General features: G+C 64.2%; 244 protein-coding genes and 4 tRNA genes (1 of these 248 cut by a window edge). 153 read left to right on the top strand and 95 right to left on the bottom strand.

Features of this window, described 5'->3' with window-relative positions; genetic code table 11:
- Positions 1-21: 21 nt before the first annotated feature.
- Genes N6H05_RS09580 through N6H05_RS09615 form a run of 8 tightly spaced genes read left to right on the top strand, consistent with a single transcriptional unit; the run spans position 22 to position 2,699 of the window.
- A complete protein-coding gene (locus N6H05_RS09580; protein ID WP_284113655.1) occupies positions 22-330 on the top strand; it encodes a hypothetical protein in 309 nt (102 codons plus the stop codon).
- Positions 327-539, top strand: coding sequence for a hypothetical protein (locus N6H05_RS09585; RefSeq protein WP_284113656.1), 213 nt, complete (start codon positions 327-329; stop codon positions 537-539). The genes N6H05_RS09580 and N6H05_RS09585 overlap by 4 nt, the downstream gene beginning before the upstream one ends.
- Complete coding sequence (locus tag N6H05_RS09590; RefSeq protein WP_284113657.1) at positions 536-1,054, top strand: hypothetical protein; 519 nt, start codon at positions 536-538, stop codon at positions 1,052-1,054. The genes N6H05_RS09585 and N6H05_RS09590 overlap by 4 nt, the downstream gene beginning before the upstream one ends.
- Positions 1,051-1,353, top strand: coding sequence for a hypothetical protein (locus N6H05_RS09595; RefSeq protein WP_284113658.1), 303 nt, complete (start codon positions 1,051-1,053; stop codon positions 1,351-1,353). Before N6H05_RS09590 ends, N6H05_RS09595 begins: the two co-directional genes overlap by 4 nt.
- Positions 1,350-1,796 carry a hypothetical protein gene (locus N6H05_RS09600; protein WP_284113659.1) on the top strand — a complete coding sequence of 149 codons (447 nt, stop codon included), beginning with the start codon at positions 1,350-1,352 and terminating at the stop codon, positions 1,794-1,796. Before N6H05_RS09595 ends, N6H05_RS09600 begins: the two co-directional genes overlap by 4 nt.
- Positions 1,786-1,974 (top strand): helix-turn-helix transcriptional regulator, encoded by a 189-nt coding sequence (locus N6H05_RS09605; protein WP_284113660.1) that lies wholly within the window; start codon positions 1,786-1,788, stop codon positions 1,972-1,974. Before N6H05_RS09600 ends, N6H05_RS09605 begins: the two co-directional genes overlap by 11 nt.
- Positions 1,975-1,986: 12 nt before the next feature.
- Positions 1,987-2,235: a hypothetical protein gene (locus N6H05_RS09610; protein WP_284113661.1), complete on the top strand. Its 249-nt coding sequence runs from the start codon at positions 1,987-1,989 to the stop codon at positions 2,233-2,235.
- Entirely contained in the window at positions 2,235-2,699 is a 465-nt protein-coding gene (locus tag N6H05_RS09615) for a hypothetical protein (RefSeq protein ID WP_284113662.1), read from the top strand. The genes N6H05_RS09610 and N6H05_RS09615 overlap by 1 nt, the downstream gene beginning before the upstream one ends.
- Here the strand turns inward: N6H05_RS09615 and N6H05_RS09620 are convergent.
- On the bottom strand, positions 2,691-4,001 hold the full coding sequence (locus N6H05_RS09620; RefSeq protein ID WP_284113663.1) for a tyrosine-type recombinase/integrase: 1,311 nt from the start codon (positions 3,999-4,001) through the stop codon (positions 2,691-2,693). The genes N6H05_RS09615 and N6H05_RS09620 overlap by 9 nt on opposite strands.
- Before the next feature lie 595 nt (positions 4,002-4,596).
- Between N6H05_RS09620 and N6H05_RS09625 the strand changes: the two genes are divergently transcribed.
- From N6H05_RS09625 to qatD, 5 genes are all read left to right on the top strand, one after another.
- Positions 4,597-4,761, top strand: coding sequence for a hypothetical protein (locus tag N6H05_RS09625; RefSeq protein ID WP_284113664.1), 165 nt, complete (start codon positions 4,597-4,599; stop codon positions 4,759-4,761).
- 132 nt (positions 4,762-4,893) lie between these two features.
- On the top strand, positions 4,894-6,852 hold the full coding sequence (gene qatA, locus N6H05_RS09630; RefSeq protein WP_284113665.1) for a Qat anti-phage system ATPase QatA: 1,959 nt from the start codon (positions 4,894-4,896) through the stop codon (positions 6,850-6,852).
- Positions 6,852-7,730 (top strand): Qat anti-phage system associated protein QatB, encoded by an 879-nt coding sequence (qatB, locus tag N6H05_RS09635; RefSeq protein ID WP_284113666.1) that lies wholly within the window; start codon positions 6,852-6,854, stop codon positions 7,728-7,730. The genes qatA and qatB overlap by 1 nt, the downstream gene beginning before the upstream one ends.
- Positions 7,727-9,076, top strand: coding sequence for a Qat anti-phage system QueC-like protein QatC (gene qatC, locus N6H05_RS09640; protein ID WP_284113668.1), 1,350 nt, complete (start codon positions 7,727-7,729; stop codon positions 9,074-9,076). Before qatB ends, qatC begins: the two co-directional genes overlap by 4 nt.
- A gap of 8 nt (positions 9,077-9,084) precedes the next feature.
- Positions 9,085-9,831, top strand: a complete 747-nt coding sequence (gene qatD, locus N6H05_RS09645) for a Qat anti-phage system TatD family nuclease QatD (RefSeq protein ID WP_284113669.1) — start codon at positions 9,085-9,087, stop codon at positions 9,829-9,831.
- A 92-nt stretch (positions 9,832-9,923) separates the two neighbouring features.
- On the opposite strand, the gene N6H05_RS09650 is transcribed toward qatD, so the two are convergent.
- The 7 genes from N6H05_RS09650 to N6H05_RS09680 all read right to left on the bottom strand — a co-directional run bounded on the left by N6H05_RS09650 (position 9,924) and on the right by N6H05_RS09680 (position 19,530).
- Positions 9,924-10,811: a hypothetical protein gene (locus tag N6H05_RS09650; RefSeq protein ID WP_284113670.1), complete on the bottom strand. Its 888-nt coding sequence runs from the start codon at positions 10,809-10,811 to the stop codon at positions 9,924-9,926.
- A gap of 10 nt (positions 10,812-10,821) precedes the next feature.
- Positions 10,822-11,505 (bottom strand): PIN domain-containing protein, encoded by a 684-nt coding sequence (locus tag N6H05_RS09655; RefSeq protein ID WP_284113671.1) that lies wholly within the window; start codon positions 11,503-11,505, stop codon positions 10,822-10,824.
- 5 nt (positions 11,506-11,510) lie between these two features.
- Positions 11,511-12,167, bottom strand: a complete 657-nt coding sequence (locus tag N6H05_RS09660; protein ID WP_284113672.1) for a hypothetical protein — start codon at positions 12,165-12,167, stop codon at positions 11,511-11,513.
- A gap of 38 nt (positions 12,168-12,205) precedes the next feature.
- Entirely contained in the window at positions 12,206-15,709 is a 3,504-nt protein-coding gene (locus tag N6H05_RS09665) for a DEAD/DEAH box helicase (protein ID WP_284113673.1), read from the bottom strand.
- Entirely contained in the window at positions 15,696-16,478 is a 783-nt protein-coding gene (locus N6H05_RS09670; protein ID WP_284113674.1) for a HamA C-terminal domain-containing protein, read from the bottom strand. The genes N6H05_RS09665 and N6H05_RS09670 overlap by 14 nt, the downstream gene beginning before the upstream one ends.
- A complete protein-coding gene (locus N6H05_RS09675; protein ID WP_284113675.1) occupies positions 16,465-17,736 on the bottom strand; it encodes an ATP-binding protein in 1,272 nt (423 codons plus the stop codon). The genes N6H05_RS09670 and N6H05_RS09675 overlap by 14 nt, the downstream gene beginning before the upstream one ends.
- Positions 17,737-18,358: 622 nt before the next feature.
- Positions 18,359-19,530, bottom strand: a protein-coding gene (locus tag N6H05_RS09680; protein ID WP_114150060.1) for an IS3 family transposase whose coding sequence is annotated in 2 segments (ribosomal slippage) — positions 18,359-19,257 and positions 19,257-19,530 — 1,173 coding nt in all. Because the reading frame shifts where the segments join, the coding sequence is not laid out codon by codon here.
- 61 nt (positions 19,531-19,591) lie between these two features.
- On the opposite strand from N6H05_RS09680, the gene N6H05_RS09685 reads away from it, so the two are divergent.
- The 5 genes from N6H05_RS09685 (at position 19,592) to N6H05_RS09700 (ending at position 23,769) form a co-directional block, all read left to right on the top strand.
- Positions 19,592-21,439, top strand: coding sequence for a ParB/RepB/Spo0J family partition protein (locus N6H05_RS09685; RefSeq protein WP_349666223.1), 1,848 nt, complete (start codon positions 19,592-19,594; stop codon positions 21,437-21,439).
- On the top strand, positions 21,436-21,576 hold the full coding sequence (locus tag N6H05_RS28180) for a hypothetical protein (protein WP_349666217.1): 141 nt from the start codon (positions 21,436-21,438) through the stop codon (positions 21,574-21,576). The genes N6H05_RS09685 and N6H05_RS28180 overlap by 4 nt, the downstream gene beginning before the upstream one ends.
- A 136-nt stretch (positions 21,577-21,712) precedes the next feature.
- On the top strand, positions 21,713-22,135 hold the full coding sequence (locus N6H05_RS09690; RefSeq protein WP_284113676.1) for a hypothetical protein: 423 nt from the start codon (positions 21,713-21,715) through the stop codon (positions 22,133-22,135).
- A 61-nt stretch (positions 22,136-22,196) separates the two neighbouring features.
- Entirely contained in the window at positions 22,197-22,694 is a 498-nt protein-coding gene (locus N6H05_RS09695; protein WP_284113677.1) for a hypothetical protein, read from the top strand.
- 757 nt (positions 22,695-23,451) lie between these two features.
- Positions 23,452-23,769 (top strand): DUF736 domain-containing protein, encoded by a 318-nt coding sequence (locus tag N6H05_RS09700; protein WP_284113678.1) that lies wholly within the window; start codon positions 23,452-23,454, stop codon positions 23,767-23,769.
- A 67-nt stretch (positions 23,770-23,836) separates the two neighbouring features.
- On the opposite strand, the gene N6H05_RS09705 is transcribed toward N6H05_RS09700, so the two are convergent.
- Positions 23,837-24,214 (bottom strand): hypothetical protein, encoded by a 378-nt coding sequence (locus N6H05_RS09705; protein WP_284113679.1) that lies wholly within the window; start codon positions 24,212-24,214, stop codon positions 23,837-23,839.
- 390 nt (positions 24,215-24,604) lie between these two features.
- Here N6H05_RS09705 and N6H05_RS09710 point away from each other — a divergent pair, with 390 nt between their 5' ends.
- The 19 genes from N6H05_RS09710 (at position 24,605) to N6H05_RS09795 (ending at position 42,041) form a co-directional block, all read left to right on the top strand.
- Complete coding sequence (locus N6H05_RS09710) at positions 24,605-25,447, top strand: DUF932 domain-containing protein (protein WP_284113680.1); 843 nt, start codon at positions 24,605-24,607, stop codon at positions 25,445-25,447.
- A 299-nt stretch (positions 25,448-25,746) separates the two neighbouring features.
- Complete coding sequence (locus tag N6H05_RS28255; RefSeq protein WP_419951260.1) at positions 25,747-26,001, top strand: transcriptional regulator domain-containing protein; 255 nt, start codon at positions 25,747-25,749, stop codon at positions 25,999-26,001.
- Positions 26,002-26,047: 46 nt separating this feature from the next.
- Positions 26,048-26,539 carry a DUF2285 domain-containing protein gene (locus N6H05_RS09715; protein WP_284113681.1) on the top strand — a complete coding sequence of 164 codons (492 nt, stop codon included), beginning with the start codon at positions 26,048-26,050 and terminating at the stop codon, positions 26,537-26,539.
- Between the two features lie 156 nt (positions 26,540-26,695).
- Positions 26,696-26,965: a helix-turn-helix transcriptional regulator gene (locus N6H05_RS09720; RefSeq protein WP_113866491.1), complete on the top strand. Its 270-nt coding sequence runs from the start codon at positions 26,696-26,698 to the stop codon at positions 26,963-26,965.
- A complete protein-coding gene (locus N6H05_RS09725) occupies positions 26,966-28,060 on the top strand; it encodes a replication initiator protein A (protein WP_284113683.1) in 1,095 nt (364 codons plus the stop codon).
- Positions 28,057-28,710, top strand: a complete 654-nt coding sequence (gene parA / locus N6H05_RS09730; protein WP_284113684.1) for a ParA family partition ATPase — start codon at positions 28,057-28,059, stop codon at positions 28,708-28,710. Before N6H05_RS09725 ends, parA begins: the two co-directional genes overlap by 4 nt.
- Positions 28,707-28,961 (top strand): hypothetical protein, encoded by a 255-nt coding sequence (locus tag N6H05_RS09735; protein ID WP_284113685.1) that lies wholly within the window; start codon positions 28,707-28,709, stop codon positions 28,959-28,961. Before parA ends, N6H05_RS09735 begins: the two co-directional genes overlap by 4 nt.
- Entirely contained in the window at positions 28,958-29,479 is a 522-nt protein-coding gene (locus tag N6H05_RS09740; RefSeq protein WP_284113686.1) for a DUF2840 domain-containing protein, read from the top strand. Before N6H05_RS09735 ends, N6H05_RS09740 begins: the two co-directional genes overlap by 4 nt.
- On the top strand, positions 29,476-30,021 hold the full coding sequence (locus tag N6H05_RS09745) for a S26 family signal peptidase (protein ID WP_284113687.1): 546 nt from the start codon (positions 29,476-29,478) through the stop codon (positions 30,019-30,021). The genes N6H05_RS09740 and N6H05_RS09745 overlap by 4 nt, the downstream gene beginning before the upstream one ends.
- A 68-nt stretch (positions 30,022-30,089) precedes the next feature.
- Positions 30,090-30,425, top strand: a complete 336-nt coding sequence (locus N6H05_RS09750) for a DUF736 domain-containing protein (protein WP_284113688.1) — start codon at positions 30,090-30,092, stop codon at positions 30,423-30,425.
- A 214-nt stretch (positions 30,426-30,639) separates the two neighbouring features.
- Positions 30,640-31,344: a lytic transglycosylase domain-containing protein gene (locus N6H05_RS09755; RefSeq protein ID WP_502958964.1), complete on the top strand. Its 705-nt coding sequence runs from the start codon at positions 30,640-30,642 to the stop codon at positions 31,342-31,344.
- Between the two features lie 946 nt (positions 31,345-32,290).
- Positions 32,291-33,691 carry a DUF3363 domain-containing protein gene (locus N6H05_RS09760; protein ID WP_502958972.1) on the top strand — a complete coding sequence of 467 codons (1,401 nt, stop codon included), beginning with the start codon at positions 32,291-32,293 and terminating at the stop codon, positions 33,689-33,691.
- 191 nt (positions 33,692-33,882) lie between these two features.
- Positions 33,883-34,572: a CerR family C-terminal domain-containing protein gene (locus N6H05_RS09765; RefSeq protein WP_284113689.1), complete on the top strand. Its 690-nt coding sequence runs from the start codon at positions 33,883-33,885 to the stop codon at positions 34,570-34,572.
- Positions 34,572-35,585, top strand: a complete 1,014-nt coding sequence (gene hlyD / locus N6H05_RS09770) for a secretion protein HlyD (RefSeq protein ID WP_127966049.1) — start codon at positions 34,572-34,574, stop codon at positions 35,583-35,585. Before N6H05_RS09765 ends, hlyD begins: the two co-directional genes overlap by 1 nt.
- Positions 35,582-37,309 carry an ATP-binding cassette domain-containing protein gene (locus tag N6H05_RS09775; protein ID WP_127966050.1) on the top strand — a complete coding sequence of 576 codons (1,728 nt, stop codon included), beginning with the start codon at positions 35,582-35,584 and terminating at the stop codon, positions 37,307-37,309. The genes hlyD and N6H05_RS09775 overlap by 4 nt, the downstream gene beginning before the upstream one ends.
- Positions 37,306-38,433 carry an ABC transporter permease gene (locus N6H05_RS09780; protein WP_127966051.1) on the top strand — a complete coding sequence of 376 codons (1,128 nt, stop codon included), beginning with the start codon at positions 37,306-37,308 and terminating at the stop codon, positions 38,431-38,433. Before N6H05_RS09775 ends, N6H05_RS09780 begins: the two co-directional genes overlap by 4 nt.
- Complete coding sequence (locus tag N6H05_RS09785; protein WP_284113690.1) at positions 38,433-39,554, top strand: ABC transporter permease; 1,122 nt, start codon at positions 38,433-38,435, stop codon at positions 39,552-39,554. The genes N6H05_RS09780 and N6H05_RS09785 overlap by 1 nt, the downstream gene beginning before the upstream one ends.
- A 3-nt stretch (positions 39,555-39,557) precedes the next feature.
- A complete protein-coding gene (locus N6H05_RS09790) occupies positions 39,558-40,967 on the top strand; it encodes an efflux transporter outer membrane subunit (protein WP_164876625.1) in 1,410 nt (469 codons plus the stop codon).
- A 183-nt stretch (positions 40,968-41,150) separates the two neighbouring features.
- Entirely contained in the window at positions 41,151-42,041 is an 891-nt protein-coding gene (locus N6H05_RS09795; RefSeq protein ID WP_284113691.1) for a LysR family transcriptional regulator, read from the top strand.
- Here the strand turns inward: N6H05_RS09795 and N6H05_RS09800 are convergent.
- Positions 42,024-42,245 (bottom strand): helix-turn-helix domain-containing protein, encoded by a 222-nt coding sequence (locus N6H05_RS09800; RefSeq protein WP_127966053.1) that lies wholly within the window; start codon positions 42,243-42,245, stop codon positions 42,024-42,026. The two genes, N6H05_RS09795 and N6H05_RS09800, sit on opposite strands and share 18 nt — an antisense overlap.
- Before the next feature lie 206 nt (positions 42,246-42,451).
- On the opposite strand from N6H05_RS09800, the gene N6H05_RS09805 reads away from it, so the two are divergent.
- The 3 genes from N6H05_RS09805 (at position 42,452) to N6H05_RS09815 (ending at position 45,307) form a co-directional block, all read left to right on the top strand.
- Positions 42,452-42,751, top strand: a complete 300-nt coding sequence (locus tag N6H05_RS09805; protein WP_127966054.1) for a DNA -binding domain-containing protein — start codon at positions 42,452-42,454, stop codon at positions 42,749-42,751.
- 117 nt (positions 42,752-42,868) lie between these two features.
- On the top strand, positions 42,869-44,860 hold the full coding sequence (locus N6H05_RS09810; RefSeq protein ID WP_127966055.1) for a conjugal transfer protein TraG: 1,992 nt from the start codon (positions 42,869-42,871) through the stop codon (positions 44,858-44,860).
- A 12-nt stretch (positions 44,861-44,872) separates the two neighbouring features.
- Positions 44,873-45,307 (top strand): ribbon-helix-helix domain-containing protein, encoded by a 435-nt coding sequence (locus N6H05_RS09815; RefSeq protein WP_127966056.1) that lies wholly within the window; start codon positions 44,873-44,875, stop codon positions 45,305-45,307.
- A 28-nt stretch (positions 45,308-45,335) separates the two neighbouring features.
- Here N6H05_RS09815 and N6H05_RS09820 read toward each other — a convergent pair whose 3' ends face one another.
- Positions 45,336-45,665 carry a hypothetical protein gene (locus tag N6H05_RS09820; protein ID WP_127966057.1) on the bottom strand — a complete coding sequence of 110 codons (330 nt, stop codon included), beginning with the start codon at positions 45,663-45,665 and terminating at the stop codon, positions 45,336-45,338.
- Positions 45,666-45,866: 201 nt separating this feature from the next.
- Here N6H05_RS09820 and trbB point away from each other — a divergent pair, with 201 nt between their 5' ends.
- The 15 genes from trbB to N6H05_RS28260 all read left to right on the top strand — a co-directional run bounded on the left by trbB (position 45,867) and on the right by N6H05_RS28260 (position 58,586).
- Entirely contained in the window at positions 45,867-46,883 is a 1,017-nt protein-coding gene (gene trbB, locus N6H05_RS09825) for a P-type conjugative transfer ATPase TrbB (protein WP_127966058.1), read from the top strand.
- 29 nt (positions 46,884-46,912) lie between these two features.
- Positions 46,913-47,212 (top strand): TrbC/VirB2 family type IV secretion system protein, encoded by a 300-nt coding sequence (locus N6H05_RS09830; protein ID WP_458225814.1) that lies wholly within the window; start codon positions 46,913-46,915, stop codon positions 47,210-47,212.
- Complete coding sequence (locus N6H05_RS09835; RefSeq protein WP_127966060.1) at positions 47,212-47,493, top strand: VirB3 family type IV secretion system protein; 282 nt, start codon at positions 47,212-47,214, stop codon at positions 47,491-47,493. Before N6H05_RS09830 ends, N6H05_RS09835 begins: the two co-directional genes overlap by 1 nt.
- A gap of 13 nt (positions 47,494-47,506) precedes the next feature.
- Positions 47,507-49,945 (top strand): conjugal transfer protein TrbE, encoded by a 2,439-nt coding sequence (gene trbE, locus N6H05_RS09840; protein ID WP_127966061.1) that lies wholly within the window; start codon positions 47,507-47,509, stop codon positions 49,943-49,945.
- On the top strand, positions 49,942-50,715 hold the full coding sequence (trbJ, locus tag N6H05_RS09845) for a P-type conjugative transfer protein TrbJ (RefSeq protein ID WP_284113692.1): 774 nt from the start codon (positions 49,942-49,944) through the stop codon (positions 50,713-50,715). The genes trbE and trbJ overlap by 4 nt, the downstream gene beginning before the upstream one ends.
- A gap of 15 nt (positions 50,716-50,730) precedes the next feature.
- A complete protein-coding gene (gene trbK-alt / locus N6H05_RS09850) occupies positions 50,731-51,069 on the top strand; it encodes a putative entry exclusion protein TrbK-alt (protein ID WP_127966063.1) in 339 nt (112 codons plus the stop codon).
- Position 51,070: 1 nt separating this feature from the next.
- Positions 51,071-52,375, top strand: a complete 1,305-nt coding sequence (trbL, locus tag N6H05_RS09855; RefSeq protein WP_284113694.1) for a P-type conjugative transfer protein TrbL — start codon at positions 51,071-51,073, stop codon at positions 52,373-52,375.
- Positions 52,375-53,058, top strand: a complete 684-nt coding sequence (trbF, locus tag N6H05_RS09860) for a conjugal transfer protein TrbF (protein ID WP_127966065.1) — start codon at positions 52,375-52,377, stop codon at positions 53,056-53,058. Before trbL ends, trbF begins: the two co-directional genes overlap by 1 nt.
- Entirely contained in the window at positions 53,055-54,131 is a 1,077-nt protein-coding gene (gene trbG, locus N6H05_RS09865; protein WP_127966066.1) for a P-type conjugative transfer protein TrbG, read from the top strand. Before trbF ends, trbG begins: the two co-directional genes overlap by 4 nt.
- 95 nt (positions 54,132-54,226) lie before the next feature.
- On the top strand, positions 54,227-55,381 hold the full coding sequence (locus tag N6H05_RS09870; RefSeq protein WP_284114204.1) for a TraB/TrbI/VirB10 family type IV secretion system protein: 1,155 nt from the start codon (positions 54,227-54,229) through the stop codon (positions 55,379-55,381).
- A complete protein-coding gene (locus tag N6H05_RS09875) occupies positions 55,378-55,620 on the top strand; it encodes a DUF2274 domain-containing protein (protein WP_127966068.1) in 243 nt (80 codons plus the stop codon). Before N6H05_RS09870 ends, N6H05_RS09875 begins: the two co-directional genes overlap by 4 nt.
- Positions 55,621-55,788: 168 nt before the next feature.
- On the top strand, positions 55,789-56,052 hold the full coding sequence (locus N6H05_RS09880; protein ID WP_245481997.1) for a hypothetical protein: 264 nt from the start codon (positions 55,789-55,791) through the stop codon (positions 56,050-56,052).
- 146 nt (positions 56,053-56,198) lie between these two features.
- On the top strand, positions 56,199-56,597 hold the full coding sequence (locus N6H05_RS09885) for an HVO_A0114 family putative DNA-binding protein (protein WP_284113695.1): 399 nt from the start codon (positions 56,199-56,201) through the stop codon (positions 56,595-56,597).
- Positions 56,594-58,255 (top strand): recombinase family protein, encoded by a 1,662-nt coding sequence (locus tag N6H05_RS09890; RefSeq protein WP_284113697.1) that lies wholly within the window; start codon positions 56,594-56,596, stop codon positions 58,253-58,255. Before N6H05_RS09885 ends, N6H05_RS09890 begins: the two co-directional genes overlap by 4 nt.
- Before the next feature lie 124 nt (positions 58,256-58,379).
- Positions 58,380-58,586 carry a DUF6961 family protein gene (locus tag N6H05_RS28260; protein WP_502958965.1) on the top strand — a complete coding sequence of 69 codons (207 nt, stop codon included), beginning with the start codon at positions 58,380-58,382 and terminating at the stop codon, positions 58,584-58,586.
- Between the two features lie 499 nt (positions 58,587-59,085).
- Here the strand turns inward: N6H05_RS28260 and N6H05_RS09895 are convergent, their stop codons facing one another.
- The 12 genes from N6H05_RS09895 to N6H05_RS09950 all read right to left on the bottom strand — a co-directional run bounded on the left by N6H05_RS09895 (position 59,086) and on the right by N6H05_RS09950 (position 75,459).
- Entirely contained in the window at positions 59,086-59,274 is a 189-nt protein-coding gene (locus tag N6H05_RS09895) for a hypothetical protein (protein ID WP_284113698.1), read from the bottom strand.
- Between the two features lie 94 nt (positions 59,275-59,368).
- A complete protein-coding gene (locus N6H05_RS09900) occupies positions 59,369-59,932 on the bottom strand; it encodes a glycoside hydrolase family 108 protein (RefSeq protein WP_349666218.1) in 564 nt (187 codons plus the stop codon).
- Positions 59,929-60,324 carry a hypothetical protein gene (locus N6H05_RS09905; RefSeq protein ID WP_284113699.1) on the bottom strand — a complete coding sequence of 132 codons (396 nt, stop codon included), beginning with the start codon at positions 60,322-60,324 and terminating at the stop codon, positions 59,929-59,931. The genes N6H05_RS09900 and N6H05_RS09905 overlap by 4 nt, the downstream gene beginning before the upstream one ends.
- A 57-nt stretch (positions 60,325-60,381) precedes the next feature.
- Positions 60,382-61,179 carry a hypothetical protein gene (locus N6H05_RS09910; protein ID WP_284113700.1) on the bottom strand — a complete coding sequence of 266 codons (798 nt, stop codon included), beginning with the start codon at positions 61,177-61,179 and terminating at the stop codon, positions 60,382-60,384.
- 13 nt (positions 61,180-61,192) lie between these two features.
- Complete coding sequence (locus tag N6H05_RS09915) at positions 61,193-67,384, bottom strand: SGNH/GDSL hydrolase family protein (protein WP_284113701.1); 6,192 nt, start codon at positions 67,382-67,384, stop codon at positions 61,193-61,195.
- Complete coding sequence (locus N6H05_RS09920) at positions 67,381-67,746, bottom strand: hypothetical protein (protein ID WP_284113702.1); 366 nt, start codon at positions 67,744-67,746, stop codon at positions 67,381-67,383. Before N6H05_RS09920 ends, N6H05_RS09915 begins: the two co-directional genes overlap by 4 nt.
- 68 nt (positions 67,747-67,814) lie before the next feature.
- Positions 67,815-68,612 (bottom strand): hypothetical protein, encoded by a 798-nt coding sequence (locus tag N6H05_RS09925; RefSeq protein ID WP_284113703.1) that lies wholly within the window; start codon positions 68,610-68,612, stop codon positions 67,815-67,817.
- 4 nt (positions 68,613-68,616) lie between these two features.
- Positions 68,617-70,575, bottom strand: a complete 1,959-nt coding sequence (locus tag N6H05_RS09930) for a phage tail protein (RefSeq protein WP_284113704.1) — start codon at positions 70,573-70,575, stop codon at positions 68,617-68,619.
- A gap of 8 nt (positions 70,576-70,583) precedes the next feature.
- Positions 70,584-70,979 (bottom strand): DUF6950 family protein, encoded by a 396-nt coding sequence (locus N6H05_RS09935; RefSeq protein WP_284113705.1) that lies wholly within the window; start codon positions 70,977-70,979, stop codon positions 70,584-70,586.
- A gap of 3 nt (positions 70,980-70,982) precedes the next feature.
- Complete coding sequence (locus N6H05_RS09940; protein WP_284113706.1) at positions 70,983-71,555, bottom strand: hypothetical protein; 573 nt, start codon at positions 71,553-71,555, stop codon at positions 70,983-70,985.
- Positions 71,552-72,241, bottom strand: a complete 690-nt coding sequence (locus tag N6H05_RS09945) for a hypothetical protein (RefSeq protein ID WP_284113707.1) — start codon at positions 72,239-72,241, stop codon at positions 71,552-71,554. The genes N6H05_RS09940 and N6H05_RS09945 overlap by 4 nt, the downstream gene beginning before the upstream one ends.
- Complete coding sequence (locus tag N6H05_RS09950; protein WP_284113708.1) at positions 72,241-75,459, bottom strand: phage tail tape measure protein; 3,219 nt, start codon at positions 75,457-75,459, stop codon at positions 72,241-72,243. Before N6H05_RS09950 ends, N6H05_RS09945 begins: the two co-directional genes overlap by 1 nt.
- A gap of 12 nt (positions 75,460-75,471) precedes the next feature.
- Here N6H05_RS09950 and N6H05_RS09955 point away from each other — a divergent pair, with 12 nt between their 5' ends.
- A complete protein-coding gene (locus tag N6H05_RS09955) occupies positions 75,472-76,005 on the top strand; it encodes a hypothetical protein (RefSeq protein ID WP_284113709.1) in 534 nt (177 codons plus the stop codon).
- Positions 76,006-76,287: 282 nt separating this feature from the next.
- Here N6H05_RS09955 and N6H05_RS09960 read toward each other — a convergent pair whose 3' ends face one another.
- The 24 genes from N6H05_RS09960 to N6H05_RS28265 all read right to left on the bottom strand — a co-directional run bounded on the left by N6H05_RS09960 (position 76,288) and on the right by N6H05_RS28265 (position 91,863).
- Positions 76,288-76,665: a hypothetical protein gene (locus N6H05_RS09960; RefSeq protein WP_284113710.1), complete on the bottom strand. Its 378-nt coding sequence runs from the start codon at positions 76,663-76,665 to the stop codon at positions 76,288-76,290.
- On the bottom strand, positions 76,658-77,095 hold the full coding sequence (locus tag N6H05_RS09965) for a phage tail protein (protein ID WP_284113470.1): 438 nt from the start codon (positions 77,093-77,095) through the stop codon (positions 76,658-76,660). The genes N6H05_RS09960 and N6H05_RS09965 overlap by 8 nt, the downstream gene beginning before the upstream one ends.
- Before the next feature lie 14 nt (positions 77,096-77,109).
- Positions 77,110-77,520, bottom strand: a complete 411-nt coding sequence (locus N6H05_RS09970) for a hypothetical protein (RefSeq protein WP_284113711.1) — start codon at positions 77,518-77,520, stop codon at positions 77,110-77,112.
- A gap of 2 nt (positions 77,521-77,522) precedes the next feature.
- Entirely contained in the window at positions 77,523-77,897 is a 375-nt protein-coding gene (locus tag N6H05_RS09975) for an HK97-gp10 family putative phage morphogenesis protein (protein WP_284113712.1), read from the bottom strand.
- A gap of 20 nt (positions 77,898-77,917) precedes the next feature.
- Entirely contained in the window at positions 77,918-78,280 is a 363-nt protein-coding gene (locus N6H05_RS09980; RefSeq protein ID WP_284113467.1) for a head-tail adaptor protein, read from the bottom strand.
- Positions 78,280-78,879, bottom strand: a complete 600-nt coding sequence (locus N6H05_RS09985) for a head-tail connector protein (protein ID WP_284113713.1) — start codon at positions 78,877-78,879, stop codon at positions 78,280-78,282. The genes N6H05_RS09980 and N6H05_RS09985 overlap by 1 nt, the downstream gene beginning before the upstream one ends.
- Positions 78,879-79,193 carry a hypothetical protein gene (locus N6H05_RS09990; RefSeq protein ID WP_284113714.1) on the bottom strand — a complete coding sequence of 105 codons (315 nt, stop codon included), beginning with the start codon at positions 79,191-79,193 and terminating at the stop codon, positions 78,879-78,881. Before N6H05_RS09990 ends, N6H05_RS09985 begins: the two co-directional genes overlap by 1 nt.
- A gap of 2 nt (positions 79,194-79,195) precedes the next feature.
- Complete coding sequence (locus N6H05_RS09995; protein ID WP_284113464.1) at positions 79,196-79,459, bottom strand: hypothetical protein; 264 nt, start codon at positions 79,457-79,459, stop codon at positions 79,196-79,198.
- Between the two features lie 90 nt (positions 79,460-79,549).
- A complete protein-coding gene (locus N6H05_RS10000; RefSeq protein ID WP_284113463.1) occupies positions 79,550-80,806 on the bottom strand; it encodes a phage major capsid protein in 1,257 nt (418 codons plus the stop codon).
- A 12-nt stretch (positions 80,807-80,818) separates the two neighbouring features.
- A complete protein-coding gene (locus N6H05_RS10005) occupies positions 80,819-81,532 on the bottom strand; it encodes an HK97 family phage prohead protease (protein WP_313229125.1) in 714 nt (237 codons plus the stop codon).
- 2 nt (positions 81,533-81,534) lie between these two features.
- Positions 81,535-82,893 carry a phage portal protein gene (locus N6H05_RS10010; RefSeq protein ID WP_284113461.1) on the bottom strand — a complete coding sequence of 453 codons (1,359 nt, stop codon included), beginning with the start codon at positions 82,891-82,893 and terminating at the stop codon, positions 81,535-81,537.
- On the bottom strand, positions 82,893-84,713 hold the full coding sequence (locus N6H05_RS10015) for a terminase large subunit (protein ID WP_284113460.1): 1,821 nt from the start codon (positions 84,711-84,713) through the stop codon (positions 82,893-82,895). The genes N6H05_RS10010 and N6H05_RS10015 overlap by 1 nt, the downstream gene beginning before the upstream one ends.
- Complete coding sequence (locus N6H05_RS10020; protein WP_284113715.1) at positions 84,658-85,077, bottom strand: hypothetical protein; 420 nt, start codon at positions 85,075-85,077, stop codon at positions 84,658-84,660. The genes N6H05_RS10015 and N6H05_RS10020 overlap by 56 nt, the downstream gene beginning before the upstream one ends.
- A 127-nt stretch (positions 85,078-85,204) precedes the next feature.
- On the bottom strand, positions 85,205-85,921 hold the full coding sequence (locus tag N6H05_RS28185; protein ID WP_349666219.1) for an HNH endonuclease: 717 nt from the start codon (positions 85,919-85,921) through the stop codon (positions 85,205-85,207).
- 71 nt (positions 85,922-85,992) lie between these two features.
- Positions 85,993-86,244: an HNH endonuclease gene (locus N6H05_RS10030; RefSeq protein ID WP_284113717.1), complete on the bottom strand. Its 252-nt coding sequence runs from the start codon at positions 86,242-86,244 to the stop codon at positions 85,993-85,995.
- 279 nt (positions 86,245-86,523) lie between these two features.
- Positions 86,524-86,600: transfer RNA gene (locus N6H05_RS10035), tRNA-Met, on the bottom strand.
- A 1-nt stretch (position 86,601) separates the two neighbouring features.
- Positions 86,602-86,676 (bottom strand) — tRNA-Thr (locus tag N6H05_RS10040).
- 318 nt (positions 86,677-86,994) lie between these two features.
- The gene (locus tag N6H05_RS10045) at positions 86,995-87,981 is read right to left on the bottom strand and encodes a hypothetical protein (RefSeq protein ID WP_284113718.1); all 987 of its coding nucleotides are present in this window, start codon (positions 87,979-87,981) and stop codon (positions 86,995-86,997) included.
- Between the two features lie 5 nt (positions 87,982-87,986).
- The gene (locus N6H05_RS10050) at positions 87,987-88,154 is read right to left on the bottom strand and encodes a hypothetical protein (protein WP_284113719.1); all 168 of its coding nucleotides are present in this window, start codon (positions 88,152-88,154) and stop codon (positions 87,987-87,989) included.
- Positions 88,151-88,399: a hypothetical protein gene (locus N6H05_RS10055; protein WP_284113720.1), complete on the bottom strand. Its 249-nt coding sequence runs from the start codon at positions 88,397-88,399 to the stop codon at positions 88,151-88,153. The genes N6H05_RS10050 and N6H05_RS10055 overlap by 4 nt, the downstream gene beginning before the upstream one ends.
- Positions 88,396-89,307 (bottom strand): DUF7146 domain-containing protein, encoded by a 912-nt coding sequence (locus tag N6H05_RS10060; protein WP_284113721.1) that lies wholly within the window; start codon positions 89,305-89,307, stop codon positions 88,396-88,398. Before N6H05_RS10060 ends, N6H05_RS10055 begins: the two co-directional genes overlap by 4 nt.
- Positions 89,304-90,773, bottom strand: a complete 1,470-nt coding sequence (locus N6H05_RS10065; protein ID WP_284113722.1) for a DEAD/DEAH box helicase — start codon at positions 90,771-90,773, stop codon at positions 89,304-89,306. The genes N6H05_RS10060 and N6H05_RS10065 overlap by 4 nt, the downstream gene beginning before the upstream one ends.
- A gap of 575 nt (positions 90,774-91,348) precedes the next feature.
- Complete coding sequence (locus tag N6H05_RS10070; RefSeq protein ID WP_284113723.1) at positions 91,349-91,651, bottom strand: DprA-like winged helix domain-containing protein; 303 nt, start codon at positions 91,649-91,651, stop codon at positions 91,349-91,351.
- A gap of 5 nt (positions 91,652-91,656) precedes the next feature.
- A complete protein-coding gene (locus N6H05_RS28265) occupies positions 91,657-91,863 on the bottom strand; it encodes a carph-isopro domain-containing protein (RefSeq protein WP_502958966.1) in 207 nt (68 codons plus the stop codon).
- Between the two features lie 93 nt (positions 91,864-91,956).
- Here N6H05_RS28265 and N6H05_RS10075 point away from each other — a divergent pair, with 93 nt between their 5' ends.
- The 17 genes from N6H05_RS10075 to N6H05_RS10155 all read left to right on the top strand — a co-directional run bounded on the left by N6H05_RS10075 (position 91,957) and on the right by N6H05_RS10155 (position 99,387).
- Positions 91,957-92,535, top strand: a complete 579-nt coding sequence (locus N6H05_RS10075) for a LexA family protein (RefSeq protein ID WP_284113724.1) — start codon at positions 91,957-91,959, stop codon at positions 92,533-92,535.
- A 122-nt stretch (positions 92,536-92,657) separates the two neighbouring features.
- Positions 92,658-93,224, top strand: coding sequence for an HNH endonuclease (locus N6H05_RS10080; RefSeq protein ID WP_284113725.1), 567 nt, complete (start codon positions 92,658-92,660; stop codon positions 93,222-93,224).
- 46 nt (positions 93,225-93,270) lie between these two features.
- The gene (locus N6H05_RS10085) at positions 93,271-93,762 is read left to right on the top strand and encodes a hypothetical protein (protein WP_284113726.1); all 492 of its coding nucleotides are present in this window, start codon (positions 93,271-93,273) and stop codon (positions 93,760-93,762) included.
- Position 93,763: 1 nt separating this feature from the next.
- Positions 93,764-94,039 carry a hypothetical protein gene (locus N6H05_RS10090; RefSeq protein WP_284113727.1) on the top strand — a complete coding sequence of 92 codons (276 nt, stop codon included), beginning with the start codon at positions 93,764-93,766 and terminating at the stop codon, positions 94,037-94,039.
- Positions 94,036-94,203 carry a hypothetical protein gene (locus tag N6H05_RS10095; RefSeq protein WP_284113728.1) on the top strand — a complete coding sequence of 56 codons (168 nt, stop codon included), beginning with the start codon at positions 94,036-94,038 and terminating at the stop codon, positions 94,201-94,203. Before N6H05_RS10090 ends, N6H05_RS10095 begins: the two co-directional genes overlap by 4 nt.
- A gap of 1 nt (position 94,204) precedes the next feature.
- Positions 94,205-94,891, top strand: a complete 687-nt coding sequence (locus tag N6H05_RS10100; protein ID WP_284113729.1) for a hypothetical protein — start codon at positions 94,205-94,207, stop codon at positions 94,889-94,891.
- 3 nt (positions 94,892-94,894) lie between these two features.
- Positions 94,895-95,230 (top strand): hypothetical protein, encoded by a 336-nt coding sequence (locus N6H05_RS10105; RefSeq protein WP_284113730.1) that lies wholly within the window; start codon positions 94,895-94,897, stop codon positions 95,228-95,230.
- Entirely contained in the window at positions 95,227-95,544 is a 318-nt protein-coding gene (locus N6H05_RS10110) for a hypothetical protein (protein ID WP_284113731.1), read from the top strand. The genes N6H05_RS10105 and N6H05_RS10110 overlap by 4 nt, the downstream gene beginning before the upstream one ends.
- Complete coding sequence (locus tag N6H05_RS10115; RefSeq protein ID WP_284113732.1) at positions 95,541-95,759, top strand: hypothetical protein; 219 nt, start codon at positions 95,541-95,543, stop codon at positions 95,757-95,759. The genes N6H05_RS10110 and N6H05_RS10115 overlap by 4 nt, the downstream gene beginning before the upstream one ends.
- Positions 95,756-96,085, top strand: a complete 330-nt coding sequence (locus N6H05_RS10120; RefSeq protein ID WP_169860085.1) for a hypothetical protein — start codon at positions 95,756-95,758, stop codon at positions 96,083-96,085. The genes N6H05_RS10115 and N6H05_RS10120 overlap by 4 nt, the downstream gene beginning before the upstream one ends.
- 14 nt (positions 96,086-96,099) lie before the next feature.
- On the top strand, positions 96,100-96,528 hold the full coding sequence (locus N6H05_RS10125) for a hypothetical protein (protein ID WP_284113734.1): 429 nt from the start codon (positions 96,100-96,102) through the stop codon (positions 96,526-96,528).
- On the top strand, positions 96,525-96,827 hold the full coding sequence (locus N6H05_RS10130; RefSeq protein ID WP_284113735.1) for a hypothetical protein: 303 nt from the start codon (positions 96,525-96,527) through the stop codon (positions 96,825-96,827). The genes N6H05_RS10125 and N6H05_RS10130 overlap by 4 nt, the downstream gene beginning before the upstream one ends.
- Positions 96,824-98,047, top strand: coding sequence for a DUF6551 family protein (locus N6H05_RS10135; protein ID WP_284113736.1), 1,224 nt, complete (start codon positions 96,824-96,826; stop codon positions 98,045-98,047). The genes N6H05_RS10130 and N6H05_RS10135 overlap by 4 nt, the downstream gene beginning before the upstream one ends.
- A gap of 243 nt (positions 98,048-98,290) precedes the next feature.
- Positions 98,291-98,503: a hypothetical protein gene (locus tag N6H05_RS10140; RefSeq protein ID WP_284113737.1), complete on the top strand. Its 213-nt coding sequence runs from the start codon at positions 98,291-98,293 to the stop codon at positions 98,501-98,503.
- Positions 98,500-98,946 (top strand): hypothetical protein, encoded by a 447-nt coding sequence (locus N6H05_RS10145; protein ID WP_284113738.1) that lies wholly within the window; start codon positions 98,500-98,502, stop codon positions 98,944-98,946. The genes N6H05_RS10140 and N6H05_RS10145 overlap by 4 nt, the downstream gene beginning before the upstream one ends.
- Positions 98,936-99,124: a helix-turn-helix transcriptional regulator gene (locus N6H05_RS10150; RefSeq protein WP_284113739.1), complete on the top strand. Its 189-nt coding sequence runs from the start codon at positions 98,936-98,938 to the stop codon at positions 99,122-99,124. Before N6H05_RS10145 ends, N6H05_RS10150 begins: the two co-directional genes overlap by 11 nt.
- An 11-nt stretch (positions 99,125-99,135) precedes the next feature.
- Positions 99,136-99,387 carry a hypothetical protein gene (locus N6H05_RS10155; protein WP_284113740.1) on the top strand — a complete coding sequence of 84 codons (252 nt, stop codon included), beginning with the start codon at positions 99,136-99,138 and terminating at the stop codon, positions 99,385-99,387.
- Here the strand turns inward: N6H05_RS10155 and N6H05_RS10160 are convergent.
- Together N6H05_RS10160 and N6H05_RS10165 are read right to left on the bottom strand one after the other, a co-directional pair.
- Positions 99,384-100,691, bottom strand: a complete 1,308-nt coding sequence (locus tag N6H05_RS10160) for a tyrosine-type recombinase/integrase (RefSeq protein WP_284113741.1) — start codon at positions 100,689-100,691, stop codon at positions 99,384-99,386. The two genes, N6H05_RS10155 and N6H05_RS10160, sit on opposite strands and share 4 nt — an antisense overlap.
- Before the next feature lie 166 nt (positions 100,692-100,857).
- A tRNA-Ser gene (locus N6H05_RS10165) sits at positions 100,858-100,948 on the bottom strand.
- 138 nt (positions 100,949-101,086) lie between these two features.
- Here N6H05_RS10165 and N6H05_RS10170 point away from each other — a divergent pair.
- Positions 101,087-101,989, top strand: coding sequence for a peptidylprolyl isomerase (locus N6H05_RS10170; protein ID WP_284113742.1), 903 nt, complete (start codon positions 101,087-101,089; stop codon positions 101,987-101,989).
- Here the strand turns inward: N6H05_RS10170 and N6H05_RS10175 are convergent.
- Positions 101,986-102,453, bottom strand: a complete 468-nt coding sequence (locus N6H05_RS10175; protein ID WP_017498975.1) for an Lrp/AsnC family transcriptional regulator — start codon at positions 102,451-102,453, stop codon at positions 101,986-101,988. The two genes, N6H05_RS10170 and N6H05_RS10175, sit on opposite strands and share 4 nt — an antisense overlap.
- A 175-nt stretch (positions 102,454-102,628) precedes the next feature.
- Between N6H05_RS10175 and ald the strand changes: the two genes are divergently transcribed.
- The 6 genes from ald (at position 102,629) to N6H05_RS10205 (ending at position 108,331) form a co-directional block, all read left to right on the top strand.
- Complete coding sequence (gene ald, locus N6H05_RS10180) at positions 102,629-103,744, top strand: alanine dehydrogenase (RefSeq protein WP_017498976.1); 1,116 nt, start codon at positions 102,629-102,631, stop codon at positions 103,742-103,744.
- A gap of 358 nt (positions 103,745-104,102) precedes the next feature.
- Positions 104,103-104,933, top strand: coding sequence for a sulfite exporter TauE/SafE family protein (locus N6H05_RS10185; protein ID WP_004208288.1), 831 nt, complete (start codon positions 104,103-104,105; stop codon positions 104,931-104,933).
- Between the two features lie 230 nt (positions 104,934-105,163).
- Positions 105,164-105,862 carry a response regulator transcription factor gene (locus tag N6H05_RS10190; RefSeq protein ID WP_004208287.1) on the top strand — a complete coding sequence of 233 codons (699 nt, stop codon included), beginning with the start codon at positions 105,164-105,166 and terminating at the stop codon, positions 105,860-105,862.
- On the top strand, positions 105,855-107,207 hold the full coding sequence (locus tag N6H05_RS10195) for a HAMP domain-containing sensor histidine kinase (protein ID WP_284113744.1): 1,353 nt from the start codon (positions 105,855-105,857) through the stop codon (positions 107,205-107,207). The genes N6H05_RS10190 and N6H05_RS10195 overlap by 8 nt, the downstream gene beginning before the upstream one ends.
- Positions 107,200-107,763: a hypothetical protein gene (locus N6H05_RS10200; protein WP_097384343.1), complete on the top strand. Its 564-nt coding sequence runs from the start codon at positions 107,200-107,202 to the stop codon at positions 107,761-107,763. Before N6H05_RS10195 ends, N6H05_RS10200 begins: the two co-directional genes overlap by 8 nt.
- 175 nt (positions 107,764-107,938) lie before the next feature.
- Entirely contained in the window at positions 107,939-108,331 is a 393-nt protein-coding gene (locus tag N6H05_RS10205) for a hypothetical protein (protein ID WP_004208283.1), read from the top strand.
- A gap of 60 nt (positions 108,332-108,391) precedes the next feature.
- Here N6H05_RS10205 and N6H05_RS10210 read toward each other — a convergent pair whose 3' ends face one another.
- Positions 108,392-109,825, bottom strand: a complete 1,434-nt coding sequence (locus tag N6H05_RS10210) for a M20/M25/M40 family metallo-hydrolase (protein WP_284113745.1) — start codon at positions 109,823-109,825, stop codon at positions 108,392-108,394.
- Positions 109,826-110,140: 315 nt separating this feature from the next.
- Between N6H05_RS10210 and N6H05_RS10215 the strand changes: the two genes are divergently transcribed.
- Positions 110,141-112,231, top strand: a complete 2,091-nt coding sequence (locus N6H05_RS10215) for an FUSC family protein (protein WP_284113746.1) — start codon at positions 110,141-110,143, stop codon at positions 112,229-112,231.
- Here N6H05_RS10215 and N6H05_RS10220 read toward each other — a convergent pair.
- Positions 112,191-113,420, bottom strand: a complete 1,230-nt coding sequence (locus N6H05_RS10220; RefSeq protein WP_284113747.1) for a phospholipase D-like domain-containing protein — start codon at positions 113,418-113,420, stop codon at positions 112,191-112,193. The genes N6H05_RS10215 and N6H05_RS10220 overlap by 41 nt on opposite strands.
- A gap of 87 nt (positions 113,421-113,507) precedes the next feature.
- Between N6H05_RS10220 and rpoZ the strand changes: the two genes are divergently transcribed.
- Positions 113,508-113,852, top strand: a complete 345-nt coding sequence (gene rpoZ, locus N6H05_RS10225; RefSeq protein WP_004208279.1) for a DNA-directed RNA polymerase subunit omega — start codon at positions 113,508-113,510, stop codon at positions 113,850-113,852.
- 90 nt (positions 113,853-113,942) lie between these two features.
- Here the strand turns inward: rpoZ and N6H05_RS10230 are convergent, their stop codons facing one another.
- Both N6H05_RS10230 and ung read right to left on the bottom strand, forming a co-directional pair.
- The gene (locus N6H05_RS10230) at positions 113,943-115,019 is read right to left on the bottom strand and encodes a D-alanine--D-alanine ligase family protein (protein WP_284113748.1); all 1,077 of its coding nucleotides are present in this window, start codon (positions 115,017-115,019) and stop codon (positions 113,943-113,945) included.
- Positions 115,016-115,708, bottom strand: a complete 693-nt coding sequence (ung, locus tag N6H05_RS10235; protein ID WP_125999789.1) for a uracil-DNA glycosylase — start codon at positions 115,706-115,708, stop codon at positions 115,016-115,018. Before ung ends, N6H05_RS10230 begins: the two co-directional genes overlap by 4 nt.
- A 96-nt stretch (positions 115,709-115,804) precedes the next feature.
- Between ung and bla the strand changes: the two genes are divergently transcribed.
- Genes bla through N6H05_RS10250 form a run of 3 tightly spaced genes read left to right on the top strand, consistent with a single transcriptional unit; the run spans position 115,805 to position 118,393 of the window.
- Positions 115,805-116,872, top strand: coding sequence for a class A beta-lactamase (bla, locus tag N6H05_RS10240; RefSeq protein ID WP_069338099.1), 1,068 nt, complete (start codon positions 115,805-115,807; stop codon positions 116,870-116,872).
- A 31-nt stretch (positions 116,873-116,903) separates the two neighbouring features.
- Positions 116,904-117,269, top strand: coding sequence for an Mpo1-like protein (locus tag N6H05_RS10245; protein ID WP_284113749.1), 366 nt, complete (start codon positions 116,904-116,906; stop codon positions 117,267-117,269).
- A 53-nt stretch (positions 117,270-117,322) separates the two neighbouring features.
- A complete protein-coding gene (locus N6H05_RS10250) occupies positions 117,323-118,393 on the top strand; it encodes a GNAT family N-acetyltransferase (RefSeq protein WP_284113750.1) in 1,071 nt (356 codons plus the stop codon).
- Here the strand turns inward: N6H05_RS10250 and N6H05_RS10255 are convergent.
- Together N6H05_RS10255 and N6H05_RS10260 are read right to left on the bottom strand one after the other, a co-directional pair.
- Positions 118,371-119,243: a cupin domain-containing protein gene (locus tag N6H05_RS10255; protein ID WP_284113751.1), complete on the bottom strand. Its 873-nt coding sequence runs from the start codon at positions 119,241-119,243 to the stop codon at positions 118,371-118,373. The two genes, N6H05_RS10250 and N6H05_RS10255, sit on opposite strands and share 23 nt — an antisense overlap.
- Positions 119,240-120,391 carry a GNAT family N-acetyltransferase gene (locus tag N6H05_RS10260; RefSeq protein WP_284113752.1) on the bottom strand — a complete coding sequence of 384 codons (1,152 nt, stop codon included), beginning with the start codon at positions 120,389-120,391 and terminating at the stop codon, positions 119,240-119,242. Before N6H05_RS10260 ends, N6H05_RS10255 begins: the two co-directional genes overlap by 4 nt.
- Positions 120,392-120,546: 155 nt before the next feature.
- Between N6H05_RS10260 and N6H05_RS10265 the strand changes: the two genes are divergently transcribed.
- From N6H05_RS10265 to N6H05_RS10285, 5 genes are all read left to right on the top strand, one after another.
- Positions 120,547-121,542: an NAD-dependent epimerase/dehydratase family protein gene (locus N6H05_RS10265; RefSeq protein WP_284113753.1), complete on the top strand. Its 996-nt coding sequence runs from the start codon at positions 120,547-120,549 to the stop codon at positions 121,540-121,542.
- Between the two features lie 305 nt (positions 121,543-121,847).
- A complete protein-coding gene (locus tag N6H05_RS10270; protein ID WP_349666220.1) occupies positions 121,848-122,855 on the top strand; it encodes a KpsF/GutQ family sugar-phosphate isomerase in 1,008 nt (335 codons plus the stop codon).
- 8 nt (positions 122,856-122,863) lie between these two features.
- On the top strand, positions 122,864-123,664 hold the full coding sequence (gene kdsB, locus N6H05_RS10275) for a 3-deoxy-manno-octulosonate cytidylyltransferase (protein ID WP_284113755.1): 801 nt from the start codon (positions 122,864-122,866) through the stop codon (positions 123,662-123,664).
- The gene (locus N6H05_RS10280; RefSeq protein ID WP_284113756.1) at positions 123,661-124,254 is read left to right on the top strand and encodes a histidine phosphatase family protein; all 594 of its coding nucleotides are present in this window, start codon (positions 123,661-123,663) and stop codon (positions 124,252-124,254) included. The genes kdsB and N6H05_RS10280 overlap by 4 nt, the downstream gene beginning before the upstream one ends.
- Before the next feature lie 104 nt (positions 124,255-124,358).
- Positions 124,359-125,213: a hypothetical protein gene (locus tag N6H05_RS10285; RefSeq protein WP_284113757.1), complete on the top strand. Its 855-nt coding sequence runs from the start codon at positions 124,359-124,361 to the stop codon at positions 125,211-125,213.
- 881 nt (positions 125,214-126,094) lie between these two features.
- Here N6H05_RS10285 and N6H05_RS10290 read toward each other — a convergent pair.
- The 3 genes from N6H05_RS10290 to N6H05_RS10300 are packed head-to-tail and all read right to left on the bottom strand — an operon-like array spanning position 126,095 to position 127,938.
- The gene (locus tag N6H05_RS10290; RefSeq protein ID WP_284113758.1) at positions 126,095-126,652 is read right to left on the bottom strand and encodes an LptA/OstA family protein; all 558 of its coding nucleotides are present in this window, start codon (positions 126,650-126,652) and stop codon (positions 126,095-126,097) included.
- Entirely contained in the window at positions 126,652-127,299 is a 648-nt protein-coding gene (locus tag N6H05_RS10295; protein WP_188082109.1) for an LPS export ABC transporter periplasmic protein LptC, read from the bottom strand. Before N6H05_RS10295 ends, N6H05_RS10290 begins: the two co-directional genes overlap by 1 nt.
- A gap of 21 nt (positions 127,300-127,320) precedes the next feature.
- The gene (locus N6H05_RS10300) at positions 127,321-127,938 is read right to left on the bottom strand and encodes a ribonuclease D (protein WP_284113759.1); all 618 of its coding nucleotides are present in this window, start codon (positions 127,936-127,938) and stop codon (positions 127,321-127,323) included.
- A 234-nt stretch (positions 127,939-128,172) separates the two neighbouring features.
- Here N6H05_RS10300 and N6H05_RS10305 point away from each other — a divergent pair, with 234 nt between their 5' ends.
- On the top strand, positions 128,173-129,003 hold the full coding sequence (locus N6H05_RS10305; protein WP_026109010.1) for a cold-shock protein: 831 nt from the start codon (positions 128,173-128,175) through the stop codon (positions 129,001-129,003).
- A 383-nt stretch (positions 129,004-129,386) separates the two neighbouring features.
- Positions 129,387-131,795, top strand: a complete 2,409-nt coding sequence (locus tag N6H05_RS10310) for a TonB-dependent receptor (RefSeq protein ID WP_284113760.1) — start codon at positions 129,387-129,389, stop codon at positions 131,793-131,795.
- On the opposite strand, the gene N6H05_RS10315 is transcribed toward N6H05_RS10310, so the two are convergent.
- Complete coding sequence (locus N6H05_RS10315) at positions 131,792-133,207, bottom strand: helix-turn-helix domain-containing protein (RefSeq protein WP_284113761.1); 1,416 nt, start codon at positions 133,205-133,207, stop codon at positions 131,792-131,794. The genes N6H05_RS10310 and N6H05_RS10315 overlap by 4 nt on opposite strands.
- Positions 133,208-133,347: 140 nt before the next feature.
- Here N6H05_RS10315 and N6H05_RS10320 point away from each other — a divergent pair, with 140 nt between their 5' ends.
- Positions 133,348-133,521, top strand: coding sequence for a hypothetical protein (locus N6H05_RS10320; RefSeq protein ID WP_004208258.1), 174 nt, complete (start codon positions 133,348-133,350; stop codon positions 133,519-133,521).
- A gap of 134 nt (positions 133,522-133,655) precedes the next feature.
- Here the strand turns inward: N6H05_RS10320 and N6H05_RS10325 are convergent, their stop codons facing one another.
- From N6H05_RS10325 to N6H05_RS10340, 4 genes are all read right to left on the bottom strand, one after another.
- Complete coding sequence (locus tag N6H05_RS10325; RefSeq protein WP_284113762.1) at positions 133,656-134,657, bottom strand: inorganic phosphate transporter; 1,002 nt, start codon at positions 134,655-134,657, stop codon at positions 133,656-133,658.
- 15 nt (positions 134,658-134,672) lie between these two features.
- Positions 134,673-135,791, bottom strand: a complete 1,119-nt coding sequence (locus tag N6H05_RS10330; protein WP_284113763.1) for a DUF47 family protein — start codon at positions 135,789-135,791, stop codon at positions 134,673-134,675.
- A 164-nt stretch (positions 135,792-135,955) separates the two neighbouring features.
- Complete coding sequence (locus N6H05_RS10335; RefSeq protein ID WP_284113764.1) at positions 135,956-138,073, bottom strand: TonB-dependent receptor; 2,118 nt, start codon at positions 138,071-138,073, stop codon at positions 135,956-135,958.
- Positions 138,074-138,282: 209 nt separating this feature from the next.
- Entirely contained in the window at positions 138,283-139,251 is a 969-nt protein-coding gene (locus N6H05_RS10340) for a LysR substrate-binding domain-containing protein (RefSeq protein ID WP_284113766.1), read from the bottom strand.
- Positions 139,252-139,378: 127 nt separating this feature from the next.
- Between N6H05_RS10340 and N6H05_RS10345 the strand changes: the two genes are divergently transcribed.
- The 7 genes from N6H05_RS10345 (at position 139,379) to N6H05_RS10375 (ending at position 147,088) form a co-directional block, all read left to right on the top strand.
- A complete protein-coding gene (locus N6H05_RS10345) occupies positions 139,379-140,056 on the top strand; it encodes a winged helix-turn-helix domain-containing protein (protein ID WP_004208155.1) in 678 nt (225 codons plus the stop codon).
- The gene (locus N6H05_RS10350; protein ID WP_284113767.1) at positions 140,053-141,072 is read left to right on the top strand and encodes a sensor histidine kinase; all 1,020 of its coding nucleotides are present in this window, start codon (positions 140,053-140,055) and stop codon (positions 141,070-141,072) included. Before N6H05_RS10345 ends, N6H05_RS10350 begins: the two co-directional genes overlap by 4 nt.
- A 55-nt stretch (positions 141,073-141,127) precedes the next feature.
- The gene (locus N6H05_RS10355; protein ID WP_284113769.1) at positions 141,128-142,228 is read left to right on the top strand and encodes an efflux RND transporter periplasmic adaptor subunit; all 1,101 of its coding nucleotides are present in this window, start codon (positions 141,128-141,130) and stop codon (positions 142,226-142,228) included.
- Positions 142,229-142,234: 6 nt separating this feature from the next.
- Positions 142,235-145,306, top strand: a complete 3,072-nt coding sequence (locus tag N6H05_RS10360; protein WP_284113770.1) for an efflux RND transporter permease subunit — start codon at positions 142,235-142,237, stop codon at positions 145,304-145,306.
- On the top strand, positions 145,303-145,602 hold the full coding sequence (locus N6H05_RS10365; protein WP_284113771.1) for a DUF3240 family protein: 300 nt from the start codon (positions 145,303-145,305) through the stop codon (positions 145,600-145,602). The genes N6H05_RS10360 and N6H05_RS10365 overlap by 4 nt, the downstream gene beginning before the upstream one ends.
- Entirely contained in the window at positions 145,599-146,840 is a 1,242-nt protein-coding gene (locus N6H05_RS10370; protein ID WP_284113772.1) for a TolC family protein, read from the top strand. The genes N6H05_RS10365 and N6H05_RS10370 overlap by 4 nt, the downstream gene beginning before the upstream one ends.
- 174 nt (positions 146,841-147,014) lie before the next feature.
- A tRNA-Gly gene (locus N6H05_RS10375) sits at positions 147,015-147,088 on the top strand.
- A 24-nt stretch (positions 147,089-147,112) separates the two neighbouring features.
- Here the strand turns inward: N6H05_RS10375 and N6H05_RS10380 are convergent.
- Positions 147,113-148,105, bottom strand: a complete 993-nt coding sequence (locus N6H05_RS10380; RefSeq protein ID WP_284113773.1) for a LacI family DNA-binding transcriptional regulator — start codon at positions 148,103-148,105, stop codon at positions 147,113-147,115.
- Between the two features lie 85 nt (positions 148,106-148,190).
- Between N6H05_RS10380 and N6H05_RS10385 the strand changes: the two genes are divergently transcribed.
- From N6H05_RS10385 to N6H05_RS10410, 6 genes are all read left to right on the top strand, one after another.
- Entirely contained in the window at positions 148,191-148,391 is a 201-nt protein-coding gene (locus N6H05_RS10385) for a DUF4169 family protein (RefSeq protein ID WP_284113774.1), read from the top strand.
- Between the two features lie 161 nt (positions 148,392-148,552).
- Positions 148,553-149,554, top strand: a complete 1,002-nt coding sequence (locus tag N6H05_RS10390) for a hypothetical protein (protein ID WP_284113775.1) — start codon at positions 148,553-148,555, stop codon at positions 149,552-149,554.
- A 292-nt stretch (positions 149,555-149,846) separates the two neighbouring features.
- Positions 149,847-151,067 carry an argininosuccinate synthase gene (locus tag N6H05_RS10395; RefSeq protein WP_284113776.1) on the top strand — a complete coding sequence of 407 codons (1,221 nt, stop codon included), beginning with the start codon at positions 149,847-149,849 and terminating at the stop codon, positions 151,065-151,067.
- Positions 151,068-151,293: 226 nt separating this feature from the next.
- The gene (locus N6H05_RS10400; protein ID WP_284113777.1) at positions 151,294-151,941 is read left to right on the top strand and encodes an EF-hand domain-containing protein; all 648 of its coding nucleotides are present in this window, start codon (positions 151,294-151,296) and stop codon (positions 151,939-151,941) included.
- A gap of 139 nt (positions 151,942-152,080) precedes the next feature.
- On the top strand, positions 152,081-152,800 hold the full coding sequence (locus N6H05_RS10405; protein ID WP_010338343.1) for a response regulator: 720 nt from the start codon (positions 152,081-152,083) through the stop codon (positions 152,798-152,800).
- Positions 152,797-154,170, top strand: coding sequence for a sensor histidine kinase (locus N6H05_RS10410; RefSeq protein WP_284113778.1), 1,374 nt, complete (start codon positions 152,797-152,799; stop codon positions 154,168-154,170). The genes N6H05_RS10405 and N6H05_RS10410 overlap by 4 nt, the downstream gene beginning before the upstream one ends.
- A gap of 107 nt (positions 154,171-154,277) precedes the next feature.
- Here the strand turns inward: N6H05_RS10410 and proP are convergent, their stop codons facing one another.
- The 14 genes from proP to flgB all read right to left on the bottom strand — a co-directional run bounded on the left by proP (position 154,278) and on the right by flgB (position 166,491).
- Entirely contained in the window at positions 154,278-155,795 is a 1,518-nt protein-coding gene (gene proP / locus N6H05_RS10415) for a glycine betaine/L-proline transporter ProP (protein WP_284113779.1), read from the bottom strand.
- Between the two features lie 377 nt (positions 155,796-156,172).
- Positions 156,173-157,228: a flagellar motor protein MotB gene (locus tag N6H05_RS10420; protein ID WP_284113780.1), complete on the bottom strand. Its 1,056-nt coding sequence runs from the start codon at positions 157,226-157,228 to the stop codon at positions 156,173-156,175.
- 3 nt (positions 157,229-157,231) lie between these two features.
- Complete coding sequence (gene motA, locus N6H05_RS10425) at positions 157,232-158,095, bottom strand: flagellar motor stator protein MotA (protein ID WP_010338868.1); 864 nt, start codon at positions 158,093-158,095, stop codon at positions 157,232-157,234.
- A gap of 123 nt (positions 158,096-158,218) precedes the next feature.
- Positions 158,219-159,064 (bottom strand): flagellin, encoded by an 846-nt coding sequence (locus N6H05_RS10430; protein WP_284113781.1) that lies wholly within the window; start codon positions 159,062-159,064, stop codon positions 158,219-158,221.
- A 17-nt stretch (positions 159,065-159,081) separates the two neighbouring features.
- Positions 159,082-160,422 (bottom strand): flagellar hook-associated protein FlgK, encoded by a 1,341-nt coding sequence (gene flgK, locus N6H05_RS10435; RefSeq protein WP_284113782.1) that lies wholly within the window; start codon positions 160,420-160,422, stop codon positions 159,082-159,084.
- Positions 160,419-160,745 (bottom strand): rod-binding protein, encoded by a 327-nt coding sequence (locus N6H05_RS10440; protein WP_284113783.1) that lies wholly within the window; start codon positions 160,743-160,745, stop codon positions 160,419-160,421. The genes flgK and N6H05_RS10440 overlap by 4 nt, the downstream gene beginning before the upstream one ends.
- The gene (locus N6H05_RS10445) at positions 160,745-161,860 is read right to left on the bottom strand and encodes a flagellar basal body P-ring protein FlgI (RefSeq protein ID WP_284113784.1); all 1,116 of its coding nucleotides are present in this window, start codon (positions 161,858-161,860) and stop codon (positions 160,745-160,747) included. The genes N6H05_RS10440 and N6H05_RS10445 overlap by 1 nt, the downstream gene beginning before the upstream one ends.
- Positions 161,860-162,540, bottom strand: a complete 681-nt coding sequence (locus N6H05_RS10450; protein ID WP_284113785.1) for a flagellar basal body L-ring protein FlgH — start codon at positions 162,538-162,540, stop codon at positions 161,860-161,862. The genes N6H05_RS10445 and N6H05_RS10450 overlap by 1 nt, the downstream gene beginning before the upstream one ends.
- Positions 162,541-162,548: 8 nt before the next feature.
- Positions 162,549-163,337 (bottom strand): flagellar basal-body rod protein FlgG, encoded by a 789-nt coding sequence (gene flgG / locus N6H05_RS10455; protein WP_010338863.1) that lies wholly within the window; start codon positions 163,335-163,337, stop codon positions 162,549-162,551.
- A 68-nt stretch (positions 163,338-163,405) separates the two neighbouring features.
- The gene (locus N6H05_RS10460) at positions 163,406-164,149 is read right to left on the bottom strand and encodes a flagellar basal body rod protein FlgF (protein WP_284113786.1); all 744 of its coding nucleotides are present in this window, start codon (positions 164,147-164,149) and stop codon (positions 163,406-163,408) included.
- A gap of 24 nt (positions 164,150-164,173) precedes the next feature.
- The gene (locus N6H05_RS10465) at positions 164,174-165,019 is read right to left on the bottom strand and encodes a flagellar hook-basal body complex protein (protein ID WP_284113787.1); all 846 of its coding nucleotides are present in this window, start codon (positions 165,017-165,019) and stop codon (positions 164,174-164,176) included.
- A 34-nt stretch (positions 165,020-165,053) separates the two neighbouring features.
- A complete protein-coding gene (locus N6H05_RS10470) occupies positions 165,054-165,713 on the bottom strand; it encodes a flagellar hook assembly protein FlgD (protein WP_010338861.1) in 660 nt (219 codons plus the stop codon).
- The gene (flgC, locus tag N6H05_RS10475; protein ID WP_004208206.1) at positions 165,710-166,120 is read right to left on the bottom strand and encodes a flagellar basal body rod protein FlgC; all 411 of its coding nucleotides are present in this window, start codon (positions 166,118-166,120) and stop codon (positions 165,710-165,712) included. The genes N6H05_RS10470 and flgC overlap by 4 nt, the downstream gene beginning before the upstream one ends.
- Positions 166,121-166,122: 2 nt before the next feature.
- Positions 166,123-166,491, bottom strand: a complete 369-nt coding sequence (gene flgB / locus N6H05_RS10480; RefSeq protein WP_284113789.1) for a flagellar basal body rod protein FlgB — start codon at positions 166,489-166,491, stop codon at positions 166,123-166,125.
- A 258-nt stretch (positions 166,492-166,749) separates the two neighbouring features.
- Here flgB and N6H05_RS10485 point away from each other — a divergent pair, with 258 nt between their 5' ends.
- The 8 genes from N6H05_RS10485 to N6H05_RS10520 all read left to right on the top strand — a co-directional run bounded on the left by N6H05_RS10485 (position 166,750) and on the right by N6H05_RS10520 (position 173,032).
- Entirely contained in the window at positions 166,750-167,418 is a 669-nt protein-coding gene (locus tag N6H05_RS10485) for a motility protein A (RefSeq protein WP_284113790.1), read from the top strand.
- Positions 167,415-167,927: an OmpA/MotB family protein gene (locus N6H05_RS10490; RefSeq protein ID WP_284113791.1), complete on the top strand. Its 513-nt coding sequence runs from the start codon at positions 167,415-167,417 to the stop codon at positions 167,925-167,927. The genes N6H05_RS10485 and N6H05_RS10490 overlap by 4 nt, the downstream gene beginning before the upstream one ends.
- A gap of 63 nt (positions 167,928-167,990) precedes the next feature.
- The gene (locus N6H05_RS10495) at positions 167,991-168,539 is read left to right on the top strand and encodes a flagella basal body P-ring formation protein FlgA (protein WP_284113792.1); all 549 of its coding nucleotides are present in this window, start codon (positions 167,991-167,993) and stop codon (positions 168,537-168,539) included.
- A gap of 45 nt (positions 168,540-168,584) precedes the next feature.
- Positions 168,585-168,860 (top strand): flagellar biosynthesis anti-sigma factor FlgM, encoded by a 276-nt coding sequence (gene flgM / locus N6H05_RS10500; protein WP_284113793.1) that lies wholly within the window; start codon positions 168,585-168,587, stop codon positions 168,858-168,860.
- A 15-nt stretch (positions 168,861-168,875) separates the two neighbouring features.
- Positions 168,876-169,187 (top strand): hypothetical protein, encoded by a 312-nt coding sequence (locus N6H05_RS10505; RefSeq protein WP_004208200.1) that lies wholly within the window; start codon positions 168,876-168,878, stop codon positions 169,185-169,187.
- Between the two features lie 146 nt (positions 169,188-169,333).
- Positions 169,334-170,155, top strand: coding sequence for a hypothetical protein (locus N6H05_RS10510; RefSeq protein ID WP_004208199.1), 822 nt, complete (start codon positions 169,334-169,336; stop codon positions 170,153-170,155).
- Between the two features lie 9 nt (positions 170,156-170,164).
- Positions 170,165-172,282, top strand: a complete 2,118-nt coding sequence (flhA, locus tag N6H05_RS10515) for a flagellar biosynthesis protein FlhA (RefSeq protein WP_004208198.1) — start codon at positions 170,165-170,167, stop codon at positions 172,280-172,282.
- Between the two features lie 12 nt (positions 172,283-172,294).
- Positions 172,295-173,032 (top strand): FliA/WhiG family RNA polymerase sigma factor, encoded by a 738-nt coding sequence (locus tag N6H05_RS10520; protein WP_284113794.1) that lies wholly within the window; start codon positions 172,295-172,297, stop codon positions 173,030-173,032.
- Between the two features lie 16 nt (positions 173,033-173,048).
- On the opposite strand, the gene mdoH is transcribed toward N6H05_RS10520, so the two are convergent.
- From mdoH to N6H05_RS10535, 3 genes are all read right to left on the bottom strand, one after another.
- Complete coding sequence (mdoH, locus tag N6H05_RS10525) at positions 173,049-174,935, bottom strand: glucans biosynthesis glucosyltransferase MdoH (RefSeq protein ID WP_037490449.1); 1,887 nt, start codon at positions 174,933-174,935, stop codon at positions 173,049-173,051.
- Between the two features lie 60 nt (positions 174,936-174,995).
- Entirely contained in the window at positions 174,996-176,483 is a 1,488-nt protein-coding gene (locus N6H05_RS10530; protein ID WP_284113795.1) for an OpgD/OpgG family glucan biosynthesis protein, read from the bottom strand.
- A gap of 213 nt (positions 176,484-176,696) precedes the next feature.
- Positions 176,697-177,557, bottom strand: a complete 861-nt coding sequence (locus N6H05_RS10535) for a flagellin N-terminal helical domain-containing protein (RefSeq protein ID WP_284113796.1) — start codon at positions 177,555-177,557, stop codon at positions 176,697-176,699.
- 312 nt (positions 177,558-177,869) lie between these two features.
- Here N6H05_RS10535 and N6H05_RS10540 point away from each other — a divergent pair, with 312 nt between their 5' ends.
- The 25 genes from N6H05_RS10540 to queE all read left to right on the top strand — a co-directional run bounded on the left by N6H05_RS10540 (position 177,870) and on the right by queE (position 200,009).
- Positions 177,870-179,147, top strand: a complete 1,278-nt coding sequence (locus tag N6H05_RS10540) for a sigma 54-interacting transcriptional regulator (RefSeq protein ID WP_284113798.1) — start codon at positions 177,870-177,872, stop codon at positions 179,145-179,147.
- A 13-nt stretch (positions 179,148-179,160) separates the two neighbouring features.
- Positions 179,161-179,520, top strand: a complete 360-nt coding sequence (fliE, locus tag N6H05_RS10545) for a flagellar hook-basal body complex protein FliE (protein ID WP_010338848.1) — start codon at positions 179,161-179,163, stop codon at positions 179,518-179,520.
- A 3-nt stretch (positions 179,521-179,523) separates the two neighbouring features.
- A complete protein-coding gene (gene fliF, locus N6H05_RS10550; protein ID WP_284113799.1) occupies positions 179,524-181,269 on the top strand; it encodes a flagellar basal-body MS-ring/collar protein FliF in 1,746 nt (581 codons plus the stop codon).
- The gene (gene fliG, locus N6H05_RS10555; RefSeq protein ID WP_284113800.1) at positions 181,262-182,278 is read left to right on the top strand and encodes a flagellar motor switch protein FliG; all 1,017 of its coding nucleotides are present in this window, start codon (positions 181,262-181,264) and stop codon (positions 182,276-182,278) included. Before fliF ends, fliG begins: the two co-directional genes overlap by 8 nt.
- Positions 182,271-182,912, top strand: coding sequence for a FliH/SctL family protein (locus tag N6H05_RS10560; RefSeq protein WP_284113801.1), 642 nt, complete (start codon positions 182,271-182,273; stop codon positions 182,910-182,912). The genes fliG and N6H05_RS10560 overlap by 8 nt, the downstream gene beginning before the upstream one ends.
- Positions 182,909-184,237 (top strand): FliI/YscN family ATPase, encoded by a 1,329-nt coding sequence (locus N6H05_RS10565; RefSeq protein ID WP_010338846.1) that lies wholly within the window; start codon positions 182,909-182,911, stop codon positions 184,235-184,237. The genes N6H05_RS10560 and N6H05_RS10565 overlap by 4 nt, the downstream gene beginning before the upstream one ends.
- Positions 184,234-184,659 carry a hypothetical protein gene (locus N6H05_RS10570; protein ID WP_010338845.1) on the top strand — a complete coding sequence of 142 codons (426 nt, stop codon included), beginning with the start codon at positions 184,234-184,236 and terminating at the stop codon, positions 184,657-184,659. Before N6H05_RS10565 ends, N6H05_RS10570 begins: the two co-directional genes overlap by 4 nt.
- 1 nt (position 184,660) lies before the next feature.
- Complete coding sequence (locus tag N6H05_RS10575) at positions 184,661-186,802, top strand: flagellar hook-length control protein FliK (RefSeq protein WP_284113802.1); 2,142 nt, start codon at positions 184,661-184,663, stop codon at positions 186,800-186,802.
- A gap of 34 nt (positions 186,803-186,836) precedes the next feature.
- Positions 186,837-187,505 (top strand): flagellar basal body-associated FliL family protein, encoded by a 669-nt coding sequence (locus N6H05_RS10580; protein ID WP_284113803.1) that lies wholly within the window; start codon positions 186,837-186,839, stop codon positions 187,503-187,505.
- Between the two features lie 48 nt (positions 187,506-187,553).
- Positions 187,554-188,438, top strand: coding sequence for a flagellar motor switch protein FliM (locus N6H05_RS10585; protein ID WP_284113805.1), 885 nt, complete (start codon positions 187,554-187,556; stop codon positions 188,436-188,438).
- Positions 188,435-188,773, top strand: a complete 339-nt coding sequence (gene fliN, locus N6H05_RS10590) for a flagellar motor switch protein FliN (protein WP_004208183.1) — start codon at positions 188,435-188,437, stop codon at positions 188,771-188,773. Before N6H05_RS10585 ends, fliN begins: the two co-directional genes overlap by 4 nt.
- Before the next feature lie 83 nt (positions 188,774-188,856).
- Positions 188,857-189,120: a FliO/MopB family protein gene (locus N6H05_RS10595; RefSeq protein ID WP_004208182.1), complete on the top strand. Its 264-nt coding sequence runs from the start codon at positions 188,857-188,859 to the stop codon at positions 189,118-189,120.
- 40 nt (positions 189,121-189,160) lie between these two features.
- A complete protein-coding gene (gene fliP, locus N6H05_RS10600) occupies positions 189,161-189,898 on the top strand; it encodes a flagellar type III secretion system pore protein FliP (protein WP_169863187.1) in 738 nt (245 codons plus the stop codon).
- 10 nt (positions 189,899-189,908) lie between these two features.
- Positions 189,909-190,181, top strand: a complete 273-nt coding sequence (gene fliQ / locus N6H05_RS10605) for a flagellar biosynthesis protein FliQ (protein ID WP_004208180.1) — start codon at positions 189,909-189,911, stop codon at positions 190,179-190,181.
- Complete coding sequence (gene fliR / locus N6H05_RS10610; protein ID WP_004208179.1) at positions 190,178-190,960, top strand: flagellar biosynthetic protein FliR; 783 nt, start codon at positions 190,178-190,180, stop codon at positions 190,958-190,960. The genes fliQ and fliR overlap by 4 nt, the downstream gene beginning before the upstream one ends.
- Positions 190,961-190,963: 3 nt before the next feature.
- Positions 190,964-192,100 (top strand): flagellar type III secretion system protein FlhB, encoded by a 1,137-nt coding sequence (flhB, locus tag N6H05_RS10615; RefSeq protein ID WP_284113807.1) that lies wholly within the window; start codon positions 190,964-190,966, stop codon positions 192,098-192,100.
- Positions 192,101-192,210: 110 nt separating this feature from the next.
- Positions 192,211-192,690, top strand: a complete 480-nt coding sequence (locus N6H05_RS10620) for a hypothetical protein (RefSeq protein WP_284113808.1) — start codon at positions 192,211-192,213, stop codon at positions 192,688-192,690.
- Positions 192,691-192,791: 101 nt separating this feature from the next.
- The gene (gene fliD, locus N6H05_RS10625; protein ID WP_284113809.1) at positions 192,792-194,204 is read left to right on the top strand and encodes a flagellar filament capping protein FliD; all 1,413 of its coding nucleotides are present in this window, start codon (positions 192,792-192,794) and stop codon (positions 194,202-194,204) included.
- A gap of 17 nt (positions 194,205-194,221) precedes the next feature.
- Complete coding sequence (locus N6H05_RS10630) at positions 194,222-194,623, top strand: flagellar export chaperone FliS (RefSeq protein WP_284113810.1); 402 nt, start codon at positions 194,222-194,224, stop codon at positions 194,621-194,623.
- Positions 194,624-194,786: 163 nt separating this feature from the next.
- Positions 194,787-195,983, top strand: a complete 1,197-nt coding sequence (locus N6H05_RS10635) for an aspartate aminotransferase family protein (RefSeq protein WP_284113811.1) — start codon at positions 194,787-194,789, stop codon at positions 195,981-195,983.
- Positions 195,984-196,122: 139 nt separating this feature from the next.
- Positions 196,123-197,049 (top strand): ornithine carbamoyltransferase, encoded by a 927-nt coding sequence (gene argF, locus N6H05_RS10640; RefSeq protein WP_284113813.1) that lies wholly within the window; start codon positions 196,123-196,125, stop codon positions 197,047-197,049.
- 123 nt (positions 197,050-197,172) lie between these two features.
- Entirely contained in the window at positions 197,173-198,078 is a 906-nt protein-coding gene (gene hslO / locus N6H05_RS10645; protein ID WP_284113814.1) for an Hsp33 family molecular chaperone HslO, read from the top strand.
- 126 nt (positions 198,079-198,204) lie between these two features.
- Positions 198,205-198,612, top strand: a complete 408-nt coding sequence (locus tag N6H05_RS10650; protein ID WP_284113815.1) for a DUF3617 domain-containing protein — start codon at positions 198,205-198,207, stop codon at positions 198,610-198,612.
- Between the two features lie 47 nt (positions 198,613-198,659).
- A complete protein-coding gene (gene queC, locus N6H05_RS10655; protein ID WP_004208170.1) occupies positions 198,660-199,361 on the top strand; it encodes a 7-cyano-7-deazaguanine synthase QueC in 702 nt (233 codons plus the stop codon).
- Positions 199,362-199,364: 3 nt separating this feature from the next.
- Positions 199,365-200,009, top strand: a complete 645-nt coding sequence (queE, locus tag N6H05_RS10660; RefSeq protein ID WP_284113816.1) for a 7-carboxy-7-deazaguanine synthase — start codon at positions 199,365-199,367, stop codon at positions 200,007-200,009.
- A gap of 12 nt (positions 200,010-200,021) precedes the next feature.
- Here the strand turns inward: queE and N6H05_RS10665 are convergent, their stop codons facing one another.
- From N6H05_RS10665 to lipB, 3 genes are all read right to left on the bottom strand, one after another.
- Positions 200,022-200,717: a hypothetical protein gene (locus N6H05_RS10665; protein WP_284113817.1), complete on the bottom strand. Its 696-nt coding sequence runs from the start codon at positions 200,715-200,717 to the stop codon at positions 200,022-200,024.
- 101 nt (positions 200,718-200,818) lie between these two features.
- Entirely contained in the window at positions 200,819-201,106 is a 288-nt protein-coding gene (locus N6H05_RS10670; RefSeq protein WP_284113818.1) for a hypothetical protein, read from the bottom strand.
- 62 nt (positions 201,107-201,168) lie between these two features.
- Positions 201,169-201,873, bottom strand: a complete 705-nt coding sequence (lipB, locus tag N6H05_RS10675) for a lipoyl(octanoyl) transferase LipB (protein WP_284113819.1) — start codon at positions 201,871-201,873, stop codon at positions 201,169-201,171.
- A gap of 76 nt (positions 201,874-201,949) precedes the next feature.
- On the opposite strand from lipB, the gene N6H05_RS10680 reads away from it, so the two are divergent.
- Positions 201,950-202,744: a DUF7847 domain-containing protein gene (locus N6H05_RS10680; protein ID WP_284113820.1), complete on the top strand. Its 795-nt coding sequence runs from the start codon at positions 201,950-201,952 to the stop codon at positions 202,742-202,744.
- On the opposite strand, the gene N6H05_RS10685 is transcribed toward N6H05_RS10680, so the two are convergent.
- Genes N6H05_RS10685 through N6H05_RS10695 form a run of 3 tightly spaced genes read right to left on the bottom strand, consistent with a single transcriptional unit; the run spans position 202,726 to position 204,660 of the window.
- Positions 202,726-203,325: a GNAT family N-acetyltransferase gene (locus tag N6H05_RS10685; RefSeq protein WP_284113821.1), complete on the bottom strand. Its 600-nt coding sequence runs from the start codon at positions 203,323-203,325 to the stop codon at positions 202,726-202,728. The two genes, N6H05_RS10680 and N6H05_RS10685, sit on opposite strands and share 19 nt — an antisense overlap.
- Positions 203,326-203,329: 4 nt before the next feature.
- Positions 203,330-204,205 carry an oxygen-dependent coproporphyrinogen oxidase gene (gene hemF / locus N6H05_RS10690; RefSeq protein ID WP_284113822.1) on the bottom strand — a complete coding sequence of 292 codons (876 nt, stop codon included), beginning with the start codon at positions 204,203-204,205 and terminating at the stop codon, positions 203,330-203,332.
- The gene (locus tag N6H05_RS10695; RefSeq protein ID WP_188082020.1) at positions 204,202-204,660 is read right to left on the bottom strand and encodes a tRNA (cytidine(34)-2'-O)-methyltransferase; all 459 of its coding nucleotides are present in this window, start codon (positions 204,658-204,660) and stop codon (positions 204,202-204,204) included. Before N6H05_RS10695 ends, hemF begins: the two co-directional genes overlap by 4 nt.
- A gap of 192 nt (positions 204,661-204,852) precedes the next feature.
- On the opposite strand from N6H05_RS10695, the gene petA reads away from it, so the two are divergent.
- From petA to N6H05_RS10720, 5 genes are all read left to right on the top strand, one after another.
- Complete coding sequence (petA, locus tag N6H05_RS10700; protein WP_284113823.1) at positions 204,853-205,419, top strand: ubiquinol-cytochrome c reductase iron-sulfur subunit; 567 nt, start codon at positions 204,853-204,855, stop codon at positions 205,417-205,419.
- An 11-nt stretch (positions 205,420-205,430) separates the two neighbouring features.
- On the top strand, positions 205,431-206,723 hold the full coding sequence (locus N6H05_RS10705; RefSeq protein WP_284113824.1) for a cytochrome b: 1,293 nt from the start codon (positions 205,431-205,433) through the stop codon (positions 206,721-206,723).
- A gap of 14 nt (positions 206,724-206,737) precedes the next feature.
- Positions 206,738-207,607, top strand: coding sequence for a cytochrome c1 (locus N6H05_RS10710; protein WP_284113825.1), 870 nt, complete (start codon positions 206,738-206,740; stop codon positions 207,605-207,607).
- Between the two features lie 80 nt (positions 207,608-207,687).
- Complete coding sequence (locus tag N6H05_RS10715) at positions 207,688-208,224, top strand: adenine phosphoribosyltransferase (protein ID WP_284113827.1); 537 nt, start codon at positions 207,688-207,690, stop codon at positions 208,222-208,224.
- Between the two features lie 71 nt (positions 208,225-208,295).
- Complete coding sequence (locus tag N6H05_RS10720; RefSeq protein ID WP_284113828.1) at positions 208,296-209,369, top strand: endonuclease/exonuclease/phosphatase family protein; 1,074 nt, start codon at positions 208,296-208,298, stop codon at positions 209,367-209,369.
- On the opposite strand, the gene N6H05_RS10725 is transcribed toward N6H05_RS10720, so the two are convergent.
- Positions 209,366-209,980, bottom strand: coding sequence for a 5'-methylthioadenosine/S-adenosylhomocysteine nucleosidase (locus N6H05_RS10725; protein WP_284113829.1), 615 nt, complete (start codon positions 209,978-209,980; stop codon positions 209,366-209,368). The two genes, N6H05_RS10720 and N6H05_RS10725, sit on opposite strands and share 4 nt — an antisense overlap.
- A 316-nt stretch (positions 209,981-210,296) precedes the next feature.
- Between N6H05_RS10725 and N6H05_RS10730 the strand changes: the two genes are divergently transcribed.
- Positions 210,297-210,518, top strand: a complete 222-nt coding sequence (locus N6H05_RS10730; protein WP_284113830.1) for a hypothetical protein — start codon at positions 210,297-210,299, stop codon at positions 210,516-210,518.
- A gap of 376 nt (positions 210,519-210,894) precedes the next feature.
- Here the strand turns inward: N6H05_RS10730 and N6H05_RS10735 are convergent, their stop codons facing one another.
- Complete coding sequence (locus N6H05_RS10735; RefSeq protein ID WP_284113831.1) at positions 210,895-211,518, bottom strand: hypothetical protein; 624 nt, start codon at positions 211,516-211,518, stop codon at positions 210,895-210,897.
- Positions 211,519-211,845: 327 nt separating this feature from the next.
- Between N6H05_RS10735 and N6H05_RS10740 the strand changes: the two genes are divergently transcribed.
- The 7 genes from N6H05_RS10740 to N6H05_RS10765 all read left to right on the top strand — a co-directional run bounded on the left by N6H05_RS10740 (position 211,846) and on the right by N6H05_RS10765 (position 215,832).
- Complete coding sequence (locus N6H05_RS10740; protein WP_284113832.1) at positions 211,846-212,337, top strand: hypothetical protein; 492 nt, start codon at positions 211,846-211,848, stop codon at positions 212,335-212,337.
- The gene (locus N6H05_RS10745) at positions 212,337-213,077 is read left to right on the top strand and encodes a hypothetical protein (protein ID WP_284113834.1); all 741 of its coding nucleotides are present in this window, start codon (positions 212,337-212,339) and stop codon (positions 213,075-213,077) included. The genes N6H05_RS10740 and N6H05_RS10745 overlap by 1 nt, the downstream gene beginning before the upstream one ends.
- A gap of 304 nt (positions 213,078-213,381) precedes the next feature.
- Positions 213,382-213,564 (top strand): hypothetical protein, encoded by a 183-nt coding sequence (locus tag N6H05_RS10750; RefSeq protein WP_284113835.1) that lies wholly within the window; start codon positions 213,382-213,384, stop codon positions 213,562-213,564.
- A gap of 319 nt (positions 213,565-213,883) precedes the next feature.
- Positions 213,884-214,468, top strand: a complete 585-nt coding sequence (locus N6H05_RS10755) for a hypothetical protein (RefSeq protein ID WP_284113836.1) — start codon at positions 213,884-213,886, stop codon at positions 214,466-214,468.
- 295 nt (positions 214,469-214,763) lie between these two features.
- Positions 214,764-214,970, top strand: a complete 207-nt coding sequence (locus N6H05_RS28270; RefSeq protein ID WP_502958967.1) for a DUF6961 family protein — start codon at positions 214,764-214,766, stop codon at positions 214,968-214,970.
- Positions 214,971-214,989: 19 nt separating this feature from the next.
- Positions 214,990-215,490 (top strand): hypothetical protein, encoded by a 501-nt coding sequence (locus N6H05_RS10760; RefSeq protein ID WP_284113837.1) that lies wholly within the window; start codon positions 214,990-214,992, stop codon positions 215,488-215,490.
- A gap of 114 nt (positions 215,491-215,604) precedes the next feature.
- Positions 215,605-215,832 (top strand): hypothetical protein, encoded by a 228-nt coding sequence (locus N6H05_RS10765; RefSeq protein WP_284113838.1) that lies wholly within the window; start codon positions 215,605-215,607, stop codon positions 215,830-215,832.
- Between the two features lie 378 nt (positions 215,833-216,210).
- Here the strand turns inward: N6H05_RS10765 and N6H05_RS10770 are convergent, their stop codons facing one another.
- The 5 genes from N6H05_RS10770 to N6H05_RS10790 form a co-directional block, all read right to left on the bottom strand.
- A complete protein-coding gene (locus tag N6H05_RS10770; protein ID WP_284113839.1) occupies positions 216,211-216,402 on the bottom strand; it encodes a hypothetical protein in 192 nt (63 codons plus the stop codon).
- Positions 216,402-216,704, bottom strand: coding sequence for a hypothetical protein (locus N6H05_RS10775; protein ID WP_284113840.1), 303 nt, complete (start codon positions 216,702-216,704; stop codon positions 216,402-216,404). Before N6H05_RS10775 ends, N6H05_RS10770 begins: the two co-directional genes overlap by 1 nt.
- Positions 216,668-217,264, bottom strand: a complete 597-nt coding sequence (locus N6H05_RS10780; protein WP_284113841.1) for a hypothetical protein — start codon at positions 217,262-217,264, stop codon at positions 216,668-216,670. Before N6H05_RS10780 ends, N6H05_RS10775 begins: the two co-directional genes overlap by 37 nt.
- A complete protein-coding gene (locus N6H05_RS10785) occupies positions 217,261-217,656 on the bottom strand; it encodes a hypothetical protein (RefSeq protein WP_284113842.1) in 396 nt (131 codons plus the stop codon). The genes N6H05_RS10780 and N6H05_RS10785 overlap by 4 nt, the downstream gene beginning before the upstream one ends.
- A gap of 62 nt (positions 217,657-217,718) precedes the next feature.
- Positions 217,719-218,731: the 3' portion of a hypothetical protein gene (locus N6H05_RS10790; protein WP_284113844.1), read on the bottom strand. 157 nt of this gene lie beyond the right edge of the window; only the last 1,013 of its 1,170 coding nucleotides appear in the window; its start codon lies off the right edge, out of view; the stop codon is at positions 217,719-217,721.

Here is a 218,731-nt window from a genome sequence, read left to right on the forward strand (position 1 = left end):
TCTCGACAAGGCAGACGGCGCATGACCGGCGTCCGCCTCACCGTGCCCAACAGCTTCACCTTCATGGTGGCGCGCAAGGGCCGCACCGTCCGCCCAGGCGTGACGCTGCCCCGCGCGCGCTACCAGACGCTGGATGAAGCCGCGACCGAGGCCGAAGCGCAGGCGCAGGCCAGCCCCGGTCAGGTCATGATCGTTTTTCAGGAGGTTTTGCGGGCGAAGGTCGATCCCGCAACCATCGATCCAGCCGCTGTCCCCCCGGCGGTTGGTGGAGCCGGGCGGCTTTCGTCTCCCCAGTCGCCCGGCTCCAAAGGGACGGACAAGGCGCAATGACCGAGAGCGAAAAGATGATCGATGTCACCGACGCGATCGTCAACAAGCTGGTAGCGGAACACGGCTTCCCGGTGATCGGCGCTATCCTGGGGTCGGCGGCGGCCATCGCTGTCCTAAATGGGCGCGAGCCTTACCTCCGCGAAGTCCTCATCATGCTCGACGCCACCATTGACCAGATGGTCGCGCACCGGAAGGAATCTGCATCGTGACTGACCTTCTTGATATCGCCGCTCGGCTCGAAGATGCCTGCGACATCTCCGGCAAGCCTGCCGGCCGCCATATGGTTGAACCGATGCGGGCTGTGGTCGACCATATGGCGATCGTCGCAGAGGATGAAGCGGATGGAGAACTTAGCTCGGAACTCGACGCTCAGCGGACGCTCATTGCCTGCATCGACAATGAGGCCAAGCTGTTCGACGCGCTGGCGATAGTGGCGAAGGAGGCGGTCGATATTCTGCGCGCAATTGGCGACCCTCATGGCGGCGCGGCCTTTGCGATCGTTGGACACAAGGCTGAGGATGCCGACCCCAAGGATGGACAGTTTGCTCTAGCGTTCAACGTCAGCGATAATGCCTCCGCATGGTCGACGCCTTGGGTTGTCGGATATTGGTCCGAGGATGGTCACCAGTGGTTCGACCATGAAGGCTATCCGCTGACCCCATCGCACGTCATCAAGCTGCCGACAGCGGCGGTTTTCATGCAGGCAGAGGGCATCCGGCCATGACGATCGCCGAAAACGAAAGCCTGCGTGCCCAGATCGCGGCACAACTCATGAACCATGGCATGAGGTCGGTTCCTGACAAGCTGATCCGCGACATAATCGCCGCGGTTGAGTGGGCCCAAGGCGATGCCTTCGAGTGCATGGCCTACGATGCCCACTGCCCGAGCATGACGGTTCGCTTTCGGGCGCCCGAAGGCTTCCCACTGGCAGGTGGCATTTTCCGCGTCCAGCGGGTGCGGACAGCGACGCCCGAAGACACGGCCCGGTTTGCGCACCTGCCTGATGCACCGGAGGCGATATGACAATGCTCTCCCGCCTCGATGCCTGGCTGGGCAAGACGCTGTTCCACCCGCCGATCATCCTTGCCTGCCAGCTCACCCGGCAGACGCAATATGCGATGCACCGGGCGCTTTGGTTCTTCGCCGCTTGTCATGCGACCGTCTACATCGAGCACGACGAGTGGCTCTGGGTCGCATTCATGTGGTTCTTCGTTGTGATCACACTGCTCAGCGCGACGCTGTTTGCAGATTGGCCGGCCACCTCCCTTCGGGCATTCCGACTGTTCTGGTTCTTCCTTCTGATTGGCCAGACGTCCCTGACCTTGCTCGGCGGCGATCTACTGGCTCCGGCCATCCGTTCGGTCATCATCCTGTTTGCTGAGTATGCCGCGACCATCAAGACAATCCCGCCGCGCAAGACGCGCGAGCGCCGGGCGAGCGCGAGGGAGGCGTTCAATGGCCAGTAATCCCGGCCGCCTCATTTCGCTCGCCGAGGTCAAGGAATTGACCGGGCTTGGCAAGACGATGATCTACCGCATGATCAAGGCAGGAAGTTTTCCACAACAATATAAGCCGGGAGGCTTTGCAAGCCGGTGGAGCGAGTGCGAGATAATGGCCTGGCGCGAATCTCAGCGCGCGATTTAGGGAGGTGTGCAGATGGAGACAGAAACGATTGAGGCTAAGATAAACTTAGCCTCGGATACCTTCGCGAAATCTATTGATGCCATGGCCACTGGTGGCTTCGTGCGCGATGGTGTGCTCAAGCAAGCCGTGGTTTCGGTAATATGGGCACTGTTTCGCGAGATGCCTGACCAACGCGATGCGCTTGCTGACGTGCTGGACGAGTGGACCCAAACGATCAAAGAGGCTGCTTTGGAAGAAGAGAGAAGGGCAGGGGCGGAATAATGCAGTTTTTTGAAGCAATAGATGGCAAAAGCTATTCCATGGCCGCCATTGTATCAATTGACTCTCCCAGGTCGGTCATTTTCCGGGACAGTAAATCGGGGAGCGAGCGCGAAGGCATCGTGTATCCTGTCAACCTCTCAGACGGGTCGCAAGTTGAAATAAATGAGTTCGACAGAAAGTCGTGGCAGGATATCCCGCAATCGAGCTTTGCAGCGGCGCCAGGAACCGTTATCCTTCATCCTGATGCTGGTGAGCCACGAGGTTACTTCACGACGCCGGTGCTAGGCTGGGCGATTATGGCTGATCGCGGCGTTTGCCCAGTCACGACCTTTGGCGTCAACGACGGCAATGGCGAAGATCATCATGTTCTGCTGCCTACTGGCGAGGTGGTCAGTTTCGAGCGCACTCTCGACAACATTGAGGCGTGGCTAGAAGGGCAAAAAAGCGCGGATGCGTCAGCTTGATTTCCCGGGGCCGGTCGCCGCGTAGCGGATCGGCTGGCCCAAATGGATATCCGGCTCCCAAAAGCCCTCCAGCAGCATATCTGCCCAATCTTGGGCCAGTTCGCGCCGCCTATCCATGTATGATGCCCGGTTGTAGGCGCCCTCGACCTTGTTCTGAGGGATATGCGCCAGCATCAGGTCGATGATAGCACGATCGTCAACCATCCCTAGAGCTTTGGCGCGCTCATTCATTATCGTGGAAAAGGCGGCGCGGAAGCCATGCGGAACATGACGCTGGTGGTATCCGGCGCGGATGAGCAGGGCACGCAAGGTGTTCTCGCTTATAGGCCGATGCATGTGGCGCTCGCCGGGGAACATCAAATCCAGATCGCCGGTCAGGGTGTGCAGCACTTTCAACACGTCGACAGACTGCCGAGCGAGAGGCACGAGGTGATCACCATCCGTTTCGGCCTTGCGATCCCCGTCGCCTTTCATGCGCGCGGCGGGGATGCGCCAGAGGGGCGTCGGGCCGTGTAGATCCTCGATCTCATCCCACCGCGCAAATCTAAGCTCACCCGGCCGGACCGCTGTCAGCGCGTGGAAGCGCAGCGCCAGCTTAGTGATCGCCCGGCAGCGCTCGCCCTCCGCATCTATCAGAATTTGGCGCAAGCCGGTCAGAGAGGTGACGGCTGGTTGCTTCTTCGCCCGCGGTTTCGGCTTCAACGCCTTGCCCAGGCTGGCAGCAGGGTCGTTGTCGCAGATGCCGGCCGCAATTCCATAGACGAAGACAGACGAGAGACGCGCGCGAATGCGGTGCGCGGTTTCGATCGCGCCCCGATCCTCGACCAAGGTCAGCAGCTCAAGCAGCTTGGGAGCCTTAATGGATGTGATAGGCAGGTCGCCAATATGGTCGAAGATATTCTCGGACAGGCTATCAATCACATCCTGAGCATGAACGGCTGACCATCGGACCTTGGTTTTGCCCCACCATGCCCGCGCTACAGTCTCGAACGTGTTGTCGTTTGCTAGTGCTTGCGCTTTGGCTGCGACCCTGCGTTCGATGCCGGGATCCTTGCCATCGCGAAGCAGCGCCTTGGCAGCATCGCGCTTACCACGCGCATCGAGCAGAGATACTGCCGGGTAGGAACCGAATGCCAGCGTCTTCTGCGCCGGCTTGCCCTTGGCGTTCAGCCCATAGGTGTAGTTCATGCGCCAGTGCTTTCCGCCGGCACGTGAGATCTGAAGATAGAGCTGGCCCGAATCCGACAGCCGATAATCCTTGTCCCGAGCCTTGGCCGCCTTGATCTTCGCGTCGTTCAGCATCTCGCCCTCGATACCATGGATACCATGGCCCGATACCATGGCATCTACCATGCCAGCCGGTGAACGCCCGTGAACGGAAGCGGAACGCCGGATGAGGTGAATATGCGCAAAAACCCCGGAAAATCAAGGTTTGGTGAACGGTTGGGAACTGTTGGGGAAGCAAACTTGGCGGGCCGCGCCCGACGATGATGAGCACTACGTCTACGCTATAGCACTCTAAACCACGACTAAATTCGTCGGAATGTGCGAGGTGCAATATCTGCGAGGCGACGTCCGGGGGTGTCGACCTTTGGATCGGCGACCCGCGACTATCCATGCATCAGCCCGAGCATTCGAAACCACAAGCAGTCGAGGGGCGCGAGCACAGCGAACGTCAGGGCGGCCAGCGTCAGACACAGGATGATTCCGTCGCGGGCCGGCACTTTGCCCATGCCAATAGCGACGACGATGGGCGATGCCTGGTACGGCAAGAGAGTGGTACGGCAAGAGAGGCGTCGCGTACCCGATGACTTGCGCCATCAGCACCGTCAAAAGAGGCAGGCCTGAGCCATCCGCCAGTGTTCGGGCGAGCGGCGTGTACAAGGCGGGCACGCCGTTGGCGGTGACGACGAAGTTGAGCGCAGTGGTCAGGACGATGACGCCGATCATGCGCGGCCGCTGCATCCGTGACCAGGCCAGCCTGTCCGGTAGCGCCCGCCGCCTGGTTGAGTATCTGGTCGAACCGGCTGGAGGCATTCCCGAAAGCGACACCCCTGCCTGAAGCGCAAAAGCTATTCGCGACCCGAGCGTTATTCCATTGCATAACACATAGCGATCCCCTGAATATTCCGGCAGTATTGGGTGCGGGACTTACTATACAACCGCTGCGAATCGCGGGGAGGAATCGGGGCGGATGATTCTCACTGATAATGAGACAAAGGTCGATCTCCTCAACAACGAGGCGATCGCAAAGACCATTATCGAGCTCCTGCGCGAGAAGCCCGAGCGTGCCGTAACGATCGGGGTTCACGGCGACTGGGGCGCGGGCAAATCCAGCATCCTGGAGATGATAGAGAACGGCCTCAGTTCTGATGAGGATGTGCTCTGTATCAAATTTAACGGGTGGCGTTTCCAGGGGTTCGAAGACGCCAAGATCGCGCTGATCGAGGGCATCGTTACCGGGCTTATCGAAAAGCGGCCGGTGCTCACCCAGGCCGGCGTGGCCGTGAAGGACATCTTCCGGCGGATCGACTGGCTGAAGATCGCGCGGCACGGGGGCGGTCTCGCTTTCACCGCTTTCACCGGCATTCCCACAGCCGATCAGATCGGCGCGGTGGTGGGCACCTTGAAGGGAATCTTCTCCGATCCCTCGAAACTCGCTACGCAGGAGAATTACGACAAAGCGATCGATGGTGTGCAGGGTCTGCTGAAACCCGGAGAGTCGAAGAATGTCCCGGAGGAGATCGAAGCCTTCCGGAAGGCTTTTGACGATCTGCTCAAGCAGGCAGGTATCAAGCAACTGATCGTACTGATCGACGATCTTGACCGCTGCCTGCCAGACACGGCGATCGAGACGCTCGAAGCCGTCCGACTGTTCGTCTTCACCGCTCGCACCGCGTTCATCGTCGCAGCCGACGAGGCGATGATCGAATATTCGGTGCGCAAGCATTTCCCCGAGCTTCCGGACACGACCGGCCCCCGTGACTATGCACGCAACTATCTCGAAAAGCTGATCCAGATCCCGTTCCGAATTCCGGCCTTGGGCGAGACCGAAACCCGCATCTACGTCACCCTGTTGCTCATCGGCTCCGAGTTGGGAGAGGACGATCCCGCTTACTCGGCGCTCATCGCCGTCGCGCGTGAATTGCTCAAACGGCCCTGGAAGACGGCCGGGCTCGACGCGCAGACCGTCAAGACCGCCTTGGGTGACAAAGCCGGCCAGGTCCAGAATGCGCTCACCCTGAGCGACCAGATTGGTCCGATCCTGGCCAGCGGCACTCAGGGCAATCCGCGACAGATCAAGCGCTTCCTGAACACCCTGCTGCTGCGCCATCAGACCGCGCTCGCCCGCGGTTTTGGAGATGAGGTGAAGCTGCCCGTCCTGGCGAAGCTCATGCTGGCAGAACGTTTCCTCTCCAGATTGTTCGATCAGATCGCCAGCGCCGCCGCCCGCGATCCGGACGGCCGCTGCGTAGATTTGGCAGCGCTTGAAACCGCCGCATCGGAGGAGAAGCCAGCACCCAAAGCGAAGCGGACCGGGCCGAAAATCAGTTCCACCGATGACGCCAAGCCGACCGCCGTGCCGGACTCCAAGGACAGCGCCATCCTGACGGAATGGAAGGCAGCCGACGCGATTCGGGCTTGGGCTCGGCTGTCACCGGCCTTGGCCGACGTCGATCTGCGCCCCTATCTGTTCGTGACCAAGGATCGGAAGGACTACTTCGGTGCCGCCTCCGTCCTCGGGCGTCTCGCCGCTGTAGTCGAAAAACTGCTTGGCCCGAAACTCGCCGTTCAAGCGTTCGAAGGCGAACTAAAGCAGCTCGTTCCGGCCGAGGCTGCCCAGGTATTCGAGGAGCTGCGCGGACGCGTCATGGGCGGTGACGCCTTCGATACCGTGCCGCCCGGCATCGACGGACTCGCGGTGCTGGTTCGCGCGCACCCGACGCTTCAAGCCAATCTTCTCGATCTGCTCGAAGCCTTGCCGGCCGATCGGTGCGGGCCGTGGCCCGCGTCAGGTTGGGAGGGCGTCGTCAAGGATTCCGACGCCGTTGCGCGCTTCGAGAAGCTACTCCAGGGATGGTCCACCTCCGGTTCGTCCTTCCTGAAGCCGACCGCGAGTGCCGCGCTTCGCACGCGGAAGGGTGGCCGCTGATGGGCACGTCGAACGCCTATGGGGGTGCAGGCGGCGGCACGCCGCTCATTCCGAGTTGGTTGCAAGGTGACAGCGACGGCGGAGCTGGCGCGGGTGATAGCGACGGAACGCAATCCCCGGCTCCTGATGGAGCGCCGCCCGCGGTTCCTCCCGCGCCAGCACCTCGGCCGACCGCGCCGGCAGGGGCGGCGGATCGCTTCACTTCCGCCCGAAACAATTTCACGCGTTTCGCAAGTTCGGGCGGAAGCGACCGTAGGAGCCTCGGCCGCGCGGTTTCGCAATATGTGTCCAAATCAGCGGGCGGCTCACGTCAGGCTGCACAGCGGATGGGCTCGTCGTGGGGCGCGGGCGCTGGACTTGTCAGGTTCCTCAACGACGCCAGCGCGAATGGCGTGCGTGAGGCACTACGAACGCTCAACCTCGAAAGCCTCGCCGGGCGTCCGATCGAGGAAGTGTTCGCGGGTCTGGCCGATTACATCTGCCCCGAAGGTGGGTCGATTGATGAAGGTATTGCGAGAGACGCTTTCGTCGAGACGATCGCCGACCTCGCCGGTGCGGGCATCACCGACATCGACGCGCTGACGTCCGGCCAGATTCAGACTGTCTTCGAGTTATATGCAACGCACGCGATCGAGGCGCGCATCTGCAACGACATCGGCACCAAGGTTGTTACTCTGCCCGCCGATGCCCGCGCGGCCGAGAGGGTTCAGGCGCAATTGCGTGATTTCATCCAGCGTGGTGTCAGCGACGCGATCAACGCCGCCGGTATCAACATCCAGTCGCTGACTCCTGACGCGGTGATGGGTTTTGTGACCAACGTCTATCAATCCGCCTTCGACGTGTTGCAGACGATGGGCGATGGGGAGGCAGCGAAATGAGGCGCCACGTCATCATCGGCCGTTTTGGCGAGGACGATAAGACCCGTGTTCCCAAGGCGCGCGACGAAGTTGCATCGACGTTGCAACTTGTAGCGGGCAAGCGTCTCGACCATGGGATCGGGCACGCCTTGGCCGACCTCAAGGCGCTGCACCTGACCCCGAGCGAGATCGGCGCGGACATGCTCGTGGTCGCCGCCCATGTTCACGCAGCGGATACTCGCATCTCGCGCTCGACGGAATCGCAGGATGCTTGGACTCGCGAGATTCGGTTGGTCGTCCCCGTTAGCGATCCCGCGTTGTGGACCGCCGCGGCACCGATCCTGGTCCGTGCCCTGAACTTCCTGACCGGCGACCGATGGGACGTCGGATTCCGCAAACGGTCGAAGGATTACGCGAAGCTGGTCTCTCCCGCCGCTCCCACCCTTATTCCGACCGCTTTCGATGGCGTAAGCCTGTTCTCCGGCGGGTTGGACAGCTTGATCGGCGCGATCGACAGCTTGAAGGCTGGAGAGACGCCGCTCCTAGTCAGTCACGCGGGAGAGGGGCTGGTGAGCAAGTCGCAGGATCAATGCTTCGAAGGCCTCAAAGCCGCCTACAAATCATCCACTTTCAATCGGCTCCGCGTGTGGATGAGTTTCGAAAGCGGGCTGGTCGCAGATGTCGGGTCGGAGGATAGCACTCGCGGCCGCTCGTTTCTGTTCTTCTCCCTCGGTGTCGCCGCCGGCACCGCGCTTGGCCGCGACTTCGTGCTCAAGGTTCCGGAGAACGGCCTGATCGCGCTCAATGTCCCGCTCGATCGGCTTCGGCTCGGTGCGCTCAGCACCCGGACGACGCATCCTTTCTACATGACCCGATGGAACGATCTGCTCCGAGCGCTCGGCGTAGGAGGCAAGGTCGAGAACCCCTATTGGAACAAGACCAAGGGGGAAATGGTCGCCGAGTGCACCACTCCGGCCTTGTTGAAGCAGCTTGCCCCGTTGTCGCTATCATGTTCGTCGCCGACGAAGGGGCGTTGGACCAAGAAGCCGCAGGGGCACTGCGGATACTGTCTCCCCTGCCTCATTCGACGGGCCTCCCTGCGAGGTAAGGATGCGACAGTTTATGGCGTACCCGACCTGAAGGCTGCCACATTGGACACCAAGCAGGCCGAGGGTCAGCAGGTCCGATCCTTCCAGATCGCGATCGCGCGGCTATCAAAGCGCCCGGAACTGGCCAAGGCCCTTATCCACAAGCCCGGGCCTCTCTATGATGATCCCTCCCGCCACGATGACCTGGCCGATGTTTATCGTCGCGGCTTGGAAGAGGTCGGGCGTTTGCTGACTGGCGTTCGCGCCGCACCGTCGTAGGAGACCCCATGCGCTCGGGTCTCGTCGATTTCCATTGCCATCTTGATCTCTACCCCGACCACGCGGCCGCGGTGGAACGTTGCGAGCGCGATGGCGTGTTCACCCTCACCGTGACCACCACGCCCAAGGCTTGGCCACGGAACCACGAACTGGCGTCCGCCACCCGTCATGTCCGAGCGGCTCTCGGCCTGCATCCTCAGTTGGTTGCCGAACGCGCTCATGAGATCGCTCTATGGGAGGAGTTGCTGCCGCAGACCCGCTATGTCGGCGAGGTCGGGCTGGACGCCAGCCCACGGTTCTACAAGTCTTTCGAGACGCAGAAGGAGATATTCGCTCGCGTGTTATCGCTTTGCGCGGTCGCGGGAGACAAGATCGTCACAACACATAGCGTCCGAGCGACCAGGGTGGTGCTCGACATGATAGAGCAGCACATGCCGCCCTCGCGCGGGTGCGTAGTGCTTCATTGGTTCACCGGCACCGCAGCAGAGGCAAAAAGGGCGGTTGATCTTGGCTGCTACTTTTCAGTGAACGCGGACATGCTCAATAATGAAAGGCGTGCAGCAATAACTAAATTGCTCCCGTTGGACCGGGTTCTGACGGAAACAGATGGGCCGTTTACCCAAACTGATGGACGCCCCGCCAGTCCGAGCGATGTCTGGATCACTGTGGAGCGCTTGGCAAGGCTCCACGAACTACCGCCATCCGAACTATGTGCCACGATACTGAGAAATCTTAAGAGCGTTCTTTCCAGGTAGAGAGAAAGTACATTTTAGCTGCTACTTGTGAATAGTAATACCACTTGGGGGTTGTGCCTTATAGTTGGCCTGAGCGAATTATTAGCGCCGCGTCAGGGGATTCCGTGTTTAGCCCGAGCCGCCTCCACAGCAGCCATGATCTGTTCCGTGACACCGGGATCGTCCGACTTACCCTTTGGCACTTGCACGTTGGCGAGGAACCAATGTGCGATCTCAACGCCTTCCGCTGCCCAGCGGGGGTCCTCACTCTCCAAAGGATCGAGAATGCGGCGTATGATGACCGGATTGCGTGACGAACTGCCGGACCGGAGCGGTTCGTGTTGATAGTCATCCGGCGCGAACGCCATGTTGAGATTTAACGCCGCAGCGCGCTTCGGCGATGCCTCCCGAGCGCCGATCAGGTCGTCCAGCGGCATGAAAAGACGTCCGTAGTGTTCTGGCTGCCGGGTGAGCAGTTCGCGATTCGTAAACGTCGGCGCTTCCGGCTCTCGGCTGGGCAGCCAACGCTCGTCCAACGTGCAAATGAGACGCCGAATGGCGAACACCATCGCGTCTAGCATATGCAGATCCTGGCTGCGGGTGACGTAGCCATAGATCAGGTAGCGGTTGTCAGCATTCCCGTTGCGAAGCAGGTGTTCCATAAACTGCTCGGGCGTTCGGTCCGACCAGTGATAGATGTCGAGATCGGTTGGTTTGGCGAGATTGTCTGGCAGCAACGCGCCGGCCAGAGCTTTTACATCCGTGTAGAGCCGAACGATGTCGTGGCTGTATGCCTTCTGATCGGTGGCGCTTCGTCTGGACGATCCATCATTGAGGAGAAGCACGGCCTTGAGATATTTCTCAAGCGCATGAACTGAGAGCCATAAGAAGTCTGTGTTGAGCTGATTGATCGCACACCAGCGCGCGGTGACGTAGTTTTCGTCGGCCGTGCGGACGAAAAGTTCGAGGACCAGATTATGTTTCGATGCTGATACGCTCAAGCCGATGTCCTTACAGACCGAGCGCGTATTTGGCCGCACTCATATTGGGCGCATAGCCGAGGTTGATCGTGCCAAATTCCGCCGCGATGTCGGGCTTCAAAACTTTGCTTTCGGTCAAATACTCATTGGTATTCGACGACAGAAAGACGATCGGCGTCGTCACCCCAGCGCCCCGCAAAGCTGATACGGCCTCAAGATAAGTTTCATAGACCAGGCAATCTTTGGAGGACTCCTTGCCGCGTCTCGCTGGAGCGATGCCAGCGTTGACCCGAGCAAATGCTTTGGCGGGGACAACTGGGCTGGGCGTGACATTGCCGAGCTTGGCGAGCCAACGCCCGACAACCGCTCTTGCACGCCCGACATGATCGTCAAGATGCGTAAGGTTGACGTTGCCTGGAGCGCCGAAGACGGCGGATAGCTTGTTGATGCGCTCGACCTGCTCCCGAACCTTCTTGAGATTGCGCGCAGCCTCATCCTGGACGGGCTGGTCGTGATCGGAAAACTCGATCGCTACCTGCTCCGCCATAAGGCATATGAGGCGACCCGATTCTGCCGCGGCCAAAAGATCGATGGCTGCCTGCCGATCATGCGGTTTTGCCGTCTCGCGCGTCGGATCACGCATGATGTCCAGAATAGAGCATGTATCGATGCACAGCACCGGAACGCCCGCTGATGCAATCGCCTGTGCGTCCATCCGGCTCAGTGCTCTTCGTAGTAGGCAAGAAGAGCAAGCGCGGTTTCAAAATCGCCTGCAAGATTGTGGGCGGAATCCTCGTCCCAACCGTCCACTTCATGCAGCCAGCGCGCTAACCTGTCGGCGCCGGGTTTGTCGCCGCTGCGATGTACGGCGACGAGAAAATCGAACCAGCGGCGTTCATCCAGTGGGTGACTCGCTCCCGTCGACTTGTTGGCCGCCCCGGAGAAGCGTTTGAGCTTCAGCGCAGCGTCCGGAGACAACCAGTCGTCGAGTGTTTGCCGAGGCTCCGTCGTCGAGATCGTGAAACCGAATTGAGCCGTGACGGGTGCGGCGATGCGCGCGATAAAATCCGCGAGCACGGCATTGTACTGCGCGAAGGTGAGGCTCCCCGTCTCCAACGGAACGATGTTGGGGACATAATAGCCGTCCTCGGTTCCCCATAGGGTGAGCCCCGCCGCCGGATGGTCTTGGCCGGCATCCCGACGAAAAAGGACGACATCCTCCGAGGTCACGGCGTTACGCGCCACTTCCGCCGACCTTTCCAGATCTACGCGCCAGGGATCGACAGCCGCCGTGATGAGCGCTTCGCGCAAGTCGGGCCGTTTCGCGATGGGGCCACGGATGGCCATATCTTGGAAAACTTCGAGTTTGTCTGTCATATCATTTCTTTCGGATTATCTTTGGCTACTGTCGCCTCCTACGCATCGGCCTGCGGCCAACGCAGTTTTCCGCGGCCGACACGAAGCGCTTCCACCAGTCTTGTGTTGCCGGGCAACCGACCCGAAAACAGGCTGGGCTTGGGATCGACCGCAGCCTTCTTGAAGGCGGCGACACGCTGGTAGTCGGGCGTCGTCAGCCAAGTCCGCCCATCACCCTCATCGGTGACAATCCTATACAGGCCGGCAGGCGGAGCGACGGCGATGTCGAGCAGTCGCTTATAGTGTTCGACCGACCACTTCTGGATGCCGCCGCTAAGGGCCTCGGTTCGGAACCGCGCCCATAGCGCAGCCGTATCGGGCGTTGGCCAATCGCCAGCGTCGGTGTAGGCCGTGATCTCATCAGATTCGAGCCAGGCCCGCATCTCGGCAGGCGTAACGAAGACTGGCTTGGCGTCCTCGACCGCCGCCATGGCGGCGCGCCTCGACGGAAGACCGGCCCGGATCAACATCGACATCATGAATTGCGGAACGCCGGTCTCGACCGCAGCAGCGGCTCCACCTGCCACCGTATCCGGCGACCAGCCGAGAGACATGCGGCGGGTACGGACAGCTTCCAAGGCCCAAACCAAACGATAAGTGAAGGCATCTTCGACCGCCCGCATGTTCTGCGGCCCGATATTGGCAACATCCTCGCCGGACACCCAACTGCGTAGGATTGCCTTCCAATTGGCTGGTAGCGCGTTCGCCTTGTCAGGAATGAAAGGACGCATGAATAGCAGGCGGTCGCCGAGACCACCGAGGCTATCGACAAGTTCGTCGATGTCGCCGCCCAGCGCCGCTTCGTCTGCGCGGTCGAGGAGTTCGGCCAACTCGTCGGCCATGGCGTCGATGGTGAGGCCCGCCTCAAGTCCTACGCCCATGGCGAAATGTCCGCGGCGCGCCTGCGCCGTGGTGGTCTTCCAGATAAGGTCGGCGCGCGCTTCGAATATCTTTATGTGCAGCGGTGCGATGTCCTCGTCCTCGCGGGCAATCTGGCGTGCCCAAAGCGATCCCTTGAGCGCCTCGTCCAGAAGTTTGGGTAGGTCGGCCCGATCAGCGTCCAGTGCCTCGATCAGACCGAACACGGTCGCATCGAGGCGTTCGACGATCTGCGAAAGCGGCTCCTCGTCAATGGTCTCTTCCTCGTCATCGCCGCCGTCTTCATCATCGTCGTCGCCATCGTCGTATTCTGCGCCGGCGGCCAGACGCTCGGCGACCGCGGCTTCCTCCGCCGGCGATCTCCAGGCTTCGCGGGCATTGGCGAGATATTCCCACGCGTCGTGACGGTCCAGCACACCCTCTCGTGACAAGCGGTCAAGAATCTCGGCGACGATCTGGATGAGGCCGCTCTTCAGCGTGCGGGCCTTTGCGGAGGCGACCAGCTTCTTCCATTCCCTCTTTCGCCAATCAATCTTATCGAACATCACGTGAACGATGAGGCCTTCGACATCGACGAAGGCGCGTCCGGCGCGACCCGCGACGTTCGCAAACTCCTCGCCCTTGATCTTCTCGGACGCCCGATACAGCGCTGGCACCAGCAGGACGGCGGCATTGAGGTTGAGGCCCTGCGATAGCGTCGGCGACGCGACGATGACCTTCAGCACACCCTCGGACAGAAGGGCTTCCAGCTCACGAAGGAACGGACTCGGCAGCCGGCCATGGTGGACGGCAACGCCCGCTTTCAAACAAGCGACAGCGGGATGGTCTTCTCCCAACCATTCCTTGCCGACCTCCAGAGCGCGGGCGATCCACGCCTCATCCTCCAGTAGCGAATCCAGGTAACCGCGCTTGCAGAGGTCCACGACTTGTTTGCCATAACTCTCGACCCAATTCGCCTGGGTGGAGAAGATCAGGGTCCGCTTGCCTTGGCTTGCGAACTCCCATGCCGCGAACAAAGCGAGATGCGAGTTCTTGCGCGGATAAGGCTTCTTCTCCTTTCCGAGTGCCGGCTTCTCCAAGACAAATTTGTCGAGGAACGGGCCAGCTTCATCGAGATCGAGCCGGAGCAGTGCATCCTTCCCCCGCCAAGTGAGCGCGCCGAACCGTTGCCGCGTCGGCCGCCAATCGGAACGCACTGGTTCGCCCGGTTCATCGGCGCGAATCCAGGCGGTGAGATCGTCGAGTTCGTCGCCGCTGGGCAGAATGGCGGAGAGGCAGACCATTCTGCGTTCGCCCGCGTCCGCTCGCCGGAGCAGACGCTGCACGAGCGTCTCGTAACGGATTTCACGCTCGCTCGGGCCGATCATATGGCCTTCGTCAAGGACGATCAGGCCGACATCATCGATCAGTGAGGGGTCGCTTCTCAGTGCGAAGTCGAGCTTTTCGGGTGTCGCGATGATGATCTCGCGGGAGCGCAACGCGTCTTCATCTCCAGCCGAAAGACCGCTGGAACCATAGAGCGAGGAGACGCTGAAGCCGAGGGGCGCGAAGGTCTTTCTAAAGGAGCGCTCGGTTTGAGCGGACAAAGCGCGCAATGGCGTAACGATCAACACCCGGCGCTCCGACGACAGCGTCATCAGCGCGGCGATCTCGGCCACACGCGTCTTGCCAGCGCTGGTCGGCAAGGCGACGACCAGGTCGTCCGTGACGTCCGTGGAGCGCTGCGCCGCCTCGCGTTGCGATGGCCACAACTCCACCTCGGAGGTCTTGCGCGCATAAAGCGACGAGATAAACAGCCGTCGCAGGTCCGGGTATTTTTCCTCCGTCCCTTCCGGCGGGTCGGTCGGCAGAGTCTGGTGGAGCGAATGCTGCCAAAGGTCGTCGATCAGATGGCGGCAGAGGTTCGAAATCCACCACAGCGGCACATTCTCCGCGTTGCCAGCCAGACTGACCGCGGTGCCAAGAAGCGCGCGCGCGATCTCGATCGGCTCGGGTTCGCCGGTCTCCAGTGCAAAATCAAAATGGGCCAGCGCCCGGCAAATCGTCGTGTTGAGGATCGTCGATATCGCTTCATCGATATCGGGTTCTTCCCCCGTCAGGGCGGCGGCGATCTGCTCATCGCCATGAGCCTCGTCGGCCAGCCAGTCGCGAACATATCCGCGCAACTGGCCGAGATCGCGCAGGATCAGGTGTTGGATCGCCCTCTCGCCAGGAGACGCATTGAGGTCGCCCGCCGTCTCGTTGAACAGGGAATAGGCGACGGCCGAGAATCCAGCCAGATGATAGGCAGCGGCAGCGATGGTGCGGCGAAAACCGCGATCGGGTGATTCCGGATCGCCGTTGCGCACCAACGCCTCAAAAGCATTGGCAGCGCGCTCGAATGCCTTGCCGGTCAAGGGCGAAGCACCAGCCTGCGTCCGCAAGGCCATTGCGCCCCGAAGTAGGGCAAAGCCGTGTTCGGCAAGGTCCGTCTCGATCGTCGCGCCAAGTGGTGGCGCATTTGCCGGCAGCACGCCTTCTTCGCGCATCAACGACCAGGCCGCGCCGCGATAGAGGAGACGACCGAGAATGCCGTCAACCGTCGCTGTCGCCAGGAATGCGGTCAGTTCGTCAATCGTCTCCAAGGTCTTCCGCCTCCTGGTACATGGCTGCGATGAAGTCCTGATGATCTTCGACGTGAATGTTCAGGACATAGTGGTCGCGATTGGTCCCCGTGGCATCGAGATCGACTTTTAGCGAAGCGTGCGGGCCGTTGCCCGACACTGTGAAGAGCATATGATCGATGCGATCGGCACGAAGGGACTTCAGGCCCACCTCGTCACGCAGGCTGCGCCCCAATGCGTTGTCGTCCGGGTCATTGCTCTCCAATAGGCGGTTGGCGACAAAGAGCAGGGAATCGGGCGTGCAGCGGCCGTTGTCGCGGTCAAGCACCTTGCGGGCGCTCGTGACCGTGGCCTTGCCGAGCACCTTGTTGCTTTTGGCTTCGCCTTTCAGGAGCCATAGCTTTTCGCCAGCCGCATCGTATCCCGCGCCGATAAAATCGTCGCCGCGCATCGCCATGTTGCGACCATCCTTGTAGCGGAGGCGGCGAACGGGAACGCGAAGGCCGATTTCTTCCTCGACCAGTTCGGTCGCGAGAATTTCACCAAGATCGCCGGAGCGTCCCTTGGGTGTCTGGGGCATTGCCGCGCCGAGGATTTTTGCCGCGACCTTGTAGCCGAGCCGCTCCACGTCTTCGGCAATGCGTTCCAGTCGGTCGTAATGTGAGCGGATCGTCTCGGTGAGGACATCGCGAATTTCGTCGCGCCCACCGTCTTTCTCGACATAAGTCCAATAGTGCTTTCGCTTGTCTTTGTTCTTGGTGGCATCGCACCAGCTTTCATACAGGCCCATGCGATCCTCCTTTGGCTGTTTTGTTCGTTGGCGCTTCTCCATCCCAAAGGCTCGACAATGGTGCCGCTGCTAGCCTGTCGCCGAACGGCACGACATCCACGCTATCATAGAGGACTACGCCGAAAGCAAAGCGATCTCCGCACGCTTCGGCCAAAGCGCGCAGCCCCCCGAAATCACCAGCCTTCACCGTAGCGCTGGCCTTCACCTCGATCCCGACAATCATGCCGTCATCGCGCTCCAGCACGATGTCCACCTCGCGCATGTCTCGATCGCGGAAATGATGTGGAGTCAGCCGCAGGTCCGAGGCGCTCATCAGCTTCAGAGTTTCCGAGAAGACGAAGCTTTCGAGAAGCGCGCCGAATGGTCCGCGATCAGCCTTCACCCTGTCGAAGGTCAGACCGCGCACGGTCGCCAGCAAGCCGGAGTCGAGGAAGTGCAGCTTGGGCGTCTTGGCGATGCGTTTCAGAGTATTGGTAAACCAGGGTTGCACGGTTGAGACCAGGAACACTTGTTCGAGCAGCCCGACATAGCGCTGCCCCGTCTTGTGGGTGACGCCGATGCCAGCGGCAAACTGGGAATAGTTGACCAGCTGTCCTGAGTGCTCGGCCAGCAGCCGCACGAATTTCGGTAACTCAGTCAGTTTCTCGATGTCCGCGATGTCGCGCAGGTCGCGCGTCAGGATCGACGTAAGATAGGATCGCAACCAATCCTGCCGCCGTCGCTCGTTGTCACGACTGATGGCTTCGGGAAAACCACCGAGCAGGACGAGTTGGACCAAATCGTCACCGACGATAGCATTCCGCTGACTCCGGAGCTTTCCTTCGAACAGCCGTTCCAGAAAATTTGGCGTTCGGCCTTCCACCTCGGCCTTGGCCAATGGCAGCATCTGAATGGTTTCCATCCGTCCAGCCAGGCTATCGGCGATGCGCGGCAAGGTCAGCACGTTCGCCGAACCCGTCAGCAGGAATCGTCCCGGCCGATAGTCCTCATCGACCGTCTTTTTGATCGCTAACAGCAAGTCGGGCGCGCGTTGGATCTCGTCGATGATGGCTTGATCCAGCCCCCGGATGAAACCGGCCGGATCGGATTGGGCGGCTGCAAGAACCGTTTGATCGTCCAGCGTGATATAGGTTCGGCCAGCCTCGCCCATCTTGCGGACGAGCGTGGTCTTACCGGCCCGGCGCGGTCCTACGATCAGGACCACGGGCGTATCCGAAAGGGCTTCTTCCGCCCGTCGTTCTACAAACCGTCCGTACATGCCAACTCCGAGACTTAGCAGATTGAGACTATCTGCTTCGGCAGATTGGGAGTCAATGGCCCGCATATTGGTAATCACAAGACCGCGATTCGGGATGGATGGGGAACCTGCGGTCGAGCCACGGTCTCGACCGACCCCTTCTGCGGGGACACCCCGCAACGCCCCGAGACGATACGGCGATCAGGGTCTCATGAGCATCGGCATCGAAGGCTTCGCACCCTGATCCGGTTTTTCTCCCGGCTCCCGCTGGCGCTCACGCCGGGCCGGTTGCTTGGGGGCGCCGCCCCCTGGCGCGGTCAAGGGTGAAGCGCGGCAAGCCGCGCCGGCCGGGGTGGTCTCCCCGACCTTCCGCGCGGATGCGATGTTCAGCACATCCGTCATGACGGACATCCGCTTGTGCAGGTCGGGTGATCCCCCTCCACCCCGGCCGCCCTGGCCCTTGCACCCCCCGGTCTCGCCGACGGGCAGGGTTTCAGCGCGGCGCTTCGCTGCGCGAAACCCAAGCCTATAGGAGACAGACCATGACGACCACTGCCAATGATACCGCCGCCACTCCGGTTGTTGCGACCGTGACCGGCGCGGACGTGTTCATCCTGATCTTCCCCCGTAAAAGTGGACGGGGTTAAGCCGCTTTGCGCTCGGCCTCAGCGGGGCTGATATAGCCCAGTGCTGAGTGCAGGCGATGGGGATTGTAGAAGCCCTCGATGTATCCGAACAGGTCTCGCCGCGCCTGGTCTCGGGTGGCGTAGACGCGGTGATGAACGCGTTCGGTCTTGAGGGTGTGGAAGAAGCTCTCCATCGGGGCATTGTCCCAGCAGTCGCCCTTTCGGCTCATCGACGGGGTGATGCCGGATCGGGCCAGGGCTGATCGATAGGCTTCGGCTGCGTATTGGATGCCCCGGTCCGAATGATGGATCAGGCCGGGCGCGGGGCGCTGACGTTCGACGGCCATGTTGAGGGCGTCGAGGGCGATCTCGGTGTGCAGGGTCTGGCGCATGGACCAGCCCACGATCTTGCGGGTGTGCAGGTCGAGGATGGCGGCGAGATAGAGCCAGCCTTCGCCGGTCGGGATGTAGGTGAGGTCGGCAAGCCAGACCTGGTTGGGCGCCGCCGCCTCGAAGTTCCGGGCCAGCCTGTTGGGCGCGATGGGATAACCGTGGCGGCTGTTCGTCGTCCGGGCGCGACGCGGCAAGGCCGCCAAGCCCCGCAGGCCGGCGCGGCGCATCAGCCGCTCCACGCGGGATCGACCGACCCGACGCCCATGCCGCCGCAGGGTGGCGTGAACGCGCGGCGAGCCGTAACAGCCGCTGCTCTCCGCATGGATCAGCCGGATATCCTCGGTCAGCTCGCGATTGGCGACAGACCGCTGGCTCTCGGGGCGACCGCGCCAGGCGTAGTAACCGCTGGCCGACAAGCCCAGGACCGCGCACATCACGCGAACCGGCCAGACCTGACGATGCTCATCGACGAACCCGAACTTCATCGGGAGGCCGCTCCGAAGATGAGCGCGGCTTTTTTTAGGATGTCCCGCTCCATCCGCAGCTGACCGTTCTCTCGCCGCAACCGGGCCACCTCCGCCGCCAGATCCGACGGCGACGGGGACGACGCCTGCGTTGTGGGGCGCCGCGACGCCCCCGTCGCCTGCACCCCGAACTGCGTCATCCATCGACGAAGCACCGTCTCGTGCAGCCCAAGCTCGCGGGCCACCGCCCCGACGCTCAGGCCGCCGTTGGCGACGCGGTCAACGGCCTCGCGCTTGAAAGAATCCGGAAAGTTCCGGCGTTGAACACTCATCAGACACTCCTCTCCAGCTCCGAAAAGCTAGCATGGGTGTCCACCAAACCGAGGGAGGATCATCCCGCTCAACAAGCTCAAGAAGCATCCGAACAACGCCCGCAAGACGCCGCACAGCGAGGCCTCCATCGAAGCGAAGGCGGCGAGCATTCACGCCAAGGGCATCCTGCAGAACCTCGTGGTGGAGCCGGAGCTTGATTCGGAGGGAGCCGCGACCGGCTTCTATCTGGTCAGCATCGGGGAAGGCCGCAGGCTGGCGCAGTTGCTGCGCGTGAAGCGCAAGCAGATCAAGAAGACGGAGGCCATCCGCTGCGTCATCGACACCGTGAACGACGCCAGCGAAATCAGTCTGGACGAGAATGTCACCCGCGAAGACCTCTCGCCCGCCGACCAGTTCGAGCGCTTCCGCGAGTTGGCCGAAACGCGCGGTTGGGGCGCGGAGGAAATCGCGGCTCGGTTCGGCGTGACGGCGCATGTCGTGCGCCAGCGGATGCGTCTGGGCGCGGTCAGCCCCAAGCTGATGCAGGTCTACCGTGACGGTGGCCTGACCTTGGAGCAGTTGATGGCCTTCGCCATCGTGGACGATCCGGCCCGGCAGGAGCAGGTCTATGAGAACCTGTCTTGGAACAAGGAGCCTTCGACCATCCGCCGCGACCTGACCCGGATGCACATCGCGGCGACGGATCGGCGGGCGGTCTTCGTCGGCGCGGAGGCCTATACCGAAGCGGGTGGCGTGATCCTGCGCGACCTTTTCACCGAGGATCGCGGCGGCTTCTATGAGGATGCGGCGTTGCTGGACCGGCTGGTCATCGAGAAGCTGGAGGGTGCCGCAGAGAGCGTGAAGGCCGAAGAAGGCTGGAAATGGGCGGATTTCCATATCGACTATCCGCACGGCAACGGCCTGCGCCGCACCTATCCGCATCCGGTAGCGCTATCGGAGGAAGACGAGGCCGCCTATGCCGCCGCGCAGGGCGAATACGACGCGCTGACCGAGCAGTTTGACAGCGCCGAGGAATTGCCCGAGGACGTGGACCAGCGGTTCGGGGAGTTGGAGGCCGAGATCGAGCGTATCGACGCGCTTCGCCATGCCTATGAAGCGGACGAGATCGCGCGGGGCGGTGTGTTCGTCATCCTCTCCCATGACGGCGAAGCCCGCATTGAGCGCGGCTTTATCCGGGCCGAGGACGAGAAGCCGGGACCCGAAGGCGATGTGGACGGTGACAGCGGCAGCGTGGTGGACGGCGTTCGCGTCAACAGCGATGGCGAGATCATCGAGGATGGCGACCATGACAAGGACGGCCACTCGGTTCCCGTGTCGGAGGCCGAGGACGAGGACGCCGGGGATGCGGGCAAGCCGCTGTCGGACCTTCTTATCCGTGACCTGACCTCGCACCGGACGCTGGGCCTTCGCCTTGCCTTGGGCGAGCAGCCGGACATGGCGCTGATCGCCGTCACCCATGCGCTGGCGGTGCAGACCTTCTATCGCGGCGTGGATGCCGCCTGCCTCGAAATCCGCCCGACCAGCAGCTTCCTTGCATCCCATGCGGACGGGATCGAGGACACCGCGGCGGGGAAGACGCTGGCGGATCGTCACGCCGGATGGGCGGCGGACATGCCGCGCGATGTTGCGGACCTGTGGGACTTCGTTGCCGGTCTGGACCATGCCAGCGTCATGGCGCTGTTCGCCCATTGTGCCTCGCTCACCGTCAACGCGGTCAAGCAGCCTTGGGAGCGCAAGCCCCACGCCCATGCGACGGCGGAGAAGCTGGCGACGGCGGTGGCGCTCGACATGACGGCGCACTGGACGCCCACGGTGCGAACCTATCTCGGTCGCGTCACCAAGGCGCATATCCTCGCCGCCGTGCGGGAAGCCGTCAGTACGCGGCGGCGGAGCGGATCGCGGGCTTGAAGAAGACGGACATGGCGGAGGCTGCCGAACAGCTTCTGGCCGGAACCGGCTGGCTTCCCGCCGCCCTGCGCACGGCGCGGCCCGCGTGGCTGGACCAGCAGCAGGACGGCGACGCCTTCCAGATCGCCGCCGAGTGAGGAAAGGGCCGGGATCGCACCAGCGGTCCCGGCCTTCCATCCCGCCAAAATTCCGGTCGCGCGGTATCCACCGCGCGACCGGCTGACCTCGACTGTCCGATGACGACGACCGTCATCGGCGCTATGGAGACCCATCATGATCGCCGTGATGTTGATGAGCGTAGCCCTGATCACAGGACTGTGCGTCCTGGCCTATACGCTCGCCGTCTATGCGCTGCCCTTCATGCTCGCCATTGAAGCGGCGCGTTTCGCCTACGCCACCGGCTCCAGCCTGATCGGTGCGGGCCTCGTCGGCCTCGTCGCCGGGGCCGCAGCCTATGGCTTGCTGGTGTTCGCTTTCGCCTCGCTGCGCTCGCCGGTGCTGCGCATGATTGTGGCGCTGGTCTTCGCCGCGCCCGCTGCCGTCGCGGGCTACGCCCTTGTCTACGGCGTCACGCGCGAGGCCGTGCCGTCCGAAGTCTGGCGGCAAATCTTCTGCATCATCGGCGGTGGGTTCGTCGGGGCGTCGGCCCTATTGCGGTTGGTAGCAACAGCATCGCCAATTCATAGCCGAGACTGAAACGTTCTTTGATTGATGCTACGATTGCTCAAGACGATCACCGAATGAAAGATGTTTTCTCGTGTTAAAGAGACTGTCAGACCTCAATCTGCCTGATCCATATTTTTCAGGAATTGCCGGATTTATCGGCTCCACACTTGAAGAATTGCACTCGGATATGTGCGCATTCGAGCTTTCTGTCGCGCTTCCAGAGTCGGTCCGACGATCTCACGACGCCATTCGACACGCCTACATCTATGCCTATTTTTCGTATGATCTTCTGACTATGGCCGCGAGTCAGACATTCCCCTGCCTTGAACTCACTCTGCGCGAGCGGATCGGCTACCAGTTCGCCAACCGTGTGGACAAAAAGGGAAGGCCACGCCCGGCCATGCTCGACGAGTTACTGAAATCGGCCAAGGAGCAGAATCTGATTTCTTCGGAAATCGAATATCTAAGCAAGATGCGCAATATGTTTGCTCACGGAAGCGATACCGTACTGAACCCTCCCATGTTTTTGACCACCTTTGAAATCGTCACCAACATCATCCGGGAACTCTACCCCAGCGAACAGGTGTAATTGACGTTCCCTTGATAGGTCAGGTTTGGCGTTGCCCTGCGGGCCGCGCTTTCGGCTGCGCCGGAACCACGCCAAGGGCGCGTTTCCGCCATTCGGCTTCAATCGCTAACGCGAAGAGCGGCAGTGGATGGCCGTTCCGATGATGAGGCCCCGCTCGGGCGAGCCGGGCTTCTAGAGATATCCGGTCACAGTAGCAGCGGCGGGACCATGAGAGCGGGTCTCCGTTCTCGGCATCGACACCCTCGGCCGGGTAGCGCGTTGGGAAGCTCAAATCGCCGTTGGCGAGAATGGTCACGTTGCTCAGCGGGTGATCGTCTCCAGCTTGCCAATGCCGGCGCTTCGAAGAGGATGAAGATTTTGAAGCAACCACGTCTGCTCGTGGACCATGGACTGGCCTTGCCGTCGAAGGTCAGGGGCAGGTTGACCCGACCGACAGTTGTCCACCGTTCTCATGTCTGGCGCGGAGGCCGACCGTCACCAAATATCATGTCCCTCTGATTCCCTGTCAGCCACACCCACGGCGTCCTCGAATGGATTGGGTCTGACCGAAGACCGGCTGCGCCTCGCTCGGCTTCCCGCAACGGCCGTCGCCAGCTTTTTTCCGCCGCCTTCGGCTTTGCATCGCGAAGCAAAAAAGCCGTCGCCGTCCGCCTTCCACTGCGTTGCAGCCCTACGGGTGCGGGGCCGATCGTCCCCGGTCGCACGACCACCATCGAGGCCGCGATAGGCGCGGCCGGATGCGAAAAGGAACATGACAATGGCGACCGTCGGCACCTTCACCAAGAACGAAAACGGCGCGGGCTTCACCGGCGCGGTCAAGACCCTGACCCTCAACGTCAAGGCCAAGTTCGTCCCCACCGAGGGCGAAAGCGAGCGCGGCCCTGACTTCCGCATCTTCGCAGGGGCCACCGAGTTCGGCGCGGCCTGGAAGAAGACCGCCCGCGAGACGCAGCGCGAATATCTCTCCGTCAAGCTGGACGATCCGAGCTTCCCCGCACCCATCTACGCCAACCTGGTCGAGGGCGAGGACGGCGAAGCCCATAACCTCATCTGGTCCCGCCGCAACGGCGACTGAAGCCGGACAGCTCCAGAAGCCCCGCTCGCCCGAGCGGGGCTTTGTCATGGTCATTGCCACCCCTGCCTCAGTAGGCGAAGAAAGGATCGTTCTTTTGATGGGCGCGGCAGGTCTCGAATTTCGTCGACTTGGTCCAACGAGCGTCACGGGGCTTCTTTATGTCTGAGCGGACGAAGACATCAGCCATCTGGGTGATGACGCGCTTTTCGAGAACGATCTTGCGGCCAAGATTCTTCTCCGCTGCGGTTTGCGCCCGTTCGAAAGCAGCCTTTGCGGCCTTTTTGTCAGGAAACACGCCCCAGATCGTCGTATTGGTCAGGCGCGCAAGCTCGTCGCCCAGATCGTACACATAAACGAGGCCTTCGATCTCCGCACATTCGACAAACTCTTTGTACTGCGACGGCGCGCCGACCCTGAAATCATAGGTTACGAGATAGTCCGCCAAAGTATTTCCCTCCCCATATCGTCGCCTTGCATGTGGGTATGCGCGTGCCCAAAGCCAACCTGCCGCCTGTCAGGCGATACGGCGATCAGGATGGACGGTTTTCAGGGTTTGCGGCTTTGCACATCCCGATCGGATTTCCGTGCCCGGCGCCCGCTGGCGCTCATACCGGGCGGATTTGGCTAGGGGTTCCACCCCCGCGCGGCGCAAGGGATCGCTGACGCTCGTCCGGGCCGGTGTCCCCGGCCTTCCTCCACGTCGTGCCTCCGTTCCGTGCAGGCCGGGTGATCCCCCTCCGGCCCGGCCGCCCTTGCACCTTGCTACCCCGGTCTCGGCGACGGCCAGGGTTGCAGCGCAGCGCCGCGCTCCAACCCAGACCCACGGAGACAGAAAATGTATCACCAACTCGCCACCCGGTTCGGCCGCAACAGCCACCAGATCAGCGGGCGCGAAGCCCTCGACAACGAAGCTCTCTACCGCCACGTCCCCTCCGTCTTCGCCCGCGAGGCGCATGACAGCCGGTCGGACCGCTATGTCTACGTCCCCACCATCGAGATCGTGGAGGGGCTGCGGAAGGAAGGGTGGTTCCCATTCTTCGCCGTCCAGTCGGTCCCGCGTGACGGCAGCCGCCACGGCCACGCCAAGCATATGCTGCGCCTGCGCCGCGATGACGGCATCGGCAAGCCCGAGGCGGCGGAAGTCATCATCGTCAATTCGCACGATGGAACGTCGGCCTACCAGATGTTCGCCGGGATGCTGCGCTTCGTCTGCACCAACAGCATGATCGCGGGCGAGCGGTTCGAGGAAGTCCGCGTCCCCCACAAAGGGGGCATTCAGGATCAGATCATCGAGGGCGTCTATACGGTCGCGGAGGATTTTCCGCGTCTGATCGACGCGACGGAGACGATGAAGGACACAAGGTTGTCTGAGGACGAACAGCGCGTTTTGGCCGAGGCCAGCCTTGTCGCCCGCTACGGTGAGGACGATAGCCCCGTCCGCCCCGATCAGATCATCGCCCCGCGCCGCCGCGAGGATGTCGGGCAAAGCCTGTGGAGCACGTTCAACGTCATTCAGGAGAACATGATACGCGGCGGGCTGGACGGTCGCCGCACCAATGCCGAGGGCCGTATCCGCCGCAGCCAGACCCGCCCCATCAACGGCATCGACCAGAATGTCGGGCTGAACCGCGCGCTGTGGACGCTGGCGGACGGGATGCAGCGCCTGAAACGCGGATGATCGTAAAGCCGTGCAGCCGGGTTTCCGGTTGCACGGCTCTGCTCATTTGCGGCTATCCGATTTTCCGCCGATCCGTGGACCCGGATCGCCGGCGCGGCCGTGTCGTCGCCACGACCGCCGCTCGCCGGGCTACGCCCGGTTCGCCAAATCGACTTTGCTATGTTAAGTAATCATTAGCCAATATTGATCGCTTTGCGCGATCCACATATCCAATAACGCTGACTTCAAAGCATATCCCAAGTTGTGGAAACTTCGTCTTTCCAGCGCCGATCCCATGCTGGAAGAAAAGAGGTGACGCCATGCCGAGTTCTGATTGGCGCTCGCCGGCCGCCTATGGACATGCCCAGAGCATTCCTGCCGCCGGCTTCGCTTGGGAGTATCTCCGTCGCGACGACGAGTATCGCCGCGACTTCCATCGCCTGAAGCGGAAATCCCGCCACGACACCGAAGCGCAGACCGCGTTCACGAACAGATGGGGGTTGCGATTTCGCGGCGGACCCGGACCAGCCCGCCGATCGCGCCGCGCTCTTCTGGACACCCGCGCTTCAGCCTGACGCCTTCGAACTGCGCCCGTCAGGCGATCCGCCCGGCGACTTCGCCATGCCCATCGTGCTGCCGGGGCTTCCCGGTCTGGCTGCACGAGCGGCCATCGACAAAGCTTGGCACGGTCTCTGGCGCGGAGCGGGCGGCGAGCATCGCTTCTGGCTCGCGAACGCTCCGCCCGAAGATCCGACGGGCTTCGTGGTCATCCTGCCGCTCGACACGCTGTTCGAGTTGCGCGCCGAAGCGGCGTTGCGGTTCTGGCTGGCGCTCGCCGGACGCCCGCCCGGCGACCGGCGGCACGACCTTCCACCCCAGACCCGCGACAGGCACATCCTGATCCTGCGCGCGCTCGACGCGAAGCTGGCCGGGGCCAGCTATCGCGTCATCGCCGAGGCGCTGCTCGGCTTCCAAGGCCGCTCCAAGAACGATTGGGAGGTCAGCCCGTTGAAGAACAAGGTCCGCCGTCTGGTCGCCGATGGCCTGTTCTATATGCGCGGCGGCTATCGCGAACTGCTTCACTATCCCGTCCGGGCGCCACGCCGCCGCTGAGGAGCGGCGTGGCCTTGGCTTGAGCCGACCCCTCCGGGGTGCCGAATGCGCCCCCCCCTGATTCCGGCACGCTGCAAGCCGCCGATCCTCCGCCACGGTTCGCCATAGCCCGCTGTCGCCGCCGACAGCCGCCGAACCCGACCCGGAGGTCCAATCATGATCGACCCGAAGACGGGGCTGCCGCCCCGATTCCTGCGCACGCCTGATGCGGCCCGCTTCCTCGGCATCTCGCTACGGACGCTGGAGAAGCACCGCACCTACGGCACCGGCCCGACCTATCGCAAGATCGGCGGGCGCGTCGTCTACGCGCTGGAGGATCTGCAAGCCTGGACGGCGGTCGCCGCCCGCAAATCCACCACCGACAAGGACGCCGAGCGGGTTTTCCCCGCGCGGCCCCTGACCCCCGCCGAGCGAGGCGCACGCTGAATGTCCGGCGGTCCCTCCCACGACGCCGCACGGCGCGCGCAGCGCCTTGCCGGCAGCGAGCGGGCGCGGCTCGATCCCTTCGTCGTCGCGACGGGCGATGCCAGCCCCCGCGACCAGCGAGACCTGATGGAGCGGCCGTTCTTCTCGCTCGCCAAGGCGAAGCGGGTGACGCCGATCCTCTACGAATCCGGCGGCGTCCGCGTCGAGGTCTTCGCCATGCCCGAGCATGGCATGGCGACCATCTGGGATGCCGATGTGCTGATCTGGGCGGCCTCGCAGATCGTCGAGGCCGAGAACCATGGCCTGAAGACATCCCGCTTCCTGCGCTTCACGCCGTACCAGCTCCTGATGGCGATCGGCCGGGGAACGGGCGCGCGTGAGTATCGGCTGCTCAAGGGTGCCTTCGCCCGCCTGCAATCGACAGTCATCGCCACGACCATCCGCCACGGCGAGCGCTGGCGGCGGCACCAATTCTCCTGGATCAACGAATGGGAGGAGATGACTACCCATGACGGTCGCGTCGAAGGCATGGAGTTCGTGCTGGCCGACTGGTTCTATCGCGGCGTCATCGACCGCTCGCTGGTCCTGACCATCGACCCCGATTATTTCCGGCTGACCGGCGGGATCGAACGCTGGCTCTACCGCGTCGCCCGCAAGCACGCCGGCCGTCAGGTCCATGGCTGGATCTTCGAGATCGCCCATCTCCACGAGAAGTCCGGCAGCCTGGCGCGGCCGTCCGATTTCGCCCTCGACATTCGCCGCATCGTCGCTCGGCAGCCGCTGCCCGGCTACCGCCTCGACATCTGGCGGGAGGGACGGCGCGAACTGCTGCAAATCCGGCCCTCCCGCTTGTCCACAGTGCCTGTGGACGAGGCTGTGGAAACGCTCGTGACTTCGGGCGCAAACGGTATCGGGACTTCGGGCGCAGGACTATCGGGATTTCGGGCGCACGGACCGCAGTTAACTCTGTGGCCCGAAACGCGGAATCCGACCGCTAACTTAGAGTCTAACCAAGAATCTAACTCTTTGTCTTTGACGCGGGCGGGCGCGAGCCATGGTGCCGGTGCCGCCGGACGATCGACGCGCGTGCCATGATCGTCGCGCTGCTCAATCAGAAGGGCGGTGTCGGTAAGACGACGCTGGCCCTGCATCTCGCAGGCGAATGGGCGAGGACCGGCAGCCGCGTCACGCTGATCGATGCGGACCCGCAAGGCTCTGCGCTCGACTGGTCGCAGCAGCGGGCGCGGGAAGGTTGCCCACGGCTGTTCGGCGTCGTCGGCCTGGCCCGCGACACCTTGCACCGGGAAGCGCCCGAACTGGCGCGCGATGTCGATCACGTCGTCATCGACGGACCGCCGCGTGTCGCGGGCCTGATGCGCTCGGCGCTGCTCGCCGCCGACCTGGTGTTGATCCCGGTGCAGCCGTCGCCGTTCGACGGCTGGGCTTCCGCCGAGATGCTGGCGCTGCTCACCGAGGCGCGCATCTACCGGCCGGACCTCGCCGCCCGCTTCGTGCTCAATCGCTGCGGCGCGCGCACCGTCATTGCCCGTGAGACGGCCGAGACGCTGGCCGATCACGACCCGCCCTTGCTCGCCGCCACCGTCGGCCAGCGCGTCGTCTTCGCCGACGCCGCGCAGTCCGGGCGGCTCGCATCGGAGATCGACGCCGACAGTCCGGCCGCGCGCGAGATCGCCGCGCTGGCCACCGAGATCGGCCGCCTCAACATCGCAGGGATCGCGCCATGAGCGAGCGATCCCCGAAACGCGGTTTCGCGGCGCGTCCGGCCGATCCCGAAAGCTGGATCAAGGCCAGCGAACCGCCATCGGCCCGCGCGAGCGACGGCGCGGCGTTCACGGCCCGGCTGACGATCGACATCACGCCGGAGCTGCGCGGTCGGATCAAGATCGTCGCCTTCCGGCGCGGCGTCACCGTCGCCGACATGCTGCGCGAGATGCTCGCGCGCGAATTCCCACCCACCGAAGGAGATACACCATGACCGGCAACGCGGCTCCCCGCGTGCGCGGCGGCCCCGTGCCGTCATCGCCTCCGTCCGACAGCCGTACGCATGTCGAACTCACCCACATCGAGAAGAAGATCGAGCACTGGGTTCGTTTCGGCCGGCTGGCGGAAGAAACCATCCTCGACCGCCGCCGGCGCATCTTCGCCTTCCGGCCGGGCGCAATCTTCGCCTTCGTCCGCTGGGCATCGAACGACTTCGGCACGATCATCTCGCGCATCGATATCGTGCGCGCCGTGGAGCCGGGCCAGCCCTATCAAACGCTGCCCTTCGTGCGGCCCGGCGGCGAGATTCTGCTGAAGATCGATGGTTGGCCCAAGGTCGAACAGGTGCTCCGGCACATCGACGCCATCCAGGGGATCGGCATCGATCCGGAGGATGTTTCGCCCGACCATTGGCACCACGTCCACAACCGGCTGACCGCCGGTCACGAGCCGCGCGCCTACAGCGCCGACCAGCACCTAGCGTTCCTCAAGCGCCGGAGCGTCGCGCCATGACCCGCTTCGGCTATGTGATGGTGACGTACTTTTCGATCATGGGCGTCGCTATCGCGTCCTTCATCCCGACGCCGACCCGACTGCTATGGAACGTCTCCGCCAGCGCGCCGATCGGCCTCTACGCCATCGATCCGCCCGGCGACATCGCCGTCACCGATCTGGTCGCGGTCGATCCCCCCGAACCGCTCGCCGATTTCATGGTCGAGCGCGGCTATATCGGCCGAGGCGTCCCGCTTCTGAAGCGCGTGATGGGACTGCCGGGGCAAGAGGTCTGCCGAATCCGCCGCACGATCACGGTCGATGGCGTCGAGCTTGGCGCGGCGCTCGACCGCGATCGCTCGGGCCGCGAACTGCCGGTGTGGAACGGCTGCCGCCGTATCGGCGGTGACGAGATATTCCTGATGAACCCGGATGTCCGCGACAGCCTGGACGGCCGCTATTTCGGTCCGATCCCGGTCAAGTCCGTCATCGGCCGCGCGACGCCGATCTACACCGACGAGGCCGGCGATGGCCGCTTCGTCTGGCGCGCCGCGCCGCGCTGACCGCCACGATTCCGGCGGGCATGACGCTCGCCGGCTTTCACCCAACCCCCAGCATTGAGGAGATTCCCATGCCGCAGATCGGCCAGTTTACCCGTGAGACGACAGGCTTCGTCGGGCGCATTCATACGCTCACCCTCTACCGCGAACTCACCATCGTTCCGGCCGAGCCGTCCGATGCCGAGAACGCGCCGGACTATCGCATCCACCACGGCGCCGACGACGGGCCGGAGATCGGCGCGGGCTGGAAACGCACCGGCGAGCGCGCTGGCGAATACATCTCGCTGCTGATCGACGACCCGGCCTTGCCGCAGCCGATCCGCGCCAACCTGTTCCGCGACGACGACGGCGGGGCCGCTTGGTCGCTGCACTGGACGCGCCCGGTCAAGCGCGGCGAGCGGGAGTGATCCCATGCACTATCCCTTCAGAATTGCCCGCATGCTTTCCGGTCAAAGCCCCATCCCTTTGTTCGCGAACAGGCCGTCTCATCCCTTCGTCCCGCTCGAACGCAGGTCGGCCGGCGCGCGCAGCGAAGGTCAAGGGCGATCGAAGATCGGCGCGTTGCGCGAACCCTTGACCGCAGCGAGCACGCTGGCAGGCTGGCGTCGATACCGAGACAGGATGCCCGTCCGACCGGCGGTCCTTTTCCTTTCGATCGTGCTCGCCGTCGCGATGCCGCTTCCCTGTCAGGCGCAGCCGGAGCCGGTGCAGCGTCAATCCCAGGCCGATCCCCATGCCGCGCATATCGCCGAGGCGGCGCAGCGCTTCGGCATTCCGGCGGCATGGATCAGGGCGGTCATGCGCGTCGAGAGCGCCGACGAGGTGCGGGCGATCTCGCCCAAAGGCGCGATGGGTCTGATGCAGATCATGCCCGCGACCTGGGCGGATTTGCGCGCCCGCCATCGGCTCGGCGGCGATCCCTACGATCCGCGCGACAACATAATGGCGGGCGCGGCGTATCTGCGCGAGCTGCATGACCGCTACGGATCGCCGGGATTCCTCGCTGCCTACAATGCCGGTCCCGGTCGCTACGAAGAGCATCTCGCGGGCCGTCCGTTGCCAGCGGAAACGCGCGCTTATGTCGCCACGCTCGCACCGCTGATCGGCGGCGGCGAGATCACCGGGCCGGTCGCCGTCGCGGTGGCCGATCCGCTGTCATGGACCCGCGCGCCGCTATTCGTCGTGCAGGCCGAGCGCACATCGCCCGCCGATCCTGCGCAGTCGAATGACACTCCGGCTGCAACGCCCGTGCGCGATCTCTCCGCGATCGCGCCGCAATCGGGTGGCCTGTTTGTGGCCCGAACAGAAACGGGAGGGCCACGATGAGCATGGCGGTTGGGTGTGCCCTGCGGTCCTTTCCAGTGTGCAGCGTGTATGGATCGGATCAGGCGGAATCGGGGTCAGGACGGGCGGAAGGAGTAGGAAGGCGGGAGGGCAAGATTAAAGCGGACGGCACCCCATGGGTCCGATCCGGGGGGCAAGCCTTTGTCTGCACACTGTTTGGGACGGCACCGTCATCCGGGCACCATGGTGCCGCCTGTTGCCACAATTCCAGCAGACGCCGCGTTTTCGGCGGCACTCTCCCCAGAAACCGGCGCTTTCGGGCGGGTTGCCGCCGATGAGCGCCGACGACGACAACCGCTTCCGCCCGAAGCCCGGCCGCATCCGCTCCGATGCGTCGAAGGCCGGACAGGCGAAGAGCTTCCTCACCAAGGTCAGGAAGATCGCCCGCCAGCATGGCGCGGACTCCGGTCGAACCTCGCGAAGCGGCAGCGTCGGAGGTGGCGGCAAGCCAGGGCGGAACGGTGCGGTCGCTTCCGGCCGGGGCGTCAAGCGCGGGCGCGGCGCGGCCTTCGTCCGATCCCGCAATCTGTCGAACGCCTGGAGTCATCGCCAAGCTGGCAGCCGCCGCGTCATCGTCAAGTCGCGTTCCGTCCGTGCGGCTGGCAAGAGCGGCAAGGCCGCCGCCCATCTGCGTTACATCCAGCGCGACGGCACCTCGCGCGATGGCGAGCGCGGCCGGCTCTATTCGGCGACCGAAGGCCGCGCCGATGGCGATGCTTTCCTCGATCGCGGCAAGGACGATCGCCACCAGTTCCGCTTCATCGTCTCGCCTGAAGACGCCGCCGACATCGAAGACCTGACCGGTCACACCCGTGACCTGATGGCCCGCGTCGAAGCCGATCTCGGTACGAAGCTGGATTGGGTCGCGGTCAACCACTTCAACACCGGCCATCCTCATGTCCATGTCATCGTCAACGGACGCGACGATATGGGCGAGGATCTGGTCATCAACGGCGACTATCTCGCCAACGGCGTCCGCGAACGGGCGAGCGAACTGGCGACGCTGGAACTCGGCCCCGTCACCGAGATCGAGCAGCGCCGCAAGCTGACCGCCGAGATCGACCAGGACCGCTTCACCCGCATCGACCGGGCGATGGTGAACGAGGCCGCCGAGGATGGACGGCTCGACCTGCGCCATGCGCCGGAGAACATGCGAGGCCAGGAGGATCGGACGCTCCGGCTGCGCCGTCTTGGCAAGCTGGAGAAGATGGGCCTCGCAACCGAACAGTCACCGGGCGTCTGGGAACTTGGTGATCGCCTGGAGTCGACCCTGCGCGACCTGGGCGAGCGCGGCGACATCGTGCGTACCATGCAGAAGGCGATGCGAGCCGAGGGCCATGACCGCGATCCGATAAGTTTCCAGATTTACGACACTGCGCCCGCAACGCCGGTCGTTGGCCGCGTCATCGACAAACACCTCTCCGACGAGCTGGGTGAGAACTTGACGCTTGTGATCGACGGCACCGACGGCCGCACACATCACATCTCCGGCGTCGATCAGGCGAAGGTCGCGGATGTCCGCATCGGCAGCGTTATCGAGATCGGCGCGACCGACGCCGGATCGCGCCCGTCCGACCGCACGATCGCCAGCATGGTCGAAGATGGCATCTACCGGCCCAGCCGCCATCTGGAGCAGGCCCGGTTCAATGGTCGCGTGCCCGGCAGCGACTATGATGGCTTCGTCGATGCCCATGTTCGCCGCCTGGAGGCGCTGCGCCGCGCCGGCATCGCCGAGCGAATCGACGCCGACCAGTGGCGCATCCCGCAGGACTTCGAGGCGCGCGCCGCTGCCCATGATGCGGGCCGAGGTCGCCAGCTCAATATCCGTGTTCTCTCGACCTTCGATCTGGAGAAACAGATCATGGCGGACGGGGCGACCTGGCTCGACCGGAAGCTGGTCGGGCGCGGTCCTTCCGATATTGCGCAAGCGGGGTTCGGGCAGGACGTGAGCGAGGCTATGGGCCGCCGCCGCGAGCGCTTGGTCGAACAGGGTGACGCCACTCGCCAGCAGAACGGTCGCGTTCTCTATCGTCGCGATCTGCTCACCACGCTGGAGGCGCGCGAGGTGGCGCGCGCCGGGGCGGAGTTGACGGCGACAAAGCCGATACCGTTCCGTGCGGCCGGCGACGGCGAGACGGTCAGCGGCACCTTCACCGGGACGGTCCAGCTCGCCAGCGGCAAGTTCGCCATCGTCGAGAAGAGCCACGAGTTCACGCTGGTCCCGTGGCGGCCGGTCATCGACCGCCAGCTCGGCCGCGAGGTGATGGGTGTCGTGCAGGGCCGATCGGTGTCGTGGCAGCTCGGGCGGAAGATGCAATTGGGACTGTAGTCCTGTTCGGGCGACGTGCTGGCAACGCAGCGCACGCAGCGTCGTCGATTAACTAAACCAAACTAAATCATGTGATTGATTTAATATCTTACCGGCGCTAAAGCTGGCCGTGGGATAGGGGTCAGCAAGCGCCGCGAGCAAGCGGATGGGCGGCTTCCGGCTCCCAGGATGAAGGATGGAGCACGGGCCTCATGTCGGGACGAAGGATCGAGCGCGGCGATCAAACTCGCGAGAAACTGCTTATCGCAGCCATCGACGTTTTCGGGCGTGTCGGTTTTGATGCCGCGACGACACGGATGCTTTCCGAGGGGGTCGGAGCAAACCAACAAGCAATTGCCTACTACTTCGGCAGCAAGGAAGGTCTATACCTTGCTACGGCCGCCTCCATCGCGGACGGCATAAACGATCACATCGCCCCGCTGCGAAGCCTCGTCTTCGCCCGTGTCGAAGCGGCCCGCTCGGGGACAGCGCCACTCAGCACGGACGAGGCGCGTCGCCTGCTGTGCAAGATCATTCAGCGGATGGCGGCGCTATTCGCCAGCAGCCGCTCCGAGCCTTGGGCGCTCTTCATTATTCGCGAGCAGTCGCAGCCCACTGCGGCCTTCCGTCAGCTCTACGACGGCGTAATGGGGCCGCTTCTTCAAATATGTCACCATCTGGTCGGAATTCTGCTCGACGAAGATCCCGCCTCCCAACACGTACGTCTCAGAACCGTCTCTCTGGTCGGAAGCGTCCTCGTGTTTAGGATGGCGAATGCCGCAGTCCTCTCGACGCTCGATTGGGAAGCGATAGACGACAAGGGCCTAGCGGCGATTGAGGCTCTGGCGGTCGAACTTGTCGCGTCCATTGCGCCTGTTTCTCCGATTGTGGGGACGCGATAGTGTCCCGGCGCATCATCATCCTGGTGGTCATCATCGCCTGCGCTGCTGGCGCGGCAATCTACACCCGTGGGTTCGGCCTTTGGGACAAGCCCGACGAGGGGCTGGTTCTCTATGGCAATGTCGATATTCGTCAGGTGAATCTCGGATTCCGCGTCGGAGGACGCATTGCCGAGATGCCGGTTGATGAAGGAGCTTCGGTCGACGCGATGGCAACGCTGGCACAGCTCGACCGCCAGCCTTTCATCGACGCGCTGACGGGGGCGGAAGCGCAAGTCGCTGCCGCTCAGGCTGAACTCGACAAGCGGCGCAGCGGAAATCGACCTCAGGAGATCGCCCAGGCGGAGGCTGCGGTCGCCGTCCGAAGGGCTGACATGGTGCGGACTCGCGAAGCCTACGAGCGCCGCCGAGCGCTGGTCGCTACGGGCGCTGTGTCCCAATCCGTTTTCGAGGCCGCCGAGGCTGAATACCGCGCCGCCGAGGCTCAGCTTCGGGCGGCGGAGGAAGCATTATCGCTGCTTCGCGCTGGCTCACGCATCGAAGACATAGCGGCTGCGGAGGCGCAGCTCGCGGCAGCAATAGCGGAACGCGACAGGGCCAGAACCAGCTTGGCCGATACGACGCTTCAGTCGCCGGACGCGGGCACAATCCTTACGCGAGCTGCCGAACCCGGAGCCATCGTCCAATCCGGCGCAACCATCTTCACGCTCACCATCAACCGGCCGATCCGGGTGCGCGCCTACGTCGCCGAACCTGACCTCGGCCGGATCGCTCCCGGCATGACCGTGCTCGTGACCACCGACGGTAATCCCAAAGCCTATCGTGGTGTCATCGGCTTCATCTCACCAACCGCTGAATTCACGCCAAGGACCGTCCAGACCGAGCAACTGCGGGCCGATCTTGTCTATCGGCTGCGGATCAACGTCACCGATCCCGATGACCGTCTCCGTCAAGGTCAACCCGCAACCGTGAGGCTCGAACAGAGCTCGGAACCAGCGGCAGGGTCAGTGAAATGACGGAGGTAGTCGCTCGCGCTGTTCGTGTCACCAAGCGCTTCGAGGCCAATGCGGCTCCAGCGCTCGATGCCGTGAACATCGAGGTGATGGCCGGCCTGATGACAGGCTTGGTCGGTCCTGACGGCGCGGGTAAAACGACTCTGATCCGTCTGCTCGCCGGATTACTCGACCCGGATGAAGGGGAAGTCACCCTTCTTGGCGAGCCCGCTGTCGCGGCCGACAGGTCAGCACTAGGCTATATGCCGCAACGCTTCGGACTCTACGAAGACCTATCCGTCATCGAGAATCTGTCGCTCTACGCCGATCTTCGCGGCTTACCCCCAGGGGAGCGCGCAGAGCGGTTTTCTCAACTTCTGTCTTTCACCGATCTGGAGCGATTTCGGCCTCGATTGGCTGGCCAACTCTCGGGCGGCATGAAGCAGAAGCTGGGCCTCGCCTGCGCGCTGGTGCGGCCCCCTCGGGTGCTGCTGCTTGACGAGCCCGGCGTTGGCGTCGACCCCGTGGCCAGGCGCGAACTATGGGCCATGGTTCGCCAGCTCACGACTGAAGGCATGGGTGTCGTCTGGTCCACCGCCTATCTCGACGAAGCCGAGAAATGCGATACGGTATTTCTGCTGAACGAAGGCAAGTTGCTGTTCAGTGGACCGCCGAAGCAACTGACATCCCGCGTCGCTGGACGGACGTATCGCCTATTTGGTCCGACCGAAAGCCGGCGGTCTCTGCTCGCCAGCCTTGTTCTTCGAGATGAAGTAAGGGACGCCACCATCCAGGGCGCGTCCATTCGTGTGCTCATGGATGAAGGCGTTGCTGCACCGTCCCTCGAACTGCTCGGACTGTCGCGCGGCGACCGGATCGAAGCCGTGCAGCCGCGGTTTGAGGATGCGTTCATTGACATCCTCGGCGGTGGGCCGAGAGGAGCCAGCCAACTCGCGGCAGGATATCGGCCCATCGAAAAGTCTGACGCACCGGCGATCGAGGCGCGAGGACTTACCAAGAAGTTTGGAACGTTTACGGCGGCGGGCGACATCACCTTCTCCGTGCCGGAGGGGCAGATATTCGGCCTCCTTGGGCCGAACGGTGCCGGCAAGTCCACGACCTTCAAGATGCTTTGCGGCCTTCTCACGCCGACAGCGGGCGACGGTCGCGTTGCGGGCCATGATCTGCGCAGCGCTAGAGCGGAAGCACGTCAGTCGCTAGGCTACATGGCGCAGAAATTCTCATTGTATGGCGATCTCAGCGTCAAACAGAATCTGGACTTCTTCGCAGGAGCCTATGGCCTGGATCGACGCGCACGGTCGGAGGCGGTGGCGCGCGTCGTCGATATTTTTCAGCTTGAACGGCATCTGCCGGTGAACAGCGGGACGTTGCCGCTGGGCTTCAAGCAGCGGCTCTCCCTTGCCTGCGCCGTGCTTCATCAACCGCCGGTGCTTTTCCTGGATGAGCCGACATCAGGCGTGGACCCCATCACCCGCCGCGAGTTCTGGCTACACATCAACGGGCTCGTGCAACGCGGCGTGACGGTGCTCGTCACTACCCACTTCATGGAAGAGGCGGAGTATTGCGACCGAATAGCGTTGATCTATCGCGCACAGGAGATCGCCGAAGGCACGCCCGAAGACCTCAAGACCCGCGCGGCTGAAATCGGCGGTGGCACGGACCTGACGATGGAGGATGCCTTCATCGCACTGATCGAGGACTCGGATCGGAAGCGGAAGGCCGCATGACCGATCGCTTCGACGCTCGACGCTTCGCCGCGCTGCTTCGCAAGGAGTCGCTACAGATTCTTCGCGACCCCTCTACCATGCTGATCGCCTTTGTGCTGCCGCTGCTCCTGCTCTTCCTGTTTGGTTACGGCGTGTCTCTCGATACGGCTAGGACGCGAATTGGCCTGGCTGTTCAGGACTCCAGTGAAGCAGCGGCCAGCCTGGCGGGTGCCTACCGATCATCCCGGTGGTTCGAGGTTGAAGCTCGGCGCGACGTGACTTCGCTAAAGGATGAGCTGATCGCGGGACGCACCCGGGGTATCGTGGTCATTCCGAGTGATTTCGGCCAAAGGATCGCAGCCGGGAGCGACGCGCCGGTCCAAGTCATCACCGATGGCTCGTTGCCGAACACGGCCGCCTTCGTTGCCGCCTATGCCGAAGGTGTGCGAGCCACCTGGGCAGAAGGCCGCGCATTGGAGCGTGGCGTGCGATTGCCTCCCTCGATCGTTCCTTTGCCCCGGTTCTGGTTCAATCCCGGTCTCGAAAGTCGTTTCGCCCTCATTCCGGGCTCGATCAGCATTGTGATGACAATGATCGGGACGCTTCTGACCGCGCTCGTCGTCGCGCGGGAATGGGAGCGCGGCACCCTCGAAGCATTGATGGCGACGCCCATCAGCATGGGCGAATTCCTGGCGACGAAGATCATCCCCTATTTCGTGCTCGGGCTGGGCTCCATGACGCTCTGCGTCGTCGTGGCCGTCTTCCTGTTCGGCGTGCCGTTCAGGGGGTCGATTATCGGCCTGTATGCGCTCGGTGCGGCCTTCCTCATGCCAGCGTTGGGCCAAGGATTGCTCATTTCGGCGGCGACGAAGAATCAGTTTGTAGCCAGCCAGGTTGCGCTGCTGACGGCCTTCATGCCGGGTCTGCTGCTGTCGGGATTTCTATTCGAGATCGGCTCAATGCCGAAAATCCTTCAAGGGATAACCTATGCAGTCCCCGCTCGCTACTTCATCCCGCCCCTGACCAGCGTGTTCGTCGTGGGCGATCTCTGGCCCATGTTCATTCGCAGCATTCTGGCGATGCTGGGTTTCGGTCTGCTGTTCTTCGGCCTCGCTTTTCGGGTGACGAGACGGAGGATTGCCTGATGGGTTCCTCCAGTTTCGCGCGTCTTTCGGCGATCATCGTCAAGGAACTATGGGCGGTCTTTCGCGATCCCAAAGCCCGTATCACCCTTATTGCACCCCCCTTGCTTCAACTCGTCCTGTTCGGTTTCGCGGCGACGCTGGAAGTGCGCAACTTCGACGTAGGCGTCCTCGACCGCGATTCCGGCATCTGGAGCCATGAAGTTGTTTCAAGAGTAGCGGGCACCCCTAACGTCGGTCGCGTCGTGCCGCTCGCATCGCCTGCCGACATGCGGGAGGCAATCAACAATCAGCAGGTCATCGCCGTTTTGAATTTCGATTCCCGCTTCAGCGCGGCTATCGAGAGCGGACAGACTGGAGAGGTCCAGATCATCCTCGACGGGCGTCGCTCGAACGCATCGCAGATCGTTTCCTCATACCTGCAACAGATCGTTGGCCAGGTTGCTGCGGAAGCCCGTCCCGCCGCAATTGCAGTCCAGCCGACTTCCCGAACTGTCGTCACCAACTGGTTCAATCCCGCGCTGATCTACCTCTGGTTCGTGATGCCTGCATTGCTTGTGACCCTGGGCGCAACCGGCACCTTGTCGATCACAGCGCAGTCCGTCGCGCGAGAGCGGGAGCTAGGCACTTTCGATCAGCTCATGGTCTCACCTTTGAGGGTCCACGAAATCCTGATCGGCAAGATGGCGCCGCCTCTGCTGATCGGCTTTTTCAATGCCACGCTCTACATGATCCTTATCCCAACGGTCTTCGGAGTGCCGCTTACCGGCTCCGTGACCGCGTTCTATTTCTCTCTGTTCTTCTATCTGGTTTCGCTGATCGGCGTCGGGATGCTGGTATCCACGTTGTCGCAAACCCAGCAACAAGCCTTCCTCGGCATGTTTCTGGTGACGGTGCCGCTCATCCTGCTGTCTGGATTCGCCACTCCCGTCGACAACATGCCCGGCTGGCTACAGGTCATCGCCTACGCCAATCCCTGTCGGCATTTTCTCGTCGTCTCCGAGGGCGTGTTTCTCAAGAACATGCCGGCGGCGGTCATTCTCGCCAACACTTGGCCGCTGGCGGTTATCGCGTCCGTCACGCTGACCGTCTCGGCGATTCTATTCCGCGCGCGGATGGAGTAGCCCATGCAACGATCACCGTTTCCCGCATTGCTTGCATCTATGAGCGTCGCTGCCTGCACTGTCGGACCAAGCAATGTCGAACTGCGCCCGGCGGTAGCGCCCGGCTGGATGTCCGCTGCAAATCCGCATCCAATAGATGACGACTGGTGGCATTCGTTCGACGATCCGCAACTCGTCGAACTCGTTGAGCTGGCAGTAAGGAACAACCACGATGTTAGAGAGGCCGAAGCGCGCCTACGCGAGGCTCGCGCATTGCGTGACGCCGCACGCGGCCGTGCCGGCCCAGATGTAGCATTCACCGGCGCGGCCACCGAGAACCGGGTCAGCGAAAACGGTCAGTTGCCGGTCGCCAGCGTTCCGGGGTTGGATCCTCGATTTTCCCTTTTCGATCTCGGATTTGATGCGTCGTGGGAAATCGACCTGTGGGGCCGCGCACGGCGTAGCGTCGAGGCGGCCGACGCACGTGCAGAGGCCATGCGGGAAGCGCGGCACGGCGTCATCCTACAGGTGATCGCCGAGGTCGTCCGAAGCTATGTCGATCTACGCAGCGCCCAAACTCGGCTGGTGATTGCGCGCGCGGACGCCGACGCGCAGCAAGGCATTGCAACCCTGGTCGAAGAACGATTCCGATCCGGTGAGGCATCGCTCTTCGACTTTGCCCGTGCCGATACCCAGGCGAAGGCGACAAGCATAAGTCTTGACGGCATCGAGGCGGACGCGCACGCGGCAGCCTACCGTTTGTCCTTGCTAACTGGTCAAGCACCGGGAGCGACCGCGCTCCGGCTGTTGAGCCCTGGACCGCTTCCATCTGATCCATCACAGGTCACGGCTGGGCTGCCATCGGAGCTTCTGAGGCGACGCCCGGATATCCGTCAGGCGGAGCGCGAATTGGCGGCCTTCACCGCCGACGTTGGCGTGGCGACGGCCGATCTCTTCCCGCGACTGTCGCTCATTGGTTCGATTGGTCAGCAAGCGCAGAACGCGGGTGATCTCGCCTCGGGGACGAGCACACGATTTCAGATTGGGCCTAGCCTGCACTGGCCCATATTCTCCATGGGACGCATCCGGGCGCAGATTCGAGCTGCCGATGCCCGCGCCGAAGCGGCGCTAGTGCGCTACGAGCGGACCGTGACGGGTGCGCTTACCGACAGTGAAACAGCGCTCAATCGGTATGCCGCAGCGCGAAGCATGCGTCAGAAAGCGGATGGAGCAACAGCACAGGCGGCCGTCGCGGTCGATCTTGCGCGACAGCGCTACCATGCTGGCGAGGACGCCCTGACCATCTTGCTGAACGCACAATCCGCATACAGCGTTGCGGAGCGCGCGAGCCTTGATGCCCGCGTCGGTGAGTTGATGGCCGTCGTCGCTCTCTACAAGGCGCTAGGGGGTGGGTGGGAGGCCGTCATCGCATGATCGGTCTGCCACTCTTACGATCACAGGTTTATCGCGTTTCCGCCATCCGGCGCGAAGGTTGCCGCCGAACGACCGAGCGCGGGTAGAGCGATGCGGCGGCGGCGTTCGGCACCAATAATCGACCGCCAACCCAAGAGTGCGGCTGTAAACCAGCCACCTCAACTGCTGGGCGGTCGAATTCCGATGACATCTCTTCTTCAAACGCTCGCCGTTGCCGAGTATCTGAACTTCCGCCATGCGGCGAATGCCATGGGCGTCAGCCAGTCCAGTGTCAGCGCGCGCGTAAAGGCGCTGGAAGAAGACCTTGGCGTCCAGCTGTTCGAGCGCCACGCGCGCGGTGTGCGGCTGACGGAAGCCGGCCGGCATTTCGTCGAGCGGGTGACGACCGGCATCGACCAGCTCGACCACGCAGTCAGGACGGCTGGAATGGTGGCGCGCGGAGAGCACGGCCGGCTGCGCGTAGGTATCCATGCCCTCATCCCCGGCAGCTTTCTCGCCATGCTGATCGAACGCTACCGGGAGCAATATCCTGGCATAGAGGTCGAGATCGCCGAAGGCAGCGCCCACGATAGCGTCATGCGGCTTCGGGCCAACAGACTGGACCTGACGTTCGTGGCGGGCTCGCCCGAGTTTCCCGACTGTCATGCACGGAGGATATGGAGCGAACGGCTTCTGGCCGCGCTGCCCTCGCGCCATCCGCTCGCCGATGGCGTGGGCGTGACCTGGGCCGATCTGGCAGGCGACACCTTCATAGTTCGTGAAGGCGGCAGCGGGCCACAGGTGCATGACCACATCGTCATGCGCTTCGCTGGCAGTTCGCCGGACCTGTCGATCCTGCGTTTCGACGTTGAGCGCAGCACGCTGCTGTCGATGGTCGCGCAAGGTTATGGTGTCACCATTGCCGGCGAGGCGACAATGCTTCTGCACGTGCCCAGCGTGACGTTTCTGCCGATCCTCGACGAGTTCGAACCTTTTGCGTTTTCTGCCGTCTGGTCCCCGCACAATCGCAGCCCAGCGCTCAGGAACCTCCTCGACCTCGCAGCCGAGATGGGTAGGTCAGCGCGATCCGGCTGACGATTTTAGAAGCTCGCCCGGTTCCACGCTCAAGGCGTCGGCAATCTGCCCGAGAACCGTAACGCTAGCCGACACGTCGGCACGCTCGATCGCCCCGATATAGCGCGCGCTCAGGCCGGAGCGATCCGCCAGTTCCTCCTGCGTCAGTTGCTTGCCATGACGTATCCGACGCAGATTGACCGCCATGACCTCTTTGAGATCCATGACGTGAGCGGAGCCTGAGTAGGAATGATCGTTCCAGGAACGATAATTCCGATTCGTTGCGCGATGTGATATTTACCGGATAGCTTCGACTATCGGGGCGGTTGAATGCTTGGCGGAACTACACCGCCAGACATCAACGGTCTCACCTGAGAAGCAAAAGTGAGGTAATTATCAATCCGAGCCGCGGTGCCGGAAGGAGGCCGCAGATGCGCGTCAAACCCGAACTCGATCCCCATGTCGATGATTTGGCTCCGATGGAGCCGGACATAACCCTCTACGACGAGGCGCATTTCGTCACCTATCTGCGCCTGCTGGATGCCGAGACCGATGGCGCGGACTGGATGGAGGTGGCGCGGATCGTGCTGCATCGTGATCCGCTGGCAGAGCAAGACCGAACGCGGACGTGCTGGGAAAGCCATCTCGCCCGAGCGCAGTGGATGACGAAAATCGGCTACCGGCGCATTCTGGAACAAGCCGTCGAAGAAGCCCGCAACACACGGCACTGACCCGTCCGATTTCTACGCCATGGTATCCGGCAGCACGCTCGCTGTTCTTTCCTGTTGCCTATCGTGAAACCGCCTATTCTCTGATCGGCTCCGCCTCTTTTGCCGATTGGAGCCTGTATGTCGGGAAGCCGTGTCCTCTGGGGCCAGATCACCATCGTCGTCGTCATCGTGCTGGCGGCGATCTGGGGCGCGACCGAGTGGACGGCGTGGAGGCTCGGATTTCAGGGGCAGCTTGGCACACCATGGTTCGAGCTGGGCGGCTGGCCGTTCTACTATCCGCCGGCCTTTTTCTGGTGGTGGTACTCCTACGATGCCTATGCGCCCGCGATCTTCGTCGAAGGAGCGATCATCGCGGCTTCGGGCGGTTTCCTCTCCATCGCCGTCGCCATCACCCTGTCGATCATCCGCGCGCGTGAGGCCAAGAACGTCGCCACCTACGGTTCGGCGCGTTGGGCCTCGGCCGAGGAGGTGAAGGCGGCCGGATTGCTCGGCCCGGATGGCGTGGTGCTGGGCAGGCTGGACCGCGACTATCTCCGCCACGATGGGCCGGAGCATGTGCTGTGCTTCGCGCCGACCCGTTCCGGCAAGGGCGTCGGCCTTGTCGTGCCGACATTGCTGACCTGGCCGGGCAGCGTCATCGTCCATGATATCAAGGGCGAGAACTGGGGCCTGACGGCGGGATTCCGCGCCGGGCATGGCCGCGTGCTGCTGTTCGATCCGACGGATGCCAAATCCTCCGCCTACAATCCGCTGCTGGAGGTCCGGCGCGGCGACTGGGAGGTCCGCGACGTCCAGAACATCGCCGACATCCTGGTCGATCCCGAAGGCGCGCTCGACAAGCGGAACCATTGGGAGAAGACCAGCCACTCGCTGCTGGTCGGCGTGATCCTGCATGTCCTCTATGCCGAACCCGACAAGACGCTGGCCGGGGTCGCCAACTTCCTCTCCGATCCGAAACGTCCCATGGAGGCGACGCTGCGCGCCATGATGTCTACGCCGCATCTGGGCGAGGTCGGCGTGCATCCCGTCATCGCCTCGTCGGCCCGCGAGTTGCTCAACAAATCCGACAACGAGCGATCGGGCGTACTGTCCACCGCCATGTCGTTCCTCGGTCTCTACCGCGATCCCGTGGTGGCGAAGGTGACGGCGCGCTGCGACTGGCGCATCGCCGATCTGGTCGCGGGCAACCGGCCCGTCAGCCTCTACCTCGTCGTGCCGCCTTCCGATATCGCCCGCACCAAACCGCTCATCCGCCTGATCCTCAATCAGGTCGGGCGACGGCTGACCGAGGAGTTGAACGCCGCCAATCGCCATCGGCTGCTGCTGATGCTGGACGAGTTTCCGGCGCTGGGGCGGCTCGACTTCTTCGAGTCCGCGCTGGCCTTCATGGCCGGCTACGGCATCAAGAGTTTCCTGATTGCGCAGTCGCTGAACCAGATCGAGAAAGCCTATGGCGCGAACAATTCGGTGCTCGACAATTGCCATGTCCGCGTTGCCTTCGCTACCAATGACGAGCGCACCGCCAAGCGCGTGTCGGACTCGCTGGGCACCGCGACCGAGATGCGTGATTCCACCAACTATGCCGGCCACAGGCTATCGCCCTGGCTCGGCCATCTCATGGTCTCGCGGCAGGAGACGGCCCGGCCACTTCTGACCCCCGGCGAGGTGATGCAGCTTCCACCGACCGACGAACTGCTGCTGGTCGCGGGCGTGCCGCCAATCCGGGCGAGGAAGGCGCGCTACTACGAAGACGCGCGCTTCAAGGAGCGGCTGCTGCCGCCGCCGGACCTGTCCACCGGGGCCAAAGCCTCGAAAGCGCCATCGGGTGACGACTGGTCGGCCCTGACGACACCAACGCCCACCGCACCATCCGCGCCGCCAACGCACGACGCCGCCGCGACCGATCCCGCCAATGCAGGTATCCGCCGCGAGCCGGAACTGCCCGAGCATGAGGAGATCGTGCCCGACGCACATCCGGTGGTCCGCGAGTTCGATGTGCTCGACGACGAGCCGGACGTGGACGCCGCCAAGGCCCGCACCATCCGCCAGCAGGTCAGGTCCGTCGCACGCCAGGCGACGATGGACCCGTCCGACGGCATCGAACTGTAAGGAGCCGTCGCCATGCAGACCAAATCCCGCATGAATGTCTATTTCGAGCCAGACCTTCTGAAGAAGGTCGAGGCGTTGGCGCTGCGCCGCAACGTGTCCAAATCAGCCGTGATCGAAGCGGCGGTCGCGTCCTTCTTGTCCGCCGACGCGTCCGAACGGCTGGAGGCGGTCTTCGCTCGCCGCATGGACAAGCTCGGCCGACAGGTCGAAGGACTGGACGAGGATCTGGCCATTCTCGGGGATACGCTCTCGCTGTTCATCCGCTTCTGGCTGACCGTGACGCCACCTTTGCCCGACAGCGCGCAGGCGTCGGCACGGGCGAAGGGCGCGGAGCGATTCGACGGCTTCCTGCAATCGCTCGGGCGGCGGCTGGCGACCGGCGATCGATTTCTGAAGGAGCTGTCGCGGGACATCGACGCAGCACGAAATAGTAGCGATACGCAATAGGACGGACGCCGCTGATCGTCCTCACGACCTATGATCGGTCGATCGCGACATAGCTTTTCGCGAACTCGCCCTCCAGCGCCTGCGATTCCTCCCATGTCATCGGGTTCTTGTTCGCCTTCTCCCAGATGCTGACCGCCTTGTCGGCGTGCTTCATCGACTGGCCGATGCCCGACAAGCCCGGAAACAGGACTTCCGCCTCAGCACGCGCTTTCCTGCCGACTTCGCCACGCGCCTCACGCCATGTGCGATAGGCGGGATGATGCGCCTGCTTATACTCGTCCAGCGCTCGATCTCGATCTTCGCGCTCCCGCTTGACCCATGGAGCAGGCTTGCCCTTTTTGCCTGGATTATTGCTCATCGCGCTGCCTTTTCTGATTCCATTCAAGATGGGCATAGCTGATCACTATCGATCGCGGGCTTTTCAATCCCGCCGATTGCCGCCTTTTCTTCGCCATGGCCGTCGGCTGTTAGATACTTGTTGAATCAGCCAAACTTCCGGCTCTTTTAATCATCCCGGTCCGGGAGCGTCTGTTTTGTCCCTGGCGAGATCGGGGATCAGATGGCGGCTTCACACCAGATTTCGGAGAGCTTGACGCGGGGCGCGCGGATGCTGCGCACCGCGCTCGGCCCCGCCATCGCGCGATTTCTGGAAGACCCGGCCGTCGTCGAGGTGATGCTAAACCCCGACGGGCGGCTCTGGATCGACCGACTGTCCGAAGGTCTGTCGGATACGGGCGAGCGGCTGTCGCCCGCTGATGGCGAGCGCATCGTTCGCCTGGTCGCGCATAATGTCGGCGCGGAAGTCCATGCCGGTGCGCCGCGCGTCTCCGCCGAACTCCCCGAAACCGCCGAACGGTTCGAGGGGTTGTTGCCGCCCGTCGTCGCCGCGCCGGCCTTCGCCATTCGCAAGCCCGCCGTCGCCGTATTCACGCTCGACGACTATGTCGCCGCCGGGATCATGTCGGCGACACAGGCCGAAGCGCTGCGTTCCGCCGTCGCGTCGCGCGCCAACATCCTCGTCGCCGGAGGCACGTCCACCGGCAAGACGACGCTGACCAATGCGCTGCTGGCCGAGGTAGCGAAAACCGCTGATCGCGTCGTCATCATCGAGGATACGCGCGAGCTGCAATGCGCCGCGCCCAACCTCGTCGCCATGCGCACCAAGGATGGCGTCGCCTCGCTGTCCGATCTCGTCCGCTCGTCGCTGCGGTTGCGGCCCGACCGCATCCCGATCGGCGAGGTGCGCGGCCCCGAAGCCCTCGACCTGTTGAAGGCTTGGGGCACCGGCCATCCGGGCGGCGTCGGCACCATCCATGCGGGCAGCGCCATCGGCGCGATCCGCCGCCTCGAACAGCTCATCCAGGAAGCCGTCGTCACCGTGCCTCGCGCGTTGATCGCCGAGACCATCGATCTCGTCGCCGTGCTCGCCGGACGCGGTTCGCAGCGCCGGCTCGTCGAACTCGCCCGCGTCGAAGGCCTCGGCCCCGACGGCGATTACAGCGTCGTGCCTGCCGTCACCGACGGCGGCGACATCCAGTCCGTCCTCAGTCTTGAATCCAAAGGAGATATCCGATGATCCGCACGTTTTCGCGCGGTTGCCAGCACATGGCGACCGCAGCCCTTGCCGTATCCATCAGCATGATGCTGGCGCCCGCCGCCCATGCTTCCGGCTCTTCCATGCCGTGGGAAGCGCCGCTGCAATCCATCCTCCAGTCGATCGAAGGCCCGGTCGCCAAGATCATCGCCGTGATCGTCATCATCTCGACCGGCCTGGCGCTGGCCTTCGGCGACACGTCGGGCGGATTCCGTCGTCTGATCCAGATCGTCTTCGGTCTGTCGATCGCGTTCGCCGCGTCGAGCTTCTTCCTGTCGTTCTTCTCGTTCGGCGGGGGGGCGCTCGTCTGATGGCCGGCCTTGTCGAACAGGGCGGTGACGTGCCGGGGTATTCCGTGCCGGTCCACCGGGCGCTGACCGAGCACATCCTGCTCGGCGGCGCGCCGCGTGGCCTCGCCATCCTCAACGGCACATTGGCGGCGGCGCTTGGCCTCGGCCTGCGGCTCTGGCTGGTCGGTCTCGCCATCTGGGCGGTCGGCCATCTCGCCGCCGTCTGGGCGGCCAAGCGCGATCCGATGTTCGTCGATGTGGTGCGCCGCCATCTGCGCATCCCCGGCCATCTCGGCGTTTGAGGAGGCCGATCCCATGATGAACCTCACCGAATATCGCCGCACCGCCACCCGCCTCGCCGACTTCCTGCCCTGGGTCGCGCTCGTGGGTGAAGGCGTCGTCCTCAACAAGGACGGCAGTTTCCAGCGAACGGCGCGGTTTCGCGGCCCTGATCTGGACTCGGCCGTGCCCGCCGAGCTGGTCGCCGTCGCCGGGCGATTGAACAACGCCTTCCGCCGCCTCGGATCGGGATGGGCGATCTTCGTCGAGGCGCAGCGCCATGAGGCGGCGTCCTATGCCGTCAGCCGCTTTCCCGATGCCGCCTCCGCGCTGGTCGATGCCGAGCGCAAGGCGGACTTCAAGGAAGCGGGTTCGCATTACGAATCCAGCTATTTCCTGACCTTCACCTACCTGCCGCCGGCCGAGGACGCGGCACGCGCCGAGACCTGGCTGTACGAGGGTCGCGAGCGCTCCGGCGTCGATGGGCGCGAGATGCTCGCGGGCTTCGTCGATCGCACCGATCGCGTGCTGCAACTGGTCGAAGGCTTCATGCCGGAATGCGTCTGGCTCGATGACGCGGAGACGCTGACCTATTTGCATTCCTGCGTTTCGACGCAGCGTCATCGCGTCCGTGTGCCCGAGACGCCGATGTATCTCGATGCGCTCGTCGCCGACCAGCCGCTGATCGGCGGTCTCGAGCCACGATTGGGATCGTCGCATCTGCGCGTCCTGACCATCGTCGGCTTTCCGACCGCGACCACGCCCGGCCTGCTCGACGAGTTGAACCGGCTCGCCTTTCCCTATCGCTGGTCCACCCGCGCGATCCTGCTCGACAAGACCGATGCGACGAAGCTGCTGACCAAGATCCGGCGGCAATGGTTCGCCAAGCGCAAGTCGATCGCCGCGATCCTGAAAGAGGTGATGACCAACGAGGCCTCGGCCCTCGTGGACACGGACGCCGCCAACAAGGCGGCCGACGCCGATCTGGCGTTGCAGGAGCTGGGCGCGGACTATGCCGGTCTCGCCTATGTCACCGCGACGATCACGGTTTGGGACGACGATCCGCGTATTGCCGACGAGAAGCTTCGGCTGACGGAAAAAATCGTCCAGGGCCGCGATTTCACGGCGATGGCCGAGACGATTAATGCGGCGGACGCCTGGCTCGGCAGCTTGCCGGGCCATGTCTATGCCAATGTCCGACAGCCGCCGATTTCGACTTTGAACCTCGCCCACATGATTCCGCTTTCGGCGGTATGGGCGGGTCCGGAACGGGACGAGCATTTTGCAGCGCCCCCACTGCTCTTCGGTAAGACCGAAGGCTCGACCCCGTTCCGGTTATCCCTTCACGTCGGCGATGTCGGCCATACCCTCGTCGTCGGGCCGACTGGTGCCGGCAAGTCCGTGCTGCTGGCGCTCATGGCGCTTCAGTTTCGGCGCTACCCGCAAGCGCAAGTCTTCGCCTTCGACTTTGGTGGCAGTATTCGCGCCGCCGCGCTGGCGATGGACGGCGACTGGCACGATCTCGGCGGTGGCTTGAGCGACGGCAGCGACGAGAGCGTGTCGCTCCAACCGCTGGCCCGCATCCATGACGTGCCGGAGCGCGCCTGGGCGGCCGACTGGATCGTGGCGATCCTGACCCGCGAAGGCGTCGCCATCACCCCGGAGGTGAAAGAATACATCTGGACCGCGCTGACCTCGCTCGCCAGCGCGCCCGTCGGCGAGCGCACGATCACCGGCCTTGCGGTCCTGCTTCAGTCCAATGACCTGAAACAGGCGCTCCGGCCTTATTGTGTCGGCGGCGCCCATGGCCGGCTGCTCGACGCCGAGGCCGAGCACCTCGGCTCCGCCACGGTCCAGGCCTTCGAGACCGAGGGGTTGATCGGCACAGAGGCAGCGCCCGCCGTGCTGGCCTATCTGTTTCACCGCATCGGCGACCGGCTCGACGGTTCGCCAACGCTCATCATCATCGACGAAGGGTGGCTGGCGCTGGACGACGAAGGGTTCGCCGGCCAGCTCCGCGAATGGCTGAAGACGCTGCGCAAAAAGAACGCCAGCGTCATCTTCGCCACGCAGTCGCTGTCTGACATCGACGGCAGCGCCATCGCGCCCGCCATCATCGAAAGCTGCCAGACCCGGCTTCTGCTCCCCAACGAACGGGCGATCGAGCCGCAGATCACGGCCATCTATCGCCGCTTCGGCCTCAACGACCGCCAAATCGAGATCCTCGCACGGGCGACACCGAAGCGCGATTATTACTGCCAGTCGCGGCGGGGCAACCGGCTGTTCGAGTTGGGTCTGTCCGATGTGGCGCTGGCGCTCTGCGCCGTCTCGTCGAAGACCGACCAGACCGAGATCGCCCGCATCGTCGCCGATCATGGCCGCGACGGCTTCCTCACCGACTGGCTGCGCCATCGCGGTCTCGCCTGGGCGGCCGACCTTATCCCCGACCTTACCAACCTGGAGATCCCATCATGACCACTCGTCGTTCCCTTGGCCGCCGCTTCGCCGCTGTCTTGCTGGCCGCACCCATCGCGCTGTCGCCGATCCTCGTGACGACGCCCGCCCAAGCGCAGTTCGGCGGGATCGTGTTCGACCCGCGCAATTACGTGGAAAACGTCCTGTCGGCCGCACGCTCGCTCCAGCAGATCAACAACCAGATCACCTCGCTTCAGAACGAGGCCCAGTCGCTCATTAATCAGGCTCGTAACCTTACCAGCCTGCCATATTCATCGCTGCAACAGCTTCAGCAGTCGGTCCAGCGCACCCAGCAGCTTCTGCAACAGGCGCAGAACGTCGCCTATGACGTCCAGCAGATCGACCGGATGTTCAGCCAAAAATACGGCAACGTCTCGCTATCGGCCTCCGACAGCCAGCTTGTCTCCGACGCCCGCTCGCGTTGGCAGAACACCGTCGGCGGTTTGCAGGACGCGATGAAGGTGCAGGCCGGCGTCGTCGGCAATATCGAGACCAACCGGTCGCAGATGTCTGCGCTGGTCGGATCGAGCCAATCCGCGACCGGCGCGCTTCAGGCAACGCAGGCGGGCAACCAGCTTCTCGCGCTCCAGGCCCAGCAGCTCGCCGATCTCACCGCCGTAGTCGCCGCCAACGGCCGCGCGCAAGCGCTGACCGAGGCCGAGCGCGCGGCAGCGGCCGAACAGGGCCGCGAGCAGCGCCGCCGCTTCCTGACGCCGGGCACCGGCTACCAGCCCGGCAGCGCGCAGATGTTCAATAACGGCAACAACTGAGCGGGGAGACGCGCCATGGAAGGCAAGACGCTCGCCCGCATCGCAGCCGCCGTGTTCGCGGGCGTCGCCATCACCGCGACCGCGATCGAGATGACCCGCGAGGAAGAGACGTCGGCAGATCCGACGGCGGCCGTGATCGCGCCGGCCGCGCCAGACCCGCTGCGCGAGGGGCAGCGCCGATGCCAACGTCTCGGCGAGGCAGGTACGCGCGACGCGGAATGCCTTCGTGTCTGGGCCGAAAGCCGCGACCGCTTCCTTGGTCTCGATAGGCAACGCCCCTCCGTACCGTCGAACGACGATCCCGCGACCAAGCAGACCGCGCCGGCCGAGCCGAGCACGACCGAGGAACGATAATATGGGCGGCACCGGCGTCATCGACCAGTTCCTGGCCGTCTTCACCCGCTACATCGACAGTGGCTTCGGCTTGCTGTCGGGCGAGGTCGCCTTCATCGCAACCACGCTGATCGTCATCGACGTGACGCTGGCCGCGCTGTTCTGGTCGATGGGTGGCGAGGACGACATCATCGGCCGCCTCATTAAGAAGACGCTGTTCGTTGGGGTGTTCGCCTACATCATCGGCAACTGGAACAACCTCGCGCGCATCGTCTTCGAGAGCTTTGCCGGCCTCGGCCTGAAGGCATCGGGCACGGGGTTCACGACCGCCGATCTCCTGCGCCCTGGCAAGGTGGCGCAGGTCGGTCTCGACGCGGGGCGACCGCTGCTCGAATCGATCTCCGGCCTGATGGGCTGGATTTCCTTCTTCGAGAATTTTATCCAGATCGCCTGCCTGCTGTTCGCCTGGGCGCTGGTGCTGCTCGCCTTCTTCATCCTCGCCATCCAGCTCTTCGTCACCCTGATCGAGTTCAAGCTGACGACGCTCGCCGGGTTCGTGCTCATTCCGTTCGGCCTGTTCGGCAAGTCCGCCTTCATGGCCGAACGGGTGCTGGGCAACGTCATTTCCAGCGGCATCAAGGTGCTGGTACTCGCCGTCATCATCGGCATCGGCTCGACGCTGTTCAGCCAGTTCACTGCCGGGTTCGGCGGGACCGCGCCGACGATCGACGACGCGATGGCGATCGTGCTCGCCGCGCTGTCGCTGCTGGGCCTCGGCATCTTCGGTCCCGGCATCGCCAACGGTCTCGTCTCCGGCGGACCGCAGCTCGGCGCGGGCGCAGCAATCGGCACCGGTCTCGCGGCGGGTGGCATGGTGGCCGCCGGAGGTGCGGCCATCGGTGCCGTCGCATCCGGCGGTGCAGCTCTCGCCGGAGGGGCCGCCGCTGCCGCCCGCGGCGGTGCGACCCTGGCGGGCGGTGCGACCGCCGCCTATCGGGCCGGAGGCGCATCGGGGGTCGCCAGTACCGGCGCGTCCCAGGCCGGGTCTGCCATCGCCAGCCCGTTCAAGCGCGCCGCCGCCTCCATGAAGGACAGCTTCCAGACCGGCGAACGGACCGTCGCTGGCGAAGCCGCGTCGAACGAGGCTGCTGATGCCACGTCTGACTCTTCGTCGTCCGCCGCCAGCAACGGCCCGCCTGCCTGGGCCAAGCGCATGAAGCGCGGCCAGCAAGCCTCCCACGGCATTCAGGCCGCCGCCCATGCCGTCAAATCCGGCGACAGCCATGGCGGCGGCTCTTCCGTCAACCTCTGCGAAAGCGACCGCTGATGTTCAAACGACCCTCAACCCATTACGGCAAGACGCCGCAACCCGAGACGCCATACCAACGCGCCGCCCAGGTCTGGGACGACCGCATCGGCTCGGCCCGCGTCCAGGCCAGGAACTGGCGGCTGATGGCGTTCGGCTCGCTGATCCTATCGGCCGGGCTGTCCGGCGCGCTGGTCTGGCAATCCGCCAACGGCTCGATCGTGCCGTGGGTGGTGCAGGTCGATAAGCTCGGCCAGGCCCAGGCCATCGCACCCGCCATCGCCGACTATCGCCCGACCGATCCGCAGATCGCCTGGCATCTGGCCCGCTTCATCGAGCAGGTCCGCTCTATCGCGGCCGATGCGATCATCGTGCGGCAGAACTGGCTCCGCGCCTACGAGTTCACGACGGATCGCGGGGCGATGGCGCTGAACGACTATGCCCGCGTCAACGACCCTTTCACCAAGGTCGGCAAGCAGCAGATCTCTGTCGAGGTGTCGTCCGTGATCCGAGCCTCACCCGACAGCTTTCGCGTCGCCTGGGTGGAGCGCCGCTATCAGGACGGGAGCCTCGCTTCCACCGAGCGCTGGACCGCCATCCTCACCATTACCGTCGCGCCTCCGCGTGACGCCGAAAAGCTCCGGGCCAATCCGCTCGGAATCTACGTTAATGCCATCAACTGGTCGAAGGAGCTCGGACAATGATCCGGCCGTCTCAACTGACCGCCGGACATCCGGCGAACCCTGTTCACACCATTACGCCTGCACGGAGAGTTGGAAAGGCGGGTTTCCGTAAAGTCGGACTTGCGGTTTTGCTGCTCTCAGCAACGGCGCTGGCCGGCTGCGCCACGACGCAGAAGCCGCCCGAGATCGCCTATGACGATGCCGCACCCGCCGTGCGGACGGTCGATGCGCCAGCGCCCGTCACTGTCGTCGAACTGCCGCGTCCGTTGCCGTTGCCCGGCCAGATGAAGCCGGTGGAGCAATCCCGCCGTGCGCCCGAGCCGACCGATCCGGCCGCCCGCGTCAATCAGGCGAACGCCGCCGCCCGCATTCAGCCTGTCCGCGACGGCTTCATCAACGCCATGCAGGTCTATCCCTACACCGGCGGGGCGCTCTATCAGGTCTATACCGCCGTCGGGCAGATCACCGACATCGCGCTCCAGCCCGGCGAAACCCTCGTCGGCTCCGGTCCCGTCGCTGCCGGCGACACCGTGCGCTGGATCATCGGCGACACGCTCAGCGGTTCGGGGGCGACTCAACAGGTGCATATCCTGGTCAAGCCGACGCGCACCGAGCTGATGACCAACCTCATCATCAACACCAATATGCGCACCTATCACATGGAGCTGCGCTCGACCGAACGGACCTATATGGCGTCGGTATCCTGGCAATATCCGCAGGATCAGCTCATCGTCCTACGTCGTCAGAACAGCCAGGCCGAGGCCGCGCAGCCCATCGCCAGCGGCGTCGATCTCGCCAACGTCAACTTCCGCTATGCGATCGAGGGCGACCGCGCCCCGTGGAGGCCGCTTCGCGCCTTCGACGACGGCCGCCAGGTCTTCATCGAATTCCCGCGTGGCATCGCGCAGGGCGAGATGCCGCCGCTGTTCGTCGTCGGCCCTGAAGGCAACACCTCCGAGCTGGTGAACTACCGGGTGCGCGGCCGTCATATGATCGTCGATCGGCTGTTCGCTGCCGCCGAACTGCGCTTCGGCACGGGCGATACCCAGCGCCGCGTCCGCATCACCCGCACTGACGGGAGGCCGGCATCGTGAGCGAGATCGATCCCGATAAGAGCGCGAAGCCAGAACCGACGCCGGAGCCGTCTGACGACGATGCCCGCCCGCTGACCGGCGAACCCGTCGTACCGATGCGGCTGCGCGCCGAACCGCCGCGCGTCACCCGGTTGTCGCGGAAGGTTCTGGCCGGTCTCGGTCTGGTCAGCAGCCTCAGTATTGGCGGCGCGTTGATCTATGCGCTCCAGACCCGCGATGGCGGCGGCGGAAACACCGAACTCCATTCGACCGAGAATCGCGCGACCGCCGATGGTCTCGCCGGCCTGCCCAAGGACTATACCGGTCCTGTCCTCGGCCCGGCTTTGCCCGGCGATCTCGGTCGGCCGATCCTCGATGCGCAGAACCGTGGCCAGCCCGTGCCCGGGCCGGGTATCGGCACACCAGCCGCGACACCGCCGGGCCTCAGCGCCGAGGAACAACGCAGGTTACAGGAGATCGAAGCGGCGCGGACCGGGCGGCTCTTTGCATCGACGGAGACGCGGAATACCGGACAGCCAGCCACCACGACCCCCAATGCCACAGCGCCCATGCCGGACCTGACCAGCCTAGGTCTCGCGCCGCAGCCGACGACGCCCACAGCTCAGGACCGGCAAACAGCCTTTCTCGACCAGGGGGCCGATCGGCGCACCGTTGCGCCGGATCGCGTTGCCGCGCCGGCGTCGCCGAACATCCTTCAAGCCGGCGCGGTCATTCCGGCCGCGCTCATCACCGGCATCCGTTCCGATCTGCCGGGCCAGATCACCGCCCAGGTCACGGAGAACGTCTATGACAGCCCCACGGGCCGCATCCTGCTGGTGCCACAGGGCACGCGGTTGCTCGGCCAGTATGACAATGGCGTCGGCTTCGGTCAGCGCCGCGTCCTGCTGGCCTGGAACCGCCTCATCATGCCCGACGGCCGCTCGATCGTGCTGGAACGCCAGCCGGGTGCGGACGCCGAAGGTTATGCCGGGCTGGAGGATGGCGTCGATTATCATTGGGGCGAACTGTTCAAGGCGGCGGCGCTTTCGACATTGCTCAGCATCGGCGCCAACACGGGATCGTCCGGTGACGAGAGCGATCTCCTCAGCGCCATCCGCGACGGCGCATCCGACAGCATCGGTCAGACCGGCCGGCAGATCGTCCAGCGCCAACTCAACATCGCCCCGACACTGACCATCCGGCCGGGTTTCCCCGTCCGCGTCATCGTCACCCGCGATCTTGTGCTCGAACCCTATGGAGCCACGCCATGACGAAGCTGAAGCTCGGCCCGATCACTGAGACCAAGCCGGTGAAGGTGACGGTGGAACTACCCGCTGACCTGCATCGGGATCTAACCGCCTATGCCCACGTGCTCGGCCGCGAGAACGGCCATCCGCCGACCGATCCCGTCCGCCTGATCGTGCCGATGCTGGAGCGGTTCATCGCGACTGATCGGGCATTTGCGAAGGCGAGGCGGACCACGCCGTCGGCCGCAGGCGGGCAATCATGATTCCGACGCTCGCCGTTCTTCGCCGGACCGATAGCCAAACACGATCATGGTTTCGGATCACGCCGTCTTCACAGTCCGCGCGATCCGTTGATGCTGGAAGAATTGCGCGGCGTCGTGGCGAAGGATCGAGCGTCTTTACGGTTGGTCATTTCACAGAATGCGGTTCCCATGTCCCGGCGCAGCACTGATCGCCCGCGACGCCGGCTCCGTGTCGTGTCCGGCGCTCTGCCCGACGACCTCTACGACTATATCCCGCCGGACGAGATCGGGACGCCAGCCCCACCCATCGGCCGCCCGCCCAAGCACGATGTCGAATCCTGGACCGTGACCGACGACTGGCCGGAGCGCGTTCCAGTGACGGAGGCCGAGATCGACTTGTTCGAGGCATGGTTCGGCGACATCTTCGACGAATTGTTCGGGCCGTCCCGCTGAGCCGTGATCGGTTTCGGTGAAACTCATACGAACATGATCCGTTTGATTTAGTTGCGTTGTGATGATAACTATAAGCGGTGATTAGTCGATCCGCCGCCCGATGCTTTTGCCCGGCCCGGCGAATGCCAGGACGGAGGCAAAACGCCATGACGACGCTGAAGGTTGGCATCGCCGATCCCGACGAAATGAAGGCCCGCTCGCAGCGGATCGCGCGCGGAGAGGAGAGGCCGCGCGAGGCCGACCCCAAGATCTGGTTCGCCTCGACCGAATCTTTCGCCCGCATTCTTTCCGCGCCCAATCGCGAGATGTTGCGCATTATCGCAGAGCAGGCCCCGGGCTCGCTCGACGAACTAGCGGTGCTAACCGATCGGGCCAAATCCAACCTCTCACGCACCCTGAAGACGATGACCGGCTACGGCCTGATCCGCATGGAGCGCAGCGGCCGAAAGCTCGCGCCGAAGCTCGTCCACGATCGCGTCGTCCTGGACCTGCCGCTGAGACAATCGCGGAAGCGGAACATCACGGCAGAGGGAGACCCATCATGAACGCTGAAACACCCAGCATTGCCACGCGCGCCGCCCTCTATCTCCGCGTCTCGACGACCCGGCAGGCCGAGCATGACGTCTCGATCCCCGACCAGAAGCGCCAGGGCGAAGCCTACTGCGTTTCGCGTGGCTACCAACTTATCGATACCTTTGTTGAACCCGGCGCGTCGGCCACCAACGATCGCCGTCCCGAGTTCCAGCGCATGATCGAGGCGGGCACGTCCAAGCCCGCGCCCTTCGACATCGTCGTCGTCCACTCGTTCAGCCGCTTCTTCCGCGATCATTTCGAGCTGGAGTTCTACGTCCGCAAGCTGGCCAAGAACGGCGTCAAGCTGATCTCCATCACCCAGGAGATGGGCGATGATCCAATGCACGTCATGATGCGCCAGATCATGGCGCTGTTCGACGAGTATCAGTCCAAGGAGAACGGCAAGCACGTCATGCGCGCCTTGAAGGAGAACGCCCGGCAGGGCTTCTGGAACGGCGCGCTGCCGCCGATCGGCTACCGCATCGTCGCGGCCGAACAGCGTGGGGCCAAGACCAAGAAGAAGCTGGAGATCGATCCGCTGCACGCCGACACCGTGCGGCTGATCTACCGGCTGGCGCTGGAAGGGAACGGCACCTCCGGCCCGATGGGCGTCAAGGCGATCGTGTCCCATCTGAACGCGCGCCGCATCTTCACCCGCGACGGCGGGCGCTGGGGCATCGGCCAGCTTCACCGCATCCTGACGCGGCGCACCTATATCGGCGAGCACGAGTTCAACAAGCGCTCCAAGACCAAGGAACTGAAACCGATCAGCGAGATCGTCACGGTTCCTGTGCCGCCGCTGATCGACCTTGAGACTTTCGACGCCGTTCAGACGCATCTGAAAGCCCGCAATCCCAAGGTCACGCCGCCGCGCGTGGTCAGCGGGCCGACCCTGCTCACCGGCATCTGCTTCTGCGCCAAGTGCGGCGGGGCCATGACGATCCGCACCGGCAAGGGCGGGCGCTACCGCTATTACACCTGCTCGATCAAGGCGCGGCAGGGCGAGACCGGATGCTCGGGCCGTTCGATCCCGATGGAAAAGCTCGACACCATCGTCGCCGGCCATATCGAGGATCGGCTGCTCCAACCCGATCGGCTGGAGGAGGTGCTGTCGTCCGTCCTCGACCGCCGGCACGAGCGGGCCGAACGTCGGCAGGAGCATATCGGCGAGTTGAACCGCCGGGCGGCCGAGACCGACCTTCGCCTCAAGCGCCTCTATGACGCGATCGAATCAGGCGTCGCCGATATCTCCGATCCGGCGTTGAAAGACCGCATCGCCGGGTTGAAGGCGCTTCGCGACCAGGCGCAGGTGGATGCCGAGCGGGCGCAAGCCACGCTTGAAAGCTCCGGCAATCAGGCGGTCACGCCGGCTACCGTGCGCCGGTTTGCCGACGTGGCGCGCCAGCGCCTCCGCCTCGACGGGGGCGGTTATCGGCGGGATCACTTGCGCGCCTTCGCCCAGCGCGTCGAGGTCGCAAAGACCGAAGTTCGCATCATGGGATCGAAAGGAGAGCTACTCCGCACGCTTGCGGCCGTTTCCGGAGGGAAATCGGCGGGAATCGGCGTGCCCAGCTTGGGACTGAAGTGGCGGAGCGGGAGCCAGCTAAATCAATCGATCAATTGCTTGTAATTGTGAGATAAAATCTTAGCTGTTCCGCTAGATACCATGGATTATACCATGCGGATTATTTTTACCCTCCAGCTGGTCCAAAATGGGATTCGAACCCCACGGTCAGATACCATATGATGGCGCCATGCATCTGAACGACTGGACCCTATGGGCCTCAGCGCAAGAGGTCATAAAGCGGCGGGGCGCCAAGGCGCCGAAATATGCCGCTGCCCAGATCGCGGAGGCGGAAGCGGCTGGCGATGATGCATCCGCTCGGGCTTGGCGCGAGATCGCCGAGCGGGTCCACCAGCTTATGGATTACAGGACCGGCCGGCCGCTTAGCCGGCAATAATGCCCAGCCCTTCTTGATCCCGCCAGCGATGATGCTATCGCCACGGTGGATCCTGACCGACGTTTGCAATCGGTTGGTCGGTCAGGGTCTCCCATTTCTGGCATAGGATAGGAGGCTCGACAGCCAGATGTCCGAAGTAGTCTTGGACCTAGCAATTTACGTAGTGACCTTTGGCCTGATCATAGGCGCTTTCATGCAACTGCGCCGTGATTGATAGATAATTCGGCTTTTGGTCGGTCAGGATCGACCTTTCGTGGTTCCCCTTATTGTTGGATCGGATGATCAGGGATATTTTAGGCTGACCTCAGTGCTGATGACTGCGACGCCCTTTCGAAGTGGAGCGCTGGGGTCACCGCCTCATTCTTTGAGATATTCCGCTTCCTAAGCGGTGACAGAGTGCCTACCCAAAGCCGTCCCGCGATTCGGTTTTAGACTGCCCGGCTCGTTGGATACCCCGTCTGCAGTTCAGTTGATTGCGGCCCGCCTGAGGCAGACGGGGTTACCCTTGAATGTCTTCTTCACGCTTATCCTGCGGCAGCTCCTGGCGAAGTTCAACGTCATCGCGGCGCGCGCCAGGGGCACCACGAACCGCGCGCACCAGTGCCTTAGCGCCAGCCGCCACATAGCCCAAAGCCTCGAACGCGAGGCCGACCTTGCCGAGCCCGCGCGTGATCTTGCCCAGACCCATCACCGCACCCTCGTCAGATAGTTCGCCAGGATGCAGGCGCCGAAGCCTGCCACCGCGACGGTGATCCAGAAGACGGTCATGATGTCGATCGCGGTCATGCGGCAATCCCCATCCGCACCTGGCGCGCGATCCATCCGTAGCTGAATTCCTCATTCGCCGGCCGCGCCAGACTGATCTCCTCATAGCGCCCGGTGCGGAAGCTATGAATGGTCCAGAGCAGCACCTGCAGACCTTCGCCGGTCGCGCCCCGGCGCTGCTGATAGCTGGCCAGCGCCTGCCGCGTCATCGGCCCGCAGGCACCATCAACCTTGAGATCGGGATAGAGCGAGGCCCCCCGATTGAAGAGGTTGAGCGCGCGCTGGAGGAACTGGCCGGCAATGGCCTGACCCATGTTGATGCCGGTGTCGAATAGCAGTTCGCCGACAGACGCCGACATAGCGAGGATCTTATCGAATCCCGGCTCGATGAGATAGCGCTTGCGGTAGATCGCAACAGCCGTCTCGCGGGGCAGAACCCGCATATCACCGGTATAGCCATAGGCACGGGCTACCTGCTCGGTAACCCCCCACCGTGTCGGGCCGCCCTTGTCCTTGGGGTTGTTCACATAGTCGCCCTCGCGGCCGATCGCTTCATCAATGAGCTGGTCGACGTTCATCATTCACCTCCCAAGGGCCGCTTGCCCGTTGCGATGTCTTGAAGGGTTCGTTCCGCGCTCAGTTCGGCCTGCACCTCCTCGCGGATGGCGGCTTTGCGGCGCGTCGCTTCGTCGGTGATCACGTCGCCCACCTGGCGGACAAAGCGATCCGTGTAGAGCTTGACGACGCGATCGGCGCCGACGGTCGCGCCGGCCGTGATGAGGGCGGCGCCTTCACCGTCGACGCCGGCGCGGCTGATCATCCAGTAGGAGATCAGCGCCACCATCGGGAGGATGAGGATGTCTGCCAGCACCAACCCCGGCTTGATCTTCACCCCCTTCTTGATGAGCAGCGCATATTTCGCGGCGAAGCCGAACGTGAGGCCGACCCAGATCCAAGCATATTTGGCGATCAACGCCTCACTCCATGGCGTCATCGCCGCGGCTCCCTGTTGTGTGTTCATCGTCCGCGCTCAAGCGATACCGTAATAGCTGGCCACCATGCCGCGCGCGGCCGCTAGGATGCTTCCGTACCCCGAAGAGAGGATGGGGACGTTGAACTGCAGCAGTTCAGCGAGTGCGCCGCCGTCGATTTCGGAGGTGAATGTGGTTCTGGGCGTGCCGGCTGCGCCCACCACCAGCATGTCGGAATCTGTCGGCACCACGCCGGCTGAAACCACCGTCGGCGTCGTTTCGAGATGGGCCATGATCTTGAGCTCGCCGGTGATCACGTCATAGCTGACGATGATCATGGTCGAACCAGCCGAAGGCGGGCGGACGGTCGCCGCATTGACGGTGCCGGTGCCAAGCTTCGCGGCCAGCCCCCCCGCCGAAGTCTGACGGATCCAGAATGGCGTCGCGCCGTTCGGGTCGGCACCCGAACCAAGCTCATATGCATTTTCACCCGGTCCGACCATGCCAACGAGGATGAAGCTGAAGCTGGCGTTCAGCGGCAGAAAGCCAGGACCGACCATGGCCCCTTCCTGACCAGTGGCGGTGCCATAGACCAGCGCGGCACGGTTATTGAACGCTGCATGTGCCTTGGTGCGGGTCGGAAGATAGGCGCCGAACCCCGGACGCATGATCGCGTCCGTCTTGCGGCACCGCCAGCCGATGTCGGCGCCGGCCGTCTCGAAGCCACTGTTTGCGCGGAAGGCGCGCACCAGCTCGGGCGCCTGATAGAGCAGGCGCTCGCGCACGTCGGGACGCTCGTCGGGCAGGCCGACGCTGTCCGCGCTGACGGTGTCGAGAGTTCTGATGATGGATGGCATGTCTGAGAGCTCCTTAAGCGAGGATCGAGTTGTCGTAGGTCAGGGTCGAGCCGGCATCCGCCAGTCCAATCGTCCCGGAGAAGCTGGATAGTTTGCGCAGATCGCGGGATATGACGGCCGCCCCATCCTTGACGCGAATGCCAGCATAGCCTGCGTTTGAAGGCTCTTTCAGCGCGCCCATGACCAAGCGTTCGACAAACATCCGGTTGGTGGCTCCAGTATCGCATTTGACGTGCATGAAATTGTCTTCAGCAAGGCAGTCGATCACCTCGCAGAAGCCGGTAGCCCCACCTTCATTCGCGGCAAGCGTGCCTGTGTAGCCGAAGCCAGCGCCCTTGCCGGCCGAAGGCCCGGTACCGACACCACCGACACCCCAGGCGCCGCCGTTGTTACGGGCCGTCGCGCCGACGATGCGGCCACTCGCGCCGAATGAATAGACGATGCCATCACCCCCATTCATTTCGAACAGACCGCCGCTCACATCGCCCTGACAAACTTCATGCGGGCTGAAGCCATCGTCCCACGCGCCAATCGAGAGCGCATTGATGACCCTGAACAGGAAGCCGCGATCAGGCGTCCCGAGGGTTGGCGCCTGGTGGATGTTGATGTTGTCACCGCCAGCGCCGATCGCCTCAGGATGATCGAGTAGGAAGTCGCTGACCCCATCGCCGACAAAGCCGAGGGTCCGCCCGCCAATGGAGCGGCAATTGGTAAGGTGCGCTTTCATCGCATAGCGCGGACGCGGCCCCGTGTAGCCGTACATGTCGGTGATCCCGAGCATTTCGACTTCGCGAAGTAGGCCGCGATCGTTCGTCGCGTTCGCGCCATCTGGGTAGATGATCCCGGCAAGGGTGTCCGGGAGATAGAAGGTTCGCGAAGGCGCGCCGCCGTCGATCGTCTTGACGTAGACATAGGTCGCATCACTGGTCCAGGCGCCGGCCACCAGAGAAGCAGCGTCAGGCACGAGATAGTATGGGCTGGCGAGCGGCGAGCGATGGGTGCGGCCGCGATAGAGCGTATGGTCGTAGCTACCGAGCGGCGAAAAGGCCCTTCCATCCTCCCACAGATATTTGGCATCCGTCAGTGATGCGGGGATCGCGACCCGCCACACATCGGGATAGCCCGGCGCAGCCGCCCAGGTGCCGGGCGCGATCGCCGTCCCGAACTTGAAGATCGGCTGGTCGTGCGGCTGAGCCAGTATTTTGAGCGAGCGCAGACCCTTGAGGTTGATGCCCGCACCGCCCGCATAAACGCCTCCGCTGGCCAGGATCACCAGCTTGCCATTTGGCGCCTTGATCCGGGCGCCCGCCAGCGTGGCAACAGGGCGGGCGAACGATCCGCTGTCCGCGTCGGCGCCGGTGGTAGCGAGATAGACTTCCGCATGTCGATCGGTCTGGACCGCAGGGGCCTTGGAGTAGGCGATCGGGCCGTTGCAGAAGGTCAGGTCCGAGAAGGTGGCGCCCGAGCCCAAAGTCGCCATCGAGATGTAAAGGCCGATTTCCACCGTGGCGGGGTCCGCCGTGAAGGTCGGTATCTCAATCGCCTGGTCCATGCCATTGCTGGCGGGGATTGCCAGCTCATAGGTACTCAGGGGCGACGTGCCGCCGGCGTTGGGATACTGGTAGAAGCGAATACGTGACGCCAGCTGCTGCGGTCCGACACGGTCGCGCATCATCATCGAAACGCTGATCGGCTTTGACCGGTCCAGACCAAAATCCTCCAGCGATCCACGAATGACGATGCTCGTCTCAGACGCGCCGCTGGCTTCAATCCTGAACCCCGGCGCGCCATCGACCGTGGCGGTTGAGAGCACGGGCGCGGTGCTGGAGCGGGAGAAAAGTATGCGATCCTTGAACCGCGTGCCGGGCGTCGCAGCGGCAGCGACGATCCGCTCATAGGTCGGATCAGGCCAGACGTTAGGGGCGACGCCCTCAGAAAGGCGCCCCAATGCGCGACGGTTGGAGGTGGCGAACTTTCGCGGAAAACGCTCATCCACCGCAGCAGCGTCAAAGTCCACCATGTCGCGAACTTCAGTCGACGCCCAACGGTAGATCGGGAAATTGTCGAGTGCGTCCGTGATGACCGGATCGAAGCTGCGAATGCCACTGCGCGCGCCCGTTAGTCGGCCCATGCCGCCGTCGCCGGTGGTGCGGGATGCGATGCGCAGCTTGCGTCGCGATCCGGTGGGATGGGTGTCGAACGTGATCCTGACGCCGTTCGCGCCGCTTCTCGAAATGCCGACAAGCGCCCCGCTGCCGCCGCGTTGGGTGAAATCGATACCCTTGCCCGCACCCAGCGTGGATATGGCGATCTTGCTGTCATCAGACTCTATGTCGATGGCATCACTGTAGACCAGGACGTAATTGAGAGCGTCCTCCCAATATTCTTCAACGACACTGAGGTTTTGATCGTAAGCGCCGAACAGGTCGTTCGCGATATAGGTACCGTGGAGAAGCCCTATGCGGCGATAGCCGATTGCGTCGGGGTGATCGCCGTCGCCTGCAGCGTGGTCCACGAAATAGATCGAACCGAGGCAGCGGATCAGCGGGTTGCTGCGCTCAGCCATCAGCTGAGCCTGCGCGATCATGTTCGTCGCACCCGCACCGCTGGACCCACGATTGACCTGGCTAACATACATCCGGACTGGGTCAGCCTGTCCGGTGATGGCCCCGATATCTGCATTGAGATCGAGGCACCACTGGTCAAGCGCTCGGGCATAACGACCAGCGCTCAGGCCGTTGGCAAAATCTTGCTCGCCGTGCATCACCACAACACCTGGCACGATCGCGCGCCGACCTTCGCGGCGCGAAATATCGACGCCCGCTCGAACCGTGTTGAGCAACTCATTGTTGATCAGCGAACCGCGCTTCATCCCGTTGCGGGCACCAGCGCCGCCGAAATAGGCGTTGCCACCCAGACAGACCGAAGTGAAGATGATGCGTGGCATAAAACCAAGTCGAGCTTGGAATGTCGGCATCATCGCCAGCGCCATGCCAGAGTTAATCGTCTCCTTCGACCCAGTTGGGTTCGCCGTCTCCGTGACCTCGCACAGGTCCGAATAGTGGAGCGATAGCTTTCCGGTTGCCCACCAGGGACTGTCACCGATCATCTTGGCATAGCCAGGAAACGGCGGGACGGTCGTGATGGCTACCGCCTCCGGGTCGTTATTGTTGCCCTTTCCAAGGGACTGGCCGACTACGGGAATCAAGATGTCGACGCCGTTGGCGGGTGTAAGAACGGTCGTGCCATAAAGACCGTTGAACCCATAATTCTGGCGCAGCGAGGGAAGGCGCAGATCCTCGATGATCTGACCATTCTCCGCACGCCAGGCAGACCGGTCGCGACGGATGCCGCTGCGGAATGAGCCGTCCAGGTTCAGCGTCTCTTCGTCCCAATCGGCATTGCGCATCTCGGTCGCGGGGACGCCCGGAGCGTCATCGCGGACCAGTCCAGCCGGCGTTCGCCGCCAGACATGCTTGCGCAGGTCGGTGGCGGTTTTGAATGCGCCGTTGGAGTGATAGGTCACATCATCGAAATCTTCGATGCGCAGCGTGGCCAGCCCCAGTTCCGGCGCCTCCTGCCGGTCCATCATCCCCTGACGCGCGCGCCAGCTGCGCGCCTGGCCGTCCTTGCCACGCACGCGGCGGCCGGCGATGTCAAACGTCTCCTCGTCCCAATCGGCGTTGCGCAGCGTCGGAAGGCCTGAGCGTTGTTCCACGAGCGCCACCATTTCGGTCTTGAGGGCATCGGCCGCGCTGTTTCCCATCAGGACGCGCTGGAGCATGTCCGACTGGATTTTGCCGCCGATCGCGTTGGGATGCAGATCGTCCGTTCCGAACAGATCGTCATAATCGGCAAAGCTGGCGCCGAAGGACGGCTGCATGTCGACAAAGGCGATCTTGAGCTCGCGGGCGGTCAGCCGCGCGGCGGTCGCGTAATTCCGCATCGCCGGCCCCGTGGCGAGGCCATTCTCGCAGGGCACGGCCCAGAGGACCGAGGCGAGCGGCGAGACTGCGCGGATCATGCCCCGAACGAACACGATCATGGCCTTGCCATAGTCGCGCGGATCGGCGCTGACGCGCTGGTCGTTGGTGCCGATCAGCGCGATCCACTGGTCAATGCGCCCGCGATTGTCGAGCCGGCTGAAGGCTGCGATCAGGTCCGCGCGATAGCTCGCGCCGCTGGGGTGCAGAAGCGCGGACCACGAGCCGACCAGCCCGGAGCCGCTGACAGCCAGGTTGGACACGATGATCCCGGGCTGATCGTTCCGGGCAAACAGGCCGCCGAGCGTCACGGTGCCGCTGACGACTTCGATCTCCAGTTGCCAGGCGCCTGCCGGCGCGCCGTTGATCGCCGCTTTCTGGCCGCCGGTCGCCGCCAGCGAAAGCGCTGCCCATGCGCCGCCGTTGAAACGATAGCGCACCGCCGCGCCGATCGCGCCGGTATAGTGAAGCTCCAGCAGGGCGATCTGCGCAGTCGAGAAATAGCCGACCATGACCCGCGAGCCAGCCGTGCCAGACGTCGCGCTGCTGAGGTCGGGCGACTTGAAGTCGGTGCCATAGGTGCCGACCCAGCTACCCGAGAACGAGACCGCCATTTCGGCGGGATCGGCGCAGCCGCGGATTTCGCCATAGGCGTCATGATAGCCAAAGCCGCACCAGCCCGGCCCCGCATTGCCATAGCGCGCCTTCATCGCCCGCGTGAAATCGGTCGACCATGCTTCCTTGATCGCGGTGAAACTATCGCACGGCGAGAGGACGATATGATGCTGGAGCGTAGTGCCATCCAGATCGGCCGTCTGCGCCGACGCCAGGCGCAGCAGGTTCATGCGCGCGCGGCCGAGATATGGATCGCCCTCGATCGCAGGCAGATTGTCCTGCACCGTGTAAGGCTGGACCGGATAATCATCGTCGGCCAGCGAGATCCGCGAGCCCGGTCCGGTGCCGATCTGGACGCCGAACACGCTATGCGCGGCGCCCGAGAAGCTGGGGCCCATGCCGACCATCACATAACTGGCAGCCTTGGCCGCAACCTGAATGAGCAGGCTGTAGAGCCGGACGTTCGGCGCAAGCTGCCGCACCATCCGGATCGCCGCGTTGTTGAACTGGCTGATTTCGGTCTGCGTGCCGTCGGGGTGGCCGATGTACGCCGACCCATATTCGGTCGACGCGAAATTGTTGGAGCTTTCGACATACCACTGCGCCAGCAGCCACTGGCCGATCGCCACCGGCTCGGCAAAATCGATGCCGGTCACGACGCGGCCATTCACCGCGCTCTTCCAGCCCGCCTCGAAGCCGGCGCCGGTCAGGATCGGGCTGACGGGCGCGACGCGGGTGATCGGGTCGGAAACGAAGGGACGCGCATTGTAACCGTCCGTGCCCTTGCCGTTGTAGAGCAGGTTCGGCACCATCTTGCGCATCGGCTCGATGAATTCGAGGTCGCTGGTGCGGTTGCCGCCGTACCAGGCCGCCAGCACGTAGCAGCGGCCCGGATGCGCCGCATAATAGGCCTGCGCGCCGGTATATTCGACATAGGCGAACAGGCCATTGTCGGGCGAATAGGCCAGGGCGCCCGCGCTGCCCGTCCGCACGATCTTGCAATAGCCAGCGAGCTCGGCGCTCTCGGCATTGCTGATGGTCGGATAGGTGATGTTCGCCGAATGATTGTAGAGCGGCGCGATCGGCAGATAGAGCGCGTTGCGCGTCCCATAATAGCCATCGGTATCATCGATCGCGCGCAGCCCGTCGGGCGTGACGATGTCCGTATTGGTCCGGTTGGTCCAGATGACCTCTGCGCCCGTGAAGGGCGTATAGGTGCGCGCAAAGGTGGTCCCCAGGCCGACATGCAGTAGGTCTTCCTCGACCACCGCACCCGACGACTCCCGCTTGACCGGCGAAACGCTGGTCTGCGCCGGCGCGATCGAGGCGACATCGATATAGTGATAATCGGCCAGCAGCCCGGTCTGGTAAGGCAAATCGAAGGTGGTCAGGCCGTAATCTGCCGGGTCCACGACCTTGTAGACCTCGTTCTCGCGCGCGATCAGCATCCGCCCGTAGCGGATCAACCCGGCAGACGCGTCCACGATGACCGGCGTCTGATAGGTGACGCGATAGGCATTCTGCCGGTCGATGAGGTCGAGCAGCTCTTGCGTGTTGTTCCCCGCCGGTCCGGGAGGGCCAGCGAAGTTCAGCGACAGATCGTTCATGCGGTCGGACCTCTTACTATGGTCAATTCAAGATCGGCGATGAAGAAGCGGTCGGCGCCGGGCGGCGTCGCCAGCAGATCGGCAAGCATCGTGAAGCGGCCGGTGGTGTCGCTGATGCCGGCCAGTGTGGCGGGCAGGATCCTGCAGGTGATCTGCCGGGCCACCGGATTGAAAATGCGAAAGCCCTGATCGGCGTCACTGGCCGCCATCTCCAGGGTGAAAGCCTCAGGGTCAGCCGCCCAGCGCTCGAAAGTCGCCTCGAATATCCATCCGCTGATGTTCAGCGGTTCGGCCAGGCGGGCGCCAAGCGTCCACGTGGCATAATAGCCAACGCTTTCCTTGGCGGCGAAACGGGAGGGCATGGCGCATGTCTCCTCGGGCGGCAGAGCCGTCCGGTCTGAAGATGATGAGAGCTTGGAGAGGGGCGCTGTCAGGCGCCGGGGAATACCTTGATGATATAGCCTTCGAGGGTCAGGCTATCGGCGCCGTTGGCGAGCTGGCCCCGAATGGTCAGCACCTTGTCCGTGCTGGTGTCGATCGCAGACGTCGCGTGAGCCACTGTGCCGACACCATATGGAGATGTGGTGTTGCTGCGGGTGATCAACTGGGATGCTTCGCTGTTTCGGTTCGCGATGCGCATGAGCGCGCCCGCTTTGCCATTGCTACCCAGCTGCCAGGACTGAACCACCCCGCCATCCAGAACGATACTGACGGTCTTGACATTCGCATTGTCGGGGGCCGTCCAGAACGTCTGTACTTCCATCGACCCATTCGGACCCAGAGCACCGCCCGGCAATGTCAACGTCACAAAGTCATGCGTAGCCGTGCTGCCCGTCCATGCGGCCGACGCCGCACCATTCTGGGCCAGCATGTACGGCGCTTTCAACTCGGCCCGCAGCGCCGTCGCGCTGGCCATCGTCAACAGCGCCCGCCCCCATGACGTGGTCGCCAGTGCGGCGATGGCCGTCAGATCCGCGTCCAACGGCTGCTTTCCCGCCAGGGCGGCAGCCGTAGTCACGGCAAAGTTCGGGTCATCGCCCAGCGCTGCGGCAAGCTCATTCAGCGTGTCGAGCGTAGTCGGCGCGGAATCCACGATCAGCGCCGTGATATAGGTCGCCAGTTGCGACGCCAGCCAGCTCTTGTTGACGCCGCCCTCCAGACCGAAAATCTTCTCCGGTCCCGCCAGCGGTCCACCCGCCGGCAGGGCCGAACCCTTTGCGTCCGCCATATGATTATCCCAGCAAAAGTTGCGAGCCGTCTTCCAGCAGGAACCGGCCACCATCTTCGAGCAACATCCGCCCGCCACCCGTTTCCGCCGCTGGCGTCGTCACCGGACCCAGTATCAGCCTGTCGGTTCGTTCCGCGCCAATCTGGTATGATACGGCAGCCCAATAGGTGGTGCCCGCCATAACCCCTGGGATCAGCATGTCAGTGGCCGATCCGGTCAGCGTTCCGGCACTTGTCCAGGCGGCGTCATCCTCCGCATCCGGCGATGCCGATCCAGCCGCATAATCGAACAGGATGCTGGTCACCGTATCGGAATCTGCCGCGCCGGTGATCCGCAGCGCGGGCGCGGCCAAGCCGTTGCCACTCACCAGTTCAGCCGTCAGGGTCCAGTCGCCCCCGCCTGGCGCGCCGCTGAAATCCGGCGTCGGATTGTCGATCGCCACCGAACCGTCATCCAGCTCGTCATCGACCGTCCAACCATAGACGTCGGTCCTGATCTCGCGCAGCGTAAGCTGGTTCTGCCACCCCTTGTCCTGGCTATCGCTTTCGACCCGATAGATGATCGCCACCGGCTCATCGGGCACCGGACGGACGCCGTAACGCTTCGAGGTCCAGCGGATCCAGTCGCCATGTTCGACGCCAACCAGTCGCGGCGGCAGGGTCAGACTACGGGTGCGCCACAGGCGCCCCATTCGGCGCTTCATCTCGCCGACCCGCTGAGCCTGAGTGCCTGAGGTGCAGAGCGTCAGCGCGGGCTGCGCGACCTTGGCTTCTCCATCGGCCAGGATGTCCGCCGTGTCGCGCCGCACGGGCGCGCTGTGATCCTTCCACTGTTGTGTCGGCTCGATATATTTGACCGCGACCGTGTTGACCCATTCTGCATCGGTCTGGGTGCGGAAATCGCTGCTGTTGACGCTCGATCCGACAATGAGGTCATCGTCGGTGATGTCCCACAGCACCGGCTGCGCGGCTCCGGGCACGATCTCGATCGCCCCCTCGCGCTCGACTGTGTATCCGCCGCAGGCCGATGCGATGTCATCGTCGGTGTCGATGTACTTATCGTCGCCGCCGAACACGCCGCCGATCCGATATCGCGGCTCGGTGCCACCGCCTTTTAGCGCGACGGGCTCATCGCACAGGTTGGCAGGCGCGAAGACATTCTCCGGCGGCTGCTCGATGTCGGACAGGCCGCGACCCAACAACAGCATCGCCGGATCATCGACATGATCGCCGGCATAAATACCGCGCGCCCAGGTGTACCGGCAGTCGATCGGATTGTCGGTCCACTCGCGGGTCGACGGATCATCCCAGCGGTGGGCGCCCGATCCGCCGACGCTGCTATCCTTGCGCGCCTGATAGCAGCGAAGCCCTTTGACCACCCACAGGAACGAGGACCATGGCGAGCCGCTCGTCCAAACAGGGTTCTTCGCGTCGGACTTGTCAGCCTTCCATGCCACATAGACCTTGGCGACGCCGCGTCCGCGATCGTTCGCGGTCCATGTCGGCACGCCGCCAACCACTGGACAGTTCGCCAGCACCCAGGCCGGCACTTCATCGTCCCATGCGCCCGGCCGCCAATCGACCCGCAACTGGTTCTTGTAGCCGGCGACCAGCCCGTCGCCGGTGAATGGCACCCACTTGTCCTGTACATAGAAGCCGGTCAGGGCCTCGCAGCGATGATCGGCCAGCGCATAGATCGCAACCGTCCAGTCGGTTCCATATTTGCCGCCATAGTTGAAGATGTCGACCAGGCTGCCGCCGGTCGAACCTTCGCCGAAAATCCCCTCACGCGCCGTCTCTCCGATCGTCAGCGTGTTCTTGCTGGCCGTGCGCGCCTTCATGCTGGGCGCCAGCAGGATAGTAGCAACGGTCATGATGCCTTGGGCAATCAGCACAGGGTTCATCTGTGCGATCCCGACGCCGATCATTACTACGCCCGTGGCGATTCCTACGACCTTAGCCATATCCGCCCCTAGCTCTCGAAGGTCCAGGCGGCGATCATCGCCGAACGGGGGCGGCGCAGGGTGCCACGCTCCCCCGGGCCGGCAAGCGTCTCGCCTTCCACCAGCATCAACATCATGCCGTGATCGGGGCAGAAGACCCCGGCAGCGTCGCCGCGACGGGCCAAGGCTGGCGCGATCGGGATCATATGAGCACTGATCGCCGCTTCAAATCCGCCCAGCCGGGCAATTACCCGGGCGGCGCCCAGTTCGCTCGACCATTTGCGCCCGCGCATCAGATCAACCCCGGCCATCGCGCGCGCCGCGCCGGCATAGAAGCTCACGCAATCATTGGCCTTCGAGCCATAGGTGAAGGGCATGGAACGGCGCGCCGCCAGATAGCGGTCAAGGGCCTCGAAATCGCGCATAGGTCAGTCGGCCGACGAGGGCTTGCCGCCCTGATAGACGGTCTTGGTCCCGGCATAGCTGCAATGCTTGAAGAAGCCGTCAAGCGGGTCGATGGTGCGCTGGTCAGCATCGCTCCGCATCCGCTTTCCCCTTCGCCCCATGCCGCGCGCCGACGTCTCGATCGAGATCGTAATGGTCGACGTGCCACCGATGACATCTTCGACCGGGGCCGCATCGACCCTGCCCCGTCGGAAAACCCGGCTGTCCAGTCGCTGCCTGCCCGACCCGTCATAGATCATGCGATAGACCTTGGCCGGCGCCATCTGCACTTCGCTGGCGTCGAACAGGGCCGCAATATCCGGATCGATGCCGGACAGCGACAGGGTCATGGCCTGCTCGCTGGTGCCGACGCTGCCGCCAGTCGAAAGGCCGATACTGCCGTCATCGACGCCCTTATAAACGTCGCCGTCGATCTCCGTCGGGCCGATCCCGCCCCATACGAACACGGGTGGATCGCAATAAATGGCCAGCGCGCCGGTTACGATCGCTTCCCCGCTCGCAAGCGCAGCCAGCGCCTCCGCACTGTAATTCTTCACGGCAATGTCACCTGCACCGCGCTGATGACCCCACCGGCCTCCGCATGGCTTATAACGATGCGCGGCATCTTCGTGTCATCCAGCAGTTTCATGAGACACATCGGATTGTCGAGATGGGCGACGGCGCCCGCCGGCACCACATCATGGACGGACGGCTCCACCACGACGCTGATCGTGCCATCGGCATCGGCTTGGCTGCCGGTCGTGACAGCAACCAGAAATCTCCGATCGGCGCCGATATCATCAGGGTCGACGCTGTCCCATTTGAAGCCGATATAGTCGCCCCGTCCAAGCTTCAGACCGGATGGCACACCCTCCAGCGTCAGAACGGCGTCGCCCTGCGCATCCACTGACTGCGTCCATGCGCCGGCTGCGCCCATGAAGGGCGTGCCGCTGACGGTCAGCATATTGCGGAACCCCTTGCAGTGCGCCGTCGGGTAAGGACGGGACAGGTCATAGCCCAGAAACATTCGCTGCGCCCCGCGCCGACTGCGGTAGAAGGCGATCCATTCATCGGCCACGGGGAATTCGAGATTGGCCAGGTTCATCGACAGGGACCAGCGCGGCCAGCCGATCTGCACGCCGCCCATCCGGCCGCTCGTTTCCGGCGCCACCAGATCTTCGCGCTGGGGCTGGAAGGTCAGACCTTCCACGCCGATGGACGGCATTACGGCCAACTTCGCCATCAGCGCTCTGCCTGCAACATGCGGCCATAGCTCCGCTGGTTGCCTTCCACGACCGACGCTGCACCCTTTGCAGCGCCAGTTTGCGCCGCCTGGTCGTTGCCCTGCTTTATCGTTTCCCAGAATTGGTCATTGGTCATGACGCCCTGCATGTAAATATGCGTGTCGCCTCGCGACCGATCGCCGCTATCATCGTTACCGCGACGCACATTGACCGTCTCCCCGGCGGTGCCCCAGAATTGCACGAGGTTGGTATCGATCCCCGGCTTCCCGCCGATTTCGAAACTGCCGCCAGTCGCGAAGCCCGGGAGACCGGCGAACGCGCTGGATACAGCATTACTGTTGAGAACGATGTCGCTATTGCCGGAACTGCTGGTGCTACCCAGAAAGCTGGTGGCGATACTGAGGATAGACCCCAGCAGCCCACTACCCGAGCCGCCAGCCGCCCCCCCTTGCCCCAATGCTTGGCGGAACAGGTTGAACAGCGTGTCGGCAAGATTGTTCAGCGCCTCTTCCATTCCACGCGAGACCTGGTCCTTCCACCAGTTTTTCGCAAAGCCCTTCAGATCGCCGTCCATGGCAGCGCGGAAGCCACCCCGGAAAACATCACGCCATTGACCCTGCTGCCGGGCGGTTTCTTCCTCGTCCATCTCACGCGCCGCACGGTCGCGGGCTTCGTCCTCGCCGACCTTGCCTTCACCCTCCCGATAATATTGTTCGGCGCGGCGATTGAGCTCCGCTGCTCGGGCAGTTGCCCGCTGACGATCGGCGCTATCATTGCGCAGGCGCGAAAGTTCTGCCTCTCTCTCCAGGGCCTGCGACTGCGCCAGCTTGGCAGCAGCATCTGCGCGGGCAATATCAACCTGGACAAGATCATCCGCCGCCCGCTTCTGCGCCTCCAGCAGCGTCAAGCCCTTACCCTGCCAGAAGGTGGTTCGCTCTTCGAGATAGGCCTTGTCGGCTGCCAACCGCGCCATCTGCTCGTCGCCGCGAATCTCGGCCAGTTGCTGATCAAGGGCGTTTTCGGCGCGAGCAACTTCCCGCGCGTCATATTCCGCCTCCGCGGCCTTGATCTCCGCAATGTCTTTTTCGGCCGCTAGCTTGGCAGCGCTGGCGCTCAGCCCGGCATCTTCATAGTCACGCTGGCGCTGGAATATATCCAGCTTGTCCTGCAGCCGGCGCATCTCATCCTTGTCGTCGCGTGCGCGGGCAACCGCCATCTGCTGTTCGAGCGCCATCTGCTCGCGCCGGTTGGCCAGATCCTGCGCGGACGGGCCTTTCGCGCCCTTCGTCTTCTTCTTGTCGTCTTCGCCGAGATCGAGATCGACCGTCCCGAATTCGGGCGTATTGATCGAACGGCTATAGCCCTCCACCGTCTTGGCGATAGTTTCCAGCGTCTTCGCGCGGGACAGAAGGTCGGCTTCCGCCTGGTCGACCGCCTTCATGCCGGGGGCCACCTTGGGACTGATCAGGTCGCCCCGCGCACCCATCTTCACTTCGGACTTCGACTTGGAAAGGTTCGTCTTTGCGCGCTCCAGCGCCGCACGCGCGGCAATGACGTCGGCTTTCGCAGTGGCCATAGCCTGGAGCTCGGCGGCACGGTCCGCCTTCATCTTGTCGATCAACGCCTTGCGGGCAGCGCCGGTCGCGGACACCAACTGCAGCGTGGCCGCCTGCTGTTTGTCAAAAGCCGCACTGGCCCGGGCAGCCGCCTCCCGGGCCGCGCTATTGGCGGTCGTGGCGCGCGTGGACCAGAGGACCAGCAACGTCAGAGCCGTCACAACAAGGCCGATCCAGCCTGCCCATACCGTCATAGCCAGACCCACGGTTCGCAAGGCGACACTGACCCCTGATAGCGCTATGGCGAGGCGGCCGAGCAGAGCGACCAGCGTGCCGATCGGATTGATGAGGCCGGCCAGTACCGCTCCGAACAGCCCGAAGCCGCCGCGCAACAAGATGATAGGCGCGAGGATTTTCCCGATGCCCATCAACGCCAGGATCATCGGCCCCACCGCCGCCGTCAGTCCCCAGATTGCGACGATGACTTGTCGCACGGCAAGGGGAAGTTCAGCAAACCAACGCGTAATGCTGGTCAGCGCATCCTGAACCGAGGTAAAGACTGCGAGGATGCCGGTTTCACCCAGGGCGATCTTGAGTTCATTGAACGCGTCGCTCAATCGGTTGGACGATTCCTCCACCCCCTTGAGCTGTATGGCCAGCTTCTCGCCCGCGTCAGTCTGGCCGATCGAACGTTGCAGATCATCAAAGGCTTGGCCACCCAGACGCATCAGGCCAATAGCCGTGCGCATAGCATCAGCCCCGAAAATCTCGTTCAGCACATTGGTACGCGATCGGTCGGAAAGATTTCCGAGTTTCTCACGGAGCATGTCGGAGATATCGGCAAGCCCCTTCATCTTGCCGGTGGCATCGTAGAAGTCGAGCCCGAGCTTCTCCATCATCGCCGCAGCCTCTTTCGACTTGGGCGTCAAAGTGGTGATGAAAGTCTTGAAGCTGGTGCCGGCATCGGAACCGCTGCCAAAAAGAGCGGCGGTACCGGCTAGCGCCGTATTGAAATCCTCGAAGCTGACGCCCGCCGCGCCAGCGACGCCGCCACCCTGCGCGATAGCATCCTTGAAGTCGTTGAAGCCCAGCTTCGACGCATCAAGCGAACCGGTAACCTGGTTGACTACCGCCTCCAGATCGGACGTCGACTTGCTGAACTGGGACATGACATCAGTGACCAGCGCGGCCGAGGAACCGAGCTCAGCGGCATTGGCGGCCGCCAGGCGCAAGGTCTGTTCGAGCCCGCCGCCCAGAATGTCACGCGCGGACATGCCGGCAAGCGCCAGCGTCTCGATCCCGTCCGCCGCTTCTTTTGCGCCGCGTCCAACCTCAGGCCCCAGTTTACGGGCCGCCTGCGAAAGCGCTTCCAGCTGGTCGCCACTGATGCCGCGTAGCGCTGCATGGACATTGTTCATGGACTTTTCGAAAGCGCCGGCGCCGCGCTTGGTTACGACAGTCATGCCAGCGAACGATGCGCTGATCGTTGCCGTCATGCCGATCGCGGCATTGCGGATATTGCCCTCCAGTTCCTTGAACTGCGACATCACCTCTTTAGCGAAATCGGCCAGCACTTCGCGTGCATCTTCAAAGCCATCAAACCAGCCGCGAACATCAAGGCCAAGCTCGCCGTGCATCCCGCCGATTTTCATGTCATCCATGGGTGACCTCTTATGGAAGGATTCTTTATGCGGGCGAGATTTGCATTGGTCGCCATGTTGGCCTTGGCCAGTTGCGGACAATCGCCCAAGGCCGAAAGCTTCCAAACAGCCCAAACAAAATGTGATCGCTTCCCCGGCGTCGGGAAGGATCCTATTCCGTTAGAGTTTCAGGTCTCTCTAACCGGCGGTAGGCGACCACAAGTCAATATTGTCACGAACCTCCCCGAAGGTACGGAAGTCAATGCGACCTTGAAATCGCCCGGTTTTCCGCCGAATTATATTGCCCAAGACGAGGGCTCGGTAGCCTGCGGAAAGCTGCTTTTCGGACCATTCTCGAAGCAGGGAAATGAACTGCCATCCGGTTTATTCGAGCTGTCTGTAACGGCACCATTAGTGATTGTGCAGCCAAAGCCCGTGCAAAAATACCTCGGGACTGACTACAATGTGTTTCGTTCGGAATTAATCACTAAGAGGAAATCGCCGAGCGAACTAGGCGGATCGACTATAGAATGGAAAACCACCTTAAACTTTAGGCAACCTTCCTGATCTTGATCGGCGCTCCCGCTGCCTTCATTGCTTGGAAGGCGGCAAGCATTTCGTCGGTAGACTGTTTTTTGTTGGCCCTCGCCGGCTTCGTTAGTTCGTCGAGCGAAGGTAGCGGCTTGTTTTTGGGATAGCGGTGGAGGGCGGCGGTCAGTCGAGCCTGAAACGTCGCTACATCATGCTCCCGGCGGCAAGCGGCGCGATACCCGCGCAGCGTTGCCGCCAGGATGCGAGGGGTTTGATGCCAGAACGCGTCCGGGTCGCGCCCCGATTGCGCCCAAAGCGTCAGGAGCTTGAGCCAGTCCCAGCCCTTTTCCTCCGCGCCTTTCCCTCCGCACTCTCGTCTTGGTCGCTGTCAGCTTTGCTGGGCATGGCTGCCTGCAAGGCGGAACGGAGAGCATTTTTGATGCCCTCCAAACCGGCGTCGGACATGATTTCGCCCGCTTCGGCAAGCGACGTCTTGGGATGGTGGGTTTGGAGGCCGGCGCAGAAGATCGAGCGGAGCAGCCTGAAGCTCGGCTTGTCCTGGATCTGCTCGATCAGCTCGGCCACGCCAAAACCGGTTTCGTCTTCCAACTCGCAGAAGGCGTTGACGTCGAAGACGAGGGTGAAGGTGGAGACGCCGGCCTTGAACGACGCCTCCCCACGCAGCGGGTTATTCACCGGCCGCCTCCGTTTCCTCGCTCGACCATTTCACCCGCAGAGTGCCGGTGCGGCGATCGAGCATCGGGTTCGAGCGCACATAGTTGCGCACGATCAGTTCGCCGGAGATTTCCCAGGTGCCGTCGCCGTTCACCAGCACGATCTTGTATTCGAGGGGCCGGCCATAGGCTTTCGCTTTGCGGCAAAGGATATCGGTCGGCGAGCCGGGGATGTAGTTCATCACCAGGTCGGCTTCCTCGCCGTCCTTCAGCGGAGCATTGATATAGCTCTTGTAGCCGATCGTCTTCATGTGGCTGGTTTCGACCAGATCGGCCGTGCCCTCGGGCAGCGGGACCTCGGTCAGTTCGCCCAGCTCCACCAGGGCCGGGGTGCCGAGCGTCGGATCCCACAGCCAGAATTCGGTCAAATGACCGGTTTCAACGTCACTCATGTCAGGAGCCTCCTTCAGGCCGGTGAAAAGCGGATGATAAAATCGGTGGACGTCCGGTAGATCGGGCCATTTGCCGCCGGCTCGCTCAGATCGCGCGAGCCGTAGATCGACGCCGGACGAAAATAGAAACCATGATTGCGATAACGAGGCTGCAGCGTCGCAATGGTGGCGTCGCGCAGCTGCTGGGCCGAGATCACCCTGTTGGCGTAGGTATCTACCTGCAAGCGCCTGAATTGTAGCGCCTGAAGACCTTTCATAGTCTCACCGACTGTCGCAGACACCCAAGTCAGGACAACCGCCGGCAAGCCAGATCCCTGCGGCCGCAGAACCCAGAAAACAGCCTTGGAATTCTCATAATCCGCCAGCTTGGCGACGACGGGTGCCGCCTCGACAAGACGAAGCCGCAGAACATCCTCAACGTCCATGATCAGGCAGCTTTCTTGATATCGGCCCAGAGGGAATGCCCCATCGCGCGGCGCACTTCCTCACGGCTATTGTCCAGTGCCGGGCGCATGAACGGATGGGCCGCCGAGTGAGACGTGCCGAATTCCACCATGTGACCGTAAAAGCCCTCGCGCCGCGACGGGCCGATATAGACCGTGGAGAAGAAGCGCCGCTGCGACACGGCGGACGAATTCAGCCCGCCGTCGAAACTGATTATGATGCTGTCCTGAAGGTTGCCCGTCAGAACCGGTACAAGCCGCCTTGCCTCCGCCTGGACGATTTCCGCGCCAGCCAGCAATGAGCGTTCGCGCGCCTCAGGGGACACCGCATCGCGGATCGCCACCAGCTTGCGGTCCATCGCGGCCAGGCCGACAAATTTCAATTTGGCACACTCTCCGCTGTAATGCGGAAACCCTCATTGGCACCCAGCGGCACGATCGCGCGGATGTCCCACGCGGGCCACTTTTCTGGATCGGCACCACGAATAGGGAAATACAACCGATTTTGAACGGTCAGCGATCTGGTCATGCTGTTGTCCAGCACATCGAACGACGCCTTTTGCGTAGCCCCATCTTCAGCGGACGCGCGCTGCTCATCCGCGGAACCAAAGTAGATGCTGGCGCTGGCCTTACCGAGCAGCGCCCACTGTTCTCCGACCGTGGCATGTCCGCGTCCGTCTATGCCGGCAACCTTCTTCTTGAAGGCAATGCGCTTATTCCGACGCCCCGAATCTAGCGACATCAGACGTATACCCGAAAGGGCGACAGAAGGTTCTGCACTGTCGTCGACATCGGCACGGCCTGCATCGCGGTACCGGTCGCGATCGTGGCGCGCGCATGCCACATGTCCCCCACCATCAGCAGGACCGCCTGCTTGATCGGCTCGGGGACGTTGGGCACGACAGGATCGGCGCCGGGGTCGATGGCATAACCGGCGCGGTAGCGGATGCGCACGGTCTCGGCATGGCCGCGATAGGCACCCGGCGTCGGCCAGGACTTGCCCCAAGCGCAGCCGAGATCGCGACCGAAAAGTTCATAGGTGTCTGGATCGACCAGCACAGGCTGGCCAGCGCCGTCGAGATAATGGACCGACACGATGTCCACGATCGGCTGATAGGGCAGCCGAATCAGATCGCAGAAGCCGCACATGCGGGCTTCGAGCGTCTGGAGGCCAAGGGCCCGGCCAAGCCAGCCGTCAGGGCCGTCGATATGCTGGGTCGCAGCTTTCACCAGCCGCTCGACCATCTCGCGCTGCTCTTCATCGCCATCGAGGCGCAAATGCTGGTCGGCCTCCTCCCACGTCACGACGGGCGCGGGAGGGGTGATGACGATGACGCGCATCAGGCGATAACCGTCGCCGTCTCCGCCGACACCGCCTTGACGATGTTGGCGGTGTTGAGGGTATTGGTGGCGGTCACCTCATAGGTGATCTTGGCACCGACATCACCAGCCTGAACGACGTAGGTGGCAGCGGTGGCGCCGGAGATTGCCGCGCCATTGCGCAGCCATCGACGGGCGCTGACCGTCCCGTTGCGGATCGTGCCGCTCGCCCCGGTCAGCGTCTGGCCCACCTGCGCGGTGCCGGTGATCGACGGCTTCACAGTGAAAGCCGGCGCGCACATGAAGCCGCGCGAGCGGCGAGCGGAACGGCCCATGATCAGGCGTCCTTGTTCTTCGGATCGGCAGCCTTCTTGTTGCCGCCTTCCGCCGCCTGCTTTTCGCCACCCTCTTTCTTCGAGGGATCAGCATCGATCGAATGCTGGTCGCCGGCCTTTACCTCAGCCGGAGTCGCTTCGCGGACGAGGCTCTTCTTTTCCAGCTCGGCAAAGCGAGTGCTGGAAATGTTCTTCAGGATCATGCCGGCGGCGACCGAACCGTTATCGCCATAGTGATCATCCAGAACCATCGCGTTCTTGCTCATGACTTTCTCCTTTCGGGTCATCAGCGCGGGGGTGCGCCGATGATCGGAAAGGGGGTCCATCGGAATTACGATGGACCCACCTCCGTCAGGTCAGGCGATAACCAGCGAACCCTTCACCAGAGCCGCCGGGCGGCGCACGACGAGCGCCAGGCGCTTTTCCGCACGAACCGTGAGCATGTTCTTGATGAAGTTGTCGCGGTCCTGATCCGAGATGCGGACCTCGGTATCCATGCGGTCGAAGATTTGGCCGGCCAGCTTGAAATTGCCGGTCAGGAAGTTGTTCGCGCCGATGCGCTTGGTCGACACGACCGGACGGCCCCACAGGACCGGACCGGCCACGCCCTGCGGATTGGCGAAGATATAGCCGCCGGCCGCGTCCTTGGTCAGTTCGATGTTCGCCCACTGGGTGGGGTGGATGACGATACCGTCGGGGGCGAAGTCAGCCAGTTCGACCTGCAAGATGGCAAGGCGCAGGCGGTCGATCTTGGTTTCGCCCGAGATCGAGACGCCCGACGGCTGCGCATATGCGGTCGCCTGGGTATAAAGGCCATTCAGGTGCTGGCCGGTGCCGTCGCCAAGCAGAAGCTCAGCATCTTCGACGTCGTCCAGGCCCCAGCGCAGTTCGCCGTCGATCAGGCTTTCCAGCTGCGGGATATCGTCCATGGCCTGGCGCGAAACAGGAACCCAGTGCGCGATCGTGCGCACCGGCGCGTCGTCCACGTCCCATTCGTAGACCGATTCCGGCTTCTGCGCACCTTCCGCGACCGGCGCGGCGTTGTTGGTGCGGGTCACCTGCTTGGCGAACTCGATCGAGTTGCCGTCGGTGCGGCCGGGCGTCAGCAGATCGCGAACGCGAAGGCCCATGCGGGGGATGCCCACGATGTCGGTCTGGCGATCGGGGCGGATCAGGCCGCCGGCAGAGCCGGCCGCCGTGGTGACCGCCTTGACGCTGAAGCCGATGGTGCCCTTGCAGCCACCGTCGACATAGGCGCGTACCTCGTCATGATTGGCGACTTCGACGCCCAGGCTCTTCAGCGCGGGCTGGTCATCATCGCCACCACGGCGCGACTGGGCCAGCTTCTGCGACAGTTCGGTGATCTCGCCGCGCAGGCCTTCCAGTTCCGATAGGGCCTTGTCCGCCTTTTCCTTCGTTTCGGTCGAGACCTTTTCACCGGCCTCGCTCTTCGCCTTGAATTCCTTGGCGAACTCCTTCACCTCGCCGAGCGTGTCGCCCAGCTGCTTCTGGAGGCCCTCCAGCGTCTTGTCATCGTCGCCTGCGGCCTTGCGGCCAAACTCAAGCGAACGGGCGCCAGCGGCCAGCGCCGTGGCGGAAGTCAGCATGTTCATGGGAATATCCTTTCAGGCGGACTTCAGCGAGAAGCCGGCCAGGGTGTCCGAGAGGCCCTTGAGGGCCGGGGTGATCGTCATTTCGCGCTCGGACTCCCTCCGGCGCAGGTCGGTAAGGCCATGGCTGACGAGGCCAGCGGCCCGGCTTTTCGAGAAACCTGCCTCCCGCAGGAACTTCTCAAATTCGCGATCGGTGGGCAGTTCGCCGTGGGCGAGCTTGAATTTGACGGCTTCGATCCGCGCATCATCATTTGCGGGAAAGGTCACGAGGCTGATCTCGACAAGGTCGAGCTTTGTCAGGGTGCGGATGCCGGTCTTTTCGTCATAGGACGATTCCCGCACCCAATAGCCGATGGACAGGCCGGTTACGGTGCGGGCCTTCATATGGGCATAGGCGCGCTTTTCCGTGTCGCCGGCATCAAGCAGGATCTGTCCTTCGCCGAACAGACCGTGATCGTCTTCCTTCAGGTTCGACCATGCGCCGATCGGCTCGCTGCTGCGATGCTGCCACAGCACGGGCACCGGGCGGCCCTTCGCAGCCAGTTCGGCCAGGCTCTCGGTGAAGGCCCCCTTGGCGACGACTTCCTGATAGCTGTCGACCACGTCCCAGACGGAACCATAGCCGTTGAACTTACCGTCTTCCGAGACCGCCTTGATCTCGAAATCGAAGTCGCGGACCTTGAGGGCGCCGCTGTGCTTGCGGCCATATTCAGGATGCAGGCGCATCGTCATTCCTTTCTATGCGGCCGGGCGTTCAGCTTCGCGTCAAGGCGGCTATCGATGGCGGCGTCGAAGTCGCCGCCGAAAAGCAGGTTCATCAGCGCCGATCGGGCGCCCTGTTCTGGCGCGTTGACCTGGCCAAGCATGTCGAGCGGGACGAGGTTCGATTGCACCGTCAGGAAATCGTCGCCCGGCAGCGAGGGCAGGTTTTCGCGGTTGCGCATCTCGCCGCGCGTCATCACGCCGTTCTGTCCGAAGGCCGAATACAAGGCGGCGCGGGCCGCACTGTCGGCGGCCATCAGCGCTTCGCGGTTAATCTCGGGATAGACCTTCTTGCGTTCGGCGGCAGGCAATAGCTGCTTCTTGACCGCCTGCTGGATGTTGGTCAGCAGCGGATTGAGCAGCAGCGTCTGCCAGCCGAGCAACAGTTGCTCGATACCACTGCCCCACATCGTCTGGCCCTTTGCCGCGTGCCCGATAAGCATCGGCAACACGCCGAACCAGCGACAGATTTCCTCGACATCCCAGCCGCGAGATTCCAGCAACTGAACCTCGGCCGGGTTCATCTTGAGGCCGTGGAATTTGAAATCCTTCTCCAGCGGCACGACGCGACCGCGCATCGCCTCGCTGCTCCATGCATCAAAGATCGCCATTAGGTCGGCGCGCTGATCGGGCTTCATGCTGACCGAAGCCGTCTCCATGAAGCCCGCGATCTGGAGCCCGCTGCGGAAAGTGTCGGCAGCCGTCTTGTTGGCAGCCATGGCGCTGCCCAGTGTCCGCCGCCCGAATTCGATCGCGGAAAGCCCGACATCGCCGCCCAGGGTCAGGCCGCGCAGGTGGAAAACCTTGTCCGCCGGCAACTCCTCGGCTTTGCCGCGATCCTGATAGATATAGACCCGCTCATTGAAGCGGTTCCGCTTGACGGTCACGAGGTCCGGCGCGATCGGCGTTAGCGCCGTCACCCGGCCGCCCAGCGTCTCCTTTTCGGCATAGGCGTTGCCCCAGAGATCCATCGCGGCGACCTGTCCTGCCCAGAATTCGGCGGGGGTCTGATCGCGGTTCGGCTCCTCATGGACGAGATCGTATAGCCAGTGATCCGGGCGCGATTTCCGGCCGCCGTCAGCGGACTTCTCGAACACGCCCATGCCCATCGAGCCGACGACATCTGATTTAAGCCGGACGCATGCCCAGGCGGCAGGAAGGCCCAAAGTCGTCTTGGCGGTGACCGACTGGCCCGCGCTGTCGATGCGCGACCCATAAGCAATCGCCTTGCGCGACGGCTCATCCTCCGGTGCGCCGCTCAGCTTGCCGTTCTGGCCGGTGCCGAAAAGGCGAAGCGTGGACCCGACCCAAGTGCCGATACCCATCAGGCGGCGCCTGCGAGCTGAGCTTTCAGGCGGGCGATCGTGTCGTCCAGGCTCTCCTGCTCTTCCGGCAGCATCTTCGGCGCGAGCGAATGCACGGTCGCATCAACGCCATCGATCTTGCTCATCGACATTGGCGTCTCCTTCTTCGGCAAGATCGAGCCATCGATACGGCGGTCAACGACCGCATTGCCGACGCACCATGTCATCACCGGATTGTTGTCGTGGCGGAGCAAATGCGGGCCGCCGATCACACGGTTTTCTAAGTTGCGCGCCGGGTCGGTGACGTTCTTGGCGTTCTTGGGCAGGATGGAGGCGAAGCCGTTGCCATCGTCCAGATCGTCATTGAGCCTCACGGCCATCTCTTCCGCCGCGGCGAAATGGTCGAACACCGCTTTGTTGACCCGCAGGACCGATTTCAGCCGGCGGATCAGGCGCTCGACACGCTTCTGATCGACCCAGTCGCCCGGCGTGAGGATCAGCTTTCCCTCTTTGTGCCACTGGCGATAGAGCGTCACATTGTTGCGGTCGCTCTGCCCTTCTCGGTTCAGCACCGCCTCAGGCAGGAAGAACCATGTCTTGAGCAGCAACTGATCGTCGGCGGTGACAGCGGAAAGCGCCACCGCAGTGAGATCGCTCTTGTGCGCAAGGTCGGCGCCGATGTCGCAATCCAGCCCGGCGAAGTCGCGGAGCCGGAGACTGCTATCGCCGCATGCGATCCACTGCGGCACGCTCAGCCAAGCTGTCGCGGCGGACATCCACCGATTCAGGCGCTTGGTGAAGAATTCGCCCTCCTCGCCCGGCGCGCCCTTCGCCTTCACAGCCAGCCGTCGCATTGATGCGAGGCTGGGCGTGATCGGCATCAGCGGGTTGGCTTTGGGCCAGTTCTTTTCGTCGTAGGGATCGTCCCCGACCTTCCGCTCCGGGGTGAAATCCTTGGGGCCATCCAAGGTGAAGATGATGCCGAAGACGTGATCCGCGATCAGCGACCGCTCCAGCATCTTCGTCGTGAAGGTCCGTTGCTCGAAGCAGACGCCGTCCAAAATATAGCCGGCCGTCGTGATCTTCCAATAAAGCGGGTTGCGCCGGGCGCCGTCGGCGGAATGAACCACGTCGTAGAGGCCGCGATCCTTATGGGCGTGCAACTCGTCCAGAACCGCCAGGTGGGGATTGTGCCCGTCCTGCGTCGCGGACTTGGAATTGATGGTCTGGATCGTCCCGCCGTTCATGTCGCAGGTGATCGCCCGCGCCCACGCTTTCAGCGCGAAGGCTTCCTGAAGGTCCGGCGTCTTCTGCACCATCAGCTTGGCGGGGTTGAAAACCTTCTGCGCCTGGGCGCCGGTGGTCGCGCCGATCAGAACAAGCGGCCCCGGTTCGTCCTCGCAGCATGTGCAGTAGAGGACGACACCAGCAGTCAGCGTCGACTTGGCGCCCTTTCTCGCCATCTCGATATAGGTGTCGGTGAAGCGGCGCAGGCCGGTCGCCTTTTCCCGCCAGCCGAACACCATGGCGAGGATGAAAATCTGAGCCGGCTCAAGCGTCAGCGTCGGCGTTTCCCAGCGCCCCTCGACATGGGGCAGGCCTTCAATGAAATCGCAGACGTCGTTCGCATACCAAGGGTCGAACTTGTAAGGCCAGTCCTTCTGCTTCGATCGCTTCAGATCGTCCAGATGACGCTGGCCCGCCAGGCGGACCCATTTGCAGTGATGGACCTGTTGCTTGTCTGCCGCCGCGCGCTTGGCATAGGCAAGCGCGATAGCGGCAAAGTCACGACCGGTTTCCGGCGCCGTTGCGGGCGAAGCGATTTGCTGGCTTCGCGCCATTCCCACCTCCAACGCCGATCCGGCTCTTCGGACCGGCGATGCGCAACAGTTCTTCCATCTGGCGCAGGTTCGTCAGGTAGGCGGCTGAGGGCAGCTCTCCGCCCGACGCAAAGGCCACGCGCACTTCCGCTTCGAGCGAGCAATAGCGGGCGAACAGCGCGCTGTCGGCTTCCGTGATTCCGGCCGCCATGACGCGGCCAATTACCTCCTGCCAGACCTCGATCGCGCCAGCCGTCAGATAGTCCGGCTGGATCGGCGGGTCGCCGGGGACGATGATCTCTGTCTTGACGCCGTCGCGCACTGGCTGGAATGTGCCGCGCGCCAGTTTCGTGCTGGGCGTCTCCGCCTTCGGTCCGCGCTTCATCGCCGGGCCTCCTGAAAATTAATCGGCACGCAAATTTAATTCGCACCGAAATTTTAATCTGCACGCGCAGAAAAAAGGCTCCACGCTCGGTCCCTGGCGGAGAGCCGGTGGACTTTGCCACCGCCCCCTACCTATGGACCCATCGGCGGGCCGGGTGGGCGTCGTCGCGGGTCAATCCATCACCCTTTTCAATGTTGCAGCGCCGGTGCGCACAGGCAACGTTGCTTTCGATGTGGCGACCGCCGCGGGACAGGGGTATGACGTGGTCGATCTCAGGGGCCTCCGCAGCGAATGTCCCGCGCAGTTCACGCGGGGCATCGCCGCCGCAGATGTGACACCGCCATCCATCGCGCTCCATGATCCGGATCGGATTGATGCTCGCGGGTGCTGCGTCTCCATAATCGCGGGCTCGCTCCTTGCCCTTTGCTGCCCGCTTATGATGCCTGGCCTTGCACGTATCCGAACAGAAGGCTCGACGCTTGTCTCCATACTCGGCAGTGAACAGGCGCTGGCACTCACCGCATGAACGCTCAGGCTTTGGCCCTTTCCGCATTTTATCGTGGTGCTGGCCTGAGCAGTGAGGGCTGCAATATTTCGCCGAAGGCTGAGCCTCGAATGCCACATTGCAGTTCAGGCACACATGCTGCCGTGCCGCGTGGCGCTGCGCCTGGATGAGTGCGGTACGCTGCTCACTGGCAGCTTGCCTGTCCCTGCGAAGGACCTCGAAGCCACAGGCCCGAGAACAGCAGCGATTGCTATCCTTGTTGCCGCGGCGACGGGGAGCAAAGGTTGAGCCGCAGCACTCGCATACGCAGGTGCTATCGGCTATAGCGGGTGAAGCCATAGCGATCCTCCCGTGATCGACTGGGGTGAGGCCCGGTCAAGTGTGTCACCACTTGGTCGGGCCGAATTCATTTAATCCAGAGGCCAGCCGTCTGGCGCAATGATCCGGCGCAGGCGCGGCGGCCGGGCGCCACGGGCGCGGGCCGCTTCCTCTGCTGTCTTGACGTCATGACAGGGCTTGCAGATGCCCTGATAGTTTTCACGCTCGCCTGTGCCGCCTTCGCTCAGCGGCTTGATATGATCGGCTATGGTCGCCGGGGTGATGCGCCCGCGTGCCTGGCATGGCCGGCACAGCGGCTCCTCCCTCAGCACGATCTCGCGCATGCGATCATGCTCGCGCCCATATCCGCGCTCATGCCTGCTCTTGCGGGTGCTGGCCCATGCCTTGGCCCGGGGCTTCTGCTTGAGGCTAGGCGGGCGGCTGGGCATCAGCGCGTCGGGCGGGGCGGAGGCGGTGCTCCGGGTGGCGGGGGCGGCGGCACCTTCGGTTGATGGACGCCATAACCGCCCCGCTGGCGTGGCGCGCCGCTATCGGCGATGACTAGGGCGGCGATGATAATCGCGATGGCGAGGAGGGTGCAGTCGCTCATCACGCCTCCGAACTGGTTGCCACAGCGGGATTTGAACCCGCGACCTTCAGCTTATGAGGCTGACGAGCTACCGGACTGCTCTATGCGGCTATGGTGCTAGGAGAGGGAGTTGAACTCTCAACCGACCGCTTACAAGGCGGCTGCTCTACCGTTGAGCTACCCCAGCGATTTGTTATTCTGGCTCAGCAACGACTCAGCGGGAGGTGTTATGAGCACACCGGATGACGTGAATTATCTGTTGCGGCGTGCGCAGCAGGAGGCTCGCAAAGCCAGAGAAGCCCTACAGAGGGGCGACCACATGATGGCCGTTTATGCCCATCGCGAACTGGCCACCCGATACGAGGCAGCTGCCGCCTGCATCGCTAGGGAATTAACGAAGCACTGACACGAAAAAAGACCCACGCTGCGCACGTGGACCTTCTCCGGACACAATGGTCCTAGGGCTTTTTTGGGACATTTCGGGGCCACTTGCAAGCGGAAATCGTCATGCAGCCTCCTCTTCCTCACACCAGCCGAACCGGGCACGAATGATGTCGGCGATATCCGCCCAGTCCTTGAGGATGCCGCGCTCGTCGAGGAACTCGGGGTCGATATCGCGGGGATCGGCATATGCGATATCTGCCTCAGCCTCCTCGATCGCCGCGACATGCTCGGTGTCGATCACTGGCCTTGCCGCTCGGGATGGCCCGTCCAGCCAGACGGGATCGCAGGGCTGTCCAGCATTCAGCGCCGCAATGGTGTCGCGGTCGGCGACCGAGAACGCATGGGCGACGCACAGCGGCCACCGGTTGAGCGCTTCGATCAGGAAGCGCTTGGCCTTGCGTTTATGGACCCGATAGCGGCCAGCCGCGACCGAATAGCCGATCGCGTCGCCCACGATCATATCCAGCACCAACTGCTTGGGCATGGGCAGCATGTCGCGCCAATAGCCGTATGCCAGATGCAGCCGCACGCGCAGCACGCCTTCCGCCGCCCGGCCACCGCCCCGCGACTGGTCGACGCGCGCCTCAAGGCTGGCGACCTTGATGCCGACGTCCGCCTCCAGGCTGCGATAGACGTTCGCGATCTGGGCCGCCCATTCGAGCTGGTCTTTGTCGATCGTGCCATTGCGATGCAGCTGGATGAGCGCGCCGTCATGCGTGCTGGTCGAGCGCTCCCATGTCTCGGGCGTCCCGTAGGCCTTGTGGTTCCACGCCTCCCGGATCTGCACGGCCTCTTCAATGCCGGGCTCCAGACGCATGGGCCGGTCCACCATCTTTGGCTTGCGTCGTCCGGTGCGCTTGCCCTCCATCACACGCTCGACCGGACGCGGATGCCCGAGCACCAGATGCTCGATCCGCTGCTGTTCGCGCTTTCGCGCCGACGCCAGCCGCGCCATGCGGGCATTGAACCGCTCGACGCCGGCCGGGTCTGCCGCATAGGCCGCCGCCAGATCGGCACGAGCCTTCGCGATCCGTTCTGCCCTTGTCATCGCACTCACCGCCTCAACCTCCCAATATCGTCAATCACGTCATCGATGCGCTCGACGGCCTCGCGTCGCATCTCGGCCGCCAGCGTCGGCATGGCGCCGTTCATTCCTTTGATCAGCAGCTTCACCGCGCTCAGCGAGGCGACGATGTCGGCGGGCGTGGGACGGCGGCTCATGGCATGAACCTCGCTGCCGGACCGCGCGAGCGCCCGCCCAGCCGGTCCCGTAGCGCCGCCTCATCAGCATCGGACAGGTAGCGGGACGGTTGCGTCTCGACCTCGTCAGCCATCCGCTCGCCCCAGATCTCCAGCCGCAGCGCCCGATATCGCCCCGCATAGATGACGGAGGCGAATGCCACGCCGCTGCATATGCCAGCCGCAAAGACCAGAACGAGGGCGACGGTTAGGGTCCAGTCGGTCATTCAACATCCGCCCAATCTGTGCCGGGCTCAGGCGGAATATCCACCGAGACGGCAATGTGATCATTTTTGATGGCCATGCGGTTCGCCAACGCGAAGGCGGCGAGCTGGCCGGTGTAATTCAGGTCGTTGTCGCCGAATATGCGAAGCCGCTTCACGATCGGCGGCGGCGTGAAGGCCCTTAGACCGTCAGCGTTGATCAGCGACCACACCGGAACGCCGAAGCGCTGCTGCGCCCGCAATGCCGTCTCGATGCCCTCCGCTACGCCCATTTCCTCGGCCGCCGGCGACAGCTCAATGAAACTGCCGTGTGGGGTTTTTCCGGGCATCATCTTGCGCGAGCCGCCGTTCAGCTCGGCCTTTCGCCCTGCCGCCAAGTAAGTCCGGTGTAGCGTCAGCGGTTCCCCAAGCGGATCACGGACCATAGCGATCATGGCCGCGAGATGATCAACGGGCGCGCCAGTGACCTTGAGCTTCGGGATGAAGCGCAGAGCCGGACTGAACGGCGGATCGATGCGGCGCGACATCAGGTATCGTCCCGCATCGTCGGTCTCGGCAACAGGCGCACTCTGTCGCCACATTTCCCGCAGGATCTCGACCCGGCGCTCGTCCGACATTGCTCGAGGTGGGCGGCGCTGCTCAGCGTCCGGCGCAACCTCCCGGATCATATCGGCGGCTTCACGGAACGTTTTTCCATGAACCCGCATCACCAAATCGACACCGTTACCGGCCCCGCAGGCGTTGCAGTAGAACGTCCCACGCCCGTCCTTGTCATCGAAGCGGAAGCGATCCTTTCCGCCGCAAGCAGGGCATTTCGTGTGTTTGCCGGTCAGGAACTGGGGCGATATTCCTAGTCGCGGCAAGATGGCGTGCCAGCGATTGACGCATTGCTCTGAAATGCCCGTCATCATGCCGCCCTGCTTTTTGCGTAGCGGATCTGCTGAGAGCGCACATAGGATCGAACTTCCGGCCCGGCGATTTCCATGGCCGCCCGATTGAGCTGGTTGGGCCAGACGCCGAACTTGCTGCGATACTGCTGGGAGGCCCACCCGGATTTATATCCGCGCTCCATGGCGAGATAGTTCAACTCCGCCAGCCACCGTTGCTTGTCGACCATAGTTGATTTCGCCCTCTTGGCCTTGCCCGGCGTGACTTCGACCAGCTCGCCATCCTCTTCCTCGATCTCGGATTGAGCGTTCGGCGTGAAACCGCAGACCGGACATTCCCGCACCTTGGGCGGCTTGATGAACCCGCAGCCTGGGGCGGAACATTCCTTGGGTAGCGCCTCTCTGCGCTCCGATGCCCCCCGTTCGCCGCGCTTGCCGGTGTCCAACTCGCCACGGCTAAGGTCGGTCACGAAACCCATGCGCAGCGTGTTGTCGGCGTGATCGAGGATGATGCAGTCGGGCATCGGCGGGTTAACTCGCAGGCCACGCCCAACCATCTGGACGTAGAGCATTTCCGAGCGGGTTGGACGCGCCAGGATGACGCACCCGATCGCCCAATCAACGCCCTTCGTCAGGCATCCGATGTTGCAGACGACCTTGATTTCGCCCGCGTCGAGCTTGCGCCGGATCGCATGGCGCTCACTGGCGGGCGTGTCCTTGTCGATGTACCCGGCCGGGATGCCCGCGTCCTCGAATCGCAGCTGAACCTGTTTGGCGTGAGCCCGATCGACGCAGAAGCACAGGGTCGGGCGATTTTCCCCAAGCCGTGCCCATGTCGATACGATGTCCGCGATCAGTTGCCCATCGTTCATAGCGTCGGCGAGCTGGCCCTCGTGATAATCACCCCGCACGATCTTTACGCCTGACAGGTCAGGATGGTCGGCAGCGAAAACACGGAACGGGCAAAGATACTCGCGGTCGATCAGTTCCTGCATCCGCACCGGGGCGATTAGCTTCTGGTAGACGTTGCCCATGCCCTTTGCCCACGGCGTGGCGCTCAGGCCGATGAACGGAACCTTCTCCCATTCGGGCGAGGCCATCGTCTCGGTCATGAACTTGTACATGCAATGCGCTTCGTCGATGATGACGAGGTCGACTTGCGGCATGCCCCGGTTCTGCAGGGTCTGCACCGAAGCGACCTGAACCGGACGCGACCAGTCAGTCATCGGGTGGTTCGCCTGGATCACGCCGATTTCGCAGATGCCTTCGGCGTAGAAGGCCTGCACGCTCTGGTCGATCAGCGAGATAGCATCGACCACGAACAGGACGCGGTTCCCTTTTTCCCTAGCCATGCGGATTATAGCCGCAGCGATCACGGTCTTTCCCGCGCCGGTTGGCAGGTCGAGCACCAGCCGCTTGATGCGTTCCCGCCCGATGGCCTCGCGGAGCATAGCGACGGCGCCGGTCTGGTGGGGGCGAAGCTCCTTCATGCCGAAGCCCTCGCGTGCGTGCGTGCGCATACGCGTAGGTAGTTCTCTCCTACGTAGGTCGCCCTACTGGCTAGGTTCTTTCTTCTACCTCCATCCTCCATCCTCCATCTGGCGGAAGATTTCCCCATCGGTTCCGAACTGGTGGGGAAATGGTTCCGAACTGGCGGGGAACCAGTGGGGAAACGAGCGTCCTTAAGCATCGGAAGGTTCTCCACCGTTGCGAGTTGAGCGCGCCCCAGTGTTTACCCAGTTCCGAACTTCGGATGTCTGAGGGTATAGCGAGTTCGGCTTTTTAGGGCGTTGAAACTGTTGGAAGTTCCGAACCGCTCCGTAATTACGATCTAATATTTCGTATCGCATCACACAGCCAGCTTCGGCGAGTTCTTCTAGAAGCGAGGCAGGATCGACATTGTCGATCGGCATCAGCCTCATCTTTATCTTAAGCGGCGCCCATTCGAACGATCCCTGATCATCGCATTCATTCCAAATGCCAATGAATAGCAGGCGGGCGAAAGGTGACAGGGAGACGAACCGCTCGTCTGTCCATAGGCCGGGATGGACCGATCGTATGCGGCTCACTTGCGCACCCGCCCAGTCCGATATTTCGGCTCAATAAAGTTCGGTTCGGCAAATTTGAGCTGGTAGAGATTTTTCCCGTTCCCAGCCCGGGAAATACGCCCCAAGTATCCGTCATATTCGAGATCGTTGAGCGCCCTCAGGATCGCGCTGCGAGACGCTTTCGTCCTCGCAACGAGGCTCGAAAGACTATGGTCTGGATCATGGCTAAGGCAGGCTAGAACAGCCGTTTCCACCTTGTCGGTGCGGCGAGTGGCGAAGGCTACCGCCATTGCGCTCAGCGCTTGGGTTTCGTCTCGCATCGGCGTTACTCCGCCTCGGCGAGATATGCAAGAGCTTCCGGGGGAAGCGTCTTGCCGCGTCTCCGAGCCATCTCCAGAAGGGGCGGACGGCGCCAACGTGGGATCGCCCCCTTTGCTTTCCAAGAATGGACTGTTTGGACAGGAAAGCCGGTGTCAGAAGCGATGGCGGTCGAGCCTCCAAGCGCCTTGAAAATAAGCAGCGTGACATTCATGCCGCTAAAATATCCGATAAGCGGATTTTGTAAATGCCTCGTTATCTTTTTATCGAAATAGGCTGCAAATTAATCTTTCGGTATAGCGAAGCCATGAGCAATCACCTCTCTCCCCAAGAACTGCTGGCCCAACTCAAAGAGACGGGCGTTACCCAGAAGGATATTGCAAACTTCCTGGGCATTCCGCAGTCCGCCGTCTCTAACATCTCCCGCGGGCTGCGACGTATGCAGCATGACGAGTATGCGAGGTTGAGCAATCTCTTAAGGGGAAGCACGAAGCCCCGGACGCTCGAAATACCAATCATCGGGCTAAGCGGAGCCGGGCAATGGGTCGAGGCTATCGAGCAAGCCGATAATTTCCTTACGCTTCCCAGCGTCATAGGCAGCAACGAACTTCGGGCGTCATTCGCGGTCGAGGTTGTCGGTGACAGCATGGATCAGATCATGCCCGAAGGGACCTTTGCTGTGGTCGACACGGGGCAGGTCGACCTGTTTAGCAGCGCTTGTTATCTGCTCATGAACCCGGAGGGAGAGGCCACGATCAAGCGCTATCGTAGCGATCCTGCACGATTTGAGCCTGTATCCAGCAATCCCGAGTACAAGCCGTTCAATGTAGGAACGACGGATTTCCGCGTTATCGGGAGAGTTGTGTACGCCCTCAGAAAATTCTGAAAAACATATATTGACGAATTCTTAAAATCGGATATTTCTGCCTTCATCACCTGATCGCTGCGGCGAAAAGGATTCAGGCAGGAGCAATAAAGCTTTCCTGCCCTTGAGACAGGGAAACCGTCATGGCGAGAGCCGAACAAGGGTGGTCATCAGAATCTGTCGCCGCTCTTGGCGCGCTCTGGGACGCTGGCGTGCCGACCATGGAGATTGCCCGCCGGCTGGGCCGAACGCGAAGTTGCATATTGGGTAAATCTCGTCGCATCGGTCTTAGGCCACGTCATGAAATGACGGCGGCTCAAGCGGCTTCGATGGCAGAAGTTGGGGCGTTTATAGGACGCCCCGGGCAGATCATGTTTCGTCGCAACATGCTCGAAAACTACAACTTTTGCTGCCCAATTACCGGATGCTCAATTGAGCAGGTATTGCAGGCTGCCCATGTTATCCCCTTTGGAAGAGGCGGTAGTTTCGAAATCTCCAACGGAATTGTCCTGCGCGCTGACCTTCATGCGATGTTTGACGCTGGGTTGATGGCAATTTCTCCTACAGATTTTACTATCCTCTGGTCGCCGAGAGTTGCTGACTTCGACTACACTAGGCTCAAGCGCGCGGCGTTTGAACGGGTGGAGCATCTTCCCTCTTGTGAGGGACTAACCTGGCATATCCGAAATGTCTTTCGCGCTTCCGGTTGAGGCGTCTGATCCACTTCAAATTCTAATTCCTTAGGGAGCATTCCACATGGCCGACGCCACCCAGGCGCGGAGCGACGACGCTTCGCGGAACGAAGAACTGCGCCAATCTGACATCGTCACGCTGTGTGGCCTGATCGGCAGCGCTGACCGTTACTGCACGGCCGCCGAGCACGAGCAGTCCCGCAGCTTCTACGGCTTCAAGTCGATCTATCAGAAGTCCTACGACGCCCTTTGCGAAGGGCATCTGAAGATGCTGCAGGCCATCCCCGATGGCTCTGACCGGGATATCTTGATCTTGGCTGCACACGCCTCACTGATGGGTGACCAGATCCAGAGTCTGGATGTTGGCAACGACACCTATGCCGCCCGCCTTCTGGAGGGCCTCAACGCCGCCCTGATCAGCATCGCCGGATCGATCGGCAATCGCTTCCCCGAGCATGTCGAGGAAGTCGCCACCCTTTGGCCCGAGCTTGGCCAGTCCATTCGGAACGACATGGCGGTCGCCCGTCAGATGATTTCCGAAATGGAGGGCCGCTGACATGGCCGCGCCCGCAACCACCAACGCGTTCGGCGACACGCCTGACGCCCCGCTCTTCTACGCGAAGACGCTCATTTCGTTCATGTCTGCCGCATGGCTGGCCGAAGACCAGTTCCAGCGCGACGGTATGGCCGGATCGAAATCGACCGAATTTGCGGCCCTGATGCCTCGTGTCCACGCCGATGTTCTCGAGATCATCGGAGGGCTGATCACGGTCGCCGGCGAGCTCGACGCGGTCGAGCGCTACGGGAGCAAAGAAGCGGGCGTTCAGCCGTGAGCCGCCTCCGGCAGATCATCGCCACGATCGAGCCTTGGTATGACTGGGGCACGTGGGGCGCTGAATCCCTCAATGGCGGCTGGGGCGACGGCTGGCGGTTCCAGTTCGAGTGGTTCGGCTGCCAGATCCTCATCGCTTTCACCCGCTTCCCGAAGGAGAAGTGACATGGCCACCCGCCGTGAAATCCTTGCTGCGGCCATCGCCGCGCCCGCTCTTGCCGCTCCGGCCGTCGCCTGCGCAGCGCCCACATTCGCATGCCTCCCGATGGCGGTAAGCCCGCAATGGCAGGATGCTATTGCCCGGATGGATGCCGCCAGCGCCGCCTATGACGCCTACTACGACGCGACCTATGAACCGGCATGGGAGGCTGCCAAGGAATTGGCCAGCCGGCCAGACGAGCAACTGCAGCGTCGGCTGGATGCGATCCCCCATTACACGACGTCGCTGGCCCACGAGACGGCCGATGGCAATCTCGCACATATGACAACGGCCAACAGGCTCGACATCGGGCGCGCCATCGGGGGCGCTCAACTCACGGACCTGAGCGATTATGTGTCCTGCTGCCGCGAGATGGTCAGCCTGATCAACAAGCGCATGGATGAACAAGATAGGGTCAAGGCTGAGTTCGATCAGCCCAAGATCTACCCGGCGCAACTGATCTCGCCCGAGATCGCTCGAGAAGAAAAACGCCTTGAAGACGCGTCGCATGCGGCCTTCAAGGCCGTCTACAACTTCGCTGCCGCCACGCCGGCCGATCTCATCGCCAAGATCGAATTCCTGAAAGCTCGGGATATCGACATCGACCACGACCAGATGCTGGCGGATCTCCGCCGCGTGTTCGGGGAGGCCTGAGCCATGGGCGAACAGATCACGGATCAGGGCCAGGCGTTTATCGCTGCTTGGGACCGCTTTGCTTCCGCTGCCTGGGAAACGCGTGGCGATCTCCCCAGCAGCGAACAGTCTCGCGCCGATGAAAACTTGTTGTCGATCGGCATCAGCGACGATCCGGCGGCGGTAGCGAAGAAACTGCGTTACGCGATGTATCTGAGGGCGCAAAGCCCTTGGCTCGAAGCCGCGGCGCTCGGCGCCGTAGTGCCGGACATGGCGGAACGCCTCATAAAGGACGACACGATCAATGAAGCGATCTGGTCGGCCATCGTAAGCCTCGAAGCGATGGAGGCACGGCCATGAGCATCCATCGCCTTCCAACGGCCGCGCCGCGTAAAGTCCATCAGCCTAGCATCCGCGCCGTGCGCCAGTTCAAGGCCGCAAATCCTTGGCCCGGTGAACATAAGCTGCCTCATGAACGCGAGGCCGTATCGTTGGTCGCCCAGGCTGGGCGGTCCCCAGAACTGCTGATCCTGCTCGCCATGATGAAGGTGATGGCGCCGGAGCAGCGACAGGCGGTGCAGGACGCCGTTCACCGCATCCACTTCGCTGCCGGTGATGACGTCTCCCTGCTCGCGTCGAGCTTGATCGCGGGCATCGGGAGGGACGGTCAATGAGCACCTGTCTCCGCTGCGTCCACTTCCTCCAGGGCGGAGTGAACCCCAGCAGCATGTCGCCCGGTCATGCCGAGCGGGCCGACGACGTCGGCCTGTGCCGGCGATACCCGCCACGCTGGGCGCAGGACACTACCGACGACGGCGGTTCCTTCGACTTCCCCGCCATCCATCAGGATCATCGCTGCGGCGAGTTTCAGCCAAGGATTTCGATATGACTGACGTCCGCAATTGCTCGACCTGCATCTATTGGCGAGCCGGCGCCAGCACCGACATGACCATGGCCGCCCGTGACGAAAGCTACGAGGACGTGGGCGCTTGCGAGAACTTCGCGCCGATGATCTACATCATCAACGAAGGCCCGGTGTCACTCCAGCCGACGACGCATGCCACGCGCTGCTGCGCGGAATGGCAACCGATCTGGGGCGGCGACGGCCCGGATGATGATCCCGACGAGGAGCCGGCGCCCAAGCCCACTCCCGAACCGGACCGCGACAAGGTCCGCCGCCTTTTCCCCAATCCTCCCCGGCCGATCGCCGCATGAAGGAGCGTGGTCCCATGACTTCCACCGATGCCAAGCGGAATTATACCGCCGAAGAGACGACGGCCTATGAGGCCTATCTGAGCGCGGTTGCTGAGCACAATATCACCTGCGCCCGCTCCGGCGCCACTACGCGCGAGAAGATGGACGCGGCATTTTCTGCCGATGCCGCATGGAAGCGCTTTTGCGAAGTCGCTGGCCTTGTGCCTGGCTCGACCCGATCGCCGGAGGATATCCGGATGATCGAGCGGCTGCAGAAGGAAATCGGCGATATGGTCGAGACCACCCGTAGCGCGTGGTCGATGATCCGCGCCGCCGACGGCATGAATGTGATCGAGTTTCGCGCCAGCAACGTCGATCAGGATGATCACAATGCGTGCGTCTGCCTGATCCGGGACGCGGAGCTAATCCTCTGCAAGCTGATCGCCAAGGCGGACGGCGCATGACCGGCGTTCGCCTCACCGTGCCCAGCAGCTTCACCTTCATGGTGGCGCGCAAGGGCCGCACCGTCCGTCCGGGCGTGACGCTCCCCCGCGCGCGCTATCAGACGCTGGATGAAGCCGCGACCGAGGCCGAAGTGCAGGCGGCGGCCAGCCCTGGCCAAGTCATGATCGTCTTTCAGGAAGTTCTGCGGGTGAAGCTCGATCCCGCAACCATCGATCCAGCCGTTGTCCCCCAGGCGGTTGGTGGAGCCGGGCGGCTTTCGTCCCCCCGGTCGCCCGGCTCCGAAGGTGATCAGTCGTGAAGGGCCGGGCTTATTCCCCCGAGCATGAGCGGGTGATGACCTATCTCCGCCATGCCGAGAAGTCGAAAGGGTCTGTCGCCGGCCCGACGGACTTGCAGATCAAAGTGCAGGCTGACCTGCCCAGCGAGAAGCGCGTACTGGAAATCCTGGCCGACCTGTCCGACGCCCGCCGCATCCAGATCAACCGGCAGGGCCGCCGGCGCGCGATCACGACCTTTGCCGACCGGTTCGATGATAGCGACGATATCAGCGCGAGGATTCAGGCAAGGAACTCGACCTCAAACCCGCAGAAATCCGCGGTTTGCGGCACCATGCCGCGCTCGGAGGAACTCGGTGGATTCGCCCGGCCGGCTACAACGCCGAATAACGCCGGGAACCCGCAGAAATCCGCCGTTTCTACCCGGCCGGTTGCAGGCTCTAAGCGATGGCCGGCCGCCAAGGGAAATCCGCCGTCGGTCGAGAACCGGAGCCCGACCGAACTGCGCCTTGATGACAGCTATCAGCGCTCGACTGACAACGGCGCCAGCAAGGCGCTGATCAAGCGGATCGCGACTGGCTGGGACTGGCGCATGTGCCTGCCGCTGGTCGTGTCGAAGCGCGACGACGGATCGCTATGGGTGATCGACGGCCAGCACCGACTGGCGGCGGCGCTGTTGCGCGGCGATATCCAGTTCCTGCCCTGCTGCGTCGGCGTCTATGGCAGCGTCGCGGATGAGGCCGCCATGTTCGTCGCCATGAACCGGGCGCGCAAGCCGATGAACCGGCTGGACGACTTCCACGCCGCCATCGCCAGCGGTGACAGCGAGGCGATCGAGATCACCCGCCTGATCACTGACGCAGGATTCACCGTGTCGCGTAAGACCGGCTCGCAGTCGTGGCGCCCGGGCGAGGTGGCCTTTACTAGCGCGATATCGAAGGTGCTGCGCAAGCATGGCGCGAAGGTCTGCGCCGATGCGCTGCGGACGATGCAGGAGGCTTGGCCCGGCGAAGTGCTGAATGCCGGCGCTAGCATGTTCACGGCGCTGACGAAGCTCGCGATCAGCCCGCCCGACGGGTTCGACCATGACCGCCTGTTCCGGGCGCTGCGCAAGCGCACCCAGCGCGAATGGGCCAGCTTCCTGAGCGAGACCAAGGGCGGTGGCGATGATCGCGCGGCCCAGCTGCGCCAGGTGCTGCTGATGGCCTACGAGGAAGAGACGGGGGCGGGCGATGATCGTTGAAATCCCCGTCTACCACCGTCCCGACGGTTCGCGGACGATCGGCCAGCCGGACCCGCGCCACGGCGTCAGGCTGGGCAGGATCGCGATGGCGTTGAACGGGCCGAGTTTTCGGCCCGTCGACTGCGGACGAAATTCGTACGCAGTCCCAAAGGTATCGAACGAAATTCGTTCAATGCCGCCTTGCGACTGTCTGTCATGCCAGACCGGCCGCCCCGATTACCCCTGTTTGATTGAGGATGGCCAATGACCGAGGGCGAAAAGCTGATCGACGTCACCGACGCAATCGTCAACAATTTGGTCGCGGAGCACGGCTTCCCGGTGATCGCGGCCATCTTGGGGTCCGCGGCGGCCATCGCTGTCCTCAATGGGCGCGAGCCCTACCTCCGAGAAGTACTTGCTATGCTCGAAGTCACCATCGATCAGATGGTGGCCCACCGGAAGGAATCTGCATCGTGACCGTGCTTTCCCGCTTCGATGCCTGGTTGGGCAAGACGCTGTTCCACCCGCCGATCATCCTTGCCTGTCAGCTCACTCGGCAGACGCAATATGCGATGAACCGGGCGCTGTGGTTCTTCGCCGCGTGTCACGCGACCTATTACGCCCAGGGCGCGAGCTGGGGAATTGTGGCCATCCTTTGGTCGTGGGTGCTTGTCACCTTCATTAGCGCGACAGTGACCCCCGATATGCCGACGGCATCGTTCGGCTTCTGGCGCTTCATCTGGTGGCTGATCTTCGCGCTAGGCGTGGCGAGCGCCTGCACCACTGGCGAATTGAGTGACGGCACGGTCCGCGCCCTCATCATCCTGTTCGCTGAATATGCCTCAACCATCAAGACGATCCCGCCGCGCAGGAAGCGCGAGAAGCGGGCGAGCGCGAAGGAGGCGTTCAATGGCCAGTAATCCCGATCGCCTCATTTCGCTTGCCGAGGTCAAGGAATTGACCGGGCTCGGAAAGACGATGATCTACCGCATGATCAAGGCAGGAAGTTTTCCGCAACAGTATAAGCCAGGAGGCTTTGCAAGCCGCTGGAGCGAGTGCGAGATATTGGCCTGGCGCGAATCTCAGCGCGCAGCTTGAGGAGGAAATAGGTGGACGATACTCAGGGCACTTTCGAAGATCGCATCCAGCACGCGGCCGATTATTTCGCCGAACAGATCGATGAGATTGCAACGAGGACGTATGTGCGGGAGGGCATTTTGAAACAGGCTGTCGTGGCCGCGATCTGGGCACTTTTTGAGAAAATGCCCGACGAGCGCGGAGCCCTTGCCGACATATTGGAGGATTTCCCCGCTATAGTCCGAGAAGCGGCGGCGAATGCTCGTAAAGCCGAGGACGACTAAATTCTGCCCGGTCCTGTTGCCGCGTAGCGGATGGGCTGCCCGAGGTGGATCTCGGGCGGCCAAAAGCCCTCCAGCAGCATATCTGCCCAATCCTGAGCCAGTTCGCGGCGCCTATCCATGTATGATGCCCGGTTGTAGGCGCCCTCGACCTTGTTCTGGGGGATATGCGCCAGCATCAGGTCGATGATAGCGCGATCGTCAACCATCCCGAGGGCTTTGGCGCGCTCATTCATTATCGTGGAAAAGGCGGCGCGGAAGCCATGCGGAACATGACGCTGGTGGTATCCGGCGCGGATGAGCAGGGCACGCAAGGTGTTCTCGCTTATAGGCCGGTGCATGTGGCGCTCGCCGGGGAACATCAAATCCAGATCGCCGGTCAAGGTGTGCAGCACTTTCAGCACGTCGACAGACTGCCGAGCGAGAGGCACGAGGTGATCACCATCCGCTTCGGCCTTGCGATCCCCGTCGCCTTTCATGCGCGCGGCGGGAATGCGCCAGAGGGGCGTCGGGCCGTATAGATTCTCGATCTCATCCCACCGCGCAAATCGAAGCTCACCCGGCCGGACCGCAGTCAGCGCGTGGAAGCGCAGCGCCAGCTTAGTGATGGCCCGGCAGCGCTCACCCTCCGCATCTATCAGAATTTGGCGCAAGCCGGTCAGAGATGTCACGGCCGGCTGCTTCTTCGCCCGCGGTTTCGGCTTCAACGCCTTGCCCAGGCTGGCGGCGGGGTCGCTGTCGCAGATGCCGGCCGCAATTCCATAGACGAAGACAGACGAGAGACGCGCGCGAATGCGGTGCGCGGTTTCAATCGCGCCCCGATCCTCGACCAAGGTCAGCAGCTCAAGAAGCTTCGGGGCCTTAATGGAGGTGATAGGCAGGTCGCCAATATGGTCGAAGATATTCTCGGACAGGCTATCAATCACGTCCTGAGCATGAACGGCCGACCATCGGACCTTGGTTTTACCCCACCAGGCCCGCGCTACAGTCTCGAACGTGTTGTCGTTTGCCAATGCCTGCGCTTTGGCCGCGACCCTGCGTTCGATGCCGGGATCTTTGCCATCGCGCAGTAACGCCTTGGCAGCATCGCGCTTGCCACGCGCATCGAGCAGGGAGACGGCAGGGTAGGAGCCGAAGGCGAGGGTCTTCTGCGCGGGCTTGCCCTTGGCGTTGAGGCCATAGGTGTAGTTCATGCGCCAGTGCTTTCCGCCAGCGCGTGAGACCTGAAGATAGAGCTGGCCCGAATCCGACAGGCGATAATCCTTTTCCCGAGCCTTGGCCGCCTTGATCTTCGCGTCGTTCAGCATCTCACCCTCGATACCATGGATGCCATGGCCCGATACCATGTCATCTACCATGCTGACCGGTGAACGCCCATGAACGAAAGCGGAACGCCGGATAAGCCGAATATGAGCAAAAACCCCAGAAAATCAAGGTTTGGTGAACGGTTGAGAACTGTTGAGGAAGCAAACTTGGCGGAGCGGGAGGGATTCGAACCCTCGATACGCTTTTGACGTATACTCACTTTCCAGGCGAGCGCCTTCGACCACTCGGCCACCGCTCCGCAGGAACCCCATCGTCGCTGTAAGCGGCGTGAATCGGGTTCATATTCCATCGCACTGGAGGCGGCTCCCTATCGCGCGACAACGCACTAGGCAAGGGGATGCTTTACTTTCTTGCGCGGCAATTGTTTGATTGGGTCATGACCCTTCGCCGCCGTGTCGCGCTGCTCGCGCCCTTCATCGTCATCCTGCCCCTTGCCGCTGCCGATGCGGCCGATCCGCCGGCCACGCCCAGCGCGGTCGTGGCGCAGGCGCCGGCCAGTGCCTGGCGCACCGTCCCGGCGCAGGATCTGCTGGTGATGACGATCGAGGGCGGCAAGCGCGTGGTGATCCAACTGGCGCCGCAATTCGGGCCGCGCCATGTCGCCAATATCCGCGCGCTCGCCACCGCCCATTGGTGGGACGGCACCAGCATCAACCGGGTGCAGGACAATTATGTCGTCCAATGGGGCGACGCGACCGAGAAGAAGCCGCTGCCTACCGGCCTCGCGCCGACCAGTCCGGCCGACTATGTCCAGTCGCTTGGGGGCATGAAGGCGAAGCTGACGCCGCTGCCCTATCCCGATCCCTATGCGCCGGCGACCGGGTTCATCGATGGCTGGCCGGTGGCGATCGACGGGGACGCCGCCTGGCTGCCGCACTGCTATGGCATGATCGGCGTCGGCCGCAACATGTCGCCCGATGCCGGCACGGGGGCGGAACTCTACACCGTGATCGGCCAAGCGCCGCGCCAGCTCGATCGCAACATCGCGGTCGTCGGCCGCATCGTCGAGGGGATGGCCGCGCTCACCAGCCTGCCGCGCGGTAGCGGTGACTTAGGCTTCTACACCGACGCCGAACGCAAGCTGCCGATCGTCTCGGTGCGGCTGGCCAGCGATCTGCCCGAAGCGGAGCGCCCTCGCTTCCAGGTGATGGATACAGGCTCGGCCAGTTTTACCGACTATCTGCGTCTGCGTGCCAACCGGAAGGATGATTTCTACGATCGGCCTGCCGGGGGCGTCGACCTGTGCAACGCGCCGGTGCCGGTGCGCCTGGCGCCCTAAATAGGAAGGTCGCGCAGCCGATAGCCGCGCCAGTCGCGGATGCGGCGGATGGCGAAGCTGGTGCGGATCGCCGACACGCCAGGCAGGCGGGCGAGGCAGTCGCGATGGACCGCGTCGAAGCCCTTGAGGTCGGCGGCGGCGACCCGCAGCAGATAGTCGGCCTGACCCGCCATCAGATGGCATTCTAATATTTCCGGGAAGCCCGCGACCGCCGTCTCGAACCGTTCCATCGCCTCGCGGCTCTGGCTGGTCAGCGAAATCTCGACAAAGGCCTGGAGCGTCAGGCCCAGCGCCGCCGGATCGAGCCGGGCGGCATAGCCCTCGATCATGCCGGCGTCCTCCAGCGCACGGATGCGGCGATGGCAGGCGGAGGAGGAGAGGCCGATTTGCTCGCCCAGTTCGTTCATCGACCGGCGGGAATCGCTCTGTAGCGCCTCCAGCAACGCGATGTCGAACCGATCCATGCAATGTTATCCCGATGAAATTAGATTTCGCGATATATTGTCCTGCATGCGGGTGATCGCAAGCGCAAATCAGGGAACAATCTCCACCCGCTTGGCGATATGATGGGGGCACAACCGGCGGGGCTGCGTTGTCCTTTCAGGATGGGCCATCCCGCTGCAAAATGGAGAGCGTCTCATGATCGTCGGCACCGTCAAGGAAATCAAGAATCACGAATATCGCGTCGGCCTGACCCCCGAGAGCGTCCATGAACTGACGGCCCATGGCCATGAGGTTCTGGTCGAGACCGGTGCGGGTGAGGGCATCGGCGCGCATGACGCGCTCTATGAACGAGCCGGTGCCACCATCATCGCCACCGCCGCCGAGGTGTTCGCGCGCGCCGAGATGATCGTCAAGGTGAAGGAGCCCCAGGCCGTCGAGCGCGCGATGCTGCGCCCCGGCCAGATCCTCTACACCTATCTCCACCTCGCGCCCGATCCGGAGCAGACCCGCGACCTGATCGCCTCAGGTGCGACCTGCATCGCCTATGAAACCGTGACCGACGCCAGCGGCGGCCTGCCGCTGCTGAAGCCCATGAGCCAGGTCGCTGGCCGCATGTCGATCCAGGCCGGCGCGACCGCGCTGGAAAAGGCGCATGGCGGCCGCGGCGTGCTGCTGGGCGGCGTGCCGGGCGTGCTGCCGGCCAAGGTCGTCGTGATCGGCGGCGGCGTCGTCGGCTTCAACGCGGCGCAGATGGCGGCCGGCCTTGGCGCCGACGTCACCATTCTCGACCGCAATCCCGAAGTGCTCGAAAAGCTCGGCATGTATTTCGAGGCGCGGGCCAAGACCCGTTTCTCGAACCGCGCGAACCTGGCCGAATGCGTGGCCGAGGCGGACCTGGTGATCGGTGCGGTGCTGATTCCGGGCGCCGCCGCACCCAAGCTGGTCAGCGCCGACATGCTCAAGACCATGAAGAAGGGCGCGGTGCTGGTCGACGTCGCGATCGACCAGGGCGGCTGCTTCGAAACCAGCCATGCCACGACCCATGCCGACCCGACCTACATCATCGACGGCATCGTCCATTATTGCGTCGCCAACATGCCCGGCGCGGTCGCCCGCACCAGCACCTATGCGCTCAATAACGTGACCCTGCCGCATGCGCTGCGCATCGCCGAACTGGGCTGGAAGGATGCGCTGCGCCGCGATCCGCACCTGCTCGCGGGCCTCAATGTCTGGGACGGCAAGGTCACCTACAAGGCCGTCGCCGACGATCTGGGCCTGCCCTACACCCCGGCGGAAGACGCGATCGCCTGATCGTCCCGCCTCTATTTCCCGGCGCCCCGACAGCGGCCGGGCAAAAGGACGTCAGCCCTCCCTTGCGGGGCTGGCGTCCTTTTATTTTGCGCCGTTTTTCGTCTGGCGCGACGTCGCGTCGCCGGGCTTTGTTTCCCGATTGTCAAATAAACGCCATGGATTCTCTTGCGGGTTCGAAGACGTCGTTCGTCTAGTCGGGCAGGGGGACATGACCACATGCCCCCCATGCATCCTGGTTCCGCCGAAGAGAGGCATGGTTTAACATCATGGTCGATTTCCCCACATTCGCCGCCTTGATCCAAAAAGGCGATCGCTCCATCATGCGCGCCGGTCGCGCACTGCAGAAAGGGGCGTGCTGATGTCCGGCGATATCATGACCTGGCTCGTGCCGCTGGTTGCCATGTTGGCCGCCGGCCTGCTCGCCGGCTTTGCCGCCGGCATCTTCGGCATCGGCGGCGGCTTCGTCGTCGTGCCGGCGCTGCTGGTCGTGCTGCCGCTGCTGGGGGGGACGAAGGACGGCATCGCCCATGTCGCGATCGGCACGTCGGCGGCGACGATCATCCTGACCTCCATCCGATCGCTGCTGGCGCATTCCAAGCGCGGCGCGGTGGAGTTCGACGTCCTCAAGACATGGGCGCCCTGGATCATATTGGGCTGCGGCGCGGGCGTCGTGCTGGCGGGCCATGTCGATGGCCGCACGCTCAAGATGATCTTCGGCGCAGGCGTCATCCTGATGTCGCTCAACTTCCTGATACCGGTGCTGAACGGCAAGGTGATCAGCGACCAGATGCCGTCGGGGCTGGCGCGCATCGGCATTGCAGGCGGGTTGGGCACATTTTCCTCGCTGCTGGGCATTGGCGGCGGCACCATTGCCATCATGACGATGACGCTGTGCGGCCGCACCATCCACCGCGCCATCGCTACCGCATCGGGCATCGGCACGCTGATCGCCATCCCGACCACCATCGGCTTTGCCATCATCGGCTTCCGCGAAGGCGGGCTGCCCTGGGGTTCGCTCGGCTATATCAACATCCCCGCGACGATTGCGATCGCATCAATGTCGATGCTGACCGCGCCGCTGGGCGTGGCCGCCGCCCACAGCCTGCCCGCCGGGCCGCTGAAGAAGATTTTCGGCGTCTATCTGCTGATCATCGGTGCGCTGATGCTGCGCGCGGGGCTCAAGATCTGATAATGATCTGATAATCTGGCTGTTTGAGAAAGCCGGTACCAGCCCGCTCCCCCGCCCAACCGCCCGACAGGATGACACTGGATCGGGTGGTTGGGCGGGGGAGCGGGCTGGTACCGTAACCAAAAATCGCTCTTTCGCGATTTTTCAAACAGGCTCTTAACGGCCGCCAGTGACCGCCTTAACAGGCTTTGTCACTGGCGGCCGTTCGCGCTATCTGACAGGCGGTGAAGATGGCGCAAACCGACCCGATTTCCGTGCTGCTGGTGGAAGATGACCCGGCGGCCCGCGCCAATATCGCCGAAATCCTCGTCCGCGCCGGCATGGTCGTCGACCTGGCGGAGGATGGCGCGGAAGGGCTCAAGCGCGCCGCATCGGGCCGCTATCATGTCATCATCCTCGATCGCACCCTGCCGCATCTTTCGGGCATCGACGTGGTGACGCGCATGCGCGTCGCCGGGATCGAGGCGCCGGTGCTGATGCTGTCCGCGCTCGGCCGCAGCGAGCATCGGGTCGAGGGGCTGGAAAGCGGCGTCGATGATTATATGGCCAAGCCCTTCGAGCCGGACGAACTGATCGCCCGCGTGCGCGCTTTGTGGCGCCGGGCCGGGCGGTTGCAGCAGGATTCGGTGCTGCTGTTCGGCGATTTGGAATGCCATGTGAAGGCGCGCACCGCCCATCGCGGCGGCCGCCATGTGCCGCTGTCGCCCAAGGAATTTGCGCTGTTCCGTTACCTCATGGAACATGCCGGCGAAGTGGTCACGCGCGAGATGCTGTTGCGCCATGTGTGGAAACTCAGCTTCGATCCCCAGACCAATGTCGTCGACGTCAATGTCGGCCGCCTGCGCCGCAAGCTGGAGGAAGGGTTCGACAGCGCCGTGCTGGAGACGGTCTGGGGCACAGGCTATCGGCTGATCGCCGCCCATGGCTAGGTTCGGCCTGTTGCGCTCGGTCTTTGGCCGGGTCACGCTGTCGGCCCTGCTGGTCAGCCTGGCATCCACGCTGGTGCTGTTCCTGGTGGTCGAACGGATCGTCGAGACTGACGGGCGCGTGATGCTGGGGCGAGAGGTCGATACCGATCTGGCGGGCCTGGCCGACATCTATGTCAGCAGTGGCGAGGCGGAACTGAGGGCGCGCATCGCCGATCGGCTGGCGATGGAGCGCGGCGACAGCGAAAAGGCCTATTATCTGCTCGCCGATGCGGCCGGGCGCCGGGTGGCGGGCAATATCGATCACTGGCCCGCCCTGGCGTCCGAAGTGTCCGAGGCCCGGTTGATCCGCCTGCCCGGCGGCGACCGCATGTTCGCGCGGGCGACGCTGCTTGGTCCCGACACCCGGCTGATCGTCGGGCGCAGCAATATCCGGGCGCAGGCGCTGCAGACCCGGCTCGCCATCGCCTTTGCCATTGCCGGCGCCATCGTCGCCCTGCTCAGCCTTGCCGCCGGCCATTTCGCGGCGCGCCGCCTGCGGCGTCGGGTCGAACGGATCAACCATGTCTTCGACGCGGTGCGTGCCGGCGATATCGGTGCGCGCGCACGCGCCACCGGGGCGAGCGACGAACTGGCCGAACTGGCGGCGAACACCAATGCGATGCTGGATCAGGTGCAGCGGCTGATGGAGGCCCAACGCTCCGTGTCGGATCAGACCGCGCACGAGATCCGCACCCCGCTGATGCATCTCGACACGCGTATCCTGAAAGCGATGGAACGGACTGATGATGAGGGGCTGTTGCGGACCCTCGGCCGGTCGCGCGACGAGATCCGCAGCGTCGTGCGATTGCTCGATTCCCTGCTCGATATTGCCGGCACCCAGGCGCTGCGCGGCGATCGCCGGGGCCTTGCCGATGTCGACCTCAGCGAGATTGCCGACAATCTGGCGGACCTGTATGGCGCCAGTGCAGAGGATCTGGGCATCGCCTTCAACGCGATGGTGGCGCCGGGCATATCCTTCCGCGCCGATCCGATGCAGATTACCCGGCTCTTGTCCAACCTGCTCGACAATGCGTTCAAATATGTGCCGCGCGGCGGCAGCGTGCTGCTCAGCCTGGCGCCGGGGCCGCTGATCATCGTGCAGGATAATGGCCGGGGCATACCGGCCGATGCGCGCGAACTGGTCTTCGACCGCTATGTCCGGCTCGATCCGTCGCCCGGCAGCGGCCATGGTCTGGGGCTGGCGCTGGCCCGTGCGATTGCCGAACGCCATGGCCTGACCATCCATGTCGAGGATGCCGCGCCCGGCGCCCGCTTCGTCGTGCAGCCGGAGATGGCGGATGATTAGGCTCTTCCTGCCCCTGCTGATGCTGGGCGTCGGCCCGGTCGCGGTGGTCGAGGAGCCGATGCCGACCGATGCGCTGATGCGCACGCTGGCGGAGGGCGACCTGGCGCAGGCGCGCGGCGATCAAGCCGCACTCGCGGCGGCGGCCGACACTCTCAAGCTGCTCGGCGCGCGCCCGGCGGAGGGGCAGGATGACCTGTCCACCCTCTGGTCGCAGCAGGCGCAGGCCGGCGGTGCCGTCCATGCCGGGCCGGTCTATCGCGGCCGCGCGCTCGGCCCCGCCTATCGCCGTGGTTCTCTGGCGGCGGGCGGGCGGGTGACGCTGCGCCAGTTGTTCCTTGCCGGCCAGCGCGCGCAGATTTCGGTGGCACGCGCCACCGGCATCGCCGCATCCCTGTCGGTCCGGGTGCGCAATGCCGATGGCGGCACGCTGTGCGCCAAGCCGGTGGCCGCGCCGCAGGCCGATTGTGCCTGGCTACCGCTGTTCACCGAACGCTATGCGATCGAGATAGAGAATGGCGGCAGCGCGCCGGCGACCTTCTATCTGGTGATCCGCTGATCTGATCCCAATCACCTGAAAACAGGGCGGAAAAGCCCGATATTCGGCCCTTTTGGGCGCTACGGCCCGCCGTTGCCGCGCCTCGCTTCGTCCATTCTGCACATCCGTTCAGGCGCAAAATGCCGGTCCCGGTGCGTTATTGCCGCAGGTTCGATGAGGAAAGAGGAGAAACGTCATGAACCGTTCGATGCTTCTGACCGCCATCGCCATGGTCGGCATGACCCCGATCGCCGCCATGGCCCAGCCCCAGGCGCGTGGCCCGGCTCCGGGGGAAGGCCCGGTGAGCTATGAGGAACAACTGGCGTCGGTCGAGGACCAGCTTGTCTATGAAGCGCCGATCGCCGGCGTGGAGAATAATTACTGGTTCAATTACCAGACCGATCTGGCCGAGGCGCGCAAGGAACTGACCAAGGATTTGCGCCATTCCAGCGATGCGGAGGATAATCGCGACGCCTGGGAGGAATATCGCACCGAACTGGCCGATGCCCGTGGCGACTATGCCAAGGAAATGGCCGAGAAGGGCTATCCGGTCGGCGAAGTCCGGGTGCTGGGCAGCAGCGGCCGCTGATCCGCGCACTGACCCAAGTAAAAAGGGCTGGTCCGGTCATCCGGGCCAGCCCTTTTCCCATTACTGCGTATAGGCCTTGGTCAGGCGATAGAGGAAGGCGCGGCCGTCGAGCAGCGACTTCACCCGGATGCGCTCATTGAGACCATGGACCCCCTGGCCATCGGGATCGGCGAACATTCCCGACACGCCATAGGTGGGGATGCCCGCCGCATTGGTGAAGCGCCCGTCGGTCGCCCCGGTGGCGAGCCGCGGGATCACCGGCACACCCGGCCACATCTCCTTGGTCAGCGCCTCGATCGGCGCCATGATCTGCGGCGTCAGCTGCGGCGCCGACGATTTGGGCTGCGGCGGATCGGCCAGCGTCACCTTGACCTTCTCGTCGCCGCCCACCTGCGCCAGCTTGGCACGCACCGCCTCGACATCCTCGCCCGGAATGATGCGGCAATTGACGTTCGCGGTCACCGACTGGGGCTGGGCATTGGGGGCATGGCCGCCGTTGATCAGAGTCGGGATGCAGGTGGTGCGCAGGGTGGCGTTCCAGCTTGGATTGGCAGCGGAGATGGCTGCATAGTCCGTCTCGGTCGCCTTGCCCGCGCCGACCGCGGCCATCGGCTGCGACAGCTTGGGATAGAGCGGCGCCGACGCGCCGAAACAGGCTTTGGCCGCCGGGGTCAGGTTCACCGGGAAGTCATAGGCATTCACATTGGCCAGCGCCTGCGCCATCCAGCCGATCGCATTGAAATGCGGTTCCTGGCGCGAACTGTGGCCGCCCGGCGCGGTCGCGGTGAAGGTGAAGTCCTGATAGACCTTCTCGCCCGCCTGCACGCCATGGCTGACCGGCTTGCCATTTTCGTCCAGCGATCCGCCGCCGCCTTCGTTGAGCGCCCATCCGGCCGCCATCGCATCGGGCTTGTTCTTCAGCAGATATTCGACGCCGTTCAGCGCCTTCTCCGTCTCCTCGCCACAGGTCAGCGCCATCTTGATCGTGCGCTTGGGCTTATAGCCTTCCTGCTTGAACCGGATCATGGCGTCGGCGAAGCTCGCCGCCATCGCCTTGTCGTCCGACGTGCCCCGACCATAGAAATAGCCGCCTTCCTCGATCAGGGTGAAGGGATCGCGGGTCCAGTCGGCGCGCTTGGCCGCGACCACGTCGATATGGGCGAGCAGCAGCAGCGCGGGCAGCTTGGCATCGGAACCGCGCAGCACGGCGGTCAGATTGCCTTCCTTGGGATGGGCCGGATCGACCACGACACTTAGGTCGCCATCGGCATAGCCCGCCGCCTTCAGCCGCGTCGCAATTTGTTCGGCGGCGACGGTGCAGCTGCCATTGGGCCAGCTCGAATCGGTCTCCACCAGTTCCTTGTAGAGGGTGCGGAAGGCGGCCTCGCCGGCGCGGGCCTGTGTGTCGGGCGCGGTGGCGGCGTGCAGCGGGCTGAGGCTGGCGGCCAGCAGCGCGGCGGCGGGCAAGGCGGCAACGAAGCGACGGGATGGCATGGGCGATGTCCTTGTTCTGATTGTGCGACGCTTGGAAATGCGTCTCCCTGGCCCGGCTGGGCGGCGCGACTGTGCAGAAAGCCGGCGGCGGCGGCAAGGGGATGATTGATGCCCGGTGGTCCGGCTGGGTTGTGCATATCATGCACAATGGCTGTGCCTTGGGGTCATATTGTTTCGCCAGATGGACAGGCGCATAGAGGGGTTGCCTGAAGCTCCAGCAATGCGCGCCCGATCCGGCGTGGCGGGCCGACGCGTCCGGCTTTCATTCTCCCGACCGGCGTCGCCGCCCTGCCTGGCCCCGCCCGATGATGCTGGATGTGCCGCGTGACGCCTGCCCTGCCTCAAGCGCGCTGGATGGCCGATCGCTACGGCGGCCATGACGCGCTGTTCACGCTCAAGGCCTTTCTCGCGGCGATGCTGGCTTATTATATCGCGCTGCGGATCGGGCTGGACCGGCCCTATTGGGCGATCATCACCGCCTATATCGTCGCCCAGCCGCTCGCCGGCGCGGTGTCGTCGAAAGCGATGTTCCGCCTGCTCGGCACCGTCATCGGCGCGGGCGTGGCCATCCTGCTGGTGCCGTTGCTCGGCAATGCCCCCGAACTTCTCTCGCTCGCACTGGCGCTGTGGCTCGGGCTCTGCACCTTCGTCGCGCTGCTCGACCGGACGCCCCGCGCCTATACCTTCCTGCTGGCGGGCTATACCGCCGGCATCGTCGCCTTCCCGGCGGTCGAGGCGCAGGCGACGATCTTCACCGCCGCCAGCCTGCGCGCCCAGGAAATCGGCATCGGCATCGCCTCGGCCACGCTGGTCCACAGCCTCGTCTTCCCGCGCACGGTGTCGGCTCGCCTCCAGGCGCGGATCGATGCGATCATGATCGACGCCGAACGCTGGTCGCGCGATTCCCTGCGGGTCGACCATGGCGATGCGGTCGTGACCCGCGACCGCCGGCAATTGGCGACCGACATCCACGAACTGCACCAGCTTGCCACCCATTTGCCGTTCGAAAGCAGCGCGCTGCGGCTGAAGGCCGGGGTGCTGCGCGCGCTGGAGACGCAGCTCTGCCTGCTGCTGCCGCTGGCCAGCGCGGTCGAGGATCGCTGTCGCCAGTTGCAGCGGGCCGATGCCTTGCCGCCGGCGGTCCATGTCCTGCTGGATGATGTCGTTGCCTGGCTGGGCGCGCCGGACGGGGAAGGGGACTCGCCTGAAGCGCTGCGCGCCCGCGCCCGTGCCTGCGAGCCCGATTGCCGCTTGCCCTTCGCCTGGCACGCGGCATTGCAGCTCAGCATGCTCGACCGGCTGGCCGAACTGGTCACCGTCCATGCCATCTGCCGCGAGTTGCAGGCGGCGATGGGCGCCGATCGCATCCCCCTGTCACCGCCCGCGCGGGAAGCAATCCGCAACGCCCGCCGCCGCGTCCTGCACCGCGATTATGGCCTGGCGCTGCGCGGTGCGCTGGCGACCAGCCTCACCGTGCTGATCGGCTGCCTGCTCTGGATCCTGTCGGCCTGGCCGGCCGGGGCAGGGGCGGTCGTCATCGCCAGCATCATCTGCGCCCTGTTCAGTAATATGGACGATCCCGCGCCCGCCGCCTGGAAAGTGTGGCAGGGCACCTGCTGCGCGGTGCTGGTGGCCGCGCCCTATGCCTTTGCCATCCTGCCGCGCGTGTCCGACTTCTCGGTGCTGGTGGCGGTGCTGGCGCCGGCTTTCCTGCTGGTCGGTGCGATGATGGTGCGGCGGCGGCTGGCGGCGATGGCGATCGGCATGATCCTCTCGCTGCCCGGCCTGATGGGCCTTGATGGCTATTATACCGGGCAGTTCGACAGTTTCGCCAATGCCGCGATCGCCCAGCTGCTGGGCGCCTTGCTCGCGGTCTGGGCGCTCAAGATGGTCCGCACCGTGGGGGCCGAACAATCCGCGCTGCGCCTGCTCCGGGCGGGCTGGCGCGATCTTGCCCTGCGCACCGATCCGCGGCAGCAGCCCGACACGGTCAAATGGATCAACACCATGCTCGATCGTATCGGCTTGCTGACCCCGCGCCTTGCCGAACTGGGCAGCGACACCACCGCGCCCTTGCTCGATATTCTGCGCGACACGCGCGTGGGCATGTCGCTCGACGATCTCCACCGTTTCCGGATGCGCGCCCATGCCCGCGACGACCGGCTGCTCGACGTCGTGCTGGGGCGGGTGCGCCAGCATTTTGGTCGGCTTGGCGCCAGGGGGCAGGGCGGTCCCGATCCTGCGCTGGTGCGGGCCATCGATACGGCGCTCGCCACGATCGGCCGGCACGGCGCGGTCGATGATCGGCGGCTGGCGCTGCTGGCGCTCACCAGCCTGCGCCGCAACATCGCGCCCGATGTTCCGCTCAGTCCGCGTCGGGATCGCGAAAATTCAGCCGCCGCGTGACGGTATAGTCCAGCACGCCGACCAGCAGATAGCTGATCCACTGCTTGATCAGCGTCAGGCCGGTGCGGCTGGCGCGATAGGTCTCCAGCGAAATCCGCCGGCTCTCGCCCGTCCGCTGGGTGATGAAGCCGCGCATCGCCTCGGCAAAGCCGGCATCCTCCACCCGCAGCATCAGCTCCAGGTTGAGGAACAGGCTGCGCATGTCGAAATTGGCCGATCCGATATAGACCGCATCGTCGATCACGATCAGCTTCATGTGCAGCTTGCAGGGCTGATATTCATATATCTCGACCCCGCGGCGCAGCAGCGGACCATAGAGCAGCCGTGCCGCCGCGATCGTCGCGCCATTGTCCGACAGGGCCGGCAGGATCAGGCGCGCGCCCCTGCGCCGGGCGGCGCGGGCGATCCGCTTCATCATGCCCCGGCCGGGCGAGAAATAGGCCTCGACCATGTCCAGCCGCTGCGCCCGGTCCATGTCATGCTTCACCACCTGCGCCCAGGGGCTCAGCCGTCGGGTCGGCCCGCCGATCAGCCAGCGGAAAGGATCGGCCGGATCATGATGCAGCGATGGGTGCCAGTGCCGCACCATCGCCCGCAGCGTGCGGAACCTTTGCCCCTTGCTCGTGACCCAGCGCCACAGCTGGCCATACCAGCGCGCCATCGCCTCGGCCTGCGGCCCTTCCAGCAGCAGCCCCAGGTCGCGCCAGCAATCGTCGGCGGGGATGCCGAAATAGCCATCCTCGACATTGAAGCCGCCGATCATCAGCCTTTTGTCGTCGGCCAGGGCGATCTTCTGATGGTTGCGGATCAGATAGCGGGTCGACCGGCGCGTCCCGAACCGGGCGAAATGCCCGCCCGCCGCGATCAGCGGGGCGAACAGGCTGTCGGGCGTATTGGCCGACCCGAAGCCGTCGATCATCAGCGTCACGGCCACGCCGCGCGCCCGCGCCGCCACCAGCCGCTCGCAGATCAACCGGCCGCTGCCATCATCGGCGAAGATATAATAATAGAGTTTCAGGCTCGTGCGCGCACCGTCGATCAGCCTGACCAGCGCATCGCACAGCGCCGCGCCTTCTTCGATGACGGTCAGTCGGTTGCCGTTCAGCGTGACGCTGATCGGGCTGGTCGGGGCTTCCTGTTGTCGCGACGCCATGGCCCCTTCATGCGCCGCTTTGCCGCGGCGCGCCATGGCTTTATGGGCTTTTCATTGACTCGACAGGCCGCCACTGCTAGGCGCCAAGTTCAAGATTCCCTATTGATTTTTCAGGAGGCCCGATTGGCCCGCGTCACCGTCGAAGATTGCGTCGACAAGGTTACCAACCGTTTCGATCTCGTCCTGCTCGCCGCCCAGCGCGCGCGTGAAATTTCCGGTGGCGCCGAGCTGACGCTTGAGCGTGACCGCGACAAGAATCCGGTCGTCGCCCTGCGCGAGATCGCCGAGGAAACCATTCTGCCCGCCGACCTGCATGATTCGGTCGTTGCGTCGCTGCAGAAGGTCCAGATTGACGACGACGATACGCCCGATGAAATCGGTTCGATCGCCCAGTCGGCGGAGGCCCTGCGCCTGACCGCTGCGGCGCCGCCGCGCAACCAGAATATCGGCGGCGATTACGACGGCTGATTTTCCACTTTCCGGTTTGGAGAGGGAAGGGGTCCGGCCCGCGCAAGCGGGACCGGGCCTCAATGATTCTGGGCACCGGATTCCGGGGCGTTATTTCCAGGCCGTCGCCAGCATCGCGTCGAGCATGTCGGCATAGGACCAGCCATCGGCCCGCGCGGCGATCGCCGACAGGCAATCCTGATCCTCGCGGCCCGGCCGTCCCGCACCGGTCATGTTCGGTTTCATGTTGAGGTCGAACAGCTTGAATTGGCCGCTGGCATCGGCGCGACAGTCGATGCGGATCACCGCGCGCGATTCGACCAGTTCCGCTGCCTTCATACAGGCATCCAGCATCGCCAGCACCGGCGCCTCCGTCATCCGCTCCGGGCCGATCGCGACGCTGTTCTGCGTCACCGCGACATCGCCATTATAGGGGGCGACACCGTCCTTCTGGTCGAAGCGCAGCACCGGGCGCAGCGCGAAATGGCGGTCGCCCTTCTCGCCTGACGGGCGCGGCGCGGCCGGCGGCAGGACGGTGATGGTCATTTCCTCGCCGTCCAGAAACTCCTCGACCATCAGCAGCGTGCCGAACTTGCCCTCGTCGATCAGGCTGCGGGCCGCGGCGTTCAGCGCCTCGGCATCGCGCACCAGCGTCACGCCCTGGCTGCCCCGACCACGCACAGGCTTCACGATCAGCGGGAAGGGGATGGCCAGATCGGCCAGAACCTGCCCGACATCGGCCAGCGCATGCACGCCTTCGCTCGGCCGATCAGCGAGCAAAAAGCCGCGCGCCACCGGCAAGCCGGCTTGCTCCAGCATCCGGTTGGTGGCGAACTTGTCGTCATATTTCTGCGTGGCGGCCGGCGTCTGGCCGACGATCGCGACCTGGCCCATCACGGCCTCGATCGGATGCCCCTCGAACAGCACGCTATTGGCCCAGATCGTGTCGGCACCCGCCGCGATCGCGGCTGCTATCCCGTTGGCCGTGTCGGGGAACACCCATTGCATCGCCTGTGCCGGATCGGGCGCGGGCACCGGCGTTACCACCGTGCGGCCCAGCCCCTTCAACGCAAAGCCGATATCGGCCCCACCGTCGGAATAGCCGCCGGGCTTGGCATCCTTGCGCAGCCCGTCGATCACCGGCGGCGGCAGCGCCTGATAGAGCAGAGCAACCGCCGGCCCGCTCATGCCACCGGCTCCGGCAGGCGCCAGTCGATCGCGCCGCGCCCCTTGGCCTCCAGAAAGTCATTGGCCTGCGAGAAATGGCGGCATCCCAGAAAGCCGTTATGCGCCGACAGTGGCGAAGGATGGGCGGCCTTCAGCACCAGATGGCGCCCGGAATCGACGAAGCCGGCCTTGCGCTGGGCATAGGCGCCCCACAGCAGGAACACGACCGGCTCCTCCTTCTGCGCCACCAGCCGCACGATCGCGTCGGTGAATGTCTCCCAGCCCTTGCCCTGGTGCGACGCAGCCCGGCCCATCTCGACCGTCAGCACGCTGTTGAGCAGCAGCACGCCCTGCCGCGCCCAATGCTCCAGGAAGCCGTGTCGCGCGCGCGGCAGGCCGAGGTCGCTCTCCAGCTCCTTGTAGATATTGACCAGCGATGGCGGCGTCCGCACGCCGGGCTGGACCGAAAAGCACAGGCCATGCGCCTGGCCCTCGCCATGATAGGGGTCTTGCCCCAGCACCACCACCTTCACCTGGTCCAGCGGGGTCAGGTCCAGCGCCCGGAAATATTCATTCCCCTTGGGGAAGATGCGCTTGCCCGCCGCCTTTTCCGCTTCGATGAACTGTTTCAGGCCCTGCATATGGGGGCTGGCGAACTGGTCGCGCAGCGGCGCGCGCCAGCTTTCGTGCAGCTTGATGGTGTCGTTCATGGCCGGCGTGATGAACCCCCGGCATGCCTGCGTCAACCGCGGGAAAAGCCGATCAAATATCTTGCCACCCGACCCATGATGGGCGACAGACGGGCCATGCCGTCTCTCCGTCAAATTGGCGCCAGCTGCGCCGCCCTTGGCCTGTTCTTTGCGCCCTTGCCGAGCGCCGATGCCTTCGGTCCGCCGCCCCGGCCACAGGTGCTGCTGACGGCGGAGGCGCATCTCCTGGCCGAATTTGACCGCTTCGCCGCTTTGTCGGACGGCACGGTCGGCGTCGCGGTGCAGGATCTGCAGACCGGCGAGGTCCAGTCGCGCAACGGCGACACGCTCTTCCCCATGGCCAGCGCCTACAAGGTCGCGGTCGCGGGCCGTATCCTCTCGCTGGTCGATGCCGGCAGCCTGAAGCTCGACGACCGGCTCGCGCTCGATCCTGCGCTGGCGAGCGAGGGCGGCATCGCCTGGATGTTCTCGCGTCCCGGCGCGACCCTGCCGGTCAGCCAGTTGCTCGACCTGATGCTGACGCGCAGCGACAATAATGCGACCGACGTGCTGGTCGCGCGTGCCGGCGGGCCGAAGGCGGTCAGCGACTTCGTCGCCGGCCTCGGCATCCATGGCCTGCGCGTCGACAGCGATACCGCACATCTTCTCTACCGCGCCATGGGCATCAATCCCCAGTCCGGCACCTTCCAGCAGAATGCCGGCGCCGCCCGCCGCGCCGATCCGATGATCCAGCGGCGCGACGTGCGCGACCTGCCGAACATGGACTTCATGCTCGATCCGCGCGACACGGCGACGCCGCTGGCGATGAACCAGCTTCTGGTCGCCTATGAATCGGGCAAGGCATTGAAGCCGGAAAGCACGCAATTGCTCTTCACCATCATGGGCCATTGCCAGACCGGCAAGCTGCGCCTGTCGGGGATGCTGCCGCCCGGCACCCCGGTCGCGCACAAGACCGGGTCGCTCAACGGCGTCGGCAATGATGTCGGCATCATCGGCCTGCCCGATGGCCGCCGCTTCGCCATCACCGTCTTCGTGATGAAGGACAGCCGGGGCCATGTCTCGCGCGACCAGATCATGGCCCAGGCCGCCCGCGCGGCCTATGATTATTTCCTCTTTGCGCCCAAGCGGCGCGTGGCGCTTAACAAGTTGAACGTCCACGTATAAAAGATGGGGCATAACAGAGAGGATGCCCCTTATGACCCAGATCGCCCGGTTCCGGGACTTCTGGCCCTATTATCTGCAGGAACATGCCCGGCCCGCGACGCGCGCCATGCATTATGCCGGGACCAGCCTGGTGGTCGGCCTTGCCGCCGCTACGGCCGTGACCGGACATTGGTGGCTGGCTGCCGCGCTGCCGATCGCCGGCTACGGCTTCGCCTGGGTCAGCCATATGCTGATCGAGCGCAATCGCCCGGCCACCTTCCGCTATCCGCTCTGGTCGCTGCGCGCCGATTTCGTGATGCTCCAGCGCTTCCTGACCGGCCATATGCGCCGCGATCTGGTCCGTGCCGGCATCCGCGCCGACGGCACGGTCGATCCGCAACGTCGCATTCGAGGGTGATCCACAGCACACCCGCTTGATTCCCGTCGCCGCTCTGTCACAAGAGGAACGCGATGGGGCTCACCGCGACATTCTCCCTGCCGACCGACCGGTCGACGCTGGCCGCCCGCTGGCAGGCGCTGGAGGCGTGCAGCGATGCGTCCTTCTTCCTGCGCTGGACTTGGGTGGGCGCCTGGCTCGACAGCTATGGCGTCTGGCCCGAACTGCTCGCCGTCACCGATGAAAGCGGACAGGATGTCGCGCTGGCGCTGGTCGGCCATGCGATGCGTCCGCGCCTGCTGGGGCCGGTGGCGACGCTCAGCCTCAACCAGTCGGGCGATCCGGCGATCGACCGGCCCTATGTCGAATATAATGGCCTGCTCACCGCGCGCGGGCAGGAGACGGCGGCCGTCGCTGTCGCGCTCGACGCCATCGCCCGGCGTCGTGACTGGCGTGTGTTGCGGCTGAGCGGCATCGCCCCGGATTCGCCGCTGCTTGGCCTGCCGGCCCGGCGGAAATTGCGGGTCGATGCCTCGCCCGTCTACCAGGTCGATCTCGACGCCGTACGCGCCGCCGACGGCGACTATCTCGCGCTGCTCAGCAGCAATACGCGCAGCCAGATCCGCCGTGCGATGAAGGATCATGGCGGGCCGCTGCCCGATGTCGCGGTCGGCACGCTGCATGACATCGCCCCCTGGCTGGACGAGATGGCCGCGCTCAATACGGGGCGCCATGCCGACAATGCCTGGGACGATCAGGGGTTTCGCCAGTTCGTCGCCACCATCGCGGCGCGCGGTCTGCCCTCGGGCGCGGTCGAACTGCTGCGCTTTGCCGATGCCGGTGGTGCCGTCGGCCTGCTGGTCAATTTCGTGCAGGACGGGCAGGCGATGAATTATCAGTCCGCCTTTGCCCAGCCGCGCACCGCCAAGGACAAGCCGGGCCTGCTCTGTCACGCCGCTGCCGTCGGCCATTATGCCACGCGGGGCCTCAGCCTCTATTCGCTGCTTGCCGGGAAGGATCGCTACAAGCAGAGCCTCTCGACCCGCGAGGAGGCGCTGGAATGGTGGCATGTCGAGCGTTTCAGTCCCCGGCTGGAGGCCGAGGCGCTGGCGCGCAAGCTGCTTAAACGCCCAGCTTCCGCATGACGCGATAGACGAAGCGGCGAATGCCCTGTTGCTCGGGGCGTTCGCTTACCGCGCCGGTCGGCAGGCCACGCTTGCGCAGCAGGGCGTTGAAACTGTGCAGTTCGCCCTCCGCCACGCTGCGGTCGGACCGCCAGGTGATCGACAGGCTGATCGACACGGCCGGGCCATTTTCCACGAAATGCGGTGCCTTGACCGGCACATGCACGGCCTCGCCGGGAGCCAGCGGGAAGGGCGTGCCACGCGCCTTGAACCCGTCCTGCCAGATCAGGTTGCGATGGCCGCCATTGTGAAATTCCTCGCTCTTCTGCGCCGGCACCAGTTCCTCGTCGCGTGCCGGGAACACGGTCATCACCTTGGTCCCCATGATCTGCAGCAGGATATTATGCTCCGGGTCCATGTGGAACGGGGTGACGCTGCCGGGGGAGGTCAGGAAGATGAACGCCTCGCGATGCAGCATCGGCCCGGTGCTGCGCGCGACGATCTGCTCCAGCTCCGCCAGCGCCGCGTCCAGCAACGCGCCATAGGCCGGGTCGCGCTCGACATTCTTCAGCACCGCCCAGCTGCCATTGCTCTCGATCGTGCGGATCGTCTCGCCCAGGCTCAGCCCATTGGATGGCGTATCCTCCGGCCGCACGCCCAGCGGCAGCTTGCCGAGATTATATTCGACCGCGCTCGCCGGCATCCGCTCGGCCAGCGTCGCCAGCGCATCCAGCGTCAGCAACTCATGCCCGACCAATTCGTGCGTCAGCTTGGTCGGTCGGTCGGGATAGGCGGCGGCAAAGGCGGCGCGCGCGCTGTCCGAAAAATGCGGCGCGTCGGTGGCCGGCGCCATCGGGCTATGCACGGTCATTCCTGTCCTTTCATGCGGCTGGCGATCCGTTCGACCCCGCCGGCCAATGCAAAGGCCGCTGCCCGGCGCAGGCGCGTCGCGCCCTTGCCCTGCAGGGCGATACGATATTGGACGATGCTGCGGCGCTCGGCCCACAGGCTGTCGATCATCGGATGATCGGCGGCGGCGCAACTGTCCATCCAGCCGATCGCCGGATCATCCTGCACCGCGTGCAGATTGGCGATCTCGATCAGCACGCCGGGCGAAAAGCGGCCCATTTCCTCGTCAAAGGCGATCTTGAAGGAAAAGGCGCCGTCGCCATGGCGGAAATTGACCAGCATCGCGATCGCCCGGCCATCCAGGTCGATGCGCAGGAAATGCAGCCGCCCCGCGGCAAAGGCGGCCGCGCAGGCGGCACGGAAGAAGGCGATGTCATCCGGCCTGCTCGCCAGTGCGCTGCCCTCGCGGCCCTTCCATCCCGATGCCTCCAGCGCCAGGAAGTCGCCGCACCAGCGCGGCAGGTCGGCGCCATCGTCCAGCAGTCGCTGCTCGACCGTCCCGAGTTCCGCCAACCGCTTCTGCAGTCGCCGGATTTCCTTGCGCTTCTTCGCGCGGACATGGGTTTCCCAATAGTCGTCGGCCGACATGTCGGATCGCAGCATGGCCCGGTCATGGCGATGCACCTCGCGGCGGCCGCGCCCTTCTTCGACGCACAGTGCTTCCAGCGCGGCGGCATTGGCGCCGGCTGCGTCGAGCCCGCGCAGGTGCAGGAAATGGGGCGCCCATTCGGCCGCGTCCAGTTGCGCCAGCAGGCTGCGCCACGCCGCCATCTCCTGGCCGCGCCGGATCAGCGGCGCGCCGAAGAAACAATGGTCATGCATCCAGTTGGCGACGCAGCCGATCGGCAGCCGGCCATGGCGCGCCTGCACCGTGACCGGCAACAGCCCGATTAATTCGCCATCTGCCTGCGCCTCGATCAGGCGCACGTCGCCATTGCCGGTCGGGCCATTGCCGGCCAGATGGTCGATCGCCGCCGCCAGCAGGTCGGGCGCATAGAAGGCATTGGGTTCTGCCGCTTCTGCGGCCAGGGTCGCCCAGCGCGCGCGTGGGTTCGTCAGCGACAGGCGGTCCGGCGCGATTGGGGGAGATGGGTGGGCTGCCATGTCCATCGCCTCGCCTTAGCCGGGAAAGATTAGGGAATAGCTAAGTATTCCACCGCATGGCAGCATGCACTGGACGGGATAGGAGGGAAAGACCTTTACTTCGCCGGGCGGATTGTCTGTGACCGACGGAGTGAATGGATGGCCGATCGAGGAGATAAGATGTGACGATCCTGGTTACGGGGGTGGCCGGTTTCATCGGCATGTCGGTCGCGGACCGGTTGTTAGCTGACGGGCGGGCGGTGATCGGCATCGACAATCTCAATGATTATTATCAGGTCTCGCTCAAGCACGATCGCGTTGCCTTGTTGCAGCGCCGATATGGTGGGCTCTTCACCTTCCTGAAGCAGGATTTTGCCGACATGGCGGGGCTGCGCGCTGCCTTGGCTGACCATCCGATCGAGGCGATCGTCCATCTCGGCGCTCAGGCCGGGGTGCGTTATTCGCTCATCAATCCCCATGCCTATGTCCAGTCGAACCTGGCTGGGCATGTGAACATGCTGGAATTGGCGCGTGAGCGCCGGGTGCGACATCTGGTCTATGCCTCTTCCTCTTCGGTCTATGGCGGCAATGAAAGCCTGCCCTTCCGGGTCGAGGATCGCGCCGATCATCCCGTTTCGCTCTACGCCGCGACCAAGCGAGCGGACGAACTGATGAGCGAAACCTATGCGCATCTGTTCCGCGTGCCCATGACGGGCCTGCGCTTCTTCACCGTCTACGGCCCCTGGGGGCGACCGGACATGGCGATGTGGATCTTCACGCAAAAGATTCTCGCTGGCGAACCGATTCCGGTGTTCAACCATGGCCGGATGCAACGCGATTTCACCTATATCGACGATATCGTCGCCGGGGTGATCGGTTGCCTCGACAATGCCCCGGTCGATGATGGCGGCCTCAAGGCGGGCGGCAGCCGCGCGCCGCACAGGTTGTACAATATTGGCAACAATCAACCCGAGGAACTGATGCACTTGATTGCCGTGCTGGAGCAGGCGATCGGCCGCAAGGCAGAGGTGGATTTTCAGTCGATGCAGCCCGGAGATGTCCCGGCAACCTACGCGGATATTGGCGCAATCGCCCAGGATATCGGATTTGCGCCGACGACGGCCATCGAGTCGGGCGTGCCACGATTCGTGACATGGTATCGCGATTATCACGGGTGATAAGCGTTCGCTGCCTGTGTCGCGAATGGGCAGGAAGTTCCACGGTTTGCCGGTATAAACACTCGTTTCGCCGCGTTTTTTTGTGAAAACCAGTCAGATTTTCGTTGCCGCATGACTTTCCGCAATTGCGAAATGGATTGCCATAAGTGCCTGAAACGGCGTAGACAGTTGCATAGCGCTGGTTGACCAATCGGCTTGTGGTCGCGGAAACAAGGGATGGACGCTGCACTCTTCAGGGTGTCGCGCGCCGCGGACGTCAGCCGGAGCATATCGGCGGCGATGCGCGGGAGAAAAGGGCAAAAAGCGTGTCGACAGTATCGAAGATCGTACCGTTCGGTTCGGGTGGGCGTATCGTGGAGACGGCGTGCAGCAGTCTCTCCTTGGCGGCCCGGGGATTGAATATTCTCGAAAGTAAATTCGCCGATCGGGAATTTGCCGCAACCTTCCTGCGTCTGGTCGGGATGATCATGAATGTCCGTGGCCGGGTCATTGTCACCGGCATCGGCAAGAGCGGCATCGTCGCGCGGAAGATGACGGCGACCTTGACGTCCACTGGCACGCCGGCGCTGTTCTTGCATCCTGCGGATGCCGGGCATGGCGATCTGGGCATGGTCACGCCCGACGATGTCGTGTTGATGCTGTCGCATTCGGGCGAATCGACCGAACTCGGTCCGATCATCCAATATTGCAAGCGTTTCGCTATTCCGTTGATCGGGCTGACGGCAAAGGGGCTTAGTACCGTTGCCGAGGCGGCCGACATCTGCATCCTGATGCCGGAAGTGCGTGAAGCCTGTCCGAACATGCTGGCGCCGACGACCTCCACCACGCTGCAGATGGCCTTCGGTGATGCGCTGGCGATGTCGCTGATGGAAATGCGGGGCTTTTCGGCCGATGATTTCCATAAATTCCATCCGATGGGCCGTTTGGGCGCGCAGTTGGTCAAGGTGCGGGAACTGATGGCGGCGGGCGCAGATGTGCCCAAGGTGCCCGAAGATGCCTCCTTGCTTGATGCGACGATCGAAATGACCCGTGCGCGCCTCGGCGGTACGGCCGTGGTCGATCGCGGGGGCAAGCTGATCGGCGCCTTCACGGATGGCGATTTGCGTCGTGCGGTCACTGGCAAGCAGAATCTGACCGATGCCGTTGGCCGCTTCATGACGGCGACGCCGCTGGCGATCGCACCCGATGAGCTGGCGTCGGAGGCACTTCGCCTGATGCAGGAGCGGAACATCACCTTGCTGTTCGTGTGCGAAAAGGACCGCCTTGTGGGCGCACTCCACATGCACGATTTGCTGCACGCCGGGGTCGCCTGACCTTATTGGTGGTCATTCCGGCGCGGGCGGGTTCGTCCCGCCTGCCGCGCAAGCCGCTGCGCCTCATCGCGGGGCGCAGCCTGCTGCATCGCACGATCGCCATGGCGCGCGCGGCGATCGGTGTGCGCGCCGGCGTCGCTCTGGTCGTCGCCACCGATGATGACGAGATTGCAGCCCATGCGCAGGCCGCCGACTGCGACGCGGTGATGACCGACAGCATGATCGCCACCGGTTCCGGCCGCGCGCTCGCTGCCGCCCGCGCGCAGGCCACGCAGCCCGACTTCGTCGTCAATCTCCAGGGCGACTCGCCTTTCCAGCCCAAGGGAGCGCTGGGCGCGGTGATCGAGGCGCTGGATGCCGGCGCGCAGGTCGCGACCCCGGTGATCGGGCTCGACTGGGCCGCGCTCGATGCGCTGCGCGACCATAAGCAACGCTCGCCCTTCAGCGGCACCACCTGCGCGCGCGGCGCGGATGGCCGGGCGCTCTGGTTCTCCAAGACGATCATTCCCGCCATCCGCGACGAGGACAGGCTGCGCGCCGCCGGTCCCATATCCCCCGTCTGGCGCCATGTCGGCCTTTATGGCTATGCCTATGACGCGCTCGCCCGGTTCGAGGCATCGCCGCCCACGGCGCTCGAAAATCTGGAAGGGCTGGAGCAGTTGCGGCTGCTGGAGCTGGGCATCGATATCATGACCGTCCCGGTCGATCCGCCCGTCTTCGACAGCAGCGGCATCGATACCGAGGCTGATATCCAGCGGGTCGAGGCGCTGATCGCCGCCCATGGAGACCCGACGCCGGCCCTGTCATGAGCCGGCGCATCTTCGTCATCCGCCACGGCAACACCTTCGCCTCCAGCGCCGATGCGCGCCGGGTCGGGGCCGGCACCGACATTCCGCTGGTCGACAGCGGCATGGTGCAGGCCCAGCATCTCGCCAGCTATTTCGCGGCCCAGTCGCTCGGCACCGTACGCCTCTACAGCGGCCCGTTGCAGCGCGCGCGCCAGACCGCGGCGCCGATCGCGGCCGCGCTCGACCATCCGGTCGACGCCATCCTCCCCTGGCTCGACGAGATCGACCATGGCCCGGACGAGGGGCAGCCGGAGGCGACCGTCGTGGCGCGTCTTGGCGAAGCGGCTATCGCCGCCTGGGACCGGGACGGCATCGTGCCCGATGGCTGGACCGTCGACGCCCCCGCGCGCATCGCTGCCTGGCGCACCTGGTTCGCCGCAGAAGGGGAGGGGACGGAATTGCTGGTCACCAGCAACGGCGCCGCCCGCTTCGCCCTGCTGGCGCTGGGCCTCTCCCATGGTCAGCTCAAGCTGCGCACCGGGGCCTTTGGCGAACTGGTCGTCGATGCGCCGGGGCAGGTGCGGCTGCTGCGCTGGGACGAGCGCCCCTAGGGGTTATTACCGGCCGATCTCCGCAAAGCCCGCGATTGGCCCTCGCTCTCGTTCGGACCATTCTGTCTCCGTGCAGAATGTTCGAAAGGGGAAGGCGCTTGGCCATGCAGACGGGATATCATCGCAAGATCGCCTGCCTCGCGGCCCTGGTCGCCATGGCGCCGCTGCCGGCGATCGCGCAGGATGCGGGCTCGCCGGCAGCGCCTGCCATCACCTCCGGCCCACCGCCGGCGGGCGGCAGCGATCAGGATCTGGCGCTGCAATTGTCCAACCCGGTCGCCTCGCTGATCAGCGTGCCGTTCCAGGAAAATCTCGACTTTGGCGCCGGGGATGATGGCATCAAGTCGACGCTCAACATCCAGCCGGTGGTGCCGATCAGCGTCGGCAAGGATTGGAACATGATCGTGCGCACCATCGTGCCGGTCGTCGCGCAAAATGCCTATCAAGGGCCGGGCACGGATGGCTTCGGCCTTGGCGATATCACCCAGAGCTTCTTCTTTTCGCCCAAGGCAAACAAGGGCATCATCTGGGGCGTTGGCCCTGCCATCCTCTATCCCTCGGCAACCGATCGCTATCTGGGCGGCGACAAATGGGGCGCCGGCCCAACCGTCGTGCTGCTCAAGCAGATGGGGCAGAACACGGTCGGTTTCCTCGGCAACCATATCTGGTCGATCGCCGGCAAGGATGACCGTTCCGACGTCAGCGCCAGCTTCATGCAGCCCTTCTTCAGCCACACCACGTCCCACGCCACCACCTATGGCATCAATGCCGAAGCGGCCTATGACTGGAAGGGCAAGGACTGGCTGGTGCCGGTGAACCTCACCGTCACGCAACTGACCAAGGTCGGCGACCAGGCGGTGCAGGTGGGCCTTGGCGGCAAATATTATGCCGTCTCGCCCGACGGCGGCCCCGAATGGGGCATCCGCATGATCTTCACCCTGCTATTCCCGAAGAAATAGCGAATTTCCCCGTCACGCAGCCGAAGGTCAGCGTCCTTGGAGCGGAGCAATCGACATCCGGAGCCATGGGGCGACTGCCCCGGATATGGGGGCACCGACGCGATGCCAGCTAAAAGGCCAGAAGGGGTGGTTAGCGGAATGTCCTCTAACGTTGGGACCAGCCAATATAGCAGTCGTCTTCAATCAACCCTACGAGGGTTTGGCCATCTCGACCTTTAAACCCAACCACTTGTGCATATCCGTGCCCCTCGACCGGGACTGCCACATCGCTGGTGAAATTTTCCCGATAAGTAGCGGTCGAACGAGAAAGCATATCTCTTTTCGCCTCTCTGGCCATCTCGACGCCGTCCTTCCACGACATGTCTCTGCAAGAATGCTGAGGCGATTGAGGTGAGCAAGCGCTCGCCAGCCACGTCATCGTTAGGAGCATCAACCTACTTATCTGCATTTCATCGTATTGGCACAGAACCCTCTAATGGTCAGCAGGCGAAGTCGGCATAGATGTGCAAACCGCCGTCTGCTTGATGGAAGAGCAGTATCTCCTGCGAATTTCCGCTTTTGGTCGCTTCGCGCCGGGCAGCTTTCCCGCCCAGGAGTGGACGGGCAGCTATCGGGGGAGTGAGGCGCCAGGCGCGTTGGTGAACAGCGATCGAGGGTGGGAAGCGGCCATCCCACCTACGTCATGCTGAACTTGTTTCAGCATCTATCAAGCCTAACAAGCCACTGGTCTATTGAGAGGAAAGGACCCTGAAACAAGTTCAGGGTGACGATGATGGGGTGGGCCGCTTCTGGCCGTTAGCCGCCAAAGCCCGCCATCAATGACGGAAATCGATAGCCGTTGGACCGCTCGAAACGCGTCGCCCGGCCTCCCGAACCCCGGATCAGTTCTTGCGCTGCGGCACCGTGAAGGTGCCCGACACGCGGCCGCTGGGGCTGGTCGATGTGCCGGCGCCGCCGGTCGAGCGGCCGTCGACCGTGGTGCGGCCGCTGTTGAGGTCCATCACCAGCCGTCCGCCGGTCAGGCGGTTGACGCCCTGGGTCAGCGAGACATTGCCGACCATGGTGATCAGCTTGGCATTGAGGTCGTAGATGGCGACATTGCCGCGCGCGGTCTGGTCGGCCTTGGTGATGACGACATTGCCCGACGCGTCGATGCGCTGGATTTCCACGCCATTGCCGGTGTTGGCCGCGCCATTGGGCTGCTGCTTGTAGGCGACGGTCATGCGGGCGGCGTTCAGCGTCATGCCGGCCTGCGTCACCTCGACATTGCCCGACACCACGACCCGGTCGGCGCGGTCCTGCACCTCGATCCGGTCGGCGGTGAAGTTCACCGGCGCATTGCTGTCATGATTCTTGAACACCTGCGCATCGGCGCCGGCGTAGAGGAGGCCGGTCGCGCCCAGCGCAACGGTCGACAGCAGGATGAGGATGCGTTTCATCAGTTCTGCCCTTTGAGACCATTTTGCTCGATGCGCAAGGTTGCCCGGCCGTTGAGCGTGACCGTGCGTGCATTCATGTCCGCTTCCAGATGGTCGCCGCTGAACGTGCCGATCGGGATGCGCCCGTCGACCCGGCCCGCGCTCTTCATCCGTCGCGTCTGCAAATCGATGCCGACGTCGCGGGTGACCAGGCGATATCCCCCGGCCGCCTCGAACTGGACCGGGCCGACGATCGCGACTCGCTCGGTTTCCATGTCATAGCGGCCCTTTTGCGCGTTCAGCACCGCTGGCCCCTCGGGCAGCAATATGCGCGCCGACATCGCGTTGAGGTCGACGATCGGCTCGCGCGAGCTTTTCTGCACGGCAGAGCCGGCGCGCAGCGAGAAGGGCTGGCCCTTGCTGTCCTGCCCGCGATACAGCGCTTCGGACACGCGCATCCGTTCCTTCGCCACCTCGACCTTGTTCTTGTCGAGCACGAAGCTGACCTTGTCGCCGCCGGTGAAGGGGGCGGTGGCCAGCAGGGCGGTCAGCACGCCGACCGCCACCGGCAGATAGTTTTTGAGCAGACGCACCAGCCGGTCATGGCTGCCGCCCGGCCGCGCCCAGTGACGGCGTGCGTGGCGTTGCTGCTCGGCCTGGATGGACATGGTGCGTGCCGCTTCCGTCGCTTACATGTGCGAGAAGATGTCGTTCTCGGGCCAGCCCGCCAGGTCCAGCGCCGCGCGATGGGGCAGGAAGTCGAAACAGGCCTGGGCCAGTTCCATCCGGCCTTCGCGGGTCAGGCGCTTGTCCAGTTCGACCTTCAACTGATGCAGGAAGCGCACGTCCGATGCGGCATAATCCTTCTGCGCCTCGGACAGGTTCGGGCCGCCCCAGTCGCTCGACTGCTGCTGCTTGCTGATGTCCTGGCCCAGCAGTTCGCGGACCAGTTCCTTCAGGCCATGGCGGTCGGTATAGGTGCGCACCAGCTTCGACGCGATCTTGGTGCAATAGACGGGGGCTGCAACGACGCCCAGATAATGCTGGATCGCGGCGATATCGAATCGGCCGAAATGATAGATCTTGATCCGCTCGGGATCGGCCAGCACCGCCTTCAGGTTCGGCGCGGCATAATCGCTGCCGGGGTTGAAGCGGACCAGATGCTCGTCGCCCTTGCCGTCGCTGATCTGGACGACGCACAGGCGATCGCGCGGGGTGATGAGCCCCATGGTTTCGGTATCGACGGCGATCGGGCCGGGGGCAAGGACGCCCTCGGGCAGATCTTCTTCATGGAAATGGACGGTCATGACTTTTCCCTCTATGGGGAAACGGGCCATATCGCAATCAAGGCTTTGGCAGATAGGGCCTGTAAATCGGCGCTGCGGGCGCTCTTTTTGCCCGATATGCGAAATCATTCGCGCTGCCCGGAAAACTTGATATAGTGATTCCCAAACCGCGACTTTGCGGTGGATTGTGCATGTCATTCGCCCGACATGTTTGTCCAATGTGTCTTGGGGCGAAGCGAAAGTGACTAACAGGGCATGAGTTTTGACAGAGGGCGCCGCGGCGGGCGCGGCAAGGATAAGCGCGACGGTTTCGGCGACGACAATTTCTACGACCAGGGCAGCGGCGGCGGCTTCGGCGGCGGTGGCTTTGGTGACCGCGGCGGCTTCGGTGGCGGCTTCGGCGGTGGTGATCGTGGTCGAGGTGGCTTCGGCGGTGGTGATCGCGGTGGCTTCGGCGGCGGTGGTTTCGGCGGCGGTGGCCGCGGTGGCTTCGGCGGCGGCGGTGGCGGCTTTGGTGGCGGCGGCGGCGGTGGTCGCGGCATGCCGGCCCAGGTCGTTGGCGAAGGCAAGGGTGTCGTCAAGTTCTTCAACGGCCAGAAGGGTTTCGGCTTCATCGTTCGTGACGATGGCGGCGAAGACGTGTTCGTTCACATCAGCGCGGTCGAGCAGGCCGGCCTGACCGGTCTGGCCGAAGGTCAGCCGCTCGGCTTCACCCTGGTGGATCGTGGTGGCAAGGTGTCGGCGACCGATCTGGTCATCGACGGCGAACCGCTCCCCGTGACCGATCGTGCGCCGCCGCGTGAACCGCGCGAACCCCGCGCCGGTGGTTTCGGTGGTGCAGAGCGTGGCCCGCAGCGTCAGCTGACCGGCGAACGCGCCAGCGGCACGGTCAAGTTCTTCAACGCCATGAAGGGCTTCGGCTTCATCCAGCGTGATGACGGCCAGCCGGACGCTTTCGTCCACATCAGCGCTGTCGAACGCGCCGGCATGGGCGCCCTGAACGAGGGCGACCGTCTGGACTTCGAACTGGAAGTCGATCGTCGCGGCAAGTACGCGGCCGTCAATCTCCAGTCCAAGGCCGACTGATCGGCCGTCGCCCGTTCGCCGTACGGGCGACGTGACAGGAATATCGAAGGGGGTCGCCTGCCCGGCGGCCCCTTTTTCGTTTCTGCCGTTCATCTCGATCAGTCGACAGGTCGCCATATATCGTCAAAGCGATGCGTCTGAATGTGGCGCGGGAAACGTGAATATTCACGGAAATGACCGATGATATTCGGATCAAAAATACCGTAAATTCGGCGCTTATGTGCAATTGATCAACATGTTGATCTGCAAGTTTTTCTGATGATCATTTGTCCAGTCGATCAATTCGGCGAATTTGCCTGACCATTAGCCTCGGATCATAATCGTCCCGAATGGAATGAGCCTTGCGGCATTGTCGACAAGGCCTGACCCAATGGGAGGATGATATGAAGCAGGCCCTGATCCGCCGTCTGCTGGCGACTGCCGCTGCCGGCCCGGCCCTGATGCTCGCAACCGCACAGGCTCAGGATAGCGCCGCACCCGCACCCCAGGCTGACGCCGGGGCGGGGGAGATCATCGTCACCGCCCGCAAGCGTGACGAGCGGCTGATCGACGTGCCGGTTGCCGTCTCGGCGCTCTCGACCGACCAGATCGAACGCTATGCCACCACGAGCTTCCAGGCGATCAGCCAGCAGGTGCCGCAACTGGTCATCGCCGAATCGCAGAATCAGGTCGGTGGCTCGATCAACCTGCGCGGCATCGGCGCCGGCATCTCCAACCCCTCGACCGAAACCGCCGTGACCCTGAATTTCGACGGCGTGCCGATCAGCTATGGCAACGCCATCCGCCTGGGCCAGATAGACCTTGGCCGGGTCGAGGTGCTCAAGGGGCCGCAGGCGCTCTTCTATGGCAAGAACAGCCCAGGCGGTATCGTCTCGCTCATCTCCCAGGATCCGGGCAAGGATTTCGAGGCGAAGCTGCGCACCGGCTATGAATTCATGGCCGACCAGCGCTTTGTCGAGGCCAGCGCCTCGGTGCCGCTGACCGACGGCCTCGCCGCCCGCGTCGTCGGCTATTATTCCAAGGAGGATGGCTGGTTCCGCAACGTTGCCGAGCCGATCGCCGGCATCACGCCGGGGCGCGGCGCCGACAGCCTCAATTCCGAAGATGTCTTCGTCCGCGGCACGCTCGCCTATGATGCGGGCGGATCGACCCGGATCAAGGCGAAGGTCAATTATGGCCAGCGCGAACGGGACGGCGTCGGTCCCACCGGCCTCAGCCAGATCATCTACTGCCCCGCCGGCGTCAGCCGCTATGGCTCGACCGCCTGCACGCTCAACCGCAATTTCTACGACGCCATCCTCGCGCCGGCGACCGCCGCCAGCGATCCCAGCTATGGCGATGGTGTGCCCTTCATGAAGTCGAAGCAGTTCCTCGCCTCGCTCAGCATCGACCAGGATCTGGGCGACGCCTATACCCTGTCCTCGGTCACCGGCTATTACCGCCTGCGCGAACGCTCGGTCGACAGCTTCACTTTCTCCAACAACCCTTATTTCGGCGCATCGAACGACATCACTGCCAAGGGCTTCAGCCAGGAACTGCGCCTCGCGTCCGACTATGACGGGCCATTGAACTTCCTCGTCGGCGGCTTCTTCCAGGACGCCCATTTCCTGACGCGTCAGGCCTTCACCACCAATTTCGGCGCGCCCTTCGTGGTCGGATCGACCTATTATGACGTCCATACCAAGGCGACCTCGGTCTTCGGCCAGTTGCGCTACAAGATCGCGGAGCTGCTCGAACTGGCTGTCGGCGGCCGCTATAGCTGGGAAGACAAGTCGCTGACCGGCACCTCGCTCGGCAGCCCGATCCAGATTCTCGGCCCCAAGCAGAATTATGCCGATTTCTCGCCCGACGTGACGCTCACCTGGCGCCCCGACAGCGACCGCACCGTCTATGCCGCCTATCGCGAGGGCTTCACCTCGGGCGGTTTCAACACCGTGCCGACGCGTCTGCGCACCGATGCGGACCAGAGCCGCGCCGCGATCGACCTGTCCTATGACCAGATGACCGCGAAGGGCGGCGAGATCGGTACCAAGGGCTATGTCGCCGATCGGCAGATCCTCTACGATCTGGTCGGCTATTATTATAAATATAGCGGACTCCAGTTGTCGCGCTACGATAACGCCTCCTTCACCCAGCTGACCCAGAATGCGGGCGGGGCGGAGATCAAGGGCGCGGAACTCAGCCTCACCATCCGGCCGCGCACGCTGGCGGGCCTGACGTTCAACACAGCGATCGCCTACAACAACGCCCGCTACACCGATTTCATCGGCGGCTGCTATGCGGGCCAGTCGATCGCGCAGGGCTGCAATCTCAATCCGCTCAACCCCAATCTGCCGCAATCGACCTGGGGCACGGCGGCCAATCCCTATCAGAATCAGGACCAGACCGGCCAACGCCTGTTCCGCGCGCCCGAAATCGCGATCACCGGCGGCTTCACCTATGACCACAGCTTCGCCGGCCGGCTCGGTGGATCGCTGTCGGTCGATTTCAATTACAGCAGCGCCTATGTCACCCAGACGGAGGGCAACCCCAAGACGCTGCAGGATGATTATGTCCAGCTCAACGCAGCCCTTTCGATCAATGGCGGCGCAGGCAAGCCCTGGGAATTGTCGCTGATCGGCCGCAACCTCACCAACAAGCTGATCATCGTCGGCGGATCGGTGGTGGGCGCGAGCGCGGCCGGCACCGGCACCAACGTCGTGCGCGAAGGCGACATATTGGGTTCGCTCGGCGCCCCGCGCGCGGTGATGCTTCAACTGACGGTGAAGAGCGGCCTGCTGGGCGGCCGCTAAACCCGCCGGAACGGGAAGGGGCTGGCGGTCCGCTCATAGCTGTGCAGGTCCAGCGCGCGCGTCACCGGCGGCAGTGCCCGGTCCGGGCAGTCGCGCCGCTCGCACAGATGACAGGTCGGCCCCACCGTCACCGCGTCGTCGCGCTCGGTATCGATGCCATCGGCATGGATGATCCGCCCGGCATGTTTCGCCTCGCAGCCCAGCGCAATCACCTGCCGCCCGCGCGCGCCATCGGCACGGGGCAGGGCGATCGCCAGCGTGAGGAAGCGCCGCTCGTCCAGCGTCTCGATCAGTTGCGGCAGCAGGATGTCGGGCGCGTCGGCCGCATGCACGTCCCAGCGCGGGCAGGTGCCGCCATAGCGGGCAAAGGGGTAGGCCTCGCCATCGAAGCGCTTGGACACGATCCCGGCCCGGTCGATCCGCACCATGAAGAAGGGGATGCCGCGCGCGCCGGTGCGGTTGAGGCTGGTGAGCCGATGCGCCAGCTGCTCGGTCGACATGCCGAAGCGGGCGCGCAGCAAGGGAAGGTCATATCGGCTCGCCTCCGCTGCCTGGCGGAACCGGTCATAGGGCATGATCAGCGCCGCGGCGGCATAGTTGGTCAGCGCAATGACGGCGAGCCGGCGGCTGTCCTCGTCCGGCGGTGCCGTGCGCGTCACCTGCGCCGCGATCAGGTCGGCCATCTCCTGCGCGCAGAGCTGATAGGCCATGGCGAACAGCCGCCCCGATGCCGGCAGTTGCTCGCTCAGCATCAGCCGCCGCCGGTGCATGTCATAATGGCGCACCGTCCCGGCCAGCACATCGGCGCGCACCATCTGCACCGCCATGCCGTGCCGCTCCTTCAGGCGCGTGCGCAGCCCGGCTTGCAACAGCGCCGGGTCTTCCTCCAGCTGCGCGGCGATCCCTTCGGCCGCGGCGTCGATTTCGGCGAAATGATTACCGGCCTTGGCTACCGTCTCGCGCCACCAGTCGACCGGCGCGACCAGCGGGGTAGGGGCGGCGCCGCGCCCGCTCGCCTGCATCTGCTCGGGCAGGCGGCGCAGATCGGCCAGCGCGCGGTAGAATCGGCCGATCGCCTCGCTGACGCCGGGATAATTTTCCGCGACTTCCAGCACTTCGTCGCGCGCGATGCCGATGTCGCGCACCAGCGCATCGGACAATATCTCGGCCAGGTCGCTCGCCGCACCGTCCTGGCTGCTGGCGGTGAAGTCGCGAATATCGATGTCATAGGTATTGGCCAGCCGCAGCAGCATCTGCGCTGTCAGCGGCCGCTGGTTGCGCTCCAGATGGTTGAGATAGCTGGGCGACACACCCAGTTCCTCGGCCATGCGCGTCTGGTTCAGCCCCAGTTCGCGGCGCAGCACGCGCAGCTTGGGGCCGAGATAGAGCTTCCGATCGGTCACATCTGCCATAAGGTCATATTGTCATGACTTGACAATATGAACAAGTCGCACCGTGACTTGCGGCCACTCATCGCCCTTCCGCTTTGCCTTCGACCTGTCAATATCGCTGTCATCAACCAGCACAGCCACAAGGCAGGAAGGACAGGAAGATGACGACCGATACGATGGAAGCGCCCCAGCCCGCCCGCTCGCGCGCGGTCTTCAGCCAGGAGGATTTCGGCCTGATCCGCACCGCCATCGCGCACTATCTCAAGGAAGTGCAGGACCAGCCGGAATCGGTCAAATATGCCAATCTCTACCACCGCCTCGGCCGCGTGGCGTAAATCCCGTCATTGCGAGGGCCGCAGGCCCGCGGCAATCCATGGATTGCTTCGCTGCGCTCGCAATGACGAAGGTGGAATAGGAAAAGGGCGCGGGATCACTCCCGCGCCCTTTTCCTTGTCTCGGCCTGCTCCGATCAGAACAAACGCGTCAGGCCATAAAACAGCGCGCCGATCGCGGCCGCCGCCGGCAGGGTCACGACCCAGGCGACGATGATGCTCGACGCCACGTTCCAGCGCACCGCCGACAGCCGGCGGGACGCGCCCACGCCGACGATGGCGCCGGTGATGGTATGGGTCGTCGATACCGGCACGCCCAGATGGGTCGCCATGAACAGGGTGATCGCGCCGCCCGTTTCCGCGCAGAAGCCCTGCGCTGGGGTCAGGCGGGTGATCTTCGATCCCATGGTGTGGACGATCTTCCAGCCGCCCAGCAACGTGCCCAGGCCCATCGCCGCCTGACAGCTCAGCACCACCCACATCGGCACATGGAAGCCGCCGGTCAGCAGCCCCTGCGAATAGAGCAGCACCGCGATGATGCCCATCGTCTTCTGCGCGTCATTGCCGCCATGGCCCAGCGAATAGAGCGAGGCGGAAACCAGCTGCAGCTTGCGGAACACCCGGTCCGCGCCCTGCGGCGTGAACTTGCGAAAGATCCAGCTGATCGCCAGCACCAGTATCAGCGCCAGGAACAGGCCGACGGCGGGCGATATCACGATCGCCGCGCTGGTCTTGAACACGCCGCTCCACACGATGGCCGACAGGCCGGACTTGGCCGTGCCCGCGCCCAGCAGGCCGCCGACCAGGGCATGGCTGGAGGAGGAGGGGATGCCCAGGCCCCAGGTGATGAGGTTCCAGGCGATCGCCCCCATCAGCGCGCCGAAGATCACCGAGGCGTCGATGATGTCGGCGCTGACGATGCCCTTGCCCACCGTCTCGGCGACATGCAGGCCAAAGAAGAGGAAGGCGATGAAGTTGAAGAAGGCGGCCCAGGCGACCGCATATTGGGGTTTCAGAACCCGCGTCGACACGATGGTCGCGATCGAGTTGGCGGCGTCGTGCAGGCCGTTCAGGAAGTCGAACAGCAGCGCAACGCCGATCAGCGCGATCAGCAGCGGGAAGGCGAGATGGGCTTCCATATCCGGTCAGGCCTGTCAGGCGTGGTCGATGACCAGGCCGGAAATCTCGTTGGCGACGTCCTCGAACCGGTCCGTCACCTTTTCCAGATGGCTGTAGATTTCGTTGCCGACGATGAAGTCCATCGGGTTGCCGGCGCGGGCCTGCTGGTACAGGGCCTTGAGGCCCGCCTCATGCAATATGTCGGCATGGCCTTCCAGCTTCACCAGCCGTTCGGTCAGCTCGTGCAGCCGCGCGGAATTGATGTTGAGCGAGCGCAGCAGCGGCATCGCTTCCGCCGTGATCCGCGCGCATTCGACGATCAGCGCGCTCATGTCCTGCATCTGCGGCGCGAAATCCTTGACCTCATAGAGCGCGATCGCCTTGGCGGTCTGGTTCATCTGGTCAATCGCGTCGTCCATCACGCCGATCAGGCCGGTGATGGCGCTACGGTCGAACGGGGTGACGAAGATGCGGCGGACGTCCTGCAGCACGTCGCGGATGATGTCGTCCGCCTCATGCTCGCGGTCCGAAATCTCCTTGATATGCGCGTCCATGTCCGGGCCGCCCTTGAGCAGCTTGGCCAGGGCGTCGGCGCCGGCGACCAGGGTCGCGGCATGGTCTTCGAATTGCTCGAAGAAACGCCCCTGCTTGGGCATCAGCGCGTGAAACCAGCGCAGCATTCCAGTCCTTTCACTTTGCTTCTCGCGGATCGACAGCAGCAACCGGAGGAACCAGCCCGGATCGGCGGGCGGTTCGCGGAAAGCCGCGATGATCGATTGCAGTTCGGGTTCGTCGACGGCCTTTGCGGCTTCGGCGACGGAAAACCAGCGCAGCTCGCGCTGCCCTTTTTCGGGCCATTGCGTCAGATGGCCGGTCACGGCAAGCGGAAAAACCTCGACATTCGCCTCGCGCGACTTGCCGCTGCGCTTGCGCTTGTCATAGCTGTATCGGCCGATCGGCGCGGGACAGGCGATGCCATGGATGCCCGCTTCCTCAAACGCCTCGACTTCCGCGGCACGATGGCCGGCCAGCCCCTTGATGCGATTGCCCTTGGGAATCACCCAGCGCCCGGTGTCGCGCGACGTGATCAGCAGGATCTGCATCGACCCGTCGATCGGGTCGCTGGTATAGGGGAGAGCGGCAATCTGGCGCATTATCGGCGGCTTACGGGCGACCTGCCCGAATCCTCATGCTCTGCCGCAGCGCGTTCCATCGGCGCTATGTAACGAAAATGTCATTTTTTGCAATCGCTCCCTTCGCCCAGAGGGGCAGGCGAAGGGAGCGACCGGCGCCCCGCTGGGCGAGGCCGGGAGGCGGATCAGATCGACAGACGCGCCGTTAGGCGGATGTCACGCCCGGCCAGCGGGGCATAATCCTTGAGGAAGCTCGCCGCGCGCCGCGCCTCGACGTCGAAGATATTGTTCGCCGACAGCATCAGCGTGGTGCGGCTATTGTCCTTGAACGGCTTCCACGCGATCGACGCATTGACCAGGGTGAAGCCGTCGGTGTCGGTTTCCTGCACGGCGGTGCGGTTCTGAGCGAAGCTATGCTCCACCTCGCCGCGAATGCTCAGGCGATCGCCCTGGGCTTCCAGCCCGCCCATCAGGCGCATCGGCGGGATGCGCGGTGCCGGACCATTGTCGATGATGGTGGCGCGGACATAGTCGGCAACGGCATCGGCATTGATCTTGTAGCCGCCGATCTGCCCCAGCTTGACCGTGGCTTCCGCTTCGAATCCCAGATAGCGGGCGTTGGCCTGATGATATTCGAAGCAGGGGAATTCCAGTTCCTCGCCGCCATTCACCGCCATGCAGGCGTCGTCGGCGACCTGGGTGTCGTAAATATAGCCCGAGAACCAGTTATGATAGGCCGACAGCGAGAAGGTGTAGCCCGGCCCTTCGCCGCGTACCGTCCCTTCGATGCCCCAGCTCTTTTCCTTGCCGAAATTGGGGTTGCCCAGTTCGAACGCCTGGGTGCCGGCGTGATTGCCGCGTGCGAACAGTTCCTCGGCCGACGGCGCGCGCTCGGTGCGCGACAGGTTCAGGCCGACGCGCCAGCCCGGCATGATCTGATGGCTGGCGCCGATCGAGCCGGAGAAGGTGTCGAAATTGCGATCATAGGCCGGGTTGAACAGCGTTTCGTCGGCATCGGCACTGACGTCGGTATGTTCGTAACGGCCCCCCGCTTCGACGCGGGTCGATCCCAGGTCGATCGACTGCAGGGTGAAGAGGCCCAACTGGTCGGTCTGGTTGCGGGGCAGGAACTTCTCCTCGCCCACGACATAGAATTTGCGGGTGAAGAATTGCGCGCCGATCGCGCCGTCCCAGCCACCCCGCTTGGTCTGGATCAGTTCCAGCCGCGATTCCATCGACTGGTTGTAGAAGGTGGTGCCGACCTCGCCCGTGTCCTCGATTTCCTGATGCTGATAATCGGCATAGCCTGCGCGCAGCCGGATCGAATCAAGGAAACCGCCATTGACGGGGACTTCGGCGCGCATGTCGACGCGGTCCTGCTTCATGTGCAGCCGCACCTGCTCCGCCTCGCCATCGGGATCGAGCGAATAGCGCACCGGCACGCCATAGAAATTGTCGGTATGGGCGACCGAGAAGCCCAGATTGCCACCGTCGGTGATCAGCGCCGCGCCGGCCGCGATCTCCCAGGTTTCTGCCGCGCTGTTGGGCAGCTTGCCGCGCAGGCCCGACAGGCTCTGGATATCGGGATCGCTGCTCGCCGCTGCCTGCGCACGCAGCGCCGGGGTCAGGATATAGGAACCGGTGTCGAGATCACCGGTCTTGGAATAGCTGCCATCGACATGGACGACGAACTTGTCACCCAGCGGCACTTCCAGTTCGCCCGAGCCGGTGCGCTCGTTCGACGCGCTGCCATAGGTGCCGATCGCGTCGATATGCACCGGCTCGTCGGGCACGCGCCGGGGGATGCGGCTGTCGATCACATTGACGACGCCACCGATCGCGGAGGAGCCATAGAGCAGGGCGGCCGGGCCGCGCAGCACCTCGATCCGGTCGGCGGTCAGCGGGTTGATCGCGACGGCATGGTCGACCGAGGTGTTGGACACATCGAAGCTGCCGATGCCGTCGGTCAGGATGCGCACGCGCTCGCCCTGGAAGCCGCGCAGCACCGGGCGCGAGGCATTGGGGCCGAAGGAGGTGGCCGATACGCCGGGCTGGCGCGCCAGGGTCTCGCCGATGGTCGGCCTCAGTTCACGGGTCAGCTTCTCGCCCGACACGACCGTGGTGCCCGACAATATGTCGCCCTGCTTGCGCGGGATCAGTGCGGTGACGACGATCGCGGGCTGGTCGTCATGATAGGCCTGGTCGCCGGCGTCCGGGGTGGGGGCGGTCTGCGCGAGGGCGGGAAAGGCAAGGCAGAGCGCGGACAGGGCGCAGCCGGCGCGCAGCGGCGAGGAGCGGAACATCAGATAAGTCATCCTAGCAGGGGGAGCGGATGGCTGTCGTCTATCGGTCATGATACATCATATCAAGACCCATTTGTGCGGCTTGTCGCGGCTCTATTGCGATGCAGCGATATTATTGCCGACTGTGGCTTTCGTGCATCGGCGCGCGCGCTGGCGTGCGATCCATCATCAAAGACGGGGCGAGACCGGATTCCCGCAATGCAATCAGTTCAGAGGAACAGGAAATCCGCCAGCGCCTGTACGCCGGGGCGCGACAGCGATCGTTCATTGACGGTCTGGCGCACCTCGATTGCGGGCAATGGCACGTCCAGCGCCAGCCGGCGAATGCCGCTCATCCGGCCCAGGTCGCGCGCCATCGGGCCAAAGGCGGCGAAACATCCCGCGCCTTCGCGCAGGGCGGTGATGATGTCGAACATATTGTCGGTTTCCAGCATCACCGGGCCGAGCCGCGCGTTGCCGCGCGCCAGCGCTGCGTCGATGATCGGGCGCAGCCCGTTGCGTGGATCGACTGCCAGTTGCGGGGTTATGGTCAGGTCGCCGCGCGACACGCTGCCCGCGCGCGCCAGCGGATGGTCCGCCCCGGCATAGAGATTGACCTGTTCCGACCAGCCATAGCGGGACGGCAGACCGGCCGGTTCCTCCAGCGCATAGAAATAGGCGATGTCGGCGCGCAGCGATTCGATCGCCCGCGTCGCCTCGACCGCCGACTGGACGCTCAGGTCCAGGGTGATGGCGATATCGTCATTGGCCGCCTCGAACGCGGTCAGTGCATCCTGGAAATGGCCGAACACCGGCGCCGGCGTCGCCAGGATGATGGCGCGATTGGCGGGCGGCGGCGTCGCCGGCAGCGACGGCAATTGCGCGTCCGCGTCCAGCAGCAGCTCCGGCGGCGGGGCGGGTTGTGCAGCAGGGGCGGGCGCCGCTTCCTCGGCCCAATCGTCGGGATCGTCCTGCGCCAGCAGGGTCATCGCCTGCGCCGTGCGCCGTCCCGCCGGGGTTAGCCGCGCCGCGCCGCGAATATCGTCGAACAACCGATAGCCCAGCCGCATTTCCAGCGACGCCATGTCGCGCTCGATCGCAGCGGAAGAAACGCCCAGCGTCTGTGCACAGCGCGTCAGGCTGCCTGCGGCCACCATCTGCGCAAAAATGTCGAGTTGGCGCAGGGATGGGTTTGTCATGGCCGAGCGATAGAGCAAAGACGAGGCCGGGTTAAGAGGCGTTCTCGCCCATTTACCATCAATGCGCTGGCGGGCGAGCTGCACAAAGGAGTTGCTCCCGATCGCGCAGCCATGGATGTAGCAGCGCATGCGTCTCTTGCTGGTGGAAGATAATGGTCGCCTTGCCGACCTCCTCGTGGCGGGGCTTGGCCGGCGGGGCTTTAGTTGCGACCATGCCGCCAGCCTGGCCATGGCGAGCGAGGCGATCGCGGCGCAGGTTCATGATGTGCTGATCGTCGATCGCGGTCTGCCCGATGGCGACGGCATTGCCTGGCTGCGGGACATCAGGCGGCAGGGGCATATGCAGCCTGCCCTGGTCCTGACGGCCCGTGACGCGCTGGAGGACCGCGTCACGGGCCTCGATGCCGGCGCCGATGATTATGTGGTGAAACCCGCCGATGTGGACGAGATTGCCGCCCGCATCCGCGCGCTGATGCGCCGTCCGGGGCCGCGTGCCCAGACCGAATTGCGCTTCGGCCCGCTGCTGGTCGATTCGGCGCGGCGTATGACGCTGTGTGCTGGACAGGCGATCGATCTGTCGCGCCGCGAGACCGACCTGCTGGAACTGCTGCTGCGCCAGGCCGGCGCCGTGGTCCGGCGCGAAAGCATCGAAAGCGCGCTCTATTCCTTTGCCGAGCCGGTCACCCCCAATGCGGTCGAGGCCACGGTGTCGCGCCTGCGCCGCAAGCTGGAGGAGGCTGGCGCGCGCGGCATGCTCCATACCGTGCGCGGCGTCGGCTATATGCTGCGGGAGCCGGCGGCATGAGCCAGCGTCGCTCGATCGCCCGTCGCCTCTTCATCGGCCTGTCGATCGTCGGCTTCATCGGCACCACGCTGCTGCTGGTCTTCATCATCAACGAACATCGGCAAAGCTTCACCGCGCTGGGCGACCCGGCCGCTGCCCGCCATGCCTTTCGCGAACTGTTCGAGCATGTGATCCTGCCGATCCTGGTGCTGATCATCCCGATGGGCATGGCCAGCCTGATCGTGATCCGTCAGGCGTTGGCGCCATTGGGAGAGGCGGTCGCGCAGTTGCAGGTGGCCGAACGCCATCAGCGCGGCGTGCTGATCGATCATGCCGCCTTCCCGACCGAGGCCGTGCCCTTCGCCCAGGCCGTAAACCGCCTGCTCGGCCAGCTTGACCAGGCGGCGCGCGACCATGAAGCGTTCGCCGCCGATGTCGCACATGAACTGCGCACGCCGCTCGCCGTGCTGGCGCTGGAACTGGACGGGCTCGACCATCCCGACGCGCCGCGTCTGCGCGCCGAGGTGATCGCGATGCGCCGCCTGATCGACCAGTTGATGCTGCTCGCGCGGGTCGAGGCGCAGAGCGTGGCCCAGTCGATCCGCGACAGCGTCCGGCTGGAGGATGTCGGGGCCGACATTGTCAGCCTGATGGCGCCCGGCGCGATCGCGGCCGACAAGAGCCTGTCGCTGACCCGCGTCGGCGATGTCGCGCCGATCATGGGACAGCGTGAGACGGTGGCGGCGGCGCTGCGCAACCTTGTCGAAAATGCGCTGCGGGTGACGCCGGCGGGTGGCGCCGTCACCGTGATCGCCGGTCCCGGCCCGCGCTTGCGGGTGAAGGATGGCGGCACCGGCCTTACGCCCGAGCGACTGGCCGAACTGGTCCAGCGCCATCGCCGCGCGGATCATGCCAGCAGCGAAGGCGCCGGGCTGGGGCTGGCGATTGTCGCCCGCATCATGGCGGCGCATGGCGGTACCCTCTCCAGCGTGGCCGATGCACAGGAACTGGTGCTCGACTTCGCGTCGCCGCGTTGATCGTCCGAAAACCTCTCGTCAGGGTCTCGTCAGTTTGATCCCATAGGGCGGGGCCATGGTCCCGCTATTCCGATTCGTGCGCCTGCCCGGCGCCCTCGCCCTCCTGACGCTTGCCGCCTGTTCGGGGGAGCAGGCCGCGCCCGCCAATGACAGCGCTGCGGCGCGGCCGGCGGACGGATCGATCCCGCTGACGGCGGACAATATCGCCCGGCTGGGTCTGAAATTCGGCGCGGCCGTCGCTGCCACCGAGGCGCCGATTGCGGTCGTGCCCGCGCTGATCGCGCCGCCGCCCAACGCCCGTGTCGCGGTCGCCGCCACCTTCCCCGGCGTCGTCACCCGCATCCTGGTGGTCGAGGGCGAGGAAGTGCGGCGCGGCCAGCCGCTGGCGATCGTCTCCAGCCGCGATGTCCTGTCCATGGGCGCAGACCTCAATCGCGCGAGCGCGCGGCTGGGCGTGGCGCAATCGAGCGCCAGCCGCCTGTCGCAACTGGAACGCGAAGGCATCATCGCTGGCGCCCGCGCGGACGAGGCCCATGCCGTGCTGGGCGAGGCCCGCGCCGATGTGTCGGAAAAGAGCCGCATCCTGACGATGGTGAACGGATCGGGCGCCAGTGGCACCTACACGCTGACTGCGCCGATCGCCGGCCGCGTGACCAGCGCCACCATCCATGCCGGCAGCGTCGTCGATGGTACTACTGCTCCCTATGTGATCGATGCGGCCGGCCAATATGAAGCACAGGCGCAATTGCCCGAGCGGCTGGCGGGTCAGGTGAGGCCCGGCATGACCGTGGCGCTGGGCGATGATTTGCGCGGCACCGTGACCGCGGTCGGATCGACCATCGATCCCGCCACCCGATCGGTAACGTTGAAGGCCAAGCTGCCGGCCGGCCCCGGCGCCATGGCCGGCCGCGCCACCAGCCTGTCGATCTTCGGCCCGGCACCGACCGGTGCCGCCATGGTGCCCGCCGCCGCCGTCACGACGCTGCCCGGCGGTGACATGCTGTTCGTGCGCACCCGCGCCGGCGTCATTGCGCGCCCGGTCAAGGCCGGCGGCAAGGATGGCGATCATGTCCTGATCCTCTCCGGCGTGAAGCCGGGCGAACAGGTCGTCGTCGCGGGCACCAGCGCGCTCAAGCCGCTGGCGATGGGCGAGTAAGGCGGGATGCTCAAATCGCTGGCCGCTTGGGCGCTCTCCTATCGCCTGATCGTCATCGCGCTCGCCCTGCTGACCGCCGGGCTGGGTGCCTGGGCCTTCGTCAACCTGCCGGTCGATGCCTATCCCAACATCGCCCAGACCCAGGTGAAGGTGATCCTCAAGGCGCCCGGCATGACGCCGGAAGAGGTGGAAAGCCGCGTCATCACTCCGATCGAGATGGAGATGCTGGGCATTCCGGGGCAGGCGATCCTGCGCTCCTCGGCCAAATATGCGATCGCCGACATCACCATCGATTTCGTCGATGGCACCGACATCTACTGGGCGCGCCAGCAGGTCGCCGAACGCCTGTCGGGCGTGATGGGCGATCTGCCCCCGGCGGTATCGGGCGGCATGGCGCCGATCTCGACGCCATTGTCCGACATCTTCATGTTCACGATCGACGGGCCTTTGAGCCTGGAGGAAAAGCGGACCCTGCTCGACTGGACGATCCGGCCGGCATTGCGCACCGTGCCGGGCGTCGCCGACGTCAACGCGCTGGGCGGTTATGTCCGCACCTTCGAGGTGCGGCCCGATCCGATCGCGCTCGCCAGCGCGGGCCTCAGCATCGCGGATCTTCAGGAAGCGATCGAGCGCGGCAACCGCAATGACGGCGCGGGCCGCCTGTCGCAGGGCGAGGAATCGCTGATCGTCCGGGCTGTCGGTGCGATCCAGTCGGAAGCGGACCTCCAGTCGATGGTGATCGCCACCCGCAACGGCCGCATCGTCCGCATGGGCGATGTCGCGACCGTCGGCACCGGCAGCCTGACCCGCTATGGCGCGGTCACCGCTAACGGGAAGGGGGAGGCGGTGCAGGGGCTGGTGATCGCGCTGCGCGGTGCCGATGCCCGCGCCGTGGTCGATGGCGTCAAGGCGCGCGTCGCCGAACTGGAAAAGACCCTGCCGCAGGGCACCACGATCGCCGTCTTCTATGATCGCTCCGACCTGATCGGCCGCGCCGTCGGCACGGTGGAAAAGGCGCTGATCGAGGCGACCGTCCTGGTCGTCATCCTGCTGATCCTGTTCCTGGGCGACTGGCGTGCGGCGGCGATCGTGGCCGCGACCCTGCCAATGTCGGCGCTCGTTACCTTCCTGATGATGCGCGGCATGGGCCTGTCGGCCAACCTCATGAGCCTGGGTGGCCTCGCCATCGCCATCGGCATGCTGGTCGACGGCGCGGTCGTGGTGGTCGAAAATATCGTCGAGCGGCTGAACCATGCGAAGGATGACGGCCCGCCCCGGCTGCACAATGTCTACCGCGCCACCGGCGAAGTCGTGGTGCCGGTGTCGGCCGGCATCGTCATCATCGCGCTCGTCTTCCTGCCCCTGCTCTCGCTCGAAGGGCTGGAGGGCAAGCTGTTCGCCCCGGTTGCGCTTACGATCATCTTCGCGCTGGCAGGATCGCTGCTGATCGCGCTCACCCTGGTGCCGGTGCTCGCCTCGCTCGGCCTCAAGGCCGGCCATCATGGCGAACCCTGGATCATGCGCAAGCTGACGCCGCGCTATCGGGCGCTGCTCGACGGTGCCTTTGGCCGCAAACGGCTGGTCTATGGCCTGGCCGCGCTCGGCCTGGTGCTGGCGGGCCTGGCCTATGGCGCGGTCGGCAAGACCTTCATGCCGTCGATGGATGAAGGCTCGGTGATCGTCCAGACCGCCAAGCTGCCGACCATCAATCTCGACCAGTCGGTGCTGGGCGACACGGCGGTGCAACAGTCGCTGATGAAGGATGTGCCCGAAATCGCGCAGATCATCGCCCGCGTCGGCACCGACGAGATCGGCCTTGACCCGATGAGCCCGAACGAGACCGACAGTTTCGTGGTGCTGAAGCCGCAGAAATTATGGCGCGGCGACAAGGATTTCGTCGTCGATGAAATCCGCAAGTCGCTCGACAGGCTGCCGGGCATCGAACCGACCTTCACCCAGCCGATCGAGATGCGCGTTTCGGAAATGCTGACCGGATCGCGCGGCGACCTTGCCGTCAAGATTTTCGGCCCGGACCTCGCCACCCTGTCGGACCTGGCCGGACAGGTGCAGAAGATATTGTCGAAGACGCGCGGCGCTTCGGAGGTGATGACGGTCGCCAACGACCATGTCGACTATCTCCAGCTCGATATCGATCGCGCCGCCGCCGGCCGTTTCGGCATGCCGATCGACCAGATGCAGGACACGCTGCGCGCCCAGATCGAGGGCGTGCATGCCGGCGTCGTCGCCGACGGGCAGAAGCGCGTGCCGATCCTGGTCAAGGGCGACGAGACGATCCGCAGCGACGCGACCCGCTTTGCCGACCTGCCGCTGCGTACCCCCGACGGCACCGTCGCGCGGGTCAGCGACATGGCGCGGGTCGAGCGCACCGAGGGGCCGGTCAAGCTCGACCATGAAAATGGCTCGCGCTACGCGCTGGTCCAGGCGTTCGTCTCCGGCCGCGACCTCGTCGGCTATGTCGATGAGGCGCGCGCCACCGTCGATCGCGAGATCAAGATGCCGGCCGGCTATCGCATGGTCTGGGGCGGCCAGTTCGAAAATCAGCAGCGTGCCTCCGCCCGGCTGATGCTGGTCATCCCGGCCGCGCTGCTGCTGATCCTGCTGGTGCTGCTCATGACCCTGCGCTCGATGCGCGCGTCGCTGCTGATCCTCGCCAACATCCCCTTCGCCATGGTTGGCGGCATCATCTCGCTCTGGGTGTCGGGCCAATATCTCTCCGTGCCCGCCTCGGTCGGCTTCATCGCCCTGCTCGGCATTGCCGTGCTCAACGGCCTCGTCCTCGTCGCCTATTTCCGGCAGTTGCGCGAAGAAGGGCAGAGCATGGCCCGGGCCGTGCGACTGGGCGCCGAACGTCGGCTGCGCCCGGTGCTGATGACCGCCAGCATCACCGCCTTCGGCCTTGTCCCGCTGATGTTCGCGACCGGGCCGGGGTCGGAAATCCAGAAGCCGCTCGCCATCGTGGTGATCGGCGGGCTGATCAGTTCGACCCTGCTCACCCTCATCCTCCTGCCCATCCTGTTCGAGCGCTTCGGTGAAGGCGCCACGGAAGCCCAATCATGACCGACATGTTGCTGACCTTCTATTGCGCCGCGATCGACCGCGATGGCGTGGCCGATGCCCTGCGCAGCCGCACCCCGGCGCCGCTCCATCTGCGCGACGAGCAGGTGCTGGGCCGCGATTTCGGCGATGCCGGCGCAGGCGAGCAGGTGCGCGGCACGCTGCGCCGGGCGGCGATCGACCTGATCGTGGCGGGGGATGATATCGACCCGCTGGTCGCCGCCGTCACCGATGCGCGGCGTGGCCATCCGGTCCGCTGGCACGCCTGCCCGGTCGCGGTACGGGGGCGCATCGCATGATCCGCGCGCTTCTCCTGACGGCCACCGCCCTCATCACCACGCCGGCTTTCGCCCAGCGCACCGACCTGCCGCCCGAACCCTTGGTGGTCGAAGCGCTTGATAGCCATCCCGCCGTGACCGCAGCACAGGCGCGCGTGCGCTCGGCCGAGGCCGGCGCCGCCATGCTCCGCCGGGGCAGCCATGAATTTACCTTCCAGGGCACGGTGTCGCGCCGCTCGGCCGAGGGGGAGGGCGATTATGGCGAATATGATGTCAACCTCACCCGCCCGTTCCGCCTGCCCGGCAAGGCGTCGCTGGACCGCAAGGCCGGCGAACTGGGCGTCGAAGTCGCCCATAATCTGATGGAGGATGTGCGGCATCAGACCGCGCTCACCTTTTCCGATCTTTGGCATGACTGGCTGGTCGCCAGTGCTCAGCATCGCACTGACCTCGATTCCGCCGCCAGCCTGACGCAGGATATGGCGGCCGTGCGTCGCCGCGCCCAGTTGCGTGATGCGTCCCTGCTGGACGTGGACCAGGCTGAAGCCGCGCTGGCCCAGGCGGAGGCACAGGCCGCAAGCTCCCGCGCGGCGCGGGATGAGGCGCGGGTGAAGCTCGCTGCCGGCTTCCCCGGCCTTGCTCTGCCCGAAGAAGCGCCCTTGCTTGCCGATCCGGCCATGCCCGCCACGGGGCTGGAGGATCTGCGCAATCTGGTGATCGAGCGCAGCCATGAAATTCGTGCGTCGGAACGGGAGGCGCAGCGGCTGGCCATGGTCGCTCGCCGCGCTTCGGCCGATCGCTTCGCTGACCCCTCCTTCGGCGTGCGCGTCTTCAGCGAACGGGGTGGGCTGGAAAAGGGCGTCGGTCTGGTCGGCTCCATTCCTCTGGGCGGTGGCTATCGCCGCGCCGCTCATGATCAGGCGACAGCGGACGCCAGCGCGGCCGAACTGGAACTCGCCCGCGTGCGGCGCGAGATAGAGGCGACCGCCGCCGCCGATCTCAGCAATGTCCGCGCCCGCGAAGCGGTCTGGCGCAGCATGGCAAACGCCGCCGCCAGCGCCGCCGCCGCCGCGACCCGGACTAAGAGGGGGTATGAACTGGGCCAGATCGACCTCGCCGATACGCTGCTTGCCCGTCGTCAGGCGAACGAGAGCCGCCGTCAGGAAATCGACGCCCGCGCCACCCTGCTGCGCGCGATCCTACGCATCCAGATCGACGCGCATGAGGTCTGGACCGCGCAGGAAGGGCATGAGGATTAAAGGAGGGGCAGGGGGCCGATGTGTCACGGCTCCTGTAACACGGCCCCTGTAACAAGGTTGACGGGTGGATCATGCTGCATTATCCGCCCGTCCAGCAGCCTGTCGGAACGCCGACGGCAAGAAGGCGGAATGGCCCTGGAAAAGCCGATAAATTCTGAACTTCTTCAACAGGTTGCGGGTATAGCTCAATGGTAGAGCACTAGCCTTCCAAGCTTGTGATGCGGGTTCGATCCCCGCTACCCGCTCCAATTCTTCCCTGCACCAGTCCCGCTTTACGCCGCCGCGCCGGTGCTGCCGCGCGCGACCAGCGAGAAGGTGAAGCGTGGCGGTTCGCCCGGACCATTGATCAGCGCGTCGATCGCGGCGCGGCCCATATGGTCCAGCGGCTGGCGCACGGTGGTCAGCGGCGGCCAGCTGGTGCGGCTCGCGGGCGTATCGTCGAACCCGGCCACCGACAGATCCTCGGGCACGCGCAGGCCCAGGTCATGCGCCAGCGTCAGCACGCCCAGCGCCATCGGGTCGTTGGTCGCAAAGATCGCGGTCGGCCGGTCGTCCCGCTGCAACAGCGCCTGAGCGCAGGCGATGCCGGACGCGAAATCGAAACTGCCCTGCATGAACAGGCTGTCGTCGATCGGCAGGCCGGCCGCCGCCATCCCCTCGCGAAAACCCTCGACGCGCTGCAGCGCCGCCTTGTGGGTCGGGGGCGGGGTGATCACCGCGATCCGCTTATGGCCCAATGACGCCAGATGATCGGCCACCATCCGTCCGGCGGCATGTTCGGGCGTCGGCATGTTGATGCCGCCCCTGGATGCGTCCGCCGTGCCGGCAATCCGTGCGCAGGGCAGGTTCATTTCCGCCAGCCGGTCGAGCAGCAGCGCGTCGTCGGACAGCGGCGGCACCAGGAACACGCCGTCCGGGCGCAGCGCCGCGACCAGCCGGTCCAGCACTTCGATCCGCTCCTCGCCGCCGTCGGAAATCGGCTCCACCACCAGATGATAGCCAAGGTCGCGGCAGCGCGCCGCTGCACCCGACTGGATGCCGCCGGTATAGGCGGGGGCGGGGTTGCTGTAGAGATAGGCGATCATGAACGACCGGCCACCGGCCAGCCGCCGCGCCGACTGGTTGGGGCGATAGCCAAGTTGCTCGATCGCTGTATTCACCCGTTCGCGCAGTTCGTCGCTGACGTTCGGTGCCTTGTTGACAACGCGGGACACCGTCTTGATCGAGACTTTGGCAAGGGCGGCGACGTCATGGATGCTGGGCATGATTTTCCTGTATGGCCGGGCCGAAGGCGACTGGTGCTGCCGCGGATCTTTGTGGCACTATTCCCCATAGGACCAAGGATGGAAGATGAGCAACGTCATTAATTTTCGTCTGGCGCGCAAGGCCAGGGATCGGGCCGACAAGGCGCAGGCGGCAGACAGCAATCGCGCCAAGTTCGGCCGGACCAAGGTACAGAAACTTGCCGATCAGAAAGAAGAACGTCGAAAGGGGGCTCTGCTGGACGGCGCGCGTCTTGAGCGCGAGGAAGAGTCTGGTGACGATATTTGATGCCGTGAAGTCATGATATAAATCTGTTTTTCATGTTCGGAATGAACATCCGTTCATATTGAAGCGGGATTTTTCAATTCATCGATATTGGAAAACAGATCGTCCCGCATTTGACGATATGTTTGAGGCTAATGGAGATGGTCGGCGGTTGATCTATCGCTATGACCAAGAATATTCGATCCATCCGTCCCGCCTCGGCCGCGATCGCCGCTGTCCTGGCATTGTCCGCAACGCCCCTGTTCGCGCAGGAGGTGATGACGCCCCCGCCGGCCGCGCCCATGGCGGCGCCGACCGCGCCGGTCGACATCGCTCCTGCGGTACCGGCGGCAGAGCCCGCACCCGCCGCGCCTGTCACAGCGCCTGCAACCCCGGCGGCGGCGGTCTTCGCGCCCAGCCAGCCGGTCGTGCAACAGACGCCGCCGACCCCGGAGCCGCAGCCTGAAGCGCCCGCCGCGCAGGAAAGCCGCGCTGCCCCGGCCACCCCGGCACTGCGCCGTGCGGAAGTCCGCCGGGCTGAACCTGCTTCCGAACCCGCCCCGGCGCCTGCTCCGACCTCGGTCGCGGCTGAACGTACCGAAGCGCCGGCACCCGTAGCCCCGGTCGCAACGCCGGCTCCGGAACCGGCCGCCGTCACCCCGGTTGCCGAACCGGCCCCGGCTGCCGCGCCGGCCGAACAGCCTTCGGCCCTGATCGATCCTGCGCTGCTGCTGGCGCTGGGCGGCGGTTCGCTGCTGCTGGTCGGCCTTGGCGCCACAGCCATCGTCCGTCGCCGCCGCCAGCGTGTCGAGATGCAGCGTGAAGCGATTACGCCGATCGAAACCGGCCCGGCCCCGGCACCGATGCCCCTCGCACCGGCTGCCGCGTCTGTAGCTCCGATCGCTGTACGCACCCCGCTGGCCGCCGCCGCGCCGGGCAATGATGTCGAAGCGATGGTCGCCGCTGCCCCCAGCCGCGACAATCCCTTCCTGACCCAGCGCAACCGCCGTCGCCGCGCCCATTTCCTGCTCGCCCAGCGACAGGCGCTCCGCACGGCCGATCCGGTCGCCCGCGCCGCGCCGGTCGCAACCCCGGCCAGCGCCGCGGCGACCGATCGCAGCCAGACCGTCTATCGCTTCGGCAGCGACCGCGCCCGTCCGGGCCTGTTCAAGCCGCGCACCAGCTGATCGACGCCCTGAGCTGACAATGAAGGGGACGGTGGCCCGCCATCGTCCCCTTTGTCTTGCCTGTCCTACAGTCCGCTTTGCCTGATAGAAGCAGGGGATAGGGGAGGGCAGCGCGCTTTCCGATAGGATCAGCATTCAGCAAGATTATGTCAAAATCTGCGGGAAATATGGGAAGTTAAGGCCCGTAGCTTCCAACAGGCACCCCCGCGCTGTTGCGCTTGCCCGTCCCGCCTGTTACCGGCGCGCGGTTTATATCCCACGCCATCATTGGCCTGCAGAAGAGTCGCCCACCATGTCCGAAAAGATCAATCGTATCGTCCTCGCCTTTTCGGGCGGCCTCGACACCAGCGTGATCCTGAAATGGCTGCAGCAGACCTATCAGTGCGAAGTCGTCACCTTCACCGCCGATCTCGGCCAGGGCGAGGAACTGGAACCCGCCCGTGCCAAGGCCCGCCTGATGGGCGTCAAGGAAGAGCATATCTTCATCGACGACCTGCGCGAGGAATTCGTGAAGGATTATGTCTTCCCGATGATGCGCGGCAATGCGCTCTATGAAGGCCTCTACCTGCTCGGCACCTCGATCGCCCGTCCGCTGATCGCCAAGCGCCAGATCGAGATCGCCAAGCAGCTGGGCGCCGACGCCGTCAGCCATGGCGCGACCGGCAAGGGCAATGACCAGGTCCGCTTTGAGCTCGGCTATTACGCCCTGCAGCCCGACATCAAGGTGATCGCCCCCTGGCGCGAGTGGGATCTGACCAGCCGCACCAAGCTGATCGAATTCGCCGAACAGCACCAGATCCCGATCCCGCGCGACAAGCGTGGCGAAAGCCCCTTCTCGACCGACGCGAACATGCTGCACACCTCTTCGGAGGGTAAGGTGCTGGAGGATCCGTGGGAGGAAACCCCGGACTTCGTCTATTCGCGCACCGTCAACCCGGAAGACGCGCCCGACGCGCCCGAATATATCACGGTCGATTTCGAACGTGGTGACGGCGTCGCGATCAACGGCATCGCCATGTCGCCCGCGACCCTGCTCGAAACCCTCAACGAATATGGCCGCAAGCATGGCATCGGCCGTCTCGACCTGGTCGAGAACCGCTTCGTGGGCATGAAGTCGCGCGGCATGTATGAAACGCCGGGCGGCACCATCTATCATCTGGCCCATCGCGGCATCGAGCAGATCACGCTCGACCGTGGTGCTGCCCATCTGAAGGATGAGCTGGCCCCCAAATATGCCGAACTGATCTATAACGGCTTCTGGTTCTCGCCCGAGCGCGAGATGCTCCAGGCGGCGATCGACCACAGCCAGGAAAAGGTGACCGGCACGGTCCGCCTGAAGCTCTACAAGGGCGGCGTCTATGTCGTCGGCCGCAAGTCGCCCTACACGCTCTACAGCGAGAAGGTCGTCACCTTCGAGGACGACGCCGGCGCCTATGACCAGCGCGACGCGGCGGGCTTCATCAAACTGAATGCGCTCCGCCTGCGCCTACTGGGTCGCCGCGACGGTCTTTGATTTAGCGCGGCACCGGCCCGCGCCCCCACCCGACCTCCCATCCAGGATATACTGTGGGAGGCCGGGTGGGGGTGCGGGCCGGTGCGGTTCTCAAACAAAGACGCCCGATACAAATTGCGACAAACTATTGGGTGACATGACAAAGTTGCGGGACAAGTCTTGCCGATAAGCGACGTCAAGGATGGTCGACACGCCATCCACGACTGAACTTGGAAGGAAAGACCCAATGCTCCGCAAATTCTTCGCCACCGTCGCGGTCGGCTCGCTGTTCGTCGGCGGGCTGGCGGCCACCCATGTCGCCTTCGCGCAGGATGGTGGTCCGGGGCCGCGCGGCATGCGCGGTGGTCCCATGATGATGGCCGACGCCAACAAGGACGGCACCATCACCAAGGCGGAACTGACCGCCTCGCTCGAAGCCCGCTTTGCCCAGCTCGACGCCAACAAGGATGGCAAGCTGACCAAGGAGGATCGCGACATCCGCCGCCAGCAGCGTCTGGACGAACGCTTCGCCGCGCTCGACACCGACAAGAATGGCCAGATCAGCAAGGCCGAGTATCAGGCCGGTCATCAGCCGCGCGCCGATCGCGGCCCGGAAACCGGCAAGCCCGGCGGCCCGGACGGCAAGCGCTGGGGCGGGCGTGGCCATGGCGGTCCCGGCCGCGGCATGATGCACCGCGGTCCCGGCTTTGGTGACGCCGGCAAGGACGGCACCGTGACGAAGGCAGAGTTCATGGCCGGCCCGCTCGCCATGTTCGACAAGGCTGACGCCAACAAGGATGGCAAGGTCACGGCGGAGGAAATGAAGGCCGCCCGTCAGGCGATGCGTGGTCAGTGGCAGGACCGCAAGGGTCCGCCCCCGCCGCCGGCTAACTGATCGGCTGACAGCGCCGACGATCCGGAGCGGGGCTTTTCCCCCTAGCGCCCCGCTCCAGTCGATCGTCCCAAGGGGGAAGGGCGAAGGTTCCCCTGCCTTCGCCCTTCCAACCCGTCCCCCGGCATGACAGACAGGCAAAATGAGCGAACGTCCCCATCTCCTGCTCGTCGATGACGAGCGATCGATCCGCGAGCCGCTGGCCCAATATCTCTCCCGCAACGGCTTCCGCGTGACCGCCGTCGAGAATGCGGCGGAGGCGCGGCTGCGTCTGGCCGCCAATGCCATCGATCTCGTCATCCTCGACATCATGATGCCCGGCGAGGACGGCCTGTCGCTGTGCCGCCATATCCGCGAGACCAGCGAAATTCCGGTGATCCTGCTTACCGCCCGCTCCGAAGAGACCGACCGCATCGTCGGGCTGGAAATGGGCGCCGACGATTATGTGCTCAAACCCTTTTCGCCGCGCGAACTGGTCGCCCGCATCAAGGTCATCTTCCGCCGCGTCGCCACCGGCGGTCAGCGCGTTACCGCGCCCGACGGCGCCACCTATGCCTTTGCCGGCTGGCTCTTGAAGACGCAGGAACGCACCCTGGTCGATGCCGAGGGGGTGTCGCTGCCGCTCTCGACCGCCGAATATAATCTGATGCTGGCCTTCGCCACCCGGCCCAATCAGGTGCTCAGCCGCGATCAGTTGCTCGACATCACCCAAGGGCGCGAGGCGAACGCCTTCGACCGGGCGATCGACAACCAGATCAGCCGCCTGCGCAAGAAGATCGAGCCCGATGCGAAGAACCCGACGCTGATCAAGACGGTCTGGGGCGGCGGCTACACCCTGTCGGCGGAGGTCCGCAAACTGTGAAGCAACTGCGCCTCTGGCCGCAAAGCCTGGTCGGACAGATCATCATCCTGGTCGCGATCGCGCTGTTCGTGGCGCAGGCGATCAATTTCGGCCTGCTGCTGCGCGAACGCAATCGGGTCGAACTGACCAGCCAGACCGCGCCGGTCGTCTATCGGGTCATCAACGCGCTCGATATCCGCCCCGATCGGCGGCCAAGGCGCGGTGATCGCGGGCAGGAAGAGGATCGTGACCGGCGCAATGTGGAATTTTCGACGACGCGGCCCGTCCTTGCCGGCAAGCCTCGACCGGATGTCGAGACGCGAGCGGTCGCCATGTTCGAGGATATCGGCCTCACCGTCCATTCGGTGGTTGCGACGGAAGATAGTCGCATCATGCCGCAGCGTCGCTGGGAACAGATACGCCGTCGCGCGACGGGAGAGCAGCCGGGCGATCGTCGTCTGGGCCGTCTCTCTCTGGCGGTCGAATATGAACCGGGCAAATGGGTGACCGCGATGGCCCGCATCGGCAGCCGCCCGCCGCGTTTCGGCGGCTGGCTGGTGGCCCAGACGCTCATCCTCTACGTCATCGTCCTCATTCCGCTGCTCTGGATGGGCCGCCGCTTCGCCCGCCCGCTCAAGCAGTTGACCGGCTCCGCCCGCCAGTTCGCGAAGACCGGCTCGGCCGATCCGGTCGAGGAAAGCGGGCCGGGCGACGTGCGCCAGCTCACCACCGCCTTCAACGCCATGCGCGCGCGCATCATCGCCATGCTGGACGAGAAGGACCGGATGCTGGGCGCCATCGGCCATGATCTGCGCACCCCGCTCGCATCCCTGCGGGTCCGCACCGAATCCGTCGATGACGAGGGCGAGCGCGCCCGCATGTCCGAGACGATCGAGGAAATGAACCGGATGCTCGACGACATCCTCTCGCTCGCCCGCGCCGGCCGCAGCAGCGAGACGGCGCAGAAGGTCGACCTCACTTCGCTCGCCGACGCCGTCGTGGAGGATTTCATCGAACTGGGTTCACCGGTCGACATGATCGACAGCGATCGCGCCGTTGCCTTCGTCCGCGCCCAGCAGATCCGCCGCGCGCTGCGCAACCTCATAGAAAACGCGATCGTCTATGGCGACCGCGCCCATGTCAGCGTCCAGCATCAGCATGGCATGATCCGCATCATCGTTGCCGACGAAGGGCCGGGCATTGCCGAGGACAAGATGGGCGAAATGATGGAGCCCTTCACCCGGCTCGAAGGATCGCGCAACCGCGAGACCGGCGGCGCTGGCCTGGGCCTGGCCCTCGTCCGCGCGATCATGGCCGAACATGGCGGCGCGCTCCAACTCGCCAACCGCCCCGGCGGCGGCCTCGAAGCCAGCCTCGTCCTCCCGGCCTGATGGCCATTCCCCTTCCTCCCCAAGCGCGCTTGGGGAAGGGGACCGCTCGCGTAGCGAGTGGTGGAGGGACACAGGCCCGATGGCGCAGCGTCGGAAAAGCGCTGGCCCTAGCTCGCCAGCGGCCGGATCATGCCCGGCGTTTCCACCGCGAACGGGGCTACCGGCGGCAGGTCGGGCAGCGCCTTGTCCACCGTCACCGGCTCGCCGCTTTCGACCAGCGCGATCGCCTCGGCCTCATTCGCCACCGCCGGCGGCGATCCGCGCAGCGGCATGCCCGCCGTCTCGCGCACCGTCAGCATGGTCAGCAGGCCGATCAGCGCCGCACCCATCAGATAATAGGCCGGCACCAGCGGATCGCCGGTCTTCTGCACCAGCCAGGCGGTGATCAGCGGCGTCGTGCCGCCGAACAGCGAGACCGAGATGTTGAACGCGATCGACAGCGCGCTGTAGCGCACCGGCGTATAGAAGAGCGCGGGCAGGGTGGAGGGCATGGAACTGGTGAAGCAGACCAGCGCAATCCCCAGCAGCATCAGCCCCAGGAAGATCAGCGCGTCATTGCCCGTGCCGATCAGCAGCATGCACGGCACCGACAACAGCATCAGCGCGACGCAGGCGCCGATGATCATCGGTCGCCGGCCCAGCCGGTCGCTGAACAGCCCGCCCATGACATTGAGCGGCATCATCACCAGCATCACGATGATGATCAGCAACAGCCCCTTAGTCTCGGCATAACCCATGGTTACGCTGAGATAATTGGGCATGTAGGTCAGCAGCATATAGTCGGTGACGTTGAACACCAGCACCAGCCCGACGCACTTCAGCAGCTGCCGCCAATGGACACGGAACAGGGGGCCAAGCCCCGGCCGCTCGCTTTCGCGCGCGTCGATCTGTTCGCTATAGGCCTGGAATGCTGGCGTCTCCTCCAGCTTCAGCCGCATATAGAGGCCGAGCAGGCCCAGCGGCCCGGCGACCAGGAAGGGAATGCGCCAGCCCCATTCGAGCATCTGCGTCTCGCTCAGCGACATTTGCAGGGCGGTGACGGTGCCGGCGCCGGCGATATAGCCGCCCAGCGTCCCGAACTCCAGCCAGCTGCCCATCAGGCCGCGCTTCCGGTCGGTCGAATATTCCGCGATGAAGGTCGCCGCGCCGCCATATTCGCCGCCGGTCGAAAAGCCCTGCACCAGCCGCGCGGCCAGCAGCATCAGCGGCGCGCCGATGCCGATCTGCGCATAGGAGGGGATGAGACCGATGGAAAAGGTGCCGACCGCCATCAGGATCATGGTCATCGCCAATATCTTGTGCCGGCCATAGCGATCGCCTAGCGGCCCGAATACCAGTCCACCCAGCGGCCGGACCAGGAAGGCGACGGTGAAGGTGGCGAAGGTCGCGATCAACTGCAGCGCCGGATCGCTCGACGGGAAAAAGACATGGCCCAGCGTAACGGCGATATAGCCGTAGACGCCGAAATCGAACCATTCCATCGCATTGCCCAACGCTGCGGCGCCAACCGCGCGGTTCAGCAGGGACCGGTCGACGACGGTGACATCATCGACTTCCAGGTCGCGGTGGCGCTTGAACCAGCCGAAATGGATGTGGCGCGCGGCATGCGCGGCAGATGTGGACACATTATTCTCCCGGCCCGTCCAGGCGGGCACGCGGGCGCGCCTCACAGCCATCGGACAGGCAATGTCGGCCAATAATCAGGGCCTTGGAACGTTGCGACGCCGCATGGGGCATCAAGCGAGGAGGAGTCCATATAGGCAATCGCCCGCAAAAAGGTGCAACAAAGGGGCAGGCCGTGCCCGCACGGGGGTGAGCCGACCCCGGCCTGTCCTATTGGCGCATCATGACTTATGCTGCGTCGCGATGGGATTTCGGCCGGACATGACGATGCAGGGGTTGGAAACAAGATTTCCAACCCCTGCATCAAAATTGCCGAATGTGCGGGAAATATGGGAAGTTAAGGCGGCGATTTCCTATTTTGCCGCCCCGACTGTCCGCCTCAATGCTTGCCCGGCTTGGACGATGTCCCGGCCGCCGTCGGGTTGATCAGCGCCGCGCCGCTGGGCAGGCCGGTGCCACCCATGTCCAGCTTCTGCGCCTGTTCCCGCGCGATCCGCTGCGGATCGTCCCGCTCCTTGATCGCCGCCTGGGTTTCGGGATCCTGCGCCTCATCCTCGTCGGCCGAGGCATTGCCGCCACGGGTCCAGCCCAGGATGACCGACATGCGCCGGTTGCGCGGATCATAGGCGTCGGTCTTCACGAACGGCTCGCGATCGGCGACGCCTTCGATCCGGGCGAAGCGGGCATTGGGAATGCCGGTTTCGGCGAGCGCCTTGCGGGTCGATTCCGCACGGGCCGACGACAGCATCCAGTTGTTCATGCTCCGGCCCGACGCATAGGGCAGGCCATCGGTATGGCCGCGCACGATCAGCGGGTTGGGCATGGTCGCCAGTGCGTCCGCGACCTCGGCGATCAGCGCCTTGGCTTCGGGCAGCAACTGGTCGGTGCCCGACCGGAACATCGCGAAATCCGCCTCGTCGATCAGGTCGATGCGCAGCCCTTCGCGGGTTTCGGTGAAGCGGACATTCTTGCGCAGCCGGGCCAGGCCCTTCTTGGACATGCGGTCCTCAAGCTGCTTCTTGATATGCTCGAACTTCTGCCGGTCGGCCGCGCGCAAAGCCTTGCCGCCCTGGTCCTTGGTGCCGGTGGCGTCGCGCGGGATGGTGATGGCCAGATTGCCCTGACCGCCGGTGGTCGGGTAATTTTCCTTCGCCATCAGGCTGTCGCCGCCGAACATGCCGGTGGACCCCGCCGAATTCATCTTCAGTTCGACCAGCGTCGGCGTGAAATAGTCGGCCAGCGCCTTGCGCTGCTTTTCGGTGGTCGCACCCAGCAGCCACATCAGCAGGAAGAAGGCCATCATCGCCGTCACGAAGTCGGCATAGGCCACCTTCCAGGCGCCGCCATGATGGCCGCCATGCCCTTCGACGATGATCTTCTTGACGATGATCGGCCGGGGTTCGGGCTCGTTCGCGCCGCGCTTCTTCTCCGCCATGGCTTATTTGTTCCGCATGCCGTCGAACACTTCGGCAAAGCCGGGCTGGTTCGCATGGATCAGGCTGGAACGGGCGGCCTCGATCACCAGCGGCTGCGGATGGCCGTGCAGCGAGGCGATGATGATCTGCTTGACGACATGATAGATGGCGCCGTCCTGCTCGATCACCGCGCGGCAGCGATTGGCGAAGGGATTGACCATGCCATAGGCGAGCAGCACGCCCAGGAAGGTGCCGACCAGCGCGGAGCCGATCATCGCACCCAGCACCGAAGGCGGCTGGTCGATCGACCCCATGGTCTTCACCACGCCCAGCACCGCGGCGACGATGCCCAGTGCGGGCAGGGCGTCGGCCAGGCCCTGGAGATTGTCGGCGGGCTTGAGCGCTTCATGATGATGGGTCTTGAGGCTGTTATCCATCACTTCCTCGACCGCATGCGGATCGAGCGTGCCGGACGACACCACGACCAGGCGCAGCGTGTCGCTGATCAGGTGGATCAGCGTCTTGTCCTTCATCAGCTTGGGATATTCGCCGAAGATGGGCGAGGTGCCCGGATCCTCGATATGCGGCTCCAGCGCCACCGGGCCTTCGACGCGCAGCGTCTTCATCAGCTTGCTGACCAGGAAGATGCAGTCCAGAAAGTCCTGCTTCTTGTACTGCGGTCCCTTGAACACCTTGCCCAGGCCGCCGCCCAGCGCCTTCAGGTCGGAACCCGAATTGCCGATGATCAGCGCGCCGACGGCGGCGCCGCCGATGATGATCATTTCGTGGGGCAGGGCGTGCAGCACCGGTCCGATGTCGCCCCCGGTGAAGATGAACCCACCGAAGACCATGCCCAAAAGCACGACAAGGCCGATGATTGCAAACATGGTGTTCCCCGAAAATGCGCCTGGAGGCGGTGGCTCCGTCGGCGCCCCGTGGCGCCAGTCCCTTTCTGGTTAATACGGACTGGTTACCGTCCCCTTTAGGACGGCGACGCTTTTTCGCCGCCTTTAACTGATCAGGTCGAACAGGGTCTGCTGGTTGATCCGCGCAAAGGCGGACTGGGCCGCCTCCAGCTGCAGCAGCTGCGCCTTCACGTTCGAAATGACCGTGGTCAGATCGGCCGATTCCAGCGTGTCGCGCCGTTCCGACAGGTTGATGTCGACATCGGTCAGACGCGTGCCGATCACCTCCAGCCGGTCGGCGCGCACGCCCTGCTTGGCGCGCTCCACCACGACCCGATTCTGGCCGATCTGGATCGCATCCAGCGAACTGGCGAGGTCGGTGTCATTGCCGCCCTCGACCGCGTCGATCGCCTTGCCCAAGATATCGTCCAGCGACATCGATGTGCCGTTGACGTCGATATTCTCGGAAATTTCCTGCTTGGTGCCGACCACTGCCAGGTTGAGGCCGCGGCTCACCGGCACCAGCACGCTCTGGCCGTCGTCGAACACCGACACGCCCTGATAATCCTTCTGGTTCAGCAATTCGCCGACCGTGGTGCGGATCGTCTTCAATTCCTCGGCGATGGCGGCGGCGCTGGTGTCGTTCAGCGCGCCGTTGCGCGCCGACGTCACCAGTTCCTGCGCCCGCGTCATCAGATTGTTGATTTCTTCCAGATTGGCTTCGGCATTGCCGGCGCGGGTCGTGCCATAGCTGACATTGGTCTGCCAGGCTGACTGCTGCGCCTGGGCGCGGCCGATGTCGGACACCTGGACCCAGGCGAGCGCGTCGTCCGACGGCTTGTTCAGGGTGATGCCGGTCGAAATCGAGGTCTGCCCGTCGACGATGCTCTGCGACAATTGCTGTTGCCGGCGGATCTCGGCGAGCATGATCTTGTTGGTGATGCCTACCATGTCTCAGCGTCCTTCCGTCACATGATCTGCAGGATGGAGTCGACCGTGTCCTTGGCGACTTGCAGGATCTTGGCGCAGCCCGAATAGGCCTGCTGGATCCGCAGCAGGTCCGCCGCCTCCATGTCGAGATCGACCCCGCTCACCGCTTCGCGTGCGGCGACCGCCTGGTCGCTGCGGCTCTGGGCCGTGGTCTTTTCCGCCGTGCTGGCAGTCAGCAGATTGGCGTTGCTGGTGATCAGCGCCGTCCAGCCCTGTTCGACGCTGCCGCTGCCGCGCAGGGTCGATGACACCGTCAGCAGATTGCCGTTCAGCGTGCCGTCGGCCGACTTGGTCGCGAGAGCTTCCGGCTCCACGTCCAGCGCCACCAGCGTCGCGGCGCTGCCACCATAGGACAGCAGCGGAACGCCGCTGGCACCGGTATCGGTATAGCCCTGCGCATGCCACTCATTGACGTCGGTGGCGAACTGTTCGGCCAGCGTGTCGAGGCTGGCACGGCGTTCGGCGGTGGTGTCGGCCGATGCGAACAGACCGCCCAGCGTGCCGTTCGACGGGGCGGCGAGTGCCGTGCCGTCGGACAGGGCCAGCGACAGGCGCCCATCGGTGGCGGACGCCGTCACCGCGACCGACGCGGCGGTGTCGCCCGATACCAAAGTGGTGCCGTTATAGCTGACCTCTGCGCTGTCATGCGCGCCGAAGCTGATCGTCACATTCAGGTTGGAAGACAGGGTCTGCAGCGCCGAATCGCGGCTGTCGAGCAACTGGGCATAGGCCGACGTGCCCGGCTGTGCGCGCAGCAGGCTGTTGTTGATCGCGGCCAGCGACGACAATTGCTGGTTGATCGTCTGGGCCGATGCCTGCGCCTCGGTATTGATGCCGGTCGATATGGTTTCCAGATCGGCGGCGGTCTGGCGGAAGGATTCCGCGACGCGGCCGATGCTGTCCAGCGTGGTGACGCGCAGCGACGTGTCGCTCGGGCTGGCCGCCAGCTTGTCCAGATTTTGATACATTGTCGTCATCAACTGACCGACGCCGGTGGCGGTGTCATTGAGCGCGGTTTCGATGTCGGTCTGCCAGCGCACGCGCGCGTTCGCGCTGCCCAGCGCCATGGCGGTGATGCGCACCGACGCATCCAGATAGGGGTCGGTGCCGCGATTGATGCTGGCGACCTGGGTGCCGCCGAAATTCGCCTTGGCGACATAGGTCGCCATGGTCGCGGTCGACGATCCCGATTCCACCGTCGTCACCGACCGGCGGGCATAGCCGTCGGTGCTGGCATTGGCGATATTCTCGGAAATGGCCGCCATCGCCGTGCGATAGGCCTTGGTGCCCGACGCACCGATGATGAACAGGTCGCTCATGCGCCCTCAGCCGTCGTGGCGGTGCCGGTCGCGGCCGTGCTGTCGTCCTTCACGCGGGCACCGAACTGGTGCATCAGCAGTTCGGCGATGCCCATCGCGCCCTTTGTCGACATGGCGTCGGCGGTGCGGGCATCGGCCATGTCCTGGAATTGCTGGGTCGCGCTCGAATCGGTGATGCCCTCGGCCAGGCTGGCCGATCGCATCGCGCCGATCATCTGGCGCAGGAACACGGCTTCGAACTGCTGTGCCGCCTTCTGCAGCGCAGCCTTGGTTTCGAAGGGGTTGGACGTGCCGCTCGCCGCGGTTGCGTTCGATACCTGCATCACAACACCACCAGTTCCGCTTTCATCGCGCCCGCCTGTTTCAGCGCCTCAAGGATCGCGACCATGTCCGCCGGGGAGGCCCCGATGGCGTTGACCGCCTTGACTATATCGGCCAGCGACGCCCCACCTTTAAAATTAACCATCGGTTTTTTCTGTTCGTCGATGCTGATGTTCGAGGATTGCTCGACGGCGGTCTGCCCCTGGCTGAAGGGCGCAGGCTGAACCACGCGCGGGCTTTCATTGACGCTGACGGTCAATTTGCCATGGGCGACGGCGGCCGGATGGATCTTCACCGCGCCGTTGATGACGACGGTGCCGGTGCGGGCGTTGACGATCACGCGGGCAGGGGCATCGGCGGGCGTGACCTCGATATTCTCGATCATGCCCATCATCAGGATGCGTTCCTCGGCACCCGGCGTCGCGTCGATCGCGACCGATACGGCATCCATCGCGCGGGCGCGGCGATCACCGAAGGTCTTGTTGATGCCGTCGGCCACGCGCAGCGCGGTGGTGAGGTCGGCTTCGGACAGGTTGAAGGTCAGGGTCGGCGCGGTGTCGAAGCCGGTGGCAACCGCACGCTCGACCGTCGCACCTTCGGGTATACGGCCGGCCGACGGGATGTTCACCGACACCTGGCTGCCATCGGCACCGGACACGCCCAGGCCGCCAACGGCCAGATTGCCCTGCGCCATCGCATATATTTCGTTATCGGCGCCGCGCAGCGGCGTCATGATCAGCGTGCCGCCACGCAGCGACTTGGCCTTGCCCATCGCCGACACGGTGACGTCCAGCCGCTGGCCGGGCTTGGAAAAGGCGGGCAGGTCGGCCGTCACCAGCACGGCCGCGGCGTTCTTGAGCGCCGGGTTGACGCCGGCGGGCAGGGTCAGGCCAAAGCGCGAGACCACGCCCTTCATGCCCTGCACCGTATATTCGATGCTGTCGTCGCCCGTGCCAGCCAGGCCCACGACGATGCCATAGCCGGTCAGCTGGTTGGGACGGACGCCCTGGAAGGTGCCCAGATCCTTGACGCGTTCGGCATGGGCCGGCGCGGCGATCAGCGCCAGCAGCGGCAGGAGGAAGCGGAACAGGCGTGTCATGGCGGTCCGGGTCTCCATCAGAAGGGGCTGATCATGGTGAAGAAGCGCTGCAGCCAGCCCTGGCGGCTGGCGCGGGCGATCTCGCCCTTGCCGGTATAGATGATCTTGGCGTCGGCCACGCGGGTCGACAGGATGCGGTTGTCCGGGCCGATGTCGGCCTGGCGGACCAGGCCGCTGATCTGGATGAACTCGTCGCCGCGATTGAGCGTCAGTGCCTTCTCGCCCTTCACCAGCATGGTGCCGTTGGGATAAGCGGCCGCGACCGTCACGGTGATCTCGCCGTTGAGCGCGTTCGACTGGGTCGCCGCACCCTTGCCGGTGAACGTGTTGTTGCCACCCATAGCGATGTCGCTGGACGAGAACAGCTTGGACAGCGGGCCGGTGGTTGGCGGGTTGAGGCCGATAGAGCCGCTGCGGTTGGTGTCCGCGCTGTTGCTCTTGGTCGCCTGGGTCCGTTCGACCAGCACGATGGTGATGATGTCGCCGACATTGCCGGCGCGCGCGCCGCTGGTCAGCGGCGTGTAGCCGGTCGACACCTGGAAGATCGAGCCATTGGCCTGCGGGGCTTGGGGCTGGGCGATGACGGTCGGCGCATAATATTCGCGCTCGACCTCGCGCTTCTTCTTTGCAGCGAAGGCGGGCGACGCGGCCATGGAGACCATGGCGAGGACGACGAGCGAAGTGGAGAGCGCGCGCATCAGCCGGCTCACATATTCTGGTTGGCGTACTGGAGCATTTCGTCCGTCGCCTTGATCATCTTGGAATTGACCTCATAGGCGCGCTGGGTCTCGATCATGTCGACCAGTTCCTCGACGATGTTGACGTTCGAGGTTTCCAGATTGCCCGAGCGGATGAGGCCGCGACCTTCCAGACCCGCGGTGCCGACCTGCGGCGTGCCGCTGGCGGCGGTTTCGACCAGCAGGTTGCCGCCGATCGACTGAAGCCCTGCCGGGTTCATGAAGCTCGCCAGCTCGATCTGGCCCAGCTGGGTCGGTTCGCTCTCGCCCTGCAGCGTTGCCGACACGGTGCCGTCATTGCCGACGGTGACCGACGTCGCGCCCTGCGGCACGGTGATCTGCGGGATCAGCGGCAGGCCGTCGCTGGTGACGACGGTGCCTTCGGCGGTGACGCTGAAATTGCCGGCGCGGGTATAGGCGGTCGAACCGTCGGCCTGCTGCACCTGGAAATAGCCCGATCCCTCGATCGCCATGTCCAGCGCATTGCCGGTTTCCTGCAACGTGCCCTGCGTGTTGATCTTGCTGGTGCCCTGCAACGAGACGCCCGAACCCAGATTGAGGCCGGTGGCGAACTTGTTCTGGCTGTCGCTGTTGGCGCCGGCGGCGACGATCTGCTGATAGGCCAGCGTCTCGAAGTCGGCCCGGTCCTTCTTGAAGCCGGTCGTGTTGACGTTCGCCAGGTTGTTGGCGATCACGCGCATCTTCGTGTTCTGCGCGTCAAGGCCGGTGCGGGCGACATGAAGGGCGGCGTTGGTCATCGTTCAATCTCCGTGCGGCTCCCCGAAGGGATGCTCATGCGTCGTTCACAGCAAGATGCGTGCCAAAATTAACCATCCAGTTTCATGAGCGATGCGCCGCCGTCATCCATCTGCTTGGCGGTGTCGATCATCTTGATCTGGGTTTCCCAGGCGCGGCTGGCTTCGATCATCTGGACCAGCGCGGCCGTGGCGTTGACGTTCGATCCTTCCAGCGATCCCGATGTGACGGTCGCGATCGGATCTTCGGGCAGGGCGCCGCCATTCACTTCGCGGAACAGCCCGTCGGTGCCCTTGGCGATGCTGGAACCGGCGGCATTGACCAGCTTCAGCTTGTCGACCTGCTGCGGATTGGCCGGATCGCCGCCCTGGGGCACGCCCCAGATGCTGCCATCCTGGGCGATCGACACGCTGTCCATCTGGGGTAGGGTGATCGGGCCGCCCTGGCCCAGCACGGCCAAGCCGTCGCCGGTGGTCAGCAGGCCGCTGTCATTGACCTTCAGGTCGCCACGGCGCGTATAGGCTTCCTGTCCGTCCGGGGCCTGAACGGCGAGCAGGGCGTCGCCGTTCATTGCCACGTCCAGCGGATTGCCGGTTTCGGTGACCGCCCCCTGCGCCATGTCGGCGGCGATCACCTGTTCGGAGGCCTGGGCTCGGGTATCGAAGGTATCGCCCTTGATCCAGCGCGCCTCGGCATTGGCGATTTCGGCACGAAAGCCGACCGTGTTGGCGTTCGCGAGATTGTTCGCGATCGACGCCTGGCGGGCCATCGCACCGCGCATCGCGGTCAGTGCCGTGTTGACGAGCCGGTCCATGGGCTACCCCTTCTGCCCCGTGCCTTAGCTACGGATGTTGACGATGGTGGTGGTCAGCGTGTTGGCTGCCTCGATCGCCTTCGAGTTCGCCTGGAAGTTGCGCTGGGCAGCGATCAGCTGGACCAGTTCGTCGGTGATGTCGACGTTGGAACGTTCCAGCGAGCCCGAATTGACGGCGCCGAACATGCCCTGGTTGGGCGTGCCGATGATCGCGTTGCCGCTTTCCACGGTCGAGGTCCAGTGCGCGTCGCCCTGCTGGCGCAGGCCTTCCAGGCTGTTGAACGATGCCATCGCGACCTGGCCCAGATAGACGGTCGAACCGTCGGCATAGATGGCCGACACCAGACCGTCCTTGCCCACGCCCACGCTGGTCAGCTGCGCGCCATCGGCTTCGCCCTTGTAGGTGGTCGGGATCTGCAGGTCGGTCAGGTCGTTGGGGGTGGTCGAGTTGGTCGGCGGGGTCGTGATCGCGCCGGTGTCGGGGTCGACCGCGAACACCTGGATGCGCGAACCGGTGGTGTCGACGGCATAGCGGTCATTGTCGACCGAGAAGGCGCCGTTGCGGGTATAGCTGATGGTGCCGTCCTCGCCCTTCACGGTGAAGAAGCCTTCGCCCGAGATCGCCATATCCAGCGTCTTGTCGGTGGTTTCGATCGTGCCCTGAGTGAACTGCTGGGTGATGCCCTGCACGCGCACGCCCTGGCCGGCGACCTGGTGGGTGGTCTGCATCGGTGCAGCGGCAAAGATGTCGCCGAACTGGGCCTTGCTCTTCTTGAAGGCGGTCGAGTTCACGTTGGCGACGTTGTTCGAGACGGCGGACAGGTCAGCCTGTGCGCCCTTGAGGCCGGAAAGCGAAACATAGAAGGACATGGCGTAGCTCCTTGGGTGAAAAGGATGGGTGAAATTACATCAGGCTGATCGCGTCGGTCGGGGCGAAGCTGCCGAGCGCGGTGATCAGTTTGGAGGAGGAACCGTCAGCGGGTGACTGGACGGCGGCGATGGTGGCCCAGGTCGCGACCTGGCTGGTGGTGCCGCCATTGACCTTGACCTGCAGGGCGGAGGAGGAAACGGTTTCGCCCGCATCATCCTTGCCGTCCCAGTAGAAGGCGACCTCGCCGGCGCTCTGCGCGCCCAGGTCGATCGACTTGACGACATTGCCGTCGCCATCGACCAGATCGACGCTGACGGCATCGCTGGCGCCGCTCAGCGTAATCTGGCCGGCATAATAGCCGCTGGAATCGGGCACCGCGACATTGCTCTGGACCAGCATCGACTTGCCGATCCAGCTGGCTGCATCGCCAAGCCGCGTGCCACTCAGTTCCGAAGCCAGCGATTTCAGCGACTGGTTCATTTCGGCGATGCCGGTCGACTGGGTGATGGTCGCCATCTGCGACACCATCTCGGTATTGTCGACCGGTTCGAACGGATCCTGATACTGCATCTGCGCGGTCAGCAGCGTCAGGAAGCTCGACTGATCCATGGTCGCGCTGCCCGTGCCGACATTGGCATTCGGGTTGTAGACCGAAAGGCCTGCGCTATCGGTGACGGTAGACGTCGTCGTCATTTGCCGATCCTTATGGTTTCGAGCATCAGGGATTTGGCGGTGTTGAGCACCTGCACATTATTCTGGTACATGCGGGCGGTCTCGATCATGTCGACCATCTCCGCATTGCTATCGACTGCCGATTCCCAGACATCGCCATTAGCATCGGCCAGCGGATGATTGGGGTCGTGACGCTTGGTCGGTTCCGCATTGGTGGTCACGACATTGGCGACCTTGACCGTCGACACGCCGGGGCTGTCGGTAACCGACTGGAAAACCGGCTTGATCGCGCGATAGGCTTCGGCGGCGCTGCCGGTGACATTGCCGGCATTGGCCATGTTCGATGCGGTGGCGTTCAGACGCACCAGCTGCGCGCTCATGGCGCGGCCGGCGATGTCGAACACATTCATGGGGCCTGAACCGCTCATGCTCATTCTCCCTTCAGCGCGCGGTTGATGGTGTTGATGCGGCCCTCCAGGAAGGAGAGGGTGGTGCGATATTTCACCGCATTTTCCGCAAACAGGGTCTGTTCGGTGCTCAGTTCGACGGTGTTGCCGTCCAGGCTGGGCTGCAACGGCACGCGATAGCCCATGGCATCGTCCACCGCCTGGCCGACATCGGCCGGGCCGCGGCCACTCTGGGCGGTCGCTTCCTTGAGCGCGGCATCGAAGTCGATGTCGCGCGCCTTGTAATTGGGGGTCGAAGCGTTCGCGATGTTGGACGCGAGCAGGGAAAGGCGCTGCGAGCGAAGCGCCAGCGCCTTTCCATGGATCCCGAACAAACCGTCTTCCAGCGACATTTCCCGTCAGTCCCTTTTTGCCCATTCGGGCCTAAAGCTTTCGATCGTCCCGCCGTTCTCCTGCCTGATGGCGTTCGATGCGAGCGATCCAGCCGGATATCCGCAAGGACCGTGCCAATTTGCGTGGGTGACGCAGGCTGGCGCGGCAAACTGCCGGAAATCCGGGCTTTCGCGGCATCGGGCGGCAAGGGCGGCAAAAATTTGCCGGGTGGCGGCAATCTTTTGCCGCTCGGTCGGCATGGCGGAACGGAAGGTGGCATGATCGGGATTTTGGCGCATCTGTTCGATCCGCTCACGCTCGCCGCGATGCTGGGTGGCGTCGCGGTCGTGGCGCTGGCGCAAAATGGCATGCGCGCTGTCGGGCGGGCCTGTATCGCCTTGCGGCCGCTGCTGCGGGCTGATCCGCTGCATGATCGCGATACGGCCCGTGCAGCCCTGCTCCAAATCGACCAGGTGGCCCAGTTGCGCGGACTGATGTGCATCGATCGGGTCAAGACCGATAACGGCTTCATGGTCGATGCGACACGGCGTCTTGCCAATTGCGATCGCGTCGAAATGTTTGAAAACTGGGCGATGCAGGCGCTATCCGATCGGGCGCAACGCCACGCCAGCGTGCGCAATGTCTGGCTGTCGGTCGCCGATGCGGCACCGGCGCTGGGCATGGCCGGCACGATCATCGGGCTGGTCGGCATGTTCGCGGCGATGGATGATCCGTCCGCGCTTGGTCCTTCCATGGCGCTTGCGCTGCTCACAACCCTTTATGGCGTGGTCATCGCCAATCTGCTCGCCGCGCCGATCGCCGCGCGGCTGGCGACCCTGTCCGAACAGGAACTTGCCTGGCAGCAGGAGGCGGTGGCGCGCATGCTGGCGATCGCACGGCGCGAAAATGCGCCGCTGCGCCGCGCATCGATCCGCGAAGTCGCATGACCGCGCCCGCAATCCCATCGGCAGCTACGGTGGCCCGGCGCAATCGCTGGGCCGTCAGCTTTGCCGATCTGCTGATGCTGCTGCTCGGCTTCTTCGTGCTGCTCCAGGCGACCGGCAGCCAGCGCCGCGATGCGATGCTGGCCGAGGTCAGTCGCCAATTTGGCGGCCGTCCCGCCCGCACCGCGACCGAGCTGCGCGCGGCAGAGCTGTTTGCGCCGGGCGAGGCGATGCTGACGCCGCAGGGGCAGGCGCGTCTGCGCGCGGCGGTGCGGCCCTATATGCAGGATGATCGCATGATCGAACTGCGCAGCCAGGGGCAGGATCGGGCGCGACAGCGTTTCGACGATTGGGATCTGGCGGCGGCGCGGCTTGGCGCCGTGGCGCGCGCGCTCAAGGCGCAGGGGATAGGCGGCGATCGCCTGCTCATTCGCGGTCTGGATCAGGCGGACAGCGCCGACGGGCAGGGGCAGGTGATCCGCATCGCGCCGGGCGATGCCGTGAAGCCCTGATCCTTAACTGGCACGTTTGTTGCTTTTAACCATGGCGAAAGTCCGCATTTTCGGAGAAGCGCCGTGACCAGACCCGTCCAGTTCCTCGCCATCGTCCTGGCCTGCGCCGCTGCGCAGCCCGCGCTGGCGCAGCAGAAGTTCGAGAATCTGGATCGCATCGACAGCCTGGTCGCGATGACCGTCGGCGCGAACATGGGTGAGCCTGGTGGCCCGCTGGCGCCGGTCGATCGTCGCCTCCGCCTCGCCGCCTGCCCGACCACGCCCAGCGTCGAAGGGCCGATCTTCGGCGCCGCCATGGTCAAGTGCGATGCACTGGGCTGGCGCATCCGTGTGCCGCTGGTCGCGGGCGCCGCTGCTGCTGCCTCCGGCCCGGTCGGCCGCTATGCCCCGGCCGCGCGGCCGGTCGCCAAGGAATCGGTCGTCAAACGCGGCGATCCGGTCCAGCTCATGGCCGGCAATGCCAGTTTCAGCGTCTCGCGCATGATGATCGCCGATGAAGACGGCGCAATTGGCGAGACGATTCGGGTGCGCGAAGACAAGAAGTCATCGCCTGTACTTGCCCAGATCGTGGACATGGGCGTAGTGCGCATTCCGGGATTTAATAATTTTTGAACTTGTCCGTTATAGCGTTCAAGGGACGAGTGAAGGAATGAACCAATGATCAACTCAGTCGGCCAGAGCATCAGTTCGGCAATCGAGGCTAACCGCTTGCGCGAAGGGGGCAAGACCCGCGCCGCATCGGCAACCGGATCGACCGGCACCACCGCGTCGGCATCGACGTCGGCCAGCCCGGCGACGCGCATGGCGGCCGAAGGCGCGCCTGTCGACGTGGACCGCATCGCCGCCATCAAGGCTGCGATCGCTTCGGGCAATTACCCCGTCAACCCGTCGGTGATCGCCGACCGGATGATGGCGCTCGATCTTCCCGCCTAAACAGGACATTCCTTCATGCCCCTCGGCCTTGCTGCACTGGATGGTCTCTTCGCCGCCTTTGACGACCTGCGCGCTGCGCTGGACGGCAATGATGCGGCCGCGATCGAAGCTGCCAGCACCAGGGTCAGCACGGCGGCCGCTGCCGCCCGTGCGATCGGCGCCTGGCGTTCCGAACCCGATGTGGTCGAACGGCTCAACCGGCTCCTGCCGCTGATCGAAGCGGCGCGCGTGCGCACCAATGTGCTGGCGGACTATACCAGCCAGCGACTCGCGATCCTGACCTCCAACGGCGCTCGCAATGCGCCGCTCACCTACGGTCGGCGCTGACAAAAATAAATTTTGCTTTCGGGCTAAAGCGGCGCCAATCGGCGCCGTTTTTCGTTTTACGCAGAATCTTGTTTAACCGCGTTAACCAAATCTTGGCACAAGCATTGCTCTAATAGCCCACGGTACCAAATGGGGATTGTGGGTCAGTGTCGGCACTTGCAGACATTTCAGCAACGGGAGCTTCGGCCGGTAATCGCGTCACCAACGCGATTGCGATGGCCAGCCGTCGTACCGGCGTGGACTTCTCCTACCTGCTTGGTCAGGCCAAGATCGAATCCAGCCTGAACCCCAGCGCCCGTGCCGCCACCTCTTCCGCCACCGGCCTCTATCAGTTCGTCGACCAGAGCTGGCTCGCCGTCGTCGACAAGCATGGCGCCGAATATGGGCTGGGCTGGGCGGCTGACGCGATCAGCAAGGGCAGCAATGGCCGCTATTATGTGTCGGACCCCGATCTGCGCCAGCAGATCCTCGACCTGCGTAAGCATCCCGAGACCGCCTCGGTCATGGCGGCGGAACATGCCGCCGACAACAAGGCCTATCTGGAAAGCCGCCTCGGCCGTGAGGCGGAGCCGGTCGATCTCTACCTCGCCCATTTCCTGGGCGTGGGTGGTGCTTCCAAATTCCTGTCGATGAATGATCGCGCGCCTGGCGCAACGGCCGCCTCGATCTTCCCGGCGGCGGCCCGCGCCAATCGCTCGATCTTCTACGACAAGCAGGGCAATGCCCGCAGCTTCGCCGATATTCGCGATCGCTTCGCCAGCAAGCTGCAAAAGGGTGTCGATTCGATCGGCACCGGCAATGTCCAATATGCCGATGCTTCGCTGCCCAGCGGCGCGAAGACCGTCGCTCCCGCCGATTATGTGCGGATCGAAACCCAGCGCCTTGCGACCCAGGCCGACGTCACCGTCCGCCCGGAACCGCAGACCGCGCGTCTCGCCTATCTCATGCTCGCCACCCTCGGAAGGTAACGGCCTCTCATGACTCCCACCCAAGTCAAAGCGAAGATCTGGATGAGCGCCGCCAAGGGGGCGGTGTTGCCGTTCGCCACGCTGATGGTCGTGCTGTTCATGATGGTGCCGGTGCCGGCGGTGATGCTGGACATCGGCTTCATTACCAATATCATGATCAGCCTTGCCGTGCTGATGGTGGCGCTGAACGCCGCCAAGCCGCTCGACTTTTCCAGCTTCCCGACGGTGCTGCTGTTCGCGACCCTGCTGCGTCTGGCGCTCAATGTCGCCTCGACCCGCGTCGTGCTGGTGTCGGGCCATGAGGGATCGGACGCCGCGGGCCAGGTGATCGAGGCATTCGGCCACTTCCTGATCGGCGGCGACTATGTCGTCGGCATCTTCGTCTTCGCGATCCTGATGATCATCAACCTGGTGGTCATCACCAAGGGCGCGGGCCGCGTGTCGGAAGTGTCGGCCCGCTTCACCCTGGACGCCCTGCCGGGCAAGCAGATGGCGATCGACGCCGACCTCAATGCCGGCCTGATGACGCCGGAAGAAGCCAAGCTGCGCCGCGCCGAAGTCGCGACCGAGGCGGATTTCTACGGCTCGATGGACGGTGCGTCCAAGTTTGTGAAGGGCGACGCGATCGCCGGCATCCTGATCCTGGCGATCAACATCATCGGCGGCATCATCCTGGGCGTGGTCAGCCATGGCCTGGCGATGGGCGATGCGGCCCAGACCTATATCCTGCTCGCCATCGGTGACGCGCTGGTTGCGCAGATCCCGGCGCTGCTGCTGTCGATCGCCGCCGCCTCGATCGTGACCCGCGTCAAGTCCGAACAGGATCTGTCGGCGCAGGTCGCCGGCCAGTTCGGCACCGGCAAGGCGTGGGTGCCTGTCGCCGCAATCCTCGGCTTCCTCGGCATCCTGCCGGGCATGCCGCATCTCATCATCCTGACGGCCGCTGCCATCGCCGGCGGTATCGCCTGGCAGCTGCGCAAGGCCGGCCAGCGCAAGGCCGCTGAACCCGAACCGGTCGCGCCGCCGCCCAACCCGGCCATCATCGAATGGAACGACGTGTCCGATGGCGCGATCCTGGGTCTGGAGATCGGCTATGGCCTGATCGGTCTGGTCGACGAGCGCAAGGGCGCGCCGCTGATGGCCCGCATTACCGGCATTCGTCGCCAGCTGTCGAAGGAACTGGGCTTTGTCGTGCCGATGGTCCGCGTGAAGGACAATCTGGCGCTCGAACCCAATCAGTATCGCATCACCATCGCCGGCGTCGTCGTGGGCGAGGATGATATCTGGCCCGACGATCTGCTGGCGCTGGACAGCGGCATGCTGGAAGGCACGGTTGCCGGTCGCCCGGCCAAGGATCCGACCTTCGGTCTCGATGCCGTCTGGATTTCGCCGGCCAAGCGCAGCGAGGCGGTGGTCGCCGGCTACACCGTGGTCGATCCGCCGACGGTCGTCGCCACCCATCTCAACCAGCTGATCGCGATGAACGCGGCCGAGATGTTCGGTCTGGACGAAGCCCGCAAGCTGCTCGACAATCTCAAGGATGTCGCGCCGCAGCTGGTCGACGGCCTGACCCCCGGCACGCTCAGCCTGACACAGATTTCCGCGCTCTGCCGCGCGCTGCTGTCGGAAGGGATCGCGCTCAAGGATTTCCGCCGCATTTGCGAGGCGATGGTTGATGCGGCCCGTCCCGACATGAACCACGAACAGCTTGTCGAAGCGGTGCGCCAGCGCATCGGCGCGCTCATTATCCAGGGCCTCGTCCCGGTGAAGATGCCGCTGCCGGTCATCACCCTCGACGGCGATCTGGAAGCGATGCTGGCGCAGGCGATGCGTGTCGCCGGCGACGCCAAGCATCCGATCGAGCCGAGCCTGGGCAACCGCATCGTCGAATCGGTCGTGCATGCCGCCCGGCCAATGCTGGGCCAGGCGCGCAATTTCGCCATCGTCACCTCGCCGGTCGCGCGCCGCGCGCTCGCCCGGCTGTTCAAACCCCATCTGCCCGAGACCCCGGTGCTGTCCTTCCTGGAAATCCCGGACGGCAAGGGTGTCGAGGTTGTCGCCGTCGTCGGTGGCGAGCAGCGTCCCACGCCCCGGCACGATCCGCTGCCGCGTGAACGCGTCGCCTGAGGAGACTGACCAATGTATATGAATAAGGTCGCTGCAGGCTCGGATGTCCTCACCTATGGACGGGCAGGGCTTGCCAATTCCCCCGAACAGCTGGCGCGCCGCTACATGCCGCTGGTGCGCAAGATCGCCTGGCATGTCCATGGCCGCGTCTCCAGCGCGATCGAGGTGGAGGATCTGCTGCAGATCGGCATGGTTGCGCTGGTGGAATCTGCCAACGGCTTCGAGGATCGCGGCCTGGGCTTCGCCTCCTATGCGCAGCTGCGCGTGCGTGGCGCGATGATCGATCATCTGCGGCGCCATTCGACCCTATGCCGCTCCGCCATGGCGACCCGCAAGAAGCTGGCCGCCACGCGTGCGAAGCTGGAACAGAAGCTAGGCCGGACGCCGCTGGAAGCGGAAATGGCCGCTGAACTGGGCATGGACGCCGCCGACTATCGCGAGGCGGCCGATGGCGCCGAGATGGTCCAGCACACCAGCATGGATGAGGTCTATTCCGACCAGTCCATGTGGTTCGCCGATGTCGAGGATCGTGCCGACGACATCATGGAGCGCGAATCGCTCAAGGGCGCGCTCGCCAAATGCATCGGCGAATTGCCCGAGCGCGAGGCGCTGGTGCTGCAACTTTATTTCGTCGAGGAACTCAACCTGGAGGAAATCGGCCAGACGCTGGACATTGGTGCTGCGCGCGTCTGCCAGATCAAGAAGTCGGCGCTCGACAAGCTGCGCGGCAAGCTCAGCGACTGGAACTGACCGACCCGCGCGCCCGTCAACCGTCGTTGGCGGGGCGCGATACCGATGCCTTGCGACCCGGAACCGGCCAGCGGAAACGCAGCGGCCGGTAATTCTGTGTCCGCCACCAGGGTTCGGGCACCTGGAACAGGCCGCTATTTTCCGCCCGCTGACCCAGATCTTTGCGCGCGGTCAGGGCGGCCAGGATGGGGGCGGCGAACAGGCCGGCCAGCACCGGGCTCATCCAGCCGATCGCATTGGCGCGCACCGCCAGCACGGCCAGGCCGACGCCCAGTAAGATATGCCATTTGAACAGCCATATCGCGCCCAGGATCGCCATGCCGTCGCGGTCACGGGTCTGGCCGTTCCAGCTCGCCTTGCGGCCCATCAGGATGGAAAACAGGTTGATCGTCTGGGTCAGCATCGCGACCGGTGCCATCAGGATCGACAGGAGGATGTCGGCGATCACGCCGCGCGTCATCCGCACTGCGCCGCCAAAGCCGATCCGCCGCGACGGGTCGGCCATGGCCCAGCCGATCGCCAATATCTTGGGACCGAACAGCAGCACCGCAGTCACCGTCAGCAGCGTGCTGGACGGCAGCACGGCGGCCGGCGGCCAGACGCCGGTGGCGACGCCGCCCAGCACCACCAGCATCATCGCCAGCCATAGCGGCGAGGTGCAATAGGCCGACGCGCCGACGAACAGCTGGAACCGGCTGACCGGGTGCAGCCCCTTGATCTTCGCCAGCAGCGGGACATGCTGGATATTGCCCTGGCACCAGCGACGGTCGCGCGTGAACAGGTCGGGCATGGCCGGCGGAAATTCTTCGAAACTGTCGTCGGCGGTGACCATGTGGACGTCCCAGCCGCGCCGGCGCAGCAGCGCCGCTTCCAGCATGTCATGGCTCAATATATGGCCGCCAAAGGGTGCCCGGCCCGGCAGTTCGGGCAGGCCGCAGCTTTCGGCGAAGGCGCGTACCCGGACGATCGCATTATGGCCCCAGAACATGCCTTCGGACCCGGCCCACCAGATCATGCCGGCGGCCGAGATCGGCCCGAACAGGCGGCTGGCAAATTGCTGCCAGCGGGCGAACAACGTGGCTGCGCCCATCACCGTCGGCACGGTCTGAATCAGGCCCAGATGCGGGTGACGCTCCATGTCGACCGACAGGCGTGCCATGGTCTGGCCGCTCATCACGCTGTCGGCATCCAGCACGATCATATGGTCATATGCACCGCCGAACCGGGTCACCCACTCCTCGATATTGCCCGGCTTGCGGCCGATATTGCGGGCGCGGCGGCGATAATGGACCGGGCGTGAGAAGGCCTTGCGCATTTCCAGATAGGCCTTGCGCTCGGTCTCGCCATTTTCCGGGTTGGAATCCGACAGGATGAAGAATTCGAAGCGCTCGCCGCCCATGACCTGCGACAGCGATCGTTCCATGATCGACAGGCGGCCGAGCACGCCCAGGAAATCCTCGTTGCAGACCGGCAGCAGGATGGCGGTGCGCGCCTTGAGCGGTGTGCGGTCGCGCGGGATATAGGGGCGCACGCCCTTGCCCTTGCCGACCGTCAGCAGCAGGAAGCCGATCGCGGCGGTGGCAAAGCCGAAGGCGATCCAGGCGAAGAGGGGGATGAACAGGGCGAGATAGACGCCCTCCCAGAAGGAAATGCCGTCCAGGCCGATCGACCGGCGCATCTCGTGCGCGGCAAGCGCGGCGGGCAGCAGTGCCAGCAGCACGACCAGCAGCCGGCGGGCCCACAGGTCGATGTTCAAGGGGCGATGGATCCGACCCGGCGCGGTCGCGAAATCCTGCACCGGCATGGCAAGCGGCGCCTCTGCCGGCACGCTTTCGAACGCCCGGACAAGGGCTTGCGACCCCGTGGCCCCATCGGCCACGTTCGTGCCTCCTGTCGATGTCATGTCAGACCCATTCCTGGTTAACCCGAGCGCTAGAACTTTTCGCCAGAGCCGTGGTTCCCTTCATGCGCCTATCGGATAATGCACATATTCACTGAACGCGCGATTGCCAGAGCGAAGTTGGACCCGGATATCCGCCGCCTTGTCGCCCGATTTGCGGATGTCGATCGCCACGCGATACAATCCCGCCTGGCCCAGCACCGGATATCCGCCCTTCTTGACGATGGTGCCATTGCCGATGTCGGTCCACAGTTCGGGCTTCGCGTCGGCGGGCAGGCCGGCAAAGTCGATCACCAGCCGTTCGACCCCGGCTTCGTCACCACGGCCGCGCCAGACCGCCTGCACGATCGCCAGATTGTTGCCGGCCGGCGCCCGGTCCGCCGTCCAGTCCAGCCGATAGGCGGCGTCGATCCGGCTGCCGGGACGTGCGGCCTTGGCCGGTGTCCAATAGGCGCAGACATTGTCGGTATATTCGCTGTCGGTCGGGAAGGTGTAGAGCCGCACCTGTCCCGCGCCCAGCGGCGCAGACGGCGTCGCCCATAGCGAGGGGCGACGGTCATAATAGACGCCGTCATCCTGATAATGGTCGAAACTGCGGTCGCGCTGCAACAGGCCAAAGCCCTTGGGGCTGGTCTCGGCAAAGCCATCGACGCGCGGGACGGACGGGTTCACCAACGGACGGGCCTGCGCGCTGCCATCGGCACTGGCAATGGAGAGCAGGTCGGAATCATGGATTTCCGGGCGCCAGTCGGTGCCCTTGGTCCGGTGCGCCTCGTCATACCAGAACATGCTGGTCATCGCCATCAGGCCCAGTTCGGGGATCGGCCGGCGCGGGAAGAGGGCGGCGGTCACGTCCTGTGTCACCCCCTTGGAGCCAAGCCGGTTGACGAAACGGAAGGCGCCGGTGATCGACGCCCCGTCGAGCAGGGCATAGACGGTGACGCTGCTGTCGCCGGTCCGCTCCAGCCAGAAATGGGTGAAGCGGGGAAATTCCTCCTTGCCCGGAATGCTGGTGTTGATCGCGATCGCGCGGGCGGACAGGCCGAACTGCTTGGTCGGGCCGGGCGCGCGGAAATAGCTGGCACCCAGGAAGGACAGCCAGTCGCCGTCGCGCTTGGCATTCATGATGCGGAAGCCGGCATAGCCCGCGTCCGGGCCAAGGTCCGCGACGGCATTGCCGTCCGGCGTCTCGAACATGGCAGGATCATAACGCAGCGGCGTCGCCACGCCCTTGTCCACCAGCGCGATCTGCACCGGCTGCTGGGCCGTGCCGCTCAGCGGGAATAGGCGGAGGCCGGTGTCGCCGGGCAGGTCGCCCCAGATCGTCTTCTCGTCGCGGAACCGGGCCTGGTGCATCTGGTCATAGCCGACCTTGGCGGCGACCGGATTGGGCGGGGTTTCGGCAAAGGGCGCGCGCGCCAGCTTCTGTGCCATGGCGATGATGCCATCCCAGGAGAAACGGTCGTTTCTGGCTTGGGAAAGGGCAGGGCGGGGGAGCAGCAGCGCTGCGCCCGAAGCAGCGATCAAGGCGCGCCGGTCGATCATGGTCATGCGTCCATCATGGGTGCTGATCGCGCCATTGCAAGATGTGCCTGTAATCAAACGCGATGAAGCCCCCGCCCGGGGGGACGGAGGCTTCGAATTTGGCCGTTTGATCGAAGGTGTTACCCCCGGCACGGTGGGGACTGTTGATGTGCCGGGGGTGACATGGCGGGTTGCCGGTGACCAATACCTCAACCCGTCATTTTCGGTGTCCGATCCGGATTACTGGATCAGCTTCATGACGTTCTGCTGGCTCTGGTTGGCCTGGGCCAGCATCGCGGTCGATGCCTGGCTCAGGATCTGGGCCTTGGCGAGCGCAGTGGTTTCGGTCGAGAAATCGGCGTCTTCGATGCGGCTCTTGGCGTCGGTCAGGTTGGTGACGTTCGCGGTCAGCGTGTTGACGGTCGATTCCAGGCGGTTCTGCACCGCACCGAGATTGGCGCGCGAGGTGTCGATCGCCTTCAGAGCGGAGTCGTAGAGGTCGAGCGCTGCGCCGACATCGAAACCGGCATCCGTGACGTCGAGAGCGGTCGTGGTCGCACCGCCGGTCACCGCTGCGGCGACATCCGCGTCACCCTGCACGTCGCCCAGGTCGATTTCGATCGCGTCGCTGGAGTTGGCGCCAGCCTGGATGTTGATCTTGCCGTCAGCGGCGGGGCCGGCCGAACCGTCGAACAGCTTGATGCCGTTGAAGCTGGTGTCCGACAGAACCTTGCCGATCTGGGTGGCGAGCTGGTCGATTTCCGACTTGATGTTGCCCTTGGCGGTGTCGTCGTTGGTGTCGTTGCCGGCCTGGACGGTCAGTTCACGCATGCGCTGCAGCATGTTGGTGACTTCGCCCAGTGCGCCTTCTGCGGTCTGCGCCAGGCTGATGCCGTCATTGGCGTTGCGGATGCCCTGGGTCATGCCCTTGATCTGCGAGGTCATCGACGAAGCGATGGCGAGGCCGGCGGCGTCGTCCTTGGCCGAGTTGATGCGCTTGCCGGTCGACAGGCGCTCCATGGCGGTGGACAGGGCCTTGCTGGCGGAGGTCGAAGCATTGGTGGCCCGCAGCGCCGACGAGTTGGTTCCGATAACAGTCATGATATTCCCTTTCCGTTCATCAGGTCGCTGTCATCTGACGCTTGCGGCCTCGAAAGGGGATAACGGCGGGCTGCGAAAAGCTTTTAGGGGGTGATGCGATTTTTCTGGAAAAAGACTGAAAAACAGCTCTCTACGCGGGCGCGTATATATAGAGTGCGATTTTTCCGATGCCGGAGCGGAAAAAAATTGCCGGTCACCGGCAAGTTAATGGCGGCGTTAACCATCTAATAACCACGCTGGCGTAAATTTAAGTCATCGAAGGGGGTAGGGGCGTGCGGGGGCACAAACCTGCCAAGACACTGGGGACAGTTCATGTCATCGCTTGACGTGAGCCGTGGGGTCTGCGCGCTCGTTCCGGGCTTGCAGCACTGGCTCGAAAATGCCTTGTACACGGTGCGGATCGTGGATGCGCAGAGCCCGCGTGAGCGGGATAGCCGCCGCGTCCTGCTCGCGACCGAGATCGGCCATGCCACCCACCGCGATATCCTCATCAGCCTGATCGACGGCAAGCCGTCGCTGGTGCCGGTGGCCAATGGCCTGCCCGCCCGCGTCGCCTTTGGCCTCGAAGACATGGGCTTTGCCTTCGCGCTGATCGCCGAGCTGGCCCGCCCGGCTTCGGTCCCGGCGGTTGGCGATGCCGCCAGCGCCCGCCTGATGACGCTGGCCGGTCGGGTGGCCCGCAGCGATGCCACCGTCCTGATCCAGGGCGATACCGGCACCGGCAAGGAAGGCATGGCGCGCTTCCTTCATACCCAGTCCGGCCGGGTCACCCATGACTTCATCGCCGTCAACTGCGCCGCGCTGCCCGAAACCATGATGGAAGCCATGCTGTTCGGCCACAAGAAGGGCAGCTTCACCGGCGCATCCAATGCCTCGGACGGCCTGTTCCTGGCCGCTGACGGCGGCACCCTGTTCCTCGACGAAATCGCCGAGCTGCCCCTCGCGCTCCAGGCCAAGCTGCTGCGTGCCCTCCAGGAAGGCGAAGTGCTGCCGGTCGGCGCCACCCATCCGGTGCCGGTCAATGTCCGCATCGTCGCCGCCTGCAACCGCAACCTGGCCGATGAAGTCGCCGCCGGCCGCTTCCGCGAAGACCTTTATTGGCGCCTCAATGTCATGGCGCTGGAACTGCGCCCGCTGGCCGAACGTCCCGGCGACATCGCCGCGATCGCCGCCGCTATGCTGCTGCGCCACCAGGATGCCGGCAAGGACGGCTTTGTCTGGCCGACTGCCGCCGCGCTCGACAAGCTGGCCGCGCATCGCTGGCAGGGCAATGCCCGCGAGCTGGGCAATGTGCTGCAGCGCGCCTTGGTGCTGCGCGATGGCGAGCGTATCGAGGCCGACGACCTGCACATCGCCGGCGCGCCGCAGCCGCTGCGTATCGTTTCGGCCGCGCCGGTCGCCGCAGTCGCTGCCGCGCCGGCCGAACCGATCCGCCTGCGCGACGTCGCCCATCATTCCAAGCTGGAAGCGATCCGCACCGCCCTGCGCGAGACCGACGGCCATCGCGCCGCCGCCGCCCGCAAGCTGGGCATTTCCGAACGCACGCTGCGCTATCGGCTCGCCGAGATGCGCGAGCTGGCTGCGGCTTAAGGAGGGTTAGGGCATGACCGGTATCTCTCCCACCGACAGCGTGATGGCGATGCGCAATGCCATCCTGCAGAAGAACGCCGCGCTGCGCGACGTCGCCTCGACCGGCAATGTCGGTTCGGCTGGCGGCGCTGGCGCAACGCAGGGCACCGCGCCCGGCGGCTTCACCGATGCGCTCAACAACGCGCTCCAGCAGGTCAACGGCCTGCAGACCCAGGCCGGCGATGCCGCCTCGGCGTTCGAGCGGGGCGAAACCACCGATATCGCTGCGGTCATGCTGGCCAAGCAGCAGGCATCGGTCAGCTTCGAGGCGACCCTTCAGGTCCGCAACAAACTCCTGTCCGCCTACAAGGACATCATGAGCATGCCGGTCTAACCCATGAGCGAGAACGCACTCACCATCGACGGCGGCTCGGCCGCTGCCCCGGCCCTCCCGGCCGTCACCGGTGCCAGCTTCGGCAATGCCAAGGGCGTCGACGCGCTCAAGGCGCGCTTCGCCGGCTTCATCAAGCAGCCGGCCGTGGCCAAGAGCCTGCCGCTGCTCGGCCTGCTCGGCACCGTCGCGGTCGCCGGCGCGGCCTGGCTGGCCCTGCGCGAACCGCCGCAGCGCGACCTGTTTCGCGGCCTGCCCGATGGCGACAAGTCTGCCGTCGCCCAGGTGCTGGACCAGAATGGCATCAAGTACGACTTCGACAATGCCGGCGGCATGACCGTTGGCGAGGGCGATTATTTCAAGGCGAAGATGATGCTCGCCGCCCAGGGCCTGCCCAAGAGCGCGCCCGACGGCAACAGCATGATCGACAGCCTGCCGATGGGGGCCAGCCGCGCCGTGGAGAATGAGAAGCTGCGCGGCGCCCGCGAGACCGATCTCGCCCGCACGATCGAGGCGATCGACAGCGTTGAGAGCGCCAAGGTCCATCTCGCGGTCGAAGCGCCCAGCGTCTTCCTGCGCGAACGCACCAAGCCCTCCGCCTCGGTGATGCTGCGCCTGTCGCAGGGCCGCACGCTCACCGACGCGCAGGTCAGCGCCATCGTCCATCTCGTCGCCTCGTCGATCCCGGAACTGAACCCGGAAGATATTTCGGTCGTCGACCAGAATGGCCGCCTGCTCAGCAATAATGACGGCAATGCCGCCGACGATCGCCAGCTCGCCATCCAGACCCGGATCGAGGATCGCTATCGCCAGTCGGTCGTCGCGCTGCTGACCCCGATCCTGGGCGACGGCAAATTTTCGGCCGAGGTTCATGCCGAACTGAACTTCGCCGAACGCCAGGCGACCCGCGAAAGCTTCCCCCAAGACGAGGCACGCCTGCGTGCCGAACAGGGCAGCTGGTCGTCGGACGAGCGGGGCCAGAAGGCTGGCGAGGCATCGGGCATTCCCGGCGCGCTCAGCAACCAGGCGCCGGTCAACCCGACCGTGACCCAGACCAACCCGAACGGCCAGGCCGTGACGCAGGGCCAGACCGCGCAGCAGCAGCCGGCCACGCCGGGCCTGCCGCCGATGAAGACCGAGGAAACCTTCAACCGCAGCTTCGAGCTGGGCCGTGAAGTGTCGGTCACCAAGGATGCGGTCGGCACCGTCAAGCGTCTGTCGGTCGCCGTCGCGCTCGACACCGGCGCTGATGGCAAGCCGCGCTCTGCCCAGGAAATCGCCGCGCTGGAAGCGCTGGTGAAGGGCGCCGTCGGCTTTGACCAGGCCCGTGGCGACGTCGTCGCCCTGTCGGCCCGCAGCTTCGCCAAGGCCGAAGAGGTCAAGGCCCCCTGGTATGAGGCCGACTGGATGTCGCCGCTGATCCGCAATGTCTCGGCCCTGCTGGTCGCGCTGCTGGTGATCTTCGGCATCGGCCGCCCGCTGCTCAAGCGCCGCGCCGCCGCCCAGGAAGCGAAGGTCGTGGAGACCGCCGAAGCCGGGCAGCGCCTGGGGCGCGAAATCTCGGGCGAACTGACCAAGCAGGCGACCGAAAATCCTGATCCCAGCCGTCCGGTGACGCTCGACATGATCTCGTCCACCTATGACTATGCTCAGCGCGCCGACCTGATCCGCAATTTCGTCAAGCAGGACCCCGATCGCGCCGCCCTCGTGGTTCGCGACCTTCTGAAGGAAGGGAAGAAGGAAAATGCCTGAGATCGTCCCCGGCCGTCCCGAGGCGCTCAAGGGCAGCGCCGCCGCCGCCGTCCTGCTGATGCTGTTCGATGAGGATGAGGCCGCCCAGATCCTGTCGCGCCTGGAGCCCGAAGAAGTCCGTCAGCTCGGCTATGCCATGTATGACGTGCAGGATGTCGATCCGGAGGAAGTGAACGAGGCACTCGACCATTTCGTCACCAAGGCCAAGAAGCGCACCACCATCGGCTATGGCGCGACCCGCCATATCCGCGGCGCGATGACCAAGGCTCTGGGCGAGGAACGGGCCGAAACCATCCTGGCCCGCATCACCCCGCCGACCCGCTCCACCCAGCTGGAAATGCTGAAGTGGATGGACGCCAAGGAAGTCGCGGTACTGATCGAGATGGAGCATCCGCAGATCATGGCGATCGTGCTGGCGCATCTGGAGGCGCCGGTGGCCGCCGACGTGCTGCAACTGCTGCCGGTCGAATATCAGGAAGAGATCGTCTACCGTATCGCCACGCTCGGCCCGGTGTCGAACGAGGCGCTGGACGATCTGGAGCAGCTGCTGCTGCGCGGTCCGGTCAACAAGCAGGGTGCGGCGTCGCAGCGCGGCGGCACGGTCGAAGCGGCCGCGATCATGAACAATGTCCGCAAGGACAATGAGCAGCGCATCATGAAGGCCGTCGCCAAGCGCGACAAGATGATCGCGCAGACCATCGAAGAGGAAATGTTCGTCTTCGATAACCTGATCGACATGGATGATAAGAATCTGGGCACGCTCATGCGCACCGTCGACAGCCAGGTGCTGGTCGTGGCGCTCAAGGGTGCGAACGACATGCTCAAGGCTAAGATTTTCAGCTGCATGTCGGCCCGCGCCGCGCAGGCGATCGCCGACGAGATCGAGGAACGCGGCCCGATCCGCCTGGCCGAAGTCATCGACGCGCAGAAGCTGATCATCGCCACCGCCCGCCGCATGGCGGATGCCGGCACCATCATGCTGGGTGGCAAGGGGAACGACTTTGTCTAAGATCTGGGCCGCCGAAGCCAGCCACGACGTATCGAGCGTGCCGATGATCGGGGTTGGCCAGGTGGCCAGCAACGGCTTCCGCAGCCTTTATTCGGCGCTGCCCGGCGACGTCGTCGCGGCGCCCGCCCGCGCGCCGATCCATGCCGAACCGGAGACCGATCCGATCGACGAAGCCCATATGGCGGGCTTCTCGCAGGGTTTCGAGGAAGGCTATCGCGCCGCCGGTGAGGATCAGGCGAACGAGATCGAGGCGCGCAACCGCCTGACCGCCGCGCTCGAAATGCTGGCGCCGGCGCCCAGCGGCAGCCTGTCGACCATGTTGTCGGCCACGGTTGTTCGCCTGGTCGAACAGATTGTCGGCGAAGTGCAGATCGACGTTGATCGGCTGACCCAGCGTTGCGAAGCGGTCGCCGCCTTCATCGATGACAGCAGCGACAAGAGCGCGCTGCATCTGCATCCCGATGACGTCGCGCTGCTCGAAGGCGAGCAGATCGGCGTGCCGCTGGTATCGGACAAGAGCATGCAGCGCGGCTGCGTGCGCCTCGAAACCGCCGATGGCTGGGTCGAGGATGGCCCGGACGTTCGTCTGGCGCGCCTGCGCGCCCTGATGGACGACATGGAGGGTAAGGCATGATCCGCGCCGAGTTGGCGCAGGCCGAAACCCTGTTCGAGCATCTTCAGGTCCAGAACCGCCAGCCGCGCCATGTCGGCCGTCTGGTCAGCCATGATGCCGGCATGCTGGAAGTCACCGGCTTCCGCCGTCCGATCGGCTCGGGTGCCCGCGTCCTGGCCAGCGACGGATCGGTCTGTCGCGCCGAAGTCGTCGGCTTTCGCGGGGAACGCACCCTGCTGGTGCCGCTCGACGCTGACGCGCCGCTGGAAAATGGCATTCGTGTCGAACCCGACAGCCAGGCCAATATGGTGCAGGTGGGCGAGGGGCTGATCGGCCGCGTCATCGACGCGATGGGCCAGCCGCTCGACCGCAAGGGGCCGATCATCGCCGGCGGCGTCTGGCCGCTCAACGGTGTGAAGGGCAATGTCCTCGATCGTGGCCGCGTGACCGAGCCGTTCGACCTTGGCGTGCGCGCGGTCAACGCGTTGCTGACCGCCGGGCGCGGCCAGCGCATCGCCATCATCGCCGGCTCGGGCGTCGGCAAGTCGGTGCTGATGGGGCAGATGATCGCGGGCGCGGAAGCGGACATCGTCGTCACCGGCCTGATCGGCGAGCGTGGTCGCGAGGTCAGCGACTTCCTCGAAACCAAGCTCAAGCATGCGATGCACAAGAGCATCGTGGTGGCCGTGCCGGCCGACCATCCGCCGGTGCTGCGCCTGCGCGCGGCCGCCCGTGCCACCGCCATCGCCGAATATTTCCGTGCCCGCGGCAAGAAGGTGCTGCTGCTGATCGACAGCCTCACGCGCTGCGCCCATGCCCAGCGCGAGATCGGCCTGGCGCTCGGCGAACCGCCGGCGATGAAGGGCTATCCGCCCTCGGCGCTGGCGCTGATCCCGCGTCTGGTCGAGCGGGCCGGCGTCGACGCTCGCACCGGCGGCTCGATCACTGCGCTCTACACCGTTCTCGCTGATGGCGACGACACCGACGATCCGATCGTCGATGCCGCCCGCGCGATTGTCGACGGCCATTTCGTGTTGTCGCGCAGCCTGTCGGAACAGGCGATCTTCCCGGCGATCGACATCGGCAAGTCCTTGTCGCGCGTGATGGCCGACGTCGTGCCGGACGAGCATCGCCAGGCAGCCGCCGCGTATCGCCGCCTCTGGGCCGCCTATGAGGAAAATCGCGACCTCATCCTGATGGGCGCCTATCGCCCCGGCAATGATCCGGTGATCGACGAGGCGGTGCAGCGTCGCCAGGAAATTCTGAACTTCATCCGCCAGGACCAGAAGAGCCGGATCGACCTTGATACCAGCGCCAACGCGTTGATCGCGGAGTTCGGCGCGTGAAGGGGCTGGTGTCCCGCCGCCACCGCGTGCTGCGCGTGCGCCATGTCCAGCATGCCATGGCCATGGCAGAGACCGCGCGCGCGCGTGACGAGGCGGAGGGGATCGCCACCAATCTGGAACGTCTGCGCCGGGTGCGGGGCGAACTGTTCGGTGTCCAGGGCGGCGCTACCGGTGCCTCCTTCGCCTCGATGCAGGAACTGGCCAGCCGTCTGGAGCAGGCCGGTCGCCAGCTCGACGGCGCGCTCTACGACGCCCGCCGCAAGGTGGAGGCGAAGGAAGGGCTCAGCATCGCGGCCAACCGCGAGAAGGAAATTGCCGCGCGCCTGAAGGATCGGGCCCGCGTCGCGCTGGAAGAATGGCGCGAGAACAAGCTTGCCGCGCTGCCGCGCTATCGCCGCATGCAGCGCACGGGGGACAATTGACATGACCATGCTCGCCAGCCTCAAATCGCTGCTCTTTGCCTCGACGCCGCTGGCCGGTGCGACGGCGGCCGGTGCTTCGGCCGTGGCCGAGGGGGCGGCCGACTTCGCCGCGCTGCTGAGCGATGTCGATGGCGCGCCGCAGCCGGCTGCGCCTGCCCCGACCATGGGCGCGCCAGCCCTGTCGGTGGAAGCGACGATTGAGGGCGATGCGCTGGTCGTGACGCCCGAGGCAATCGAGGCGCCCGCTTTGCCGGACACCGCCGAATTTCTCACCCAGCGGGCCATGCCGGTCCAGCCGGTCGCAGAACCGGCGCCGCCGGTCGTTGCGGTCGCCTTGCCGGTTGCCGAGCCGGTCCTGCCCGTCGCTGCGCCAGTCCAGGATCAGGCGGCCGTCGCGCCCGTATCGGCCGAGGCGGCACAGATCGTCCTGCCGGAAGGCGAGACTGTCGCCGAAGCCCTGCCGCTGCCCTTGCCGACCCCGGTGGTCGCGCCTGCGCCTGCCGATATCCGGACGCCGGCGCCGGTTCCGACCGCCGATGTGGCCCTGCCGTTGCCGGTCGACGCCGAAGGTCCGATCGCGCTCGCCCTTGCCGACGCGCCGATCAAGACCACGCCGACGCACGCGCCGCAGCCTCTGCCGGCTGCGATGGTGCCGCCCGAGGCCGACGACATCGCCGATGGTGACAGCGAAGCTGACATAGTGACGGCCGATGCGCCCGTCGACAGTGACGCGCCGATTGTCGCCGATCCGATTGCCCATTCCTTGCCTGCTGCACTCCCCCCCTTGCCGCAGGCGCCGATCGATGCCCCCGCATCTTCGGCTCCATCCGCGCCGACCCGGGAGATACCTTTGAGTGTGTCTCCTTCGCTGTCACCTTCATTGTCCCAAACCCAGGCCCCTTCGAAACCGGCCGTGGGACAGGAAGCGGTGATGGCCCCGGTGGTCGGCGCGGATGGGCAGGATGACCAGATCGTTGCAGCGCCCGTGGTGGCGCCTGAAATGACGCCCGAACTGGTCGCTGCGATGATCCCGGCCCAGCCTGCGCCAGCCGCCAATGCGACCCCGAATGTCGTGCAGGCCCCGGTCCAGGCCGCCCCGCAGCCCGTGAACGCACCGCGCCCGGTCGAGCAGGTCATGCCTGCCGTCGCGGCAGTGCCGGAGGTCAACCCTGACATGCCGGCCGAAATGGTCGTGGCGGCCGCCAATCCGACCGAGAAGACCGCGCCTGCGGCTGTGACCAGCAGCCCGGACGAGCCCGATGTCGAGATCGCATCCGCCGGCACCGACATCCCGGCCGCGCCCGTGGCCGCCAAGCCGGCCAAGGCGGAAGCCCTGTCGCTGCTGCAACTGGTGCGCGACCATATGAACCGCCGGGCGACGCCGGTGCGCGACAGCGCCGAAGCGGCAGCGCCGGTCAGCGATCACACGCCGGACAAGGCGACCACGGCCGTCGATCCGCTGGTCGCCGCCACCCCAGCCGCGCCACATCGTGGCATGGAAGTATCCGTACCACAGGCTGCTGCGCCCCAGGCGTCTTCGGTCACCCCGGCGGCGATGCCGACGGTCGACCTGTCGGCCAGCCTTGGCCAGCAGGTGGTCGATATGGGCGTGTCGGGACAGTGGATTGACGGGCTGGCCCGCGACATTGCCGGCCTTTCGGCCAATGGCGCCCAGGGCCGGTTCCAGATCAATGCCGACCAGCTTGGCCCGATCCAGGTCGACATCCGCCAGGATGGCGATGGCGCGGCGGTCAGCCTGACCGTCGCCAGCGAGGCGGCGGAAATGGCGCTGCGCCAGGATAGCGACCGGCTGAAGCTGGACGCGGGCCTTGCCGCCGTGCGCATCCATGAAGTGAAGATCGAGCGCGCACCGCATGTCGCCGAAGCGGCCAGGGCCGATGCCAATGGCCAGACCGGCAGCCAGTCGAACGGCCAGCAGGGCAGCGCATCGCAGCCGCAGGGCGCCTGGCAGGGTGCCGGCCAGATGGCGGGCCAGTCGATGGGCCAATCCTCGTCGCAGGGCCGCTGGCAGGGCCGTGAAAATAATGGCCTTGGCCATAAAGCCGGGAGCGATCCGGCCGTTCTTAACCATGGTGACACCGGCGATAGCGCCGGTGACGTCCGCCGCGCGCGCTACGCCTGACGGCCGGGACGGGATATTCCAGGGGACGTGAACGATGAGCGATGAACCCAAGGCGAAGAAGAAGGGCGGGAGCATGAAGCTCATCCTGCTGGCCGCCGTCGCCATGGTGGTGGGGGGCGCTGGCGCCGCCGGCGGGCTTTACGCCGCCGGCTTCTTCAGCCCCAAGGCGGAAGGTCCCAAGGAAGATCCGAACAAGCCGGTGCTGGTTCTTGCGGGCGAGGATGCGCAGGCTGTCGCCACCGCCCATGGCTGGGCCGGTGAGGGCGGCGGTGGCGGTGGCGAAGGCGGTGGCCATGCGAGCGCCGGTGGCGAGGGGCATGCCCCGTCGGCCGCCCATGCGCCGGGCAAGGGCATCGACCTGCCGGCACCAAGCAATCCGACCGCCTATCAGGCCACCTATTTCCAGCTTCAGGCGCCCTTCACGTCGAACATGACGGACACCGACGCCTTCGCCCAGATCACCGTCGCGGTGTCGACCTATTATGACTATCGCGTGATCGCCGCGATCAAGATGCACGAGATGGCGATTCGCAGCCAGGTGCTGATGATGCTCGCCGAACAGCCCGAGGAGCAGCTGGTCACGCCCGACGGCAAGCGTATGCTGCAAGGAAAAATCCGGGGCATCATCAACGATGTACTCAAGCAGAAGACCGGCTATGGCGGTGTCGATAACGTTTATTTTACCAATTTCGTTATTCAATAGCGCTGCCTGAACGCTGGGAAGTCCCCTGGCCGAGGGCAGGGGACAGACATGAATCACGTTCAATCCTTCGCCTTCGGGCGGGGGGACGCGCAAGCTCCGGTAATGCTGTCGGGCCTCGACCGGCTGGGTGAAAAGCTCGGCCGGCGTATCCGTGCGCTGATCGAACCCATTTCCGGCATCCGCCCGCATGTCGCGGCCGAGGATGCGCGGGTCGTGGAGTTTGGCGCCTGGTCGGCCGGCGCCCCCAATTTCTGCAGCCTGTCCATCTATCGCCTGCTGCCCCTCAAGGGGCAGATGCTGCTGTGCATGGACGCCACCATGATCTCGACCCTGGTCGACTGCTTCTATGGCGGCCTTGGCAACCGGGCGCTGCCCGCGCGCGGCGAATTTACCCCGACCGAAGACCGGCTGATCGCCCGCCTGTCCGAAACCATCATGGCCCGCATGGTCGAATGCTGGTCCGAAGTCCTGCCGCTGGAACCTGGCCTGCTGCTGCGTGAAACCGGCATCGGCTTTGCCGCCGCTGCCCAGCCCGCCGACCAGATGGTGGTGCAGCGCTTCCGCGTCGGCCTGGACCGGGATCGCGAATGGTCGATCGACATGGTCTTTCCGCTGGCGGCACTGCGCGGCATCGAGGCGTTGATGGGCAGCAAGGTCGGGTCCGATGACGAGCATGTCGATCCGGTGTGGCAGGCCCGCGTGGCGCGCCGCATGCGCGACATCCGCCTGCCGGCCCGCACCGTGCTGGCCCGCCCCAATCTCTCGCTGGCGGAGCTGATGCAGCTCAAGGCCGGCGACATCATACCCGTGACGATCGGCCGCAGCCTGCCGCTGATCGTCGGCGACAGGATCGTCGCGCACGGCACGATCGGCGAACAGGATGGCCGTGCCGCCTTCCAGATTGAAAAGATTGCACAGGGACCGGAACAATGAGTGACATGAGCGACGCCCCGATGATGGATCCCCGTGGGGAAGACAGCGCCAGCCGCATGGCGGCGAACCGCCAGTTCAAGCTGCTGGCCGATATTCCGGTCCGCATGTCGGTGGAGGTCGGATCGACCTCGCTGCGCTTGGCCGAAGTGATGGACCTGGCCGAAGGCAGCATTGTGGAACTGGATCGCCAGGCCGACGAACTGCTCGACATCATGGTCAATGGCGCGCTGATCGCGAAGGGCGAGGTCGTGACGGTGAACGGCCGCTATGGCATCCGCATCGTCGATATCGCCGCCACCGAAACCCGCATGGCCGGGGTCGAACGGCGCGGCTGATCGCAGGGCCGTGCTTTTGCGCTTGCCTTGCGGCCCATTCTTGCGGATCGGATGACGCATTAACCTAAACGCGGGGCGCGTGCATGTTCTGGTATTTCGTCAAATTGCTGATCCTGCTGCCGCTTGTTGGCGGCATGGCCTTTGGTGCCTTGTGGCTGTGGCGCAAATATCAGCCCGGCATGATGGTCGGCCAGAATGACCGGTCGCTGAAACTGCTGGAAGCGCTGCCGATGGGCACGTTCGGCAAGCTCGCCGTGGTCGAGTTCGAGGGCAAGAAGATCCTGCTGTCGGTCACCCGCGGCCGGATCGAGAAGATCGCGGAAGGCGACCCCTATCGTGCGCGCTAGTCACTGGCTGGTCGGCGGCATCCTGCTGACCGCCGGGCTGATGCTGGTCGATCCTGCGCTGGCGCAGGCGGTGCCGGCCGCGCCGGCGCCGGTCGACAATGGCGGCGCGCTGACCCGCGCGATGGGACAGATTTCGGGTGACGGCCGCTCGCTGTCGCTGTCGCTGCAGATCCTCGTCCTCATGAGCCTGCTGTCGGTCCTGCCGTCGCTGATCCTCATGATGACCAGCTTCACCCGGATCATCATCGTCCTGTCGCTGCTGCGCCAGGCGCTGGGCCTGCAACAGACGCCGCCCAACCAGGTGCTGGTCGGGCTTGCCCTGTTCCTGTCGCTGTTCGTGATGCGGCCGGTGATCGACCAGATCAACGGCCAGGCCTATGATCCCTATGGCAAGGGCCAGATTTCGATCGAGGAAGCGGTCGGCCGTTCGGGCAAGGTGCTGCACGGCTTCATGGCCAAGCAGACGCGCGAGAGCGACCTCAAGCTGTTCGCCAACATGGCCGAGGCCCCGGCCTTCCGCACGCCCGACGACATTCCCTTCACGATCCTGCTGCCGGCCTTCGTCACCAGCGAGTTGAAGACCGCGTTCCAGATCGGCTTCATGATCTTCCTGCCCTTCCTCATCATCGACCTGGTCGTCGCATCGACCCTGATGGCGCTGGGCATGATGATGCTGTCGCCCACGATCATCTCCATGCCCTTCAAGCTGTTGCTGTTCGTGCTGGTCGATGGCTGGGCGCTGACGATGGGGTCGCTCGCCGGCTCCTTCGCGACATAGGAGGGCGGCGATGGAGAATGCGGATTTCTTCATGGGCCTGGCACAGCATGCGCTGTGGATCACGGCGCTGGCGACGGCGCCGATCCTGATTCCGGCGCTGGTCGCGGGCGTGCTGATCGGCATGGTCCAGGCCGCGACGTCGATCAACGAACAGACGCTCAGCTTCATTCCCAAGATTCTGGTCGTGGGGGCGATGCTGACCCTGTTCGGTGGGTCGATCATGGTGCTGATCGCCGATTTTACGCGCGAGATATTCGAGCGGATACCGGACCTGCTGCAATGATCGCACCCGGCTTCGCAGGCGTCGAGACGCAATTGTGGATCTGGCTGATCGCCATGATCCGCCCCGGTGCCGCCTTTCTGGCCGCGCCCGTCTTCGGTGCGCCCGCGATGCCGCTTCAGTTGCGCCTGATCCTGTCGCTCGCGCTCGGCATGGCCGCCCTCAACAGCGTCACCATCCAGTTGCCGCATGATGGCGTCGCCAGTTTCGAAGGCGTGATGCTGGTTGCCGGCGAAGTGCTGACCGGCCTTGCCATGGGTTTTGCCGTGCAGATCGGCTACTCCGCCGCCTTCGTCGCGGGGGAGGCGATTGCCAACACCATGGGGCTGGGCTTTGCCGCGATGGTCGATCCGGGGTCGGGGCAGGGGACGCAGGCGGTCGGCCAGTTCCTGTCGATCCTCTCGACCTTCCTGCTGCTGGCGATGGACGGCCATCTGCTGCTCGTCAGCTTCGTGGTGCAGAGCTACAAGGCGCTGCCGCCGGGCGCGGCGATGCTTAGCAATGATGCGGTCTGGCACATGATCCAGTTTGGCGGTTCGCTGCTGGGCGCCGGGGTGACGATCGCGCTGCCGGTCGGCTTTGCGCTGGTGCTGGTGCAGATCGTCATGGGCATGCTGGCACGCACCGCGCCCGCGCTCAACCTGTTCGCCGTCGGCATGCCGATGGCGGTGATGGCGGGGCTGGTGCTGCTGGCGATGGCGGTGCCGGTGATGGGCGAGGGGATCACCATCGCGCTCAAGTCGGGGCTGGAACAGGCCCGCGCCATCTCGGAAGGACGCTGAGCCATGGCGGGCGGATCCGAGGGCGGCGAAAAGACCGAGAAACCGACACAGAAGAAATTGCAGGATGCCGCCAAGGAAGGCGATATCCTTCAGTCCCGCGAACTGGGGACGGCGCTGGTGGTGATGGCCGGCATCGGCTGGCTGGCGGTTGCCGGGCCGGGCCTGATCGATGCGCTGTCGGGCATGCTGACGCGGGCCCTGCGCTTCGGGCGCGAGGATATCGTCAACTTCTCGCCGGTGACGCGTGGCACCGGCCTGCTGGCGGATATCGCGCTGCCGGTGGGGGGCGTATTGCTCGCGACCTTCTTTGCCGCGATCGCGGCGCCGGCCCTGCTCGGTTCGCTGGGCTTCCGTCCCGGCGCCTTCAAGCCCAAGGCGTCGAAGATGAACCCGGCTTCGGGTCTCAAGCGCATGTTCGGCGCGCAGGGGCTGATCGAACTGGTCAAGTCGATCGCCAAGGTGGGGCTGCTGGGGGCGGTCGGCTTCTGGATGATCTGGGACCGGCTGACCGCGATCATCGGCCTGGGCAAGGCGGGGGTCGGCAATGCGATCAGCGACCTTGGCAATATGTTCATCCTCGTCTGTCTGGTGATGGCGGGCGGGCTGTTCGTGATCGCCGGCATCGACGTGCCGATGCAGATTTTCCAGCGCGGCAAGCGGCTGGGCATGAGCAAGCAGGACATCAAGGACGAGCATAAGGAAAGCGAAGGCTCGCCCGAACTCAAGGGGCAGATCCGTCGGCGCCAGTTCGAGGTGCTGAACGGGTCGACACGGCAGGCGGTGGCGGAAGCCAGCGTCATCATCACCAACCCGACCCATTTCGCGGTGGCACTGCGCTACCGGCCCGGCGTGGACGCGGCGCCGGTCGTGGTCGCGCGCGGCTGTGACGCGATCGCGGCCTCGATCCGCGAACTGGCTGAGGATCATGGCGTGTCGGTGCTGCAATATCCCGAACTGGCGCGTGCCATCTACTTCACCTCGCGCGCTGGCGAGATCGTCAATGAAGGCCTCTACATGGCGGTGGCGACGGTGCTGGCCTTTGTCTTCCGGGTCGAGAACAAGATGGCGACGGAAATGGACCGTCCGTTCATTACCGTGCCCGAAGATCTGCGTTTCGATCCGGATGGAAAGAAATTGTAGAGAATTTGCTGATACTTGGCGGTTGATCGAAGAATTAGGGCGATGGTGAATTAAAGTTTAGCCACGCCTGTCCGTATTCTGTTTACGGGGACGCATTAGGATGGTGCGTCATGAACGAGTATCTTTCGCGCAGCGAGATTTCGCCAGTGGATCGGAGCGTGGTTCGCGCGTCGGTGCCGGCTGCGGCCGTTCAACCGGTCGCGGCATCGGACACGGCGACCGGGCAGCGCGACATGTCCGCCAGCGATGCGCGCCGGCGAGATGATTTTGCGACCGATGTCGCCACGGTCGATGAAGATGCTGCGGGTGCGGCAGAATATGCGCGCGTCCATGCGCGCATCGCTGACATTCTGGCGGATATGCGGGCCGGGCAGAATGACCTGTCCGTGGATGGCGCGGCAGCGGCCGTCCAGTCGATGATGCCCCAACCCTTCATCTACATCCCCTTGCCGCCCGCCACACGCGAAGCGGTGGAGCAGGCGGCGGATCTCGCCAAGCGGATCGCCCAGCAGGCGAGCTATGCCTATGCCGCCCAGGCGCATGTCGCGCGCGGGACCGTCGACCAGATCCTGTCCGCATCGGCGATCTGATCGGCGCCGTGCCCGCTTTTTTGCGGGCTTTGCCATCAGCTTGAAAATCATTCCTAAACATCTTCGCGCTACGGCCGTTCTCTCATTTGAAAGGACGGGCCATGGCAACGACGACGACATCGGTAGGGAGCAGCATCCTGTCGGCGCTGGGTGCCAATTCGGGCATCGATACGGGGGCGCTCGTTACCAGCCTGGTCAGCGCGACCCGCGACCCGCGCCAGTCCGCCATCACCACCCAGCAGACGACCAACAATGCCCGTATTTCGGCGCTGGCATCGGCCATCAGTTCGCTCGACACCTTCGCTGATGCGCTCACCAGTGTCCTGTCGGGTGCCGAATATACCGGTACGCCCAATTCGACCAACACTGGCATTGCGTCGGTCAGCCTGCTGAGCGGCGGCACGCCGACCGGCATGCCGGCGCAGTTGGTGGTGAAGTCGCTTGCGACCGCCCGCATCTTCGCCTCGACCTCGACCAGTGGCGCGACCAGCAGCACGGCGGTCGGCACCGGATCGCTCACCATCACGACGGCTGGCGGCAAGACCGCGACGATCACGGTCGATTCGAGCAATAACAGTTTCTCCGGCCTGGCTTCGGCGATCAACGCGGCCGACATTGGCGTGACCGCGAGCGTCGTCACCGATGCGCAGGGCACGCGGCTGGTGTTCAAGGGCGAAACCGGCGCGGCCAACGATTTCACCATCACCAGCTCGGCCAACAGCTCGACCAGCGTCCTTGCCGGCCTCAACAGCAGTGCGATGACGTCGACGTCGGACCCGGCCAATGCGAAGATCACGCTTGACGGCACCGACTATGAATATGCCAGCAACACCATCGACGATGCGATCCCCTATCTGCGGATCGAACTGACGGCGGCGGACGTGAACAGCACGGTCAACCTGACCATGACCCAGCCGACCGCGACGATGAAGGATCTGCTGCAGGAGTTTGTCGACGCCTATAATACGCTGATGAAGGCGCTGAACACGTCGACCTCGACCGGTACGGATTCGTCGACCGCGGGCGTACTCAATGGCGTGTCAGCGGTGCGCGACATGAAGTCGCAGCTCTCGAAGATCACCTCGACCCAGCTGGCTTCGACCGGCAGCTACAAGACGCTGGCCGATATCGGCATCGGGACCAATCGCGACGGCACGCTGACGCTTAACACCGACACGCTGGACAAGGCGCTGGCCGCCGACCCGGCGGGCATCACCAAGATGCTCAATCCCGCCAAGTCGACCGCCGACAATCTGGGCCTATCGGGCCTGATGGACAGCGTGCGCGACAATATCGAGCTGGAAAACGGCCCGATCAAGGCGGCGCAGGACCGTTATGAGAAGCTGGCCGACAGCCTGACCGAACAGCTCGAAAAGCTGGACGAGGACATGGCCGACTATGAGACGCGCCTGACTTCCATCTATTCGGCAATGCAGACCAAGCTGTCTGCGCTCAACGCAACCCAAAGCTATCTCCAGCAGCAGATCGATGCCTGGAACAAGAGTGACAGTTAATCGGGGACTTAGAAAACATGTTCTATAATCACAGCTTTGCGGGTTCGGCAGCGGCACGGCGCTATGCGGCGGTGCATTCTGGCAGCCGGATCGAGGGCGCCACGCCCCACGCGCTGGTCAAGATCCTGTTCGACGAACTGCTGATCGCGCTCGATGCCACGGCGCTGGCCGAACGCAATGGCGACCGGTTGAAGGTATCCGACAAGCAGGCACGGGCCATGTCGATCCTGTTCGCGCTGGAAGCCAGCCTGGACTTCGACAAGGGCGGAGAAGTCGCCACCGGTCTGGCGCGTATCTATCGCGAAGCTCGCCGCCTGTTGCTGGTCAGCGCCAAGGAACATGATGCCGAACCGGTCGAGCGCGCGCGCGCGATGGTTGGCGAGATTGCCGATGCCTGGAACCAGATCGGCCAGCCCTGAAGATCAGTCCAGGTCGACCTGACTGGCCCGGTTGCGGGGTTGCACCCCCTTCCGGCCGTCTGTATAGGCGGCACTCGCACAAGGGCGGCCCGGCGGGGGTCGCCTTTTTGCGTTATATCCAATGCGCACGGACGCGCAGCATCAACCCAGAAAGGGAAGGCACATGTCGATTACGCCGCTCATGCCCGTTTACCCCCGGTGCGATGTGCGTCCGGTCCGAGGCGAGGGCTGCTACCTGATCGGGGAGCGCGGCGAGCGCTATCTCGACTTTGCCAGCGGCATCGCCGTCAATCTGCTGGGCCATGGCCACCCCAAGCTGGTGAAGACCATTGCCGATCAGGCTGCGACGCTGATGCATATCTCCAACCTCTACGGTTCGCCGCTGGGGGAGGAATTTGCGCAGAAGCTGGTCGATAACAGCTTTGCCGATACCGTCTTCTTCACCAACTCGGGTGCCGAAGCGGTCGAGTGCGCGATCAAGACCGCGCGCCGCTATCACTATGCCAATGGTGAAGCGCACCGGCACAAGATCATCAGCTTCGACAACGCCTTCCACGGCCGCACGCTGGGCACCATTTCGGCGACCAGCCAGCCCAAGATGCGCGATGGATTCGAGCCGCTGCTGCCCGGTTTCCAGGTCGTGCCCTTCAACGATCTCGACGCGGCGCTGGCGGCGATCGACGACAACACCGCCGGCTTCCTTCTGGAACCGGTGCAGGGTGAGGGCGGCGTCACTCCGGCGACCCAGGAATTCCTGGCCGGCCTGCGCAATGCCTGCGACGAGCATGGCCTGCTGCTGATCCTGGACGAGGTGCAGTGCGGCTATGCCCGTACCGGCAGCTTCTTCGCCCATGAACAATATGGCGTGACGCCGGACATCATGGCCGTGGCCAAGGGCATCGGCGCGGGCTTCCCGCTCGGCGCCTGCCTCGCCACCGAGGAAGCGGCCAAGGGCATGGTGTTCGGCACCCATGGCTCCACCTATGGCGGCAACCCGCTCGCCATGGCGGTGGGCATCGCGGTGCTGGAAGAGGTGCTGGCCGATGGTTTTCTGGACCATGTGACGGCGATGGGTGCGCGCCTACGCTCTGCCCTGGAGCAGATGATTCCGAACCATGACGACATGTTCGAGGATGTGCGCGGCATGGGGCTGATGCTGGGCGTCAAGATGAAGGACGCCTATGACGCGCGCGCCTTTGTCGGCCATCTGCGCGACCATCATGGCTTCCTGTCGGTGTCGGCGGGCCAGAATGTGCTGCGCATCCTGCCGCCGCTCGTCATCGACGAAAGCCACATTGCCGAGTGCATCGAGAAGATTTCCGCCGGTGCGCGGAGCTTCGCGGACGCCAAGGCGGCCTGACCATATATTGCCCCGTTCGTGCTGAGTAGGGGCTGAGCAACGTCGAAGCCCCGTATCGAAGCATCCTTCGATACGCCATTTCGACTTCGCTCAATGGCTACTCAGGACGAACGGTGGTTGGAAGCGGGGAAAACTTCCAGTGACCAAGCATTTCCTGAATCTCACCGATGCGGGCGGCGACGCGATCGCCGCGATGATCGCTGACGCCATCGACCGCAAGGCGGCACGCGCGGGCAAGCCCAAGGGCTGGGGCGACGCCGATGCGCCGCTCGCCGGTCACACGCTGGCGATGATCTTCGAAAAGAACAGCACGCGCACCCGCGTCAGCTTCGACATGGCGATCCGCCAGCTGGGCGGCAATTCGCTGATCCTGGACGGCGCGACCAGTCAGTTGGGACGCGGCGAGACCGTCGCCGACACGGCGCGCGTGCTCAGCCGCATGGCCGACGTGATCATGATCCGCACCGACGATCATGCCAAGATCGAGGAAATGGCGGAATATGCCAGCGTCCCGGTCATCAATGGCCTGACCGACCTGTCACATCCCTGCCAGATCGTCGCCGACCTGCTGACCGTGGTCGAACATGGCCTGGCGTTGCCGGGCAGCCAATGGGCTTGGCTGGGCGACGGCAACAACGTCCTCCACTCGATCGTCGAGGCGGCGGGCCTGATGAAGTTCGACGTGCGCATGGGCATCCCTGAGGGCTATGATCCCGATCCGTCCTTTGCCACCGCAGCGCAGGCAGCGGGTTCGACCATCACCCTGACTCGCGACGCGGCGCAGGCCGTGGCCGGCGCCGACGTCGTGGTCACCGACACCTGGATCTCCATGGGCCAGGCCCATGCCGAGGCGAAGCTGGCGGCGATGATGCCCTATCAGGTGACGCCGGAACTGATGGCGGGCGCCAAGGCGGACGCCAAATTCCTCCACTGCCTGCCCGCCCATCGCGGCGAGGAAGTGGTCGAGGCGGTGATCGACGGTCCGCAGTCGCTGATCTGGGACGAGGCGGAGAACCGCATCCATGCCCAGAAGTCGGTTCTGCTCTGGGCGCTTGGAAAGCTGTAAGCTCACCCTATATTCGGGCGAAATTTTCCGTTCGCCCTGAAAGATGACGGGGCCTGTCCTGCGCTGGGAAGCGGAGGACAGGCCCTCGCGGCTTTCGGGGCGGGTGGATCGGAAGGAAATATCGTGACCAGTTCCAATGTCGATCAGGCTCTTGGCTTCACCATCCCCTCGCGCCATGTGCGTGGCCGTTTCGTGCGGCTGGGGCCGGTGCTGGACCAGGTGCTGTCCGCCCATGCCTATCCCCTGGCGATCGAGCGGGTGCTGGCGTCCTCGCTGGTGCTGGGCGCGCTGCTCGGCAGCCTGCTCAAGGATGCCGGCGGCCAACTGACCCTGCAGGCGCAGACCGAAAATGGCGTCGTCAGCCTGCTGGTGGCTGACTACAAGGGTGGCGAACTGCGCGGCTATGCCAAGTTCGATGCCGAGCGGCTGGCGGAAATCGGCAGCGATCCGACCCTGTTCGGCCTGTTCGGCAAGGGCTATCTGGCGATCACCTTCGACCAGGCGGCGACCGGGGAGCGCTATCAGGGCATTGTGCCGCTGGACGGATCGTCGCTGGCCGAGGCGGCGGAGCATTATTTCTTCCAGTCCGAACAGATTCCCAGCATCGTCCAGATCGCGACCCGGCATGAGCCGGGCGAAGGCTGCGTCGCGGCGGGCCTGCTGCTCCAGCATCTGCCCGAGGGCGAAGTGGGGCGCGAGCGCCTGCATGTGCGCCACGATCATCCCGAATGGGAACATGTGCAGGCACTGGCCGGCACGCTACGCGACGAGGAACTGACCGATCTCGACCTGCCGCTGACCGACATCGCCTGGCGTCTGTTCCATGAGGAGGAAGAGGTGCGCGTCACCGAAACGACGGCGCTCGCCAAGGGCTGTCGCTGTGACCTTGCCCATATTCGCGATGTGATCGGCCGTTTCCCGGCGGACGAACGGGTGGCGATGGCGGACGAGAAGGGCATTGTCGGCGTCGATTGCGCCTTCTGCTCGCGGCTGTTCCCGCTCGCGCTGGACAGTTTCGTTACCCATTGAAAGCCGGCGTGGGGCAATTGCGGCAGGGCCGTCCGTCCCGCGCTATCAAATTGCCGCAATTGCGCGGCACAACAGAATGAAGCATGGCGCCGCTCCCCGGCGCCAATGGCAAGGTCTGGACGCAAGATGGCAAGGCTGGGGCTGCAGGCGCTTGGCGCCACGGCGGCAATGATGATGGCAAGCTGGGTCGGGGCGGCGAACGCGCCGCAACTGGCTGCGCTCGCCAAGCTGGAAACGGGCGAATGGGAATTGCGCCTGCGCGACGATCCGTCCGCGCCGCCCCGCCGCCTGTGCGTGACGATGCCGCATCAGTTGCTGGAGCCGGCCAATGCTGGCCCTGGCTGCAAGCGGTTCGTGGTCAGCGACGCGCCAGGCGCTGCCACCGTGACCTTCGATTGCGGGGTGGCCGGCAATGCCCGCACCGACTTGCGCGTCGAAACGCCGCGCCTCATCCAGATACGATCGCAGGGGATCAGCGACGGCGCGCCCTTTTCCAACATGGTCGAAGGGCGCCATGTCGGGGCATGCCGCTGACCGGCAGCCCCCTTGCACTGCAACATAACGAGGTTTAGCGCAGCATCATGGTTGCACAGAATGGAAAATTCGCCGTCGTCCTGCTTTCCGGCGGGCTGGATTCAATGGTCGCGGGCGGGCTTGCGCGTGAAGCGGGCTATCGCGTCCTGGCGCTGACGATCGACTATAATCAGCGCCATCGCGTCGAACTGCGCGCCGCGGCCAAGGTCGCGACGGCGCTCAATGCCATGTCGCACATCGTGCTGCCGCTCGACCTCACGGCCTTTGGCGGGTCGGCGCTGACCGCCGACATCGAAGTGCCCAAGGGCGGCGTGGGCGACGAAATCCCCGTCACCTATGTGCCGGCGCGCAACACCATTTTCCTGTCGCTGACGCTGGGCCTCGCTGAAGTGGCGTCGGCCAGCGACATCTATATCGGCGTCAATGCGCTTGACTATTCGGGCTATCCCGACTGCCGTCCCGAATTTATCGACGCGTTCCAGAAGATGGCGACGCTGGCGACCAAGGCGGGGGTCGAGGGCCATCCGATCCGCATCAACACGCCGCTGCAGTTCATGACCAAGGCAGACATCGTGCGCGAGGCGCATCGCCTGGGCCTGGATGCCGGGCTCAGCTGGTCCTGCTATGATCCGACGCCCGACAACAAGCATTGCGGCCTGTGCGACAGTTGCCGCCTGCGCTCGAAGGGCTTCGAGGAAGCGGGGCTGCCCGATCCCACCGTCTATGCGACGCGTCCCGGAAAGGCCTGACACATGACCTATGCGGTCAAGGAAATGTTCCTGACCCTGCAGGGCGAAGGCGTGCAGGCGGGGCGGCGCGCGGTATTTCTGCGCTTTACCGGCTGCAACCTGTGGAGCGGGCGCGAGCAGGACCGGCGCGATGCCGTCTGCCGCTTCTGCGACACCGATTTCGTCGGCACCGATGGTGATGGCGGCGGCAAGTTCGCGACCGCCGACGCGCTCGCCGATGCGGCATTGGCCTTCTGGGGCGAGGGGGAAGGCCCCTATATCGTCCTGACCGGTGGCGAGCCGATGCTTCAGGTGGACGATGCGCTGATCGACGCGCTCCACGCCCGTGGCTTCACCATCGCGATCGAAAGCAACGGCACCTTGCCGGCGCATCCGGGCATCGACTGGGTCTGCATCAGCCCCAAGGCGGGCAGCGACGTGGTCCAGGTGAAGGGCAATGAGCTGAAGCTGGTCTGGCCGCAGCCCGATGGCGGCCACAGCCTGGCCGATGTCGAGGCGATGGAGGGCTGGGGCTTCGACCATCTGCTGGTCCAGCCGCTCGACGATGCCCATGCCGTAGACAATGCCCGCGCGGCCATCGATCTGGTGATGGCCCGGCCGCGCTGGCGGCTGACGGTGCAGGCCCATAAATATCTGGGCCTGCGTTAAGCGTCTGTCAGATCAGGGCTGGACGCCCGCCTTCTGGTTCCACTGCTGGTGGCATTCGGGCAGCAGCACGCCCTTCTTCCAGCATTTGGCGTCGAGCGAAGGCAAAGCGAGCTGATAGTTCCAGCCCGGATCGCCATAATATTGCTCGCCGGCATGGACGAGCGACTTCTTGATCGAAGCCAGGCCCTGGCGCGCGACGACGTTGAGCTGGCCGCGATCGGCGAAGATCGCCTGGCGACCGACCGCCGCCGCCGCCTGGCAGAAGCCGCGCTGCGCCTGGACCGTCGAATAGCCCGAATAGATGCGGGTATTATACATGTCGGACGCCGACTGGCCGGGCTTGCCCTTGCCCTTGGTGCGCTGGAAATAGCCGAGCAGCGTCGCCTGCGCCGCGTCCAGTTCGGCGTCATGATGGGCGATCATGGCGTTGTAGTTGCTGACCGACAGCAGGGTCGGTTCGAACTGGCACTGCAGCGCGGCGACGTTGATCGCGGCGCGCAGGTTCCAGGTGAGGCCGGCCTTGATCTCGTCGGCCGTGGCGCCAGGCAGGCCCAGCGCGGTGGCGGCGGCCTCGTCGGTCAGGGCGGGGGCCGACATGTCGGGCGGCGACCAGAAGAATTGCGCGGCGGCCGGCTGCGCGGCGGTGAGCGACGCGGCGGCGATCGTCAGGGCGACAAAGGCCTGGCGCGAGCGAAAACGGAACGTCATTGAATAAACCCTCTCAGCCGGGGTCATGAAAGCGCGACCGCGCATCCCCCATAACGGCATCAACTATAGCGCGGCTGTCCTGGAAGTGAACGGGAAAAGCCTCACTGATCCGACACGACTTCCTCATCATTGGCTGGTGCGGTCGCATTGTTCGCCTTGGCCGGGGCAGCGGCCTTCGGTTCGGTGCGGTTTTCCGGCAGTGCCAGGCTGGTGCCCTCGCTCTGGACGCCGTCGAGATCGGTCATGGCGTCGGTGGCGGTGCCATCGACCACTTCCATATCCTTCATCTGCACCGTGTTGCCGCTCTTTTCGCCGCCACCGCCGCAGCCTGCCAGCGGCATGCAGCCGATCAACAGGGCGGCAGTCATCATCCTTGCGTCAAGGCGCATCCGGGTCTCCATAACATGGCTCAACATGCCCGGCGGCCCCCCACCTGGCGAAGTGGCGGACCCTAGCGGGCGGTCCCGCATTGCTCAAGTCCCGTGCCGTCGCCCGATCCGCAGCGCCGCAGCCGACCAAGAAAGGCGGGGAAATGCGCCTTGAGCGCGGCATCAAGGGCTTCCATCGAGGCGTTGCCGCCCAGCGCGGCGATGCTGGTCACCGGAAACTCGCTGATCCCGCACGGCACGATGCCGCCAAAATGGGACAGGTCGGGATCGACGTTGATCGAAAAGCCGTGCAGCGTCACCCAGCGACGGACGCGGATGCCCAGCGCACCGATCTTTGCCTCGCGTCCCTGCCTGTCGTCGGTCCAGATGCCGATGCGCCCTTCGGCGCGGCGGGCGGCAATGCCCAGGTCGGCAAGGGCATCGATCATCCAGCCTTCGAGATGATGGACGAAATTGCGCACATCCTTGCCGCGCTCGCGCAGGTCGATGTTGAGATAGCCGATGCGCTGGCCCGGCCCATGATAGGTGTAGCGGCCACCGCGTCCGGCATCATGGACGGGAAAACGCGGCTCGATCAGTTCGGCCGGATCGGCGCTGGTGCCCGCGGTATAGAGCGGCGGATGCTCCAGCAGCCAGACGCGCTCGCGCGCCTCGCCCTCATAAATGGCGGCGGCCCGCGCCTCCATATCGGCAAGGGCGGTCGGATAGTCGACGGGGGTGGCATCGCTGCGCCACTCGACGTCGGGAAAGGGCAGGGGATCGGTCATGGCGCTTCCTTGACTTGAGCGGGGCGAGCGATCAAGTCTCGGGCCGCATTTCGCAGGACAGGGGTAGGCATTAGATATGGCGGCAGTCTCGATCGGCAAGGCGTGGGAGGAGGCAGTTGCCTTCGTCGCCCGCGAAGCGTCGCTGCTCTTTCCCGTCGCGCTGCTGTTCCTGGCCCTGCCGGGGCTGATCCTGCAGGAAATGACGCCGCCGCAACTTGCCGAATGGATGGCCAATCCCCAGCGTACCGGCTTGCCCGATATACCGCCGGGCTTTGCGTTGGCGATGCTGCTGGGCGTTATCATCATCTGGTTCGGGTCGCTGACGCTGTTTGCGCTGGCGCTTCGGCCGGGCATCAGCGTTGGGGAGGCGTTGCGCCTCGGCTTCGCGCGACTGCCGGTGCTGCTGGGCACCGCCTTGCTCGCCATGTTCCTGATCGGCGGGCTGATGCTGGCCGCGATTCTGGTCGCCGTCCTGGCCAGCCTGGTCTCGGAGTCCGTGGGCACCAGCATCGGCGCCATCCTCGGCGCCTTTGTCGGCGGCGCCACCATCTTCGCCAGCGTCCGGCTGATGCTGCTCAATCCGGCGGTGATCGACGGCAATCAGGGCGTGGTGCCCTCGCTGCGCCATGCCTGGGCGCTGACGCGGGGCTGTTTCTGGCGGCTGCTGGGCTTCATCATCCTGATCACCCTGCTGTCGGGCATTGCCAGCATGGCGGCGCAGACGATCTTCGGTGCGCTCGCCGGCCTTGCCGCCGGGCCGGAGGCCGCCCGGCTGGTGGGCGGCGTCGCCTCGGCGGCGGTATCGACCGTGATCCAGGTCTACATGCTGGTGATGCTGGCTCGCATCTATCGTCAGGCGTCGGCGGGCTGACCGAACATCGGGATCTGCGGCGCTGCTTCGGGCGGCAGCAGGCCCAGCAGGCGCGGATCGGCGAAGGTCTCGATCTCCCGGCCATAGGGGGTGAAGCCCGACTTGATGTAGAAGCCGAGTGCCGCCGGACTATCGAGCGTGCAGGTATGGACCCAGAAGCGCTCCACCCCCTTGCGCCAGGCGAGCGACTTGGCCTGCGCCATCAGCCATTTGCCAAGGCCCTTGCCGTTGAGGGAGGGCACCAGCCCGAAAAAGGCCAGCTCGCATTGCGACGGGCTGCGGAAATCCAGCTCCAGCAGGCCGACCTCCACGCCGCGCGGATCGGTGACGGCATAGACCTCGACCAGGGGGTCATGCAGGATGGCCGCGAGTTGATCGTCGGGCATCACCAGCCGCGAGAACCACAGCCAGGGTTCGCCCACGCGGCGGAACAGGGCGCGATAGGCGCCAAGGTCGGGCGTCTTCCACGGCACGAGCCGCAGCGGCGCGGGCGGGATCGGCGCGGGTTTCGGCCGTTCGCGCATTTCCAGATGGGTGACGATGGTCGCGATCTCGCGCGGGTCGACCGGGGTCAGCGCCATCGGATCAGCTCCAGCTCGCCATCGGCGGCAGGCTCATCAGGATCGCGTCGATATTGCCGCCGGTCTTGAGCCCGAACAGCGTGCCGCGGTCATGAACCAGGTTGAATTCGGCATAGCGACCGCGCCATTCCAGCATGGTGCGATAGTCTTCCTCGCTCCACGCCTCGTTCATCCGCCGCCGCACGATCGGCGGGAAGGCGGCCAGGAAAGCGTCGCCGACATCGCGGGTGAAGGCGAAATTGGCGTCGAACGCGGCATCGTCCGCGCATTCGAGATGATCGTAGAAGATGCCGCCGACTCCGCGATGCACGCCCCGATGGGGAATGAAGAAATAATCATCGGCCCATTGCTTGAAGCGCGGATAATAAGTCGGGTCATGGGCGTCGCATGCAGCCTGCAACACCGCATGGAAATCCGCCGTATCCTCGTCGCGCGGCAGCGGCGGATTGAGGTCGGCGCCGCCGCCGAACCAGTTCTTGGTGGTGTTGAGGAAGCGGGTGTTCATGTGGACGGCCGGCACATGCGGGTTCGCCATATGCGCGACCAGGCTGATGCCGGTGGCGAAAAAGGCCGGATTGTCTGCCGCGCCATGGATGGTCTGGGCAAAGCCGGGGGCAAGATCGCCGGTCACGGTGGAGATGTTGACGCCGACCTTCTCGAAGACCTTGCCCTTCATCACCCCGCGCACGCCGCCTCCGCCTTCGCCCGGCGCCACGCCGTCGGCCTCGCGATCCCAGGGGGTGTAGGTGAAGCTGGCGTCGCTGCCGGCTTCGCGCTCGATCGCCTCGAACTCGGCGCAGATCCGGTCGCGCAGCGATTCGAACCAGGAACGGGCCGCCTGCTGCTGCGGGTTCAGGGGAAAGCGGATGTCAGGCGTCATGCAGGGAAGCTCCCGGTCTGGCGAAGGGCCTCGGCAACGGCGATGCCGGTGGAAACGGCGATGTTAAGCGATCGGAAGCCCGGCGCCATCGGAATGCGCACGCGGATATCGGCCAGATCACGGACATGATCGGGCACGCCCGCGCTTTCCGACCCCATCAGCAAGACATCGTCACTGCGAAATGTCACGTCGGGCAGTCGCTGCGATGCATGGCTGCTCATCAGCAGCAGGCGGCGGCCGGCGGCGCGTCGTTCCGCGTCGAACGCCTCGAAATTGGCGTGGCGCACGACCTCGGCCGCTTCGCCATAGTCCATCGCCGCGCGCTTGAGACGGGCGTCGGAAAAGGCGAATCCGGTGGGCATGATGATGTCGACCGGCACTGCGAAACAGGCCGCCAGGCGCAGGATGGCGCCGACATTGCCGGCAATCTCGGGTTGGTAGAGAGCGATACGCATCGCAGCCGCATAATGCAGCGCAGCGATTTGTCATAGCCCGCGCGACTTTGCGGTTGGCAAAGCGCTTGCAGTCCGGCTATCACGCCCGCAACCCACGCCGGGGGGAGGCGGGGTCACCCTAACTCCCTTGATAATTATGATCACTCAAGGCATTCCGGCGTGAATAGGGAAGTCTTGCAAGGGTAGAGGTGCATGGCGAACTCAGAACAAGTTGACGGGCAGGGTCTATCCGGCGAAGACGGAGTGCGTCGCCGCGATTTCATCAATATCGCTGCGGTGAGCTTCGCAGGGGTGGGCGCCGTTGGCGTCGTTCTCCCGCTCATCGATCAGATGAACCCCAGCGCCGACGTATTGGCGCTCGCGACCACACCGGTCGATCTTTCCGCGATCCAGCCTGGCATGGCGATCAAGACGACCTTCCGGTCGCAGCCGCTGTTCGTTCGCCAACTCACCGAAAAGGAAATTGCCGAGGCCGACAAGGTCGATCCGTCCACGCTGCGCGATCCGCAGACGCTGGAGGAGCGGACGGTCGACGGCAAGAAGCAGTGGCTGATCACCATGGGCGTCTGCACCCATCTGGGCTGCGTGCCGCTGGGCGCGGGCGAGGGCGAGAATCGCGGCGAATTCGGCGGTTATTTCTGCCCCTGCCACGGCTCGTCCTATGACACGGCCGCCCGCATCCGTAAGGGGCCTGCCCCCAAGAATCTGGAAGTGCCGAAGTATAGCTTCACTTCCGACACTGCCATTCTTGTGGGTTGAGGGGGACCATCATGAGCTTTCCATGGGCTGAACATTATACCCCCAAGCATCCGCTGATGCAGTGGGTCGACGAGAAGCTGCCGCTGCCGCGTCTCGTCTACAATGCCGTCGGTGCCGGCTATCCGGTGCCGCGCAACCTCAATTATTTCTGGAATTTCGGTGTCCTCGCCGGCCTGGCGCTGGTGATCCAGATCGTCACCGGCGTGGTCATGGCGATGCATTATGGCGCCAACACGCTGGTCGCCTTCGGTACCGTCGAACAGACGATGCGCGACGTGAATGCGGGCTGGCTGATGCGCTATGCCCATGCCAACGGCGCCAGCTTCTTCTTCATCGTCGTCTATCTACACATTTTCCGCGGTCTCTATTTCGGTAGCTACAAGGCGCCGCGCGAAATGGTCTGGCTGCTCGGCCTCGTCATCTTCCTGCTGATGATGGCGACCGCCTTCATGGGCTATGTCCTGCCCTGGGGGCAGATGAGCTATTGGGGCGCAAAGGTCATTACCGGCCTGTTCGGCGCGATCCCGGTGGTGGGCGAGCCGATCCAGACCTGGTTGCTGGGCGGTTTTGCCCCCGGCAATGCCTCGCTGAACCGCTTCTTCTCGCTCCATTTCCTGCTGCCCTTCGTGATCGCGGCGGTGGTGATCCTGCATATCTGGGCGCTGCACATCCCCGGCTCCTCCAACCCGACCGGTGTCGAGGTGAAGGGCCCGCAGGATACCGTGCCTTTCCATCCCTATTACACCGCTAAGGACGGCTTCGGAGCGGGCATCTTCCTGATCCTGTTCGCGATCCTGCTCTTCTTCGCGCCCAATTATCTGGGTCACCCGGACAATTATATCGAGGCGAACCCGCTTTCGACCCCGGCGCATATCGTGCCCGAATGGTATTTCTGGCCCTTCTACGCGATCCTGCGCGCCTTCACCGTCGACTTCTTCTTCGTGCCGGCCAAGTTGCTGGGCGTGCTGGCGATGTTCGCATCGATCCTGCTGCTCTTCTTCCTGCCCTGGCTCGACACCTCGCCGGTGCGCTCGGGCCGCTATCGTCCGACCTTCAAGGCGTTCTTCTGGATCCTGGTGCTCGACGTGCTGATCCTGGGCTATTGCGGCGGTGCGCCGGCGGAAGAACCCTATGTGATGATTAGCCAGGTCGCTGCGGCCTATTATTTCGCGCATTTCCTGATCATCCTGCCGATGATCGCGCGCTTCGAAAAGCCGCTGCCGCTGCCCAATTCGATCACCGAAGCGGTGCTGGCCAAATATGCCAAGGCTGACGGCGAACCCGCCGCAGTCCCGGCCGAATAAGGGGGAAGACAAGCATGGTACGCATCGGCGCATTCCTTGTCGGCCTCTTCTTCGCCGGCTGGCTGCTCATCTCCTTCCTCGTGGGTGCCTATTCCTACGTGGTGGAGCCTCCGGCCAAGACGGTGGAGCATGAGTTCCATCTGGCCCCCAAGCATGTCTCCTTCTCGTTCGACGGGCCGCTGGGCCGCTATGACAATCAGCAGCTCCAGCGCGGCTTCCAGGTGTTCAAGGAGGTCTGCTCGGCCTGCCATAGCCTTAAGTTCGTCGCCTTCCGCGATCTGGCCGGCATTGGCTATAACGAGGCGGAGATCAAGGCGATCGCCAAGAACTGGGCGATCAAGACCCCCAGTGTCGATCCGGCGACGGGTGAGGCATCGACCCGCGACGGCATCCCGGCCGATTATTTCCCGTCTCCCTTCGCGAACAATGTCGCGGCGGCGGCGGCGAACAATAATGCGATCCCGCCCGATCTCTCGCTGATGACCAAGGCACGCCATCATGGCTCGGCCTATGTCTATTCGCTGCTGACGGGCTTCACCGATCAGGCGGGCTACAAGAACGCAAAGGGCAAGGAATTGCTCAAGGAGTTCCCGGATGCCAAGACTCCTGAAGGCCTTCACTTCAACCCCTATTTCGCCAACCTGAACCTTGCCATGGCGCCGCCGCTGTCGGCCGATGGCCAGGTGACCTATGGCGACGGCACCAAGCCGACGATCGACCAGATGTCGCAGGACGTGGCCGCCTTCCTCACCTGGACGGCCGAGCCGAAGCTGGAAAATCGCCGCCGCGCGGGCGTGGCGACGATCCTCTTCCTGCTGATCGCCACGGGGCTGGCCTATATGGCCTATCAGAATATCTGGGCGGACAAGAAGAAGGCGGCCTGACCGCACCTCTGCCCGATGGCATGAAAGAAAGGGCGCGCTTCCTTGTCGGGAGCGCGCCCTTTCCTTATGGGGCTTCAACCATGAGCATCGACAGTCTGACCGCGCTGGTCCGCACCATCCCCGACTTCCCCAAGCCGGGCATCCAGTTCCGCGACATCACGACCCTGCTGGCCGATGGGCCGGGTCTGGCCGAACTGATCGACCAGATGGCGAAGGTTGCGGGGCCGCTCGACCCCGACCTGATCGTCGGCGTGGAGGCGCGCGGCTTCATCCTGGGCGCGGCGCTGGCGCTGAAGCTGGGCAAGGGTTTCGTGCCCGTCCGCAAGAAGGGCAAGCTGCCGGGCAAGACGGTCGGTATCGATTATGTGCTGGAATATGGCACCGACCGGCTGGAACTGCATGAAGGACAGGTGCCACAGGGCGCGCGCGTGCTGCTGGTCGACGACCTGATCGCCACTGGCGGAACGGCGCAGGCGGCCGCGGCGCTGCTGCGCGAGCAGGGCGCGCAGGTGCTGATGGCGCTGTTCGCGATCGACCTGCCGGATCTGGGTGGGCTTGCCGCGCTGGAGCAGGACGGTGTCCCCTCGCGCGCGATCCTGTTGTTCGAGGGCGACTGATCCGGTCCAGGCGCCGGTTGTCGCTGGCGCCCTTTCGCGTCATGATGCGCCGATCCGATGGTGAGGAGGTTATGGCCGCTACTTCCCGCTTCCTCCATCGGTTCGGCGGCTGCGTGGCGCCGCTGCTGCTGTCGGCCTGTGCGACGCCGGCCCCCCATCGGGAATTGTCCTGCAGCGCGGCAGTTGCGCCTGCGCTCGCTGCGCCGGATGCGGATCGGATCACCACCACCCTGTCGGTGCTGACCTATAATATCGAGGGGCTGGGCTGGCCGGCACGCAGCGGACGGGGGCCGTCACTCAAGCAGATAGCCGAGCGACTGGCCGCCATGCGCGCGGCGGGGACTGCGCCCGACGTGGTGCTGTTCCAGGAAATGTTCAGCGGATCGGCGAAGCAGGCGGTGGCCGATACCGGCTATCCGGCGATCGCTGCCGGCCCGCATCGCACGACCCGTGCGCGCGGGTCGACCAAGGACAAGCTGCCGGGCAAGTCGCATATCAATCGGGGCGAGATTGGTATCCATTTTTCCGGCAGTGGCCTGGCCGTCGCCTCGCGCTATCCGATTCTCCTGACGCAGCGGCGCGCCTATGGCCGCAAATCCTGTGCGGGCCTGGATTGCCTGTCGAACAAGGGGATCGTGCTGGCCCGCATCGCCATGCCCGGCGTGCCGACGCCGATCGACATCTATGACACCCACATGAACTCGCGCGGGGCTTCCCGCGCGCCCGGACCGCGCAATCTCGCCGCGCATGAGCGGCAGGCGCTCGAAGCCTCGGCCTTCATCGATGCCAGCCATGATGATGCCTATCCGCTGATCTTCGGCGGCGATTTCAACATGCGCCATTCCGAACCGCGCTGGGAAAATTTCTCCCGTTACCAGGCGCTCAACCTGGTCCATCGCGTCTGCGCCGATGCCGCGTCAGGCTGCGATGTACGCATGTCCTGGGATGGCGACGAACCCTGGATGGACACGCAGGATCTGCAATTCTTCTGGCCGGGTGATCGGGTCTCGGTTCGCCCGATCCGGGTGGAGGCGATGTTCGATGGCGGACCGAGCGGACCGGAACTGTCCGACCATGATGGCTTCCTCGTTACCTATGAACTGTCCTGGCCGCGCGGCGCCGCGCACCAGCCGGGCGGCTGTTAAAGCGCCTCGCCCAGGGCATCGACAGCCACCGCCAGCTTCTCGTCGATCAGCGAGAGCAACTGCGTCCAGCCGCGCATGTCTTCAAGCTCGCCCGGCCCATCGGAAATGCCGCGCAACCCCATCAGCGGCACGCCGAAGCGCTGGCAGGCGCGGGCGATCGCAAAAGTTTCCATGTCGACCATGTCGGCGTCGATCGCGCCATATTCCTCGCCACCCACGACATTGGCGCCGGTCGACAGGCGCAGGGCGCGGATTTCGAGCGGCGTGACGAGCGGAATGTCGACCGGATGGTCGATCAGCGGCGTCACCCCCTTGGTGAAGCCCAGGCGAGAGGCATCCATGTCGCGCCAGGAGACGCTGGCGACCTGATAGACCTCGCCCAGCATGCCCACGCGCGATCCCGCGGAACCCAGAGACACGACCAGATCGGGCAGGGTGCCCGCCTGCGCCATCCGGTCGAGCGTCACGGCCATGGCCAGCGCCGCCTCGACCGGGCCGACGCCGGTCATCAGCGGGGCGATCCGGGCTTGCAGATGCGGGCCATATTCGGCGTCGATCGCCATCACGAACAGCACCCGCCGTCCGCCCATCACCACACATGTCGCTGTCATTTGCTGGTCTCCGTCTCGCTGCTGAGCGTCATAGCCGGAAAGGACAAAAAAATAAGGCCTCGGAAATCCGGAGACTTCCAAGGCCTTATCATGGTGGGCGTGGCAAGGATTGAACTTGCGACCCCTGCGATGTCAACGAAGTGTACCTATCAGGAAAGCCCGGTTTTCCGCCATTTTATGCAGAACGCCGGGCAGAACAGGAGCGGAACGAATCGGGATTTCGGGTGAATTTCACCCGAACTTCACCCGAGCTAACGGACATGAACCCGTGACACGCTAGCCATGCTATGCAGTAGCGAATCTGGCGAGGTATCTCATGGCGACGAATGAACACGGCGAACCCTTTGGCGGCTGGCTGCTGAAACAGACCGCACGAGACGACTGGATCGGCACGCTCGCGAAGCAGGCCAAAGGCGACCCGAAGTTTCAGAAATCCCTCACACCGGACGATCTAAGGAAGCGTCTTCATGATGCGGGCGCCGAGGGCGACACATTCGAAGCACTTGATGACGCCGAAAATGAATGGTTGAATGCGTGAACGGGATCGCAAATGCTGTTTGCGTTGATGATGCTCCACAGGCCGTGAAACAGCGATGCCGAGAGGAAGGTATCCAGTACACGCTGCTTTCTGAAGGCATGAGATCTGGCACAATTGTGGTTTGTCGGACGGCAGAAGATGCTGACCGGGTTTTGCAGGTTTATGGCGATCTTGCCCATAAGCGGGACAAAGGTGGGCACTGCTAGACGATTGGGGGACTCTGGGCCGCCGCGCAGCAGGTCATCAAGCAGCGCGGCGCGGAGGCTCGGCTTATGTTGCCCAGTGCATAGGCAAACTAGGATCAGATGGGGCGTCGCGTGAGTGCGGGTGGGGCAACCGGTTGCTTCCCTCCCGCACCTGTTTCTCTCGGCTTCGATCAATGCAACGTAGCACCCATCCGTTCCAGCCAGATCGATGATGACTCATCTACCAGCGTGTCGAGCAGTGTGAGGCCGTCATGGCCGGGTAGATCGCTATCCAGGGATCTCGTAGTGAAGGCATTGGCATATTTCTGCAGCGCTTGATTTCCAAAGCGGCGACCCTGCGCCTCAATCTCGTTAATCGGTATCGTCCCTTCGATCACTGCCAGCATCAACTCTGCTGCGGCATCAGCAGCAATGTCGACAGGCAAGCTGCAGCCCACGGCTTTGGCGACCCGCTTTTGTAATGAGCGGATCTGATCGCGCCTCTGTTTCTCAGTCGTTGCCCGAGCGCCGGAGCGAGGTTTCACACCATGGCGCTGACGCCATTCTTTAATCACCGTTGTCGAAACATCCTGGCTTTTTGCGATCGCTCTCTTGCCCCATCCCAGTTCGGTTAGGAGGTGGCGCATAGGAGCAAGTTGCCTGCCATTCGCAATTTTGGGGACGTTACTGTTCAATGAGTGGCGCTTCCGCCACTGCGTAATAGCGCTCCGAGTGACGTTCTGAATTGCGCTGATGTCGGCATCCGAGAGACCACTTTTATACAGCTTCCAACGCTCTTCGATCATCGTTTCCATGCTTCAACTCCGACCCGGCTGGATGCCGGCCGAGCCATCGATGCCAACCCCGATGAACGTGATCACGACATTTGGGACTTGGCGGCTCGCGATAAGGATGAAGCGCGCGGCTCATCTCGGGATGGAGTTTTTGAAACGACAGGCTGAACCGGCTTGACCGAATCACCGGATGACGCCGAACATCGATCAAGTGGGCGCGCGAATTTAGCTGTGGATAAGTGGGGCGAATTTTGACCGATAACCAAAACGTAGCAGCTGAGACGGCATATGACGGCGAGCTGCATGTCGTCGGCCGCGTCGTGGCTATCGTGCGGAAGATGTGAGGATATGAGGGCCGACGTTGACGATCTGCTAGCGGCGGAAAAGGAAATGATCGGCCTTTTCGAGTGGACCGATAACCACCGTAAGAACGAGCGCCGGATGGTGATTCCGCTCGCCATCGACGGTGAGACAACGAACGTCGAAATGGTGATTAAGTCCTTCCCGAACCATGAAGAACTCAAGTTTACCATTATGCTAGTCTATAATGTCTGCATATGGAGGCTGTGTTTTGCAACAGATACGGGGCATTTAAATCCTTTTGTTCGTCCTTTATATTTGCCTTTGGGTCCATTTAATACTCCGCATTATCATTCTTGGTGTGATAACAGGCCAAAATTTGACACGTCTCCATTGCCGAAGCGAATGCAGTATGCTAATTTTCTGCCGGCTGATTTGACAGATTTTTCGTCGTGTTTCCGATGGTTTTGCGGTCAGGTGAATATACGGATTGGAAAGGGTCGAGAGCCTATGTTGCCCGCGCCCGATAGGTTGTTGTGATGTTGCTGGATAATGTGACTCAAGCTCTGAGAAACTGGCCGGCGCCTCGCATCGTCGGAAACAGGGTAATTGTGCCTACGCACTGCGTCACCAGCGGCGGCGACATCATCCACGTGACTGTTGAGGGCGGGATAAACGCATTCAAAGTGCATGACGACGGTGCAGCCGTTCGCATTTTCGAGAATAGCGGTGGCGAGTTGATCACGGCCCCCAAGATGCTATCCCTTTTCCTTAAGGACCAAGGGTTGAATGTGGATGGATTTGGCGCGATAAGCGCTCCACTAGTCAGCTTGGATGAGTTGGCGCCATCTATCGTTCTAGTCGCCAATGCTGCCCGGGACGCCGCAGAGCACTTGATCCACAGATGGAAGCCCGCCTTTAAGCGAAAATTCAAAGATACGGTCAGGGATCTTTTGGAGGAAGATTTCCCGAAGCGTTGGGAGCATGACAGGTCGGTTTTGGGCCACAGCAACAAGCCGCAGAAGTTCGACTTTGCCATTGATCTGGGACATGAGCGGAAGCTGTTCTTCGATGCAGTTGTGCCGGACCAGAATTCTATCAGCACGGCCGTAGTGCGCCACCTTGACGTGGCTAGAGCGAAAAACGAAAGTGTTGTTCAGCGGATTGTCTACGATGATCGCGTTGAATGGAAGGCGTCGGACATAAACCTGCTGAAGATGGGCGCCCCCACTTTGCCGTTCAGCCAAGCGAGGCAGGTTTTCGAACGTATTGCGGCCTAATGCATCACCTCTCCCTCGCCGTCGTCGGCGCCGACCATCAACCAGAACCCCGCCCGACCAGCTCGCGCCGGGGTTTCCGCGGAACGATCTCCCCGCCCAGGTGTAATACCACCCAACGAGCCTCTCCCCGTTGCTCGCTGACCTTCGACTAGCCCCGCCGAGCGATCGAGCGGGGCTTTTTCGTGGCTCCCCCCTCTTGAAGAATCGAGCCGCTCTTTGATAAATTCCGAGCGTCCCAAGGCTCGCCGCCTGGGATGGCGCCCTCTCAAAGAGGTCGCTTTTGTTCAACTCAAGGAGGAGCAAAATGCGCAAAATTTCGGACAAAGCTTATTATGAGCGTCGCGCCAGGACTGAGATCCGGAAAGCCAATATGACCAGCGACCCGTCAGCCAAGCGGGTTCATCTTGCTTTGGCGGCCAGCTATCTCAAGCACGTTCGCTCAATGGAGGCGGATGCTGAACAGGGCGAAGAGCATGAAATGGCTTAGGCGTCGGTCTGCCACACGCCCGTAACACAACCCTGCTCTAGCGCCGGCGACGAAGCCCCCTTGCTCGTCACCCTCCCTGACTGGCCCCGCGCGTTCATTCGCTGCGGGGCTTTTTCGTAGAACGATCTCGCCGTCGAGGTGTAATACCTGGGCAAGTCGACACCCGTTCCTTGCACCTTCTCGACTAGCCCCGCCGTCTGATGATTGCCGGCGTTTTTAGTGAGCGGTGCCCGTGATCATCATCACTTCCTGCGTTCGGATTTGCCTGATAACTTAACAACGTGAAGTTGCCACTTCACGGGGGTTAACTGGGGGTTTTATGATTCGAGCAGTAATTTGCGCGGCTATTTTGGCCGTGTCGTCCGGCGCTATCGCGCAAACTGATGGTGCCTTGCCGGCCAGCACGCTGATCACGGTCACGCCGAATGAAGAGATCACATCAAAGAAAGTGGAAGTCGGAACCCGCGTCTCCTTCTCGGTCGTCAACGACATCGTGGAAAATGGCGTCGTAGCGATCCCGCGCGGTTCGCAGGTCGCCGGCACGATCGCGTGGAAGACGGGCAAGGCGATCGGCGGCAAGTCGGGCAAGTTCGAGGTGAAATTCGATAGCGTGAACGTGCGCGGTCGCGACTATGCACTGCGTGGTGTGCATCGCCAGGAAGGCAAGGGTAATACGGCCGCGGCGCTGCTGGGTTCGATCCTCGTTAGCGGTCGATCGGCGCAAATGCTGCCTGGCCAGATGGCCAATGCTTTCACCGCTGAGCCGATCCCGTTCGCGGTGGCGCGCGTCGTTCCAGCGGCACCGGCTCCTACACCCGCAGGAGCCCAGGCAGTTGTTCAGGCGGCGCCCGCCGCTACCCCGCGGCCAATGGTGGACAAATCGCTGGAGATAAATCCTCGCTAAATTCTCAGCCGCCGCATTGATGACGGGCTCAACGTGCTCATTTGCTGCAGGCTCTTTTGAAAATACGACGAGCCGTTTTGCGATTCGCTCGCGATAAAGGCTACGGTAGTGTCTGCCCACCATATTGCGACCCGGAGGGTGTCACTGACCCCGCCCGAGCGATCGGAGCGGGGTCTCTTTGTAATTATGCAGATAGCGACTGTGAGCTTGACGGACTGGCGCTGGAAGCGTGAACATGAGGGATGGCAAAGGCCTTCTTCGAGATCGGAGCTATTCGCCAAATGGGCGGTAGGCGATGCAGCTGAACGACTGGACCCTTTGGGCCTCGGCACAAGAGGTCTTAAAGCGGCACGGTGCGAACGCGCCGAAGTATGCTGCTGCCCAGATCGCTGAGGCAGAGGCGGCTGGGGATGATGCATCCGCGCGAGCATGGCGTGAGATAGCTGAGCGCATCGACCAGCTAATTGATTACAGGACCGGACGGCCGCTTAGCTGGCATTAATCGCCAAGGAGATTATCAAGTGCAGCTCTTGGATGCCATGGACAAGCTACTGGAAGATGCCCTCGGTGAGGAGCGGCAGCCGCAATACTGGATGGTTCGAAAGGCTGACTGGCTTGAAGCGACATCAGACACGCTCGCGGAGCGCCTGAATGGCGGCACTTTGAATACCTATCTGGGCCTGCCCATCCAGTTCGAAACAATCGATCCAGGCACGGTCGCGTTGGTCGATAGTGCGGGCGGCAAAATGGAGACTCGTATGAGAGAACGCGTTATCGACACGCTCAAGCGTCTAATGGCTCAGGCAGCGGCGGCTGAGCAACGGCCAATCCTGTTCGCAATGTCCCCGGATGATTGGGCGGAAGTGGTGAACGACGCCGCCGGCGACGACATAGATGTTGTATCGGATCCGGCGGGGATCATGCCGCAGAAGTTCATGGGCGTCCCCGTGGAACCGCGGGATATGAAGGGGCATGCCATGATAGATATGATCTACGAGGACGGGACGCTTATCCGAGAGTGAGGTGCATGCGCGCGCTGCCAAGGCGCCCAATATAGCTGGTCGCCGTTAAGCGTGACGATAGTCACAGACAATGCCTTGTGAATTCAAGATCCTCGCTCTGTAAAGGGAGGCTTGATGAGCGAGGATGAACGGCGGCGATACCGGCTTCAGGATTACATGAATGCCGAAGCGGACGCTGCCTTTAGAAGCAACGAAGAGATCATCGAGATATGCCGGAACATTCACGATTTCGATATCATGACCCCTATCCAAAAGGGCGCTCGCGTTGAATTGTTGCGTCGTAGACTGAGCATCGACGCGGACTGGGAGATCGTCGGAAAGCGGCGCAGCTCGAAAATTTGATTGGAACTGAGCATTTGAGCTCCTGAACCGGGTCTTTCGATTATAAGGCCGTCCGTCCCGCGATTCGGTGGACTGCCCGGATCATTGGACGCCTCACCCGCAGGTTTAGCGTGAATGGCCCGCCTGGCTGCGGGTGGGGTCACCGGCCTGATCGAGGGTTGCCTCGTTCTGCTCGTGTGATACTCCGTTGGAGATCCCAGCGCAGCCCCCAGATTCCCCCCGAATTACGGACGCGCTGGGGTCACCCTTCATCTTCACATTGTGACATGGTATCTGCAGCAAGCTCCTGGCGCGATTCAACGTCATCGCGGCGCGCGTCAGGGGCACTTCGGGGAGGGGCACATGTTTAGCGAATGGCGTGATTGGGACGCGGATCCTTTAGCTCCTCTGGATTGGCTCGTCTGGAGCGTCTTTGCCATTCTCGCCTGCGCCACCCTCGTCCATAACCTTGTCTGACTTCGAGCGCCGGATCGCAGCGCCGAGCGCTTTCGCTGCCGTCACAACATAACCCAGCGCCTCGAACGCAAGCCCGATCTTGCCGAGCCCGCGCGTGATCTTGCCCAAGCCCATCAGCGCGCCTCCACGGGAACCGGCTGCTCAGGCGGCTGCTCGATCGTCACTGGCTGCGGGCCGGGCATCGACGCCTTCCCACCGCTGGACGAGCCCAGCCAGAAGCCGAACGCCAGCACGGCGAAGCTCTTCCATGTCCCGATGACATCACCCTTGAGCGCGACATCGTTGGACCAGAGAACGACCCAGACGGAGAAGCCGAGATAGCCCAGGATCGCCGCGACGCAGGCCGCGACCACGATGCGCAGATGCGGCACGGTCGGGTTCATCGCGCCCAGTCTCCGGTCTTCTTCTGCAGCCATGTCAGGAAGTCTCCGACCGTCTTACCCTTCAAGATCGAAGGGTTGGCCTTGGTTGCAGCAGGGCCGGCAATCAGATCGGCCCGCGCCTTGGTGTCTGCGCCAATCACTGCCGCAGCCGTCACCGGGCCGAAGAAGTGGGCCGCGTAGAGCGAGGCCTTGTTGATCGGGAGGCTCTTGCCGCGCAGATAGGCCGCATTCTTGGCGGTGAACGTCTTGGCGCGGGCGAGCTGCTCATCGGCGGTCGGCATCAGGCCGCCGAATGCCTTCGACATATCAGCGCCCCATTTCCCGCCTTCGCCGAGCCAGGTCGACTTGATGAACTGGTAGAGGCCCGATCCGGTTGAAGTGTTGGCCTTGATGTAGGGACGGTCACCGCTCTCGATCTTCGACAGCATCGGCCAGTAGTCGTCGGGCAGGCCGGTTGCAGGGGCAGCTTTCGGCGGCGCCAGCTTGTCCAGCATCGCGATCGTGTCGCGACCCGCCCATCCGTCGACGGGGGAAAGGCCGGTGCGCTCCTGAAACAGGCGCACGAAATCGTCATCGGAAATGGTCGTCATCATTCACCTCCCAAGGGCCGCTTGCCCATTGCGATGTCTTGAAGGGTTCGTTCCGCGCTCAGTTCGGCCTGCACCTCCTCACGGATGGCGGCTTTTCGGCGCGTCGCTTCGTCGGTGATCACGTCTCCCACCTGGCGGACGAACCGATCCGTGTAGAGCTTGACGACGCGATCGGCGCCGACGGTCGCGCCGGCCGTGATGAGGGCAGCGCCTTCACCGTCGACGCCGGCGCGGCTGATCATCCAGTAGGAGATCAGCGCCACCATCGGGAGGATGAGGATGTCTGCCAGCACCAACCCCGGCTTGATCTTCACCCCCTTCTTGATGAGCAGCGCATATTTCGCGGCGAAGCCGAATGTGAGGCCGACCCAGATCCAAGCATATTTGGCGATCAACGCCTCACTCCATGGCGTCATCGCCGCGGCTCCCTGTTGATGTGGTGTAATTGCGACCATGATCAGGTGACCTCCACCGTGATCGATCCGGTCAGCGTGGTCGGCGAACGCAGCACGATGTGGTTGACGCTATTGATCACGACCGTGGTCTGGGTCGGGACCGCGTCGGCGCCGTTGATCCTGTAGCTGGTGTAGGCGGCGGCCGCCGACCGAGCCTCCGCCGACGGATAGGCATAATAGACATATTGGTCGGCCGCCGTGACGGTGAAGCTCTTGGCGCGCGTGGTCGACCGCTCCCCGCCGCCCAGCGCTTTTGCCTGCGCTTCGGTCAGCGCAGTGCTGGCAGAGACGCCCCACCACTTCGGCTTCTTGCGATAATGGTCCATGATCAGCTTTTCGATGCGGGCCAGCATCACAGGGTCATCGGTCAGATAGCCCCGCAGAACGATGAACTCTCCGCAATCGCCGCCATCGATCGGACCCGACAGATTCGATCCCGCAAGCCCCAGCCGGATGGTGCTGTCGGTGTTGAACGCGGTGACGCTCGTCACTTCCCTATCGTAGAGACCAGCGTCGATCCGTAGGCGGCATTTGTTGAGATTGTCGCTGAAGGCCAGCACGATCAGGCGCGGGCCATCAGCATAGACCGATGCGAACGCAGGCGACGCAGTCGCCGTGTTGGCAATGATCTGGGTGCCATTGACCTGGAACGTGAGGCCGCCCGCGCTGGTCCACTGGAGCAACATGCCGGACGAGGCAGCGGTTGCCACCTGATTATTGCCGAACGGGAACGCATTATCGCCCGGACCAGGACGGCCGAAGAAGATGATGGTGAAGTCGCCGCCAAATGCGTCGAGATGGGTCGACAGGGCGGACGAAGCCATGAGATGGCCGTTGAGTGCGCCCGCACCGAAGACCAGCGCGTGACGCTCATTATAGGCCGCCCACACCGCCGCATTGAACACGGCGCGGTCGCATAGCGGATCGGGATCAAGACCGGTAATCTGGGTCGGCATCGCTGCGCCACCCGGGACCATCTTGAACTCGCTGCCGATCGCGCGACTGGTCCAGTCGG

The sequence above is a fragment of the Sphingobium sp. WTD-1 genome, assembly GCF_030128825.1.
In the GTDB taxonomy this organism is placed as follows: domain Bacteria; phylum Pseudomonadota; class Alphaproteobacteria; order Sphingomonadales; family Sphingomonadaceae; genus Sphingobium.

Bases quoted from the DNA above. Each gene is read 5' to 3' on its own strand.
- N6H05_RS09715 (WP_284113681.1), top strand. From the start codon at position 26,048: ATGCCCATCGTGCTGCCGGGGCTTCCCGGTCTGGCTGCACGAGCGGCC.
- N6H05_RS09780 (WP_127966051.1), top strand. From the start codon at position 37,306: ATGACCGATCGCTTCGACGCTCGACGCTTCGCCGCGCTGCTTCGCAAG.
- N6H05_RS09875 (WP_127966068.1), top strand. From the start codon at position 55,378: ATGACGAAGCTGAAGCTCGGCCCGATCACTGAGACCAAGCCGGTGAAG.
- lipB (WP_284113819.1), bottom strand. From the start codon at position 201,873: ATGACCGATCCCCTGCCCTTTCCCGACGTCGAGTGGCGCAGCGATGCC.
- N6H05_RS10465 (WP_284113787.1), bottom strand. From the start codon at position 165,019: ATGTCCTTCTATGTTTCGCTTTCCGGCCTCAAGGGCGCACAGGCTGAC.
- N6H05_RS10335 (WP_284113764.1), bottom strand. From the start codon at position 138,073: ATGTTCCGCTCCTCGCCGCTGCGCGCCGGCTGCGCCCTGTCCGCGCTC.
- N6H05_RS09895 (WP_284113698.1), bottom strand. From the start codon at position 59,274: ATGGGTCTGGGCAAGATCACGCGCGGGCTCGGCAAGGTCGGCCTCGCG.
- N6H05_RS09985 (WP_284113713.1), bottom strand. From the start codon at position 78,879: ATGCGCGTCATCGTCATCACCCCTCCCGCGCCCGTCGTGACGTGGGAG.
- N6H05_RS09965 (WP_284113470.1), bottom strand. From the start codon at position 77,095: ATGAGTGACGTTGAAACCGGTCATTTGACCGAATTCTGGCTGTGGGAT.
- N6H05_RS09950 (WP_284113708.1), bottom strand. From the start codon at position 75,459: ATGGATGACATGAAAATCGGCGGGATGCACGGCGAGCTTGGCCTTGAT.
- N6H05_RS10315 (WP_284113761.1), bottom strand. From the start codon at position 133,207: ATGGCAGATGTGACCGATCGGAAGCTCTATCTCGGCCCCAAGCTGCGC.
- N6H05_RS09760 (WP_502958972.1), top strand. From the start codon at position 32,291: ATGGGCGAGGATCTGGTCATCAACGGCGACTATCTCGCCAACGGCGTC.
- N6H05_RS10350 (WP_284113767.1), top strand. From the start codon at position 140,053: ATGAGCCAGCGTCGCTCGATCGCCCGTCGCCTCTTCATCGGCCTGTCG.
- qatC (WP_284113668.1), top strand. From the start codon at position 7,727: ATGAGGCGCCACGTCATCATCGGCCGTTTTGGCGAGGACGATAAGACC.
- N6H05_RS10440 (WP_284113783.1), bottom strand. From the start codon at position 160,745: ATGCAGGTATCGAACGCAACCGCGGCGAGCGGCACGTCCAACCCCTTC.
- N6H05_RS09615 (WP_284113662.1), top strand. From the start codon at position 2,235: ATGCAGTTTTTTGAAGCAATAGATGGCAAAAGCTATTCCATGGCCGCC.
- N6H05_RS10665 (WP_284113817.1), bottom strand. From the start codon at position 200,717: ATGACGTTCCGTTTTCGCTCGCGCCAGGCCTTTGTCGCCCTGACGATC.
- N6H05_RS09885 (WP_284113695.1), top strand. From the start codon at position 56,199: ATGACGACGCTGAAGGTTGGCATCGCCGATCCCGACGAAATGAAGGCC.
- N6H05_RS10340 (WP_284113766.1), bottom strand. From the start codon at position 139,251: ATGACAAACCCATCCCTGCGCCAACTCGACATTTTTGCGCAGATGGTG.
- N6H05_RS09995 (WP_284113464.1), bottom strand. From the start codon at position 79,459: ATGAGCAAGAACGCGATGGTTCTGGATGATCACTATGGCGATAACGGT.
- N6H05_RS09745 (WP_284113687.1), top strand. From the start codon at position 29,476: ATGACCCGCTTCGGCTATGTGATGGTGACGTACTTTTCGATCATGGGC.
- trbG (WP_127966066.1), top strand. From the start codon at position 53,055: ATGATCCGGCCGTCTCAACTGACCGCCGGACATCCGGCGAACCCTGTT.
- fliQ (WP_004208180.1), top strand. From the start codon at position 189,909: ATGGAGAATGCGGATTTCTTCATGGGCCTGGCACAGCATGCGCTGTGG.
- N6H05_RS09670 (WP_284113674.1), bottom strand. From the start codon at position 16,478: ATGGGCCTGTATGAAAGCTGGTGCGATGCCACCAAGAACAAAGACAAG.
- N6H05_RS09800 (WP_127966053.1), bottom strand. From the start codon at position 42,245: ATGGATCTCAAAGAGGTCATGGCGGTCAATCTGCGTCGGATACGTCAT.
- N6H05_RS10080 (WP_284113725.1), top strand. From the start codon at position 92,658: ATGGCGAGAGCCGAACAAGGGTGGTCATCAGAATCTGTCGCCGCTCTT.
- flhB (WP_284113807.1), top strand. From the start codon at position 190,964: ATGGCGGGCGGATCCGAGGGCGGCGAAAAGACCGAGAAACCGACACAG.
- N6H05_RS10140 (WP_284113737.1), top strand. From the start codon at position 98,291: ATGACCGAGGGCGAAAAGCTGATCGACGTCACCGACGCAATCGTCAAC.
- N6H05_RS10355 (WP_284113769.1), top strand. From the start codon at position 141,128: ATGGTCCCGCTATTCCGATTCGTGCGCCTGCCCGGCGCCCTCGCCCTC.
- N6H05_RS10005 (WP_313229125.1), bottom strand. From the start codon at position 81,532: ATGCGCCTGCATCCTGAATATGGCCGCAAGCACAGCGGCGCCCTCAAG.
- hemF (WP_284113822.1), bottom strand. From the start codon at position 204,205: ATGACGCCTGACATCCGCTTTCCCCTGAACCCGCAGCAGCAGGCGGCC.
- N6H05_RS09765 (WP_284113689.1), top strand. From the start codon at position 33,883: ATGTCGGGACGAAGGATCGAGCGCGGCGATCAAACTCGCGAGAAACTG.
- N6H05_RS10110 (WP_284113731.1), top strand. From the start codon at position 95,227: ATGAGCATCCATCGCCTTCCAACGGCCGCGCCGCGTAAAGTCCATCAG.
- N6H05_RS10390 (WP_284113775.1), top strand. From the start codon at position 148,553: ATGACCAAGAATATTCGATCCATCCGTCCCGCCTCGGCCGCGATCGCC.
- N6H05_RS10100 (WP_284113729.1), top strand. From the start codon at position 94,205: ATGGCCACCCGCCGTGAAATCCTTGCTGCGGCCATCGCCGCGCCCGCT.
- N6H05_RS10305 (WP_026109010.1), top strand. From the start codon at position 128,173: ATGAGTTTTGACAGAGGGCGCCGCGGCGGGCGCGGCAAGGATAAGCGC.
- N6H05_RS10000 (WP_284113463.1), bottom strand. From the start codon at position 80,806: ATGAACATGCTGACTTCCGCCACGGCGCTGGCCGCTGGCGCCCGTTCG.
- trbL (WP_284113694.1), top strand. From the start codon at position 51,071: ATGGGCGGCACCGGCGTCATCGACCAGTTCCTGGCCGTCTTCACCCGC.
- N6H05_RS10050 (WP_284113719.1), bottom strand. From the start codon at position 88,154: ATGAGCCGCCGTCCCACGCCCGCCGACATCGTCGCCTCGCTGAGCGCG.
- N6H05_RS10720 (WP_284113828.1), top strand. From the start codon at position 208,296: ATGGCCGCTACTTCCCGCTTCCTCCATCGGTTCGGCGGCTGCGTGGCG.
- N6H05_RS10620 (WP_284113808.1), top strand. From the start codon at position 192,211: ATGAACGAGTATCTTTCGCGCAGCGAGATTTCGCCAGTGGATCGGAGC.
- N6H05_RS10540 (WP_284113798.1), top strand. From the start codon at position 177,870: ATGTCATCGCTTGACGTGAGCCGTGGGGTCTGCGCGCTCGTTCCGGGC.
- N6H05_RS10170 (WP_284113742.1), top strand. From the start codon at position 101,087: ATGACCCTTCGCCGCCGTGTCGCGCTGCTCGCGCCCTTCATCGTCATC.
- N6H05_RS10705 (WP_284113824.1), top strand. From the start codon at position 205,431: ATGAGCTTTCCATGGGCTGAACATTATACCCCCAAGCATCCGCTGATG.
- N6H05_RS10725 (WP_284113829.1), bottom strand. From the start codon at position 209,980: ATGACAGCGACATGTGTGGTGATGGGCGGACGGCGGGTGCTGTTCGTG.
- N6H05_RS10450 (WP_284113785.1), bottom strand. From the start codon at position 162,540: ATGCGCGCGCTCTCCACTTCGCTCGTCGTCCTCGCCATGGTCTCCATG.
- N6H05_RS09580 (WP_284113655.1), top strand. From the start codon at position 22: ATGACCGGCGTCCGCCTCACCGTGCCCAACAGCTTCACCTTCATGGTG.
- N6H05_RS10015 (WP_284113460.1), bottom strand. From the start codon at position 84,713: ATGGCGCGAAGCCAGCAAATCGCTTCGCCCGCAACGGCGCCGGAAACC.
- N6H05_RS10765 (WP_284113838.1), top strand. From the start codon at position 215,605: ATGAGCGAGGATGAACGGCGGCGATACCGGCTTCAGGATTACATGAAT.
- flgK (WP_284113782.1), bottom strand. From the start codon at position 160,422: ATGAGCGACCTGTTCATCATCGGTGCGTCGGGCACCAAGGCCTATCGC.
- N6H05_RS09595 (WP_284113658.1), top strand. From the start codon at position 1,051: ATGACGATCGCCGAAAACGAAAGCCTGCGTGCCCAGATCGCGGCACAA.
- N6H05_RS09955 (WP_284113709.1), top strand. From the start codon at position 75,472: ATGGAAGGATTCTTTATGCGGGCGAGATTTGCATTGGTCGCCATGTTG.
- N6H05_RS10505 (WP_004208200.1), top strand. From the start codon at position 168,876: ATGCCCCTCGGCCTTGCTGCACTGGATGGTCTCTTCGCCGCCTTTGAC.
- N6H05_RS10215 (WP_284113746.1), top strand. From the start codon at position 110,141: ATGTGCCGCGTGACGCCTGCCCTGCCTCAAGCGCGCTGGATGGCCGAT.
- N6H05_RS10405 (WP_010338343.1), top strand. From the start codon at position 152,081: ATGAGCGAACGTCCCCATCTCCTGCTCGTCGATGACGAGCGATCGATC.
- N6H05_RS10635 (WP_284113811.1), top strand. From the start codon at position 194,787: ATGTCGATTACGCCGCTCATGCCCGTTTACCCCCGGTGCGATGTGCGT.
- N6H05_RS10565 (WP_010338846.1), top strand. From the start codon at position 182,909: ATGATCCGCGCCGAGTTGGCGCAGGCCGAAACCCTGTTCGAGCATCTT.
- N6H05_RS10125 (WP_284113734.1), top strand. From the start codon at position 96,100: ATGACTTCCACCGATGCCAAGCGGAATTATACCGCCGAAGAGACGACG.
- N6H05_RS10780 (WP_284113841.1), bottom strand. From the start codon at position 217,264: ATGATGACGACCATTTCCGATGACGATTTCGTGCGCCTGTTTCAGGAG.
- N6H05_RS10065 (WP_284113722.1), bottom strand. From the start codon at position 90,773: ATGAAGGAGCTTCGCCCCCACCAGACCGGCGCCGTCGCTATGCTCCGC.
- N6H05_RS28260 (WP_502958965.1), top strand. From the start codon at position 58,380: ATGCATCTGAACGACTGGACCCTATGGGCCTCAGCGCAAGAGGTCATA.
- N6H05_RS10105 (WP_284113730.1), top strand. From the start codon at position 94,895: ATGGGCGAACAGATCACGGATCAGGGCCAGGCGTTTATCGCTGCTTGG.
- N6H05_RS10090 (WP_284113727.1), top strand. From the start codon at position 93,764: ATGGCCGCGCCCGCAACCACCAACGCGTTCGGCGACACGCCTGACGCC.
- N6H05_RS28255 (WP_419951260.1), top strand. From the start codon at position 25,747: ATGCCGAGTTCTGATTGGCGCTCGCCGGCCGCCTATGGACATGCCCAG.
- N6H05_RS10770 (WP_284113839.1), bottom strand. From the start codon at position 216,402: ATGGGCTTGGGCAAGATCACGCGCGGGCTCGGCAAGATCGGGCTTGCG.
- N6H05_RS09775 (WP_127966050.1), top strand. From the start codon at position 35,582: ATGACGGAGGTAGTCGCTCGCGCTGTTCGTGTCACCAAGCGCTTCGAG.
- N6H05_RS09830 (WP_458225814.1), top strand. From the start codon at position 46,913: ATGGCGACCGCAGCCCTTGCCGTATCCATCAGCATGATGCTGGCGCCC.
- N6H05_RS10280 (WP_284113756.1), top strand. From the start codon at position 123,661: ATGAGCCGGCGCATCTTCGTCATCCGCCACGGCAACACCTTCGCCTCC.
- N6H05_RS10010 (WP_284113461.1), bottom strand. From the start codon at position 82,893: ATGGGTATCGGCACTTGGGTCGGGTCCACGCTTCGCCTTTTCGGCACC.
- N6H05_RS10585 (WP_284113805.1), top strand. From the start codon at position 187,554: ATGAATCACGTTCAATCCTTCGCCTTCGGGCGGGGGGACGCGCAAGCT.
- N6H05_RS10250 (WP_284113750.1), top strand. From the start codon at position 117,323: ATGGGGCTCACCGCGACATTCTCCCTGCCGACCGACCGGTCGACGCTG.
- N6H05_RS28265 (WP_502958966.1), bottom strand. From the start codon at position 91,863: ATGAATGTCACGCTGCTTATTTTCAAGGCGCTTGGAGGCTCGACCGCC.
- N6H05_RS10775 (WP_284113840.1), bottom strand. From the start codon at position 216,704: ATGGCTGCAGAAGAAGACCGGAGACTGGGCGCGATGAACCCGACCGTG.
- N6H05_RS10680 (WP_284113820.1), top strand. From the start codon at position 201,950: ATGGCGGCAGTCTCGATCGGCAAGGCGTGGGAGGAGGCAGTTGCCTTC.
- N6H05_RS10535 (WP_284113796.1), bottom strand. From the start codon at position 177,557: ATGACTGTTATCGGAACCAACTCGTCGGCGCTGCGGGCCACCAATGCT.
- N6H05_RS28185 (WP_349666219.1), bottom strand. From the start codon at position 85,921: ATGGCTTCACCCGCTATAGCCGATAGCACCTGCGTATGCGAGTGCTGC.
- N6H05_RS09870 (WP_284114204.1), top strand. From the start codon at position 54,227: ATGCGGCTGCGCGCCGAACCGCCGCGCGTCACCCGGTTGTCGCGGAAG.
- N6H05_RS10470 (WP_010338861.1), bottom strand. From the start codon at position 165,713: ATGACGACGACGTCTACCGTCACCGATAGCGCAGGCCTTTCGGTCTAC.
- N6H05_RS09820 (WP_127966057.1), bottom strand. From the start codon at position 45,665: ATGAGCAATAATCCAGGCAAAAAGGGCAAGCCTGCTCCATGGGTCAAG.
- N6H05_RS09655 (WP_284113671.1), bottom strand. From the start codon at position 11,505: ATGGACGCACAGGCGATTGCATCAGCGGGCGTTCCGGTGCTGTGCATC.
- N6H05_RS09990 (WP_284113714.1), bottom strand. From the start codon at position 79,193: ATGGGCCGTTCCGCTCGCCGCTCGCGCGGCTTCATGTGCGCGCCGGCT.
- N6H05_RS10285 (WP_284113757.1), top strand. From the start codon at position 124,359: ATGCAGACGGGATATCATCGCAAGATCGCCTGCCTCGCGGCCCTGGTC.
- N6H05_RS10070 (WP_284113723.1), bottom strand. From the start codon at position 91,651: ATGCGAGACGAAACCCAAGCGCTGAGCGCAATGGCGGTAGCCTTCGCC.
- N6H05_RS10380 (WP_284113773.1), bottom strand. From the start codon at position 148,105: ATGCCCAGCATCCATGACGTCGCCGCCCTTGCCAAAGTCTCGATCAAG.
- N6H05_RS09975 (WP_284113712.1), bottom strand. From the start codon at position 77,897: ATGGACCGCAAGCTGGTGGCGATCCGCGATGCGGTGTCCCCTGAGGCG.
- N6H05_RS10485 (WP_284113790.1), top strand. From the start codon at position 166,750: ATGATCGGGATTTTGGCGCATCTGTTCGATCCGCTCACGCTCGCCGCG.
- N6H05_RS10730 (WP_284113830.1), top strand. From the start codon at position 210,297: ATGGCGACGAATGAACACGGCGAACCCTTTGGCGGCTGGCTGCTGAAA.
- N6H05_RS10395 (WP_284113776.1), top strand. From the start codon at position 149,847: ATGTCCGAAAAGATCAATCGTATCGTCCTCGCCTTTTCGGGCGGCCTC.
- N6H05_RS09815 (WP_127966056.1), top strand. From the start codon at position 44,873: ATGCAGACCAAATCCCGCATGAATGTCTATTTCGAGCCAGACCTTCTG.
- fliN (WP_004208183.1), top strand. From the start codon at position 188,435: ATGAGTGACATGAGCGACGCCCCGATGATGGATCCCCGTGGGGAAGAC.
- N6H05_RS10085 (WP_284113726.1), top strand. From the start codon at position 93,271: ATGGCCGACGCCACCCAGGCGCGGAGCGACGACGCTTCGCGGAACGAA.
- N6H05_RS09935 (WP_284113705.1), bottom strand. From the start codon at position 70,979: ATGCGCGATTTCGAGGCCCTTGACCGCTATCTGGCGGCGCGCCGTTCC.
- N6H05_RS10345 (WP_004208155.1), top strand. From the start codon at position 139,379: ATGCGTCTCTTGCTGGTGGAAGATAATGGTCGCCTTGCCGACCTCCTC.
- fliD (WP_284113809.1), top strand. From the start codon at position 192,792: ATGGCAACGACGACGACATCGGTAGGGAGCAGCATCCTGTCGGCGCTG.
- N6H05_RS10195 (WP_284113744.1), top strand. From the start codon at position 105,855: ATGGCTAGGTTCGGCCTGTTGCGCTCGGTCTTTGGCCGGGTCACGCTG.
- N6H05_RS10430 (WP_284113781.1), bottom strand. From the start codon at position 159,064: ATGGTAGGCATCACCAACAAGATCATGCTCGCCGAGATCCGCCGGCAA.
- N6H05_RS09585 (WP_284113656.1), top strand. From the start codon at position 327: ATGACCGAGAGCGAAAAGATGATCGATGTCACCGACGCGATCGTCAAC.
- ald (WP_017498976.1), top strand. From the start codon at position 102,629: ATGATCGTCGGCACCGTCAAGGAAATCAAGAATCACGAATATCGCGTC.
- N6H05_RS09915 (WP_284113701.1), bottom strand. From the start codon at position 67,384: ATGAACGATCTGTCGCTGAACTTCGCTGGCCCTCCCGGACCGGCGGGG.
- N6H05_RS10710 (WP_284113825.1), top strand. From the start codon at position 206,738: ATGGTACGCATCGGCGCATTCCTTGTCGGCCTCTTCTTCGCCGGCTGG.
- N6H05_RS10185 (WP_004208288.1), top strand. From the start codon at position 104,103: ATGTCCGGCGATATCATGACCTGGCTCGTGCCGCTGGTTGCCATGTTG.
- N6H05_RS10530 (WP_284113795.1), bottom strand. From the start codon at position 176,483: ATGACCATGATCGACCGGCGCGCCTTGATCGCTGCTTCGGGCGCAGCG.
- N6H05_RS09810 (WP_127966055.1), top strand. From the start codon at position 42,869: ATGTCGGGAAGCCGTGTCCTCTGGGGCCAGATCACCATCGTCGTCGTC.
- queC (WP_004208170.1), top strand. From the start codon at position 198,660: ATGGTTGCACAGAATGGAAAATTCGCCGTCGTCCTGCTTTCCGGCGGG.
- N6H05_RS09900 (WP_349666218.1), bottom strand. From the start codon at position 59,932: ATGATGAACGTCGACCAGCTCATTGATGAAGCGATCGGCCGCGAGGGC.
- N6H05_RS10330 (WP_284113763.1), bottom strand. From the start codon at position 135,791: ATGCGCCAGATTGCCGCTCTCCCCTATACCAGCGACCCGATCGACGGG.
- N6H05_RS10320 (WP_004208258.1), top strand. From the start codon at position 133,348: ATGACGACCGATACGATGGAAGCGCCCCAGCCCGCCCGCTCGCGCGCG.
- flhA (WP_004208198.1), top strand. From the start codon at position 170,165: ATGACTCCCACCCAAGTCAAAGCGAAGATCTGGATGAGCGCCGCCAAG.
- N6H05_RS09620 (WP_284113663.1), bottom strand. From the start codon at position 4,001: ATGCTGAACGACGCGAAGATCAAGGCGGCCAAGGCTCGGGACAAGGAT.
- N6H05_RS09930 (WP_284113704.1), bottom strand. From the start codon at position 70,575: ATGGCTAAGGTCGTAGGAATCGCCACGGGCGTAGTAATGATCGGCGTC.
- N6H05_RS10650 (WP_284113815.1), top strand. From the start codon at position 198,205: ATGGCAAGGCTGGGGCTGCAGGCGCTTGGCGCCACGGCGGCAATGATG.
- queE (WP_284113816.1), top strand. From the start codon at position 199,365: ATGACCTATGCGGTCAAGGAAATGTTCCTGACCCTGCAGGGCGAAGGC.
- trbF (WP_127966065.1), top strand. From the start codon at position 52,375: ATGTTCAAACGACCCTCAACCCATTACGGCAAGACGCCGCAACCCGAG.
- N6H05_RS09720 (WP_113866491.1), top strand. From the start codon at position 26,696: ATGATCGACCCGAAGACGGGGCTGCCGCCCCGATTCCTGCGCACGCCT.
- N6H05_RS09660 (WP_284113672.1), bottom strand. From the start codon at position 12,167: ATGACAGACAAACTCGAAGTTTTCCAAGATATGGCCATCCGTGGCCCC.
- N6H05_RS10130 (WP_284113735.1), top strand. From the start codon at position 96,525: ATGACCGGCGTTCGCCTCACCGTGCCCAGCAGCTTCACCTTCATGGTG.
- N6H05_RS10295 (WP_188082109.1), bottom strand. From the start codon at position 127,299: ATGTCCATCCAGGCCGAGCAGCAACGCCACGCACGCCGTCACTGGGCG.
- N6H05_RS10420 (WP_284113780.1), bottom strand. From the start codon at position 157,228: ATGGCGGAGAAGAAGCGCGGCGCGAACGAGCCCGAACCCCGGCCGATC.
- N6H05_RS10310 (WP_284113760.1), top strand. From the start codon at position 129,387: ATGAAGCAGGCCCTGATCCGCCGTCTGCTGGCGACTGCCGCTGCCGGC.
- N6H05_RS10325 (WP_284113762.1), bottom strand. From the start codon at position 134,657: ATGGAAGCCCATCTCGCCTTCCCGCTGCTGATCGCGCTGATCGGCGTT.
- N6H05_RS10445 (WP_284113784.1), bottom strand. From the start codon at position 161,860: ATGGAGACCCGGACCGCCATGACACGCCTGTTCCGCTTCCTCCTGCCG.
- fliP (WP_169863187.1), top strand. From the start codon at position 189,161: ATGCTGGTCGATCCTGCGCTGGCGCAGGCGGTGCCGGCCGCGCCGGCG.
- N6H05_RS09675 (WP_284113675.1), bottom strand. From the start codon at position 17,736: ATGTACGGACGGTTTGTAGAACGACGGGCGGAAGAAGCCCTTTCGGAT.
- N6H05_RS10260 (WP_284113752.1), bottom strand. From the start codon at position 120,391: ATGGACATGGCAGCCCACCCATCTCCCCCAATCGCGCCGGACCGCCTG.
- motA (WP_010338868.1), bottom strand. From the start codon at position 158,095: ATGTTTGCAATCATCGGCCTTGTCGTGCTTTTGGGCATGGTCTTCGGT.
- N6H05_RS10115 (WP_284113732.1), top strand. From the start codon at position 95,541: ATGAGCACCTGTCTCCGCTGCGTCCACTTCCTCCAGGGCGGAGTGAAC.
- flgG (WP_010338863.1), bottom strand. From the start codon at position 163,337: ATGACCAACGCCGCCCTTCATGTCGCCCGCACCGGCCTTGACGCGCAG.
- N6H05_RS10365 (WP_284113771.1), top strand. From the start codon at position 145,303: ATGACCGACATGTTGCTGACCTTCTATTGCGCCGCGATCGACCGCGAT.
- N6H05_RS09755 (WP_502958964.1), top strand. From the start codon at position 30,640: ATGCCCGTCCGACCGGCGGTCCTTTTCCTTTCGATCGTGCTCGCCGTC.
- N6H05_RS10580 (WP_284113803.1), top strand. From the start codon at position 186,837: ATGAGCGATGAACCCAAGGCGAAGAAGAAGGGCGGGAGCATGAAGCTC.
- trbE (WP_127966061.1), top strand. From the start codon at position 47,507: ATGATGAACCTCACCGAATATCGCCGCACCGCCACCCGCCTCGCCGAC.
- N6H05_RS09610 (WP_284113661.1), top strand. From the start codon at position 1,987: ATGGAGACAGAAACGATTGAGGCTAAGATAAACTTAGCCTCGGATACC.
- N6H05_RS09735 (WP_284113685.1), top strand. From the start codon at position 28,707: ATGAGCGAGCGATCCCCGAAACGCGGTTTCGCGGCGCGTCCGGCCGAT.
- N6H05_RS10685 (WP_284113821.1), bottom strand. From the start codon at position 203,325: ATGGCGCTGACCCCGGTCGACCCGCGCGAGATCGCGACCATCGTCACC.
- N6H05_RS10750 (WP_284113835.1), top strand. From the start codon at position 213,382: ATGCGCAAAATTTCGGACAAAGCTTATTATGAGCGTCGCGCCAGGACT.
- trbB (WP_127966058.1), top strand. From the start codon at position 45,867: ATGGCGGCTTCACACCAGATTTCGGAGAGCTTGACGCGGGGCGCGCGG.
- N6H05_RS10200 (WP_097384343.1), top strand. From the start codon at position 107,200: ATGATTAGGCTCTTCCTGCCCCTGCTGATGCTGGGCGTCGGCCCGGTC.
- N6H05_RS09790 (WP_164876625.1), top strand. From the start codon at position 39,558: ATGCAACGATCACCGTTTCCCGCATTGCTTGCATCTATGAGCGTCGCT.
- N6H05_RS09980 (WP_284113467.1), bottom strand. From the start codon at position 78,280: ATGTCGCTAGATTCGGGGCGTCGGAATAAGCGCATTGCCTTCAAGAAG.
- N6H05_RS28270 (WP_502958967.1), top strand. From the start codon at position 214,764: ATGCAGCTGAACGACTGGACCCTTTGGGCCTCGGCACAAGAGGTCTTA.
- N6H05_RS09890 (WP_284113697.1), top strand. From the start codon at position 56,594: ATGAACGCTGAAACACCCAGCATTGCCACGCGCGCCGCCCTCTATCTC.
- N6H05_RS10120 (WP_169860085.1), top strand. From the start codon at position 95,756: ATGACTGACGTCCGCAATTGCTCGACCTGCATCTATTGGCGAGCCGGC.
- N6H05_RS09710 (WP_284113680.1), top strand. From the start codon at position 24,605: ATGTATCACCAACTCGCCACCCGGTTCGGCCGCAACAGCCACCAGATC.
- N6H05_RS10175 (WP_017498975.1), bottom strand. From the start codon at position 102,453: ATGGATCGGTTCGACATCGCGTTGCTGGAGGCGCTACAGAGCGATTCC.
- flgM (WP_284113793.1), top strand. From the start codon at position 168,585: ATGATCAACTCAGTCGGCCAGAGCATCAGTTCGGCAATCGAGGCTAAC.
- N6H05_RS10205 (WP_004208283.1), top strand. From the start codon at position 107,939: ATGAACCGTTCGATGCTTCTGACCGCCATCGCCATGGTCGGCATGACC.
- N6H05_RS10220 (WP_284113747.1), bottom strand. From the start codon at position 113,420: ATGGCGCGCCGCGGCAAAGCGGCGCATGAAGGGGCCATGGCGTCGCGA.
- N6H05_RS10490 (WP_284113791.1), top strand. From the start codon at position 167,415: ATGACCGCGCCCGCAATCCCATCGGCAGCTACGGTGGCCCGGCGCAAT.
- N6H05_RS10520 (WP_284113794.1), top strand. From the start codon at position 172,295: ATGTATATGAATAAGGTCGCTGCAGGCTCGGATGTCCTCACCTATGGA.
- N6H05_RS10020 (WP_284113715.1), bottom strand. From the start codon at position 85,077: ATGAAGCGCGGACCGAAGGCGGAGACGCCCAGCACGAAACTGGCGCGC.
- N6H05_RS10230 (WP_284113748.1), bottom strand. From the start codon at position 115,019: ATGAGCGGGCCGGCGGTTGCTCTGCTCTATCAGGCGCTGCCGCCGCCG.
- N6H05_RS10370 (WP_284113772.1), top strand. From the start codon at position 145,599: ATGATCCGCGCGCTTCTCCTGACGGCCACCGCCCTCATCACCACGCCG.
- N6H05_RS10385 (WP_284113774.1), top strand. From the start codon at position 148,191: ATGAGCAACGTCATTAATTTTCGTCTGGCGCGCAAGGCCAGGGATCGG.
- N6H05_RS10300 (WP_284113759.1), bottom strand. From the start codon at position 127,938: ATGACCGTCCATTTCCATGAAGAAGATCTGCCCGAGGGCGTCCTTGCC.
- N6H05_RS10715 (WP_284113827.1), top strand. From the start codon at position 207,688: ATGAGCATCGACAGTCTGACCGCGCTGGTCCGCACCATCCCCGACTTC.
- N6H05_RS09785 (WP_284113690.1), top strand. From the start codon at position 38,433: ATGGGTTCCTCCAGTTTCGCGCGTCTTTCGGCGATCATCGTCAAGGAA.
- trbJ (WP_284113692.1), top strand. From the start codon at position 49,942: ATGACCACTCGTCGTTCCCTTGGCCGCCGCTTCGCCGCTGTCTTGCTG.
- N6H05_RS10740 (WP_284113832.1), top strand. From the start codon at position 211,846: ATGAGGGCCGACGTTGACGATCTGCTAGCGGCGGAAAAGGAAATGATC.
- N6H05_RS10745 (WP_284113834.1), top strand. From the start codon at position 212,337: ATGTTGCTGGATAATGTGACTCAAGCTCTGAGAAACTGGCCGGCGCCT.
- N6H05_RS09795 (WP_284113691.1), top strand. From the start codon at position 41,151: ATGACATCTCTTCTTCAAACGCTCGCCGTTGCCGAGTATCTGAACTTC.
- N6H05_RS10360 (WP_284113770.1), top strand. From the start codon at position 142,235: ATGCTCAAATCGCTGGCCGCTTGGGCGCTCTCCTATCGCCTGATCGTC.
- N6H05_RS10630 (WP_284113810.1), top strand. From the start codon at position 194,222: ATGTTCTATAATCACAGCTTTGCGGGTTCGGCAGCGGCACGGCGCTAT.
- qatB (WP_284113666.1), top strand. From the start codon at position 6,852: ATGGGCACGTCGAACGCCTATGGGGGTGCAGGCGGCGGCACGCCGCTC.
- N6H05_RS09945 (WP_284113707.1), bottom strand. From the start codon at position 72,241: ATGGCGAAGTTGGCCGTAATGCCGTCCATCGGCGTGGAAGGTCTGACC.
- N6H05_RS10075 (WP_284113724.1), top strand. From the start codon at position 91,957: ATGAGCAATCACCTCTCTCCCCAAGAACTGCTGGCCCAACTCAAAGAG.
- N6H05_RS09690 (WP_284113676.1), top strand. From the start codon at position 21,713: ATGATCGCCGTGATGTTGATGAGCGTAGCCCTGATCACAGGACTGTGC.
- qatD (WP_284113669.1), top strand. From the start codon at position 9,085: ATGCGCTCGGGTCTCGTCGATTTCCATTGCCATCTTGATCTCTACCCC.
- N6H05_RS09920 (WP_284113702.1), bottom strand. From the start codon at position 67,746: ATGCCCTCCCGTTTCGCCGCCAAGGAAAGCGTTGGCTATTATGCCACG.
- N6H05_RS10290 (WP_284113758.1), bottom strand. From the start codon at position 126,652: ATGAAACGCATCCTCATCCTGCTGTCGACCGTTGCGCTGGGCGCGACC.
- ung (WP_125999789.1), bottom strand. From the start codon at position 115,708: ATGAACGACACCATCAAGCTGCACGAAAGCTGGCGCGCGCCGCTGCGC.
- N6H05_RS10045 (WP_284113718.1), bottom strand. From the start codon at position 87,981: ATGACAAGGGCAGAACGGATCGCGAAGGCTCGTGCCGATCTGGCGGCG.
- N6H05_RS10160 (WP_284113741.1), bottom strand. From the start codon at position 100,691: ATGCTGAACGACGCGAAGATCAAGGCGGCCAAGGCTCGGGAAAAGGAT.
- N6H05_RS10460 (WP_284113786.1), bottom strand. From the start codon at position 164,149: ATGGACCGGCTCGTCAACACGGCACTGACCGCGATGCGCGGTGCGATG.
- N6H05_RS09910 (WP_284113700.1), bottom strand. From the start codon at position 61,179: ATGCCATCCATCATCAGAACTCTCGACACCGTCAGCGCGGACAGCGTC.
- bla (WP_069338099.1), top strand. From the start codon at position 115,805: ATGCCGTCTCTCCGTCAAATTGGCGCCAGCTGCGCCGCCCTTGGCCTG.
- mdoH (WP_037490449.1), bottom strand. From the start codon at position 174,935: ATGACATCGACAGGAGGCACGAACGTGGCCGATGGGGCCACGGGGTCG.
- N6H05_RS10190 (WP_004208287.1), top strand. From the start codon at position 105,164: ATGGCGCAAACCGACCCGATTTCCGTGCTGCTGGTGGAAGATGACCCG.
- N6H05_RS10755 (WP_284113836.1), top strand. From the start codon at position 213,884: ATGATTCGAGCAGTAATTTGCGCGGCTATTTTGGCCGTGTCGTCCGGC.
- N6H05_RS10670 (WP_284113818.1), bottom strand. From the start codon at position 201,106: ATGCGCCTTGACGCAAGGATGATGACTGCCGCCCTGTTGATCGGCTGC.
- fliE (WP_010338848.1), top strand. From the start codon at position 179,161: ATGACCGGTATCTCTCCCACCGACAGCGTGATGGCGATGCGCAATGCC.
- petA (WP_284113823.1), top strand. From the start codon at position 204,853: ATGGCGAACTCAGAACAAGTTGACGGGCAGGGTCTATCCGGCGAAGAC.
- N6H05_RS09835 (WP_127966060.1), top strand. From the start codon at position 47,212: ATGGCCGGCCTTGTCGAACAGGGCGGTGACGTGCCGGGGTATTCCGTG.
- flgC (WP_004208206.1), bottom strand. From the start codon at position 166,120: ATGAGCGGTTCAGGCCCCATGAATGTGTTCGACATCGCCGGCCGCGCC.
- N6H05_RS09805 (WP_127966054.1), top strand. From the start codon at position 42,452: ATGCGCGTCAAACCCGAACTCGATCCCCATGTCGATGATTTGGCTCCG.
- N6H05_RS10255 (WP_284113751.1), bottom strand. From the start codon at position 119,243: ATGACCGTGCATAGCCCGATGGCGCCGGCCACCGACGCGCCGCATTTT.
- N6H05_RS10030 (WP_284113717.1), bottom strand. From the start codon at position 86,244: ATGCGCGAGATCGTGCTGAGGGAGGAGCCGCTGTGCCGGCCATGCCAG.
- N6H05_RS09750 (WP_284113688.1), top strand. From the start codon at position 30,090: ATGCCGCAGATCGGCCAGTTTACCCGTGAGACGACAGGCTTCGTCGGG.
- N6H05_RS10595 (WP_004208182.1), top strand. From the start codon at position 188,857: ATGTTCTGGTATTTCGTCAAATTGCTGATCCTGCTGCCGCTTGTTGGC.
- parA (WP_284113684.1), top strand. From the start codon at position 28,057: ATGATCGTCGCGCTGCTCAATCAGAAGGGCGGTGTCGGTAAGACGACG.
- fliF (WP_284113799.1), top strand. From the start codon at position 179,524: ATGAGCGAGAACGCACTCACCATCGACGGCGGCTCGGCCGCTGCCCCG.
- N6H05_RS10210 (WP_284113745.1), bottom strand. From the start codon at position 109,825: ATGCCATCCCGTCGCTTCGTTGCCGCCTTGCCCGCCGCCGCGCTGCTG.
- N6H05_RS10245 (WP_284113749.1), top strand. From the start codon at position 116,904: ATGACCCAGATCGCCCGGTTCCGGGACTTCTGGCCCTATTATCTGCAG.
- qatA (WP_284113665.1), top strand. From the start codon at position 4,894: ATGATTCTCACTGATAATGAGACAAAGGTCGATCTCCTCAACAACGAG.
- trbK-alt (WP_127966063.1), top strand. From the start codon at position 50,731: ATGGAAGGCAAGACGCTCGCCCGCATCGCAGCCGCCGTGTTCGCGGGC.
- flgB (WP_284113789.1), bottom strand. From the start codon at position 166,491: ATGTCGCTGGAAGACGGTTTGTTCGGGATCCATGGAAAGGCGCTGGCG.
- N6H05_RS09740 (WP_284113686.1), top strand. From the start codon at position 28,958: ATGACCGGCAACGCGGCTCCCCGCGTGCGCGGCGGCCCCGTGCCGTCA.
- N6H05_RS10400 (WP_284113777.1), top strand. From the start codon at position 151,294: ATGCTCCGCAAATTCTTCGCCACCGTCGCGGTCGGCTCGCTGTTCGTC.
- N6H05_RS09725 (WP_284113683.1), top strand. From the start codon at position 26,966: ATGTCCGGCGGTCCCTCCCACGACGCCGCACGGCGCGCGCAGCGCCTT.
- N6H05_RS09880 (WP_245481997.1), top strand. From the start codon at position 55,789: ATGTCCCGGCGCAGCACTGATCGCCCGCGACGCCGGCTCCGTGTCGTG.
- N6H05_RS09700 (WP_284113678.1), top strand. From the start codon at position 23,452: ATGGCGACCGTCGGCACCTTCACCAAGAACGAAAACGGCGCGGGCTTC.
- fliR (WP_004208179.1), top strand. From the start codon at position 190,178: ATGATCGCACCCGGCTTCGCAGGCGTCGAGACGCAATTGTGGATCTGG.
- N6H05_RS10695 (WP_188082020.1), bottom strand. From the start codon at position 204,660: ATGCGTATCGCTCTCTACCAACCCGAGATTGCCGGCAATGTCGGCGCC.
- N6H05_RS09925 (WP_284113703.1), bottom strand. From the start codon at position 68,612: ATGGCGGACGCAAAGGGTTCGGCCCTGCCGGCGGGTGGACCGCTGGCG.
- fliG (WP_284113800.1), top strand. From the start codon at position 181,262: ATGCCTGAGATCGTCCCCGGCCGTCCCGAGGCGCTCAAGGGCAGCGCC.
- N6H05_RS10055 (WP_284113720.1), bottom strand. From the start codon at position 88,399: ATGACCGACTGGACCCTAACCGTCGCCCTCGTTCTGGTCTTTGCGGCT.
- N6H05_RS10735 (WP_284113831.1), bottom strand. From the start codon at position 211,518: ATGGAAACGATGATCGAAGAGCGTTGGAAGCTGTATAAAAGTGGTCTC.
- N6H05_RS10150 (WP_284113739.1), top strand. From the start codon at position 98,936: ATGGCCAGTAATCCCGATCGCCTCATTTCGCTTGCCGAGGTCAAGGAA.
- N6H05_RS10575 (WP_284113802.1), top strand. From the start codon at position 184,661: ATGACCATGCTCGCCAGCCTCAAATCGCTGCTCTTTGCCTCGACGCCG.
- N6H05_RS09605 (WP_284113660.1), top strand. From the start codon at position 1,786: ATGGCCAGTAATCCCGGCCGCCTCATTTCGCTCGCCGAGGTCAAGGAA.
- N6H05_RS09970 (WP_284113711.1), bottom strand. From the start codon at position 77,520: ATGGACGTTGAGGATGTTCTGCGGCTTCGTCTTGTCGAGGCGGCACCC.
- N6H05_RS09600 (WP_284113659.1), top strand. From the start codon at position 1,350: ATGACAATGCTCTCCCGCCTCGATGCCTGGCTGGGCAAGACGCTGTTC.
- N6H05_RS10060 (WP_284113721.1), bottom strand. From the start codon at position 89,307: ATGATGACGGGCATTTCAGAGCAATGCGTCAATCGCTGGCACGCCATC.